228 protein-coding genes, 12 tRNA genes, 6 rRNA genes, 1 other RNA gene, 3 pseudogenes, 2 riboswitches and 3 other annotated features (2 of these 255 only partly in view) are annotated in these 230,686 nt (G+C 38.3%); of the genes and pseudogenes, 191 read left to right on the plus strand and 59 right to left on the minus strand.

Annotated features, from left to right (window positions below; genetic code table 11):
• From D9782_RS04585 to D9782_RS04630, 11 genes are all read right to left on the minus strand, one after another.
• Window positions 1–400, minus strand: partial view of a glycosyltransferase family 4 protein gene (locus D9782_RS04585; protein WP_121604226.1) — the start only. Its footprint begins 755 nt before the window's first position; only the first 400 of its 1,155 coding nucleotides appear in the window; it begins with the start codon at window positions 398–400; the stop codon falls past the left edge of the window.
• A 24-nt stretch (window positions 401–424) separates the two neighbouring features.
• Window positions 425–1,303: a UTP--glucose-1-phosphate uridylyltransferase GalU gene (galU, locus tag D9782_RS04590; RefSeq protein ID WP_121604227.1), complete on the minus strand. Its 879-nt coding sequence runs from the start codon at window positions 1,301–1,303 to the stop codon at window positions 425–427.
• Between the two features lie 23 nt (window positions 1,304–1,326).
• Window positions 1,327–3,153, minus strand: coding sequence for a polysaccharide biosynthesis protein (locus tag D9782_RS04595; RefSeq protein ID WP_121604228.1), 1,827 nt, complete (start codon window positions 3,151–3,153; stop codon window positions 1,327–1,329).
• A gap of 198 nt (window positions 3,154–3,351) precedes the next feature.
• Window positions 3,352–4,023 (minus strand): CpsD/CapB family tyrosine-protein kinase, encoded by a 672-nt coding sequence (locus tag D9782_RS04600; RefSeq protein WP_240455809.1) that lies wholly within the window; start codon window positions 4,021–4,023, stop codon window positions 3,352–3,354.
• Complete coding sequence (locus D9782_RS04605) at window positions 4,001–4,723, minus strand: YveK family protein (RefSeq protein WP_121604229.1); 723 nt, start codon at window positions 4,721–4,723, stop codon at window positions 4,001–4,003. Before D9782_RS04605 ends, D9782_RS04600 begins: the two co-directional genes overlap by 23 nt.
• 755 nt (window positions 4,724–5,478) lie before the next feature.
• Entirely contained in the window at window positions 5,479–6,765 is a 1,287-nt protein-coding gene (locus D9782_RS04610) for an adenylosuccinate synthase (RefSeq protein ID WP_121604230.1), read from the minus strand.
• Between the two features lie 453 nt (window positions 6,766–7,218).
• Window positions 7,219–7,377 (minus strand): helix-turn-helix domain-containing protein, encoded by a 159-nt coding sequence (locus D9782_RS22715; RefSeq protein WP_162986331.1) that lies wholly within the window; start codon window positions 7,375–7,377, stop codon window positions 7,219–7,221.
• A gap of 129 nt (window positions 7,378–7,506) precedes the next feature.
• A complete protein-coding gene (gene dnaB / locus D9782_RS04615; RefSeq protein WP_026680458.1) occupies window positions 7,507–8,874 on the minus strand; it encodes a replicative DNA helicase in 1,368 nt (455 codons plus the stop codon).
• 74 nt (window positions 8,875–8,948) lie between these two features.
• On the minus strand, window positions 8,949–9,395 hold the full coding sequence (gene rplI / locus D9782_RS04620) for a 50S ribosomal protein L9 (RefSeq protein WP_026680457.1): 447 nt from the start codon (window positions 9,393–9,395) through the stop codon (window positions 8,949–8,951).
• Complete coding sequence (locus D9782_RS04625) at window positions 9,392–11,362, minus strand: DHH family phosphoesterase (RefSeq protein ID WP_121604231.1); 1,971 nt, start codon at window positions 11,360–11,362, stop codon at window positions 9,392–9,394. The genes rplI and D9782_RS04625 overlap by 4 nt, the downstream gene beginning before the upstream one ends.
• 45 nt (window positions 11,363–11,407) lie before the next feature.
• On the minus strand, window positions 11,408–12,349 hold the full coding sequence (locus tag D9782_RS04630; RefSeq protein WP_026680455.1) for a YybS family protein: 942 nt from the start codon (window positions 12,347–12,349) through the stop codon (window positions 11,408–11,410).
• Between the two features lie 291 nt (window positions 12,350–12,640).
• Here D9782_RS04630 and D9782_RS04635 point away from each other — a divergent pair, with 291 nt between their 5' ends.
• From D9782_RS04635 to D9782_RS04650, 4 genes are all read left to right on the plus strand, one after another.
• Window positions 12,641–13,126, plus strand: coding sequence for a DUF1189 family protein (locus tag D9782_RS04635; protein WP_121604232.1), 486 nt, complete (start codon window positions 12,641–12,643; stop codon window positions 13,124–13,126).
• A 31-nt stretch (window positions 13,127–13,157) separates the two neighbouring features.
• The gene (modA, locus tag D9782_RS04640) at window positions 13,158–13,946 is read left to right on the plus strand and encodes a molybdate ABC transporter substrate-binding protein (RefSeq protein ID WP_026680453.1); all 789 of its coding nucleotides are present in this window, start codon (window positions 13,158–13,160) and stop codon (window positions 13,944–13,946) included.
• A gap of 21 nt (window positions 13,947–13,967) precedes the next feature.
• Window positions 13,968–14,642 (plus strand): molybdate ABC transporter permease subunit, encoded by a 675-nt coding sequence (modB, locus tag D9782_RS04645; protein ID WP_121604233.1) that lies wholly within the window; start codon window positions 13,968–13,970, stop codon window positions 14,640–14,642.
• Window positions 14,643–14,747: 105 nt separating this feature from the next.
• Complete coding sequence (locus tag D9782_RS04650; protein WP_026680451.1) at window positions 14,748–15,371, plus strand: ATP-binding cassette domain-containing protein; 624 nt, start codon at window positions 14,748–14,750, stop codon at window positions 15,369–15,371.
• Between the two features lie 264 nt (window positions 15,372–15,635).
• Here D9782_RS04650 and D9782_RS04655 read toward each other — a convergent pair whose 3' ends face one another.
• The 9 genes from D9782_RS04655 to D9782_RS04695 form a co-directional block, all read right to left on the minus strand.
• Window positions 15,636–15,833, minus strand: coding sequence for a hypothetical protein (locus D9782_RS04655; RefSeq protein WP_121603754.1), 198 nt, complete (start codon window positions 15,831–15,833; stop codon window positions 15,636–15,638).
• 471 nt (window positions 15,834–16,304) lie between these two features.
• The gene (locus D9782_RS04660; protein ID WP_121604234.1) at window positions 16,305–17,138 is read right to left on the minus strand and encodes a mechanosensitive ion channel family protein; all 834 of its coding nucleotides are present in this window, start codon (window positions 17,136–17,138) and stop codon (window positions 16,305–16,307) included.
• A gap of 638 nt (window positions 17,139–17,776) precedes the next feature.
• Window positions 17,777–18,007, minus strand: coding sequence for a 30S ribosomal protein S18 (rpsR, locus tag D9782_RS04665; RefSeq protein WP_026681841.1), 231 nt, complete (start codon window positions 18,005–18,007; stop codon window positions 17,777–17,779).
• 20 nt (window positions 18,008–18,027) lie between these two features.
• Window positions 18,028–18,492, minus strand: a complete 465-nt coding sequence (gene ssb, locus D9782_RS04670) for a single-stranded DNA-binding protein (protein ID WP_026681842.1) — start codon at window positions 18,490–18,492, stop codon at window positions 18,028–18,030.
• A 15-nt stretch (window positions 18,493–18,507) separates the two neighbouring features.
• Window positions 18,508–18,798: a 30S ribosomal protein S6 gene (gene rpsF, locus D9782_RS04675; protein ID WP_026681843.1), complete on the minus strand. Its 291-nt coding sequence runs from the start codon at window positions 18,796–18,798 to the stop codon at window positions 18,508–18,510.
• Window positions 18,799–19,001: 203 nt separating this feature from the next.
• On the minus strand, window positions 19,002–20,102 hold the full coding sequence (ychF, locus tag D9782_RS04680; RefSeq protein ID WP_026681844.1) for a redox-regulated ATPase YchF: 1,101 nt from the start codon (window positions 20,100–20,102) through the stop codon (window positions 19,002–19,004).
• Between the two features lie 212 nt (window positions 20,103–20,314).
• Window positions 20,315–20,512 (minus strand): DUF951 domain-containing protein, encoded by a 198-nt coding sequence (locus tag D9782_RS04685; protein WP_121604235.1) that lies wholly within the window; start codon window positions 20,510–20,512, stop codon window positions 20,315–20,317.
• Window positions 20,513–20,552: 40 nt separating this feature from the next.
• Complete coding sequence (locus tag D9782_RS04690) at window positions 20,553–21,560, minus strand: mechanosensitive ion channel family protein (protein WP_121604236.1); 1,008 nt, start codon at window positions 21,558–21,560, stop codon at window positions 20,553–20,555.
• A gap of 25 nt (window positions 21,561–21,585) precedes the next feature.
• Window positions 21,586–22,611, minus strand: a complete 1,026-nt coding sequence (locus tag D9782_RS04695; RefSeq protein ID WP_026681847.1) for a YkvI family membrane protein — start codon at window positions 22,609–22,611, stop codon at window positions 21,586–21,588.
• 87 nt (window positions 22,612–22,698) lie between these two features.
• Between D9782_RS04695 and yyaC the strand changes: the two genes are divergently transcribed.
• Entirely contained in the window at window positions 22,699–23,319 is a 621-nt protein-coding gene (gene yyaC / locus D9782_RS04700; RefSeq protein ID WP_121604237.1) for a spore protease YyaC, read from the plus strand.
• 326 nt (window positions 23,320–23,645) lie between these two features.
• Here yyaC and D9782_RS04705 read toward each other — a convergent pair whose 3' ends face one another.
• From D9782_RS04705 to rpmH, 15 genes and pseudogenes are all read right to left on the minus strand, one after another.
• A complete protein-coding gene (locus tag D9782_RS04705) occupies window positions 23,646–23,843 on the minus strand; it encodes a hypothetical protein (RefSeq protein WP_121603754.1) in 198 nt (65 codons plus the stop codon).
• A 499-nt stretch (window positions 23,844–24,342) separates the two neighbouring features.
• The gene (locus D9782_RS22720; RefSeq protein WP_162986332.1) at window positions 24,343–24,498 is read right to left on the minus strand and encodes a hypothetical protein; all 156 of its coding nucleotides are present in this window, start codon (window positions 24,496–24,498) and stop codon (window positions 24,343–24,345) included.
• A gap of 21 nt (window positions 24,499–24,519) precedes the next feature.
• On the minus strand, window positions 24,520–25,224 hold the full coding sequence (locus tag D9782_RS04710; RefSeq protein WP_121604238.1) for a DUF554 domain-containing protein: 705 nt from the start codon (window positions 25,222–25,224) through the stop codon (window positions 24,520–24,522).
• A gap of 84 nt (window positions 25,225–25,308) precedes the next feature.
• Window positions 25,309–25,713: pseudogene (locus D9782_RS23510) on the minus strand (aminotransferase class V-fold PLP-dependent enzyme).
• A 25-nt stretch (window positions 25,714–25,738) separates the two neighbouring features.
• Window positions 25,739–25,867 (minus strand): hypothetical protein, encoded by a 129-nt coding sequence (locus D9782_RS23755; RefSeq protein WP_255637857.1) that lies wholly within the window; start codon window positions 25,865–25,867, stop codon window positions 25,739–25,741.
• A 329-nt stretch (window positions 25,868–26,196) separates the two neighbouring features.
• A complete protein-coding gene (locus D9782_RS04725; protein WP_026680113.1) occupies window positions 26,197–27,033 on the minus strand; it encodes a ParB/RepB/Spo0J family partition protein in 837 nt (278 codons plus the stop codon).
• Window positions 27,014–27,787, minus strand: a complete 774-nt coding sequence (locus D9782_RS04730; protein ID WP_026680114.1) for a ParA family protein — start codon at window positions 27,785–27,787, stop codon at window positions 27,014–27,016. The genes D9782_RS04725 and D9782_RS04730 overlap by 20 nt, the downstream gene beginning before the upstream one ends.
• A 196-nt stretch (window positions 27,788–27,983) precedes the next feature.
• Complete coding sequence (gene noc / locus D9782_RS04735) at window positions 27,984–28,859, minus strand: nucleoid occlusion protein (RefSeq protein ID WP_121604241.1); 876 nt, start codon at window positions 28,857–28,859, stop codon at window positions 27,984–27,986.
• Between the two features lie 438 nt (window positions 28,860–29,297).
• Complete coding sequence (gene rsmG / locus D9782_RS04740; RefSeq protein WP_026680115.1) at window positions 29,298–30,011, minus strand: 16S rRNA (guanine(527)-N(7))-methyltransferase RsmG; 714 nt, start codon at window positions 30,009–30,011, stop codon at window positions 29,298–29,300.
• Window positions 30,012–30,122: 111 nt separating this feature from the next.
• Window positions 30,123–32,009, minus strand: a complete 1,887-nt coding sequence (gene mnmG / locus D9782_RS04745) for a tRNA uridine-5-carboxymethylaminomethyl(34) synthesis enzyme MnmG (protein ID WP_121604242.1) — start codon at window positions 32,007–32,009, stop codon at window positions 30,123–30,125.
• 58 nt (window positions 32,010–32,067) lie between these two features.
• On the minus strand, window positions 32,068–33,444 hold the full coding sequence (mnmE, locus tag D9782_RS04750) for a tRNA uridine-5-carboxymethylaminomethyl(34) synthesis GTPase MnmE (RefSeq protein ID WP_121604243.1): 1,377 nt from the start codon (window positions 33,442–33,444) through the stop codon (window positions 32,068–32,070).
• Between the two features lie 286 nt (window positions 33,445–33,730).
• Window positions 33,731–34,345: an RNA-binding cell elongation regulator Jag/EloR gene (jag, locus tag D9782_RS04755; protein WP_026680118.1), complete on the minus strand. Its 615-nt coding sequence runs from the start codon at window positions 34,343–34,345 to the stop codon at window positions 33,731–33,733.
• Window positions 34,342–35,112 carry a YidC family membrane integrase SpoIIIJ gene (spoIIIJ, locus tag D9782_RS04760; RefSeq protein WP_026680119.1) on the minus strand — a complete coding sequence of 257 codons (771 nt, stop codon included), beginning with the start codon at window positions 35,110–35,112 and terminating at the stop codon, window positions 34,342–34,344. The genes jag and spoIIIJ overlap by 4 nt, the downstream gene beginning before the upstream one ends.
• A gap of 114 nt (window positions 35,113–35,226) precedes the next feature.
• Window positions 35,227–35,571, minus strand: a complete 345-nt coding sequence (gene rnpA / locus D9782_RS04765) for a ribonuclease P protein component (RefSeq protein WP_121604244.1) — start codon at window positions 35,569–35,571, stop codon at window positions 35,227–35,229.
• A gap of 195 nt (window positions 35,572–35,766) precedes the next feature.
• A complete protein-coding gene (rpmH, locus tag D9782_RS04770; RefSeq protein WP_021290274.1) occupies window positions 35,767–35,901 on the minus strand; it encodes a 50S ribosomal protein L34 in 135 nt (44 codons plus the stop codon).
• A gap of 711 nt (window positions 35,902–36,612) precedes the next feature.
• Here rpmH and dnaA point away from each other — a divergent pair.
• The 8 genes from dnaA (at window position 36,613) to D9782_RS04810 (ending at window position 47,252) form a co-directional block, all read left to right on the plus strand.
• Window positions 36,613–37,956, plus strand: coding sequence for a chromosomal replication initiator protein DnaA (gene dnaA, locus D9782_RS04775; protein WP_026680121.1), 1,344 nt, complete (start codon window positions 36,613–36,615; stop codon window positions 37,954–37,956).
• A 218-nt stretch (window positions 37,957–38,174) separates the two neighbouring features.
• On the plus strand, window positions 38,175–39,311 hold the full coding sequence (dnaN, locus tag D9782_RS04780) for a DNA polymerase III subunit beta (protein WP_026680122.1): 1,137 nt from the start codon (window positions 38,175–38,177) through the stop codon (window positions 39,309–39,311).
• Between the two features lie 257 nt (window positions 39,312–39,568).
• On the plus strand, window positions 39,569–39,784 hold the full coding sequence (yaaA, locus tag D9782_RS04785) for a S4 domain-containing protein YaaA (protein ID WP_026680123.1): 216 nt from the start codon (window positions 39,569–39,571) through the stop codon (window positions 39,782–39,784).
• 275 nt (window positions 39,785–40,059) lie between these two features.
• Window positions 40,060–41,172, plus strand: coding sequence for a DNA replication/repair protein RecF (gene recF / locus D9782_RS04790; protein WP_026680124.1), 1,113 nt, complete (start codon window positions 40,060–40,062; stop codon window positions 41,170–41,172).
• Window positions 41,173–41,187: 15 nt separating this feature from the next.
• Window positions 41,188–41,487 (plus strand): extracellular matrix regulator RemB, encoded by a 300-nt coding sequence (remB, locus tag D9782_RS04795; protein WP_026680125.1) that lies wholly within the window; start codon window positions 41,188–41,190, stop codon window positions 41,485–41,487.
• A 16-nt stretch (window positions 41,488–41,503) separates the two neighbouring features.
• Entirely contained in the window at window positions 41,504–43,429 is a 1,926-nt protein-coding gene (gyrB, locus tag D9782_RS04800; RefSeq protein ID WP_026680126.1) for a DNA topoisomerase (ATP-hydrolyzing) subunit B, read from the plus strand.
• 95 nt (window positions 43,430–43,524) lie between these two features.
• On the plus strand, window positions 43,525–46,023 hold the full coding sequence (gene gyrA / locus D9782_RS04805; protein WP_026680127.1) for a DNA gyrase subunit A: 2,499 nt from the start codon (window positions 43,525–43,527) through the stop codon (window positions 46,021–46,023).
• A 107-nt stretch (window positions 46,024–46,130) separates the two neighbouring features.
• Window positions 46,131–47,252, plus strand: a complete 1,122-nt coding sequence (locus tag D9782_RS04810; RefSeq protein WP_121604245.1) for an HD-GYP domain-containing protein — start codon at window positions 46,131–46,133, stop codon at window positions 47,250–47,252.
• A gap of 5 nt (window positions 47,253–47,257) precedes the next feature.
• On the opposite strand, the gene D9782_RS04815 is transcribed toward D9782_RS04810, so the two are convergent.
• Entirely contained in the window at window positions 47,258–48,208 is a 951-nt protein-coding gene (locus D9782_RS04815; RefSeq protein WP_026680129.1) for a YaaC family protein, read from the minus strand.
• 201 nt (window positions 48,209–48,409) lie between these two features.
• Here D9782_RS04815 and guaB point away from each other — a divergent pair, with 201 nt between their 5' ends.
• The 4 genes from guaB to pdxT all read left to right on the plus strand — a co-directional run bounded on the left by guaB (window position 48,410) and on the right by pdxT (window position 52,931).
• Window positions 48,410–49,879, plus strand: coding sequence for an IMP dehydrogenase (guaB, locus tag D9782_RS04820; protein ID WP_026680130.1), 1,470 nt, complete (start codon window positions 48,410–48,412; stop codon window positions 49,877–49,879).
• 165 nt (window positions 49,880–50,044) lie between these two features.
• Window positions 50,045–51,379, plus strand: coding sequence for a serine hydrolase (locus tag D9782_RS04825; RefSeq protein WP_026680131.1), 1,335 nt, complete (start codon window positions 50,045–50,047; stop codon window positions 51,377–51,379).
• 67 nt (window positions 51,380–51,446) lie between these two features.
• The gene (gene pdxS, locus D9782_RS04830) at window positions 51,447–52,331 is read left to right on the plus strand and encodes a pyridoxal 5'-phosphate synthase lyase subunit PdxS (RefSeq protein WP_026680132.1); all 885 of its coding nucleotides are present in this window, start codon (window positions 51,447–51,449) and stop codon (window positions 52,329–52,331) included.
• Window positions 52,332–52,346: 15 nt separating this feature from the next.
• A complete protein-coding gene (gene pdxT / locus D9782_RS04835; RefSeq protein WP_121604246.1) occupies window positions 52,347–52,931 on the plus strand; it encodes a pyridoxal 5'-phosphate synthase glutaminase subunit PdxT in 585 nt (194 codons plus the stop codon).
• Between the two features lie 90 nt (window positions 52,932–53,021).
• Here the strand turns inward: pdxT and D9782_RS04840 are convergent, their stop codons facing one another.
• Window positions 53,022–53,252 (minus strand): hypothetical protein, encoded by a 231-nt coding sequence (locus D9782_RS04840; RefSeq protein WP_162986333.1) that lies wholly within the window; start codon window positions 53,250–53,252, stop codon window positions 53,022–53,024.
• Window positions 53,253–53,352: 100 nt separating this feature from the next.
• Window positions 53,353–53,571, plus strand: a binding site (T-box leader).
• Between the two features lie 62 nt (window positions 53,572–53,633).
• Between D9782_RS04840 and serS the strand changes: the two genes are divergently transcribed.
• The 9 genes from serS (at window position 53,634) to D9782_RS04885 (ending at window position 62,863) form a co-directional block, all read left to right on the plus strand.
• Complete coding sequence (gene serS, locus D9782_RS04845) at window positions 53,634–54,908, plus strand: serine--tRNA ligase (protein WP_121604248.1); 1,275 nt, start codon at window positions 53,634–53,636, stop codon at window positions 54,906–54,908.
• 267 nt (window positions 54,909–55,175) lie between these two features.
• The gene (locus D9782_RS04850) at window positions 55,176–56,225 is read left to right on the plus strand and encodes a FecCD family ABC transporter permease (protein ID WP_026680136.1); all 1,050 of its coding nucleotides are present in this window, start codon (window positions 55,176–55,178) and stop codon (window positions 56,223–56,225) included.
• Window positions 56,225–57,250 (plus strand): FecCD family ABC transporter permease, encoded by a 1,026-nt coding sequence (locus D9782_RS04855; protein WP_121604249.1) that lies wholly within the window; start codon window positions 56,225–56,227, stop codon window positions 57,248–57,250. Before D9782_RS04850 ends, D9782_RS04855 begins: the two co-directional genes overlap by 1 nt.
• Before the next feature lie 36 nt (window positions 57,251–57,286).
• The gene (locus D9782_RS04860) at window positions 57,287–58,276 is read left to right on the plus strand and encodes an ABC transporter substrate-binding protein (RefSeq protein WP_034678560.1); all 990 of its coding nucleotides are present in this window, start codon (window positions 57,287–57,289) and stop codon (window positions 58,274–58,276) included.
• Window positions 58,277–58,446: 170 nt separating this feature from the next.
• Complete coding sequence (locus tag D9782_RS04865; RefSeq protein ID WP_121604250.1) at window positions 58,447–59,898, plus strand: IS1182 family transposase; 1,452 nt, start codon at window positions 58,447–58,449, stop codon at window positions 59,896–59,898.
• A gap of 470 nt (window positions 59,899–60,368) precedes the next feature.
• Entirely contained in the window at window positions 60,369–60,563 is a 195-nt protein-coding gene (locus tag D9782_RS04870) for a hypothetical protein (protein ID WP_121604251.1), read from the plus strand.
• A gap of 396 nt (window positions 60,564–60,959) precedes the next feature.
• Window positions 60,960–61,445 (plus strand): sigma-70 family RNA polymerase sigma factor, encoded by a 486-nt coding sequence (locus D9782_RS04875; RefSeq protein ID WP_026679926.1) that lies wholly within the window; start codon window positions 60,960–60,962, stop codon window positions 61,443–61,445.
• A 3-nt stretch (window positions 61,446–61,448) separates the two neighbouring features.
• Window positions 61,449–62,546, plus strand: a complete 1,098-nt coding sequence (locus D9782_RS04880; RefSeq protein WP_121604252.1) for an anti-sigma factor — start codon at window positions 61,449–61,451, stop codon at window positions 62,544–62,546.
• Entirely contained in the window at window positions 62,534–62,863 is a 330-nt protein-coding gene (locus tag D9782_RS04885; protein ID WP_026679924.1) for a hypothetical protein, read from the plus strand. Before D9782_RS04880 ends, D9782_RS04885 begins: the two co-directional genes overlap by 13 nt.
• Before the next feature lie 122 nt (window positions 62,864–62,985).
• Here the strand turns inward: D9782_RS04885 and D9782_RS04890 are convergent, their stop codons facing one another.
• Complete coding sequence (locus D9782_RS04890) at window positions 62,986–63,951, minus strand: ABC transporter substrate-binding protein (protein ID WP_121604253.1); 966 nt, start codon at window positions 63,949–63,951, stop codon at window positions 62,986–62,988.
• Window positions 63,952–63,967: 16 nt separating this feature from the next.
• On the minus strand, window positions 63,968–65,023 hold the full coding sequence (locus tag D9782_RS04895; RefSeq protein WP_026679922.1) for an NAD(P)/FAD-dependent oxidoreductase: 1,056 nt from the start codon (window positions 65,021–65,023) through the stop codon (window positions 63,968–63,970).
• A gap of 189 nt (window positions 65,024–65,212) precedes the next feature.
• Window positions 65,213–65,319, plus strand: a riboswitch (SAM riboswitch).
• Window positions 65,320–65,400: 81 nt separating this feature from the next.
• A riboswitch (SAM riboswitch) is annotated at window positions 65,401–65,504 on the plus strand.
• Window positions 65,505–65,576: 72 nt separating this feature from the next.
• On the opposite strand from D9782_RS04895, the gene D9782_RS04900 reads away from it, so the two are divergent.
• The 5 genes from D9782_RS04900 (at window position 65,577) to D9782_RS04920 (ending at window position 69,760) form a co-directional block, all read left to right on the plus strand.
• A complete protein-coding gene (locus tag D9782_RS04900) occupies window positions 65,577–66,608 on the plus strand; it encodes a methionine ABC transporter ATP-binding protein (protein WP_121604254.1) in 1,032 nt (343 codons plus the stop codon).
• Window positions 66,598–67,248, plus strand: coding sequence for a methionine ABC transporter permease (locus tag D9782_RS04905; protein ID WP_121604255.1), 651 nt, complete (start codon window positions 66,598–66,600; stop codon window positions 67,246–67,248). Before D9782_RS04900 ends, D9782_RS04905 begins: the two co-directional genes overlap by 11 nt.
• 86 nt (window positions 67,249–67,334) lie before the next feature.
• Window positions 67,335–68,153 carry a MetQ/NlpA family ABC transporter substrate-binding protein gene (locus tag D9782_RS04910; RefSeq protein ID WP_026679918.1) on the plus strand — a complete coding sequence of 273 codons (819 nt, stop codon included), beginning with the start codon at window positions 67,335–67,337 and terminating at the stop codon, window positions 68,151–68,153.
• A gap of 29 nt (window positions 68,154–68,182) precedes the next feature.
• On the plus strand, window positions 68,183–69,388 hold the full coding sequence (locus tag D9782_RS04915; protein ID WP_026679917.1) for a M20 family metallopeptidase: 1,206 nt from the start codon (window positions 68,183–68,185) through the stop codon (window positions 69,386–69,388).
• Window positions 69,389–69,667: 279 nt separating this feature from the next.
• A tRNA-Ser gene (locus D9782_RS04920) sits at window positions 69,668–69,760 on the plus strand.
• Window positions 69,761–69,856: 96 nt separating this feature from the next.
• Here the strand turns inward: D9782_RS04920 and D9782_RS04925 are convergent.
• On the minus strand, window positions 69,857–70,600 hold the full coding sequence (locus tag D9782_RS04925; RefSeq protein WP_026679916.1) for a GTP pyrophosphokinase: 744 nt from the start codon (window positions 70,598–70,600) through the stop codon (window positions 69,857–69,859).
• A gap of 432 nt (window positions 70,601–71,032) precedes the next feature.
• Between D9782_RS04925 and proC the strand changes: the two genes are divergently transcribed.
• The 4 genes and pseudogenes from proC to D9782_RS04945 all read left to right on the plus strand — a co-directional run bounded on the left by proC (window position 71,033) and on the right by D9782_RS04945 (window position 73,411).
• Window positions 71,033–71,845 (plus strand): pyrroline-5-carboxylate reductase, encoded by an 813-nt coding sequence (gene proC / locus D9782_RS04930; protein ID WP_034678423.1) that lies wholly within the window; start codon window positions 71,033–71,035, stop codon window positions 71,843–71,845.
• Window positions 71,846–71,899: 54 nt separating this feature from the next.
• Entirely contained in the window at window positions 71,900–72,157 is a 258-nt protein-coding gene (locus D9782_RS04935; protein WP_240455845.1) for a TIGR04104 family putative zinc finger protein, read from the plus strand.
• Window positions 72,154–72,263: pseudogene (locus D9782_RS04940) on the plus strand (transposase); the annotation flags it as partial. The gene D9782_RS04935 and the pseudogene D9782_RS04940, both read left to right, overlap by 4 nt.
• Before the next feature lie 35 nt (window positions 72,264–72,298).
• Window positions 72,299–73,411, plus strand: coding sequence for an RNA-guided endonuclease TnpB family protein (locus tag D9782_RS04945; RefSeq protein WP_121603756.1), 1,113 nt, complete (start codon window positions 72,299–72,301; stop codon window positions 73,409–73,411).
• Window positions 73,412–73,543: 132 nt separating this feature from the next.
• Here D9782_RS04945 and D9782_RS04950 read toward each other — a convergent pair whose 3' ends face one another.
• Both D9782_RS04950 and D9782_RS04955 read right to left on the minus strand, forming a co-directional pair.
• Window positions 73,544–74,227, minus strand: coding sequence for a deoxynucleoside kinase (locus D9782_RS04950; protein WP_026679913.1), 684 nt, complete (start codon window positions 74,225–74,227; stop codon window positions 73,544–73,546).
• 14 nt (window positions 74,228–74,241) lie between these two features.
• Window positions 74,242–74,892 carry a deoxynucleoside kinase gene (locus tag D9782_RS04955; RefSeq protein WP_121604256.1) on the minus strand — a complete coding sequence of 217 codons (651 nt, stop codon included), beginning with the start codon at window positions 74,890–74,892 and terminating at the stop codon, window positions 74,242–74,244.
• Between the two features lie 224 nt (window positions 74,893–75,116).
• On the opposite strand from D9782_RS04955, the gene D9782_RS04960 reads away from it, so the two are divergent.
• Window positions 75,117–75,189: transfer RNA gene (locus D9782_RS04960), tRNA-Arg, on the plus strand.
• A gap of 223 nt (window positions 75,190–75,412) precedes the next feature.
• Here the strand turns inward: D9782_RS04960 and D9782_RS04965 are convergent.
• Window positions 75,413–75,637, minus strand: coding sequence for a DUF3221 domain-containing protein (locus D9782_RS04965; protein ID WP_026679912.1), 225 nt, complete (start codon window positions 75,635–75,637; stop codon window positions 75,413–75,415).
• A 202-nt stretch (window positions 75,638–75,839) separates the two neighbouring features.
• Window positions 75,840–76,052, minus strand: coding sequence for a hypothetical protein (locus D9782_RS22725; protein ID WP_152525393.1), 213 nt, complete (start codon window positions 76,050–76,052; stop codon window positions 75,840–75,842).
• A 239-nt stretch (window positions 76,053–76,291) separates the two neighbouring features.
• Between D9782_RS22725 and D9782_RS04970 the strand changes: the two genes are divergently transcribed.
• Complete coding sequence (locus tag D9782_RS04970; protein ID WP_026679911.1) at window positions 76,292–76,609, plus strand: magnetosome magnetite crystal formation protein family; 318 nt, start codon at window positions 76,292–76,294, stop codon at window positions 76,607–76,609.
• A gap of 434 nt (window positions 76,610–77,043) precedes the next feature.
• On the opposite strand, the gene D9782_RS04975 is transcribed toward D9782_RS04970, so the two are convergent.
• Window positions 77,044–77,910, minus strand: coding sequence for a TetR/AcrR family transcriptional regulator (locus tag D9782_RS04975; RefSeq protein WP_121604257.1), 867 nt, complete (start codon window positions 77,908–77,910; stop codon window positions 77,044–77,046).
• Between the two features lie 115 nt (window positions 77,911–78,025).
• Here D9782_RS04975 and D9782_RS04980 point away from each other — a divergent pair, with 115 nt between their 5' ends.
• The gene (locus tag D9782_RS04980; RefSeq protein ID WP_121604258.1) at window positions 78,026–79,468 is read left to right on the plus strand and encodes an MDR family MFS transporter; all 1,443 of its coding nucleotides are present in this window, start codon (window positions 78,026–78,028) and stop codon (window positions 79,466–79,468) included.
• Between the two features lie 107 nt (window positions 79,469–79,575).
• Window positions 79,576–79,968: a hypothetical protein gene (locus tag D9782_RS04985; protein WP_121604259.1), complete on the plus strand. Its 393-nt coding sequence runs from the start codon at window positions 79,576–79,578 to the stop codon at window positions 79,966–79,968.
• A 207-nt stretch (window positions 79,969–80,175) separates the two neighbouring features.
• Here the strand turns inward: D9782_RS04985 and D9782_RS04990 are convergent, their stop codons facing one another.
• From D9782_RS04990 to bioA, 5 genes are all read right to left on the minus strand, one after another.
• Window positions 80,176–81,456 (minus strand): DUF5068 domain-containing protein, encoded by a 1,281-nt coding sequence (locus D9782_RS04990; protein WP_026679907.1) that lies wholly within the window; start codon window positions 81,454–81,456, stop codon window positions 80,176–80,178.
• Between the two features lie 391 nt (window positions 81,457–81,847).
• Complete coding sequence (gene bioB, locus D9782_RS04995) at window positions 81,848–82,840, minus strand: biotin synthase BioB (protein WP_121604260.1); 993 nt, start codon at window positions 82,838–82,840, stop codon at window positions 81,848–81,850.
• Between the two features lie 60 nt (window positions 82,841–82,900).
• Window positions 82,901–83,512, minus strand: coding sequence for an ECF transporter S component (locus D9782_RS05000; RefSeq protein ID WP_034678419.1), 612 nt, complete (start codon window positions 83,510–83,512; stop codon window positions 82,901–82,903).
• Between the two features lie 100 nt (window positions 83,513–83,612).
• Window positions 83,613–84,302 (minus strand): dethiobiotin synthase, encoded by a 690-nt coding sequence (gene bioD / locus D9782_RS05005; protein ID WP_026679905.1) that lies wholly within the window; start codon window positions 84,300–84,302, stop codon window positions 83,613–83,615.
• A 65-nt stretch (window positions 84,303–84,367) separates the two neighbouring features.
• Window positions 84,368–85,741 carry an adenosylmethionine--8-amino-7-oxononanoate transaminase gene (bioA, locus tag D9782_RS05010; protein ID WP_121604261.1) on the minus strand — a complete coding sequence of 458 codons (1,374 nt, stop codon included), beginning with the start codon at window positions 85,739–85,741 and terminating at the stop codon, window positions 84,368–84,370.
• 418 nt (window positions 85,742–86,159) lie between these two features.
• Here bioA and D9782_RS05015 point away from each other — a divergent pair, with 418 nt between their 5' ends.
• The 4 genes from D9782_RS05015 (at window position 86,160) to D9782_RS05030 (ending at window position 91,364) form a co-directional block, all read left to right on the plus strand.
• Window positions 86,160–87,398: a dicarboxylate/amino acid:cation symporter gene (locus D9782_RS05015; RefSeq protein ID WP_026679904.1), complete on the plus strand. Its 1,239-nt coding sequence runs from the start codon at window positions 86,160–86,162 to the stop codon at window positions 87,396–87,398.
• 644 nt (window positions 87,399–88,042) lie between these two features.
• On the plus strand, window positions 88,043–88,240 hold the full coding sequence (locus D9782_RS05020; protein ID WP_121603754.1) for a hypothetical protein: 198 nt from the start codon (window positions 88,043–88,045) through the stop codon (window positions 88,238–88,240).
• Between the two features lie 320 nt (window positions 88,241–88,560).
• Complete coding sequence (acsA, locus tag D9782_RS05025) at window positions 88,561–90,276, plus strand: acetate--CoA ligase (protein WP_026680139.1); 1,716 nt, start codon at window positions 88,561–88,563, stop codon at window positions 90,274–90,276.
• A 482-nt stretch (window positions 90,277–90,758) separates the two neighbouring features.
• Entirely contained in the window at window positions 90,759–91,364 is a 606-nt protein-coding gene (locus D9782_RS05030; protein WP_026681837.1) for a class I SAM-dependent methyltransferase, read from the plus strand.
• A gap of 59 nt (window positions 91,365–91,423) precedes the next feature.
• On the opposite strand, the gene hmpA is transcribed toward D9782_RS05030, so the two are convergent.
• A complete protein-coding gene (gene hmpA, locus D9782_RS05035) occupies window positions 91,424–92,650 on the minus strand; it encodes an NO-inducible flavohemoprotein (RefSeq protein WP_026681838.1) in 1,227 nt (408 codons plus the stop codon).
• 135 nt (window positions 92,651–92,785) lie between these two features.
• Between hmpA and nsrR the strand changes: the two genes are divergently transcribed.
• The 4 genes and pseudogenes from nsrR to D9782_RS23300 all read left to right on the plus strand — a co-directional run bounded on the left by nsrR (window position 92,786) and on the right by D9782_RS23300 (window position 95,145).
• Entirely contained in the window at window positions 92,786–93,220 is a 435-nt protein-coding gene (gene nsrR, locus D9782_RS05040; RefSeq protein WP_026681839.1) for a nitric oxide-sensing transcriptional repressor NsrR, read from the plus strand.
• A 70-nt stretch (window positions 93,221–93,290) separates the two neighbouring features.
• Window positions 93,291–93,398, plus strand: a pseudogene (locus D9782_RS05045) (DJ-1/PfpI family protein); the annotation flags it as partial.
• A 279-nt stretch (window positions 93,399–93,677) separates the two neighbouring features.
• Entirely contained in the window at window positions 93,678–94,979 is a 1,302-nt protein-coding gene (locus D9782_RS05050; protein WP_121605827.1) for an IS91 family transposase, read from the plus strand.
• The gene (locus D9782_RS23300) at window positions 94,969–95,145 is read left to right on the plus strand and encodes a hypothetical protein (protein ID WP_205388397.1); all 177 of its coding nucleotides are present in this window, start codon (window positions 94,969–94,971) and stop codon (window positions 95,143–95,145) included. Before D9782_RS05050 ends, D9782_RS23300 begins: the two co-directional genes overlap by 11 nt.
• 121 nt (window positions 95,146–95,266) lie before the next feature.
• Here D9782_RS23300 and D9782_RS05055 read toward each other — a convergent pair whose 3' ends face one another.
• Both D9782_RS05055 and D9782_RS05060 read right to left on the minus strand, forming a co-directional pair.
• On the minus strand, window positions 95,267–96,559 hold the full coding sequence (locus D9782_RS05055) for a glycoside hydrolase family 18 protein (RefSeq protein WP_121604262.1): 1,293 nt from the start codon (window positions 96,557–96,559) through the stop codon (window positions 95,267–95,269).
• A 113-nt stretch (window positions 96,560–96,672) separates the two neighbouring features.
• On the minus strand, window positions 96,673–97,206 hold the full coding sequence (locus D9782_RS05060; protein WP_121604263.1) for a cysteine hydrolase family protein: 534 nt from the start codon (window positions 97,204–97,206) through the stop codon (window positions 96,673–96,675).
• A gap of 126 nt (window positions 97,207–97,332) precedes the next feature.
• Between D9782_RS05060 and tadA the strand changes: the two genes are divergently transcribed.
• The 3 genes from tadA (at window position 97,333) to D9782_RS05075 (ending at window position 99,058) form a co-directional block, all read left to right on the plus strand.
• Window positions 97,333–97,779, plus strand: a complete 447-nt coding sequence (tadA, locus tag D9782_RS05065) for a tRNA adenosine(34) deaminase TadA (RefSeq protein WP_034678596.1) — start codon at window positions 97,333–97,335, stop codon at window positions 97,777–97,779.
• 96 nt (window positions 97,780–97,875) lie between these two features.
• Window positions 97,876–98,141, plus strand: an RNA gene (gene ffs, locus D9782_RS05070) — signal recognition particle sRNA large type.
• Between the two features lie 359 nt (window positions 98,142–98,500).
• Window positions 98,501–99,058 (plus strand): putative glycolipid-binding domain-containing protein, encoded by a 558-nt coding sequence (locus D9782_RS05075; protein WP_051388259.1) that lies wholly within the window; start codon window positions 98,501–98,503, stop codon window positions 99,056–99,058.
• 202 nt (window positions 99,059–99,260) lie between these two features.
• Here D9782_RS05075 and D9782_RS05080 read toward each other — a convergent pair whose 3' ends face one another.
• A complete protein-coding gene (locus tag D9782_RS05080) occupies window positions 99,261–99,827 on the minus strand; it encodes a beta-class carbonic anhydrase (RefSeq protein WP_026680144.1) in 567 nt (188 codons plus the stop codon).
• 653 nt (window positions 99,828–100,480) lie between these two features.
• Here D9782_RS05080 and dnaX point away from each other — a divergent pair.
• The 4 genes from dnaX to D9782_RS05100 are packed head-to-tail and all read left to right on the plus strand — an operon-like array spanning window position 100,481 to window position 103,364.
• Window positions 100,481–102,169, plus strand: a complete 1,689-nt coding sequence (gene dnaX / locus D9782_RS05085) for a DNA polymerase III subunit gamma/tau (protein WP_121604264.1) — start codon at window positions 100,481–100,483, stop codon at window positions 102,167–102,169.
• A gap of 35 nt (window positions 102,170–102,204) precedes the next feature.
• The gene (locus D9782_RS05090) at window positions 102,205–102,519 is read left to right on the plus strand and encodes a YbaB/EbfC family nucleoid-associated protein (RefSeq protein ID WP_026680146.1); all 315 of its coding nucleotides are present in this window, start codon (window positions 102,205–102,207) and stop codon (window positions 102,517–102,519) included.
• Window positions 102,520–102,536: 17 nt separating this feature from the next.
• Window positions 102,537–103,133 (plus strand): recombination mediator RecR, encoded by a 597-nt coding sequence (recR, locus tag D9782_RS05095; RefSeq protein WP_026680147.1) that lies wholly within the window; start codon window positions 102,537–102,539, stop codon window positions 103,131–103,133.
• Between the two features lie 15 nt (window positions 103,134–103,148).
• Window positions 103,149–103,364: a YaaL family protein gene (locus D9782_RS05100; protein WP_026680148.1), complete on the plus strand. Its 216-nt coding sequence runs from the start codon at window positions 103,149–103,151 to the stop codon at window positions 103,362–103,364.
• Window positions 103,365–103,636: 272 nt separating this feature from the next.
• Here D9782_RS05100 and D9782_RS05105 read toward each other — a convergent pair whose 3' ends face one another.
• On the minus strand, window positions 103,637–104,884 hold the full coding sequence (locus D9782_RS05105) for a helix-turn-helix domain-containing protein (protein ID WP_026680149.1): 1,248 nt from the start codon (window positions 104,882–104,884) through the stop codon (window positions 103,637–103,639).
• Window positions 104,885–105,308: 424 nt separating this feature from the next.
• On the opposite strand from D9782_RS05105, the gene D9782_RS05110 reads away from it, so the two are divergent.
• The 16 genes from D9782_RS05110 (at window position 105,309) to rsmI (ending at window position 120,250) form a co-directional block, all read left to right on the plus strand.
• Window positions 105,309–109,460, plus strand: a complete 4,152-nt coding sequence (locus D9782_RS05110; protein ID WP_240455810.1) for a S8 family serine peptidase — start codon at window positions 105,309–105,311, stop codon at window positions 109,458–109,460.
• A 175-nt stretch (window positions 109,461–109,635) separates the two neighbouring features.
• Window positions 109,636–110,199 (plus strand): signal peptidase I, encoded by a 564-nt coding sequence (locus D9782_RS05115; protein ID WP_162986334.1) that lies wholly within the window; start codon window positions 109,636–109,638, stop codon window positions 110,197–110,199.
• A gap of 15 nt (window positions 110,200–110,214) precedes the next feature.
• Window positions 110,215–110,883, plus strand: coding sequence for a hypothetical protein (locus tag D9782_RS05120; protein WP_121604266.1), 669 nt, complete (start codon window positions 110,215–110,217; stop codon window positions 110,881–110,883).
• Window positions 110,884–110,902: 19 nt separating this feature from the next.
• Window positions 110,903–111,418 carry a hypothetical protein gene (locus D9782_RS05125; protein ID WP_026680152.1) on the plus strand — a complete coding sequence of 172 codons (516 nt, stop codon included), beginning with the start codon at window positions 110,903–110,905 and terminating at the stop codon, window positions 111,416–111,418.
• Window positions 111,419–111,986: 568 nt separating this feature from the next.
• The gene (locus tag D9782_RS05130) at window positions 111,987–112,253 is read left to right on the plus strand and encodes a pro-sigmaK processing inhibitor BofA family protein (RefSeq protein WP_026680153.1); all 267 of its coding nucleotides are present in this window, start codon (window positions 111,987–111,989) and stop codon (window positions 112,251–112,253) included.
• Window positions 112,254–112,363: 110 nt separating this feature from the next.
• The gene (locus D9782_RS05135) at window positions 112,364–112,555 is read left to right on the plus strand and encodes a sigma factor G inhibitor Gin (protein WP_026680154.1); all 192 of its coding nucleotides are present in this window, start codon (window positions 112,364–112,366) and stop codon (window positions 112,553–112,555) included.
• Window positions 112,556–112,973: 418 nt separating this feature from the next.
• The gene (locus D9782_RS05140) at window positions 112,974–114,410 is read left to right on the plus strand and encodes an aminotransferase class I/II-fold pyridoxal phosphate-dependent enzyme (RefSeq protein ID WP_121604267.1); all 1,437 of its coding nucleotides are present in this window, start codon (window positions 112,974–112,976) and stop codon (window positions 114,408–114,410) included.
• On the plus strand, window positions 114,407–115,033 hold the full coding sequence (gene tmk / locus D9782_RS05145; protein WP_121604268.1) for a dTMP kinase: 627 nt from the start codon (window positions 114,407–114,409) through the stop codon (window positions 115,031–115,033). The genes D9782_RS05140 and tmk overlap by 4 nt, the downstream gene beginning before the upstream one ends.
• A 28-nt stretch (window positions 115,034–115,061) precedes the next feature.
• The gene (locus tag D9782_RS05150) at window positions 115,062–115,391 is read left to right on the plus strand and encodes a cyclic-di-AMP receptor (protein WP_026680157.1); all 330 of its coding nucleotides are present in this window, start codon (window positions 115,062–115,064) and stop codon (window positions 115,389–115,391) included.
• A gap of 251 nt (window positions 115,392–115,642) precedes the next feature.
• A complete protein-coding gene (locus D9782_RS05155) occupies window positions 115,643–116,077 on the plus strand; it encodes a YaaR family protein (protein WP_026680158.1) in 435 nt (144 codons plus the stop codon).
• A 32-nt stretch (window positions 116,078–116,109) separates the two neighbouring features.
• On the plus strand, window positions 116,110–117,099 hold the full coding sequence (gene holB / locus D9782_RS05160; RefSeq protein ID WP_026680159.1) for a DNA polymerase III subunit delta': 990 nt from the start codon (window positions 116,110–116,112) through the stop codon (window positions 117,097–117,099).
• Window positions 117,100–117,105: 6 nt separating this feature from the next.
• The gene (locus D9782_RS05165; RefSeq protein WP_026680160.1) at window positions 117,106–117,930 is read left to right on the plus strand and encodes a PSP1 domain-containing protein; all 825 of its coding nucleotides are present in this window, start codon (window positions 117,106–117,108) and stop codon (window positions 117,928–117,930) included.
• A gap of 13 nt (window positions 117,931–117,943) precedes the next feature.
• Window positions 117,944–118,294 carry a DNA replication initiation control protein YabA gene (yabA, locus tag D9782_RS05170; RefSeq protein WP_026680161.1) on the plus strand — a complete coding sequence of 117 codons (351 nt, stop codon included), beginning with the start codon at window positions 117,944–117,946 and terminating at the stop codon, window positions 118,292–118,294.
• 79 nt (window positions 118,295–118,373) lie between these two features.
• The gene (locus D9782_RS05175) at window positions 118,374–119,114 is read left to right on the plus strand and encodes a tRNA1(Val) (adenine(37)-N6)-methyltransferase (protein ID WP_121604269.1); all 741 of its coding nucleotides are present in this window, start codon (window positions 118,374–118,376) and stop codon (window positions 119,112–119,114) included.
• Window positions 119,107–119,400: a GIY-YIG nuclease family protein gene (locus D9782_RS05180; RefSeq protein WP_026680163.1), complete on the plus strand. Its 294-nt coding sequence runs from the start codon at window positions 119,107–119,109 to the stop codon at window positions 119,398–119,400. Before D9782_RS05175 ends, D9782_RS05180 begins: the two co-directional genes overlap by 8 nt.
• Window positions 119,378–120,250 carry a 16S rRNA (cytidine(1402)-2'-O)-methyltransferase gene (rsmI, locus tag D9782_RS05185; protein WP_121604270.1) on the plus strand — a complete coding sequence of 291 codons (873 nt, stop codon included), beginning with the start codon at window positions 119,378–119,380 and terminating at the stop codon, window positions 120,248–120,250. The genes D9782_RS05180 and rsmI overlap by 23 nt, the downstream gene beginning before the upstream one ends.
• Window positions 120,251–120,317: 67 nt before the next feature.
• Here the strand turns inward: rsmI and D9782_RS05190 are convergent, their stop codons facing one another.
• Window positions 120,318–120,596, minus strand: a complete 279-nt coding sequence (locus D9782_RS05190; protein WP_026680165.1) for a transition state genes transcriptional regulator AbrB — start codon at window positions 120,594–120,596, stop codon at window positions 120,318–120,320.
• 412 nt (window positions 120,597–121,008) lie between these two features.
• Here D9782_RS05190 and metG point away from each other — a divergent pair, with 412 nt between their 5' ends.
• From metG to D9782_RS05320, 26 genes are all read left to right on the plus strand, one after another.
• Complete coding sequence (metG, locus tag D9782_RS05195; RefSeq protein ID WP_121604271.1) at window positions 121,009–122,967, plus strand: methionine--tRNA ligase; 1,959 nt, start codon at window positions 121,009–121,011, stop codon at window positions 122,965–122,967.
• Window positions 122,968–123,297: 330 nt separating this feature from the next.
• Window positions 123,298–124,068, plus strand: coding sequence for a TatD family hydrolase (locus tag D9782_RS05200; RefSeq protein ID WP_121604272.1), 771 nt, complete (start codon window positions 123,298–123,300; stop codon window positions 124,066–124,068).
• 267 nt (window positions 124,069–124,335) lie between these two features.
• Window positions 124,336–125,571, plus strand: a complete 1,236-nt coding sequence (locus tag D9782_RS05205; RefSeq protein ID WP_026680167.1) for a resuscitation-promoting factor — start codon at window positions 124,336–124,338, stop codon at window positions 125,569–125,571.
• A 69-nt stretch (window positions 125,572–125,640) separates the two neighbouring features.
• Window positions 125,641–126,213 (plus strand): ribonuclease M5, encoded by a 573-nt coding sequence (rnmV, locus tag D9782_RS05210; RefSeq protein WP_121605829.1) that lies wholly within the window; start codon window positions 125,641–125,643, stop codon window positions 126,211–126,213.
• Window positions 126,206–127,090, plus strand: coding sequence for a 16S rRNA (adenine(1518)-N(6)/adenine(1519)-N(6))-dimethyltransferase RsmA (gene rsmA, locus D9782_RS05215; RefSeq protein WP_305847193.1), 885 nt, complete (start codon window positions 126,206–126,208; stop codon window positions 127,088–127,090). The genes rnmV and rsmA overlap by 8 nt, the downstream gene beginning before the upstream one ends.
• 438 nt (window positions 127,091–127,528) lie before the next feature.
• Window positions 127,529–128,398 (plus strand): sporulation peptidase YabG, encoded by an 870-nt coding sequence (yabG, locus tag D9782_RS05220; RefSeq protein WP_026680170.1) that lies wholly within the window; start codon window positions 127,529–127,531, stop codon window positions 128,396–128,398.
• A 267-nt stretch (window positions 128,399–128,665) separates the two neighbouring features.
• Window positions 128,666–128,932, plus strand: a complete 267-nt coding sequence (gene veg, locus D9782_RS05225) for a biofilm formation stimulator Veg (RefSeq protein WP_026680171.1) — start codon at window positions 128,666–128,668, stop codon at window positions 128,930–128,932.
• A gap of 203 nt (window positions 128,933–129,135) precedes the next feature.
• Window positions 129,136–129,318, plus strand: a complete 183-nt coding sequence (locus D9782_RS05230; RefSeq protein ID WP_026680172.1) for a small, acid-soluble spore protein, alpha/beta type — start codon at window positions 129,136–129,138, stop codon at window positions 129,316–129,318.
• Window positions 129,319–129,426: 108 nt separating this feature from the next.
• Window positions 129,427–130,278 (plus strand): 4-(cytidine 5'-diphospho)-2-C-methyl-D-erythritol kinase, encoded by an 852-nt coding sequence (ispE, locus tag D9782_RS05235; protein WP_026680173.1) that lies wholly within the window; start codon window positions 129,427–129,429, stop codon window positions 130,276–130,278.
• 64 nt (window positions 130,279–130,342) lie between these two features.
• The gene (gene purR / locus D9782_RS05240) at window positions 130,343–131,170 is read left to right on the plus strand and encodes a pur operon repressor (protein WP_026680174.1); all 828 of its coding nucleotides are present in this window, start codon (window positions 130,343–130,345) and stop codon (window positions 131,168–131,170) included.
• 127 nt (window positions 131,171–131,297) lie between these two features.
• Entirely contained in the window at window positions 131,298–131,588 is a 291-nt protein-coding gene (spoVG, locus tag D9782_RS05245) for a septation regulator SpoVG (RefSeq protein ID WP_026680175.1), read from the plus strand.
• Between the two features lie 542 nt (window positions 131,589–132,130).
• The gene (gene glmU / locus D9782_RS05250) at window positions 132,131–133,510 is read left to right on the plus strand and encodes a bifunctional UDP-N-acetylglucosamine diphosphorylase/glucosamine-1-phosphate N-acetyltransferase GlmU (RefSeq protein ID WP_121604274.1); all 1,380 of its coding nucleotides are present in this window, start codon (window positions 132,131–132,133) and stop codon (window positions 133,508–133,510) included.
• Window positions 133,511–133,526: 16 nt separating this feature from the next.
• Window positions 133,527–134,480 carry a ribose-phosphate diphosphokinase gene (locus D9782_RS05255; protein ID WP_026680177.1) on the plus strand — a complete coding sequence of 318 codons (954 nt, stop codon included), beginning with the start codon at window positions 133,527–133,529 and terminating at the stop codon, window positions 134,478–134,480.
• A gap of 147 nt (window positions 134,481–134,627) precedes the next feature.
• Complete coding sequence (locus tag D9782_RS05260) at window positions 134,628–135,266, plus strand: 50S ribosomal protein L25/general stress protein Ctc (protein ID WP_121604275.1); 639 nt, start codon at window positions 134,628–134,630, stop codon at window positions 135,264–135,266.
• 153 nt (window positions 135,267–135,419) lie between these two features.
• Complete coding sequence (gene pth, locus D9782_RS05265) at window positions 135,420–135,980, plus strand: aminoacyl-tRNA hydrolase (protein ID WP_026680179.1); 561 nt, start codon at window positions 135,420–135,422, stop codon at window positions 135,978–135,980.
• A 133-nt stretch (window positions 135,981–136,113) separates the two neighbouring features.
• A complete protein-coding gene (locus tag D9782_RS05270) occupies window positions 136,114–136,335 on the plus strand; it encodes an anti-sigma-F factor Fin (protein WP_308036030.1) in 222 nt (73 codons plus the stop codon).
• 280 nt (window positions 136,336–136,615) lie between these two features.
• On the plus strand, window positions 136,616–140,137 hold the full coding sequence (gene mfd / locus D9782_RS05275) for a transcription-repair coupling factor (protein WP_121604276.1): 3,522 nt from the start codon (window positions 136,616–136,618) through the stop codon (window positions 140,135–140,137).
• Window positions 140,138–140,273: 136 nt separating this feature from the next.
• Window positions 140,274–140,810: a stage V sporulation protein T gene (gene spoVT / locus D9782_RS05280; protein ID WP_026680182.1), complete on the plus strand. Its 537-nt coding sequence runs from the start codon at window positions 140,274–140,276 to the stop codon at window positions 140,808–140,810.
• A gap of 432 nt (window positions 140,811–141,242) precedes the next feature.
• Window positions 141,243–141,440: a hypothetical protein gene (locus tag D9782_RS05285; protein WP_121604277.1), complete on the plus strand. Its 198-nt coding sequence runs from the start codon at window positions 141,243–141,245 to the stop codon at window positions 141,438–141,440.
• Between the two features lie 176 nt (window positions 141,441–141,616).
• Complete coding sequence (locus D9782_RS05290; RefSeq protein ID WP_121604278.1) at window positions 141,617–143,200, plus strand: putative polysaccharide biosynthesis protein; 1,584 nt, start codon at window positions 141,617–141,619, stop codon at window positions 143,198–143,200.
• Between the two features lies 1 nt (window position 143,201).
• Window positions 143,202–144,647, plus strand: a complete 1,446-nt coding sequence (gene mazG, locus D9782_RS05295; RefSeq protein WP_121604279.1) for a bifunctional methyltransferase/pyrophosphohydrolase YabN — start codon at window positions 143,202–143,204, stop codon at window positions 144,645–144,647.
• A 6-nt stretch (window positions 144,648–144,653) separates the two neighbouring features.
• A complete protein-coding gene (locus D9782_RS05300) occupies window positions 144,654–144,914 on the plus strand; it encodes an RNA-binding S4 domain-containing protein (RefSeq protein ID WP_026680185.1) in 261 nt (86 codons plus the stop codon).
• A 63-nt stretch (window positions 144,915–144,977) separates the two neighbouring features.
• A complete protein-coding gene (gene yabP / locus D9782_RS05305; RefSeq protein WP_026680186.1) occupies window positions 144,978–145,277 on the plus strand; it encodes a sporulation protein YabP in 300 nt (99 codons plus the stop codon).
• Window positions 145,274–145,873 carry a spore cortex biosynthesis protein YabQ gene (gene yabQ, locus D9782_RS05310; RefSeq protein WP_026680187.1) on the plus strand — a complete coding sequence of 200 codons (600 nt, stop codon included), beginning with the start codon at window positions 145,274–145,276 and terminating at the stop codon, window positions 145,871–145,873. Before yabP ends, yabQ begins: the two co-directional genes overlap by 4 nt.
• Before the next feature lie 51 nt (window positions 145,874–145,924).
• Window positions 145,925–146,260 (plus strand): FtsB family cell division protein, encoded by a 336-nt coding sequence (locus D9782_RS05315; RefSeq protein ID WP_371414008.1) that lies wholly within the window; start codon window positions 145,925–145,927, stop codon window positions 146,258–146,260.
• 102 nt (window positions 146,261–146,362) lie between these two features.
• Window positions 146,363–146,746, plus strand: coding sequence for a S1 domain-containing RNA-binding protein (locus D9782_RS05320; RefSeq protein WP_026680189.1), 384 nt, complete (start codon window positions 146,363–146,365; stop codon window positions 146,744–146,746).
• A 377-nt stretch (window positions 146,747–147,123) separates the two neighbouring features.
• Here D9782_RS05320 and D9782_RS05325 read toward each other — a convergent pair.
• A tRNA-Met gene (locus D9782_RS05325) sits at window positions 147,124–147,197 on the minus strand.
• A gap of 584 nt (window positions 147,198–147,781) precedes the next feature.
• Between D9782_RS05325 and D9782_RS05330 the strand changes: the two genes are divergently transcribed.
• The 83 genes from D9782_RS05330 to D9782_RS05740 all read left to right on the plus strand — a co-directional run bounded on the left by D9782_RS05330 (window position 147,782) and on the right by D9782_RS05740 (window position 222,683).
• Window positions 147,782–148,279: a hypothetical protein gene (locus D9782_RS05330; protein WP_026680190.1), complete on the plus strand. Its 498-nt coding sequence runs from the start codon at window positions 147,782–147,784 to the stop codon at window positions 148,277–148,279.
• 493 nt (window positions 148,280–148,772) lie between these two features.
• Window positions 148,773–151,226, plus strand: a complete 2,454-nt coding sequence (gene spoIIE, locus D9782_RS05335) for a stage II sporulation protein E (RefSeq protein WP_121604280.1) — start codon at window positions 148,773–148,775, stop codon at window positions 151,224–151,226.
• A 98-nt stretch (window positions 151,227–151,324) separates the two neighbouring features.
• On the plus strand, window positions 151,325–152,059 hold the full coding sequence (locus D9782_RS05340) for a VWA domain-containing protein (protein ID WP_026680192.1): 735 nt from the start codon (window positions 151,325–151,327) through the stop codon (window positions 152,057–152,059).
• Window positions 152,028–152,966 (plus strand): protein kinase domain-containing protein, encoded by a 939-nt coding sequence (locus tag D9782_RS05345; RefSeq protein WP_026680193.1) that lies wholly within the window; start codon window positions 152,028–152,030, stop codon window positions 152,964–152,966. The genes D9782_RS05340 and D9782_RS05345 overlap by 32 nt, the downstream gene beginning before the upstream one ends.
• Before the next feature lie 51 nt (window positions 152,967–153,017).
• On the plus strand, window positions 153,018–154,409 hold the full coding sequence (gene tilS / locus D9782_RS05350) for a tRNA lysidine(34) synthetase TilS (RefSeq protein WP_121604281.1): 1,392 nt from the start codon (window positions 153,018–153,020) through the stop codon (window positions 154,407–154,409).
• Between the two features lie 12 nt (window positions 154,410–154,421).
• Window positions 154,422–154,964 carry a hypoxanthine phosphoribosyltransferase gene (gene hpt, locus D9782_RS05355; RefSeq protein WP_026680195.1) on the plus strand — a complete coding sequence of 181 codons (543 nt, stop codon included), beginning with the start codon at window positions 154,422–154,424 and terminating at the stop codon, window positions 154,962–154,964.
• A gap of 136 nt (window positions 154,965–155,100) precedes the next feature.
• Window positions 155,101–157,152, plus strand: coding sequence for an ATP-dependent zinc metalloprotease FtsH (ftsH, locus tag D9782_RS05360; RefSeq protein ID WP_026680196.1), 2,052 nt, complete (start codon window positions 155,101–155,103; stop codon window positions 157,150–157,152).
• A gap of 489 nt (window positions 157,153–157,641) precedes the next feature.
• Window positions 157,642–158,415 (plus strand): type III pantothenate kinase, encoded by a 774-nt coding sequence (locus tag D9782_RS05365; RefSeq protein WP_121604282.1) that lies wholly within the window; start codon window positions 157,642–157,644, stop codon window positions 158,413–158,415.
• A 32-nt stretch (window positions 158,416–158,447) separates the two neighbouring features.
• Window positions 158,448–159,317 carry an Hsp33 family molecular chaperone HslO gene (hslO, locus tag D9782_RS05370; protein ID WP_026680198.1) on the plus strand — a complete coding sequence of 290 codons (870 nt, stop codon included), beginning with the start codon at window positions 158,448–158,450 and terminating at the stop codon, window positions 159,315–159,317.
• Between the two features lie 165 nt (window positions 159,318–159,482).
• The gene (locus D9782_RS05375; protein ID WP_026680199.1) at window positions 159,483–160,379 is read left to right on the plus strand and encodes a peptidylprolyl isomerase; all 897 of its coding nucleotides are present in this window, start codon (window positions 159,483–159,485) and stop codon (window positions 160,377–160,379) included.
• A 131-nt stretch (window positions 160,380–160,510) separates the two neighbouring features.
• A complete protein-coding gene (cysK, locus tag D9782_RS05380; RefSeq protein ID WP_121604283.1) occupies window positions 160,511–161,437 on the plus strand; it encodes a cysteine synthase A in 927 nt (308 codons plus the stop codon).
• Between the two features lie 307 nt (window positions 161,438–161,744).
• Window positions 161,745–162,566 (plus strand): dihydropteroate synthase, encoded by an 822-nt coding sequence (gene folP, locus D9782_RS05385; protein WP_026680201.1) that lies wholly within the window; start codon window positions 161,745–161,747, stop codon window positions 162,564–162,566.
• Window positions 162,567–162,569: 3 nt separating this feature from the next.
• On the plus strand, window positions 162,570–162,938 hold the full coding sequence (gene folB / locus D9782_RS05390; protein WP_026680202.1) for a dihydroneopterin aldolase: 369 nt from the start codon (window positions 162,570–162,572) through the stop codon (window positions 162,936–162,938).
• The gene (folK, locus tag D9782_RS05395; RefSeq protein WP_026680203.1) at window positions 162,935–163,447 is read left to right on the plus strand and encodes a 2-amino-4-hydroxy-6-hydroxymethyldihydropteridine diphosphokinase; all 513 of its coding nucleotides are present in this window, start codon (window positions 162,935–162,937) and stop codon (window positions 163,445–163,447) included. The genes folB and folK overlap by 4 nt, the downstream gene beginning before the upstream one ends.
• Entirely contained in the window at window positions 163,417–163,686 is a 270-nt protein-coding gene (locus tag D9782_RS05400) for a helix-turn-helix domain-containing protein (RefSeq protein ID WP_051388261.1), read from the plus strand. Before folK ends, D9782_RS05400 begins: the two co-directional genes overlap by 31 nt.
• Before the next feature lie 336 nt (window positions 163,687–164,022).
• Window positions 164,023–165,504, plus strand: coding sequence for a lysine--tRNA ligase (lysS, locus tag D9782_RS05405; RefSeq protein ID WP_121604284.1), 1,482 nt, complete (start codon window positions 164,023–164,025; stop codon window positions 165,502–165,504).
• 1,178 nt (window positions 165,505–166,682) lie between these two features.
• Window positions 166,683–168,248: ribosomal RNA gene (locus D9782_RS05410) — 16S ribosomal RNA — on the plus strand.
• 410 nt (window positions 168,249–168,658) lie between these two features.
• A 23S ribosomal RNA gene (locus tag D9782_RS05415) occupies window positions 168,659–171,577 on the plus strand.
• Window positions 171,578–171,726: 149 nt separating this feature from the next.
• Window positions 171,727–171,842: ribosomal RNA gene (gene rrf, locus D9782_RS05420) — 5S ribosomal RNA — on the plus strand.
• A 58-nt stretch (window positions 171,843–171,900) separates the two neighbouring features.
• Window positions 171,901–171,976: transfer RNA gene (locus tag D9782_RS05425), tRNA-Val, on the plus strand.
• A gap of 4 nt (window positions 171,977–171,980) precedes the next feature.
• A tRNA-Thr gene (locus D9782_RS05430) sits at window positions 171,981–172,056 on the plus strand.
• Between the two features lie 68 nt (window positions 172,057–172,124).
• Window positions 172,125–172,200, plus strand: a tRNA-Lys gene (locus D9782_RS05435).
• Window positions 172,201–172,215: 15 nt separating this feature from the next.
• A tRNA-Leu gene (locus D9782_RS05440) sits at window positions 172,216–172,300 on the plus strand.
• A gap of 21 nt (window positions 172,301–172,321) precedes the next feature.
• Window positions 172,322–172,396, plus strand: a tRNA-Gly gene (locus D9782_RS05445).
• A 6-nt stretch (window positions 172,397–172,402) separates the two neighbouring features.
• Window positions 172,403–172,491, plus strand: a tRNA-Leu gene (locus tag D9782_RS05450).
• A gap of 3 nt (window positions 172,492–172,494) precedes the next feature.
• Window positions 172,495–172,571: transfer RNA gene (locus tag D9782_RS05455), tRNA-Arg, on the plus strand.
• Window positions 172,572–172,577: 6 nt separating this feature from the next.
• Window positions 172,578–172,654 (plus strand) — tRNA-Pro (locus tag D9782_RS05460).
• 6 nt (window positions 172,655–172,660) lie between these two features.
• Window positions 172,661–172,736, plus strand: a tRNA-Ala gene (locus D9782_RS05465).
• 142 nt (window positions 172,737–172,878) lie between these two features.
• A 16S ribosomal RNA gene (locus D9782_RS05470) occupies window positions 172,879–174,444 on the plus strand.
• Between the two features lie 410 nt (window positions 174,445–174,854).
• A 23S ribosomal RNA gene (locus D9782_RS05475) occupies window positions 174,855–177,773 on the plus strand.
• Window positions 177,774–177,922: 149 nt separating this feature from the next.
• Window positions 177,923–178,038, plus strand: a 5S ribosomal RNA gene (gene rrf / locus D9782_RS05480).
• Together the 16S, 23S and 5S rRNA genes with 9 tRNA genes alongside form the textbook arrangement of a ribosomal RNA operon.
• A gap of 416 nt (window positions 178,039–178,454) precedes the next feature.
• Window positions 178,455–179,102 carry an MgtC/SapB family protein gene (locus D9782_RS05485; RefSeq protein WP_371414009.1) on the plus strand — a complete coding sequence of 216 codons (648 nt, stop codon included), beginning with the start codon at window positions 178,455–178,457 and terminating at the stop codon, window positions 179,100–179,102.
• A gap of 224 nt (window positions 179,103–179,326) precedes the next feature.
• Entirely contained in the window at window positions 179,327–179,794 is a 468-nt protein-coding gene (locus D9782_RS05490; RefSeq protein ID WP_026680206.1) for a CtsR family transcriptional regulator, read from the plus strand.
• Window positions 179,795–179,806: 12 nt separating this feature from the next.
• Entirely contained in the window at window positions 179,807–180,355 is a 549-nt protein-coding gene (locus D9782_RS05495) for a protein-arginine kinase activator protein McsA (RefSeq protein ID WP_026680207.1), read from the plus strand.
• Complete coding sequence (locus D9782_RS05500; protein WP_121604285.1) at window positions 180,352–181,416, plus strand: protein-arginine kinase McsB; 1,065 nt, start codon at window positions 180,352–180,354, stop codon at window positions 181,414–181,416. Before D9782_RS05495 ends, D9782_RS05500 begins: the two co-directional genes overlap by 4 nt.
• Window positions 181,417–181,434: 18 nt before the next feature.
• A complete protein-coding gene (gene clpC, locus D9782_RS05505) occupies window positions 181,435–183,861 on the plus strand; it encodes an ATP-dependent protease ATP-binding subunit ClpC (protein ID WP_026680209.1) in 2,427 nt (808 codons plus the stop codon).
• 468 nt (window positions 183,862–184,329) lie between these two features.
• Window positions 184,330–185,706 (plus strand): DNA repair protein RadA, encoded by a 1,377-nt coding sequence (radA, locus tag D9782_RS05510; RefSeq protein WP_026680210.1) that lies wholly within the window; start codon window positions 184,330–184,332, stop codon window positions 185,704–185,706.
• A 386-nt stretch (window positions 185,707–186,092) separates the two neighbouring features.
• Window positions 186,093–187,190, plus strand: a complete 1,098-nt coding sequence (locus D9782_RS05515; protein ID WP_026680211.1) for a PIN/TRAM domain-containing protein — start codon at window positions 186,093–186,095, stop codon at window positions 187,188–187,190.
• A 144-nt stretch (window positions 187,191–187,334) separates the two neighbouring features.
• Window positions 187,335–188,804, plus strand: coding sequence for a glutamate--tRNA ligase (gene gltX, locus D9782_RS05520; RefSeq protein WP_121604286.1), 1,470 nt, complete (start codon window positions 187,335–187,337; stop codon window positions 188,802–188,804).
• 42 nt (window positions 188,805–188,846) lie between these two features.
• Window positions 188,847–189,061: a binding site (T-box leader), on the plus strand.
• Window positions 189,062–189,366: 305 nt separating this feature from the next.
• On the plus strand, window positions 189,367–190,008 hold the full coding sequence (cysE, locus tag D9782_RS05525) for a serine O-acetyltransferase (protein WP_034678611.1): 642 nt from the start codon (window positions 189,367–189,369) through the stop codon (window positions 190,006–190,008).
• Between the two features lies 1 nt (window position 190,009).
• Window positions 190,010–191,410 (plus strand): cysteine--tRNA ligase, encoded by a 1,401-nt coding sequence (cysS, locus tag D9782_RS05530; RefSeq protein WP_026680214.1) that lies wholly within the window; start codon window positions 190,010–190,012, stop codon window positions 191,408–191,410.
• 2 nt (window positions 191,411–191,412) lie between these two features.
• Window positions 191,413–191,826 carry a Mini-ribonuclease 3 gene (locus tag D9782_RS05535; protein ID WP_026680215.1) on the plus strand — a complete coding sequence of 138 codons (414 nt, stop codon included), beginning with the start codon at window positions 191,413–191,415 and terminating at the stop codon, window positions 191,824–191,826.
• Window positions 191,811–192,554: a 23S rRNA (guanosine(2251)-2'-O)-methyltransferase RlmB gene (rlmB, locus tag D9782_RS05540; RefSeq protein ID WP_121604287.1), complete on the plus strand. Its 744-nt coding sequence runs from the start codon at window positions 191,811–191,813 to the stop codon at window positions 192,552–192,554. Before D9782_RS05535 ends, rlmB begins: the two co-directional genes overlap by 16 nt.
• A 2-nt stretch (window positions 192,555–192,556) precedes the next feature.
• Complete coding sequence (locus D9782_RS05545; RefSeq protein ID WP_026680217.1) at window positions 192,557–193,066, plus strand: NYN domain-containing protein; 510 nt, start codon at window positions 192,557–192,559, stop codon at window positions 193,064–193,066.
• A 153-nt stretch (window positions 193,067–193,219) separates the two neighbouring features.
• Window positions 193,220–193,828, plus strand: a complete 609-nt coding sequence (gene sigH / locus D9782_RS05550) for an RNA polymerase sporulation sigma factor SigH (RefSeq protein WP_051388265.1) — start codon at window positions 193,220–193,222, stop codon at window positions 193,826–193,828.
• A gap of 69 nt (window positions 193,829–193,897) precedes the next feature.
• Window positions 193,898–194,047 (plus strand): 50S ribosomal protein L33, encoded by a 150-nt coding sequence (gene rpmG, locus D9782_RS05555; protein WP_080668626.1) that lies wholly within the window; start codon window positions 193,898–193,900, stop codon window positions 194,045–194,047.
• 104 nt (window positions 194,048–194,151) lie between these two features.
• Window positions 194,152–194,319: a preprotein translocase subunit SecE gene (gene secE, locus D9782_RS05560; protein WP_026680219.1), complete on the plus strand. Its 168-nt coding sequence runs from the start codon at window positions 194,152–194,154 to the stop codon at window positions 194,317–194,319.
• Between the two features lie 227 nt (window positions 194,320–194,546).
• Entirely contained in the window at window positions 194,547–195,083 is a 537-nt protein-coding gene (nusG, locus tag D9782_RS05565; RefSeq protein WP_026680220.1) for a transcription termination/antitermination protein NusG, read from the plus strand.
• A gap of 163 nt (window positions 195,084–195,246) precedes the next feature.
• A complete protein-coding gene (rplK, locus tag D9782_RS05570; protein ID WP_026680221.1) occupies window positions 195,247–195,672 on the plus strand; it encodes a 50S ribosomal protein L11 in 426 nt (141 codons plus the stop codon).
• A gap of 268 nt (window positions 195,673–195,940) precedes the next feature.
• Complete coding sequence (rplA, locus tag D9782_RS05575; RefSeq protein WP_121604288.1) at window positions 195,941–196,639, plus strand: 50S ribosomal protein L1; 699 nt, start codon at window positions 195,941–195,943, stop codon at window positions 196,637–196,639.
• Window positions 196,640–196,686: 47 nt separating this feature from the next.
• Window positions 196,687–196,835: a sequence feature (ribosomal protein L10 leader region), on the plus strand.
• Window positions 196,836–196,885: 50 nt separating this feature from the next.
• Window positions 196,886–197,386, plus strand: a complete 501-nt coding sequence (gene rplJ / locus D9782_RS05580) for a 50S ribosomal protein L10 (RefSeq protein WP_026680223.1) — start codon at window positions 196,886–196,888, stop codon at window positions 197,384–197,386.
• 56 nt (window positions 197,387–197,442) lie between these two features.
• Complete coding sequence (rplL, locus tag D9782_RS05585) at window positions 197,443–197,808, plus strand: 50S ribosomal protein L7/L12 (RefSeq protein WP_026680224.1); 366 nt, start codon at window positions 197,443–197,445, stop codon at window positions 197,806–197,808.
• 144 nt (window positions 197,809–197,952) lie between these two features.
• On the plus strand, window positions 197,953–198,555 hold the full coding sequence (locus D9782_RS05590; RefSeq protein ID WP_026680225.1) for a class I SAM-dependent methyltransferase: 603 nt from the start codon (window positions 197,953–197,955) through the stop codon (window positions 198,553–198,555).
• A gap of 402 nt (window positions 198,556–198,957) precedes the next feature.
• Window positions 198,958–202,494: a DNA-directed RNA polymerase subunit beta gene (gene rpoB / locus D9782_RS05595; RefSeq protein WP_026680226.1), complete on the plus strand. Its 3,537-nt coding sequence runs from the start codon at window positions 198,958–198,960 to the stop codon at window positions 202,492–202,494.
• 105 nt (window positions 202,495–202,599) lie between these two features.
• Window positions 202,600–206,208: a DNA-directed RNA polymerase subunit beta' gene (gene rpoC, locus D9782_RS05600; protein ID WP_026680227.1), complete on the plus strand. Its 3,609-nt coding sequence runs from the start codon at window positions 202,600–202,602 to the stop codon at window positions 206,206–206,208.
• Between the two features lie 190 nt (window positions 206,209–206,398).
• A complete protein-coding gene (locus D9782_RS05605; RefSeq protein ID WP_026680228.1) occupies window positions 206,399–206,653 on the plus strand; it encodes a 50S ribosomal protein L7ae-like protein in 255 nt (84 codons plus the stop codon).
• Between the two features lie 129 nt (window positions 206,654–206,782).
• Window positions 206,783–207,196: a 30S ribosomal protein S12 gene (gene rpsL / locus D9782_RS05610; RefSeq protein WP_026680229.1), complete on the plus strand. Its 414-nt coding sequence runs from the start codon at window positions 206,783–206,785 to the stop codon at window positions 207,194–207,196.
• A gap of 44 nt (window positions 207,197–207,240) precedes the next feature.
• Window positions 207,241–207,711 (plus strand): 30S ribosomal protein S7, encoded by a 471-nt coding sequence (gene rpsG, locus D9782_RS05615; protein ID WP_026680230.1) that lies wholly within the window; start codon window positions 207,241–207,243, stop codon window positions 207,709–207,711.
• 36 nt (window positions 207,712–207,747) lie between these two features.
• Window positions 207,748–209,826: an elongation factor G gene (gene fusA / locus D9782_RS05620; RefSeq protein ID WP_026680231.1), complete on the plus strand. Its 2,079-nt coding sequence runs from the start codon at window positions 207,748–207,750 to the stop codon at window positions 209,824–209,826.
• Window positions 209,827–209,951: 125 nt separating this feature from the next.
• Window positions 209,952–211,142, plus strand: a complete 1,191-nt coding sequence (gene tuf / locus D9782_RS05625; RefSeq protein ID WP_026680232.1) for an elongation factor Tu — start codon at window positions 209,952–209,954, stop codon at window positions 211,140–211,142.
• A gap of 406 nt (window positions 211,143–211,548) precedes the next feature.
• A complete protein-coding gene (rpsJ, locus tag D9782_RS05630) occupies window positions 211,549–211,857 on the plus strand; it encodes a 30S ribosomal protein S10 (RefSeq protein ID WP_021292712.1) in 309 nt (102 codons plus the stop codon).
• Between the two features lie 28 nt (window positions 211,858–211,885).
• The gene (gene rplC / locus D9782_RS05635) at window positions 211,886–212,515 is read left to right on the plus strand and encodes a 50S ribosomal protein L3 (RefSeq protein WP_026680233.1); all 630 of its coding nucleotides are present in this window, start codon (window positions 211,886–211,888) and stop codon (window positions 212,513–212,515) included.
• Window positions 212,516–212,541: 26 nt separating this feature from the next.
• Window positions 212,542–213,165, plus strand: a complete 624-nt coding sequence (rplD, locus tag D9782_RS05640) for a 50S ribosomal protein L4 (protein ID WP_026680234.1) — start codon at window positions 212,542–212,544, stop codon at window positions 213,163–213,165.
• Window positions 213,165–213,452, plus strand: coding sequence for a 50S ribosomal protein L23 (gene rplW, locus D9782_RS05645; protein WP_026680235.1), 288 nt, complete (start codon window positions 213,165–213,167; stop codon window positions 213,450–213,452). Before rplD ends, rplW begins: the two co-directional genes overlap by 1 nt.
• Window positions 213,453–213,483: 31 nt before the next feature.
• Window positions 213,484–214,314, plus strand: a complete 831-nt coding sequence (rplB, locus tag D9782_RS05650) for a 50S ribosomal protein L2 (RefSeq protein ID WP_026680236.1) — start codon at window positions 213,484–213,486, stop codon at window positions 214,312–214,314.
• A 57-nt stretch (window positions 214,315–214,371) separates the two neighbouring features.
• Window positions 214,372–214,650, plus strand: coding sequence for a 30S ribosomal protein S19 (gene rpsS, locus D9782_RS05655; protein ID WP_026680237.1), 279 nt, complete (start codon window positions 214,372–214,374; stop codon window positions 214,648–214,650).
• Window positions 214,651–214,668: 18 nt separating this feature from the next.
• A complete protein-coding gene (gene rplV, locus D9782_RS05660; RefSeq protein WP_026680238.1) occupies window positions 214,669–215,010 on the plus strand; it encodes a 50S ribosomal protein L22 in 342 nt (113 codons plus the stop codon).
• Between the two features lie 3 nt (window positions 215,011–215,013).
• Window positions 215,014–215,655 (plus strand): 30S ribosomal protein S3, encoded by a 642-nt coding sequence (gene rpsC, locus D9782_RS05665; RefSeq protein WP_026680239.1) that lies wholly within the window; start codon window positions 215,014–215,016, stop codon window positions 215,653–215,655.
• Between the two features lie 18 nt (window positions 215,656–215,673).
• Window positions 215,674–216,108: a 50S ribosomal protein L16 gene (rplP, locus tag D9782_RS05670; RefSeq protein ID WP_026680240.1), complete on the plus strand. Its 435-nt coding sequence runs from the start codon at window positions 215,674–215,676 to the stop codon at window positions 216,106–216,108.
• Complete coding sequence (gene rpmC, locus D9782_RS05675; RefSeq protein ID WP_026680241.1) at window positions 216,098–216,298, plus strand: 50S ribosomal protein L29; 201 nt, start codon at window positions 216,098–216,100, stop codon at window positions 216,296–216,298. Before rplP ends, rpmC begins: the two co-directional genes overlap by 11 nt.
• A gap of 27 nt (window positions 216,299–216,325) precedes the next feature.
• Window positions 216,326–216,589, plus strand: coding sequence for a 30S ribosomal protein S17 (rpsQ, locus tag D9782_RS05680; RefSeq protein WP_121604289.1), 264 nt, complete (start codon window positions 216,326–216,328; stop codon window positions 216,587–216,589).
• A gap of 41 nt (window positions 216,590–216,630) precedes the next feature.
• Window positions 216,631–216,999: a 50S ribosomal protein L14 gene (gene rplN / locus D9782_RS05685; RefSeq protein ID WP_026680243.1), complete on the plus strand. Its 369-nt coding sequence runs from the start codon at window positions 216,631–216,633 to the stop codon at window positions 216,997–216,999.
• Window positions 217,000–217,034: 35 nt separating this feature from the next.
• A complete protein-coding gene (gene rplX / locus D9782_RS05690; RefSeq protein WP_026680244.1) occupies window positions 217,035–217,346 on the plus strand; it encodes a 50S ribosomal protein L24 in 312 nt (103 codons plus the stop codon).
• 24 nt (window positions 217,347–217,370) lie between these two features.
• Window positions 217,371–217,910: a 50S ribosomal protein L5 gene (gene rplE, locus D9782_RS05695; protein WP_026680245.1), complete on the plus strand. Its 540-nt coding sequence runs from the start codon at window positions 217,371–217,373 to the stop codon at window positions 217,908–217,910.
• A 30-nt stretch (window positions 217,911–217,940) separates the two neighbouring features.
• Window positions 217,941–218,126, plus strand: a complete 186-nt coding sequence (locus tag D9782_RS05700; RefSeq protein ID WP_019375521.1) for a type Z 30S ribosomal protein S14 — start codon at window positions 217,941–217,943, stop codon at window positions 218,124–218,126.
• Between the two features lie 29 nt (window positions 218,127–218,155).
• Entirely contained in the window at window positions 218,156–218,554 is a 399-nt protein-coding gene (gene rpsH / locus D9782_RS05705) for a 30S ribosomal protein S8 (protein WP_026680246.1), read from the plus strand.
• A 31-nt stretch (window positions 218,555–218,585) separates the two neighbouring features.
• Window positions 218,586–219,122, plus strand: a complete 537-nt coding sequence (rplF, locus tag D9782_RS05710) for a 50S ribosomal protein L6 (protein ID WP_026680247.1) — start codon at window positions 218,586–218,588, stop codon at window positions 219,120–219,122.
• Window positions 219,123–219,154: 32 nt separating this feature from the next.
• Window positions 219,155–219,517 (plus strand): 50S ribosomal protein L18, encoded by a 363-nt coding sequence (gene rplR / locus D9782_RS05715; RefSeq protein WP_026680248.1) that lies wholly within the window; start codon window positions 219,155–219,157, stop codon window positions 219,515–219,517.
• Between the two features lie 20 nt (window positions 219,518–219,537).
• Window positions 219,538–220,041 carry a 30S ribosomal protein S5 gene (gene rpsE, locus D9782_RS05720; RefSeq protein WP_026680249.1) on the plus strand — a complete coding sequence of 168 codons (504 nt, stop codon included), beginning with the start codon at window positions 219,538–219,540 and terminating at the stop codon, window positions 220,039–220,041.
• A gap of 13 nt (window positions 220,042–220,054) precedes the next feature.
• Window positions 220,055–220,237, plus strand: a complete 183-nt coding sequence (rpmD, locus tag D9782_RS05725) for a 50S ribosomal protein L30 (RefSeq protein WP_026680250.1) — start codon at window positions 220,055–220,057, stop codon at window positions 220,235–220,237.
• 32 nt (window positions 220,238–220,269) lie between these two features.
• Window positions 220,270–220,710: a 50S ribosomal protein L15 gene (rplO, locus tag D9782_RS05730; protein WP_026680251.1), complete on the plus strand. Its 441-nt coding sequence runs from the start codon at window positions 220,270–220,272 to the stop codon at window positions 220,708–220,710.
• Entirely contained in the window at window positions 220,710–222,005 is a 1,296-nt protein-coding gene (secY, locus tag D9782_RS05735; RefSeq protein ID WP_026680252.1) for a preprotein translocase subunit SecY, read from the plus strand. Before rplO ends, secY begins: the two co-directional genes overlap by 1 nt.
• A 33-nt stretch (window positions 222,006–222,038) precedes the next feature.
• Window positions 222,039–222,683, plus strand: a complete 645-nt coding sequence (locus D9782_RS05740; protein ID WP_026680253.1) for an adenylate kinase — start codon at window positions 222,039–222,041, stop codon at window positions 222,681–222,683.
• A gap of 345 nt (window positions 222,684–223,028) precedes the next feature.
• Here D9782_RS05740 and D9782_RS23935 read toward each other — a convergent pair whose 3' ends face one another.
• Window positions 223,029–223,121, minus strand: a complete 93-nt coding sequence (locus D9782_RS23935) for a hypothetical protein (protein ID WP_226983640.1) — start codon at window positions 223,119–223,121, stop codon at window positions 223,029–223,031.
• A gap of 142 nt (window positions 223,122–223,263) precedes the next feature.
• Here D9782_RS23935 and infA point away from each other — a divergent pair, with 142 nt between their 5' ends.
• The 12 genes from infA (at window position 223,264) to rpsI (ending at window position 230,574) form a co-directional block, all read left to right on the plus strand.
• On the plus strand, window positions 223,264–223,482 hold the full coding sequence (gene infA, locus D9782_RS05750; RefSeq protein WP_010095735.1) for a translation initiation factor IF-1: 219 nt from the start codon (window positions 223,264–223,266) through the stop codon (window positions 223,480–223,482).
• Between the two features lie 29 nt (window positions 223,483–223,511).
• Window positions 223,512–223,625 (plus strand): 50S ribosomal protein L36, encoded by a 114-nt coding sequence (rpmJ, locus tag D9782_RS05755; protein ID WP_005999442.1) that lies wholly within the window; start codon window positions 223,512–223,514, stop codon window positions 223,623–223,625.
• A gap of 23 nt (window positions 223,626–223,648) precedes the next feature.
• The gene (gene rpsM, locus D9782_RS05760) at window positions 223,649–224,014 is read left to right on the plus strand and encodes a 30S ribosomal protein S13 (protein ID WP_026680255.1); all 366 of its coding nucleotides are present in this window, start codon (window positions 223,649–223,651) and stop codon (window positions 224,012–224,014) included.
• A gap of 19 nt (window positions 224,015–224,033) precedes the next feature.
• A complete protein-coding gene (gene rpsK, locus D9782_RS05765; protein WP_026680256.1) occupies window positions 224,034–224,423 on the plus strand; it encodes a 30S ribosomal protein S11 in 390 nt (129 codons plus the stop codon).
• Between the two features lie 213 nt (window positions 224,424–224,636).
• Complete coding sequence (locus D9782_RS05770; protein WP_026680257.1) at window positions 224,637–225,581, plus strand: DNA-directed RNA polymerase subunit alpha; 945 nt, start codon at window positions 224,637–224,639, stop codon at window positions 225,579–225,581.
• A 95-nt stretch (window positions 225,582–225,676) separates the two neighbouring features.
• Entirely contained in the window at window positions 225,677–226,030 is a 354-nt protein-coding gene (rplQ, locus tag D9782_RS05775) for a 50S ribosomal protein L17 (RefSeq protein ID WP_026680258.1), read from the plus strand.
• Window positions 226,031–226,241: 211 nt separating this feature from the next.
• Entirely contained in the window at window positions 226,242–227,081 is an 840-nt protein-coding gene (locus D9782_RS05780; protein WP_026680259.1) for an energy-coupling factor ABC transporter ATP-binding protein, read from the plus strand.
• Window positions 227,057–227,929: an energy-coupling factor ABC transporter ATP-binding protein gene (locus D9782_RS05785; RefSeq protein ID WP_121604290.1), complete on the plus strand. Its 873-nt coding sequence runs from the start codon at window positions 227,057–227,059 to the stop codon at window positions 227,927–227,929. Before D9782_RS05780 ends, D9782_RS05785 begins: the two co-directional genes overlap by 25 nt.
• Window positions 227,922–228,719, plus strand: a complete 798-nt coding sequence (locus D9782_RS05790) for an energy-coupling factor transporter transmembrane component T family protein (protein WP_026680261.1) — start codon at window positions 227,922–227,924, stop codon at window positions 228,717–228,719. Before D9782_RS05785 ends, D9782_RS05790 begins: the two co-directional genes overlap by 8 nt.
• Window positions 228,720–228,791: 72 nt before the next feature.
• Window positions 228,792–229,544, plus strand: a complete 753-nt coding sequence (truA, locus tag D9782_RS05795) for a tRNA pseudouridine(38-40) synthase TruA (RefSeq protein ID WP_121604291.1) — start codon at window positions 228,792–228,794, stop codon at window positions 229,542–229,544.
• Between the two features lie 180 nt (window positions 229,545–229,724).
• Window positions 229,725–230,162, plus strand: a complete 438-nt coding sequence (gene rplM, locus D9782_RS05800) for a 50S ribosomal protein L13 (RefSeq protein ID WP_121604292.1) — start codon at window positions 229,725–229,727, stop codon at window positions 230,160–230,162.
• A 19-nt stretch (window positions 230,163–230,181) separates the two neighbouring features.
• Window positions 230,182–230,574, plus strand: coding sequence for a 30S ribosomal protein S9 (gene rpsI, locus D9782_RS05805; RefSeq protein ID WP_026680264.1), 393 nt, complete (start codon window positions 230,182–230,184; stop codon window positions 230,572–230,574).
• Window positions 230,575–230,642: 68 nt separating this feature from the next.
• Here the strand turns inward: rpsI and D9782_RS05810 are convergent, their stop codons facing one another.
• On the minus strand, window positions 230,643–230,686 hold the final stretch of the coding sequence (locus D9782_RS05810; protein ID WP_121604293.1) for a tyrosine-type recombinase/integrase. Its footprint extends 997 nt past the window's final position; 44 of the gene's 1,041 nt are visible here — the last part of the coding sequence; its start codon lies off the right edge, out of view; it ends in the stop codon at window positions 230,643–230,645.

The following is a 230,686-nucleotide window of genomic DNA, read 5'->3' on the forward strand; positions in this document are numbered from 1 at the left end:
ACTTCTCAATAGGATAATAGATGAGCCAACTTTTCCATGATCCTCCTTTACAAAAATGAAATCCATGTGCTGTATACAAAACCTTCGTCCCTTTCTTTCTTCCCCTCCTTGCCGCCATTCTAGTTAACATACCACCCATAGGTGTATGACAATGGACGATAGCATACTGTTGTTTCTCGATTAATGATTTTAATTGCTTATAGCCTTTCCAATTTGCTAGACGAAATGGCGATCTGTCAATCTCGATATTATATTTATGATCAACATAAGGTAATTCCATTGAACCTTTAGCAGCAACCTCGACTTGCCAGCCCTGCTCCTTAAACCACTTTAAATATGGCAGATGAAATGCTTTAAAATGATAATCTACGGTTGCACAGAATAAGATTTTCTTTGGCATACTCTATTCACCTTTTCTTAAAGACTACCTAGTTAACTCTGTTTCTACTACGGTTGCAAGATAATCTAATAATGGCTTCCTTAAGTTCTCTCGCTGCAATCCAAAAGCAATAATTGTTTGCATAAACCCTAATTGGTCACCAACATCATAACGTTCACCAGCAAATGCATACGCATAAACAGATTCATATGCATTTAGCTTTGCTATGGCATCCGTTAATTGAATTTCCCCTCCTGTACCAGGTTCCTGTGACTTGAGAATTTCGAATATGGCTGGAGTTAAAATATACCTACCTAAAATAGCTAAGGTAGATGGAGCCTCTTGTTGCTTCGGTTTCTCAATTAGATCCTTGACTTGGTACAGATGATTCTCCATTAACTGTCCAGCTACAATCCCATACTTGGATACATCTTCTCGTTTTACATTCTGCACACCAATAACCGGTGACTGGCAATGATAAAATTGATTCAATAGTTGCTTTAAACACGGTGTTTCTGCTTTCACAATATCGTCTCCTAATAAAACAGCAAACGGTTCATTACCGATAAACTTACGTGCACACCAGATAGCATGCCCTAAACCTTTGGGTTCTTTTTGCCGTATATAATGAATATCCACGAGTGTTGAAGAACGTTGTACGGCATGTAGCAAGTTGTATTTCTGTTTATTCATAAGACTTTGCTCCAGCTCAAAGGAATGATCAAAATGATCCTCGATAGCCCGCTTTCCTTTCCCTGTTACAATAATGATATCCTCAATCCCTGAAGCAACTGCTTCTTCTACAATATATTGAATAGTAGGTTTATCAACAATTGGCAACATTTCCTTTGGCATCGCCTTTGTAGCAGGTAAAAATCTAGTACCTAGCCCAGCCGCAGGGATAATAGCTTTCCTAACCTTCATATTCTGTTTCCCCCACTTCATTTCTATATGGTGACTACCGATTCAGATTTATGGATTGTCTTACTATTTGCTATCTCTATTAATCGATTCTTTAAAGCGTGTGAATCTAAACTCGTATACGTTGTTAGAATATCTTGAATGCTCTCTATTTGGATCTCTGTCGTTTTCCCAATATAAATTTTTGGATAAATCTGTTGATCTACTATTTCCTGTTCAGTAAGTAGTTCCTCAAACAGCTTTTCCCCCGGCCTAGCTCCGGTATAGGTTATCTCTATATCATCAAGTGTAAAGCCCGAAAGCGTGATTAAATTTTTGGCAAGGTCAACGATTTTAATAGGCTCTCCCATATCTAGTACAAAAATTTCACCCCCATTAGCTAATGCACCAGCTTGGATAACTAGCCTTGAGGCTTCAGGAATTGTCATGAAATAACGAACCATATCTGGATGTGTTACGGTAACTGGTCCTCCTCTTTCGATTTGCTTTTTAAATAATGGTATAACGCTTCCGCGGCTACCTAATACATTTCCAAACCTAACAGCGACAAACTTTGTATCACTTTTTCTATCCATATCCTGAATAATCATTTCTGCCAGTTTTTTTGATGCACCCATGACACTAGTTGGATGAACAGCCTTATCTGTTGAAACCATTACAAAAGTCGTCACCTGATGTACGCTGGCAGCTATTGCTACATTCATGGTTCCTATCATATTATTTTTTACAGCTTCTTCTGGATTTTTTTCCATTAATGGTACATGTTTATGGGCTGCAGCATGATAAATAATATCTGGCTTGTGAGTTTTTATCACATCCATCATCTTATCCTTATCTTGAATATCTGCAATAATTGCTGTGATTTCAACTGCATCATTCTGCTTTTTTTCCTTTAACTCCATCTCAATGGTATAAATACTGTTCTCACCATGACCTAGCAGTATTAAATGACTTGGCTGAAATTCTATTAGTTGTCGTGATAATTCCGATCCTATCGATCCACCGGCCCCTGTTACAAGAACCCTCTTTCCTTGAATATTTTTGGAAATACTTTCGATATCTATATCTATCGGTTCTCTTCCCAAGAGATCCTCCACTTCGACATCACGAAATTGATTTACAGAAACTTTCCCCGTAATCAGATCCTCCAGTAAAGGTAAGATCTTTGTTTCTGCTTTAGTTTTAGCACATTCCTGAATAATGGGCTTTAGCTCCTTTTCAGGTAAAGAAGGAATAGCAATAATAATATTATCTACTTTACGTTCTTCAACAACATCGACAATCTCCCTTACGCCACCTATAACAGGAAGTCCTAAAATATCAAGATTTTTCTTTTTGCTATTATCATCAATAAAGCCAATTGGTAGCAATCTACATTCACTATTTTTTAATAATTGTCTTGCAACCATTGTTCCTGCTGATCCGGCACCAACTATCAAAGTTCTCACTTTTGTTGTTCGTCTATTTATAATAGAATCACGGTACAATCGCCAAACTAATCGTGAACCACCAATAAAAAACAAATGTAGCAGCCATGTTATCATTAAAAATTTAAGTCGTATTTCTTGTAATGCAATGAATTGAACAACACCTGTAACGAATGCAGCGTAAGTTACAATTTTTAAAAGTAGCAATAATTCATTTGTACTTGCATATTCCCATACTTTTTTATAAAGTTTATAAGATAATGAAAAGAAATAATGACTACATAAAATAGCAATCGTACTTATCCATAACAATGTGTTCTCGACATGAATAGGCTCCCCAACTAAAAAACTACTTATAAAAATGGCAGAAAGTACAATACAGGAATCAATGCAGATAAAAAATGATAACCTTTGTCGATATGTCACAAACTTCCCTCCCCTCATACAAACTTTCTTATGTAAATAGATTGGGCATCTAACCCATCCTCACACCACACTATCGACGACTAGCGTCTAAGGTTTGACAACCCACAGCATGACCGAGTGCCTACCTTGATAACGGCGAGTAGACATCACCATAAACCAGTTTTAATTCTTAATAACGAACAATTGGTTTAAAAAAATTTATTTGTATTTTTCATTGATAATAACTCCCATTACATTCGCTTTCGCCAATTCAAGCACTCTTTTAGCCTCGATAACGTCCTCTAAATCCGTCTTCCCTCTGCCTACAAGTAAAACCACACCATCACTATAATTTGCCAGTAACCTTGTTTCTGTATATTTTAAGATAGTTGGAGAATCAATTAGAATAACATCATATATCGTTTTGAACTCTTTCAATAATTCCTGCATCTTCGCACTTTCTACTATTTCAGCAGGGTTAAAAATACTCGAACCACTTGTAAGAATATCAAGCTCACCAATTCCCGTCTGATTAATAACAGAGCTCCATGTTAAATCTTTTGTAAGCAAATTCGTTAGCCCTAAGCTTTTTTCTTTTTTAAAAACACTCTGTACGGCTGGACTTCGTAAATTAGCATCAATCAACAGTACCTTTTCATTTTGTTTAGCCATCGTAACAGCTAGATTTGAAATAGCTGTTGATGTGCCTTCCCCGCTTCCTACCGATGTAAAGAGAAATATTCGATGATTTGGATTATTGGTTAAAAACTTCATATTGGATCGAATTGTTCTAAATTGATCCGCTATGATCGAATCAGGATAAGCATGTGTTATAAGATTTCCCTTCTTCATGTATTTACGCTTACTCTTACTTAATATCAGCTGTCTCACCCCTTACGTTTATTTCTCTTTGTCTTCTTCTTTTTACAAACTTTTTCTTATTCACGTTCGATATCGATCCAATTACCGGTACACCAAGAACCAATTCTAACTCACTTTCTTTTCGAATTGTTCCATCCAAGGAATCAAGTAAAAAAATTAATCCTAAACCAGTAATGGCACCAAATATAAATGAAATAATTACTATTTTATGCTGTCCACCATTTATAGCTTGATGATTTTCATCCGCAGAAGATAGTAATTGCACCTCTTTAAAATCTAAAATATCGGCAATTTCGCTTTTAAACGCTGTAGCTGTCGTATTGGCGATTTCAACAGCTTGAGCAGAGTCGCTGTCCCTAACAGAAATCTGTACCACTTGTGAATCTTCTATTCTCGCTACCTCAATTTGTTCGGCAAGCTCTTCAGATGTTTGTGATAGCTGTAATTCTTCTTTCACTTTATCCATAATTAATGGGTCGGTAATCATTACCATGAGTGTCTTCATATATTCACTATCCGCGCCAATAATCACCCTTGTCGACGTTTGATAAATAGGGGTATTATTAAAACTGTTATATAGATAGCCAGCTGATGTAAAAAGAATGGTAATGGCAATAACTAGCCATGCTCTTTTTTTTAACAAATCAAATACTTCTTTTAAGTTAATATCCTTCTTCTTTTTTTGTATATTTATCGTTTCATTGTCCATGAAGGTACCTCCCCTATTATTTATGAATGCTTTACTTTCTTAATAACATCCCTATCATTCTTTATATAGAACAATTAAAGCAAAAAAATTACTATTTTAGCAGGAAGCAAGATATATTAGTAAACCGTCTAATAGTTATTTATAGTTTAGTTCTTTATAAAGAACAAGTCAACAATTAATTTTTTATCATCCTGTTTTTATATACATGAATTTACTACAAAAGCTCAATAGTCCAACCACAGTATATGTGCAAATAATGCACTTTAGAACAGATTATTTAAAAACAGCGAAGGACGCTATAACATATATGGATATTTCGATATGTTATGTTCCTATGTGAGATGATATTCAATACATTGATTCCATGATTGGAATGAAAAGGTACGACTCCTACGGAATAGCGTGGCCAAGTGAGACCCCGCAGAAGACAAGCGATGAGAAGGCTCACGGACCGCCCGTGGAAAGCGTCCGACTGTAGTGGAAATGAACAGTATTCTACTATTCAGCTTTTTCATATTTCAATATGACTAGCTAATTGCTGAAGTTGACTCAGTTTAGAATGGGAAAGGAATAATTTGTTTTTATGGACCTATAACTTCAACTCATCAAAACCTAGTTGAAAAGCTCATATAAACAAAAAAACGGGGTTGCCCCATTAAATTCATTTAGAATCGACTGTTGGGACAGTCCCGTTTTCTATAACGACGTAGATTAATTTTTACTACCAGACTAATTACCTTTTGGTACCTGTTAAATTAGCTATATACACTTCGTACAACATTGGTTTGCGAGCGATCCGGTCCAACAGAAAAGATGGATAATGGAATCTCCGTTAACTGAGAAACACGTTCTAAATAATGACGTGCATTCTCAGGGAGCTCGTGCAAGCTTTTCACATTTGTGATATCTTCTGTCCATCCAGGCATTTCCTCATAGACTGGTTCACATTCAGCAAGTGCCGCTAAACTTGCTGGAAATTCCTTAATAATTTCCCCTTTATAACGATAAGCTACACAAATCTTCAATGTTTCAATACCTGTTAGTACATCGATAGAATTTAAAGATAAATCTGTAATACCACTTACACGACGTGCATGACGAACAACAACACTATCAAACCAGCCAACACGACGCGGTCTCCCTGTTGTTGTCCCATATTCACGACCAACCTCACGAATCTGGTCACCAATCTCATCATGTAACTCCGTTGGAAACGGTCCATCACCTACACGCGTTGTGTATGCTTTGGAAACACCTACTACATGATCAATCTTTGTAGGCCCAACACCAGAACCAATGGTTACTCCTCCAGCAATTGGATTAGAAGATGTTACAAAAGGATAGGTTCCTTGATCAATATCAAGCATGACACCCTGCGCACCTTCGAATAATACTCTGCGTCCATCGTCTAAGGCATCATTTAATACAACAGATGTATCACATACATATTTAGCCATTTGTTGCCCATAATCATAATATTCTTCGAGAATATCCTCTACTTGAATAGGTTCTACCTCATAAACCTTCTCAAACAAACGATTCTTCTCTTTTAAATTTTGCTCTAATTTTGCACGAAACGTTTCTTTATCCATTAAGTCCGCAATGCGGATACCGCATCTCGCTGCTTTATCCATATATGCTGGACCAATTCCTTTTTTAGTCGTTCCAATTTTATTTTCGCCTTTTTCTTCTTCCTGCAAGATATCTAATTTTAAATGATATGGCAAGATGACGTGAGCACGATTACTTATCCGTAAATTATCTGTAGATACATTACGTTCGTGTAGATAAGCAATCTCCTCCACAAATGCCTTTGGATCGATTACCATACCATTACCCAATACACATGTTTTTTCATTAAAAAATATTCCAGATGGAATTAAATGTAATTTATACGTGATGTCATCAAATTTAATCGTATGCCCTGCATTGTTACCTCCTTGATATCGTGCAACAACCTCTGCATTTTGCGATAGGAAGTCCGTAATCTTTCCTTTCCCTTCATCGCCCCATTGTGTTCCAACTACTACTACTGATGACATGGTGCACCTCCACTGAATTAATATATATTATACGTTTTTCTTTAATCACAAAAGTAATTTTATCAGTATAAAATCAGATAGTCAATTCAAAACACGAACATTTATATAGAAATTAATGTAATTGTTCGGTAAAGTTGATTAAAAAGAATCAAAGCGCAAACACCCGTTTAAAAACGTAGCGGCTGGAGCACGTCAACGGAGATAAAAAATCACGGTGAGCTTGCGATCCGCTGATGACTTAGATTAGGACAATTTGTGAAGTCGCCTAGTTTCTAGACGAGGGCTCAACACGCCACTATTTATCCACACATGCTAATTTTATAATTTCTAAACATAAAAGAGGCTGGCACAAAACACAACTTCTTTACTCAAAATACGAATAATCATATTATCAATCTGAGTATCATCGCCACATCGTGAAAATATACGCGCTTTCCACGGGCACGGACTCCGCTAACTTGGTAAAGAAAAACACGTTACCTCGTGGATCTTCGGACAAACTGTAGACATAGTAACTTGATATTTTGCGAATAACTGGCTATGTGTTAAACCATTCTTAAAAGCCAACAATACTTCATATTTCCATTCTACTGAATATGATTTGTGAGTCATAAAAACTCCCCTTCATGTAGAAACAGATTTTTACTTTTTAATCTGTCTGCCTTAAGGGGAGCATATCATTTCAACTAATTATCGTTCGTTTTAATTGTCTCTTCATTCTTTTTTCTCACTCTCTCTAAATTAAACAGGGACTGGTGGTACATCACTTTCTTGATAACGATGATCTAAATCAACGAATTTATTGTATTCCTTAACAAAAGCTAATTCTACATTTCCTACTGGACCATTACGTTGTTTAGAAATAATGATTTCGATTATATTTTGTTTTTCCGATTCTGAATCATAATAATCATCACGGTATAAGAAACCGACGATATCCGCATCTTGCTCAATACTACCAGATTCACGTAAGTCCGACATCATTGGACGCTTATCCTGTCGTGATTCAACACCACGTGATAACTGTGAAAGGGCAATTAGTGGTACATTCAATTCCCGAGCTAAACCTTTTAAAGAACGAGATATTTCTGATACTTCCTGTTGTCTATTTTCCTTGGAATTTGCACTACCCTGAATAAGCTGCAAATAATCGATCAATATCATTCCAAGCCCATGCTCCTGCTTGAGACGACGACATTTAGAACGTATATCAGCAACACGTACTCCAGGTGTATCATCTATATAGATCCCAGCATTCGATAAGCTCCCCATTGCCATAGTTAGCTTACTCCAGTCATCAGCTTGCAACTGACCATTACGTAGTCGTTGTGCGTCAATATTTCCTTCTGCACAAAGCATACGTTGAACTAATTGATCTGCTCCCATCTCTAAACTAAAGATAGCTACATTTTCATCCGTATTAACGGCTACATTTTGAGCTACATTCAACGCAAATGCAGTTTTACCTACAGATGGGCGGGCAGCGACAATAATAAGATCATTACGCTGAAATCCAGAAGTAATCCGATCCAAATCTCGGAATCCAGTCGGTATCCCTGTCACATCAGCACTTTGATGATGAAGTTGTTCAATATTGTCATAAACATCAATTAGTACATCCTTGATGGCCTTAAATGCTCCAGAATTTTTCCTTCCAGAGACATCTAAAATACTCTTTTCTGCCTCATTAACAACATCTTCTACTTCATCTTGTCGTTCGAAACTAGAAGTAACAATGTCTGTTGCTGAACGTATTAGCCTTCTAAGTAATGCCTTTTCCTCTACAATTCGACAATAATAACCGATATTAGCTGCTGTAGGTACACTTTCCGCAACCTCTGATAAATACTGAACGCCACCAGCTTCTTCTAACTGCTGTGCATTATGCAAATAGGAAGTTACTGTGACAACATCAATCGGCTCCCCACGATCAGCAAGGGCAATCATGCTTGCAAATATCCGCTGATGACTAGCACGATAGAAATCTTCTGGTACCAGTATCTCTGAAGCAGCAGAAAACGCATCTGGATCAATGAAAACCGCACCAATAATGGATTGCTCAGCTTCTATATTATGTGGTGGAGTACGATCATTCCATGACTCATTCATTGATTGTTTTCCCCTCTCTGAAGATGTAAATCTAAGCGCAGGGCGCCTGTTTTACTAGATGTTTCTACAACGTATTATTTTTCTGCAACATGTACTTTGATTGAACCTGATACCTCTGGATGTAGCTTAACCGGAACAGTTGTATAACCTAATGCTCGGATAGGTTGGTCCAATTCTATTTTACGTTTATCAATTTTATACCCGTAGTCTTTCTTCAATGCTTCAGAAATTTGCTTGCTCGTTATAGAGCCAAATAACCTACCATTTTCCCCAGACTTAGCACTTAGTTCTACAGTTAAGTCCGCAAGCTTATCTTTTAGATCCATTGCTTCTTCCTTTTCTTCCTGTTCTAGCTGCTCATCTTTACGCTTCTTCGCTTCTAATGCTTTCATATTACCGTGCGTTGCTTCTTCAGCTAGGTTGTTCTTTAATAAGTAATTACGCGCATATCCATCAGATACATTTTTAACGTCGCCTTTTTTTCCTTTTCCCTTTACATCTTTAAGAAATATTACTTTCATTCTGATTCGCTCCCCTCATAATATTCATCTAAAATTTCTTTTAATAATCGCTCTGCTTCTACAATTGTCATATTATCTATTTGTGTGGCTGCATTCGTCAAATGGCCACCACCATTCATTTTTTCCATAATCACTTGAACATTGACGTCTCCTAAGGATCTAGCACTGATCCCTACCCTTCCATCCTTCCGCTCTGATATAACAAAGGAAGCTGTAATCCCACTCATTGTTAAAAGTATATCAGCTGCTTGAGCAATTAGTACAGGGCCATGAACTTGCCCTTCTTCTGCACTAGAAATAGCAATTTTATCTCGATATACTTTCGATCGCTCGATTAGTTTACTTCGTTCCACATATACATCAATATCTTCCTTCAAAAATTCCTGAACGAGTACTGTATCAGCCCCTTTTGCTCGAAGATATGATGCTGCATCAAAGGTTCGTGAACCTGTTCTTAGTGTAAAGCTTTTTGTGTCTACGATGATTCCTGCTAACAGCGCTGTTGCTTCAAGCATTCGTAGCTTTAATTTTTTGGGTTGATATTCTAATAACTCTGTCACTAACTCAGCTGTAGAGGATGCATAAGGCTCCATATATACTAACGTTGGATTTTCGATAAACTCTTCTCCACGTCTGTGGTGATCGATGACCACCTTATAATCCGTCTTCTGTAAAAGTGTTTCACTAGCTACCATTGATGGACGGTGTGTATCAACTACTACAACTAGACTTCTCGCACCGATAAGTGATTCTGCTTCCTCTGGATCTACAAAATGCTGCCATATCCTCTCTTCCTCACGAATCGCATTGACAAGGCGATATACACCTGTATCGATATCTTCTGGGTCAAATACGATATGTCCCTCTACATCGTTGGCAATTGCAATATTAAGGATTCCGATAGCAGCCCCTAATGCGTCCATATCAGGCGCTTTATGTCCCATAATAATGACATTGTCACTTGCCTTTATCAGTTCCTTTAAGGCGTGGGAGATCACACGAGCCCTAACTCGTGTACGTTTTTCCATTGGATTGGTTTTCCCACCATAGAAACGAACCTTTCCAGATTCATCTTTTATTGCAACTTGATCTCCACCTCGACCAAGTGCAAGATCAAGGCTGGATTGTGCTAACTCACCGAGCGTAGGTAAATCCACATACCCAACACCTACACCAATACTTAATGTTAACGGCGTATTTCTTTCACCAATTAACTCTCTCACTTCATCAAGTATCTCAAATTTCACTTTTTCAAGCTGAGCCAAAATCTCTTTTGTCCCAACAGCGATAAAGCGCTCTTGAGATGTTCGCTTCAAATATAGTCCATGATGTTTTGACCATTTGTTTAAAACAGAGGTAACTTGTGAATTCAAATGGCTTTTATTTGTATCATCCATGTTCTGGGTAATTTCCTCATAATTATCAAGGAAAATAAATAATATAACGGTTTGTTCATTACGGTAGAGGTTTTGTAATTCTGATTGCTCCGTTCGATCAAATAAATAAAGAAGTCTCTCTTCCTTCTTTACTGTTGTCTGAAATACATAACCCTGTAATTCAAACCAAATTTCATCCTTATTTTCTTTAATTTTTGGTATTAAATCCTCTGATAACGAATGCAGAGAATTCCCAACTAAACTGTCATCATCAAATTGATTCATATATGGATTTGCCCATTCAATTTTATAATCCTCACTAAACAAAATAATACCAAACGGCATTTCCAATAATGCTTCTTCTCCCACTTTTTTAATTCGGTGAGATAATGTTGTTATATATTGCTCCGCTTCATCTTGAAGCGTTTGCTCAGAACGGATACTATAATAAAGCGAAACAGCTAAAAGCACAGTCATGATTAGTCCTACTACCCACTGGAAATACCAGATAACACTAAGCAGAATTATAGACAGCACATAAATGACCCATACATGATTTCTCAGTGTTGGCTTCTTTTGTTTATCTGACATCACATTCAGCTCCTACTGTGCATTACCTTTATTTTCATAGATCTGCTAATCCTTCTCTGCTAACTTATCTCTTAACCCAAACCCTAAATCAAATATTCCTATAAAGCGAATAATAAATAACATCATAGGGAAAAGCACTCCGATCACCACACAAATTATTGGAAATGCTTTTGTTATCTTCTTATAGTTAGCATAGAAAAACAGAAATGAAAAACCTTGAATCGTAACGAGCATTTGTGTTAAAAGTAATAAGTTTTGGGTCGCCATATATTGCAAGCTTTCCGGGTCCGTAAAAATAAATGCAAATAACAAAGCAATTACATATACAAAGATGATTGAATTCGGAAATCGCAATTCACGAAATGGTGGAAACCGCAAGTCTTTCCGTTCTATTCGATTTAGAAATTTATAACTGAACCATTGACTGAGAAATGCCATTAAAATAGCAATTGTAGCTAAGAAAAATGGAAACAGAGTTACAAACGCATGGATCGTTTGTTGCATGATCTCATCAATTTCTTCCAACTGCGCTTCAGCAGTGAATTGTTCGATCACACCTGTTGACATCTCCATAGATTCGTTAAATATTTGCTCCATTGCATCTATTACATTTATCTGAAATACAAATTGTGTAAAAACAAATGCAAATAATAATCCGATGATAAACCCAAAAGTCCCCCTTGCCCATGTCTCATAAGCAGAGAGGTTTCGATAAATAGAGCTACCAATCATAATCCCGCCTAGCCCCATTAGAACTGTCATTGGTAACGTATAGATCGTTGTAAATAAGATCGTCATTACAATAGAAAAGGCAAACATGATTAGGGCTGGCTTCCAATCATACCTTGAACTATAAATAATAAATGGAATTGGCAATAAAAATATGGATACTATCGGTATAATTGGGACAAACAGGCTCACTAGCAATAATCCCATGAATACCAGTGTTAATAGCGCCCCGTCAGTTAGTTGTTTTGAATGATTCATTTTGCACCCCATCTTACTTTGGTTGTAACTACGTCATTATAATATGATAACATGTTTTCGTTGCAAATGGTTGTCGAAAAGCGTAGAAAAAATTATTTCCCGGGTAATAAATTACGGAATGAAGCCATAAAGGAGTACATATTTCTACAAGAATTGTAAGTAATTGTTATATTATCTCGCTTTCTTTCTTTTTTATGATAAATGTCATCCTTTTTTCAACTACTTAATAAGAAATTGTCCTTCGTTTCCTTTATAATAGTAAATGAAACTAATATGTAAGGATGACTTATATTGATTTTTCTAAATGCGTTTTTACATAGTATCAAATTACCTAGAAAGAAAGCAATCTTTCAGCTTAATCGTATAGGCATGGACATTACGATTATTTACATGTTTATTCTATTACTGCTTGTATCTATTCCGTCTCTGATTGATCGAATCACAAATTCTAGTAGCCATAGCGCTGATCTTAGCTTTATCTTTTTGATTATTTACTTTTTCATTTTTTATTATTTACCAATGGCTATTATCGTTTTTATATTGCTTTCTGCTATAGCGTATATTGGTACTAACTTAGCGAAAATAATGGGTAGAAAACTAAAATTCTCGATCATTTGGAAAATGACTGCCTTTACTACGACGGTACCGTTTTTTCTTTACGCGTTAATAGCATTAACTACCCCAATTAGTGATCATTATTTATGGTTTTTTTGTGTTTATTCCCTTGTATTGCTAATTATGATTATATCTGTATATCCAAAACGCCGAACAAAATAGTCGAGCACAACTTATGACAAGGAGTTTTTAAATGAAATACCTCGTTCTGTTATTCTTTAGTTGTATTACGCTAACAGGTTGTTCCCTCTTTAATCAAGAGGAACCATTTCAAAAATCTACAGAAGCTAATAAACTCTTAGTTTCTGCCGCTGCAAGCTTAGCTGATGCTTTACCAGAGGTTATTACAGCTTTTGAAGAGGAATATCCTAACATTAATATAACCGTCAATTACGGAGGCTCTGGACAACTATCGAGACAAATTCAGCAAGGGGCTCCTGTCGACATATTTTTATCTGCAAATCAACAATGGATGGATACGCTTACAGAAGAGAAATTAATTGCTGAAGATACACGTACAGACGTTATCGGTAATCATTTAGTGTTAATTGGTAATAAGCAATCTTCACAGTCAATAGCTTCTCTTCAGCAGCTTTCCGACATGCAAATTGATCAAATTGCAATCGGAAATCCTGAGAGTGTGCCTGCTGGTATTTATGCCAAAACAGCATTGCAAAATAGTGGTGTTTGGCAGTCGTTAGAGGAGCAATTTGTGTATGCAAAAGATGTACGTCAAGCACTTACTTATGTAGAATCAGGTAATACAGAGCTTGGTTTTGTCTATGCATCTGATGCTGCTATTTCAAATGATATACGAATAATAACAGAAGTCGATGAGACGCTATATCCAGCTATTGTGTACCCTGCTGGCGTTACTTCATATAGTACAAACCGTCATGATGCAGAGACCTTTATCCATTTCTTGAAACAAGATAAGGCTGCGGCTATTTTCAAGTCCTATGGCTTCCGTAACATCCATTAATGTGCAAAGGTTGAAGTAGATATGGATTATACACCATTAATTTTATCAATTAAAATTGCTGGCATCGCAACTTGTATAGTATTTTTGCTTGGTGTAAGTTGTGCGCGATTAATTTCGCGAAATCAATTTCCAGGAAAACGGCTATTAGAAGCATTGTTTCTACTCCCACTTGTTCTTCCGCCGACTGTAGTTGGTTTTGGGCTTCTATTCATCTTCGGTAAAAACGGCCCAATTGGTCGTCTTTTACTCCAGTGGTTTGATTATCAGATTGTCTTTACTTGGGTTGGTGCAGTAATAGCTGCTGTGGTTGTATCATTTCCCTTGATGTACCAAAGTGCTGCTGCTGCATTTCTAAAATATGAGAAAAATCTTGAACACTCAGCACTTACAATGGGAGCATCTAAATGGAAAGTATTTTGGACAATTTCCTTCCCCTTAGCATGGCCAGGTTTGGTGGCAGGTTTTGTGCTTTCCTTTGCAAGGGCTCTTGGGGAATTTGGGGCTACTTTAATGGTCGCTGGTTATATACCTAATCAAACAAACACCATTCCTTTAACCATTTACTTTGCTGTAGAATCCGGAAATATGCAAACTGCTCTATTTTGGGTTATAGGTATTGTTATTGTCGGCTTTACTGCAATCCTTTGGCTTAATTGGTGGAGTGGTAGAAATATATTGAAGCTTACCAAAGAATAAGATACATCCAGACCTAGTCTATAAACGAATGTGACAATAAGAACGTTAGAATAATAGATTTGTCGCGTTTATAGCTTGATTTTTGATAAAGGAGCGAATTGTTCGATGCTTTCCGTTACGATCGAAAAAAGACGAAATCATTTTATATTAAATACGGCATTCGATATTCATAATGAAATCGTTGTCCTATTCGGACCCTCAGGGGCAGGTAAAACAACGATCTTAAATTGCATAGCTGGGCTAACTCATCCCGATAAAGGCAAAATCAGCCTTGGAGAGCGAACTTTATATCAGAATAAGCAGCAAAAGCCCGTTCCTATTCATAAACGTAGAATCGGCTATTTATTTCAGGACTATGCATTGTTTCCCCATATGTCAGTTGAAAAGAACATTCGTTATGGGATGAAAGATCCATTACTTGTTGAACAATTAATAGATATAACTCGGATACGCCCATTACTCCACCAATATCCACAACAAATATCAGGAGGGGAAAAACAACGTGTAGCATTAGTTAGAGCACTTGCTACCAAGCCGGAAGCTCTGTTATTAGATGAGCCATTTTCCGCTTTAGACGAGAAAACGCGTGCGGATTGCCAAAATGAATTAAAACGTCTTCATGATTATTGGAAAATACCTGTTATTTTAGTTACACATGATAAACAGGAAGCCGACATCCTGGGAGATCGAATCCTACATATAAAAGATGGGTCCTTGCATTCCCCTTAGATTACTTTATAAAAGCAACTAATACATGTATGAAACAAATGTGCTTTAATTAAACAAAACTAGAAAAAATGATTCGTGCAACGAAGTGACTCCGGAAATATACTTCGCTTTCCACGATTGACTAGAGCTATGTATTTAAGATCTCATTTAGATTGGCTTGTAGCTAATTTCTTCTTTATAAGAAAAACTGAGCAAAATTCGCTCAGTCCTTATCACTAAATGCTCAGATTTACGCTTCCTCTAGTAGCTATTATGGAATAATAGCTACTGCTTGACCACCACTCCAGCTGCCCACTTCCCTTTCCGTGGGGTTTGTCCTTCAGCTAACTTTTTTAGCAAAACCCGCTCAAAAAAGTGGATCTTTAGGTCAAACATTTCCCACAGGAGTTGAAGTGGCCGGCCTTCGCTATTATCAGGCTCTACAACGCTAGCATGAAGTAACACAGCTGCTTTTATACTCACGGATAGCGATTTTCACTTTACCCATTGTAAAAAAAGTCAACCTATTACTTATGACAAGAATTGTTGCACCTTCTCATAGCGGAGACTAATTACGTAGACTCCTGCGGGAATTGCGCGAGCCGAAAATCCACTTTGCAACGTGTTTCTTTGCAAAGTTAGTTGAGGCCGTGCCCACGGAAAGCGAAGTAATTAGTCGGAGCATTGCCAATATACATCAAACATTTCAAAATAACTACTTGGCTTAACGCAGTCATTGCACTGATTTTATACTTTCTTAACTTATAAAAAAAGTTATCACCCCATGCCTAGCAATAAGCATAAGGTGATTACGTTTTTCACATGAACGTGAGTAACCTCTTGAAGAGCTTTGCTCTAAACGCTTGAGGTTACAGCACGTATTAATATATTATTTTTCTCATAGTAAAACCGTTATCAAACTAAATGAATATACAAGATAACGTATAACTCCTATTATGCTTGTTTTTCAATATACACTTGATGTGGGAAAGGTATATCAATGTTATTTTGATCAAATGCTTCTTTAATTGCTTTACGAAGCTGTCTTTCAACTGCCCACTGTTCCATATTTTCTGTTTTTGCAATAACCCGAAGTGTAATATCAGAATCACCGATTGTTTGAACACCTAACACATCTGGTCCTTCTACAATTGTCTCATTCTCTTGCTTTATCTTGTCACAGACCTCTTGAAGGATTGTCATGGCATGGTCAATATTATCATCATAAGAGATACCAATGTCAACGAGAGCTCTCATATTACCACGAGAATGATTACTTAGTGAACTAATCTCTCTATTAGGGATAAAATTCAAAGTCCCGTCAAAGCTTCGAATTTGGGTTGTTCGTAAACCTACTTCTTCGACAATACCACCGTATCCTGCTGTCGTTACATAATCGCCAACATCTAGTTGTTTTTCCAGTAATAAGAAAAAACCAGTTACGACATCACTTACCAGACCTTGAGCACCAAAGCCAATTGCTAATCCGATAATACCTGCTCCGGCAATTAACCCTGCAGCATTAATTCCAAATATACCAAGCACTATTACCAAGGTGATAAAAATGAGAACATATGAAAAAAAACTAATTGCTAATGCTTGTAATGTTTGTGTTCTACCAACAGACATCTTCTTTTTAGTCTGTACCTTTGAGAAAGAAGATTGAATTAGTTTTTTTCCAATGGCACGAGTAATCAGGAAAGCAATCAGAATTGCGACTAATTGAATGAGTATAATACCAACATCTAAAATAACTTCTTCCCATTCGATGTTTTCCAACCATTTCATTTTAAAATCGACTCCTTTGCGAGTTATGATTATAACAAAAATTTCATCTGTAAAAAAGCACAAAATAGTTTTTGATGGAGTTGTTTTCGAAATTTAACCTATTTCATTTTCCATTGTTCACCAATCCATTACTATCGCAAATCCAATATGTAAAATATTAAACGATCGTATCTTTCTTATATGGTATCAGTTCCTCATAGCTATATGCTCTGAGGAACTGTCTGAAAATGGTAATGCAATCAATAATCCCTTAATAACGCTCTATAAAAAATCTGCTTACCAAATACCACCCTTTTAAAGGGGTATAGCCAACCAAATTTGGTTGGCTATATCCCTTTAGTTGAATAAGATAGTTAATCTAGAGACCTGAATCTTGCTTCTAGAAAAAGAAGGAGTTACTATTCTCTTCCCCAATTTTATTAATCATAAACCTCCTAGATAGATTATTAAATATACGAAAGCGTTAATATAGAGTTAGCTATATGATAAGTCTATCAAATCATTATAAGAAATTCGCTAACGTAAGTGGATGACAATGATTCAATAGGAAGCATATATACCACCATTCCTTCATATGTACATATAATAATAAAAAGGCATCATAGGTCTTAGCCTATAATGCCTTTAATAACTATTTATTACTCAGCTACATATGGCAATAAAGCCATTGTGCGAGCACGTTTGATTGCTTTTGTAAGCTTACGTTGGTATTTTGCTGAAGTTCCTGTTACACGACGAGGAAGAATTTTCCCGCGCTCAGAGATGAAACGTTTTAGCAAATCCACGTCTTTGTAATCAATGTGTGTAATTCCATTTGCAGTGAAGAAACACACTTTACGACGCTTTGCACGTCCGCGACGAGCTGCCATAAATAACCCTCCTTTTCATTTTAAAATGGTAAATCATCATCTGATATATCGATAGGCTCTCCATTATTTTTAAATGGGTCCTCTTGGTTTCTATTTGGTTCAAATTGGTTCTGGTTTCTATTTGGTTGGAATCCTGATGTATCCTGTCCTCCACCTTGAGAGGTGCCTTTAGATTCTAAGAATTGTACGCTGTCTGCAACAATTTCTGTAACAAAAACAGTTTTCCCATCCTGACCTTCAAATCTACGCGTTTGCACACGACCATCAACCCCAACCATACTTCCCTTTTTCATGAAGTTCGCTAGGTTCTCTGCTGGTCTACGCCAAACAACACAATTAATGAAGTCGGCTTCACGGTTCCCCTGTTGATTAGAGAATGGACGGTTTACTGCAAGTGTAAAGTTAGCTACAGCTACTCCACTTGGTGTATAACGTAAATCAGGATCCTTCGTTAACCTGCCGACAAGAACGACACGATTTAACATCAGAACCACTCCTTATTATTGATCATCTTCTCGAACTGCAATATGACGAATAATATCATCAGAGAACTTCGCTAGGCGATCAAATTCGTTAATCGCTTGTTCATCAGCACTGAAGTTAATGATTACATAATATCCATCACGGTAGTCATTGATTTCATAAGCAAGACGCTTCTTACCTTTTTCATCAACCTTTTCAATCTCCGCGCCATTATCAGTTAGAATTCCATTGAAACGCTCAATTAAAGCTGTCTGCGCTTCCTCTTCCATATCTGGGCGGATGATGTACATGATTTCATATTTTCTCATCCGTAACACCTCCTTTTGGTCTTAGCGGCTCCTAAATATTGATCAGCATTATTGCCTCCCGCAATAGGAGCAAGGAGTAATCGTAAATTATAATTACTCACAATAGTGTATTATACCAAATCATATTGTAAATAACAAGCCTTCGAGAGATCCTTCAATACATTATACATATATAATATTCGTCCTTAGCGGTTATTTCCTGACTATACATTAAAGCGAAAATGAATGACATCTCCATCTTTTACAACATAGTCTTTACCTTCTAACCGCACTTTTCCATTCTCTTTTGCCTGTGACATTGTTCCTGCTTCTACAAGATCATCATATGATACCGTTTCAGCGCGAATAAATCCTCGTTCAAAATCTGTATGAATAATTCCAGCTGCTTGAGGGGCTTTAATTCCTTTTTGGAATGTCCATGCACGGACCTCCTGTTCTCCTGCTGTAAAGTAAGTAGCTAAGCCTAATAAATGATAGGAAGCTTTGATTAATTTATCTAACCCTGATTCAGCTATTCCTAGATCTTCAAGAAACATTTCCTTTTCTTCGACATCAAGCTCAGCAATTTCTTCTTCAATCTTGGCACATACAACGATAACCTCGGCGTTTTCCTTTGCGGCATAGTCTTTAACCTTTTGTACGTTCTCGTTTGTATCAGGATCGGCAACCTCTTCTTCACTCACATTTGCTACATAGAGTGTCGGTTTACTAGTTAATAGATGTAGACCTTTTACCACTTTATATTGTTCTTCTGTAAAATCTAGTGCACGTACAGGCTTTTCTTCTTCTAAACCAGCTTTAATTTTGACTAGTATATCATACTCTGCAACAGCTGCCTTATCTTTCTGTCTAGCCAATTTTTCTACACGTTGAAAACGTTTGTTAACTGTTTCCAAATCAGCAAGAATTAGTTCCAAGTTAATGATTTCAATATCATCAATAGGATCAATTCTTCCAGATACATGCGTGATGTTATCATCTTGAAAACAACGTACCACTTGGCAAATCGCATCAACTTGACGAATGTGGGATAAAAATTGGTTTCCTAATCCTTCGCCTTTACTAGCTCCCTTCACAATACCAGCAATATCCGTAAATTCAAATGCTGTAGGTACTGTTTTTTTTGGTTTTACTAATTCTGTTAATTTATTTAAGCGATTGTCTGGTACTTCCACTATTCCGACATTAGGATCAATTGTAGCGAATGGATAATTCGCTGCTTCTGCCCCTGCTTGTGTAATAGCATTAAATAATGTTGATTTACCCACATTTGGAAGACCGACAATTCCTGCTGTTAGAGACATTCAACTTTCACTCCTTAAGGATTCCATTCATATAAACGCGTTTGTCATTCTAATTATAGATATTTGCTAGACAAATGACAAGCTGACAAAAAACAAAAATAGGCATAGAAACATGCCTACTTTTGCGTTTTACCCTATCACGTTGTAAATATTTCTTTCTGTCTGCTACCATTGTAACATTTTCTAGGTGTCATAGTCTATTTTAACTACTTTTATTCTTCTGCTTTTTCTAGCACTTTTTTCATTTTTTTAGTGAATTGTCTACGCGGTATCATCACACTATGATCACAGCCTAGACATTTAATTCGAATATCCATACCCATGCGAATAATTTTCCAGCGATTTTCCCCACATGGATGCGGCTTTTTCATCATGACGACATCATTTAACGCAAACTCTTTTCCTGCCATCTTGTTTTTCTCCTTTTTATCTCATTATAACTACTATTTATTATTCTCGCTCAGGTGTTTGTTCCGTTTGACTATTCCCTGATTCTTCATAATTTAATTGGTTTCTATTTGTCTGCGTTTGTTGCAGTTGTGATTTATCACGGTTGAGAATATTATCTTTTTGTTCACGAGAATACATAACAATTCGTGGTGCAGGGATTTCAATACCTGCTTTATACAGCTTATCCTGCATTTCTTTACGAATATTTCTTTCGCCTGCCCATTGAAAGCCTGGCAGCGTATCTGCAATTACTCGTATAACAAAGTATGAAGCTTCTAAATTTTGCACACCGATAATCTCTGGAACACCGACTAGAAAGTCATACTTATCAGGTAACGTTACTGCCACATCATTAATAATCTTCTCCGCATCATCTACACTGCTTTCATATGGAACGTTAATATCAACAATAGCTAGACCATTATGAATAGAGTAATTTATAACCTGAGTAACATTTCCGTTTGGTAAGATATGCATTTCACCTGTCCAACTCAATACTTTTGTAGTTCGTAGACCAATTTCTTCAACTGTTCCTTCGATACCAGCTACTCCAACATAATCCCCTACTGAGAATTGGTCTTCAAAAATAATGAAAAATCCTGAAATGATATCTCTAACAAGATTCTGTGCACCAAAACCAATAGCTAGTCCTGCAACACCAGCACCAGCTAGTAACGCTCCGACCTGAAAACCTAATACATTATCAAGTATCATGATGAACGCAATAAAGTATACAACATAGGTTATCGTACTTTTAATTAATTTTTTCAAAGTATTTTCTCGTCGTTCTGTAATTCGAATTGGGCCATTCTCTCTTCGTTTAAATAAACGATCGACTACCTTACGGGTGACTCGGACAATTATATAAGCTAGTAGTAAAATTACTAGAATTCGAAGTACACCTAACCCTATCGCTAGCCAAAAATCTGCCCCAGTTATATAATCCCAAAACTTAGATAACTCATCACTAAAATTATTTATTTCCTTGCTAACTTCTTCCTTATCCATATGTACCTCCTCCTGCTGTAAATACCTATGTTTTTTTATTTTCTAATTTATCCCATACCGGAAATAATAATAGTCGCGTTAAAACGTATAAATTTAGTATGCCATATATGGGGTACAAATAGTTTATTAATGTCGAGAAACCTAGTGCTGTTAATGGAATCATTGTAACCAAGGTAACAGAAACAATCAACCATAATGGTTTTTTTATATACTCCTTTATACGCGTTACGATACCCAAAATTCCAGAAGCTGCGGTTGTAAAAATAGCAAACCATAATAGAATACTCATCAGTATTAGCATTTCGAACGGGTAGTGCTTTAAAATTGCAAATAAGGGAATCTCATATAACAGTAATTCATCCGCTATTTGAATTAAGCTATTATTATAAATAAACGAGATAACACCAAGTATTAATCCACTACCAACACTTGCTATCCATATCTCCTGCTTGGACTTTACTTTGTTCCCAATTGCCCCCAAGACCGCAATTAGCGGAAGAATATTTAACGCAGTAAATGGAAATGCGGCTGTCCAATTACGCTGCTCATCCCAATGTGAAAATAAATCAAGTTGTTGATCAATGGTAAACCATAATAATACAAATAGCAGTCCTGTCAATAATAATGGTAATATAAATTGATTCATAGAAAGTAGCCCATTTATTCCCTTCATAAATAAAATAATAAGCGCAATAATTATAATACTTATACCCCACCAATAGGGGAAATTAAACGCTTGAGAAGTTGCCCCACTTCCAGCAATCATAATTACGGTTGTTGTAAAAAGATAAATAAATATCATGACATCATATATTACAGTAAGTTTCTCACCGACAATTTCACGTAGCACTGGTAAATAATGCGTCGATTGTCGTTCAAAGCTTATGGTCATTATCACTATACAACAAATCGAAAAAAATAGGCCAAATAAACAAATAGCTAGTCCACTTTCATGACCAAAAAATTGCCACAATTCCCTCCCAGAAGCATATCCAGCTCCTATTGTTGTTCCAATAATTAAAAACATCCATTTCATACCCGCACGCAGCATGTAAGTTCCTCCAATAATTTAAGAATCGATGTATAGATTTCAAAAAATTTCCGTATACTATACCAATATGTATTTGGAGGATAAGCTATGAATTTAAAAAGCAGATTAGGCCGGAGAAATGAAAATTTCCGTATGCTACATACAGAACCTAATTTTTTACACGTTATGCGTGAGAAAATTATTTCCTGGATGCCGCACTCGCCACGTGATTATGTAGTGGTATGTATTGGTACGGATCGTTCTACGGGAGACTCTTTAGGTCCATTAACTGGTACACTACTAGCTGAGAAAAAAATTAAACATTTATCGATCTATGGTACACTAGATGAACCCGTTCATGCCACCAATATACATGACTATTTACAGGATATTTATAGCAATCATCACAATCCTTTTGTAATCGCAATAGATGCCTGTTTAGGGAAACACACGTCCATTGGACACCTTATTACTGGTACAGGGCCAATAAAACCTGGAGCAGCCTTTAATAAGCCCCTGCCTGAAGTTGGTGATATTCACCTTACAGGTGTTGTTAATGTTAGTGGGTTTATGGAGTATTCTGTTCTGCAAAACACTAGATTAAGCTTAGTGATGCGAATGGCTAGTAAAACAGCGGACTTATTAGAACAGCTTGATCAGCGATTAATTTATCAGCACCATTCTCCTGCAGTTGTCATTCAAGTCGCCAATCCTACAATACCTAATTAGATTATTGAAGTGATTCGATGGTGTGTACATGCATAGAACAAAAGCACAAGCGCTCGATTAGAAACGTAGCGACTGGAGCGAGTCAAATGCTATAAAGGAATCACGGTGCGGTTGCGAGCCAATGACAACTTATCGTCCATGAAGTCGCCTAGTTTCTAGGCGTTGGAGCTGGACACAGCTCAACACGCTCCTATTTATTGACATGGGCAAATTTTATAATTACCTTGATTTCCTAAACTATTAGAAAAACTGAGCAAAATTCGCTCAGTCCTTATCACTAAATGCTCAGATTTACGCTTCCTCTAGTAGCTATTATGGAATAATAGCTACTGCTTGACCACCACTCCGGCTGCCCACTTCCCTTTCCGTGGGGTTTGTCCTTCAGCTAACTTTTTTAGCAAAACCCGCTCAAAAAAGTGGATCTTCAGGTCAAACATTTCCCACAGGAGTTGAAGTGGCCGGCCTTCGCTATTATCAGGCTCTACAACGCTAGCATGAAGTAACACAGCTGCTTTTATACTCACGAATAGCGATTTTCACTTTACCCATTGTAAAAAAAGTCAACCTATTACTTATGACAAGAATTGTTGCACCTTCTCATAGCGAAGACTAATTACGTAGACTCCTGCGGGATTAGCGCGAGCCGAAAATCCACTTTGCAACGTGTTCTTCTTTGCAAAGTTAGTTGAGGCCGTGCCCGCGGAAAGCGAAGTAATTAGTCGGAGCATTGCCAATATACATCAAACATTTCAAAATAACTACTTGGCTTAACGCAGTCATTGCACTGATTTTATACTTTCTTAACTTTGAACAAAGAAGCAGGTGCCCCCATTAGCAACGTAGGACCGAACCACTTCGCATGAGGTAAAGGAAACACAAATAGCCACAGCGATTCACTGTTGACTTATCATAATCATAATCGTAGGTCTCGTCGGCATCTATGAAACGACTTACTCTGTTATACACAATCTTAATCAACAAAAAACAGCGATACTCATGCTGTGATCGCTGTTTCCCTATCTACTAGTTATTATCTTTTTCCAGCTTTTTAATGCGTTCTTCTAATTCTGATAGTTTTTTATACTTATCATGTATCCTTGAGCGGATGCCTTGAATTATAACAACTATAGTTAAAATAGTAACAATTACTGCTAATAACCAGCCTATGTATATTTCCATATACGAAAGTTACCCCCTCATTTAGAATAATTGATATATATAATATATAAAACCTACTGTAATAATAGCTGGCAATAGATTTCCGATTCGAATAGATGTGATTTTTAGTAGATTGAAGCCAATCGCCAGAATTAGTACTCCACCTACTGCAGTTAGCTCTGTTATCATGCCATTCAGAAAGCTTTCTGGAAGGATTTGTTCTATTTGTGTAGCTAATAAGGCAATAGTACCTTGATATAAAACAACCGGGATAACCGATAGGATAACCCCAAATCCTAAAGTTGTCGTTAATACGAGCGCTACAAATCCATCAAGAATTCCTTTTGTAATTAATACTTCATGATCACCACGAATTCCACTATCTAAAGCACCAATTACCGACATGGCACCTATTACAAAAATTAGTGATGCAGTGACAAAACCTTGGGATACGCTAAAATCACTGCTTTTCGTCGTGAATTTACTTCCTATCCATGTTCCCAGACTATTTAATCTTACTTCTAGATTCAATAGCTCTCCTAGAATTGCCCCTGTAAGTAAGCTGAGTAATACAATGATAATTAGCTCTGTGGAAAGTGCCATTTGAACCCCAATAATCATAACTGCCAATCCAATTCCTTGCATAACTGTTTCTTTATACCGTTCAGGAATTTTTGTAAAGAGTAAACCAAACAAACTACCAATGATGATTAATACGCCATTGATGATAGTTCCATATAATGCCATGCCCTCATCATCCCCAATAATTGAATTAATTTAATAGATGCTTGCAATGTCTCTCATTGCTTTTATAAATGGAGTTATTTCTTCTTATGTATTGCTTCTCGAAAGACTTACTCTTACAGCACCTTGTTCGCTGGTTTGCAACATTTCATGCATTAGTGAACTACATTGTAGACAAGCTCGTAATGCGATCTGATAATGTGCATCCAGTATCGTAGCAATTTCATGTGATGATATATCTTTACTATTAAATGCTATCATTGGCAGAGATCATTCATCTATCCTATAGCACGTAACACCAGAAATTGCTTGGAGCTCATTCACAAGCATTTGCGTTAATAATGTTTCACGTGAAACAATTTCCTCTACTTGTTTTTCAAATAAACTTAAAGCAGCAAGTAAACCAGCTATCGCTAGCGTATTCAACGTACCACTTTCAAATCTTTCCGACCATCCGTTTGGTTGCAATACTTCCTCTGAATGGCTTCCCATCCCTCCATGAATAAGTGGTTTTAATTCACCCTTGTACCATAGTATGCCCCCCTCTTTTGGGGATCGCACCTATTTCATTCATTACCCTCATCATCGCCTCGATAACTACTGGTGGTTTCGGATAAGATGAGGCAGCTTGATCAAAATATATCATGATCTATCCGCCAATTCTATTTAGACTATAAGCTGAAGCTCATTAATTTATACGTGTATAGAACAAAAGTACAAGCACCGATTAGAAACATAGCGACTGGATCGAGTCAACGGATATAAAGGAATCACGGTGTGCTTGCGAGCCAATAATGACTTAGATTAGGGCGATTCGTGAACCCGCCTAGTTTCTGGGCGCTGGATCTGGGCGCGGCTCACCACGCCTCTATTTATCCACATAGGCTAATTTTATAATTTCCTAGACTATAACAAAAGACTGACATTTTTCATTGTCAGTCTTTTATTAAAATCATATCATATGTTGTGGCTCGCTCACTGATCTAATACATCCATAATTCGTTGTAAGTCTTCATCATTATAAAACTCAATTTCAATTTTACCTTTTCGTTTACCGCGCTGAATGGAAACTGCTGTACCCAGCCTATTTCTTAAGTATGATTCTCTCTCCTGAAGGAAAATATCCTTCTTAGGCTTTTCTTTCTTCTTCACCGGTTTTTCATTTAACTGAATAATTAACTTCTCTACTTGTCTAACATTCAGCTTCTCTCTCCGTATCTTTTGAATCAGTGCTTGCAGTTTAGTTTTATCTTTCAGACCTAATAAGGCTCGTCCATGACCCATTGAAAGCTCCCCGTTGTTAATACAAGCTATCACCTGATCTGGTAAGGAAAGTAACCGAACGATATTGGCAATATGTGAGCGACTCTTTCCTAACCTCCTTGATAGCTCTTCTTGGGTAATCCTTAATTCATTCATTAAGTTGGCGTATGCATGCGCCTCTTCAATCGGTGTTAAATCTTCTCTTTGAAGATTTTCTAATAGGGCAAGCTCCATCATTTTTTCATCCGATAATTCTTTAATGACGACAGGAAGTTTTTCTAAACCAGCCTCTTTAGCAGCACGGTATCTTCGTTCACCAACAACTATTTCATATCCTTTAATACTTTTACGTACTATGAGTGGTTGAATGATTCCATATTCTAGTATCGATTCTTTTAACTCCTCAATAGCATCTGCATGAAATGTCTTACGTGGTTGATATGGATTTGGTCTACATTCAGTAATGGCTATTTCCTGAATAACATCATCTTCATGCTCTTCAATGTCTGGAAAAAAAGCATTAATACCTTTACCTAACCCTTTCGCCATTGGCCATCACTTCCTTCGCTAATTCAAGGTATACTTCTGCCCCTCTTGATTTTGGATCATAACTTATAATCGGAAGTCCATGGCTAGGAGCTTCACCCAACCTCACATTTCTAGGAACAATCGTTTGATACACCTTATCCTGAAAATATTTTTTAACTTCCTCAATTACCTGAAGACCCAAATTCGTTCTTGCATCTAACATCGTCAACAGTACCCCTTCTATCATAAGTGACTTATTTAAGTGCTTTTGGACTAGTCGAATGGTATTCAATAACTGACTTAGCCCCTCCAAAGCATAATATTCACATTGTACTGGAATAATTACCGTATCTGAAGCAGTTAATGCATTTAATGTTAATAAGCCTAAAGAAGGCGGGCAATCTATAATGATATAATCATACTTTTCTTTCAAGTTTTCTAATGATTTCTTTAATCTTATTTCCCTAGAAATTGTTGGTACAAGTTCAATTTCTGCACCAGCAAGCTGAATGGTAGCAGGTATGATATCTAAGTTGTCTACATTTGTTGGAATACAAACTTCCTCAGCTGGTAGATCTTCTACTAGTACATTATAGATACAGTTTTTCACATCTGCTTTATTAACCCCTGTACCACTTGTTGCATTTCCCTGGGGATCTACATCAACAAGAAGTACATTGTTGCCCAAATGTGCAAGACAAGCACTTAAATTCACCGATGAAGTTGTTTTTCCTACGCCACCTTTTTGATTTGCGATGGACATTATTTTTCCCATGTTGACACCTACCCTAAAACTATATACTTTCTATTTTATCACTTTTTTTATGCAATGGGCGACTTATTTATGTTTTGTTTCTATTTCATAATCCAAAATTGCACCATTTTCCGTGTTTTAACTATTCATGTGCAAAATACCCATCTTTTTTGTAAAAGATGGGCTGTACATGTAATTATTTCGATGTATAATAGCTTTACTTCTTTTTAGGTATTTTTATTGTGATTTGGTAGTAATCGTCTAAATCCTGTTCATCTGATTCAACTTCTACTCCCGTATCTGACACCATATTTAAAGACTGTCTAATGGTGTTCATTGCAATTCGAATATCCTTATTGAACCCTTTTCTCTTTGGCGCTTTCTTTTTCGTTGTAGATTGTTGCTCATTTAATTTTTTAATTCGATCTTCTGTTTGTTTAACATTTAGGTCATTATCCAAAATATCTTGTAATAATTTAATCTGCTTTTCTTCATCTTTCAATTTAATGAGTGCGCGTGCATGTCTTTCTGTGATGTATTTACCCAATAATGCCTCTTGTACGGGCTGTGGCAATTTTAATAAACGAAGCTTATTAGCAATTGTAGATTGATTCTTGCCTAAACGTTGTGCTAATGCTTCCTGCGTTAATGAATGTATTTCCAATAGTCTAGCGTAAGCAGTTGCCTCTTCTATAACTGTTAATTCCTCTCGTTGCAAGTTCTCAATTAATGCTACGGAGGCAGTTTCAGCATCTGTCATTTCACGAATAATAGCCGAGATGTATTCCCATCCCAATGATTGCACTGCTCTCCATCTGCGTTCCCCAGCTATTAACTCATATTTTTCTTCCTCGCCATCCACCTCTAACTTACGTACGACGATTGGTTGAATCATTCCATGCGTATGAATTGTCTGTGCGAGTTCTTTTATTTTTTCTTCACTAAAAATCGATCTTGGTTGAAATCGATTGGCCTCTATATGATTGATAGGAATCTGAATAACTTCATCAGGATGAAACGATTCCATTTCAGCATCTGAATCCGCTTCAGATTTATCACCTATTCCAAAAAATCGGTTAAAGGGCTTCACCATAATCCCACACCACCTCTATTGTACTTGATATGCTTATCTATGTATAAAATATAAAATGTTTCACGTGAAACATTTTATATGAATCTATCATTATTATAGCACAGGAAAAGGTATTCATAAGAAAAGCGCGGGGCAACTTGACTACTCCCAACATGCCTTTACAAATCTTTTATTTCCTTAAGGAAAGTGCTAAAGACCTATAAAAAAGGCAGTAAATCTAGACATTTCATCACTTATACGTTCATATCGCTTAAGAAAAAACGCTGCAGCAAAAATGCTACTGCGCTTGTATAAAAACTACACACCCATGTACATGTTGCTGGATGATAGTGCATCAGCTTATATTTTATCACATTTTTTAGCCAAAGAATATCCAATCAGCCTATTTTAAAATTAATGCTTTGATCGCTAAAATTCATACATGTAAGTAATGATAGCTTATTCAATTGGCTCTTTGTTTGGTAAGCCAGCTTTTCTTGGATACTTCTTAGGTGTTTTTCTTACTTTTTTAATCTCTATAATAGATCGTTCGCTAGCTTCTTCAGGCAAAGCAAATGTGTATGTATGCATTAATTTTCCACCTAATAACTCAACTGCCGATTTTGCTTGTCCTACTTCATCCTTTGCCTTTAATCCCTTCATAGCAAGAAAAACTCCATGCTTTTTAGTTAATGGTAAACACAATTCACATAGCACGGACATACGGGCGACAGCTCTTGCTGTTACTATATCAAACGATTCTCGAAATTGGTTCTTCCCGAAATTCTCGGCACGATCATGATAAAAAGCAACGTTATCTAACGCTAACTCCGTTGCTAAGTGATTTAAAAAGCCGATACGTTTTTTTAATGAATCCACAATCGTTACTTTAAGCTGCGGAAAACATATCTTTAAAGGAATACTGGGAAATCCTGCCCCTGCTCCGACATCACAGATAGTTAAGTCTGTAGTGAAATCATAATAAAAGGCCGCACTTATGGAATCATAAAAATGCTTTAAGTAGACATCCTTTTCTTCTGTTAAACCAGTAAGATTTATTTTTTCATTCCATTCAACTAACGTACGATAATAGATAGCAAATTGTTCCTGCTGCTGTTGATTTAGATCGATTCCTTTTATCCTTAAAGCTTGTACAAATTGTTCTGGGTTCATACCGTTAACTCCTTATGTAGAGGGTGTTACAGAAAGGAATAACAGCTGTATACCTTTCTGTAACCTGAAATATCCTAAACACTCCTGCATCAGTCCACTGTCAATCAAATACTAATTCGCCAAACGAGCGATATTTCCTTGTTCAATATATACGATTAAAATGGATATATCTGCAGGATTGACCCCTGAAATTCGTGACGCTTGACCTACGGATAGTGGTCTTACCTTTTTAAGCTTTTCTTTTGCTTCTGTAGCTATTCCACTAATATCATCATAATCAATATCTACTGGAATTTTCTTATCTTCCATCTTAAGCATACGCTCTACTTGTTCATTTGCTTTTTTGATATAGCCTTCATATTTTATTTGAATACCGACCTGTTCCGTTACTTCAGCGGATAATTTGGGATCTGCTTGGATAATAGATGATAATAAATCATAGGATAATTCTGGACGCTTCAATAAATCATAAGCTTTTATAGCTTCTTTTAGAGGTGTTGCACCTGCTTGCTCAAGCAGGTAGTTTACCTCTTCAGAAGGTTTTATAATTAGCTTGAACAATCGATTTTTCTCTTCTTCTACCAGTCGATTTTTCTCGACAAATTTAGCATAGCGTTCTTCTGAGATAAGACCAAGCTGGTAGCCTAATTCAGTCATTCGTAAATCAGCATTATCATGTCTTAATAATAGACGATATTCCGCACGAGAAGTAAGAAGACGATAGGGCTCATTGGTTCCTTTTGTTACTAAATCATCTATTAGTACACCAATATAAGCTTGGGATCGATCTAGAATAACTGGTTCTTTATCCAATACTTTTGCTGCGGCATTAATTCCTGCCATAATTCCTTGAGCAGCAGCTTCTTCATAACCCGAAGTACCGTTAATTTGACCAGCAGTAAACAATCCAGGAATTTTTTTTGTTTCCAAGGTTGGCCACAGCTGTGTTGGTACAATTGCATCATATTCAATTGCATAGCCTGCGCGCATAATTTCTGCATTCTCTAGTCCTTCTACACTTCTTACCATTTCATGTTGAATGGATTCAGGAAGTGATGTGGAAAGTCCTTGTACATAAACCTCTTCCGTATCTCTTCCTTCTGGTTCTAGGAAAATTTGATGACGAGGTTTATCATTAAATCGAACAATTTTGTCTTCAATAGACGGGCAATAACGAGGACCCGTTCCCCTTTTCATACCAGAATACATGGATGAAAGTGATAGGTTCTCATTAATTATTTCATGTGTAAATTCATTTGTATACGTTAACCAACATGGGATTTGCTCCGTAATATATTCCGTTGTTTCATAAGAAAAACTTTGTGGTTTTTCATCACCTGGTTGGATCTCTGTTTTTGAATAATCAATGGTATGACTATTTACTCTTGGTGGAGTACCTGTTTTAAAGCGAGTAATCTCAAACCCAAGCTCTTCTAAGTTTTCGGATAGCTTAATTGTTGGGCGTTGGTTATTAGGACCACTCTCATACTCCAGATCCCCCATTAAAACTTTCCCACGCATAAACGTACCAGTAGTAATTATAACTGTTTCTGCACTATAAGCAGCATTCGTTTCAGTAATAACACCTTTACATATGCCATTTTCGACAATTAATTGATCTACCATACCTTGACGTAGTGTAAGATTTCTTTCATTTTCAATTATTTGTTTCATTTCTTTTATATATAAAGGCTTATCAGCTTGTGCACGCAAAGCCTGCACAGCTGGTCCTTTCCCAGTATTTAACATACGCATTTGAATATACGTTTTATCAATTACTTTTGCCATAACACCGCCAAGTGCATCTATTTCACGAACCACTATACCTTTAGCAGGTCCGCCTATTGACGGGTTACATGGCATAAAGGCAATCATATCTAGGTTGAGTGTGAGCATTAATGTCTTTGCACCCATTTTTGCTGCAGCGAGACCTGCTTCTACTCCAGCATGCCCTGCACCAACTACAATCACGTCATAATGACCTGCATCATATGTCATTGGTCTTCATCCTTTCTATATTTTCATTACCAATATCAAAAAAAACGATAGTTTTTATTTACTTTCCTAAACAAAATTGTGAAAACAGCTGATCAATTAAACTGTCACTTGCTGTATCACCAATAATTTCTCCTAATAATTCCCATGTTCTTGTAACATCAATTTGAACAATATCCAGAGGCATTTCTAATTTTAGAGCATCGATAGCATCTTCTAATGCACGGCTGGCTTGTTTTAATAACTGAATATGTCGTACATTTGAAACATACGTTAGATCTCCGGTATCAATTTCCCCTTCGAAGAACGTTTTAGAAATCGCATTTTCTAATTCATCTACACCTTCTTCTTCAATTAATGAGGTAGTGACAACTGGTTTATTCTCTGCTAGCACTTTTACCCGCTCTAAATCCAATTTTTGCTCAAGGTCTGTCTTATTAATTATTACAATATAATTAAGTCCCTGTATTGCTGTAAATAATTTTTCGTCTTCCTCTGTTAAATCATCGTTATAGTTCAAAACGAATAAAATCAAATCAGACTCTTTTAATACCTGTCTAGAGCGTTCCACACCAATCTTCTCAACAATATCTTCTGTTTCTCTAATACCTGCTGTATCTACCAAACGTAGTGGAACACCTCTTACGTTTACATACTCTTCAATAATATCCCGTGTTGTCCCTGGTATTTCTGTTACAATGGCCTTATTTTCTTGAACCAGTGTATTCATTAACGAAGACTTACCGACATTTGGTCTACCAATAATAGCCGTTGCTAAGCCTTCTCTTAATATTTTGCCTTGTTTAGCAACCTGTAACAGCTTCTCTATTTCTGCATGAACTTCTTTTGTCTTCTTACGCATCATTTCATGTGACATTTCTTCCACATCATCATATTCAGGATAATCAATATTCACCTCAACATGAGCAACTGTTTCCAATAGATCCTGTCGTAGACGCTCAATTAAAGTAGACAAACGACCATCCATTTGTTTTAGAGCTACCGACATTGCTTTGTCTGTTTTAGCCCGGATTAAATCCATTACCGCCTCAGCTTGAGACAAATCTATTCTGCCATGTAGAAAGGCTCGTTTGGTAAACTCACCAGGCTCTGCTAAACGTGCTCCTTTACTCAATATAATTTCCAGCACACGATTTACAGCAACCATTCCACCATGACAGTTAATTTCAACTACATCTTCACGTGTAAATGTTTTCGGCGCTCGCATCACAGAAACCATTACTTCCTCAGCAATCTCATTTGATTGTGGATCGATAATTTTCCCATAGTTAATAGTATGCGACGCTACCTGCTTTAAATCATTGCCTTTGAATATTTCCGTAGTTATTGAAATTGCTTCAGGACCACTTAATCGGACAATTGCTATCGCCCCTTCACCAATCGGTGTGGATATTGCAGTAATTGTATCTGTTTCCATTGCTCTTCACCTCCAACATAAAGTTATATATATAGAACGTATAATTATTTTTATCGTCACTAACTTAATAGAATATCATACTTTTTAATAAAAATAAAGTTATCCACAACACATCCCTGCTAAACGTGATAAGGTTTATGCACATGTGGATAACTTTATTCGATATACGCTTCCTGCTTCGTGAATTGTACACAATCTGTCAAAATAATGCTACCCTTTTTCAAAAAAAATTCCGCCTAGTTTGGCACTAAGCGGATAATTTTTGATTTATTTCTTACTAGCCATATTAAGGCTGTATTACAATATGACGATGTGGCTCTTTACCATCAGAATATGTCGAAACTTCTTCATTTGCTTGTAGCACACTATGAATAATTTTACGTTCGAAGGCAGGCATTGGCTCCAAAGCTACCTTTTTATTCATGCGGATAGCCTTATCTGCCATTTTTAACGCAAGCGACTCAAGTGTCTCTTTTCTACGTCCCCGATAACCTTCAGCATCTAGTGTCACCGTATAATATTGCTTTCCTTCTTTATTGATAACAAGATGTAGTAAATATTGTAAGGCATTTAAAGTTTGTCCTCTTTTTCCAATAAGTAAAGCTATATTATCACCCTGTACATCATAGGTTACATGATTTTCCTCTACCTTTGTAAAAATCGTAGCATCTATATGCATCTGTTTTATGATTTGCTGTAAATATTTTTCCGTTTCTTCTATCTGATTTTTGACAGTCGATACCTTTACAAAAGCGCGTTTGGACCCGAAAACACCTAGTAACCCTTTTTTTCCTTCATCAATCACGTCGATTTCGACTTGGTCCCTTGTTGTATTTAACTGCTCTAATGCTGATTGGACCGCTTCTTCAACCGTTTGTCCACTAGCAGTTATTTCTCTCACTTTTTGTCTCCTCCATTACTTTTATCAGCCATCATTGGTTTACGGATAAATAGTGTTTGGGCAACCATAAAGATATTCCCTACTACCCAATATAACGCCAATGCTGCTGGGAAGAATATTGCAAAAACACCAATCATAATAGGCATCACATAAAGCATAACCATCATTTGTGGATTTTGAGCGGCTGGACTTCCTGACATCATCAATTTTTGCTGGAACCACGTAGCTGCTGCAGCAATAATCGGTAAAATGAAAAATGGATCCGGCGCACCTAGCTCAAACCACAGAAAACTATGTGTTTTGATGGATTCCGTACGCATAATTGCATGATACATGGCAATTAAAATAGGCATTTGAATAAATATTGGTAAGCACCCTGCAAGCGGATTTACCCCATTCTTTTGAAATAATGCCATTGTTTCCTGCTGTAGTTTTTGCTGTGTATTTGCATCTTTCGAGCTATATTTCTGTTGCAGTTCCTTCAACTTAGGCTGAATATCCTGCATAGCTTTTGAACTCTTTAATTGTTTCACATTTAGTGGTAGCAGTACTAGCCTTACTAAAATAGTAACGATTACAATCGCTAGACCGTAGTTTTCATTAAATAATTCTGCAAAATATGTGATTAGCATGGATACTGGAAAGACGAAATATTTATTCCAGATACCTTCACTTTCTTCCGTGATAGGTTCATTTACATCGGTACAACCAGAAAGTATTGCTAGCAGACCAATTAAAGTTACCAGCAACCAAAACTTTTTACGCAACACTTTTCCTCCTAACTAAAATAAAAGAGCTAACTCTTTTCTATCAACGAATATTCAAATAGCTTATCCTAAGAGTTATTTTAACCTAAACAAACCTAAGATTCTATATTAAATTTATTGATTTTTTAACAATCGTTCTTTATATAAAAGATGTGTCAAGCTTTTTTTGATTTCATGATATTCCATCTGTTTTGCAGGGTGTCTGGCAATGATTACAATATCATGTGGATACGCAATTTTTTCCTCTAATTCTTGAAAAGACTGACGTAAATAACGCTTAATTCGATTTCTTGTTACCGCATTTCCTATCTTTTTTCCAACAGATAACCCAATTCTGAAATGATTCTGCCCCTTTTTCTCTACATAATAGATGACGAGTTGTCTGTTTGCAAAAGATTTACCACACTTAAACGTATATTGAAATTCTTCATTCTTTTTAATTCGAAATTCTTTCTTCATCTATATCACCTTATTACGTATACCACTTATCAGCTTGTCCCTGATTCTGGTCTTTTCTATGTATAATTATAGAAGAAATATCATTCTTCTATTCTTAAGCTGCCCAACTTATAAGTGGTAATAACACATTAACCCCACTTCTATCTATAAACAATATGTCTAAAGTGGAAAAAAGACCACTGATTATTCAGTGGCCTATGCAGACAAGACTTTTCTTCCTTTACGACGACGACGAGCCAATACTTTACGTCCGTTTTTAGTACTCATACGTGAGCGAAAGCCGTGTACTTTTTTACGTTTGCGATTATTTGGTTGATACGTTCTTTTCATTTATCCTGCACCTCCCTAAGGGATGAAATAATCTTTTATTAAACAGTCAATAGACAGTCTTTGTAATTATACGTAAAAATACTTCCATCTGTCAACTCACTTCTAATTTAAACTATCCACACCCTACTGTTTGGAAATAATCGAGTCTTATTTGCTATCCACAACATATATCGACAGGAAAATCACAAAATATAGTGGTGTGGACAATAATTGTCTACAACCGATGGACTTTGTGGATAACTGTCGAAACCCCATTGCATTCAAAGGGTTTTTCTGATATTATATTTGTGTTTAACTTGTGAAAAAAGAAAACTGAAATTCTAGTTATACACAGACTGTGGATAACTTGTGGATACTTGTTAACATGATTGTTTATGTTGTTATCAACAAAGCTGTGGACAACGTTTATAATTAATTCAAAGCTTATTCCACCTATATTTATTTATCCACACCAATATTATTTTTGTTATACCATTTTAACCCTTCAATTTTAAATACAATTGGAAGTAGACCCAAACGTAAATTCTATTTATCTTGCCTTTCCATCTTTAAAAGATTGAGAGAGGCTTTTTATGTCATTATTACTCATTAATTGGAGCAGTATGCAGTCTTTACGTAAATACTCATTAATTAACATAAATGGTTCCTAATAGAAACATCGATAATTGGAAGTGGATGACATTTATTACAGTGAAAGGAGTGAAATTCTGCTTGGAGAATATACAGGAAATATGGATAGCTACCTTAGAGAGAATTGAAGAAAAAATTAGTAAGCCGAGCTTTGATACATGGTTAAAGAACACAAAAGCAGAAACCATCGAAAACAATACACTTATTGTTTCCGCACCAAATGAATTTGCTAGAGATTGGCTTGAAAATCAATACACAAAGCTTATTTCCGAGATTCTATCAGAAATAACTGGTTCAGATATTGTTGCTAAATTTATACTTCCGAATACAAGTACGTCGATTGATAACTTCGAACCTACACAGAAGCAAAAGCCAAAAGACGATCCTAATGAAGCACCTAAATCCATGTTAAATGCAAAATATACCTTTGATACGTTTGTTATTGGTGCTGGAAACAGATTCGCTCATGCTGCATCCTTGGCTGTAGCTGAGGCACCAGCACAAGCATATAACCCGTTGTTTATATATGGAGGAGTAGGTCTAGGGAAAACACATTTAATGCATGCCATTGGACATTATGTACGTGATCATAATCCAAACGCAAAGGTCGTTTATCTATCTTCTGAGAAATTTACAAACGAATTTATTAACGCAATTATGGATAATAAAACAGTTAACTTTCGTAATAAATATCGAAATGTTGATGTTCTGCTAATTGATGATATTCAATTTATAGCAGGTAAGGAATCGACACAGGAAGAATTTTTCCATACATTTAATGCATTACATGACGATAATAAACAAATAATTATTTCAAGTGATCGGCCACCAAAAGAGATTCCAACTTTAGAGGACAGGCTTCGCTCTCGCTTTGAATGGGGATTAATTACAGATATTACACCACCGGATTTAGAGACCAGAATTGCTATCTTAACAAAAAAAGCAAAAGCAGAAGGACTCGACATTCCAAATGAGGTTATGCTTTATATCGCTAATCAAATTGATACGAATATTCGCGAGCTAGAAGGTGCGCTTATTCGAATTGTTGCTTATTCATCCTTAGTTAATCAAGATATTGATGCATCACTAGCTGCTGATGCTTTAAAAGATATTATTCCTAGTAATCAACCAAAGATAATAACTATCCAGAGCATTCAAGAAACGGTTGGAGCAAAATATAATGTACGATTAGAAGATTTTATTGCCAAAAAACGGACAAAATCGATTGCTTTTCCACGCCAGATTGCTATGTATCTATCTCGAGAAATGACAGACGCATCCTTACCAAAAATCGGTGAAGAGTTCGGTGGGCGAGATCATACTACAGTAATTCATGCTCATGAAAAAGTATCAAAGTTGATGGAAAAGGATACGCAATTAGTAAAAGAACTTGAAGAATTGAAAGAGCAATTAAAATCACTTTAAATTATAACTCTCACTTTCTCATTTTCAGCTAATTAAAGATCCTGTGAAAACTGTGGAAAACAGAGACAACCTTATAAACAAGTTGTCCACATGTGAATAACCTTAGCGCATTGACAAAAACAGATTTATCCACATAATCACAGCCCTTATTATTATTATTACTATATTTTTATAAAATAATATAATTAAAAAGAACTTCCACTAGGAGGATTTATTTCATGAAATTTATCATTCAGCGAGATCAATTAATAGCAAGTGTTCAAAATGTAATGAAGGCTATTTCATCTAGAACGGTTATTCCTATATTAACTGGAATAAAAATTGAAGCTAGACAAGACGGTATAACCTTAACAGGAAGTGATTCTGATATATCTATTGAGTCCTATATTCCTGCTGAAGAAAACGGTACGGTTAATGTTGAGTACATTGAAGAAGGAAGTATTGTACTACAAGCGAAGTATTTCCCAGACATTGTTCGCAAACTTCCTGAAAAGACGATAGAAATACATGCAGATGAAAACTTAAAAGTAACCATTCGCTCAGGAAAAGCAGAATTTAATTTAAATGGACAAGATGCTACAGAATATCCACAATTACCTAAATTACAGACAGATGATAGTTTTGAACTACCAATTGATTTACTAAAGAGCTTAATTAAACAAACGGTATTTGCTGTATCCACAATGGAAACTCGACCAATCTTAACGGGTGTAAATGTAAAATTAGAAAATCAAACACTTACATTTACAGCGACAGATAGTCATCGACTAGCTTCTAGAACGATACCAGTAGCAGATACTACCAATGAATTTTCTAATGTTGTTGTTCCGGGAAAAAGTCTAAATGAATTAAACAAAATCTTAGATGATACAGAGGATAAGGTTGAAATTAGTGTAACTAGTAATCAAATTTTATTCCGAACAAAACATTTGAATTTCTTATCCCGTTTATTAGACGGTAATTATCCAGAAACCTCTCGGTTAATTCCTGATCAAAGCAAAACGGTATTGCATGTTAAAACGAAAGAATTATTAAGTACAATTGATCGTGCTTCCCTATTAGCTAAAGAAGAACGCAATAATGTAGTTCGTTTAACTACACAAGGTGATCAGCTAGTAGAAATTGCAAGTAATCATCCAGAAGTTGGAAATGTTACAGAAGAAGTTGCGGTATCTTCAATAGAGGGAGAAGAGTTAAAGATTTCATTTAGTTCTAAATACATGATGGATGCATTGAAAGCCATTGAATTTGAGGATGTGAATATCGAATTCACTGGAGCGCTACGACCATTTATTATTCATCCAGCAAATGAAGACTCTATCCTGCAGTTAATTGTACCTGTGAGAACATACTAAAAATAGCTCATGCTTTCCGTTAATTTAATCAAAAAATTAACAATCACTTTGATATTTCAGCGTAAAATTTAATAAAAAGCTCTTATCGGACGAAGATAAGGGCTTTTTACATCTGTATAAGTGATTTTTAGCTTAAATAAGCGATTATTTTAGGATATAAAGGGTCATACCTTTCCTTAATGGAAAATCTTTAGTAAAATAAGAATAGAGGATAAATAGATACGTGTTTTACAAATATGACCTAAAAGAGTGATAATATGCCTGAAAAAATAACTATACGAACGGAATATATCTCCTTAGGCCAATTCATCAAGCTTGCCAATGTTTTAGAATCTGGTGGTATGGTAAAAGCCTATTTACAAGATGTTGGCGTCTTAGTTAATGGTGAACGAGAACATAGGCGAGGGAGAAAGCTATATCCTGGTGATGTGGTGAAGATTGAGGAAATCGGGTCTTTTCTCGTTACAGATTGATAAAAAATGAATTAACATATAGAGTCTTAGAAAATGATTTTGACGGTTAAAATAAAACTTGCTTGTTTCTGACGCAGCTTTTTTCATTCTGCGTCTGCAATTCGTTCAGGTTCAAGCTATTTTTGCTGCTTTGCAATCTCATTACTAGGAAGAATTTAACAGGCATCAGCAAGCCGTCATTCATAAAAATCTGTTTTCGAAAAACGTTATTTCAATAGATTACCTACGTTAAAAGGATGGAATCATAATTTTTTATGATTAGAAGAGGATTAACTATGCATATTGAAAAGCTACAATTAAAAAATTACCGTAATTACCATAAATTGGATATATCATTTGATGATAAGATAAATGTAATTATCGGTGAAAATGCGCAGGGGAAAACGAATTTAATGGAGGCTATCTACCTGCTTGCCTTTACAAAGTCCCATCGAACTCCTAGAGAAAAGGAATTGATCAAATGGGATGAAGAATATGCTAAAATAGAAGGTAGAATTACTAAAAGAAAACAATCTTTTCCGCTAGAAATCGTAATCTCCTCAAAAGGGAAAAAGGCGAAGTTAAATCGATTGGAACAAAAGCGGTTAAGTGATTATATAGGAGCGCTAAATGTTGTTATGTTTGCTCCAGAGGATTTAACACTTGTAAAAGGAGCACCACAAATTCGCAGACGTTTCATTGATATGGAACTTGGCCAAATACAGCCTCGTTACATCTATCATTTAGGACAGTACCAAAAAATCCTTAAACAACGTAATTCTGTTCTAAAACAATTGCAACGCAGATCGGATCAAGATACTACGATGTTGCAGGTTTTAACAGAGCAGCTCGCAGAACATGCCGCAACTCTATTGGAAAGGCGGTTTGTTTTTTTGGATTTATTAAGAAAATGGGCTAGTCCGATACATTATGGTATTAGTCGTCAACTTGAAAGTCTGGAAATAAAGTATTCTCCGACAATAGAAGTATCAGAAGAAGCAAATAAGGAGAAAATAGAAGATATATACTGTGAAAAATTCAAAAGCATTCAAGAAAAAGAGATCGAGAGAGGGACAACATTAATTGGCCCGCATCGTGACGATCTGCTGTTTTATGTTAATCATAGAGACGTACAAACCTATGGATCACAAGGACAGCAGCGAACAGCAGCTTTATCTGTAAAACTAGCAGAGATTGAATTAATTTATAGTGAGGTAGGAGAATACCCCATTTTATTGTTGGATGATGTGTTAAGCGAACTAGATGATTTCCGACAATCTCATCTTTTAAACACAATTCATGGTAAAGTTCAGACCTTCGTATCCACCACAAGTGTTGATGGCATTAATCATGAAACATTAGAAAAAGCGGAAATCTTTCGTGTGCAGGAAGGAAAAGTAGAAGCATAATGTGGGGGGATACAGATGTTTATTCATATTGGAAATGATACCGTCATTCACTCGAGTGATGTTGTTGCTATTATTGATTATCATTTAATTTCATCATCAACCATTATGGAAGAGTTAATGACAGAATCATTAAAAGAGAAGCGAGTAGCTGGACCGATTGAACATGCAAAATCAGTCATGATTACGAAAGAGATGATGTATTATAGCACTTTATCTGTCTCTACTCTGAAAAAAAGAGCAAGTATGATATCTACAATCAGCAAGCTCGATGATTTTTCAGACGAAATTAAGGAACTAGATTCCGAAGAAGTTTAGAAATGGATGTGAAAACATGTCAATGGAAGATAAGATCATGAATGAACAGGCCTATGATGCAGATCAAATACAGGTACTTGAAGGGCTAGAAGCGGTCCGTAAACGTCCCGGAATGTATATTGGTTCAACAAGTGAAAAAGGCTTGCATCATCTCGTCTGGGAAATTGTAGATAACAGTATTGATGAAGCCCTAGCTGGCTATTGTGATAAGATCGAGGTTATTATCGAAAAGGATAATAGTATAACGGTAAAGGATAATGGACGCGGTATCCCTGTTGATATCCAGAAAAAAACAGGACGCCCAGCTTTAGAAGTTATTATGACTGTCCTTCATGCCGGAGGAAAGTTCGGTGGTGGTGGTTATAAGGTTTCTGGTGGGCTTCATGGCGTAGGTGCTTCTGTTGTTAATGCGCTGTCTACTAATTTAGAGGTACATGTCCATCGAGATAATAAAATTCATTATTTACAGTTTAAAAAAGGTGTTCCACAAGGGGAAATTGAAGTAGTTGGCGAAACAGATATTACGGGAACAATTACACATTTCAATCCTGATCCAGAAATCTTTAACGAAACCACGACGTATAATTTTGATACGTTATCTCAACGTCTTAGAGAGTTAGCATTTCTAAATAAGGGAATCAATATTTCCATTGAAGATAAGCGAACAGACTCAGAGCCAATTAATTATCATTATGAGGGTGGAATTAGCTCTTATGTAGAATATATAAATCGCACAAAGGAAATCTTGCATGAGCCTTTTTATGCTGAAGGAGAAGAGCAAGGGATATCTGTAGAAGTTGCCATTCAATACAATGATGGCTTTACGAGCAATCTCTATTCATTTGCCAATAATATTCATACCTATGAGGGCGGTATGCATGAATCTGGGTTTAAAACAGGATTGACACGTGTGATTAACGATTATGCTAGAAAGAATAACTTATTTAAGGAAAATGATCCGAATTTATCTGGAGACGATGTTCGCGAAGGATTGACAGCAATTGTTTCCGTTAAACATCCTGATCCTCAGTTTGAAGGTCAAACAAAGACTAAATTAGGTAATAGTGAAGTACGGACAGTTACCGATTCTGTTTTTAGTGAAACCTTTTCTAAATTTTTATTCGAAAATCCAAACGTTGCTAAAATCGTTGTAGAAAAAGGATTAATGGCTTCACGTGCCCGGGCAGCGGCGAAAAAAGCTCGTGAACTGACACGTAGAAAAAGTGCGTTGGAAGTATCCAATTTACCTGGTAAACTTGCAGATTGTTCTTCAAAGGATGCTAAAATCAGTGAATTGTACATTGTGGAGGGAGATTCTGCGGGAGGATCTGCTAAACAAGGACGTGACCGACATTTTCAAGCAATCTTACCTTTACGTGGAAAGATTTTAAACGTAGAAAAAGCGCGGCTTGATAAAATTTTATCAAATAATGAAGTGCGAACGATTATTACTGCTTTAGGTACAGGGATTGGCGAGGATTTTGATATCACTAAAGCGCGTTATCATAAAATTGTGCTTATGACAGATGCCGATGTTGATGGTGCCCATATTCGAACGTTATTGTTAACCTTCTTTTATCGTTATATGCGCCCACTTATTGAGCATGGCTATGTTTATATTGCGCAGCCACCTCTTTACAAGATACAACAAGGTAAGGCTGTTCATTATGCCTACAATGACAAAGAGATGGAACGGATATTAGAGGAAATACCGAAAGCTCCAAAACCAGGCTTGCAGCGATATAAAGGTTTAGGGGAAATGAATGCAACGCAACTTTGGGAAACAACAATGAGTCCAGAATCACGTACCCTTCTTCAAGTTGAATTATCTGATGCAATTGACGCTGATCAGATTTTTGATGTGCTGATGGGAGATAAAGTGGAACCACGAAGAAACTTTATCCAAGAGAATGCCCAATATGTAAAGAATTTGGATATTTAGATAAAGCCACGTTCCACGTTGTTATATAAAATATAAAGCCAGCTTCTCAGGCTTTATAGGTTTTGGTTGTACTAGTGAATGGAGGTAGTATTACAATGGCGGATCAGCAACGTCCAAATGTACAGGAGATAAATCTTAGTCAGGAAATGCGTACATCATTCCTTGATTATGCAATGAGTGTTATTGTCTCACGTGCTCTTCCAGATGTTCGTGACGGATTAAAGCCTGTTCATCGTAGAATATTATATGCAATGAATGATTTAGGTATGCATGCAGATAAAGCTTATAAAAAATCTGCTCGTATCGTTGGTGAAGTAATTGGTAAATATCATCCACATGGTGATTCAGCTGTTTATGAAGCTATGGTAAGGATGGCGCAGGATTTTAGTTATCGAAATATGCTGGTAGATGGGCATGGTAATTTTGGTTCTGTAGATGGAGATTCAGCGGCAGCAATGCGTTATACGGAAGCAAGAATGTCAAAAATATCCATGGAATTATTGCGTGATATCAATAAAGATACAATCGATTATACGGATAACTATGATGGCTCAGAAAGGGAACCAGTTGTTTTCCCTTCTAGATTTCCTAACTTACTTGTTAATGGAGCATCAGGGATAGCTGTAGGGATGGCAACAAATATTCCACCACATAATCTTGGTGAAACAATAGATGCCGTACTTGCGCTAAGTAAAGATCCAGAAATTACAATTGATGAACTGATGGAGGATTATATTCATGGTCCTGATTTCCCTACAGCTGGGCAAATTCTTGGTAGGAGTGGAATTCGCAAAGCATATGAAACAGGGAAAGGCTCTGTTACTATTCGAGCAAAAGTCAATATTGAAGAGAAGCCAAACGGAAAGTCTACGATTATTGCAACTGAATTACCATATCAGGTAAATAAAGCAAAGCTGATAGAGAAGATTGCTGAGCTTGTACGAGATAAACGAATTGACGGAATTACTGATTTACGAGATGAATCAGATCGTGATGGGCTACGTGTCGTTATTGAACTCCGTCGGGATGTAAATGCGAATGTTGTTCTTAATAATTTATATAAACATACTGCGTTGCAAACTACCTTTGGGATAAATACGTTGGCATTAGTAGACGGACAACCTAAAGTACTTTCAATCAAACAATGTCTTATTCATTATTTAGAGCATCAAAAAGTAATTATTAAACGGCGTACAGCATTTGAATTGCGAAAAGCTGAGGCACGTGCACATATTTTAGAGGGGTTGCGAATTGCGCTTGATAATTTGGATGAGGTTATTGCGCTTATTCGTAGTTCAAAGACAACAGATATTGCACGTACTGGACTAATTGAACGTTTTGATCTATCTGAGAAACAAGCACAAGCAATTTTAGATATGCGTTTACAACGTTTAACAGGTCTTGAACGTGAAAAAATTGAAAATGAGTATAAAGAACTTCAAAAACTAATTGAAGAGTTAAAAGCGATTTTAGCGGATGAAGAAAAGGTATTAGAGATTATTCGTGAAGAGCTAACAGAAATTAAGGAACGCTTTAATGATGATCGTCGAACTGAAATTGTTGTTGGTGGTAGTGATTTCTTTGAGGACGAAGATCTAATCCCAGAAGAAAACATTGTTATTACATTAACACATCAGGGATATATCAAACGATTACCTTCTTCTACCTATCGTACTCAGAAGCGTGGCGGTCGTGGTATCCAAGGAATGGGAACGAATGAGGATGATTTTGTTGAACATCTTGTCTCTACTTCTACCCATGACACTATATTATTCTTCACAAATAAAGGTAAAGTGTACAAGGCAAAAGGATATGAAGTGCCAGAGTTCAGTAGAACTGCAAAAGGAATTCCCATTATTAATCTGTTGCAAATTGAGAAAGGCGAATGGGTGAATGCGGTTATCTCTGTAAAAGACTATCGTGAAGATCAATTTTTATTTTTTACAACGAAGCACGGTATTTCTAAACGTACGTCACTTGCCCAATTTGCAAATATTCGTAAAGGTGGACTTATTGCAGTAGGACTTCGAGAAGAAGATGAGCTGATCTCAGTGCGGCTAACTGATGGTACAAAGGATATGATGATTGCAACGAAAAATGGCTATTTAATTCGTTTTCCAGAGGACCAAATACGATCTATGGGAAGGACTGCAGCTGGCGTAAAGGGTATATCATTACGTGAAGATGATGAGGTTGTTTCCATGGAAATCTTACAGGAAGATGCTAAGATTCTCCACGTAACAAGTAAGGGTTATGGTAAACAAACACCAGAGTCAGAGTATCGAATAACAAATCGTGGTGGTAAAGGAATATACACTTGTAATTTAACAGAAAAAACAGGACATGTAGCAGCGGTGAAAGCTGTTTCAGGTAAAGAAGATCTTATGCTAATTACTGTTGCAGGTGTACTCATTCGTATTCCAGTCGAAGATATATCAGAGACTGGACGTAATACGATGGGAGTTCGTTTGATCCGTTTACAGGATGATGAGGAAGTAGCTACTGTAACAAGGATTGATCAGGATGAGGAAGAAGAACAAGTGGATCAGAAAGATCAAGCAGCACAAGATACAACAGAAGATGTGGAAGAATAATTGAAAAGATGGCTGACGTTCGGCCATCTTTTTTTCAACTAGATGAAACACAATGAGATACTATCCTATTTTATATATCTTATTTATCTAGTGGGGAGGAAAGTAATATGCAAGTAAGTCCATTACATCTAATACCAGGCTGTGTTTTAATGAAGGACGTAGAAGGAAAAACGAGTCGTCCGATAATCCCTAAGCAGACTGTGCTTACAGAGCAGCATATTGTTGTATTACAAAAATTCCTAGTGAAAACCGTTCATGTCTCTCCAAAGTTGGCAGATGGTAGTGAATATCAGCCGAAAGAGGAAGAAATGCAGCAAAGAAAGAGTGATTTGTTAGAAACTAACCTTCGTGAGGAAACATCATCTTTACCATTTGCAGCACATTATCAGCTAGCTGTTAAGCAATACAAAGCGCTCTTTGTATCTTGGCAAAACGGCTCAGCTATTGATATTACTCAAGTACGTAAGTTGATTATTCCTTTGTTAGGGCGAATGAAAGACATCAGCCAGGCAATCTATACTATACATCACTATGCAACTAGGGAGGACTATTTCTTTCATCATAATGTGGCGGTGGCTATTTTATCGGCTTATCTCGGATACAAAACCGGATACGCAAAAGGAGAATGGTTACAAGTTGGTCTAGCAGGATTTTTAAGTGATTGTGGAATGGCAAGAATTGATCCTGCCATCGTGAAGAAACATCATTTTTTAACAACTGAAGATTTATTAGAAGTAAAAAAGCATCCTACTTATTCCTATCGAATAACCGAGAAATTACCAACGATTAAACAAGCTGTTAAACAAGCAGTCTTACAACATCACGAGCGAATGGATGGCAGTGGTTATCCACTTGGATTATCCAAAGGGAAAATTCATCGTTATGCTCGGATTGTCGCTGTTTGTGATATGTACCATGCTATGATTTGTGATCGGTTATATAAGGAAAAGCAATCCCCTTTTAAGGTAATGGAGAAACTGCGGCAGGAGCAATTTTCTAAGTTAGATCCAGATGTAGTTCATACTTTTGTGCAGGGTATTACCAATTTCCCCGTAGGGACAAAGGTAAAGCTATCCAATGCAATGATAGGGGAGATTGTCTTCACTGATGCCAATAAGCCAACTCGACCAATGATAAGGCTACAAGATAATGACGACATCATGGCATTACAAAATCATCCTACTGTTTATATTGAAGAGATTTTAGAGAGTTCGTCTAGCATCGACTGACTCTCTTACAATTTTTTTCGTTGATCGTATAAATTTTCCCCTAATAGAAGTGGCATTTTAGTTGACGTTAATTCTAAGAAGTACAAAATGAATGGATAATCGATGTCGGGTTTTGCGACGAATAAATCTCCCCACCACTCTGTTTCATAACGACAAAGCATGCTTAGATTATATAAAATCAAATAATGTACCATCACTTCGTGAATGGACAGATAATCTTCACGTTTTAAAGGGAAAAATAATTGTTCTGTAGAACTGTGGACGAAAAATGGGCCAGTTACTTTTTTAACTGGATCAGTAACCTCCATTCGAATCATACGATCATCGTAATCATAATATTTTATATTTGGTAGGTATGGTTGAATTCGGCGAATAAAGGCTGTATCTGTTAAATGATAGGAATCCAGTAAATGAGCTGGAAACTCTAATAGTTTGGAATATTGTTTTCCGACAGGTACCATCTTATGTTCCCCTTGAAATTGAAAGAGTTGATTCATTTCTGGTATTACTGCTAATAAATGTTTCATACTTCTTTTTTCAAATGGAATCGTTTGCTCGTATAAATGCTCAGAAAAGTAAGGGAATAAGCCATTATGTTGTACTTTTACCTCATCATTCATAAATGTATAATCCTTTTTCTTTCTTTTCCTAGCTGTTACACCATGAGCTAATAAGTTGGTCGACTCAGGATAATTTGGGCGTTTGGTTAATAAGCAGGCTTTAATGAAGTGCACCATCCCATAAAAATAAAGAATCGGCTGCATAAAAGGATCAGACTTCCTTCCTTGCTGATAAAATCGGTTCCCATGGTTTAAATAATAGATAAAGGCATTACAATTCTCATAGCTCTTCGCTTCCGGATCTGGAAGTTTTAACTGTGTATAACAATGGCATAAATAGCTTTGTGCAGTTTGTTGGGATTGTAAGTAATTAACAAAGGAGATAATCGGATTCATAGATGATACCTCTTAACTATTAAAAAATTTTGAATCTATTTATTTTTTTATTTCCAACAATCTCTTGTTGAAAAAGCTAATATGTTGGCGTATTGTAAATAAAAATAGAAGTACTACTAGTGTATGCAAGTTCGGTTCTTGCATACATAAGGGTGTAGTGAAAAGCCTAGATAGTTATCTAAACTTATAAGGAGGATAAGCATGCGAGAAGATAAATTTTCTAAAGAAGGTTTAACGTTTGATGATGTTTTGTTAATGCCTGCAAAATCAGAGGTATTGCCAAAGGATGTGGATGTAAGTACACAACTAACGGACAATATAAAGCTCAACACCCCATTAATAAGTGCTGGAATGGATACTGTAACAGAAGCATCGATGGCAATAGCAATGGCTCGACAAGGTGGAATTGGTATTATTCATAAGAATATGTCGATTGAGGAGCAAGCAGAGCAAGTAGATCGTGTTAAACGTTCCGAAAGTGGCGTAATTACAAACCCATTCTTTTTAACTCCAGAACATCAGGTATATGATGCAGAACATTTGATGGGTAAATTTCGCATATCGGGTGTACCGATTGTTAATAACACGGATGAACAGAAGCTTGTAGGAATACTTACGAATCGTGATCTTCGATTTATTCAAGATTATTCTATATTGATTTCAGAAGTGATGACAAGTGAAAATCTGGTAACAGCACCAGTTGGTACAACTTTAGAAGAAGCTGAACAAATCCTCCAACAATATAAAATTGAAAAGCTGCCATTAGTGGATGATCAAACGGTTCTAAAAGGATTAATTACTATAAAAGATATTGAAAAAGTAATTGAGTTTCCACATGCAGCAAAAGATGCGCAAGGTAGACTATTAGCAGGTGCAGCAGTTGGTGTGACAGGAGATGCTATGAAACGAATTGAAAAGCTTGTGGAAGCTGGCGTTGACGCTATCGTTATTGACACAGCTCATGGCCACTCACAAGGGGTTATCGAACAAGTAAAAGCAGTACGTAAGGCTTATCCGTCATTAGATATTATTGCAGGTAACGTAGCAACACCTCAAGCAACGAAAGAGCTGATTGAGGCTGGAGCATCGATTGTTAAAGTAGGAATTGGCCCTGGCTCTATTTGCACTACACGTGTCGTAGCCGGTGTAGGTGTTCCACAAATTACAGCAGTATATGATTGTGCGCAAGCAGCTGCTGAATATAATGTACCTGTTATTGCAGATGGTGGTATCAAGTATTCAGGTGACATTGTAAAAGCATTGGCTGCAGGAGCTCATGCGGTTATGCTAGGTAGCATGTTTGCAGGTGTTTCCGAAAGCCCTGGTGAAACGGAGATTTTCCAAGGAAGACAATATAAAGTTTACCGAGGAATGGGATCTGTTGGTGCAATGAAGGCAGGCTCAAAAGATCGTTATTTCCAAGAGGACTCTGATGTGAAGAAGCTTGTCCCTGAAGGAATTGAAGGTAGAGTTGCTTATAAAGGTCCACTTGCTGATACGATTCATCAATTAATGGGCGGACTTCGTTCTGGAATGGGTTATTGTGGTACAGAAACTATTGATGCACTAAGAGAAGATGCTCAATTCGTAAAAATTACAAATGCGGGGCTAAGGGAAAGTCATCCACATGATGTACAAATTACCAAAGAGGCACCTAATTATTCTATATAGTCTTTACGACAAACTTTGTACTAGTCGATGAAAAAATTGTAGATGGGGATATTTCCCTGTCTATTTTTTTGTCTATTTCTATGGTAAAATAACTAAGTGCATCCTTAAATTGAAAAAGTGTGCAACAAACATAGAGGTTAAACTACAGGTTGGAGGTACAGAAAGTTGAAACATAGTCTACAAAAGAGTTTCGTCATTTTACTAGCAGCGATGGTAATGATGGTTTCTATCATTGCAAAGCCATTTACTGCAAATGCTGCAGAAACATTGGATATTGAGGCAGAATCTGCGATATTAGTAGATGCAAATACTGGTAAAATTTTATTTGCCAAGAATGCGGATGTGGCTCTTCCTCCAGCTAGTATGACCAAAATGATGACAGAATATCTCGTATGGGAAGCCATCGAAAAGGGTCAAATCAGCTGGGATACAACAACACAGATTAGTGACTATCCATACAGCATTTCTGCTAATGCTTCTTTTTCAGGAATAGGATTAGAACAATCGAAGGATTATAAAGTAAAAGATTTGTATAACGCAATGGCAATCAACTCTGATAATGCTACTTCGATTGCATTAGCTGAATTGATTGCAGGTTCAGAAGCGGAATTTGTGAAAATGATGAATAAAAAGGGAGAGGAAATGGGGCTTCCTGACTTTAAATTCGTTAATTCCACTGGTTTAGACAATGAATCATTGGGAAAAAACCATCCAGAAGGAACAGATCCTAATGGTACAAACTTGCTTTCTGCGGAATCTGCTGCGCTACTTGCCTATCATCTAGTAAATGACTATCCAGAATCGTTAGAGGTTTCTAGCATGCCATCCACCGAATTTGATGGAAAAGAGATCCGAAATTGGAACCACATGCTTCCGCATAAAACAACCTTTTTAGAGCAATTTTATTATGAAGGTGTAGATGGGTTAAAGACAGGATATACTGATTTAGCTGGTTACTGCTTTACAGGAACAGCTAAAAAAAATAATCAGCGCTTGATTTCAGTTGTGATGCAAACGGATAGTGAAGAAAAGCGATTTGAGGAGACTGCCAAATTATTTAATTATGGTTTCCAACAGTTTGAAAGCACAGAGGTATTTCCGGCAGGACATCAAGTAAAAGGTAAATCCTCCCTTCCAGTAGCGAAAGGAAAGGAAGATCAGGTTGATATTTCTATTAAAGAAGGAATAACGATACCTATTAAGCCTAATGAAAAAGATAAATATAGTATGGAATATACAATAAATAAAGATTTGTTAAATAAAGAGGGCAAATTGACTGCACCAATTAAAAAGGGAGAAAAGATTGGGACAGCACAGCTTAAATATAAGGGCGAGAATGACTATGGCTATATTATTAAAGATAGTAATAGTACGGTAGATGTTGTAGCGAATGAAACAGTTGAAAAATCCAACTGGTTTATGTTAACACTTGGAGCAATTGGTGATTTCTTTGCTGATTTATTTACGACAGTAGTTGATTGGGTGAAAGGCTTATTCTAATCAATTTTTCTTAAAGAGGAAAAATTGATCATCTGATATAGTTATTTTATAACAAGGGGGAGTTTATATGTCTCATACAGGTACAGAACGTGTAAAACGTGGTATGGCAGAAATGCAAAAGGGCGGCGTTATTATGGACGTTGTCAATGCTGAACAGGCGAAGATTGCTGAGGAAGCAGGAGCAGTTGCGGTAATGGCTCTTGAACGTGTTCCATCTGATATACGAGCAGCTGGTGGTGTCGCTCGTATGGCGGACCCTACTATAACAGAAGAAGTGCTAAATGCTGTCTCGATTCCTGTAATGGCAAAGGCACGCATTGGACATATCACAGAAGCACGAGTGTTAGAAGCAATGGGTGTTGACTATATTGATGAAAGTGAAGTCTTAACACCAGCTGATGATGTGTATCATATTAATAAATCAGATTATACCGTACCATTTGTTTGTGGCTGTCGTAATCTAGGAGAAGCGGCACGTCGGATTGGCGAGGGTGCTTCCATGTTACGTACCAAAGGTGAACCTGGAACAGGGAATATTGTAGAAGCAGTTCGTCACATGCGTCAGGTACAATCAGAAATTAGGAAGCTTACTGCGATGTCAAGAGATGAAGTGATGACTTATGCCAAGGAGATAGGTGCACCGTTCGAATTACTAATCGAAATTCGTGAGGATGGCCGTCTACCTGTGGTTAATTTTGCAGCTGGTGGGATAGCGACACCAAGTGATGCTGCACTCATGATGGAGTTAGGGGCTGATGGTGTATTTGTTGGTTCAGGTATCTTCAAATCTGCAAATCCTGCCAAGTTTGCTAAGGCCATTGTAGAGGCGACAACACATTACCGAGATTATAAATTGATTGCAGAACTTTCTAAGGACCTTGGGGTTGCCATGAAAGGTATTGAAATGAGCACCATTGAAGCACATGATCGTATGCAGGATCGTAGTGAATAGAAGGAAGGATTCCATATGACAACAATTGGAGTGCTTGCATTACAAGGTGCAGTCCGCGAGCATCTTCGGGCTGTAAAGGCTTGTGGTGCTAATGCAATAGAGATAAAACGAAAAGAACAGCTAGCTGAGATTGATGGATTAATTCTTCCTGGCGGTGAAAGCACAACGATTAGAAGATTAATTGACAGCTATGACTTTTTTGATGCTATTCAAGATTTTGGTAAGCAAGGTAAGCCTATCTTTGGCACGTGTGCTGGAATGATTTTAATGGCGACTGCCATAAAGGATCAAGATACTGCACATTTAAAACTAATTGATATGGAAGTTGCTCGTAATGCATTTGGACGTCAGGTTGCGAGTTTTGAGGCCGATGTAGAGGTGCATGGTATTGCAGCAGATTTTAATGCTGTGTTTATTCGCGCGCCCTATGTTGTTAAAGCAGGACACGATGTAGAGATACTTGCTACATATAACGAACACATTGTTACAGTTAGACAAGGTAACTATCTAGCAACAGCTTTTCATCCTGAATTAACAGATGATAATCGGATGATTGCTTATTTTGTTCAGATGGTTAAGAAAGCTGTAGCAAGTACTTAACACTAGTAAACCTGATGAGACATAACTCAAATGCTTTTTCTTTGCATGTAGGAGTTTTATAGTAAGAATAAGACCGAACGAATTCGAATGCTAGTTAAAGGTGGTTATCCCGGAAGTTAGATTTTTCACTTTAACTTCCAGGGGACGGTACCATTGCTTCGAATTATCGTTCGGTTTTTTGATTAGCGTATTATGTCTGAGCTTTTTTTTATTCTCTTTTTGGTTGTCAACACCTTGCTCCATTACATTCGCTTCAACATGTTGGGCGATAGGATACGGTAGCTGTAGCAAAAAATGTTCTTCCAGATACATCTTTGGCATTATGGACGACAACAAACGAGGGATGGGGGTGCGCAGTTGCAAAAAAATGATAGTTGCATATACATAAAAAATCAGCTATGATGTAATATAATACCTATATAAAACGATGTTGACAGGAAATAGTAGTAGTTTATCTTCTTAAAGAGAATCGATGGTTGGTGTGAATCGATATTAGATAGCTATGAATCCATCCTTGAATTGGTTTATGGAATTCTTTGGATAGTAAGTAAACCCGGTGACGTACCGTTAAAACGATAAGCCGGAAGAGATTTCTCTTCAATCAGGGTGGCAACGCGGGAATTTTACTCTCGTCCCTATTTCATTAGGGACGGGAGTTTTTTGATTTTTATTTATTAGACATAACTAAGGAGGACAATTGTAATGCTAGACATGAAATTTTTACGAAACAATTTTCAAGAAGTGAAAGCAAAATTAACCCATCGTGGCGAAGATTTATCAGAGCTGGATCGTTTTGAGGACCTTGACGAAAACCGGCGTAAGCTTATAGCTGAAACAGAACAGCTGAAGGCAAAGCGAAATGAAGCATCTAAACAAATATCTGTATTAAAAAGAGAAAAGAAAGATGCAGAGCCAGCTATCAAGGAAATGCGCGAGGTTGGTGAAAAGATTGCTATACTGGATAAAAATTTAAAAGAAATCGAGGAACAATTGGGGCAAATTATGCTATCCATTCCAAACATTCCACATGAAAGTGTACCTGTTGGTGAAGATGAAGATGATAACATTGAAGTGCGTCAATGGGGCGAACGTCCAAACTTTGCTTATGAAGCTCAACCACATTGGGATATCGCAACAAATTTGGGTATATTGGATTTTGAACGTGCAGGGAAAGTGACTGGCAGCCGTTTTGTATTCTACAAAGGCTTAGGGGCACGCTTAGAGCGTGCTTTATGGAATTTTATGATGGATCTACATGCGGATGAACATGGTTATGAGGAAATGATTCCACCATATATGGTAAATCGTACAAGTATGACCGGAACAGGACAGCTGCCGAAGTTCGAGGAGGATGCATTTAAATTAGTTGATTGGGATTACTTTATGGCACCAACCGCGGAAGTACCAGTAACGAATTATCATCGGGATGAAATCTTATCTAGTGATGACTTGCCAAAAAAATATGCCGCATTTAGTGGGTGCTTCCGTTCTGAAGCAGGATCAGCAGGTAGAGACACTAGAGGATTGATTCGCCAGCATCAATTTAATAAAGTAGAGCTTGTTTATTTTGTTAAACCAGAAGAATCTTATGAAACATTGGAAATGTTGACTGGACATGCAGAAAAAGTATTACAGTTATTAGAGCTACCATATCGTGTTATGAGCATGTGTACTGGTGATCTAGGTTTTACAGCAGCAAAAAAATATGATATTGAGGTTTGGATCCCTAGTCAAAACACGTATCGTGAAATTTCTTCTTGTTCTAATTTTGAGGATTTCCAAGCTAGACGAGCGGGGATACGATTCCGTAGAGATGTAAAAGCTAAACCGGAATTCGTGCATACGCTCAATGGTTCTGGTCTAGCGATTGGTCGTACTGTTGCAGCAATCCTCGAAAATTATCAGCAAGCAGATGGTACTGTTGAGATCCCTAAAGTATTAAAACCTTATATGGGCGGAAAAGAAGTAATTAAATAGTTTATTCTAAAAGCGTGCCGGAATTATATAAATCGGCACGCTTCTATTTTAGTTGTCGCTGGATGAGGATTAATCTGTGAGCATCAGTGAACTTCAAAGGAACATTAACGAAAAACTGGTGACTTCAAACAATCATCTAGAAAAAATTCTTTTAAACCTCTAAAATGATGTAGACAAAGTGATCAAGGATTGCTACTATATAAATGATAATGATTATCAATTTCATTAGGTTAGATAGTTCTTTTTGATAAGGAAGTGGGAAGAAATATGGCTGCAGAGTCTCGGACATCCGATCTACATACAACAACGAAATCTATTAAATCTAGACCACTGCCAGCAATGATTATTTTAATTGGTGGTATTATCGCAACTATATTTGCTCTGACACTTTCTATTTCTATAGGTGCAGCTGATATTACATTTTCCACTGTATGGGAAGCGATATTTCATTATGATCCAACCAGTACTTCACACTCCATTATTCAGGAACTAAGACTTCCTAGAACCTTAGCTGGAGTTTTAGTTGGTGCATCTTTTGCTGTAGCTGGAGCGATGATGCAAGGGATGACAAGGAATCCATTAGCTGATCCAGGAATATTAGGGATCAATGCAGGAGCGGTCTTTATGGTCGCCATTTGCTTTGCGCTCTTTCCTGGGATGTCTTACAATGGATTAATTCTCTTTTCATTTATAGGTGCAGGTGTAAGCGTCGTTCTTGTATTTGGTATTAGTTCGATGGGAAAAGGAGTAGTAACACCTGTAAAAATAGTGTTAGCTGGAGCTGCTGTAACAGCATTTTTTACAGCTTTAAGTGAAGGTATAGGCATTTATTTCAGTTTAAGTCAGGATTTGGCTTTTTGGTTTGCTGGCGGTATAGCAGGTGTGAAATGGACACAGTTAAAATTAATGTTTCCATGGGTTCTCGGCGCGCTGATTGCAGCTATGCTGTTATCGAAATCAATTACGATCCTAAGTCTTGGTGATGATGTAGCCAAAGGATTAGGACAGCGGACGAAGCTTGTACGTGCAGCAGGCTTTATTATCGTGTTGTTAATAGCTGGAGTTGCTGTCGCAGTTGCTGGTCCAATAGGTTTTGTTGGCTTAATTGTTCCGCATATTGCCCGCTTTTTTGTTGGAGTTGATTATCGGCTTATTATTCCATGCTCAGCTGTGATAGGCGGCTTTCTTACTTGTATAGCAGATATAGGTGCGCGTATGATTAATGCACCACAAGAAACGCCAATTGGTGCGTTATTTGCTTTAATTGGTGTTCCATTCTTCCTTTATGTTGCTAGAAAAGAAAGGAGGAATCTGTGATGCGCTCTATAGGAATACGGTCCGAAGATGAACGAACAAGAAAACGGATTCTTATATTACTTATATTTATTGTTTTAATTGTGCTTACTTTTGTTATTAGTATTAATATTGGCGCGATCCGTTTAGCCCCTTCTGAATTGCTACAAACAATCATTGGAAATGGGACCGCCCAGCAAGAATTGATTTTATTTGAATTTAGACTTCCACGAATTATCATCTCTATGTTAGTTGGTGCGGGGCTAGCAGTTTCCGGCTGTATTTTGCAAGGAGTAGCACGTAATCCTTTAGCAGAGCCGGGAATATTAGGGATAACTACAGGTGCAGGACTAATGGTAGTTTTAGCATTAGCATACTACCCAGTTGGCGAAAGTATACCCGTTGGTCTACTGCCGTTTCTATCCTTAATTGGTGGCATTAGTACGGCGATTATTATTTACATGCTAGCTTACGATAGGCATAATGGCTTGTTACCTAATCGTCTGGTGTTAAATGGAATTGCGGTAGCAGCTGGATTAAATGCAATTCTATTAGTTGTCTCCTTACAACTTCCAGAACAAAAGTATGATGTGTTAGCAGTTTGGATGGCAGGAAGGATTTGGGGGGCTGAATGGCGCTTCGTATTTACGCTATTACCATGGATGATTATTCTATTACCATATATCTTTTTGAAAGCACGAACGCTTGATGTCTTAACTTTTGGTGATGAAGTGGCTACAGGGCTAGGGGTTTCCGTGGAGAAAGAGCGATTAAAGGTAGTCGCTGCTTCGGTTGGATTAGCTTCTGCTTGTATATCTGTTAGTGGAGGCATCGCCTTTGTCGGCTTAATAGGCCCACATCTAGCAAGAAAATTAATTGGACCAAATCACCGTTTTCTATTACCGTTATCTGCTGTTGCAGGGGCTCTACTATTACTTGCTGCAGATACTATTGGAAAAGCAATTTTACAGCCATCTGAAATACCCGCCGGAATTGTAGTTGCAATTATTGGAGCACCATATTTTCTATATTTGTTGAGTAAATCGTAAGGTTAATAAAAAATGAAAAAGAAAAGAGGATTATAGATGAAATTTTCACGGATACTTCCATTCAGTTTCTGTTTATTAATAATTTTTCTGCTAGCAGCTTGTGGAGATAGTGATAAAGAAGAAAAAGCAGAGAACAGTAAAGCGGATGATACAAAACAATCAGAGGAACAAGCTGAGCAAACACGTGTATATGAAAGTCCAAATGGAGAGGTAGAAATTCCGGCAAATCCAGAACGAGTTTTAGTCGCTGATCAGGATTATGTTGGTTATGCATTAGCTCTAGGAGTAACACCAATTGCAACTACTGGCTGGATATTTGATTCCCCATATTTTAAAGATCAATTATCTGATACGAAAAATGTAGGAGATAAAACGTCAATTAGCATAGAAGAGGTAATTGCACTTAAACCGGACTTAATTATTACGTATTCAGAAGATAAATATGAACAGCTTGCAAAAGTCGCTCCTACTGTGTTAATTCCTTTTGGTACTTATAATTATCGAGAAATGCTTACTGAATTCGGAAAAATATTAAATAAAGAGGAAGCAGTAAAGGCCTATTTTGCTACCTTCGATGAGAAAGTAGAAGAAAAGAAAAAAGAAATAGCAGATGTCATTGAGAACGATGAAAAAGTCGTTATTATTGAACTTGCTGAAAAAGAAATATACTTGTTTGGTGAGTCTTACGGAAGAGGCGGAGAAATTATTTACAATCAACTTGGTTTGAGTGCTCCGGAAAAGGCTGCTGAAGAAGCAAAAGATGAAGGTTGGGCAAGTATTTCATTAGAAGCTGTGCCCGAATTTCTAGAAGAAGCCGATCATATATTCATTGGTGTAAGAGAATCAGAAAATGGAGATACAGAAGAACGGAAGTCAGATGTTACCTCGTTAACAATGTGGGAAAACTTACCTGCAGTTAAAAACGGGAATGTTTATGATTATAAAGTCCAAAATATGTATTTTTCCGATCCAATTGCATTAAGTCATCAATTAGATTTCATTGTTGATAAATTAAAATCAGAATAAATAGGATTGTGATATGCTCCCCTTAAGGTAGACAGATTAAAAAATAAAAACCTGTATCTACATGAGAGGCCACTGAAAAAGTCCAAAAAAGATATGATTTCCATTTTATTATGGGATTCATATCTTTTTTTAGTTACAATAAAAGTACTAAGATAGAGCGGGTGGATACAATGATACAAAAACAACAATCAATGATATTAAGTGCATATTCGGAAATTTATGATCTGGTTGTACCTAAGGATAATGTTTTACGAAAGCTTAATGAGTTAGTAGATTTTTCTTTTATATATGATGAATTAAACGATAAATACTGTCATACAAATGGTAGGAATGCCATTGATCCAATCCGTATGTTTAAATATTTACTTCTAAAAACAATCTATGATTTATCTGATGTGGACATTGTAGAGCGTTCCAAATATGACATGTCCTTTAAATATTTTCTTGGTATGGCTCCAGAAGAATCCGTGATGGAGCCAAGTTCTCTAACCAAGTTCCGTAAATTACGTTTAAAAGACAAAAATTTATTGAATATGTTAATTAATAAATCCGTGGAAATTGCCATCGAAAAGAAAATTATAAAAAGCAATTCTATTATTGTTGACGCCACCCATTCAAAGGCCCGTTATAATCAAAAATCACCAAAGGAAATACTGATGGATCGCTCCAAGAAACTTCGAAAATCTGTTTATGAGATCGATGAATCCATGAAGAAAAAATTCCCATCTAAATCGACAACGAATAAGCTGGAAGATGAAATTGAATATTGTCAAAAACTAATGGATGTGATTAAAAATGAGGAAACGATTTCCGAATATCCGAAAGTTAAAGAGAAATTAAACCTATTAAAAGAAAACGTAAATGATGACATCGAACATTTACGAATCTCTGAGGATGAAGATGCGAAAATCGGCCACAAAACGAAAGATACATCTTTCTTTGGCTATAAAACACATATAGCGATGAGTGAAGAAAGAATCATCACGGCAGCGACGATTACAACTGGTGAAAAAAATGATGGAAAACAATTAGAAGTACTTATTGAAAAAAGTAAAGAAGCTGGCATGGAAGTAAAAACAGTAATTGGAGATGCAGCTTATTCTGAAAAGGGAAATATTGAATATGCCAATGAAAATGAAATGAAGTTAGTAGCTAAATTAAACCCTGCTGTTTCACAGGGTAATCGAAAAAAAGAAGATGAATTTGAGTTCAACAAAGATGCGGGAATGTACGTTTGTAAGGCAGGTCATATGGCAATACGAAAAGCTCGCCAAGGAACAAAAGATGTCGCTAAAAACCAAGTAGATACATACTATTTTGACATTGAAAAATGTAAAGTTTGTCCATGTAAAGAAGGATGTTACAAACCTGGAGCTAAAAGTAAGAGCTATTCCGTAAGTATTAAATCAGATGAACATAGCGAACAGGCAAAGTTCCAGGAAACAGATTATTTTAAAGAAAAATCAAAAGAACGCTATAAAATTGAAGCTAAAAATAGTGAATTAAAACATAGACACGGGTATGATGTTTCAAAATCCTCGGGTCTAGTTGGCATGGAAATGCAAGGAGCCATGGCTATATTTACCGTAAATCTAAAACGGATATTGAAGCTAATGGGTTAAAAATAAGCAAAATATAATAGATAAATTAGTAAAAAGACGACTCTAAATTTTTAAAAAAGAATTTGAGTCGTCTTTTTTATAACAAATTTCAAGTTTCACTGAAAAATCATAAGATTTTCAGTGGCCTCCTACATGAAGGGGAGTTTTTTATTGTTTCTTCATTCTTTTGTCTCAGCATCTTTTTTAAAAGTTAAGAAAGTATAAAATCAGTACAATGACTGCGTTAAGCGAAGTAGTTATTTTGAAATGTTTGATGTATATTGGCAATGCTCCGACTAATTACTTCGCTTTCCGTGGGCGCGACCTCAACTAACTTTGCAAAGAAGAACACGTTGCAAAGTGGATTTTTGGCTCGCGCTATTCCCGCAGGAGTCTACGTAATTCGTCTCCGCTATGAGAAGGTGCAACAATTCTTGTCATAAGTAATAGGTTGACTTTTTTTACAATGGGTAAAGTGAAAATCGCTATCCGTGAGTATAAAAGCAGCTGTGTTACTTCATGCTAGCGTTGTAGAGCCTGATAATAGCGAAGGCCGGCCACTTCAACTCCTGTGGGAAATGTTTGACCTGAAGATCCACTTTTTTGAGCGGGTTTTGCTAAAAAAGTTAGCTGAAGGACAAACCCCATGGAAAGGGAAGTGGGCAGCCGGAGTGGTGGTCAAGTAAGAAGTAGCTATTATTCCATAATAGCTACTAGAGGGAGCGTAAATCTGAGCATGTAGTGATAAGGACTGAGCGAATTTTGCTCCGTTTTTTTCTAGGAAATTATAAAATTTCCCCTATGGATAAATATAGGCGTGTTGGGCTGCATCCAGCTCCAGCGTCCAGTAACTAGGCTACTTCACGAATCGCCCTACGATTAAGTCATCATTGGCTCACAAGCTCACCGTGATTCCTTTATCTCCGTTGAATCGCTCCAGTCGCTACGTTTCTAATCAGGCGTTTCCGCTTTTGTTATTGTATCTGCTACTTTCGAATTATTAAAAAAAGTGCATCAAATTCTAAAGAGCTGCAACTTTTTATGAGGCGAATTCGTTATTTAGGGAGGAAGAGGGAGGAATATTGGATATACAAGACTTATATAAGCTTTATATTTTAGATGTTTATCGATATTTATTCTCCCTATGTAAGGATAAGGAATTAGCAGAGGATTTGACTCACGATACATTTATGAAAGCATACATAGCATTAGATAGATCACCGCCAAAGTCCTTTAAAGCATGGCTGTTTAAAATAGCCTACCATCTTTTCATTGATTATATGAGGCACAGTAAAAGAATTGTTTATCAGGAACCAGAATTTTTTTCGAAAATAGCTCACGATCAATCAACAGAATTAGATTTTTTAAAACACTTACATATTAGAGAATTGTACCGAAAGCTTGATCAATTGAAGCCCTTACAGCGGGATGCTATTCTTCTATGTGATATTCAAGGATATTCCTATAAAGAAGCAGCTACTATTCTATCAGTAAAGGAGAACACCTTGAAATCCCATATTTTCCGTGGAAGAGGACGACTTAGACAGCTTTATAAAAAAGGGGAGTGAAGCATGAGCACAGAATGGAAAGAAAAGCTAAAAAAATATTATAATGGTGAGCTGTCAGAGGAGGAAGCTCTGGAAGTAGAGGAGGAATTAGATAGGCTTGATGATTATCAGGAAATACTAGGGAAAGAGATACCATCTGTTGATCAGGAGAATGATCGTGAAGATATACCTCCGGAAAAAGTCCAGCAAATTCTAAACAGTAGTATTCGGCATGCTAAATTTTCCTTAGTAGCCTATGTTGTTATGATCCTATTACTCATATACCCTATTATGGTGATAGCTAGTTATCTGTACTATGGCGTGAATAATAAGGCTGAAGAACTTATAGATGTTGCAATTAATACAGTTTACGTCACGGAGCCAAATGTTAGTCTTGAAGAAATGGAGATAGAGGAGCAGATTAATTTATTTCATTTTCAAGTTCAGATGGATCTTTTCAAACGAATTGGCAAAAAGGATATAAAGCAAGGGGAGTGGCAGGTCAAATATCTATTCGATGATGCAAAAATGCCAGTACGAAACTATATTACAGAATCTCCGAAAGAGCGAATCCCATATTTTGATACAAAAAAACTATATCACCCTAAAGCAACGATTACGAATCGAGATAATACAGCTTGGGATACACTTGAAAAACTGCCAGAAGGAACTGTTTCTGAAATATATGTCTCACTAAATAAACTTACAAACCCAGATGAAATGCCAGACATCGTAGATGGAATGGATGTGGAATGGCGATGGTATGCTATAGATACTGGTTTAGAATCCACAGGTAAAGATCTAGAAGGAAGATATCTGGCGCCAATCGGTTATCCTGCCCAAACAGATCCTGATGCTTGGTCACCGTACAATAATTCAAAATCAAATGAAGCACAATTCTTAGATAGTCTTCATTTACTAGAAAAATATGAAGATCAAGCGGTAGCCATTTCCCATGCAAAATCATTAGAGCTGAATGATCGGATTAGTTATTTAATGAACCATGGGATTCATGTTTATGCCGGGGTACTTACAGGACCTACAAAAGAGATATTAAAACTACAAGAAAATGAAGCAATTCGAGCGATTCATATAGGGGAGGTGCGATTATGGAATTGGTAAGTTTATTTCATAGAAAAGAAAAAAAGAAACGACTAAAATTAAGAGAAACGAAATTTGGTATCGCGTCTTTTATATGTGCATTGCTTACATTAGCCTATTTAAATATTTTTTTACTAACCTTCGGTGAAGTTGCGGGACTTACGAATATCTTCTTTGGTGTACTACCCTTTCTTGGTACACTTTTTGGTTTAATTAGTTTAACAAGAATAAATTTTAAAAAAACCTTTACCTTGTTAGCATTCAGTATTTATGTATTTACCGCATTTTGTATTGTTATCGTCGGTTTCTTTGAGCTAAGCATTTATCCAAAGCCATGAGGAAAGTAAAAACGTTTTTCACATGGAAAACAGAGAAATACTAGAAATCTTGGAGTAGTCCATCTTTATATTAAACAAACTACTTGCTGGTAAGTGACCAACAAGTAGTTTGTTTTACTTGATTACTGATTTTCTTTACGTTCGATAATCATCTCAACGAATAAATCAATTTGTTTCTTTACTGCAATTGGGTCGTAACGATAAAAAATATCAAAGTCATTATAGAAGATTTGATCTTGTTTATGAGCTTGTAAATTTTTCCAAACAGCAGAATCTTTCAAGTCTTGTAAAGCTGTCCCTTCATTTTCAGGGTCATACGTGGTTAAGAACATATAATCAGCTGCATAGTCAGGGAGTACCTCTAGAGAAAGCTGTTTCGTACTTTCTCCTTCACTGTTCTTCTCTGGCATCTTTAATTTGAGCGCATTATACAAGGCTTGTCCACCTCTACCCGAATTATCACCAAAGGTCCACAATTCCCCTTTGTTTGTAAGCTCATAAATGCCAAATGTTTCATCCGGCTCGATAACACCCTCTAATTTTTTACGACCTTCCTCTCCTTTTTTATGAAAGTCAGTGAGGAATGCTTCTGCTTGATCCGGCTTACCTGTGATGTCACCGAATAGCTTAACGGTTTCTTCTACATCGGATGTAGTACCGTATGGGATATGAATGGTTGGAGCGATCTTAGATAATGCCTCGTAATTATCATCATACATAACGACGATTAGATCCGGTTTTAGCGATAATACTTTTTCTTCATTGAGTGGATAGCCAACATCTGTTGCATCCTTTAATAAATCTGATATAAATGGATTATCAAATGCTGTTGGTTCAGCACCTACTACGTTTGCACCTACGGACAGTAGTTCGCCCCCGTAGTAGTCGGTGACAATTCGTTTTGGTTTAACTGGTATATCGACATTCCCTTTAGCGGTTTCAAAACTACGCATTTCTTCTTGTTTATTATTATCTTCATTGCTATCTTGATTTTCTGATTCTTCTTCTGAGCTATTATTACCACCACATGCTGATAAGAAGATAGCAAGAATAACTAGAAAAACTGGTAAGCGCAATTTTTTAATCATTTTCAATCTCCTTAGCTTATGATTTTTGATATAGATGCCTTAATAGCGCTTTATTTCTTGAATTAAATTTATCGTTATGTGAAGATACCCTTGCTTTTGCTGTTGCATCAGGTTCTAATAATAGTTTTGCTTGATTAACGGCATTCGCTGCATCTACAAATGCTCCAGCAATTAAGTGTACCTTCCCATCAAACGATAGGATATCACCAGCTGCATAAAGACCTTCAATGGAAGTAGCTGATTTCGAGGTTCCTTTTACAAAGAAATCCCTTTCTATTTCAATATTTAAAGGGCTTTCTTTAATAAACGTTAATTCTCGTTCATAGCCATAGCTAATGATAAGCGCATCTGTTTTCACTTCTTCTTCTTGATTTGTCTCGTGGTTTCGTATTTCCACGGCTTCGATTTGATCGCCTTGTGCATTAGCATGCAACTTCTCAATGGTTGAATTAAAATGGATGTTAGCTGTAGAATTCATGATTTGCGAAATATGTGCTTCATGTCCTGTAAATTCATTTTTACGATGCACCATATGTAGCTGCTTAGCTATTGGTTCTAATTCGTTAGCCCAATCAATGGCTGAGTTTCCCCCACCAGATATGATAATGTTTTTATTTTTGAAATGCTCAAGACTTTGTACGGTATAATGCAGATTTGTTACCTCAAATCGATCTGCACCTTCAATATCAATTTTAATTGGATTTAATATACCGCCACCAACTGCAAGAATTACTGTTTTACTTAAATATTGATTACCAGAATGGGAAGTTAATACAAATAGGTTATCTTCATTTTTCTCTATTTTTGTAACTTTTTCGTTGAGAATGACTTCAGGATCGAATGTCAATGCTTGCTCTGCCATTTGATCAATTAAGGTAGCTCCAGTTACAGGAGTTAATCCACCTACATCCCAAATCATTTTCTCTGGATATACGTGTACCTTACCACCAAGCTTTGGTTGATATTCTATAATACGAGTTGATAAATCCCTCATGCCACTATAAAAAGATGCATATAAACCTGCTGGTCCACCACCAACAATAGTTACATCTGTAATATCTAAATGTTGCATATTATAATTACCTCCTTCGCCATTGATGATAATGAGAATCATTATCACTATGACTAATTATACAGAATTTTTTTAGGAAAGCAATAAACGGTTAGAAAAATAAATGACAGGTTTATAAAAAATTTTCAAATAGTAATTGACAGGATGTCGCATGCGTAGTATTGTATATATCAATTACAAAATATAAACTTCTTATTCAGAGAGGTGGAGGGAATTGGCCCTTTGAAGCCTCGGCAGCGGACTTTACAAAGTACTGTGCCAAATCCAACAAGTCATTTGTGCTTGGAAAATAAGAAGAGAGCGCCAATAGATATGGAAATCTCTTCTTACAAACAAGGAGGGATTTTTTTATTCGGAACAAAATTTTATAGCGTAACTTCTTATCCAGAGAGGTGGAGGGACTGGCCCTTTGAAACCTCGGCAACAGACTCTATGAAGTACTGTGCCAAATCCAGCAAGCTAAGAGCTTGAAAGATAAGAAGAGGATAGTATATGGATGCCTCTTCTTAACTGAAGAGGCATTTTTAGTACAGACATAAAGGAGTGATACATCATGATTACGTTTGAACGTGTAAGTAAAATTTATAATGGAAAGCAACAACAAATAAAGGCATTAGACGATGTGAATTTGCACATTGAAAAAGGTGAAATCTTTGGTGTTATCGGTTTTAGTGGTGCTGGGAAAAGTTCCCTTATTCGTTGTGTGAACCTATTAGAACGTCCCTCTTCGGGAAAAGTAACGGTTAATAATCAAGATTTGCTAAGCCTTTCTCCAAAGGATCTACGTGAAGCTAAACGAAGCATCGGGATGATTTTTCAGCATTTTAATTTATTAAATGCTAAAACAGTATTCGCAAATGTAGCGATGCCGTTATTACTTGCTAATGTACCAAAAGATGAAGTGAAGCGTCGGGTTATAGAACTACTAGAGTTTGTTGGATTAAAAGATAAAGCAGATAATTATCCAGATCAACTATCTGGTGGACAAAAGCAGCGTGTAGGAATTGCTCGTGCCCTTGCTACGAAGCCAAAGGTATTATTATGTGACGAAGCAACTTCAGCACTAGATCCAGAAACTACGAAATCAATTTTACAGCTGCTAAAGAAGATAAATGAAGAATATAACCTAACCATTTTGATTATTACGCATGAAATGGGGGTTATTCGCGAGATTTGCGATAAGGTAGCGGTATTGGATGAGGGGAAAGTAGTAGAAGCAGGTTCCGTATTCGAAGTGTTTGCACAGCCAAAGACAGAGATTGCACATAAATTTGTACGGTCTGTGATGCATGATGATATTCCTAGATCCGTATATGAGCTGTTAAAAGTGCTGGATCAACGTCAGAAAATTTATCGAATTGTATTCCTTGGGGAATCGACGGGACGACCGCTATTATCAGAAATTGCTAAGCAATATGCGGTTGATGTAAATGTGTTATTTGGCAGTATTACGGAGCTACAGGGAACACCATTTGGCAATTTAATCGTCAAACTAGATGGTGATGAAAATGAAATAAATCGTGCTATCATGCATATTCACCAACAGAAGGTAACGGTAAAGGAGGTGCTAGCAGATGTTAGTTAATGGTCAACAAATTGTGGAAGCATTATGGGAGACTATTGTAATGGTTGGCGTTTCCTTGCTTTTTTCGTTTGTAATTGGTCTAATCTTAGGGATTTTACTTGTTGTCACAAGAAAAGGTCATTTATGGGAAAATAAAGCAGTTTTTACCGTATTAAATGCCATTATAAATGTGTTCCGATCTATTCCGTTTATTATCTTAATGGTTGCTGTCATACCATTTACTCGTTTGGTAGTTGGAACTTCAATTGGAACTGCGGCAGCTATTGTTCCAATGATTTTATATGCTGGCCCATATATTGCTCGATTAATAGAAAATTCACTACTAGAGGTTGATCCAGGTGTGATGGAGGCAGCACAGGCTATGGGTGCAACACCTAAACAGATAATTATGCGCTTCCTTATTCCAGAAGCGCTTAGCTCCTTGTTATTGGGTATTACGATTGCCACCATTGGACTCGTAGGTGCATCTGCCATGGCAGGTGCAGTAGGGGGTGGAGGCCATGGCGACTTAGCTATTACTTACGGATATCAACGCTTTGATACATTGGTTATGATTATCACCGTAGGGATTCTCGTTATTATGGTTCAAGGCTTACAATCTACAGGCAATTTCATTTCTAAAAAAATTAGACGTCGGTAATGACTATTAATTTGAACGCTTTTTTCTAGCTATTTTTTAAAGCATTTATCGTTAAGTAACGTATTTAAAAATAAGGAGAGAACAGCATGAAAAGAATAACCATCCGTTTTTTATTGATTATATTGACAAGCATTATCACAGCATGTTCGAGTAGTGATGCAGCTACAACAGTGAAAGTCGGGATTAGTGGATCAGATACAGCCATTTGGGATTACGTGGCAGAAAAAGCAAAAAAAGAAGGGATAGATGTCGAAATCGTTCGTTTTTCTGACTATGTTCAGCCCAACTTAGCATTAGCTGAGGGGGAAATCGATGCAAATGCTTTTCAGACGGTATCTTATTTTGATGCTTTTATTGAAGAACATCATTTAGATTTAACCCCAATTGCAACAACAGTTATTGCTCCAATGGGCTTATATTCCGAAAAGCATGATCGTCCAGAAGATATTCCAGAAGGTGGAACCATTGCCTTAGCAAAAGAGGCAACAAATATGGGGAGAGGTCTATTGTTGTTACAGGACGCAGGGTTGATAACGTTAGAAGAAGGATTTGATGGCAATGGTTCATTAGATAAGATTGTTGAGAATCCAAAAAATCTTCAATTTGAATTGCTAGTGGCTGGTCAAACACCGCGTGTTTTACCTGATGTCGATGCTTCTATTATTAATAATGGGATTGCAGTTGATGCAGGTTTTAGCCCGTTAGATGATTCCATTTACCATGAAGATGAAACAGCAACGCCATATATAAATATCATCGCTGTCCAAAAAGAGGATCAAGATGATGAAGTGTTGAAGAAATTAGCAGATATTTATCAAACCGAGGATGTTGCGAATTTTATAGAAAAAGAAAGAGACGGAAATTCAATTCCAACGTTCGTACCATTAAATGAAATAGGACATTAGACAAATAATAATATAGAGAGGTGAAGAAGATGACTATCGTTACAGGTAATATTGTAGAACTTAAAAAGCGAATTGCAACTTATATTGATGCGAATAAAGAAAGATATATAGGGATTAGTCATACCATACATGAGAACCCAGAAATCGGAAATCAGGAATTCTTTGCAGCTAAAACATTAACAGATATTTTAGTTGAGGAAGGCTTTGACGTTGAAAAAGATATAGCCGGGCACCAAACAGCGTTTATCGCAAAGAAACATGGTAGAGTTAAAGGACGGACCATTGGATTTTTAGCGGAATATGATGCATTGCCTGGAATTGGGCATGCATGTGGCCATAATGTGATAGGCGCCACCAGTATTGCTGCTGCAATTGGTCTAAGTAAAGTAATTGATGAAATTGGTGGGAATTTAGTTGTATTAGGAACACCAGCTGAGGAAGGTGGACCTAATGGCAGTGCGAAAGGAAGTTTTGTAAAGGCAGGGCTTGTTGACCAGCTTGATGCTGCAATTATCGTACATCCAGGTGCCGAAACTAGTCTAACGTCACCAAGCTTAGCTGTAGATCCATTAGATTTCGAATTTCTTGGGAAGCCAGCTCATGCATCAGCGCATCCAGAAGAAGGAATAAATGCATTGGATGGTGTGATCCAATTGTTTAACGGGATAAATGCTTTACGTCAGCATGTACCAAGTGATGTACGTATTCATGGAATTATTACAGATGGTGGTCATGCTCCTAATGTGGTTCCTGAATATGCAAAGGCACGATTTTTCATCCGAGCAGCATCGAGAAATACATTAAATGAAGTAACTGATCGGGTTAAGTCGATTGCTGAAGGAGCGGCTTTAGCAACTGGTTCACAGCTGAAGGTTACCCCATTTCAAAATGAGGTCGATAATTTTATTATAAATCGTAGTTTTGATGACGTTTTTAAAGAAGTCGTCGAAGAATTAGGGGAGACAGTTAACACAGAAGAAAGAAAAACGTTGGGGTCAACAGATACAGGAAATATTAGTCAGGTTGTTCCAACAATCCATCCGCATATTAAAATTGGTTCTAGTGACTTAGTTGGTCATACCGTAGCCTTTCGTGAAGCTGCTAAATCAAAGCAGGCTGATGAGGCTCTCATTGTTGCAGCCAAGGCATCCGCATTTACTGCTTTAAAGCTTATTACCGATAAAGCAGTCTATGCACGTATTTATGAAGAATATGTTGAAAGAACTCAAGCATAATAGGGATAATGGGAATATGGGGGAATGAAGATAACATTCTCATTTCCTCCATAATTTTTAACGATTCAACTAGCCTTTTTGGATCCAGAGTGTTCGGTTATCCGCATACAGTAATTTCTCTATTGAATTGAGCTTTCACTTTGTTTATAGAGGTTTTTAGTGATAAGCATGTATGAAGTGAATTCAAATATACACATCTATAAATGACGGAAATTTCCGAAATGGATTATTGTCATTGACAAGCTTATTTATGCATGGTATATTATATTTTGTTGTCACGGAGGTATACCCAAGTCTGGCTGAAGGGATCGGTCTTGAAAACCGACAGGGGTGTAACAGCCCGCGGGGGTTCGAATCCCTCTACCTCCTCCATTTATAAAATAGCGCATAAAATTTTGGAGATAAAAAAACCGTTACCATGTAGCGGTTTTTTTCGCTGTATATGGAAACGGAATTGTTGAAGTTTGCTTATTTCGTTTCTTTTATAAATGATTCGAGAAGTTTACGAGGAAGTGCAAAGCTTTCATTAGCTATTTTTAATAATTGTAAATCGTTGTCTTCACCTTCCTGTGCTTTTATATGGTTCACTTCATTATGTAATTGTTCCATTCGTAAATCGAGGTCCGATGCTACTTTCGCAGCATCCGTTAATTCTTTTGATAAATGATCAGGAATTACTTTATTATACTTATAGTAAATCTTATGCTCAAGACTTGCCCAAAAATCCATAGCAACGGTACGAATTTGAATTTCTACATATACATGTTCTTCACGATCTGACATAAACACAGGTATCGAAAGAATAAGGTGGAGACTTTGATAACCGGTGGATTTAGGATGTTTTATATAATCTTTACAGGAAATCACGGTTATGTCCTTTTGCTGCTGAATCATTTCGCTAACGCGATAAATATCAGAAATAAACGAACAAACAATACGAATACCTACAATGTCATGGATATTTTCTCTAATGGATTCAAGTGAAATATCTAGATTTTTTCGGTACATTTTTTTTAGAATACTTTCTGGAGATTTTATCCTTGATTTAATATGCTCAATCGGATTATAGTCATGGAAATGCTGAAATTCCTCCTGAAGGATCTGAAGCTTTGTGTTAATTTCATCAAGACCAAATTTATAGGTCATCATAAAACGTGTCATTTGATCGCGAATTTGTTTAAGCTGCTGAATTTGATTTATTGAATTAGCCATGTTAGCCCTTCTTTCCTTGATGATTATTTTTAGTTTAGCTTAATTTAACCTAAATTACACGTTTTCTTGACATTTGAAGCATTTCAGCATATAGTACATATCTAACCAAATAATATTTTAAAAAGGCAGTGATTGGACCAGTAATGCAGCGGGCGTACGAAAGAGAAAGGGATCCATCGGCTGAAAGATCCCAGACGTAAACGACTTGTATGAACCTATCCAGGAGCCGTTAGAATAAAAACTGACCGCAGATGAAGACTGTGTTAACAATAAAAGCTGGGCATAGGTTAGCTATGTCAATTTAGGTGGTACCGCGGAAATGCTCTTTTCGTCCTTATTTGAAGGATGAAAGGAGCTTTTCTTTTTGGAAAAACAAATAAGTAGTAAGTATCTAACGGAACGTATTGAATTTAATCTAGGAGGTAATTGGAAATGGATAAAAAAATCGCATTCATCGGAGCAGGATCAATGGCTGAAGCAATTATATCAGGAATGGTTCGGGCAGAGATCGTAGATAATAATCATATTTCAGTAACCAATCGAAGTAATCAGGAGCGAATTTCTCGACTAGAGAAAAGGTATCAAATTAATAGCGTAATGGATAAAGAAAAGATAACAACAGATACAGACATAATTATTTTGGCTACCAAACCATACGATATAGAGCAAGCCATCGATTCTATTAAGGACTATATTACAGCGAATCAATTAATTATATCTGTAACAGCAGGTATTTCTACTACAGCTATAAAACAATTTATCGGTATAAACGTACCAGTTATTCGAGCAATGCCAAACACTTCAGCATCTATTGGTGAATCTGCAACTGCTATCTCTGCTGGAAAAGGTGTAAGTAAGGATCATGTTCAGGAAGCAGTTACGCTATTTAATACGATTGGAACAACGGTAGTAGTTGATGAGGAAGATATGCATATGGTAACAGCAATTTCTGGAAGCGGCCCGGCGTATATTTATTATTTGGTAGAAGCAATGGAAAAAGCAGCCGTTGATTCTGGGTTGCATAAGGATACGGCAAAGGCTTTAATTGCCCAAACAATTCTTGGGGCTGGTGAAATGCTTAGCCAATCTGAAGATACAGCTGATGTATTACGAAAAAAAATTACGAGCCCAGCAGGAACAACGCAAGCGGGTCTAGAATCTTTAAAGAAGAATGGATTTCAACAAATAATCATCGAGTGTGTGCAAGCAGCACGGGATCGATCCATAGCGTTAGGGAAGGAATAATAAGGAGGTACAGCAATGCCGAGTTGTGCTCATTGCGATAAGAACTGGAACTATATGGATACATTAAAGCGTTCCTTTCGAATGAAAATGAAGTGCCCGTATTGTGAAGAAGCGAATTACCTATCAGCGAACAGCAGAAAGAAAAGTAGTATGACATCTCTAATCTTATTACCCTTGATTTTAATAGGTAATATCTATTTAAATCTTTCTATACCTTATGTGATTTTAATTGGACTGCTTTTATTGATTAGTATCGTGACGACAACACCGTTTATGATTGGCTTAAGCAAAGAAGAGGAACCATTGTGGTAAGGGATTTTCCTCATGTTTGTAAAAAGTTATGGAAAGAAATGTTTTGGTCAAGAAGTTTTGTTTGTTGACGACTGGCGGTTCGCCTATTGAAGTAGTTAAAAAATAGATTGAAAATCAAAGGATAAAGTGAGGTGATTTGATATGGCTAAACAAAATAAAGCGTACAAGTTTAGATTGTATCCAACAGATGAACAGGCTTTGGTTATACGTAAAACCTTCGGTTGCGTTCGCTTTGTCTATAACAAAATGTTAGCAGAACGAAAAGAAACGTATGAAACCCTAAAAGATGATAAAGAAGCATGGAAAAAGGTAAAACATCCTACTCCTGCCAATTACAAAAAAGAATACGAATGGCTAAAAGAAGTCGATTCATTAGCGTTGGCAAACGCTCAACTAAATTTAGATAAGGCATATAAAGCCTTCTTCAAAGGGCATGCCAGGTTCCCAAAATTCAAAAGCAAACGCCATAAACAAAGCTACACAACGAATGTCGTCAATGGAAATATTCAGTTGTTGGATGGTCATATCAAATTACCTAAATTAAAAATGGTCAAAATCAAGCAACATCGAGCAATTCCTTCGGAGTACACCATCAAATCTTGTACCTTGTCTATGACTTCATCAGGAAAATACTATATTTCGATTCTTACAGAGTACGAGAAGGAGATAAAAAGGAAGGAAATTGAAAAAGTTGTTGGCTTAGACTTTTCAATGGATGGGTTGTTTGTTGATAGTGAGGGTGAGAAAGCCAATTATCCTAAGTTTTATCGACAAATACTTAATAAATTAGCAAAAGAACAACGTAAACTTTCTCGTAAAAAGAAAGGCTCTGCAAATTGGAATAAACAACGTATTCGAGTAGCTAACATTCAAGAGAAAGTTGCCAATCAACGCAAGAACTTTCTTCACCATAAGTCAAAGGAGTTAGTGTCTAACTTCGATGCTGTTGTGATTGAAGATTTAGACATGAAAGGAATGTCACAAGCACTTAAATTCGGTAAAAGCGTAGCTGATAATGGATGGGGAATGTTCACTTCTTTCTTACAGTACAAACTAAAAGAACAAGGGAAACAACTTATCAAAATTGATAAATGGTTCCCATCTACCAAAACTTGTTCGAGTTGCGGAAATACCCAACCAATGCCTATAGAAATTAGAACATACGCTTGTTCGTGTGGGCTAAATCTCGATAGAGATTATAATTCAGCTCTCAATATCAAAAAAGAAGGCATTCGCTTATTAGCAAGTGCCTAATGAAAATATAAACTCTTGGAACAAGAGGGTTAGCTTGGTCCATTTCGTCAGCTACCAAAAGTGGTGATTACCCAAGAAACCTCCACTTCAAGCAACCCGTAAGGGTGTTAAGTGGTGGGAGTAGTTCACTTCCTATTTCATTAACTCTCTCGATTTCCATCTTCTAGATTGCTGAATAAAATGTCCAATCTTCTCTAGAATAGGTTCAATAGAATTTTCCTGCTTCATCAAATCATAATCAGATATATTAATCCTTAGGATTGGACATGCATTGAAGTTATTAATCCATTCTTCATAACGCTTGTACATTTCCTCCCAATAGGAAATTGGTGTACTTTTCTCCATTTCACGCCCACGTTCTTGAATACGTGCTAGCACTTCATCAAAGGATCCCTCCAAATAAATGAGTAAGTCAGGATGCGGGAAGTATGGTGTCATGACCATTGCTTCAAATAGGTTTGTATATGTTTCATAATCCGTTTTTGACATCGTTCCATTATCATAATGCATTTTTGCGAAAATTCCTGTATCCTCATATATGGAACGATCCTGGATGAATCCACCACCGTATTCAAAGATCTTTTTTTGTTCTTTAAAGCGTTCTGCTAAGAAGTAAATTTGTAAATGAAAGCTCCAGCGTTCAAAATCAGCATAGAACTTCTCAAGATAAGGGTTTGTATCTACTTTCTCCAGCGATGTTTTAAATTTAAGTGCTTTTGCTAATGCGTTTGTCATTGTTGACTTCCCTACCCCGACAGTACCAGCAATGGTAATAATACTGTCATTTGGAATAAGATATTTTTCTCTTAAATGCATGATTGTGTTCCCCTTTAACCTTTTCTCGCCTCTTCAGCGACTTTTTTAAGCTGTAGATTGACCTGATTAATGATACTGTCTAGATCATTTTGATAGCGGACAAAATCCATCTCGTCTCCATTAATGCGGATAACGGGAATAGTTGGATGCATGAGCTCGAATTCATTCATGTAATCCTCATAATCCTGAGACAGCTGTGCAAGATAAGATGGCTTAATGTTTTGTTCTATCTCTCTTCCGCGTTGATGAATTCTTTGCAAAATGGTATCCAAGCTTGCATGCAAATAAATCATCATATTTGGAACGGGCATATCTTTTGTTAAAATATGATAAATCTGTTCGTACTTCTCGAATTTATTAACTGGGAGTGTCCGTCTTGCAAATATCATGTTTTTCGATATATGATAATCAGCTACTACTGATTTATTTTTGCTTAAAAATTTTGTATCAATGTCCTCTAATTGTTTAAATCGATTGCATAAAAAGAACATTTCTGTTTGAAAACTCCATTCCTCAATATCATCATAAAATTTTCCGAGAAATGGATTTTCCTCCACAATTTCCTTTAATAAGTGAAAATCAAAATGTGAGGAAATTTTTTTGGCAAGCGATGTCTTTCCAATACCAATTGGTCCTTCAATTGCAATAAAAGGAACTCCTGCCATAGCTTCATCCTCCAATCCATAACTACCTAAAACAGATGTATTATATTTTATCATACAAGTTAAAGCAGTACCATGTATAATTTCGTATAGTACTTTTCAAGGTCGTTGTAATTTTGTATAATGGATAGTGCTGGATTAGAAAATCCAATTCTATATCAAGCATGAATTGGAAGAATTTTATTGATAATTTCATTGTTATCTAGTTTTCTTACTCATGCAATCATGCCCCCGTAGCTCAGGGGATAGAGCATCGGTTTCCTAAACCGTGTGTCGCAGGTTCGAATCCTGCCGGGGGCGTAGCTTTATGGGCTTTCATTTTTGAAATTGCTCATACCACTTATTAAATTAGAACTACTGTTCTCGCCACTTTATGAGGGGTATTTTTTACCTTGAAACAGAACAATAATAATTGTAGCAAAAAATAAGCCCCGTCCTTAGTTGGATGGGGTACTTATTTTTCCATAATTTCAACCTTAACAGCATGTCTACTAGGGGGGAAACTTTCCAATATTCTATCAAATCATACTCGTATTGGTTGGCCTACTTCTATCTCATCTAAATTAATATCTACATCTGATAAATTAACAGATATTGCATTTGGATAGCTTATTCCCAATTTACTCTCTTCATATTTTTCCAACAATTCCTCTTCCCAAGTAGGTGCAAATAAAAAAGTAGTTTCGTATTTTTGTATTACATAACCTTCTTTTCCTCCATTCCTAGGTGGATCTTTTTGGCGAGACATCTTGATTTAGGTCTTTTTGTTGATTTCCATTGTTAGTACAACCTACAATAAAAATGAATAATATGATCAAATAACTAAGAGACATGCTTTTTCTTAACAAACTTCATAACCTCCAAAATATTGTTTTATACATAAAGATTTATGATATGTAATTAAGAACCTATTTGATATGAGGTTCTTTTCTTTATCTATAGAGTTGATACTAAGGTGCTATTGTGAGTACAAAAGTTATCAACTCATCGTCAGCTTTAGGTCCACCATTTGTATCAATTTTATAATAAACCATATTTTGATCCCAATTGTAAACTGAACCACACATTACCCATTGAGAAATCTGATTATCCTCACTCATTAAATCTCCTGAATATCCATAGATACTTAGAGTTTCAGAATCTAGATTACGTTGGTCTGTCATGCTAAGTGTCCCAGTGACCTCGCCTACATGAAAATCACCTATAGGTTGTACTTTTATTACTGCATAATCATATTCTATATCGTAATTTTCTGACCAACCTCTTGCGTTGTATATTCAATTAATCCAGATTCGCCACGACTGAGCCACTTAAAGATGCTACTACCTTACAAAACCGTAAGACTATATATGGCTTCTTTGTGGTAAAGTGGTTTAGGAACTTTAAAAAAAGGGTGATTTATATGAAGCCAAATAATATTTTGTCCTCGCTCAGCTATTTTAGTATCTTTTTTGCCCCATTTCTTTTTCCTATTATTGTTTATTTTGTTGCCGATAAAAGTGTAAAGCACCATGCAATAAAAGCATTGTGGGCACATCTTGTTCCATTTATAACGATTGTTTGCATTATTGTAATTGCTGTAACACTAGGAATCAGTCAATTAAGTCAAACCGTTAATGGCGGTATTTTAATAGGTGTAGCTATTCTCGCTGTTATTGTAAATGTGTATTTTTTCATTTGGAATCTTGTGAGAGGGATCAAAGTGCTAAATGAAAATTAATATAAATGAAAAGCTCTTATCATTTAATAGCTATTTTGGTTTTCTAGATTACAAACTGGAATTTTAAAGAAATGAGGAAGAGACAAAATAAATTGAGATAAAAAAACTCCGAGCCATAATCCGAGTATACAAAGTGATACCCGGACAGTGGTTTAGAGTTTTATTTTTATCTTTCAATTTTTTGAAATAGTGATGATAACTATTAAAAGAGGGGGAGTTAATCCCCTATGGAAACAGATCGAGTCCGAAGATCCACGCAGTTAAGCAAATTTTGGTTAGCCGCATTAACTGAGACCGTGCTAGTGTAAAGCGTCTATCTCAGAATGAGAAGAAAGAATAAAATGTTATTCGGCTTTAGCTATACCTAGTTTAGTTATGCCTCAACCAATTGCGCTTATAATTATGTTGATGAGTAAAATAATTTCCACTGCATATCAAGGATTATTTTTTCTTGCTTGACTGACGATGAGGTCAACTACTTCCTGATATTGTTGCTCTTTTTTAGGTAGAGAAGATGCAATCGTGTGTAATTGACGAACTGCTCCCTCACAAACACTCCACCTGATTGGTGTGTGTTGTTCGCATTCTTCTAAAATAAAATCAATTAATTCCTTTTCTTCCCTCGTGTTTATGTCATGATTAATCTGATCGAGGAGATTCCTGATCTTCCAGACAATCGATTCTTCCGTCTCATTCCAATTCCCAAAGTTAAAAGGAAAAAGAATTTGTTTAGCGTGTTTTGTAATCTCTATATTCTTCTCTAATCGAAGAATATTATAGTCAAGAATAGACGAACTATTGGTGTTTAGGTTCATTTGGTTAGAATATCGCATCTGATAACCTAATCCACCAGTAAAATGAGTAGCTATGTCCATAGCATTTGCCTCAATTTCCATCCCATAGACATCAATTAAACGTTTGGCTAACCAGTTTAATTCATTATAATGATTCTCATGCATATATTGGCTCAACTTTTCATCATTTTCAGCTAACGCAATATTATAGAGATCTAGAATATTTTCAGAGCTGTAAAGGGCGTGTTTTACACGAAGCTGTGAATAAAGCGTTTGTTTACTATGTATATTGCCTTCTATTAATAATTGCTTTTGTTGCTCTTCCACCTTTGCATCGACTTCTTGAATAATTGAAAGAATTAATTGGGATTTAGAGGAAAAATGATTATAGAAGGTCCCTTTGGAAACTCCTGAATGCTTGAGAATATCTTGAACAGAGGTATAGTGAAAACCTTTGGTTTGAAATAACAACTTTGCAGCATCAACAATCTGTTTTTCTTTTGCCATGTATTTTCTTCTCCTAAAAAATATATTGACATTTTTATTATAGCACCTATACTATATAAATGGAATTATACTTAAGTATAAAAAAATAAACTAAAGTAAAAAGGTGTGAATAATAATGAAAGAATCTAATTCTCAGCCAGTAGACATTAATGGGAAACCGTTTAATAGAGCTGGCTTTGTTGTTGTTTTATTAATGGGAGCATTTCTAACTATTTTAAATCAAACGTTATTAGTTACAGCAATTCCTAAAATAATAGAGGATTTACATGTTTCTGCTTATGATGCACAATGGTTAATCACTTCATTTATGCTCATAAATGGAATTTTAATCCCTGCTTCTGCTTATTTATTACATCAAATAGAAAGTAGAAAACTATATTTGATTGCAATGGGAAGCTTCATATTGGGGACAATAATTTGTGCGCTAAGCACCACGTTTTCCCATTTATTGCTTGGACGGATCATCCAAGCGATTGGATCAGGTGTAATGATTCCATTAGTGCAAACATTGATGTTTTTAGTTTTCCCAGCCAATCGTCGAGGAGAGGCAATGGGGCTCGTTGGTATTGTTATCGCCTTCTCACCGGCAATTGGTCCAACTTTAGCTGGGTGGATTGTTGACGTTTATCATTGGCGGTATCTATTTTATTTTGTTTTACCATTGGCTGTTATCAATCTATTTTTAGCATTTTATTTACTTAAAAATGTAATTCCCCTAACAAAACCGAAGTTGGATATTCTATCATTCGTATTAAGCTGTATTGGTTTAGGATCATTGTTATATGGTATTAGCCTTGCTGGAGATACAGGGTGGAGTAATTCAATTGTATGGATTACTTGCGTGATAGGGATAGTAATCTTATTAATGTTCTCTTTAAGACAACTTAGATTAAAAGAGCCCTTGTTGGAACTACGTGTATTTAAAAGCAGAACCTTTGCTGTAACAACGGTTATTGTCTCTATTATTTTTATGACAATGATCGGATCTGAAATTCTACTTCCAATTTTTACACAAAAAATACTTGGCTATTCTGCACTTCAATCAGGTTTAATCCTGCTTCCTGGTGCTATTGTTTTAGGGATCATTTCTCCCATATCGGGAAAGATATTTGATAGGTATGGTATTCGTACGTTAACTATTGTTGGAATGACTATTCTCCTCATTGGTACATGCCCATTCATGTTTCTAACGAATGAGACAACCATATGGTGGCTAATCTTTTTTTATATGTTAAGAATGGTGGGAATGGGACTAACGATGATGCCACTTGCAACTGCTGGAATTAATGCGCTACCTCAGAAATTAGTTAGCCATGGTACAGCAGCAAATAATACTGTACGCCAAGTATTTGCTTCACTTGGTGCAGCTATTATGGTAGGCGTGATGACGATATCGGTTCGTAATTTCTCTACGAGTCAACATGTCTTGACGGAAGCCGGTTCATATTCTAAAGCTATGGTAAAAGGGATAAATAATGGATTTATGGCTGCTTTTGTACTTGTTATTTTTGCATTCATAATCTGCTTTCTAATTAAGGATAACCGAAAAGGTAGATAGGAAAATATTTAGAGGATTTTTTTTGGAAAGTATTTTAAGCAGTTGTTTTGATAAAGTAAATGAATCGGAGCATACTATAATTGAATTTAATAGTGGGGGGTTAGATTATGAACGCAAAAGAGCTAAGAGAAAAAATAAATGATTACTGCGAAGCATATGATAGTTTGTATGGCAATCTAGTTAAGCCTATAAACGAAATGCTTATGAATATTGATGCCGATATATCAGAAAAAACAGCTAATCAAATTTTGGAAAACCTTAAATTATTTCACGAGGGAGATAAATATATAGCAGATTGCCATTTAGATGAGAGCAATAATTTTATCGAAGATGGTATCGAAGCATTAAAAAAAGGGAACTTGGCTGAAGGAGCTTTACAAATTTTTGGGGCAGGATTAAATTTTGCGAGCTTTTCATCGAAAGCCGTTACACATAAAAATATAAACCCTCATGGCATGATCAATGAACGATTTAAATTAATAAAAAACTCACTAGATTAATATACTTCATTTATGTAATTTTTTTAGCTACAGCACTGATAAAGGCGTAAACGTTTTAAACAGTGAAAAAGAATTACACGAAGGCTACATCGTGTTTCTATAATAAAAACAGCACTGAAGGGTATTCGTAAGTTTTTGTTAATTCAAAGGAAAGTGAGCTTTCCTAACAGACTGCTCACTTTCCTACATCACTCGCATATTCCAGTGTTATTTTGGTAATGTAAATGTAGCTTTCTTTCCTTTTGATATATCATTTGCCTCTTGGTCTTTCATTGGTCCGATTTCAACCTCGAATGATTTATCTTTCCAGATTTTCTCGTATTGTTCTTGGTCTAACGTATAGATTTGGAGTAATTCACCAGCGCTACCTGATTCAATCATATCATCGTATTTATAGTTAAGTAACATGCCTTCATTTAGCATATATTGAGAGCCGTCATTTACCGTTAACTTCGACATAATGGAGCTATGTGCAACCTCAGAATCGCTTTTATTGTCAATGTTAAATTTCACGGTTAATAAGACGATTCCATTAGAAAATGCCTCAAAGCGTGGTGCTTCTTCTTTATTTGGTTTAAATTCTGTAAACTGATAACCATCTAGTGTAACCGTAATATCACCTAATTTTTCACTTTCCCCAATTCCGTCTTTTTGACTTAGCATTTTTTTATCGCCCATATTCCCTGCAGTTGCTTTGTCTTGGTAAAATGCTTTATTATCTTCTACTTTTTCTGCTCCTTCTTTATTTAGACTAAAGGTAAACGTACCTTTTTTGCCAAAGGTAGAAGAGAAATCATCTTTTTTAGCTTGTGGTGCAGGGACTTCTGCTGTAGCAGTAGATTCTGCAAGCACTTGCTTCCATTGGTCTTCACCAAAAGGATAAGTATAATAACCAGTTATCGTTTCCCCTGATTTAATGACATAGTCATTAGATGGAGCCAACTTTGTAGGAAGCTGTTCTTCTTCAGGTAATAAATCTCGGTAATTATTGAAAGATTTCTGTGCTCCTGTATAAGATAAATAGAAGGATGGCATATAATATGCATCGTTGTCGGTATCATTTTTCACTGTGTATTTTGCAACAATGACTCCGCCATTTGTTTGATCATTGAATGGAATGGCGTAATCTGTATGGAAATCTTTAAGCTCCACAAGTGAGTAACCATCTAATGAAACAGTTACACCTTCCATTTCATGTGTTTGTGGTTCATTATTTTCATAAACCACTTCCGTAGTTCCTTCTGTTTGTTCTTCCATGTAGCTAATTAACTTGGAGAAATCATTTGAACCATCACTTTCTTGTTGTACTGTTTCTTTTGTTTCCTCCTCTGCTTTTGCTTCATTTTTTGAGTCTTCTTTTGTAGTGGCTGATTCTTTAGCATCATTTGCTTCACTATCTTTTGCTTCATTTTTATCACTGCCACATCCACTTACAATGAGGGCAGTAATAACGATTGTGATGAGTAGCATAATTATCTTTTTCGACATGAATCTGGTACCTCCATAAAATTGTAAAGTTAGTGAAATAATACTACAACTATTGTAAGTTTTATATCGGTAAAAAGTTCTATTGTTGTTTAAAATGAAATAATTAAATAATCTTAGCCCTTTATAAATTCATATATGAAATAATCGGTTGTTATTATTGATTTATCATAAGTTAAACCAATGATTTGATCAATTTAGAACAACAAAAATTGTTTGAGAAATAATAAATCATATCAGACTTATACACTATATTTTCATACAATTGAATTTACTTCGCTGTCAAATTTCCGGATATTTTAATGTCTCTTTGTGGTATAAAGTGACATTAGATGAAGTAACAGGCTAGTAGGGGTAGCCGTTATATCTTAAAGCAAACTGTTAACGTTGAAGATTAAATAGGTATCTCACTACCTTCGTAGTCAATTTCAAACCCAAGATCCTTTAGCATTTGGTGGTCCTTTGTTCCTTCCTGCCCGGCTGTGGTAAGATAATCACCAATAAAGATGGAGTTAGCTGGATATAATCCAAGTGGTTGAAGGCTTCTTAAATTAACTTCACGACCTCCGGAAACTCGAATTTCTTTTGTAGGATTAATAAAACGAAATAGACATAATACTTTTAGACAATAAAGAGGAGTTAACTCATCTGTCCCCTCTAATAATGTCCCCTCCATGGCGTGCAGAAAATTAACAGGAATAGAGTCAGCATTTAATTCTTTTAAAGCAATGGCCATTTGGATAACATCCTCTTTTGTCTCCTTCATTCCTACAATGACCCCAGAGCAAGGCGAAATCCCAATATCTTTTACTTTATTGACAGTTGCAACGCGATCCTGATAGCTGTGACTAGTTGTTATATTGTCATGATGATTTTTTGATGTATTGATATTATGGTTGTATCGATCAACACCAGCTTCCTTTAATTGTTCGGCTTGTCCTGGTTTTAGAATACCTAAACATGCGCATATTTTTAAATTATATTTTTCTTTTATTTCTTTGACTGCACTGGTTACTTGGTTTAGTTCACGGGTGGTTGGTCCTCGACCACTAGCGACAATACAATAAGTGCCAGAATGAAGTTGGTGTGCTTTTTCCGCACCTTGAACGATGGTATCCTTATGCATCATACGATATTTTTGGATTGGATTTGTCGAGTCTCTTGATTGAGCACAATAACCACAATTTTCTGGGCAAGCACCAGACTTGGTATTAATAATCGTATTTAATTTTACTTTATTGCCATAATACGTTTTTCTAATGAGATAGGCACTATGTAGCAAGTCTAGAATTTTATCATTCGGACATTCTAAAATCTGCATGGCCTCTCCCTCTGTAATTTCATATCCTTCCAATACGGCATTTGCTAGTGAATTGAAATTTAACATAGTACGCCTCCTTTAATATTTCTTATCTGTTTCTAACTAGTTTTATTCCTAATTGCTAGATTAGTTAGTTACTCGTGTTTTGATTCCTATGGGATTTGTTCGCTGAAACGTATCATATATTCTTGGTGCTACCATGGCTGCAGCGCCAATTGTCAGTAAATCTACTGGTAAGTATGCGAGCATGATTAGCCATGCCTTACTATAAGTTATACTCTCAGTAGCATCCATAAAGAATGCTAGAGAAAAATACATATAATTCGTTCCAATTAGGTAATTGAATACAAGTCCCACCAGAGAAGCAATAACAAAGGTAAGGGAAGTGGGTTTTCTTGTAAATTCAATCACTTTCCCTACCATATAGGCTGTAACAATAAACGATATAATAAAGCCAAAGGTTGGACTAAAAATAGTACCTAGTCCACCTTTCAAGCCAGCGAATACGGGAATACCGATAACCCCTACAAGGACGTATACGATCATGGAAATCGCCCCCCGACGGCTACCAAGTAGAGCACCAGATAAGAAACAAAAAAATGTTTGTAAGGTTATCGGTACACCGCCAATTTGCAAAAATGGCACCCATGTGGTTATATTTGCTCCAATCCCCATTAATGCTACAAACAAAGCTATTAAGGTCAAATCTAAGGTATGAACACGTATGTGCGTCTTCAATTAAAAGCCTCCTGTCTAAAAACCTGTAACGTAACAACACACCTGTCATTAAGGGTTTATTCCATCTAAGGCTAATAAATTAGCCACAAATTATAATTCTCTATAAGAATGTTTGAAGTGGTATGGACACTTTGGTTTGCTCAATCACGTGTTTCGGGCTATTCGAATCGAGCCAAGGTAGAATGCCAAGGACAGGAATCCCAGTTAGCTCCTCAATAATGCCAGGATTGGTTTGTTCAGCTGCCCCATGTTTGGCTTCATCTAATCCATTTAAAACAATTCCAGCTATTTCAAGCCCCATATGCTTGGCGAATTGAACAGTTAACGATGTATGATTGACGGTGCCAAGATGTATACTTGCTACAATTAACAATGGAAAGCCAATTGCTTTAGCTACATCGGCAGCAAGATAATTTTCACCGAATGGAACGGCAATTCCACCGGCACCTTCTACAATGAAGAATTCATGGGTATCTCTAATACTGTTCCAAGCGTTGACAATGGATGCTAGGGAAATCAACCGATCTTCTCTTTTGGCAGCAACATATGGTGCTAATGGCTCTTTAAATTGATAAGGTGTAATTTGCTCCAATGTATTCCTATCTCCTGAGAATCTCTTCAGAATAGCGGGATCGCTGAGGGGGTGTTCCCGTTTCTCTCCACTTAACATGGGCTTAAAAACGCCAACATCTATTCCTTGTTTGTGTAATGCACCGGCAATGCCAGCACCGATACATGTTTTACCAATACCCGTATCTGTTCCTGTAATAAATAATCCCTTTGATTTCATACTTTTGTCTCCGTTTCTTGGTTGATCTATATAGGTAGAGTAGTAGAAGTCGTTTATGTGAGATTTTATTTTTTTATGGTCTCCAATTGTGCATATTTTTCTTCTGTAATCTGTTGAATAGAGGCTTCCATAATTTTTATCATTTCCCGCAATTCCTGTCGTTTGCTAGATAGTGGCGGCATAAAAACAATCGTATCTCCCACTGGACGGGTTAGCATACCGAGCTGACGCATCTTTAAGGAAACGTCATAACCTACTCTTTTTTCGAAAGGAAAGGGTTCTTTTGTTTGCTTATTTTTCACTAGTTCTATTCCTACCATAAAACCAAGCTGTCTAATATCTCCAACATGTTCTAATTTATTGAAGCATTCTAATTCCCTGTACAGGTATTTCGAGTTTTCTTGCACACGAGTAATTACTTGTTCTTTCTTAAATAAGTCCAGATTGGCAAGAGCAACTGCGCAACCTAACTGATTTCCAGTGTACGAATGTCCATGAAACAATGTTTTCATATTTGTATAATCATCATAGAAAGCCTCATATATTTGCTCTGTTGAGAGAGTAGCAGCAATTGGTAAATAGCCTCCTGTGATACCTTTTCCGATAATCATAATGTCTGGAGTTACATCTTCATGCTCACAGGCAAACATTTTCCCTGTTCGACCAAATCCGGTAGCTACTTCATCGAGAATAAGTAGAACGTTGTATTTCTTACACAATGCTTCAACACCAGCCAAGTAGCCATGAGGCATTAATCGCATTCCTCCTGCTCCTTGCATCATCGATTCGACTGTTACGGCAGCTAGCTCATCCTGATGCTGATCTAATGTACGTTCTAGTTCTAGTAAGCACTCATTTTTACATGTTTCAGGGTCTCCACTTGGATGTCTATATACATATGGAAAAGGAACAGGGATGCTATCAAATGTAAGTGGCTGGTAGACGTGATGGAAAATATCTACCGCACCAACACTTACTGCGCCAATTGTATCGCCATGATAACCGTCCTTCATCGTTACAAATTTATTTTTACCTGTAACCCCTTGGTTTCTCCAATACTGAAAGGCCATTTTAAGTGCGATTTCAACAGCTTCTGCACCACTATCGGAGTAAAAAATACGATTTAGACCATCAGGGGTAATATGTACTAATTGTTCTGCTAATTCAGTAGCTGGCTGGTTTGTCATTCCAAGTAGTGTAGAATGTGCAATTTTATCTAATTGACTACAAATAGCTTCATTTAATTCTTTTTTTTGATGACCATGTACGTTTAACCATACAGATGAAAAACCATCATAATAGGATTTTCCTTCCGTATCTTTTAGGATAACGCCTTGCCCACTTTCAATAATTAACGGATTACGATCATAATCCTTCATTTGCGTAAATGGGAGCCATAGATGTCGTTTACTTTTTTCTATTAATTCACTGTTGCTCATTGATAGACCTCCATATTACATTTTATTGTTAACCATATTTTTTAAAGGTTAACAATAATGAAATCATAAAAAAACGTCGAGGTCAATCCTTATTGATAGAATTTGTTCGATGAATAGCTTGTCTATTATTGGCGATAAAAGGGCTGTTTGCATACCTTTTTTAAAATTAAGTTGTCGTACGAATCCTATTCTTAATTTCCAATGTAATATAACCATATATATAGAAAATTTGTATATTTTAGACAAATATAGACAGGGTCTATTCATTTTGCATAAAAAATGGTAGAATGGTAAAGCAACTCAAAAAATTACAAGCTTCAATCCTTGTAAACACTGCATTTACACTACCATTCCAAATAGCCTCTATTCACCAAATCGTCTCAGACAATCGAATATACAACTAGAAAGGACGAATGCTATGAATCTAACGAAAAAAATTCTGATTGCCCTCGTACTAGGAATCATCGTAGGTATAGGTTTAACTTTTTCATCTAGCGATGTATTTTCTGCTGTTGATACGTATGTATTAAATCCTGTTGGACAAATATTTTTAAATTTAATCATGATGATTGTTGTGCCGATCGTATTTGTTTCCATTGTCCTGGGAACAGCTGGGTTAGGTGATCCTTCGAAACTAGGTAAAATCGGCATTCAAACGGTTAGCTTTTATTTAGTTACCACTGCTGTAGCTCTTGTAATTGGACTTGGTGTCGGATTTTTACTAGAGCCTGGTAAAGCTGGAACATTTAATGTAGAAAATGTTACCTATGAGGAACAAGCAGCACCACCTATTATGGATACATTAGTTCAGATAATTCCCGAAAATCCAATCGAAGCAATGTCTACTGGAAATATGCTGCAAATCATTGCTTTTGCCATATTTATAGGGGTTTCACTAGCAGTATTGGGGGAAAAAACAAGTGGGATTCGTAGTTTATTTGAACAAGCAAATGAAATCCTTATCTTCCTTGTTAACGCAGTAATGAAAACGGCTCCGTATGGTGCGTTCGCATTGATTGCCTCAGCTATTGGAGATGCTGGATTAGATGCATTAGGGTCTATGTTCATGTATATGCTAGCAGTAATTGTAGCACTTATTTTGCATGGCGCAATTACGTATAGTTTGGCAATCAAAGGCTTAGGAAAAGCGAGTCCGTTAAAATTCTATAAATCATTCTTCCCTGCAATGTCTGTAGCGTTTAGTACATCTAGTTCAAGTGCAACGTTGCCTGTCTCTATGAAGTTGGCTCAGGAGCAGTTAGGAGTAAAGAAGTCGATTAGTAGTTTTGTTCAGCCTTTGGGAGCTACGATAAACATGGATGGTACTGCAATTATGCAGGCTGTAGCTACCGTGTTTATTGCTCAAGTATATGCAGAACCACTTGGATTAAGTCAATTATTGATGGTTGTCTTAACGGCAACGTTAGCAAGTATTGGAACAGCTGGGGTACCTGGCGTAGGCTTAATTATGCTATCAATGGTTCTTAAACAAGTTGGTTTACCTGTGGATGGCATCGCGCTAATCATTGGTGTTGATCGGTTATTAGATATGCTACGTACATCACTTAATATTACTGGAGATGCAGCTTGTGCCTATATTATCTCGGAAAGTGATAAGAAAAATAGTAAACAAAAAGCACAGCAATCTGCATTATAGTAGAACTGTTTTAAGATCCATCTAGCACGAAAAATATGCTAAACTTCTGTATAGTCAAATAGTGTACAGTAATCAGGAGAAACGGCTACCTGTGGAAAGGTAGTATATACCAGTAGCATGGATGGGGAGTTGACTGATGAAGTCAGCTCCTTTTTAGCAGCCTAGGAAATGATAAAATTTGCCCATGTAGATAAAAAGGCGCGTGTTGAGCCGTCCAGCTCCAGCGCCCAGAAACGAGGCGACTTCATGAATCGCCCTATGATACGTCATCATCGGCGCGCTAGCTTACCGTAATTCCTTTTTCTCCGTTGATTCGCTCCAGTCGCTACGTTTTTAATCGTGCGCTTGCCGCTTTTGTTCTAAGTTAAGAAAGTATAAAATCAGTGCAATGACTGCGTTAAGCCAAGTAGTTATTTTGAAATGTTAGATGTCTATTGGCAATGCTTCGACTAATTACTTCGCTTTCCGCGGGCGCGACCTCAACTAACTTTGCAAAGAAGAACACGTTGCAAAGTGGATTTTCGGCTCGCGCTAATCCCGCAGGAGTCTACGTAATTAGTCTCCGCTATGAGAAGGTGCAACAATTCTTGTCATAAGTAATAGGTTGACTTTTTTTACAATGGGTAAAGTGAAAATCGCTATCCGTGAGTATAAAAGCAGCTGTGTTACTTCATGCTAGCGTTGTAGAGCCTGATAATAGCGAAGGCCGGCCACTTCAACTCCTGTGGGAAATGTTTGACCTGAAGATCCACTTTTTTGAGCGGGTTTTGCTAAAAAAGTTAGCTGAAGGACAAACCCCACGGAAAGGGAAGTGGGCAGCCGGAGTGGTGGTCAAGCAGTAGCTATTATTCCATAATAGCTACTAGAGGAAGCGTAAATCTGAGCATGTAGTGATAGGGACTGAGCGAATTTTGCTCAGTTTTTTTATAGTGGTAGTTATAAAATCAGTGTTATACGCCAACTTTTCTAATAAATAAATAGTTTATTACTTTAAAAATGTCACAGAATGTTCTAAAATAAATAATAGTTACCAAAAAGTTTGCATAATTTTTAATACATTGTTTTTTAATCGGTTCATAAATAGAATTAGTACTTGTAAACGTATCAAGGAGATATTTCTATTATTTGTAACCGATTTCAATTTATAAAACGAGGTGATTGGATGGATATGCAGAAGATACCAGTTAAAGAAGGTAATCATAATCTGAAAGATTATGAAAAAGTTAGGGAAACTTTTTCATGGGATGATATGAAGAAACATTTTTCCTGGAATGAAACGGGAAAGGTTAATATTGCCTATGAGGCGTTAGACCGCCATGCGGAAAATCCAGAGAAAAAGGACCAGGTTGCATTACTGTATTCTGATCCAGATAGAGAAGAGAAGGTAACCTTTGGTGACCTACGTGATGAGAGTAATAAGTTTGCTAATGTTTTACGTAAGTATAATGTGAAAAAAGGAGATCGCGTATTTCTGTTCATGCCAAGAAGCCCAGAATTTTATGCAGCTTTCTTCGGTATCCTTAAAGTTGGTGCCATCGCTGGACCTTTATTCGAAGCTTTCATGGAGCAAGCGGTTCGCGATCGATTGCAGGATAGTGAAGCAAAAGTGTTAATTACAACACCTGATTTATTGTATCGAGTTCCACAGGAGGATTTACCAAACTTAGAAAAAATAGTGCTTGTAGGGAAACATAACGAATCTGCGGATCATTATATTGATTATCAAAGAGAAATGAAGGATGCTTCTAATAAAACAGAAATGGAATGGGTAGATTTAGAAGATGGTATGTTACTCCATTACACATCTGGATCTACTGGAAAACCAAAAGGTGTGTACCATGTCCATAATGCTATGATTCAACATTATGCTACGGGCGAGTGGGTATTAGACCTAAGGGAAGAGGATGTATATTGGTGTACCGCTGATCCAGGCTGGGTTACTGGAACAAGTTACGGAATTTTCGCACCATGGTTGCATGGTGTGACTAATGTTATTCGAGGTGGAAGATTTACACCGGATGATTGGTATGGAACACTAGATACGTATAAGGTTAGTGTCTGGTATACGGCACCTACAGCACTTCGTAAATTAGTAAGTGCAGGAGAAGACGTAGTGAAGAAATATGACCTTTCTTCCTTACGACATATTATGAGTGTTGGAGAGCCATTGAATCCAGAAGTAGTGACTTGGGGATTAAAAGCATTTAATTTGCGGATTCATGATACATGGTGGATGACGGAAACAGGTGCACAGCTTATTGTTAACATTCCATCAATGGAGATAAGACCAGGATCAATGGGGAAACCATTACCAGGTATTGAAGCGGCTATTATTGATAATGAAGGAAATGAACTACCACCAAACCAAATGGGGAATTTAGCTATTAAGAAAGGTTGGCCATCTATGATGCGGGCTGTATGGAAGAATCCAAGCAAGTATGACAGCTACTTTATCCATGGTTGGTATGTATCAGGAGATAGTGCTTATAAAGATGAAGATGGCTATTTCTGGTTCCAGGGGCGTTTAGATGATGTTATCAATACTTCTGGTGAACGAGTTGGCCCATTTGAGGTAGAAAGTAAATTAATAGAACATCCGGCTGTTGCTGAAGCCGGCGTTATTGGGAAACCACATCCAGAGCGAGGAGAGATCATTAAAGCGTTTATTACGCTGAATGATGGGTATCAGAATACGGATGAATTACTAGAGGATATACGCTTATTTGTTAAGACAGGGCTAAGTGCTCATGCTGCACCACGTGAACTAGAAGTAAAAGACTCCATTCCTAAGACAAGAAGTGGTAAGATCATGCGTCGACTATTGAAGTCTTGGGAGCTAGGATTGCCTACTGGTGATACGTCAACATTAGAAGAATAGATGGTAGAGCCACAGAGGGTAAAATAATTTAGATAACGAAGACGCTTAATTATAGACTGATTAAAATATGCTCCCTTCCAAAGTAGATAGATCAAAAAATATAATCTGTTGCTTTGGGGGGATTTTTGTCTAGGAAATTACGGAAATTATAAAATTTGAGCCTGTGGATATATATGGGCGTGTTGAGCCGCGTGAAGCTCCAGCGCCCAGAAACGAGGCGACTTCATGAATCGCCCTAATCTAAGTCATCATCGGCGCGCAAGCTCATCGTAATACCTTTATCTCCGTTGACTCGCTCTAGTCGCTACGTTTCTACTCGGACGCTTACGCCTTTTGCTCTTGAAATGCTATCGAACGGAATGGATACAACACTCCTTTTACACCGCTCACTTTATAAGCTAGTTATTTCTTATTTACTTTGAAATCTGTTACATTTCCAATATGGGACATATTCATAAATTGAGGAAATGAGGAATCTTAAAATGTCTAAAGAATTTTGGGATCAAAACTTTTCAGATAAAGAATTTGTATATGGGAAACAGGCAAATCAATTCATCCAGCAAAAGAGTCACCTCTTATCTAAAAATTCAACTATAGGATGCTTTGCAGAGGGAGAGGGCAGAAACGCCATCTATTTAGCTGGTTTAGGGCATGAGGTTATTGCTTATGATCAATCTACTGTCGGATTAGAAAAGGCAAAACAATTAGCTGTAGAGCAAGGAGTAAACGTACAAGCTATTCCCATGGACTTGACTAAGGAAAAGGTGATATCTCGCCAATTTGATGCGGCGATTATGGTCTTTGGGCATGTTCCAGCGGAAGATCAACATTTTTTTATTCATAATATAATTGCTGCTGTAAAGCCAGGTGGCTATGTAATGTTTGAGGTATACTCAGAGGATCAATTAGACTACCAAACAGGTGGACCAAGGGAGAAGGAAATGCTGTATCATCCATCGGATGTATTACAATGGATAATGCCTCATCATTGTTTGCATTTCTATTATGGAGAAGTAGATCGAAAAGAAGGAAAAAAGCATACTGGCTTGTCTCATGTTATTCAAACGGTTATAAAAAAGAAAGACTAGATATGTAAATAGAACCAAAGGATAAGCGGATTACTCCCTTAACCTTTGGTTTTTGTCGTTTATGCAGTAATGGATTCAGCTGGGCCAAAAATTTCGAAATGAATATCTTTGTCAGCTACATGTGATTTTTTTAAGCTTACATAGGTTGTACGCATGAATCCTTTTGGTCCACAAATGTAACATGTAGCATCTGATGTTGGTAAAATTGAAGATACCCACTCAGCGTCTATATAGCCTTTTTTATCACATCGATCCGTATCTTTGGGATGATTATAGATCGTATAGCTTGTCACATGATTATTAGAATTAGTAATGGTAGCAACTCTCTCTTTCAACGCATGATAATTTTCTGACTTTGCAGCATGAATGAAGATAACCTGTCGTTCAGGCTGTTCTTTTATCACCGTTTCTAACATACTCATCATTGGTGTCATTCCCACACCTCCACTAATTAGTATCAGTGGTCGATGATCTTGTTGATCAAGTATGAAGTCTCCAGCCGGTGCACTTATAGGTAAAATGCTTCCTTCATTAATTTTCTCATGTAAATAAGTAGAGACAATTCCTGCTGGGCCTTGTTCATTCTCATCCTCACGTTTAACACTAATGCGGTAATACCCTTCATCCGGAGCACAAGATAAACTGTATTGGCGAAGATGGGTATATGGTTCACCATCTATGTCTGCTTTTACAGTAATGTATTGTCCAGGCTGATAACTAGGAAATGGTAAACCATCCTCGGGAACTAAATAAAAAGATGTAATAACTTCACTCTCAATTACCTTTTTTGTCACTTTGAAATTTCGAAAACCTTCCCAGCCACCGGATGATTGCAATGTCTTATTATATAATTCTTTTTCCACGTTAATAAAAAGATCTGCTATGACATAATATGCTTTTTCCCATGCATCGATCACATCATCATTAGCTACTTCTCCTAAAACATCTTTCATTGCTAGTAATAGGTACTTGCCAACGATTGGATAATGTTCTGGTTGAACATTTAGACTTTTATGCTTATGTGCAATTTGCATGACATGGGGTACTATTTCTTCTAAATGATCGATATTTGCCGCAGCAGCATAAACGGTATTCGCTAAGGCCTTGGGCTGAGCACCTCTCCGTTGATTGGTTTGATTAAATAAATTCTTTAATTCTGGATGATTTGTTAGCATTAGCTGATAGAATCGCTTCGTTATCTCTGAACCTTGTTGTTGTAATACTGGCACAGTAGCTTTAATAATGTCCTTTGTTTGCTCATCTAGCTCGACTGTTTGTGTTGACATAACTAAGCACTCCCTTTAAAATAAACATGTATTTTGTATACATGTTTATTTTATAATGATTTAACTGGTAAAAAAACAGGAAAATAAGCAAAATATGTTACAATAATGTGAAAACATGAACAAGTAGGTGTATCCATGAATCTTAAAAAATATACAGATTACGCATTACGTGTATTAATATTTACGGGAATGAAATCAGATCAAGAGCTGGCTACAATTAAAGAGATATCCGAGGTATATACGATTTCACAAGAACATGTAAGGAAAGTAGTACATGAGCTTGTAAAGATGGAATTGATAGAGTCGGTAAGAGGCAGGCATGGAGGAATTAGAATGGCTAAGCCACCAGAAGAAATCAATGTTGGTAGACTTGTTCGACAGCTTGAAGCTGATTTTGTCATTTTAGAATGCTTTGATAAAGGAACAAACCACTGTGTTATTTCTCCAGGCTGTACATTAAAACATGTATTAAATAGGGCGTTAGTCGCTTTTTTTAAGGTTCTTGAAGCATATACATTAAAGGATTTAATTAAAAATGAAGAAGAGCTTCGTGAACTAATGGGACTGTAAAAAATATGTTTTATATAAGAATTATTGGGAACATATAATTATGTAGTCATCGTAAAGGAGTGGATATATCATGAGTAAAAAAATAGCAACTGTTATTACAGATATGTTTGAAGATGTGGAATATACAGAGCCAGCTAAAGCTTTCCGGGAAGCTGGTCATGAAGTCGTTATTTTGAAATGTTTGATGTATATTGGCAATGCTCCGACTAATTACTTCGCTTTCCGCGGGCACGGCCTCAACTAACTTTGCAAAGAAGAACACGTTGCAAAGTGGATTTTCGGCTCGCGCTAATCCCGCAGGAGTCTACGTAATTAGTCTCCGCTATGAGAAGGTGCAACAATTCTTGTCATAAGTAATAGGTTGACTTTTTTTACAATGGGTAAAGTGAAAATCGCTATCCGTGAGTATAAAAATTTGGCTATACCAGAGTGTTTCTTACTGTGGTATTTTAAGTATATGGAAAAAAACATCTTGAAACGAATCTTTTTTGATAAACATCAACATTGGGAAGCATTTAAGAAGAAACATGGAGAGCGAATTCGTCCAATTGTCATTAAAGAGGTGGAAAAATTTCGTGACTGTGGAGATCCCAAAAATGGATTCAAACTCTATGTTTGTGAAGGATGCCATGACGTTCGACATGTCCCTTTTCGATGTAAAGGGCGTTTTTGTACAACGTGTTCTGTAGGAGAAAGTGAAGAATGGAGTCGCGTCCTTACAGAAGATATAGTACAAGTGAACCATCGGCATGTAATCTTTACGATAGATGAAAAATTACGGGCTATATTTCTATGGCATCGAGAGCTTTTGAAACCCCTTATGGATGAAGCTGCGAAGCTAATCACGGGTTATTTTCGAAAGAAGGCAAAAGTGAAACCGGGGATAATTGCCGGATTACATACATTTGGGTCAAGAGTGAATTTCAATCCCCATGTTCATATGTTAGTGACAATGGGAGGAGTTACGAAAAAAGGAGAATGGAAAGCGTACGACTATATACCGTTTACGATGCTTCGAAAGCAATGGCAGACGGTGGTGTTAAAATTCATTCGTAACCACTTGTCAAATAAGGAAAAGAAAAGAATTCAACCAAGATTACAACAGGCTTTTTCTAATAATGGGGAAGGTTTCTATGTGTATGCCCCAAAACAAAGAGGAAAGGTGAAGGACCAACTGCGTTATATTGGCCGCTATATTCGTCGACCAGCGATTGGGAACAATCGTATCGAGGAATATGATGGTCAACATGTGACATTCAAATATATGGATAAAGTAGACGGTAAAGAAAAACATGAGACCGTAACGGTAGAAGAATTTATTATTCGATTAATACGTCATATTCCTAATGAACAGTTCAAGACAATTCGTCACTATGGGGTGTATTCTAGAAGGAGTAAGAGCTTAAGCAAAAAGCTATTAGCTACATGGCAACAAGGTACAAGGAAATGGATAGTAAAAGTGAAGAAGACATTACGCCGCCAAACCTGGAGAGAGCGTATTATTTCTAGTGGTCAAAAAGATCCCCTTGTGTGCTCGCATTGCGACAATTACTATGAATACAAGGGAGAAGTGTGTCTAGAGAATGGGAAATTAGAAATAAAGATTGCATTAACAAAAGAAGCAAGGAATGATTTAGAAAGGTTGATTCACTATCGCACAGACCAACAAACGACGCAAAAAAGGGAAGAAGAAAAAAGGAACCGACCACTTACGTCCAAAGAAGACCTACGTCAACTATCATTGTTTCATGTGTCATGAAGAAGAAAAGATACCGTATAACGTAGTAGAAGAGTTTGATTTGATGGATGGCGGAGACCCAACTACGCCACCAAGATTCAGCTGTGAACAATGTGGAGGAGAAATGTATCCGGAGTATTATAAAGGAGTACAAGGACACGAATACAAACTATCGGATGTGCTCTAGCTATGGCAAACAGGAAAGGACCGGGCTGGTTTTTGCCCGGTTTTTCTTAAGCTAAGATATGTGTAACCCAAGCTTCAGCATTCTATAGCAAATGGAAGGATCTGTTAGATTGTAACTGTCACTAGTCCAATTTTTGAATTGTGAATTGATCCTGTAGTAACAGCCAATTTTGTGGGAAAGCTAACCCTAATTTCCAATAGGATATGCCTAATAAACCTAATTCCTTTATGAGATTGAATTTGGCTTGAATGGACCGCGCATCTTCAAACCATACCTCATGTTGACTTCCTGTATTATCGGTATACGTGAAGTAAGGTGCCTGAGCCTTTTCATCGTATCTAATTTCTGCATTGTTTTCTCTTGCAATCGCGATAGCTCGCTGTGGACTTACAGCCTGAGCCGGCTCCCCACCATTTGCCTGATATGGCAGTGTCCAGTTGTATCCATATAAATTTTGACCTAATAAGATTTTCGTAGCGGGCATTTCCGTTAATGCATACATAACGACTTCCCTTACTTGATCAATTGGTGAAACAGCCATTGGTGGTCCGTAGGTATAGCCCCATTCATAGGTCATTAGCACAACAAAATCAGCAATTTCACCATGTACTGCATAATCATGTGCCTCATACCACTGTCCAGTCTGTGTGGCACTGGTTTTTGGTGCTAATGCTGTGGACATTAATAAATCTTCTTGGGATAAGCGTTCCTTTGCTTTTCTTAAAAACGCATTGTATGCTTCTCTGTCCTCTGGGGGAAGAAATTCAAAATCAAAATGCACATCGCTATATCCACCAGAAGTAGCTGTATTAACGATGTTATCTAGGAGTGTGTTTTGAACGCTTTGAACGGTTACAATAATATGTCCAAGTTCTTGGCTGAATTGACCCTCTTCCAGATTAGTCACAACCAGCATCTTTGCCGTGTTATTCTGTTCAGCGATTTCCGATAATCCATTTAATGGTGGTGGTGTTAAGCTACCATCTCTGCCAACACGATAGCTAAATATCGCTAAGTAGGTTAAATATGGAGTGGTTTTCATGGCTGCATTTTCTAGCGTATCAGAAACAGAATCTCCCATTGGTTCGATATAGGCATTGCTTGTGATAGGTGATTTAGGCCCTGGTGGTATATAAAGCCTAAATCCAACCGGAAGTACATTACCTGGCGAGATACCATTTATTTGTGCTAGCTCCTGATAAGACATTCCGAATTGTTGAGCGATGGAAAATAAACTATCACCAGGTTGGACAAAATAAAACTGTCCGACGATAGGAATAACTAATGCCTGACCGACCACTAAATTGTTTGGAGCGTCTAGTTCATTGGCATCGATAAGCGCCTGTGTTGTTGTATTATATGTATTTGCAATACCATATAACGATTCACCTGGGCTAACTACGTGAATTTGCATATAGAATCCCTCCTTCATGAGGTTGTTCAAAAATGAATTAACCTCTCTTTGAACACACCTATTTATCGATCTGCTATTAACAATCTATGAGAAGGGATTTCTTGTTATTCCAACTATATAGCTGTGATATTTGCTTTCATGACAGAATGTAATAAATATAGAGCATATTCATTATTGTCCTTACCTTCAGAAGCCATGCAGTTCTTTGGGATGTGCATATCATACCCATACATATAGGCATCCTTTGCAGTAAATAGAATACAAATATCACCCGCAATTCCTGCCATTAATAAGTTGTTTTTTCCTAATTCATTTAGCAGAGATTGTAATGGCGTTTGAAAAAAGGCGGAATGCTGTGGTTTAATTAGAAAATAGTCATTATCGTCTGGTTTTAACGGTTCAATGATTTGTTTACTCCTATCATTATGGCAGTAATTGATAATTTTATGAAAGTCAGCCTGCCAAAGACCATAATGGTCATTAACATAAATAATAGGAAGTTGCTTTACTTTTGCAAAGTTGCGTAATCGTAATAAATGAGGAAGTATATCTTTCGTATTTGCTAATAAGTTATTACCACCATCAAAATTAAAATCATTTACAATATCTACAAATAAAACAGCGGTGTTTTCAAGCGATGAATGCAATCCAATTACTCCTCTCTAATTTAAAGGAATTGATGTTTAATGATGCTTTTCTTTTAGTTATTTCCGTATTCTTGTTTTTCAAACTATTATTGAAAGGTAGGGGCAAAATTGTTGGATGAAAAAATGATGGAGTTAGCCATAGACGAGGCTACTAAAGCTGCAAGACAAAATGAAGTTCCTATTGGAGCTGTTATTGTATATCAAGGTGAAGTAATTGCTAGAGGCTATAATCAGCGTGAAACATCACAAAGTACGTTATCACATGCTGAATTGATTGCTATCGAACAAGCCAATGATGTAATTGGCAGTTGGCGCTTAGAGGATTGTACACTGTATGTGACGTTAGAGCCTTGTCCGATGTGTGCTGGGGCAATTGTCCAATCTCGAATTAAGCGTGTTGTATATGGAGCAAAAGATCCAAAGGCAGGTTGTGCTGGTACACTAATGAATCTATTAGCAGATAAGCGGTTTAATCATCAGGTAGACATTACGAAGGGTGTGCTAGAAACAGACTGTGGAGATCTTTTAAGAAATTTTTTCAAAGACCTACGTAAGCAAAAAAAGAAGAGCTAAGGTAAGCTTAAGAGCGAAAATCTATTTTAACAGATTAGTTATTTTTCCATGCTCTACCATTGCATTTTTTTAATATTATCGTTATAATGATTAATGCCGTGCTAAGTGGGGAGGTAGCGGTGCCCTGTACTTGCAATCCGCTATAGCGAGGCTGAATTCCCATCTGAGGTACGATGACTTTATAGTCTGCCTTAAGGGAGTGGTGTTGACGCTTAGGTCCTGCGCAACAGAAACCCATGAATCCTGTCAGGTCCGGAAGGAAGCAGCAGTAAGTGGTCATTTCTGTGTGCCGCGGGGAAGCCTAGGTTGAGCCATGAACTTGAGTAACGTATAGGGTTGTCGTATCGAAGATGGGTGCACGGTTTACATAAGATTAGTAAGTCCCCTAGCTGTTTGCAGCTAGGGGACTTTTTAAATGGGATATAATTTTTTAGGCACCATTAATTAGACGTATATTCATTGTGATGGAGTCGGTACGGTACCTGTATTAATCAACGATGGATAATGGAGGAAAATTACGACACTCCTGTGGAAAGAAAGTGACAGAGACACCGTAAAAGTTTGTGTTAGGGTAACGTGCATTTCTCGGTGGAAAACGAGTATCCTTTCCTCAGTAGTAAGAGTAAGAGAACCAAAAGATATATAGAAGTGAAGATAATAGGTAACCCAAGCAATATTAATAATAGAAGTGCTAAATAGATATGAAAGGGAGAGGTACAAAATGGATCGAAAAGTAATATGGGAACATCATGAGAACGTAGGAACAGAATTTTTGCAAATGAAATATATGCAAGATGGTATACAGATTACAAGTACGGTTATAAACGGTCAGAAAGAGGCTCCTTATCTTGTTCATTATCAAATCGAACTGAATAGGCATTGGAAATTTCGAGAATTGAGAGCTGAAGCAGATAGTGGAAAGCAAATCGTACTACGCTCTAACGATCAACGAGAGTGGTTTAATGAAGCGGGAGAGGAGATTACTCATTTACGAGGTGCAATGGATATTGATTTATCGTGTACGCCTTTTACCAACTCCTTGCCAATCAATCGTTTTATGTGGGAGACTGGTCAATCCAGTGATTTTGACATGGTATTTATAGCTGTTCCAGACTTTACATTGACTAAAGTTAAACAACGGTATCATCTTGTAGAACAGTCAGATAAGCGGAAGGTATTTAATTACAAAAGTAATACGTTTGAATCGACGATTGAAGTAGACGAGATGGGGATTGTGACAAAGTATCCGGGGTTATTTACCAGATTATATGCTAAATAAAAAAGGGCTGTCCCAAAAGGCAGCCCCTGTTCCTAGTCAACGGGAATAAACTCCTTTTCCGTGGGCAGTGATTCAGCCTCTTCTTGCGTATAAACCCAACATTTCGGGCTTCACACCATTGTATCTTGCACAGGAGTCTCGTATATTCCGGTTGCTGTGTCTTCATGTACCTTATGAGACAGTCCCTTATGGATGGGTCATGTCATGATTTTAGATAACCGTCTACAACTAGATCGAGTTTACCTGTATTCGGATCGATGACTAAGCCATGGACTGGTACGCTTTCTGGCATAAGCGGATGGTTCTTAATCGTAGAAACACTATGCTTCACACTATCCTCGACACTATCAAACCCTCGTAAAAAATGTTTGAAATCAACACCTGAATGGTGAAGTGTATCTAGTTTTTCTTGACTAATTCCACGAGTTTTCATTTTTTCAACTGTTCGATCAGCCTCTACACCGGCCATCCCACAATCATAATGGCCAATCACACAAACCTCATCTACTTCAAGTTCATACACTCCAACGAGAATACTTCGCATGATGCTACCAAAAGGATGGGATACAAGTGCTCCGGCAGTTTTAATAATTTTCGCATCGCCATTCGCTATATTCATGGACTTTGGCAATAGCTCGACGAGTCGAGTATCCATACAAGAAAGAATTAAGGCTCGTTTGTTTGGGAGTTTATTGCGCTGATATTTTTCATATTCCTTATTGTCAACAAATTCTTTATTATAGGTTAAAATCTCTTCTAATAAACTCATGATCAAGCTCCTCTTTTTAATAATCTCTATCCATTATAAAGGAAAAATTACAAGAAGACATAATTTAGGTGGAATTACTAGATATATATCATTATTAAAAACAAACTGAAAATTATCAACATATGTAATTTCTTAATTATGTTAAAATAATAATCTTACAAAGAGGCATCCGTTTTATAGATGTTTCATTGAATGGAGAAAGTGAAAATGTCATTACAAGTCAATAGAGGATGCTAATTCAATTGTCATTATGGATGTTTTTACTTATTGCTCTTTTACTTTATTTTGGGGTATACTTCATGCTAAAAAGAAAGCTTCATATAAATAGTCAAACAATTAGATACAAACATGTAAATAAATTTAACTTTTACCTTGATCCTATCGTTTTTCAATATTTTCCAAAAAATGTATTTAAATCTTCAGGCGTATTTGATTTGAGTCCGTAACTTTTTTGTTTTGTGTATGAATTCTATTGCACTTTTAGTAAATCTTTTGTTCTTTCCTCGTATTTTTTACTCTAAATGGCCTATATTTTTAAAACCAGAAATATTATTTTTATTCATCTCTTTTTTCCATTTGTTTTATCGCTATGGTTCACATTCCCCCCTTAAATAGAGTATAATTAGAAGGAGATTTTAAAGGAGAATTGTATCATGAGCTATCAAGCTTTATATCGGGTTTGGCGACCAACGAATTTTGCAGATGTGGTTGGGCAAACCCATATTACACGAACTTTGCAGAATGCGATTGTACAAGAAAAATTCTCTCATGCCTATTTGTTTTCCGGACCACGTGGGACAGGGAAAACAAGTGCTGCGAAAATTTTTGCCAAAACGATTAACTGCGAGCGTTCGCCGGTAAAAGAACCTTGTAATGAATGTGCGGCATGCCGTGGCATTCAGGATGGGTCCATTTCCGATGTTATCGAAATTGATGCTGCATCTAATACAAGCGTTGATGATGTCCGAGAAATTAGAGATAAAGTAAAATATGCATCTAGTGTGGTACCTTATAAGGTATATATCATTGATGAGGTACACATGATATCGGTAAATGCATTTAACGCATTGTTAAAGACACTGGAAGAACCCCCAAAGCATGTTGTCTTTATCTTAGCTACAACAGAACCACATAAGATTCCATTAACGATACTATCAAGGTGCCAACGGTTTGATTTTAAGCCAATTTCTAATCAGGCTATCGTCGAGCGAATGCAAACCATTATAGAAGCAGAAGGAATATCCGTTTCAAAAGAAGCACTAGATACGGTTGCTTTAGCTGCTGAAGGTGGAATGCGTGATGCACTAAGTATTCTTGACCAGGCTATTTCCTATAGTGAGGATACGGTTGAACTGGAGGATGTTTTAGCGGTTACCGGTGGTGTATCGCAACAAACTTTAATGAAAATTGTCCAGTCCATGTATGAAAAAGATGTACAACAAGCGTTAATGCAGTTGGATGAACTGCTCCAGGGAGGAAAAGATCCAGCTCGATTTGTTTATGATATGATCTACTTTCTACGCGATTTGTTACTATACAAGGGTGCGCCAACACTTGAAGGAATGCTAGAGCGTGCACGCGCTGACGAAAGTTTTAAGCATTTAGCTAATCACGTATCCAATGCTTGGGTTCAGGAAGCAATGACACAATTAAATCAATGCCAGCAGGAAATCAAGTGGACGAATAGCCCGAAAGTGTATATTGAGATTGCCATCCTGTCCATCACAAACGCTAATGTGGAACAAGGACGTTCAGAACAAGTGGTAGAATCTGATGCAATTGCAGGGTTAACTGCAAAAATTGGTCAGCTTGAAAAGGAATTGAGCTTATTAAAGGAAAACCCTGTTGTTAGTGCACAACCTGCACCACAACGTGAATCTAGAAGAGCACCATCCAGATCATCGAAGAACAGTTATAAGATCCCATATGAGCGAATTCGCGAGGTACTTAAACAAGCGGAGAAGCCAGCATTGAAGGAAGTTCATTCTCAATGGGCTACCTTTTTAGCAAATTTAAAGAAAGCTAATGCTCCCGCTCATGCTACTATCCAAGATAGTAAGCCAGCAGCAGCATCGGATCAAGCGCTTGTCGTTGCATTTAAATATGAAATACACTGTTCTCTGTTCTTAGATAATCGGGAGACAGTAGAATCGATACTCTCCAATGTACTAGGAAAATCATTAACGATTATCCCAATTCCAGAAAAGGATTGGACAGATTTACGAACAGAGTATTTATCAAGTCAAGAGAAATCGGAACCAAAAGCGGAACAAACTGCAGATCCACTAGTTGAGGAAGCAAGAAAGCTTTTTGGTGATGACGTATTGGAAATACATGATTAATCGAAGCATTATACGAATTAAAGGAGGAATTTTCCATGAAGGGAAATATGGGTAATATGATGAAGCAAATGCAAAAAATGCAAAAGAAAATGATGAAGGCACAGGATGAATTACATGAAATGACATTCGAAGCATCAGCTGGCGGTGGAATGGTTACAGTATACGCCAACGGCAAAAAAGAAATAACAGATATTCAAATCAAAGAGGAGGTTATTGATCCTGATGATGCTGAAATGCTACAGGACTTAATCTTGACTGCTACGAATGATGTATTAAAACAAATTGATGATAAAACGAATGATACAATGGGACAATTCACGAAAGGGTTAAACATGCCTGGAATGTTCTAATTCTAGGAGGCGCGTAGATGTATTATCCAGAACCAATTTCTAAATTGATTGATAGCTTTACAAAATTGCCTGGAATCGGGCCAAAAACGGCTGTCCGCCTGGCATTCTTTGTGTTAAATATGAAAGAAGACGATGTCTTGGAATTTGCCAATTCATTGGTCAATGCAAAGCGAGAGCTAACACATTGCTCCACCTGTGGCCACATTACGGATCAAGATCCATGTTCTATTTGTCAGGATACTTCCCGTGACCAATCGATTATCTGTGTTGTACAGGATCCGAAGGACGTTATTGCCATGGAAAAAATGAAGGAATTCCATGGGAAATACCATGTATTACATGGAGCGATTTCCCCTATGGATGGGATTGGACCAGAGGATATTAACGTTCCCGATTTAATTAATCGACTAAAGGATGAAGAAGTTGAGGAGTTAATATTGGCTACAAATCCTAATATCGAAGGTGAAGCAACTGCAATGTATATATCCCGACTTGTAAAACCATCTGGAATTCGAACAACAAGAATTGCTCATGGTTTACCAGTAGGGGGAGATTTGGAATATGCAGATGAAGTAACCCTATCGAAGGCATTAGAAGGTAGAAGAGATCTGTAGGAATTAGGTGAATACATGGCAAAGAAAAAGATAACGAGAAAAGATGTTGACGGTGAGTTGTTAGATACGATGATTCGTTTGGAGAAAGAGAGGAAGCAAATCGAGTCAATGGTTTCTAGAAGCATTGAATCGACAAGTGATGGATATCATTGGGAGGCTTTTGCACAAGCGAAATATTTATTCTTACTACGAGAGGCAAGGCATCGTAATTTACGAGCAAACTACCATTAATTGAAGGTTTTTTCATAAACTACTATATTAATTGATACGTATACTTCAAAGACAAGGCATGGATGCACTTGTCTTTTTGGCTCGATTATATATGTTGAGCTTTGAAAAAATTAAGCATAATAAAACACGCAGGCTCCTATATTCTTTACACTTGAACTGACGAGAAACAAAGCAAAGGGATAGGATTGCTGTCGTTAGGGAATAACTGAAGCTAACCATCGCATAACTTACTCATTCAGTTATCCCTAACCTATGAATAGAATTGGCTAAATCTAAACTAACAAAGTGCTCTCGTCTTTATTAATAATATAATCTGCAGTTTCAACTGCTTTTTGTAGCTGATTATTTTTCAGATAATAATTAAATAATTCCCTTTCATAGCGTTGCATGGTTACAAAAAAACCATGCTCTTTAAAATAAGGTAATGCTTTTTTTGTAAGATAGAAATAATATTTTTCTTCTAGGTCAAGAATCGTATAATAATGTAGCCAGAATACATGCTGATATAAGGGATCTCCTATTTCTGTAGCTACTGCTAAGCCTTCTTCTACTAAAGCTAGTAATGCTTCTTTTGCAATAAATCCTCCTTCATTACCACAACGTACATACCCTTCTAATGATAATAAATAAATATTTGATTTCTGTTGCTTTAAATCCATGGACGCTTTATATAGTTTACCAGCTTCACGGTATTTCTTTCTCTTTAAGTGTTCGTAGGCATAATTATGTAGAATTTTAGCTTTCTTTTCTGGAGAGTTACATAGATCACAAAGCCGAATTAATTCATCGTATTGCTCCTTCGTTTCCTTAAAATTTCGATGCTGGCCGGACTCTACTTCAATTAACATAAGGTTTTCCGTATCAATAACCCCAAGAAAATAATTTCTTTGCTTATAGGCATTCAACGCTTTTTCCCCATAGTAATATGCTAATACGGGAGAATGGATATGATGATAAGCTGCTGCCAAATCATAATAGACCATAGCATTGGAATACATATCAAAATTAATACTTTTTAGTAGATCGATAGATTTAAGATGCTCATCAATCGTCATATAGTAGATACCTTTTACATGTTGCAAGAGGTTCTCTTCATAGTTATTGAGCTTATTCCGTTTTTTATCCAGAAAGTCGATTAACTCTACAGCATTATCCACACTATTTTGCTTTAAATAATAGATGGCCTTTAAGAGTAAATAGTAGAGGTGATATCCTGAAATAGCAATCATTTCGTTTGTTTGAAATTCATGATAAACGGTAGTCGCACTGCTATAATCTTGGGAAATTATCATTTCTTTCCATTGGTCAAGCTTCTTTTTTACATTTTTTAAACTAGCTGCTTCTTCTTCTAAATTAATACTTAGTTTTTGAGCTAATAACATCGTGATTTCTGGTGAATATTCCGTTAATCCTCTTTCTATTTTACTAATATGTGTTACAGAGCAAATGCCTTGCCCAAGCTGTTCCTGGGTGATTTTAGCTTTTTCTCTGTAAAATTTAATAATCTTTCCTTCATACATCGATGCGGCCCCCTTTTAAAGAGATCTTCATTACATAATTTTTATCATTATTTTGTACGAGGATTAATAGAACTTCCGATATAAATAGCTAACTTTATACCAATTATAGCTAACTTGGGGTAATTATTAATAGTGCTTTTGATGCGAATTTTTTTCATTCGTAAAGGTGTTACACCAAGCTAATGCCTAGCAAGATAGGTTTTTATTAATATCCTTGCAACCTTGTTAATACCCCAAGGGAGTAATAGTAATGCAAAAGTTCTATTTTAAATATTCAGAAATGAAAGAATTACCCCAATTTACAGTATTGTGATGTGAATATAACATATGGAATAAGAACGGATTTGTACTTGCAGTTACAAATGCAAAAAGGAGGGAAGTATTACAAATCTAATTCAAAAGGAAAGAGAGGAGAAAATAGGTCATGCTAAAACGTAGATTGCAATGGCTCACTGTTTATTTATCTATTATATTACTGCTCATGTCCCTAGTTCCTGTATACCCATTTGCCGCCTCAGCTAAGGGGAAGGAAATAAAAGAGGTATTAAGTGACTTATCAGCAGAAGAGCGCAAAGCCATCCATGAATTAGAGGCAAATCAAGGTTTTACTATTCATCCAGATATTAATGTAGAAACGTCAGAGCCTGTACAGGTTATTGTTGAATTTAAGCAGGATCCAGCAAAAGTAGAGGTAGCAAAGGCGAAAGCGATGAAGTCACGTAGCAAGGTGACGTTAACTCAAGCATCAGACAAGGTAGAAGCATCACATAAACAATTTAAAGAATCCTTACAAAAGATGAAGAAAACAAAAGCTGCTAATGAACCAGCTATTACTTATGAGTATCGACATGCGATAAACGGTGTGGCGATGACATTACCTGGAAACAAGGTAAAAGATTTAATTCAAACAGGTGTTGTTAAACGGGTATGGAAGGATGAAACCGTTAACCTAGATCTTCCAATCATAGATCAAAACAAAATAGAACCCAAAATGGCTGATAGTGTTCCGCAAATTGGGGTAGATCAATTACATGAAGAAGGAATAAAAGGGGAAGGAATACAAGTTGGGGTAATTGATACAGGAATAGATTATAATCATCCTGATTTAACAAATGCCTATGATGGTTACCGTTTTACAGTAGGGGAAGACCCTGCTGATATTGATCCAGATCAGGTTAAGGGTTGGGATTATGTAGATAATGATGCGGATCCGATGGAGACTACGTATGAGGACTGGCAGAAGTCAGGAGAAGCGGAATTTATTAATGGGATAAGCTATTACACCTCACATGGCACACACGTTTCTGGCACAATTGCCGGTACGAAAAGTAATGATGTTGATTATGCAGTTAAAGGTGTAGCTCCCCAAGTAGATTTATATAATTATCGTGTGTTAGGACCTTATGGTTCGGGATCTACTAATGGAGTCATCGCGGGGATTGATAAAGCTGTCAAGGATGAAATGGATGTTATTAATCTCTCATTAGGATCTGGTACAAATGATCCGTTGTCTCCGACATCTGTAGCTGTTAATAATGCCGTATTATCAGATGTAGTAACGGTAGTGGCTGCAGGTAATGCTGGACCGGGAGAAAAAACGGTAGGATCACCAGGAGCGGCAGCGCTTCCAATTTCTGTTGGAGCTAGCGATGTGTCACAGGCAATACCAACATTCGATGCTACAGCAGGAGATATTGTATTAACAGATTTGCAACTGCTTGCCAAGAATTTTACAGACGACCTTGAAGCGCTCCGAGGTCAATCTTTATCTGTAGTAGATGCAGGCCTAGGGTATGCAGAGGATTTTTCAAAGATTAATGTAGAAGGGAAAATTGCTCTAATTGAGCGTGGTGAGATTACGTTTGACGAAAAAGTTAAGAATGCAAAGGATGCAGGCGCTGAAGCTGTCATTGTATTTAATCATGAAGAAGGACAAATTCCTTATTATATTGGAGAAAGTACAGCATATCTCCCAGCATTCCGTTTATCTAATCGAGATGGACAAGCTCTCAAAGAAGCGCTTTCAGAGGATCTTTTGCTGGTGTTTGGTGAACTAACAAATACGAATTCAGAAGGCGATCATTTAGCAGATTTTAGTTCAAGAGGACCTGCAGCACAAAATTATGATATTAAGCCAGATGTCGTGGCGCCTGGAGTAGCCATTTTCTCTACGTACCCTTCCTATGTTAATGATCCGGAAAGTAATAACTATGATTTAGCATATGCTCGGATTCAAGGTACTTCGATGGCTTCGCCACATGTTGCAGCATCAGCAGCACTTATCTTACAAACCCATCCAGATTACAGTCCGTTTGAAGTGAAAGCAGCTTTAATGAATACATCTGTTGATTTAAAAGAGGATTATTCTGTTTATGAAGTAGGGGCAGGACGTATTAATGCTTATGATGCCGTTCATGCTAAGACAGCAATTAAAGTCCTTGATCAAACAGAGATGATAGATGGTGAAGAGTCTATCATGATCGATGAAGTTACAGGATCCATTGGTTATGGTAGTTACTATCTTGAAAAAGGTCAGGGGCTAGAAAAAACGAAAGCCCTTCGAATTGAGAATCGCTCAACGGAGGAGGAAACGTATGCCATTAACGTTGAATTCCTAAAAGGAGACAACGAAGGTATTGCAGTAAATATACCGGAATCGCTAACTATAGGAGCTGAACAGTCAGAAAATATAGATGCAACTATTGAAGTTCCAGATAATGCATCGTACGGCAGATTTGAAGGTTATATTCATATTGAAAATGAACATAGTGAAGAGGCTTTCCAAGTACCGTTTGCTATTCGCGTTACCGATAAAGGGATTGATTATGTTGATTTAGATCGAGAAGCCGTTCCCAATGAATGGACATTCCATCCATTTTTACGTCCATTTATTACTATGGCTTTTAAGATTAAGAGTCCGATGGAAACAATGGATGTGATTGTAAAAGATGGAGATACAAATGAACCAATCGGGTTAGTTGGTACGTTAGATAGCAGCAATATGGATGTTGATCGAGAGTATTATGTATTAAATGCGTTTATGGGGAATGTATTTCCATTTACCGATGATCCGGAAAACCCAATAGCTGAAGAAATAATGAAACTGCCAGAAGATGATTATATTCTAGAAGTGATTGGTCATGATGAAAACGGAGAAACGTACACGGTGCAAAATGTTGTTGTTGTCGATAATACACCGCCAGAAATAACATTTAACGATCTTGAGCCTGGTGTACATGAAGTGGATGAATCGATGTATACCGATGAAGATGGTTATCATGCGCTATGGGTCCATACAAATGTCTATGATTCTACGATCGACGTACTTAATTCCAAAGGACTAGAGTATGATCAGTCGGAAAATATCGTTGCTTATTATCAGAATTCGCCATTTCCTGGTTTAATTTCAGTAGAGGCGAATGGAGATATGAAATTTGGTTTATTACCAGAAGAAATTGAAAATGAACCAGTGAATTTAGATTTAATGCCAGTTGATTTAGCTACGAATGCTAATTTTATGAATAAAACGAGGTATACATTCGTTAAAAAAGGTACGGCTTATGGAATCGCTAATTATAATAAAGAGTCAATAAGTAAAGGTGACACATTTACAGTGACATTAAGCTTAAAAAATGTTCAAGCACTAATGTCTGGCGAATTTGAAGTAGAATATTTTAGGGATCTCTATACGTTTGAAAATGTTCAAGTTAATGAGGCATTTGCGGAATATGCAAAAGAAAATGGGTTGGATGTTGAATTAGATGAACCAACCTTTAGGGAAGACTATTGGACAGACTTTGTGAAGGTAGGTGCTTCGGTGGAAGGAAATGATTTTTCCGGCATTAATGGAGATATGAAGTTTCTTGATGTCACGTTTAAATTGATAGATGATCATTATTATAGTGGTTTGGCAAGCTTATCTTTTGCTGATTTTAGCTATAAACAAGCTGGGGAAACAGAACCGACAACCATTCCTGTTTTTTCTCATGATAAGTATACCATTATTCCAAAACATTCGACGATAACAGGATTTATTAAGCCAGAAGCTTTTCTTCATGAAGATGGTTTCACATTAAATAAAGACTATGAAGGAATGGGTGTTAAAGTATATGCAAAAGCGCAAAACGGCAAGAAATATACGGGTACTATTACGGAGCAAGGAAGCTTTACCATCAAGGGCTTACCTGTGACGGAAGAAAAATATAAGGTTTATGTAGATGTTCCAGGTCATTTAAATAACGTGTTGGAGGCAGAGGTAGGAATAGAAAAAAATGGTGAACTAATTGGGCAATCGAAGCGTGTTTATCCTGAGATGAATCTTGCTGGAGATAGCAATGGAGATAAAGTGGTTGACATCCACGACGTGATGCGAGTTGTTGCCCATTATGGAAAAGAAAATGATAAAGCAGATGTTAATAAGGACGGGGTAGTGGATGAAGCAGACATCCGATTTATAGAGAAGAACTTTTTAGAAATTGGATTTGATGCACCAGGTAATAAAAGACCACTAGAAAAACTAGGCAATAAAGGATTAAATGATTTTCTAAAATCCTTAGGTCTAGAGCCAAACAAGTAAAATAAGCAGTCTTAAACGATGCGTATCGTACAGCAATTTGAATATTCATTAAAGAGCAACCTTGATAAGACCTTTGGTGAGACCGTTACCTCGGGGCAAAGCGTATACCAGTTGTTTAGTAAGAGAGCTGTCTCGAGAGACAGCTTCTCTTAAAAACATTATGGGAGTGAGGGGGATGGAAATTAACAACGGATTCAGGAAAACATGGAAAATAATGATACGTACTTTACTTACCTTACTAATTATTATCGTTTTATATATGGTGGTTCAATTGTTGCTATATCCTAAACAGCCTCCTTCATTGTTTGGATATCAGCCTTTCTCTGTATTATCTAATAGTATGAATCCGACTTTCGAGACTGGCGATATGGTCATTGTAAAAAGATTAGCTCCAGCAGAGATTCAGGAAAATGACGTGATTACGTTTAAGAAAGGGACAAATCAGTATGTTACACACAGAGTAAATGAAGTAGTTTCCCATCAAGGCAATATCCAGTTTGTTACTAAGGGAGACAATAATAATGTGATTGATGAGTCAATGGTAACTGCAAATAAGGTCATGGGTAAACAGGTAGCCACCATTCCATATGCAGGATATATTGCTAAATTTATAAGTGGCCCAGTTGGGTTTATTCTACTTATTGTTCTCCCATTTACTGGATACATTTGTTTAGAGGTATATGAGCGAATATCGCGAACGACAAACGAAGATGCAACGAATCAAAAAAATGAATTGTAGCTAAGGAGGATATTTATGAAAAAATGGAAGAAAGCACTATTAGGTACAACCTTTGCCGGAGTATTGGTAGCATCAACTGGTTTAGGAACATACGCGTGGTTCACTTCAGAAACAGAGGCTCACGGGGACATGGAAAACGGAGTGTTGCAAATAAATGATAATAGCAATATAGAAACGCCAATTTTTTCTGGGGTTAAATTTGCCCCTTCCCAGCTTGAATATGGGAATTGGGTGACGATCGAGAATACGGGTGATTTAGACACGTTTCTGAGGGCGACTTATTCCCATTCCATTGACAAGGCATCCTTAGATGCATATGAGGTAGGATATATGGCTATGAAATACACGGTTACGCCGGACCAAGATACCTATGAAGAATCAAAAATTCAATTAGAAAACCTTTTTAATGGGGAAACAAATGAGCGGACTTTTACTGCTGCGAACACAGCTGAAGGTGTGGAGTTTTCTGGGGAACTATTAAACGGGGGAAATTCTGGAGAGCTTGTATTTGGAGAGGGTGAAGAGGATTCGTTTTGGCAGCTAGATGAAGGCCAATATATTGATATTATGATAGCTATCAAACTTGATGAGAGTGCAGGTAATGAATATCAGGGAGCGCAATACGATGCTACCTTTCGTGTGATTGGTAAACAAACAGATGACGGTGCAGCATACGAGCAATAATTCGTAGGGGTGACAACTTGTGATATACAAGAAGAAAGCTTTTCAATTGCTTTTATGCTGCTTGTTTGTATATTTGGTAGGATCTAGTATAGCTACATCTACGACAAAGGCATGGTTTATAACTGAATCCCAATCACAGGGGAAGGTCGTCCATGCTACTACAGAGGATCTTTTGGATGTTGACGCTACTGTATTATCCTATGACACAGACTGTGTAATATGGATAGAAATGAAGATAAAGAATATCTCTGATGTGGCAATTCCAATAGAGATAGATGAAAGGTCTATTTATCTAGCTCCTGGAGAAGTATTCTCTGAAGTGTTTGAACGAAAGGTATCTTGTGAAGCAAACGAATTGCGTTTTCAATTAATAGGATTTAATCGGTTTATTGATGAATTTATTGTTGTTCCACTCCAACCATCTCTATTGAAAAAAACTGCTGTAAATAGATCTGTAGATATAGAGATAGAGAAACAGGTGAAGAACCAAGTGCAAACACCAGATAAACAAGCATCTGATTTGCATGAACAGTAAAAAAGACTTTTAGGGAGAGACAAGTATTTTAGATAAAGGAGCCTCGAAACATAATTTAAGGGTGAACGATGCATGGTCACGTTAGGCGGCTGCTTTAGGATTGGGACATAACTAAAACGGTTCCTTCTAATGAAGGAAAATACACTACTCTAATCTCTCCGGAAATATACGTAAACTCCTTGAAAAAGGAGCGCTTTTTCTATATGTGATGTATCGCTATCGAAGCGTTCCTTATCCTGCGGTAGGAAAGCAAAGTATATTTCCGGAGAAGCTTCGTTCACGGACATCATTTCTAGTTGTTCGTTTTTTGGAATGAAATATTTTATTCTCCGCTTCGTAGATATTATAAAATTGGATGTAAGCTATAATCGCCTCCATTAATGCTTCACACGTGTAATAGTTTTGCCACCCATACTAACCGCATCATGCTTCCGCTTTCTTTAGTAAACCTTCGATATTTCTACCAGAGAAAACAGATGGTGTTGGGCTTTTTCGATGTTAGGTTGTTCTTATTCTCCTTTGTCCTGCATATGTAATATAAAAGGACAAGGGAGAGGGGTTGATCGGTATGAGTTCTACACTAGTTATTTCAATAATGGTAGCATTAATTATTATTTTATTACTTGTTGGCGCGCCAATCAAACCAATGCGCTTTATTGGACATACTACGGTGAAATTAGGGATAGGCATCTTATTTCTCTTTTTTATTAATGTATTCGGTGGAGCTATTGGGTTGCATATTCCGATTAATGTATTTACTGCAATTATCGCAGGCTTTCTCGGTATATTTGGACTAGCTTCTTTATCAGCTATTCATTTGTTTATTATTACGTAAAAGGATATGGAGGTACATTTTTCTTATCTATTTCTTACAAAAAGTTTCAAAGATTGCCTGTATAGAATCCGTTAGATTAGGAGATACTAATTTGTAACGGAGGTGGGGAAATGAAACAGAATATGACATATGAGCGCTGTGGCATTTGTGAGGAAGAAAAGGAGACAGGTATTCATTTGTACACGTTATTTATTTGTTCTGAATGTGAGCATAATATGATACACACAGAGCCCAGAGAAGCGAAGTACAACTATTATCTGCAAAAATTAAAAAATATTAATAAACCAAAACTATATTCCTAGATCAAGAGGCTCGGACAAAACACAACTTCATTACTTAAAATACGAATGATCAGGTTTATTAATAGGACTATCATCGCCGCACCATGAAAATATACGCTCTTTCCGTGGGCACGCCGTGGGCACGGACTCAGCTAACTTGGTAAAGAAAGACACGTTACCAAGTGGATTTTCGAACTCGTGCTGTTCCCGCCGGAGTCTCGCATATTTCAGGTGCTAAATGAATGATTTTAATCAAAAAACGAATGATAATTAATTTAAAATAATTATCGTTTGTTTTTTGTTGTTTCTTCATTACTTTTTTCTCATCCTATTTTTATAAGAAGCCATGAAGGGTTGGCAATGACTAAATGAAAAGACGGTATTGCTATGATAAGATAAGAGATATGTAAAGAAGTAACATGCTTGGAGAGATAAAAGAATGAATCAAAAGCTAACCCCATTATTTTCTACATTACAACAATTTCAACTGAATCAACCCGTTTCTTTTCATGTACCTGGTCATAAAAATGGTGAGATATTTCCTTCCTTCGCAAAGGATTATTATTCATCCTTATTAAGGCTTGACGTAACGGAGCTACCTGGCCTAGATGATTTGCACGCCCCCGAGGGTGCAATTGCAAATGCTGAACAACTGGCAGGCGATTATTTTCAAGCTGATCATACATTTTTCCTTGTTGGTGGAAGTACGACTGGTAATCTAGCGATGGTCCTAGCAACTTGTACAGCAAATGATACAATTATTGTGCAACGCAATTGTCATAAATCGATTATGAATGCTTTGGAATTAAGTGGTGCAAAACCAGTGTTTATTGCTCCAGAATATAATGAGATAGTAGATCGATATACGAGCCCGAGTATATCGACGTTACAGGAAGCGTTAGCACTTTATCCACAGGCGAAAGCAGTAGTGCTTACTTATCCGGATTATTTTGGCAAAACATTCAATCTAAAAAAAATGATCGATCTTATTCATTCATATCATATTCCCGTCCTTATTGATGAAGCCCACGGTGTTCACTTTTCATTGGGTACTCCATTTCCAGAGTCTGCAATAGCTCTTGGTGCGGATATCGTTGTACAGTCTGCCCACAAGATGGCTCCGGCTTTAACAATGAGTGCATATCTTCACTTGAATTCAGCTATTGTTTCGAAGCATCGTGTCGCACATTTTTTACAAATTATTCAATCCAGTAGCCCATCATATCCAATTATGGCATCGTTGGATATTGCTCGCGCCTTTTTGGCAGACTTTAAACAAGTAGCTATTAAAAGGGTTCTAGCTAGTGTTGATAAGGTCAAAACTATTTTTGATGATTCGAGCTATTGGAGAATTGTGCCAAGTGATGACCCTTTGAAAATAACACTTCAGATGAATGAAGGTATTGCAGCAAATGAAGTAGCAAAACACTTTGAATTCGAACAAATATACCCAGAGTTAGTGACACATAATCAACTACTATTTATTCACGGGTTGGCACCATTTCCTTGGGAAAAGCGCTTGAAAAAAGCTGTAAAAAGCGTGAAGGATCAATTAAAAAATAGTGCCAAGCATGATACAATAAAAGTACAAAGCTTTTTTCCGAAGCGAATTCAGGAATTAGCTTTGTCCTATCCATTGATGCAAAATCTGCATACCGTTTACATGCCTTTTAATGAGGCAGTAGGACATGTCGCAGCAGAAGCGGTAATTCCATATCCGCCAGGTATTGCATTAATTCTTAAAGGAGAAAAAATTACAACATTACATATAGAAGCCATTAACCAATTACGCAAACAGGGTATTCGTATGCAGCAACGTCATACAGATGGCATCCATGTTTTTACAGGTATAAAAGAAGGAGAAGAAGATACGTGAGTGGACAATTTATTACATTTGAAGGTGGCGAGGGTGCTGGTAAAACCTCGATTCTCCATTCTTTAAGAAAGAAGCTAAGTGATCATGGGTTCGAAGTGCTAGCAACACGTGAACCTGGAGGTATTGAAATTGCTGAGAAGATTCGAACCATTATTCTTGATCCGATGCATACAGAAATGGAAGAGCATACAGAAGCTTTGTTATATGCAGCCGCAAGAAGTCAGCATCTAGTTGAAAAGGTGTTACCTGCATTAAAGCAGGGTAAAATAGTGCTATGCGATCGCTTTATTGATAGCAGCCTGGTTTATCAAGGGTATGCAAGAGGATTAGGGATGGATGAGGTATTTGCAATCAATCAGTTTGCTATTGGAGATTGTATGCCGGACATGACATTGTTCTTTGACATTAAACCGAAAAAAGGACTACAACGAATAGCGGCGAATAAAGATAGAGAACAGAATCGATTAGATTTAGAAAATCTAGAGTTCCATGAACAAGTCTATAAAGGGTATCATATACTTGCAGAAAGATTCCCTGCACGAATTCAAACAATTAATGCAGACCAAACGATAGAAATGGTTGAAAAAGATGCTTACGATCGTATTATTTCTTTATTGACTTAACTAATGAAAAATAAAGGAGCTGGCAAGAATGAAGTTATTGATCGCAGTGGTACAGGATAAAGATTCTAATCGCTTAGTTGATGCTTTAGGTGAAGAGAATTTTAAAACAACCAAACTCGCTACTACTGGTGGATTTTTAAAAGAAGGAAACACAACTTTAATGATTGGTTGTGAGGATGAGTATGTTGATGAGGCGTTAGATATTATTAAAGATAATTGCTCTCATCGAGAACAAATGGTTGCCCCTATTTCGCCAATGGGTGGGAATGCAGATTCCTATATACCAAAGCCAGTCAAAGTTGAAGTAGGCGGAGCCACTGTATTTATATTGCCAATCGAATCGTTTTTTCAATTTTAATATGGTGTAAAGAAAAATTACTCCAACTAGTTGAAATCCGAACAATCTGTCTGTGAATATTGGTATACTGATTTCCAAGGGGGCTATGTGACCTCCTTGCTATGTCTAGCTTGAACACGCTTCGTGTAGAGTAGCCGCTGTTTGTTCCAATTAAGCAATCATCGAAACCGCCTTATAGCATTATTCGGTGATTTCATGGAAATAACACGTTTACTTATGAAGTTCATTTACTTGAAAAAGGGACTGAGCAGATGAAAATTAGCCAGGATTTAAGAACACAACCGGAAACTAAATATACCAGAACGACGAATGAGGACAACAGGTCTTTTCAGAAAACGCTACAGTCCCAGGCTTTGAATTTGAAGCAGCAGGAATTACAAGTACTCATGAAAAGCATTACCATGCAGGGAGACAAGCTGGCACGTTTTCGAACATTTCGTGACCTTGCTAAATTCAAACGCTTGGTGAAAGGATTTTTGCAGGAAGCTGTGTATAGTGGATTAGATTTGCAAAAATCACATAGTTTTGGCATGGATCGTCAAAATCGTAAGTTAATGCTAGTAAAGCAAATAGATGAAAAACTAGTAGAATTAACAGAGGAAATTATGAATCAAGAGAAAAAGACGGTAGACATACTTGGTTTAATTGGAGAGATAAAAGGTTTATTAGTTAACATATATACGTAGAATCTTAAGATAGATTATTGAAGGGGATACATATGGAAACATGGTCTGAGGTTGCAGAAGTACAACCGTTGGCAAGTAAAATAATAACAAACAGTATGAAAAAAGACCGCATTTCTCATGCGTATTTACTTCAAGGAGAAAGAGGGACCGGCAAAGAAGCAATCGCTTTATTAATTGCCAAAGGCATATTTTGTGAAACTAATGCTGTAAATGAACCTTGTCAAACGTGTAATGCTTGTAAACGTATTACCTCAGGGAATCACCCAGATGTTCATTGGATTGAACCAGATGGACAATCAATTAAGATCGATCAAATAAGGAATTTACAAAAGGAATTTACCTATTCGGGTCTAGAATCTAATAAAAAGGTATATATCATTAAAGGTGCAGATACGCTAACAGTAAATGCTGCTAATCGTATTCTTAAATTTTTGGAAGAGCCTAGTAAGCGAACAACTGCTATTATGCTAACAGATAACAGTCAAGCTATCTTGCCGACTATTCGTTCAAGATGTCAGGTTATTGACTTAAGGCCTCTTCATCCAACGATGTTGCAAAAACAACTCATTGAAGAAGGAATGCATGAGAGAAATGCTGTTTTGATGAGTACTCTAACGAATCGTATAGATGATGCTTTTACTAGAATTAACGATGAGTGGTTTGCCTCTGCAAGAAAGATAGTGGTACAATTAATAGAAGTACTTTCGACCAATCCAGAAGATATATTCTTATTTATTCATCAGCATTGGGTGACTCATTTCAAAGATAGAAATGAGCAAGAAGAAGGATTGGATCTCTTGCTTATCGCAATGAAAGATATTCTTTATTACCATATAGAAAATGAAGCTGGGATAGTGTTTTTCGCCCCTTCTGATGAATTGCTTGAATTGGCAGCAAGGCGCTTTTCTCAGAATCAATTAGTAGCAGTCTTACAAGCTATTTTACAAGCAAAGCGAAAATTGAAGCAAAATGTCCATCCGACCTTAGTGATGGAACAGCTAACACTTCAAATACAGAGGTGATAAGGAATGATAGAGGTAATTGGTGTCCGTTTTAAAAAGGCGGGTAAAATATATTATTTTGATCCAGGGGAAGCTACCATTTCACTAGATAGTTATGTTATTGTAGAGACAATTCGTGGAATCGAATTTGGCAAGGTTGTTCTTACCAATAAAAAGGTTGACGAGGAAGATGTTGTTCTACCACTTAAGAAAGTGATTCGTATTGCAACGGATAAGGATAAGTTAACCGTTTTAGAAAATCAAGAACGCGCAGAAAAGGCCTTTCAAGCCTGCATGGATAAGATTAAAGAGCATGACTTGGATATGAATCTAGTAGAAGTGGAATATACATTTGACAGAAATAAAATAATATTTTATTTTACAGCAGACGGAAGAGTTGATTTTAGAAATTTAGTAAAAGATCTGGCTGCTATGTTTAAAACACGTATAGAACTACGTCAAATTGGGGTACGGGATGAAGCGAAGATGCTTGGCGGTATCGGACCGTGTGGTAGAATGCTTTGCTGTTCTACTTTTTTAGGAGATTTTGAACCCGTTTCAATTAAAATGGCAAAGGATCAGAATTTATCCCTAAATCCGGCAAAAATTTCAGGTCTATGTGGCAGACTGATGTGCTGTTTAAAATACGAAAATGATGATTATGAGACAGCGAAACGGGAATTGCCGGATATTGGGAAAACGATAGAAACACCTTATGGTAAAGGCAAGGTTGTAGGGTTAAACATCTTGGAACGACTCATCCAAATCGAAATCCCTGAAAAAGAACGAGTAATCGAATATACTTTAGATGAACTAATAGATGAAGGAATTTTAGCGCAAGCCACAGAATAACGGGGTGAGTAGCGTGAAAAACAGGCAAATTTTTGATCAGGTATCAGATATGGAAAAGCAAATTGGTGAATTATATGAGCAGTTAGGTGATCTTAAAGGCAAATTAAGTGATTTATTGGAAGAAAATCATCGACTTGCCATGGAGAACCACAATTTGCGTAATCACTTAGATCATTCAAAAGAAGATGAAGAGGAAACATCTGACAACAAAGCAGAAGTGAATAAGAGCTTTCCTGGTGAAGGTTATGATAACCTAGCTAGATTGTATGAAGAAGGCTTTCATATTTGTAACTTGGAATTCGGTAGTCCGAGACGAAATGAAGACTGTATTTTTTGTCTGGACTTTCTGAATAAAACGAAATAATGCAATGTATGGCTGTCTCGATTTCGGGACAGCCTTTATTACAGTTGACTACTTTTTGCTTACGAGAAAGGACATACATATGGTTGAATTATACGATGATGAGCGTTTAGATTATTTACTGGCTGATAACAGCATGAAAATTATTCAAAGTCCTTCTGCATTCTCTTTCTCTTTGGATGCAGTACTACTTGCAAACTTTGCTTATATTCCGAAAAAAAGAGGAGCCATACTTGATCTCTGCACAGGCAATGGTGTTATTCCATTATTACTGTCGAGAAGGAGTAAAAGTAACATAACAGGTGTGGAGATTCAAGAACGTATTTACCAGATGGCGAAAAGGAATATCGACTTGAATAACTTACGTGAGCAAATAAAGATACTGCATGGAGATTTAAAATGCATGCAACCGATAATAGGTCAAAGTAGTTTTGATGTAGTCACCTGTAACCCACCTTATTTTCCGACCCCGTCAGCTACTGAACATAACCAAAATGAATATTTAACAATTGCCAGACACGAAGTTTTCTGTAGTCTAGAGGACGTTGTGAAGGCATGTAAGCTGCATGTTCGTCCAGGAGGGAAGGTATCTATGGTACATCGACCAGGCAGGCTTATTGATATTATTAGCCTATTTCGTAAGTACAAGCTCGAGCCAAAGCGTATTCAATTTGTTTACCCCAAAAAAGGGAAAGATGCAAATATGCTATTAATTGAAGCAATTAGAGATGGGAAGCCAGATTTAAAAATCTTGCCACCTTTATATGTATACAATGAGGATGGTACGTATACAGAAGAGGCAGAGGAGATTATATATGCCTGAACATGAACATACGGTCTATATTCTGAAATGTAAAGATAACTCATTATATACAGGTTACACAAACAATTTGGAAAACCGGCTGAAAATGCATAATGAAGGAAAGGGTGCAAAATATACCCGTGGAAGAGGTCCGTTTCAAGTTGTTTATATCGAGCGCTTTTCCAGTAAAGAAAAAGCAATGAAGAAAGAGTATACCATTAAACAATTAACTCGCAAGGAAAAATTACAACTTATTCGAGCAGCCTTGAAAGAAGTGATAAAATATGAACATTCAACAAAGCTTTGATAACGAAAAAAAAGGGAAATTATACATTGTTCCGACCCCTATTGGTAACTTAGAGGATATTACGTTCCGTGCATTAAATATACTGCGCTCAGTGTCAATTATCGCAGCAGAGGATACACGAAATTCTAAAAAACTATTGAACCATTTTGACATCTCAACACCGTTAATTAGTTATCATGAGCACAATAAGCTGGCAAGAGAGGAACAACTGTTACGGCGATTGGAAAACGATGAATCAATTGCTATTGTAAGTGATGCAGGAATGCCTGCGATATCCGATCCTGGTCATGAGTTAATTCAAGCGGCGATTGAGCAAGAATTTTCTGTAGTAGTACTGCCTGGAGCAAATGCAGCATTATGTGCGCTGATCGGTTCTGGTTTACCAGCAAATGAATTTTATTTTTATGGTTTCTTACCCCGTAAAAAGAAAGACAAGGAGGCAGAACTAGAGAGATTACAACGGATACAGGCCTCTTTATTATTTTATGAGTCACCTTATCGTATAAAGGAGACATTAAAGGCTGCCAAGTCTGTACTTGGTAATCGCCGTGTGGTCCTAGCACGGGAGCTATCTAAACGGTTTGAAGAATATATTCGAGGTACACTGAATGAGGTCATCACCTATACAAAAGACATAGAGCTTAAAGGCGAATTTTGTATGGTTATTGATGGAACAGACCAGTTAATTCAAGAAACTTCATTATGGTGGGATGGCTATACTATTGTTGAACATGTAGATTACTATATAGATGAGAAAGACATGCCTAGCAAAGAAGCAATAAAGCTAGTTGCAAAAGAGCGAAAGCTTCCGAAACGTGAAGTGTATCAAGCCTATCATATCGAGGATTAATTTGTTGCTATAAAAAAAGGTCTAACGTGTAGAACAGGCGTCAGACCTTTTTGAGACAATAATCTTACTATTTATTAAATCTTGCTTCTATCTCTTTAACCAGCTCTTGTGCACCTTCTGGGCTGAGGACAAGTTTGCCGTTTGCTAAAGAGAGATTATCATCGGAAACCTCTCCAGTAAGATGACAAGTCATGTTTGGTTTGTACTTCTTAAGGATAATTTTGTCATTTTCCACGTAGATTTCCATCGCATCTTTTTCCTGAATTTCAAGCGTACGACGAAGTTCCATTGGGATGACAACACGGCCAAGCTCATCCACTTTACGTACAATTCCGGTAGATTTCAATTTCTTTCCCCCTAAGGTTAGAAAAACGAGCCAATTGTCAGCAAGGGCTTTCGTTCTTCCTTAAAATTTGTAAAGCAAAAAAATCGTCATATTTCGACATCACTCTATGCAATAGAATACCAGTGTTTCTTTTTTCTGTCAATAAATATTTACCTGAAAATTTAATAATTTGAAATACCTGTATAAATACTATTATATCAGGTTTTGTCTTTTACTTAATTGGTTAAAATAAGGTATAAATCTGAAAAAAGCAAATAAACAATCTAATATTTTTCGACAAAATTCGATGTTTTTCTATGTTTCTCTTACAAGACATGATGACATTGCACTCTATTTGGCAAAATAACGGATAAAAGCTACAATAGTATATAGTTTTAATAAAGGATGCTGGTGGATTTAGGAGGTAATGGGAATGCCAAATAACAAAAAAACGTTTTATATAACAACACCGATTTATTACCCTAGTGGGAATTTGCATATTGGTCATGCGTATTCTACGGTTGCTGGCGATGCAATTGCTAGGTATAAGCGGATGCGTGGCTATGATGTAATGTATTTAACAGGTACGGATGAGCACGGTCAAAAAATCCAAAAAAAGGCTACAGAAAAGGGTGTAACTCCACAAGCGTACGTTGATGACATTGTAAGTGGTATTAAAGATTTATGGAAGAAACTTAAAATATCAAATGATGATTTTATTCGGACGACGGAAGAGCGTCATAAAAAAGTAGTGTCCAAAATATTTGATCAGCTTGTTAAACAGGGGGATATTTATTTAGATCAATACGAAGGCTGGTATTGTACATCTTGTGAGTCCTTCTTTACAGAGAGACAGTTGGAAGATGGGCATTGTCCAGATTGTGGCGGTCCAGTTGAAAAAGTAAAAGAAGAATCCTATTTCTTCAAGATGAGCAAATATGTCGATCGACTTGTGCAGTTCTATGAGGATAATCCAACGTTTATTCAGCCAGAAAGTCGTAAAAATGAAATGCTGAATAACTTTATAAAACCAGGGCTTGAAGATTTAGCAGTATCTCGTACCACTTTTGACTGGGGTATTAAAGTTCCCGGTGATCCAAAGCATGTGATATATGTATGGATTGATGCTTTAACTAACTATATTACAGCTTTAGGTTATGGTACAGACGATGATAGTAAATATCAAAAGTTCTGGCCAGCAGATGTTCATTTAATGAGTAAGGAAATTGTTCGTTTTCACACGATATATTGGCCAATTATGTTAATGGCATTAGATCTTCCCTTGCCGAAGAAGGTTTTTGCGCATGGTTGGATACTGATGAAAGATGGAAAAATGTCAAAATCTAAAGGGAACGTTGTTGATCCTGTACAACTAACAGATAAGTACGGCCTTGATGCACTTCGCTATTATTTGCTTCGCGAAGTTCCATTTGGATCAGATGGTGTATTTACACCTGAAGGATTTGTAGAACGTACTAACTACGATTTGGCTAATGATCTAGGCAATCTATTAAACCGTACTGTTGCTATGATTAATAAATACTTTGATGGTCAGATTCCGTTATATCAAGCAAGTGAAACAGAGATTGAGGCTTCACTTGAAGCATTTGGAAAAGAAACGATTCAGAAAGTAGAAGAAGCGATGGAGAATATGCAGTTCTCTGTAGCACTATCCTCCCTTTGGCAGTTAATTAGTAGAACAAATAAATATATTGATGAAACAGAACCGTGGGTATTAGCTAAACATGAGGATCAGAAGGAACGATTGGGTAATGTAATGGCCCATCTAGCTGAATATCTTAGAAAAATTGCAGTTATGCTACAGCCGTTCTTAACAGAAGCACCTACAGAAATCTTCCGACAGCTCCATGTCACAGAAGCGGCATTAAAGGAATGGGATAGCATTTATCGTGAAGGGCAAATTAGTGTAGGTACTAAAGTTCAAAAAGGAAAGCCAATCTTTCCTCGCTTGGATGTAGATAAAGAAGTACAAACTATTAAAGCAATGATGCAAAATCCTGCACAGGTTAAGGAAAAAGCTACGAAGGAAGAAACCAAAAGTACACAAGAAATTACCTTTGATGACTTTATGAAGATAGACATGCGAGTGGCAGAGGTAATAAAAGCAGAGCCTGTCAAGAAGGCTGATAAGTTATTGAAGCTTCAATTAGATCTTGGAGCGGAGAAACGGCAAGTTGTTTCGGGTATTGCACAGTACTATCAACCACATGAATTACCAGGTAAAAAAGTAATCTGTGTAACGAATTTAAAACCTGTAAAACTAAGAGGCGAAAAATCAGAAGGTATGATTCTTTGTGGGGAAGATGAACATGGTAAGCTCGTTTTAGCATCTGTAGAAGAATCACTGCCGAATGGATCTGTCGTGAAATAAAAATAGGAAAACGGGCTGCTTGTAAGGTTCGTCAATTTTTAAATTTTTAAAGTACATGACTCTAGTTGAAATGGGGTTCGTATGAAAGGCATTAGCTATGAGTAAATTTGTTCATGACATGTTGAACCTTGTAGGGAAAGTGAAGTATATTCGGTTTGAATAAGTAGGGAGCTGGCTTTTGGGACAGCTCCTTTCTAAGCATAAGGAAGTTTTATTTTGTCATATAGTAAAGTAATTTTATTTGCTTCGGTCTGTCCAAGCTTATTTGAAGATAAACAGGTGAAATATATGACATAGCGTTTGAGCTTTGTGTTTAAGGAGTGAAGTGGTTTGTTATTTGATACACATGTTCATTTAAATGCGAGGGATTTCTTTGAAGATCGCGATGAAACAATTCAGCGTGCTTTTGATACCGGCGTAAACTATATGGTGGTAGTCGGTTTTGATCGGGAAACGATCCCGTTAGCTATCGAAATTGCAGAACAATATGAAACCATTTATGCGGCTGTAGGCTGGCACCCGGTGGATGCTATAGATATGACGGATGAAGAATTAAACTGGATTGAGGAATTTTCTGCTCATCCAAAGGTTGTAGCTATCGGAGAGATGGGATTAGACTATCATTGGGACAAGTCACCGAAGGATGTACAAAAAGACGTTTTTCGTAAACAAATACGGTTGGCGAAGAAATTAAATATGCCAATCATTATTCATAATCGTGAGGCGACCGAAGATGTTATTGAAATTCTTCAAGAAGAAGGTGCAGCATCTATTGGCGGTATTATGCATTGCTATAATGATTCAGCAAAATATGTACAAGCCTGTCTGGATATGAACTTTTACATCTCTCTTGGAGGTCCAGTAACATTCAAAAATGCAATAGAGCCAAAGGAAGTAGCGGTACAGGTGCCATTAGACCGACTGTTGGTTGAAACGGATGCACCTTTTTTAGCTCCACATCCAAATAGAGGTAAAAGAAATGAGCCTTCCTATGTTAAATTAGTAGCAGAAAAAATAGCTGAGCTGCGAGGTTTAACCTTGGAAGAAATTAGTGAAAACACGACAAAAAACGCTATTTCTCTCTTCGGGATAAAATTATGACGGTTGTAAAATAAGAAAAATATTTTGTTAAAAAATAGGAAAAAAACGGTATAAAAAAAGGTTAGCATTTAAGCTAACCTTTTTTTTATTGATAATTAAAAGATGGCGAAAAACCAGTTGTACCAATGCTTTCATTGTACTTATTAAAGAGTAATCCGCTCCTCAAATTAATGTGTAATCTAATTGTAACTTAATCGTAATCGGATATACTTTGACTTTGCATATAACTGTTAATATAATCAAAATGCATTAAGAGGAGGCAGAAGCATGCGAATGATTTCAAAGCTAATGCCGGCGTCGACAATGAAGCTGGTTATTTCAGGTATTGGTGTTTTGGCACTTGTTGTATTTTCCGGATTAGTACTATTTGATGCTACGAAGGCAGAAGTAGTCATAACTGAAGACGGTAAAGAACAAACAGTGAAAACGCATAAAAATACCGTTGAAGAACTGCTTGCAGAAGTAGGAATTACCGTCGGGGAGCATGATCATTTGTCACACAGTAAAGATGCTTCTATTGAAAACGGTATGGAAATTGAGTACAACAAAGCCAAGCAGGTTTTTGTAACTATCGATGGAGAAAAGCAGGAATTCTATACAACTGCAGACACAATAGATGAATTTTTACAAGAAAAGAATCTCTCATTTCAACAGCATGATGATATCTCACATAATCAAGGGGATACCATTGAAGATGGACTACATATTCAAGTAAAACAGGCATACCAGATTACCATTAACGATGGAAACAACCAAACAAAATCAAAACCGACCACAGGTGGAACAGTAAAAGATATCTTAGCTCAATCAGACATTTCATTTGATCCGGAAGGCTTGGATAGAATTAAGCCAGCATTGGATGAAAAGGTGAAAAAAGATACGAATATTACGATTGTTCGCGTTAAAAAGGTTAAGGATGAAGTTACAGAAGCGGTTGCCTTCGAGACAGAGAAAAGAAAAGATAGCAGTCTTCCAAAGGGAGAAGAAAGGGTTCTTTCGGAAGGGAAAGACGGTAAGCTGAAAAAAGTCTATGAGATTGTCAAAGAAAACGGAAAAGAAGTTAGCCGCGAGCTTCTAAGCAAGGATGTTGTTGAAAAAAGTGAGAATCGAGTTATAGCTGTAGGTACGAAACAGGAAAATAAGCTTGTGACCTTATCGAGCAAGAAGTCACATTCGAGCTCAAAGAAAAAATCAAGTTCTAAGCCTTCTGGCGGAAAAGTGTTTACAATGAGTGCAAGTGCGTATACAGCTAGTTGTAACGGCTGTTCTGGTTATACATCTACGGGTATCAATTTAAATGCAAATCCGAATAAAAAAGTAATAGCTGTCGATCCAAGTGTTATCCCATTAGGTTCAAAAGTTTGGGTAGAAGGTTATGGAGAAGCAATAGCTGCTGATACTGGCGGTCATATTGTTGGAAATCGCATCGATGTTCATGTTCCTTCGAAGCAGGCAGCGTATAATTGGGGAAGGAAAACAGTAACAGTAAAGGTTATTAATTAATATTTATGCTCTTACCATGATATAGTGGTAAGAGCATTATTTATTATGGGTATAGAAAGAGGAACAAATGTGAAAATAAAAGAAGTGATTGTTGTTGAAGGTAGAGATGATACAACAAAGATTCTTCAGGCGGTTAATGCTGATACAATTGAAACAAATGGATCAGCGATTAATGATACGATTATAAAGCAAATAAAGCATGCGAAGGATAAACGGGGGATTATTATTTTTACAGACCCAGATTATCCTGGTGATCGCATTCGTCATATTATTGACCAGGCTGTACCAGGCTGCAAGCATGCGTTTTTAACTCAACATGAGGCACGAGCTAAGCATCCTAATAACAAAAGTTTAGGGATAGAACACGCTTCACCTGAAACGATTCGCAAGGCTCTCGCTGATGTATATGAGCTAAAGGAAGCGCACGCGAGTGAAATTGCAAAGGAAAATGTAATCAACAGCGGACTAATCGGAGGGGCGCAAGCAAAGAAACGACGGGAACGATTGGGTGAGCTGCTACAAATTGGTCATACAAACGGAAAGCAGCTTTTAAAAAGGTTGTCGATGTTCGAAATAACCAAAGAGGAATTTGATAATGCGTTAGCACAAATACAGCGGGAGGAAAAGCATGACAGTGAATAAATATATTGCAACACCATCACGTACAAAGGAAATACTAACAAAGTATAACTTCTCGTTTAAAAAGAGCCTGGGACAAAATTTTTTAATTGATACTAACATATTGGAAAATATCATATCCCATGCAGGAATTGATAAAAACGCAGGTGCAATTGAAATAGGACCTGGTATCGGTGCGTTGACAGAGCAATTAGCTATTCATGCAGATAAAGTAGTTGCTTTTGAAATAGATCAGCGTTTATTACCCGTCTTGCAGGATACCCTACAACCCTACTCAAATATTCAAATTATCCATCAGGATATTTTGAAGGCAAATGTATCAGAAGTCATTTCCTCCTGCTTTTCGCAGGAACAACCGGTACATTTAGTTGCAAATTTACCTTACTATATCACTACACCTATTTTGCTGAAGCTTTTGCATGACAATCTTTCTGTAGAGAGCTTCACTGTAATGATTCAAAAAGAAGTGGCTGAAAGAATGGCAGCTAAGCCCAATAGCAAAAGCTATGGGTCCTTGACCATTGCCGTTCAGTATTATACGGAGGCAGAAGTGGTCATGCATGTTCCTAAACGAGCATTTATGCCACAGCCTAATGTGGATTCCAGCATATTAAAGTTAGTGAGACGGGAAAAGCCGCCTGTCCAAGTGCACAATGAAACGTTCTTTTTTATGCTTGTTAAAGCTTCTTTTGCACAACGAAGAAAAACACTTCGCAATAATTTAGTCAATCATTTTAAACCTGATTGGGATAAAGAAACGATTGTACAACTATTAGAAGAAGCTGGAATTGATGGCAATAGACGTGGAGAATCATTGTCTATTGAGGAATTTGCTGTATTAGCAAATGCATTTTATTCAGTTGTTAATAATAATACATGATGTGCTTATGAAGAGTGAATTAGGTATAGAACATAAACGCTAACCCTTAAGAGACGGAAAAAATGGTAAATGAATGGTTCTATATAAAAAATGCTGGGATGAGAGGTGTCTCTGCGAGAGACTACTTCATTTTCTGCGACGGTTATTACGAAGCATTATCTCTAGGCAGCATTCATGTCATTCTGCCTATATGAGGTTAAATTGAAACGCAACAAACGTTTTGACCCACAAAAGCTGAACGGATTCGAATGCGAGCTGAAACGCTTCGAATAATCGTTCAGCTTTTTTCTATAAGTAACTTACTTTATGTTTTATTCTCATTTTGCTGTCCAAGGTAGTTAAAAGTAATTATATAGGTGATCTGTAATAAACGCACAGATTTTATGATGGACTCATACGCTATATCAGAATGTTTTGGAAGGCTGTGAGGTGTCAGTTATGAACTATTCGAAGGGTGATCTGGTTACAAGAAAATCTTACAATCATGATTTGTTGTTTCGGGTTGCTAGTGTGAAAAAAAATAGTGCTGATTTATATGGTGAAGATATCCGCCTGAAAGCAGATGCGCCTATATCTGATTTAAAGAAGATACAAGAAAGAGAATTAGAGAAGCGTAGACAAAAAGGAAAGGAAAAAGAGGAATTTTCCTTCCGTTTATTTCGGCAGGACTATCAATTGATGAAAGAGAAACGTGAATATCACGCAACCGAAGGCTATCAGCATGAACCGATTTTTTTTCAATTACCAGCCAAAGTTCTGCATCTAGACGGCGATCAAATGTATTTAAAGAAATGCATTGAATTATATCAACGAATCGGATTACAAGTACATGGAGTGCATTTACATGAAAGGGAAATGCCGATACAAATAGGTGAATTGGTGGAGAAGATACAGCCTGACATTATCGTCATTACAGGACATGATGCGTTTTCCAAGAACAAGGGCAGAAAAAATGACATACGTGCATATAGACATTCTAAGTTTTTTGTGGAAACAGTACGAGAAGCACGAAAGATTAATCCTAATGTGGATCAGCTAGTTATCTTTGCAGGTGCATGCCAATCACATTTTGAATCACTAATTCGAGCAGGTGCTAATTTCGCAAGTTCTCCGCTACGAATTAATATACATGCGTTAGATCCTGTTTATATTGCAGCAAAGATTGCTTATACACCATTCATGGAAAAGGTTAGTGTATGGGAAGCACTAAGAAATACACTTACAGGTGATAAAGGAATGGGTGGGATAGAAACGAGAGGATTATTAAGAACAGGGTTACCCTATTTAGAAGATGAATCAAACGAATGAGCAACTTGCCTTCAGGTAAGATTGCTGGATAAAAATGGTACAAGTTGGTAAATGAACGAGTAATTTTTTCATGGAATATACACATGTAAATAGCAAAGTTCCAATTAATTTAAAAAAATATACATAAAAACTTAACATATGCCAAATAATAAGCGAAATAGACAAAATAAATTGTTGACATTAAAATTGATATCTTGTTATAATAAATAGTTTTATTTGACTATTGTACAAGTTTATGGTATGCTAAATCCAGTGAGGTGGAGTATAGTGGCGAAAACATTAATCGAAATAAAGCAAGGTCTTGAAGGTCATGTTGGTAAACGGTTAAAGCTTAGAGCGAACGGCGGCAGAAGGAAAACAATTGAGCGGTCGGGAATATTAGCAGAAACGTATCCTTCTGTGTTTATTGTTGAGCTTGACCAAGAAGAAAATGCATTCGAACGTGTTTCATACAGCTATGCAGACGTTTTAACAGAAACAGTGGAACTTAGTTTTACAGACGAACGTACCATTGCTTCCGTGCTTGAGCAGTAGCCCTTAGGTTTACTGCTTTTATTTTATAGATTTATAACTGAATTATCTGTAATTTTGATGAACTACTTAATACGAAGGTAGTTTGACTTTCCATTTAAATTTTTCCTTTTTTGTATACATATAACGCGAATTAAACAACGAATCTGCTACAAACTATAAATGTCGTAAGGTAAGACTCATCATACGAAGGGAGTTGTTCTTTCATGGCTAATCGACGTGGAATAATGTCAGACCATTTGAAAGAAGAAATCGCCAAAGAGTTAGGATTTTACGACACGGTGCAGCAGGAAGGTTGGGGCGGTATCAAGGCTAGAGATGCTGGTAATATGGTTAAGCGAGCCATTGAAATTGCTGAAGCAAACATGCAACAAAAAGGCAGATCCTAAAGGGTTTGCCTTTTTGTGTTTTGGCGGGACTTGTACCTGCTTGTAGTCGCCTCCAATTATGTAATATGTTACAATTTTAATATCTATCTACAAGAAGGGTGACGGGTGATGGTGCTTTATGAGAAAGCCCCTGCGAAGATTAACTTATCGCTTGATGTGTTAAGTAAGAGAGATGATGGTTATCACAACGTTGAAATGATTATGACGTCAATAGACTTGTCTGACCGTATCGAATTATTTGAATTGAATCAGGACAGAATAGAGATCTCGTTGGAAAGTAGATTTGTGCCAAGCGATGAACGGAACTTAGCGTATAAAGCTGCAGATGCAATTAAGCGGAAATACGGAATTCGTAGAGGGGTTCATATCAAAATTGAGAAAAGCATACCCGTTTCAGCAGGATTAGGAGGAGGGAGCACAGATGCTGCAGCTGTTCTAAGAGGTTTAAACAGGCTTTGGTCACTACATATACCGATGGATGAACTAGCAAATTTAGGCGCGACACTTGGAACAGATGTACCATTCTGTGTCTATGGTAAGACCGCGCTAGCTAGTGGGCGAGGAGAAGTGATTAATGCCCTACCAGCGCCTCCGCCATGCTGGGTCATTTTAGCCAAGCCAGACATAGGTGTGTCATCTAGAACCATTTTTCAGCGAATTATCGTGGATGAACTTGCTCATCAGCAAACACAAGGAGTGATCCAAGCGTTAAGAGCAAATGATTTTGAGCTGCTTTGCAGAAGTACAGGAAATAATTTAGAAGCAATTACTGTACAATTATACCCTGAAGTGCAACGGATCAAAGATGCAATGAGACAAGCAGGAGCCTCAGGTGTATTAATGAGCGGAAGTGGGCCTACTGTATATGGTCTAGTTGAGCAAGAAAGCAAGGCAAAAAGAATTTATAACGGTATGCGCGGATTTTGTGATGAAGTATATTTTGTACGTCTTTTAGGTTAAATATTGATAAAACACATATGATAATGGTATATTAAAGGGAAATATTCGGTTTTGAGGTGTAGTTATGAAAAGAAGTAATCGTTTAGTCGCGTTGACTAATTATTTTCTTGAGAATCCAAGATTGCATAAACAGTTACCTTATTTCGTAAATAGGTTAGAAACAACGAAGGCTTCCGTAAGCGAAGATATGGATATTATTGATGCTGTATTTCGTAATGAAGGATTGGGTTATTTGCAACGGACCACCGGAGCTGGTGGTGGTGTGAAGTATATCCCAGAGTATTTACATGAAAAGAGTGAAGCATTCATTCATGAAATGTGTCACCAGTTAGCGGATCCGGTACGAATTCTGCCTGGTGGTTACCTTTACATGAGTGACCTCTTAGGTAATCCGAAAACAGTAAGAGAAATAGGCCGGGTTTTTGCTTCTGCATTTTCGCAGATGGAAATTGATGTTGTTGTCACGGTTGCTACAAAAGGTATTCCTTTAGCCTACTCGGTGGCTTCTTTTCTTGACGTCCCTGTAGTAATTGTGCGAAGAGACCCCAAAGTAACCGAAGGGTCATCCGTTAGTATAAATTATGTATCTGGCTCCTCAAGAAAGATTCAAACAATGGTTCTTCCAAAACGGAGCTTGGAAGAAGGTGCAAATGTCTGCATTATTGATGATTTCATGAAGGCTGGTGGAACAATTACTGGAATGATTAACTTATTAGAAGAATTCAATGCTCAAGTGAAGGCAATAGGTGTATTGGCTGAGGCGGACGATGAAGAAGAAGAAAGGGTTGTAGAAAATTATACTTCCTTAATTAAAATATCAAATGTCGATCTTAAAGCTAAAAGCATTGAGGTTCATCCTGGTAATTTTGTAGAAATAGGCGGTCGTAAGTAAGGCAAAAACACCTGTTTTTTCCATCCATTTGAAAATATTTTATTTTTTTTAATAATTTAGCAGGATTTTAAATAGTTTTGTTGAACTAGATAATATAGATTCAAATGGGAAAAGGTGGTGATACATCATGGAAGTAACTGACGTTAGATTGCGCCGCGTTAATACGGAAGGAAGAATGCGAGCGATTGCATCGATTACTTTGGATCAAGAATTTGTAGTTCATGATATCCGTGTTATTGATGGGAATAATGGACTATTCGTTGCTATGCCATCCAAACGAACACCGGATGGGGAGTTTAGAGACATTGCACATCCTATAAATTCTGGGACACGTGCTAAGATTCAAGATGCTGTATTAGAAGAATACCATCGTGCAGGAGAAGCTGAAGTGGAGTATGAAGAAGCTGGAGCTTCCTAATATGCACACAATATTTGGGATGCAACTAGAGGTCTAATCTACATCAGGTTAGCCTTCTTTTTTTGTAGTCTAGAAAATTTTAAAAGTAGCCCATGTGGATAAATATGGACGTGTTGAGCCGCGTCCAGCTCCAGCGCCCAGAAACTAGGCAACTTCACGAATCGCCCTACGATAAGAAAACTCACCGTGATTCCTTTATCTCCGTTGACTCGCTCCAGTCGCTGCGTTTCTAATCGGAGGCTTGCGACTTTTGTTCTTTTGCAAGCGATTTAGTAATGTTTTTGTGTCTAAAAAAATATAATTTTATTTGCTAACTAGCGCAAAGCCTCCTTTTTCGGTCGAATCGTTTTTGTGCTTTTGTCTACTTGCTTATTAGAATGAATCGAATCGCTCTGTATTTTTCTTGAGACGTGCATAAAGGCGGTAAGTATGGAAAGTTTTACATTACCGAGGACCTTGTTTTATACGCTTTATCTATTGAAATGAAAAGGGTTTTAAGATAATATTCATTATGGATAAATCGAATTGATGGAGGTTTCCTTATGACGAAGCGATATGCTGTTGTTTTAGCAGCGGGTCAGGGTACGAGAATGAAATCTAAGCTATACAAAGTACTCCATCCCGTAGCAGGTCGTCCAATGGTAAAGCATGTCATTGATCAGATAAACACAGTGAAGCTAGATGAAATTGTTACAGTAGTAGGCTTTGGTGCAGATATGGTTAAAGAGCAAATTGGCGACGAAAGTAAATTTGTTATTCAAGAAGAGCAATTAGGAACGGGGCATGCAGTGCTCCAAGCAGAGGATTTATTAAAAGAAAATGAAGGAACAACACTAGTAGTTTGCGGAGATACCCCTTTAATAACGAGCGAAACGTATCAAGCACTATTTGACCATCATGAGCAGACAGGTGCTAAAGCAACTGTATTAACTGCAAAAGCTCCAAATCCATATGGCTATGGTAGAGTTATTCGCAATGCGGTTGATGAAGTAGAAAGAATCGTAGAACAAAAAGATGCCACCGAAAAAGAACTACTCGTTGATGAAATTAATACAGGTACATATTGTTTTGATAATCAAGCACTATTTCAGGCGCTGCAAAATGTGTCCAATGATAACGCACAAGGTGAATACTATTTACCGGATGTTATCGAAATCCTTCAAAAACAGGGTGATAAGGTCAGTGCATTTATGACAGCTAGTTTTGAGGAAACACTAGGAGTAAATGACCGTATAGCCTTAGCAGAAGCAGAAAAAACCATGAAACAACGCATTAATGAAAAGCACTTACGAAATGGCGTAGCGATAATCGATCCGGATAATACGTATATTGAACCAGATGTAGAGATAGAGCCGGATACCATCATCCATCCTGGAACGATATTAAGAGGTGATACGGTTATAAAAGGCAATGCAGAAATTGGACCACATTCAGAAGTTACGAATTGTTACGTGGGGAATGGGACTGTTATTAAACAAAGTGTTGCTAGTGATAGTAAGATTGGTAATCATGTCAAAATTGGGCCATTTGCACATATTCGTCCAGAAAGCTCCATAGGTGATCAAGCAAAAGTTGGAAATTTTGTAGAGATTAAGAAGACCGATTTAGCTGAGAAGAGTAAAGTATCACATTTAAGCTATATTGGTGACGCAAAAGTTGGCAGCAATGTCAATATTGGTTGTGGTACAATAACAGTAAACTATGATGGAAAGCATAAATATTTGACGACGATAGAAGATGATGCATTTATTGGATGTAATTCTAATCTAATTGCTCCAGTTACTGTCGGAAAAGGATCCTATGTGGCGGCTGGTTCAACAATTACTAAAGATGTACCGGAAGATTCTTTGTCTGTAGCTAGAGCTAGACAAACGAATAAAGAAGGATATGCGTCAAAAATTAAAAACAGACAAAAAGACTAACGGAGGGTTCTAACTCATGGCATCTACTTACAAAGATACATCTTTGAAAGTGTTCACATTAAATTCTAATCCTAAACTTGCTGAAGATATTGCGGAGCATATTGGTACAATGCTTGGTAAATGTACTGTATCTCGCTTTAGTGATGGTGAAATTCAGATCAACATCGAAGAAAGTGTACGTGGTTGTGATGTATACGTTGTACAATCTACATGTTCCCCGGTAAATCAGCATATTATGGAGTTATTAATTATGATTGACGCTTTGAAGCGAGCGTCTGCTAAATCCATAAATATAGTAATGCCATATTATGGATATGCTAGACAAGATCGTAAGGCTCGTTCTCGTGAACCGATTGCTGCTAAGCTTGTTGCAAATCTATTAGAAACGTCTGGTGCCGATCGTGTCATTACATTGGATTTACATGCTCCACAAATCCAAGGATTTTTTGATATCCCTATAGATCACCTACAAGGTGTTCCTATTCTGTCTGATTATTTTGAAGCGAAGAGCTTAGAAGATATTATTATTATGTCTCCAGATCACGGTGGAGTTACACGTGCTCGTAAAATGGCTGATCGACTAAAAGCGCCAATAGGTATTATTGATAAACGTAGACCTCGCCCTAACGTTGCCGAGGTTATGAATATCGTTGGTAATATTGAAGGCAAGACAGCTATTCTAATAGACGATATTATTGATACAGCAGGAACTATTACACTTGCTGCAAATGCATTGGTAGAAAATGGTGCTAAAGCGGTATATGCGTGTTGTACACATCCAGTATTATCTGGTCCAGCGATTGAACGTATTAATGACTCTAAAATCAAGGAACTTGTTATTACGAATTCGATTCCTTTACCAGAGGACAAGCAGCTTAATAAAATTACTCAGTTATCGGTTGCGCCGTTAATTGGCGAGGCAATTATTCGTGTCCACGAATTGCAATCAGTAAGTATCTTATTCGATTAAATGTTTAGATATTGCATTTAATGGGTATTCTCTATATGAATGTTTTTTTATAGACAACTGCATGAATTACACAGACAAAGTAGAAAAGAAGAAAGGGCTTATAACTAAAAGCCTAGGATTTTTCTAATAACTTGGAGGGTGATGTACGTGGCAGTTAAATTAGAAGCAACATTACGAGAGGATCTTACTAAATCGGCAACAAAGGAAATACGAAATAGTGGTAGAGTACCAGCTGTTATCTACGGAAAAGAAAAGGATTCGGAATCCATATCTGTAGATAGCATTGAATTAATAAAGACGGTTCGAGATGAAGGGAAAAATGCTATTATTACGCTAAATGTGGAAAACAATAAATCGGTAGATGTTATGTTACACGATTACCAAATTGATCCATTGAAGGACGAGCTAATTCATGCAGACTTTTATATTGTTAATATGGCTGAAGAGATGGATGTTGAGGTTGCGCTTCGTTTAGAAGGTGAAGCTCAAGGGACAAAAGATGGTGGCGTACTTCAACAGCCAATGTATGAGTTACAAGTTCGAGCAAAACCTGGAAATATTCCAGAGGAAATTATCGTGGATATTACAGACCTTAAGATTGGAGATAGCATATCTGTCTCGGATATAACGATTAAAGGAAATTACGAAGTACTTGAAGATAGTGACACTACGATTGCAACGGTATTGGCTCCTGACACATTGGAAGATGTGGAAGAGGCTCCAGATGAGAATGCTGAGCCTAAATTAGTAGGTGCTGAAGATGATGCAGATGCAAAAAAGGAATAAAGCAACCATTCCATCATTGATGGTTTTACTTCCCGTTCATATGGGATAAACATGTAAATTATATAACAATGAGTGACTCCCTCCTGTACAGGAGGGTTTGTTGTATTGTATGATACTTTCTAGGAAAGATTTTCTGATAAAGGAAGTAAGCAAATGAAATGTATAATTGGATTAGGTAACCCTGGTAAGAAATATAATGGTACTAGGCATAATGTTGGGTTCATGGTCATTGATGAATTACTTCATCGTCATTCATGGAAGTTGAATAAGTCCAAGTATAAGGGTGATTATACGATTGTTCACTTGGACGGAGAAAAGGTATTGCTCCTAGAACCACAGACCTTTATGAACCTATCCGGCGATGCTGTTAGACCATTAATGGATTATTATGATATAAAACTAGAAGATATATTAATTATCTATGATGATTTAGATTTACCTGTTGGGAAAATCCGGTTACGTCAAAAAGGCGGACATGGCGGACATAATGGTATTCGTTCCATTATCGATCATTTAGGTACAAAAGATTTTAAACGGATCAGAATAGGTGTAGGAAGGCCAACGTCTTCTGTTTCAGTTGTAGATTATGTTCTTAGTAATTTTTCAAAGGGAGAATCAGAAGCTGTATCTGACAGTATTGGAAGAGCCGCGGATGCATGTGAAGCATGGCTAAGCGCCTCGTTTTCGCAGGTAATGAATGAATATAATCAATGATGCTTTCATAGGATAGGATACATACATTCATATAGCAACGGGAGCTTTTATTTATTGTATAAGATAAGCGTTTTTCGGATAAACTTTTAATATGAGTTGAAAGTTATTCGAGGAGGTTCCCAGTTTGTCTATTGTGTATACTTGCAAACACTGCGGTCAGGAAATAGGAAGACTGAAACAGCAGGTAGTTGATACATCTATGCTGGGTTTGGATCAATTGACAGCAAAGGAAAAAGAAGAGATGATCACATATAAGTCAAATGGTGATGTGCAGATTGAAGCTATTTGTGAAAATTGTGAAGATGCCTTAGGACATCATCCACATTACCATGAGCTAGATTTTTTTATTCAGTAATATAACCAGCAAAGGCTTTGGTGTAATAACCAAGGCATTTTTGCGCTTCTTTCACAGATATAGTTATTGAGGCTTTGATCGTTTCTTTTAGTTTGAAAGAGAATGATAGAAAAGGATTTGGTCCATAGGGTGTATTTGTCCATATTATCGTGGATAACTCACTTTGACTTTATCAGCTATGAAAGATGTAGAATGTCATGTAAGAATGAATATTAGGATAGGTTAAAGGTAAGTAAGCCAATGCGCTTTTAGCACACCCTATGTACGTGGAGGTTTAGTAATGAAAGGTATTCAAAATTATTTACAATCAAAAGATGATATAAAATCGATTATACATGGAATTTCTAGTGGAATGGAAGAGCAACTTGTTGCCGGTCTGTCTGGCTCGGCGAGAAGTCTATTGGTTTCTATCATTCATACTTCAATTCATAAACCGGTATTATTAGTTACACATCAATTAGTTCAAGCGCAACAGTTATATGATGACCTCACAGCTTTTATGGGAGATGATGATGTGCATCTCTATCCGGTGAATGAATTAATTGCTTCAGAGATTGCAATAGCAAGTCCTGAATTACGTAGTCAGAGAATTGAATCCTTAACCGCTTGGACGAAGAAGAAATCTGGTATATTAATTGCTCCTGTTGCTGCTTTGAAGCGTATACTACCTCCGCCAGAATATTGGAGTAATTATCAGCTGCCATTTACAGTTGGGGAGGATATTGATGTAGAACAATATCTTAATTCGATGGTAGATATGGATTATGAACGAGTATCGATGGTAACAACTCCTGGAGAATTTAGCAGGCGTGGTGGAATTATTGATATTTACCCAATAACCGAACAACATCCAATTCGAATTGAGTTGTTTGATGAAGAAATCGATTCTATTCGATATTTTGATGCAGATACCCAACGTTCACTGGATAAATTACAGGAAATAATAATTGGACCGGCAACAGAGCTACTTTTATCACAATCTGATATCCATGCTGGAGGGGAGCGTCTTGAGGAAGCGCTTTCCAAAACGTTGAAATCGTTGAAATCTAAAGAGTCAAAAGAAAAACTATTAGAGGTCATGGAGAGGGATATTGAGCGCTTAAAGAACTTAGAGCACTTTCCGGAAATGTATAAATACATCGGCTATCTTTACAAAAACCCTGCTAGTTTACTAGATTATATGCCGAGTGATGGACAAATCATACTTGATGAGATGAGCCGTATACAGGAGACAGCGGTGCACCTGGATTCGGAGGAGGCTGATTGGTACAGTAGTTTGTTGGAGTCCAATCAGATGGTGAAGGACAGTATATTTTCATTCGATTGGCATACGATTTGGTCAAATATGAAGCAGCCACGTTTATATATGTCCGTATTTTTACGCCATATTCCAAACACACAACCGCAAAATATTATTAATTTGTCTTCAAGACCTATGCAAGAATTTCATGGGCAAATGCATTTATTTAAAAATGAGTTAAAGCGCTGGGAAAAAGGTGAGTATTCGGTTGTCGTATTAGCTCCCGATTCTAAGCGTGCAGAAAAAATTCATTCCATTTTCATGGATTATGATATCGATGTGGGGTTAGCCAGTGATTTACAGCTTCCTGTAGACAAACCTACAATAGCTACAGGGAATATTACGAGTGGTATTGAGTTACCGATGCATAAATTGGTGCTTATTACAGAACAGGAATTATTTAAAAAGCGTACCAAGCGAGCTCGAAAACAGCAAAAAATTTCGAATGCCGAACGAATCAAGAATTATCAGGAGTTAAAGGTTGGCGATTATGTTGTTCATGCGAACCATGGAATTGGGAAATATTTAGGCATTGAAACGTTGCAAGTAAATGATCTTCATAAGGATTATATGCTTATCAAGTATTCTGGTGATGATAAGCTTTTTGTGCCAATAGATCAAATTGATCAAGTTCAAAAGTTTGTTGGTTCAGAAGGAAAAGAGCCGAAGCTGTATAAACTAGGCGGCAGTGAATGGACAAAGGTAAAGCGAAAAGTACAGTCCTCTGTTGAAGACATTGCAGATGATCTTATTAAGCTTTATGCAGAAAGAGAAGCGAAGAAGGGTTACGCATTTTCTGAGGATACTGAAATGCAGCGTGAATTTGAAGCGTCTTTTCCGTATCAAGAAACAGAAGATCAACTTCGTTGTATTGAAGAGATTAAACAAGATATGGAAAGAGAACGTCCAATGGACCGACTGCTTTGTGGTGATGTAGGGTATGGAAAAACAGAAGTAGCAATTCGTGCAGCTTTTAAAGCGATCGCGGATGGTAAACAAGTTGCTATTCTAGTTCCAACAACGATTTTGGCCCAGCAGCACTTTGAAACAATTCGCGAGCGTTTTCAGGATCATGCTATAACGATAGGGTTATTAAGTAGGTTTCGAACACGAAAGCAACAAAAAGAAACGATTGATGGATTAAGGAAAGGAACCGTGGACATCGTTATTGGTACACACCGTGTTTTATCTAAGGATGTACAATATAGTGATTTAGGCCTGTTGATTGTTGATGAAGAACAACGATTTGGTGTTAAACATAAGGAAAAAATTAAACAATTAAAAACAAATGTGGATGTGCTTACACTAACGGCTACACCTATTCCTAGGACATTGCATATGTCGATGCTAGGGGTACGGGATTTATCGGTAATCGAAACCCCACCAGAAAATCGTTTCCCAATTCAGACGTATGTAATGGAGTATAATCCAATTTTTATGCGTGAGGCAATTGAACGAGAGATGGCCCGTGGTGGTCAGGTCTTCTTCTTGTATAACCGGGTAGAGAACATAGATAAAGTAGCAAGAGACCTTGGTATGCTTGTTGACGCAAGAATTGCTGTAGCTCATGGTCAGATGAACGAATCGGAACTGGAAAATATTATTTTCGCTTTCTTAGAAGGTGAATACGATGTGCTTGTAAGTACAACCATTATCGAAACGGGAGTAGATATTCCGAATGTAAATACATTAATCGTAAATGATGCCGATCGCATGGGATTAAGTCAACTGTATCAACTAAGAGGTCGTGTAGGACGATCAAATCGAATTGCTTATGCGTACTTTACGTATAAGAAGGATAAGGTATTAACAGAGGTTGCTGAGAAACGATTACAGGCGATTAAGGAGTTTACTGAACTTGGGTCAGGTTTTAAAATTGCTATGCGGGACTTATCTATCCGTGGAGCGGGTAATCTCCTTGGTGCACAACAGCATGGATTTATTGATTCTGTAGGCTTTGATATGTATTCGCAAATGTTAAAAGACGCCATTGATGCGCGTAAAGAAGGAAAAGAAATTGAAGAAATCACACCATTTGACACGGAGTTGGCATTGAGCATTGATGCATATATTCCTGATACGTATATTAAGGACGAGAAGCAAAAAATCGAAATATATAAACAATTTCAGTCTATTGCTTCTACAAATGACGTAGAAGATTTACGAGATGAATTGATAGATCGATTTGGCGATTATCCAGAAGAAGTAGAGCATTTATTCACAGTAACTGTACTGAAGATGGTTGCAAAGAAAGAACGTGTGGCTTCACTTAGTGAGAAAGGGAATAAAATTGAAATGCTCGTTGATGAAAATCGAAGTCAACAAATTGATGGTGCTAAATTATTTGAAATTGCTAATACATTTGGCCGTGGTGTTCAATTGGGAACAGAAAACAATAAATTGAAGATCGTGTTTAAATATACAAGGGATAACAAGCACCAACGATATGAGATTGTTGAAGATTTTATAGGTAAATTAACTAAAGCGAATCGAGATGCGTAAAATTTTGGTACTTCATGTATAGATATCCTGCTTTGCATCATACTAAAAACACACCTGGTGATTTTTACACGAAGAGATAAGATTTACTAGTGTAAAAACGAGCAGTAATCATCATTAGAAAGTGAGGCTACTTAGTATGAAAGCAACAGGAATTGTCCGTCGTATTGATGATTTAGGAAGAGTAGTAATTCCAAAAGAAATCAGAAGGACGCTACGAATTAGAGAAGGAGATCCACTAGAAATTTTTGTGGATAGAGAAGGAGAAGTAATTCTTAAAAAATATTCTCCAATTAATGAGTTAGGGCATTTTGCGAAAGAATATGCAGAAGCTTTGTTTGATTCGCTTCAGTCACCCGTAATTATTTCAGATCGTGATGAAGTCATTGCAGTTGCGGGGGAGTCAAAGAAAGATTATTTAAACAAAAACATTGGTGCTCAGTTAGCGAAGATCATTGAAAATCGTACGCAAGTATTTGAAAAAGAAGCGAAGCAGCTAGAAGTAACAGATGGTAATGAGCAAGAGTTGAATTCTTATTGTGTTAGTCCAATTATTGCCAACGGTGACGCAATTGGCTGTGTAATGGTGTTTTCCAAAGAAGGGGATGCATTTAGTAAGGTTGAGCAAAAAGCTGTAGAAACAGCTGCAAGCTTCTTAGCTAAGCAAATGGAATAATACTTCATAAAGGATTTGGAGCGTATTCTATATTTTGTAATAGCTTGTTAAAATAGCTGGATCCTATATCTAGTAGGGAAACGTATTTCTTGATTGAAAAAGCAAGCCATCTAGCCAACGTATATTCTTTGGTAGATGGCTTTTTTTATAAGTTAAGAAAGTATAAAATCAGCGCAATGACTGCTTTAAGCCAAGTAGTTATTTTGAAATGTTTGATGTATATTGGCAATGCTCCGACTAATTACTTCGCTTTCGGCGGGCACGGCCTCAACTAACTTTGCAAAGAAGAACACGTTGCAAAGTGGATTTTCGGCTCGCGCTAATCCCGCAGGAGTCTACGTAATTAGTCTCCGCTATGAGAAGGTGCAACAATTCTTGTCATAAGAAATAGGTTGACTTTTTTTACAATGGGTAAAGTGAAAATCGCTATTCGTGAGTATAATAACAGCTGTGTTACTTCATGCTAGCGTTGTAGAGCCTGATAATAGCGAAGGCCGGCCACTTCAACTCCTGTGGGAAATGTTTGACCTGAAGATCCACTTTTTTGAGCGGGTTTTGCTAAAAAAGTTAGCTGAAGGACAAACCCCACGGAAAGGGAAGTGGGCAGCCGGAGTGGTGGTCAAGCAGTAGCTATTATTCCATAATAGCTACTAGAGGAAGCGTAAATCTGAGCATTTAGTGATAAGGCTGAGCGAATTTTGCTCAGTTTTTCTTATAGTTATATAGTAGCATATTTAGAATGCAAATGTTTGGTATTGAACTATGCTATAATGATGTATAAAGTGTAGGATTAAAGGAAGTAAATCATGAATGGAAATGAAACAAACCAGCTAGTAAAGGGAGCTTTCCTGCTTACATTGGCTGGATTAATTAGTAAATTATTGAGCGCTGGTTATCGAATTCCTTTGCAAAATCTTACAGGGGATATCGGTTTTTATGTATACCAGCAAGTATATCCGATATTAGGTATTATTTTTGTATTATCATTTTATGGGTTCCCATCAGCTATTTCTAAAATGGCAGTAGAATTAAAAGCACAAGGTAAAGGTCTTTCGCTTAAAAGCTTCTATCTTCCAATTGGTTTCATTTTATTACTTATAAGTGGTTCATTGTTTTTATTTTTGTTTTTTAATGCATCCTATATTTCGGAGTGGATAGGTGATGAAAAACTTACCTCGATCTATCAATTAGCTGCGTTTACTTGCTTATTCGTTCCCTTTTCGGCATTGCTTCGAGGTGTGTTTCAGGGTACATATGTAATGAAACCAACAGCTTATTCACAGGTTGCTGAACAACTGATACGTGTAGCAATTATTATTGCTACGGCGATATTAATTAGTATGAATGATTATCCGCTTTATCACATTGGGAAAGCCGCTGTATTTGCATCCATATTAGGTGCAGGGACTGCGATTATTGTCCTTAGTGTATTCTTTTGGAGGAAAAAGCCCTATACAAATCAGGAATTTAACATCCCTTGGAATTATTACGTGCGGACCATTCTTATATTAGGTGTTGCAGCAGCGTTAAATCATATGGTCTTATTAGTTATTCAATTTGCCGATACATTCACAGTTATTCCAAGTCTACTAAAGGCTGGTTTATCGAAAGAAGCAGCAATGGAGGCGAAGGGTATCTTTGACCGTGGACAACCATTAATCCAGCTTGGAACTATACTTGGTTCATCCTTTGCGTTAGCTTTAATTCCTACTATATCAAAGAAAAAGCTAAAACATGATCCAATTACCTTTTATAGTTATATACGTGGTGCTTTATTATTTAGTATCTATCTAGCTGTTGGAGCAACGATTGGGTTGATCACTATTTTTCCTGAAGTAAATCGGCTACTTTTTCAGGATAACCAGAGTACAGGAAATTTGCAGCTATTAATGATTTCCATATTACTAAGCTCAATTTCTATAACAGCGGCAGCGGTTTTGCAAGGTCTTGGCTTTATAAAGCGCATTGCTGGGTTTATTCTTATAGCTTTTTTTGTCAAATGGATAGCTAATCAAGTGCTGATCCCTTGGCTGGGAATAACAGGTAGTGCGGTGGCAACGATTATCTCCTTACTTGTGTTATGTATGATTGTATTACGAGAGCTAAGAAGGAAGCTTCCCCATTTAAACCTTTTGAAATCTCTTCAGTGGCGTCCGCTATTTGTAGCTATTAGTGCGATGGCATTGTTTGTCTTATGTGGTCATTTTATTATCCTGCCTTGGCTAAATATATCTCGTATCGGCTTGTTGGTATATGTCGTTTTTATCTCAATTATGGGGGCAGCTCTATATGGCTATTGTTTAATAAAGTTACGAGCATTTTCTGAGCAGGAACTACGAATGCTACCGTTTCGTACGTTCTTGATGAAACTACAAAGCAGGAGGAAATAATATGAATAAAATTGAAATTATAGGATTGGGAGCGGGCGATCTGGAGCAGCTTTCATTTGGTATATATAAAAAGCTATCACATGCGAAAGAAGCGGTCTATACACGGACTTTAGACCATCCAGCTGTCAAAGCTTTGCAAGAAGAAGGCGTACGTTTTCTTTCTTTTGATAGTATTTATGAAGCGGAAAGTCAATTTGATAATGTTTATTCAAGTATTGTAAGCCTTCTTTTACAGAAAGCAGCGAAGCAGAATGTTATCTATACAGTTCCTGGACATCCAATGCTTGCAGAAAAGACGGTTCAATTATTACTCCAACAACAGGAAGTAGAGGTTGAAATTGTAGGCGGACATAGCTATTTGGATGATCTATTTACTGCACTGCAAATCGATCCAATTGAAGGTTTTCAGTTCATAGATGGTACATCATTTGAACGAGATCAATTGAATTATCGAAATCACCTTATTTTCTGTCAGGTGTATGATCGTTTTATTGCTTCCGATGTTAAACTAACATTACTAGAAGACTTACCAGCTGATTATCCTATTACAATTGTTGAAGCTGCCGGCAGTAAAGATGAAGCCAAAAAAACTATTTCTTTAGAGGAACTGGATCATGCAATGGATATAAGTAATTTAACAAGTATTTATATTCCGCCAGCACCGGATAATGTTCTTCATCATAGCTTTGAACAACTACGTAAGGTTATTCGAATATTGCGTAGCCCGGAAGGTTGTCCGTGGGATAAAGAACAGACACATGAAACATTACGTGAGTATGCCATTGAAGAGGTCTATGAGCTACTGGATGCTATTGATCAAGCGGATGATGAAGGAATTGTTGAGGAGCTTGGAGATGTGTTACTCCAAGTCATGCTCCATAGTCAAATTGGTGAAGATGATGGCTATTTTACAGTAGATGACGTTATTCGATCGATTACGAATAAAATGATACATCGACATCCTCATGTGTTTAAGGATGCTACGGTAGATACAGTAGATGAAGTGTACAAAAATTGGGACGAGCTGAAGCAGGAAGAGAAAGGGAATGTGCGTAAATCTATATTGGATGGTGTAGCAAAACAACTTCCGTCACTGGCGAAGGCTTATCAACTCCAAAAGAAAGCCGCGAAGGTAGGGTTTGATTGGGAAAACTCGGTAGATATTTGGGCTAAACTTGATGAGGAGTTAAACGAATTTAAAGAAGCGGTGCAAAAGAATGAAAATGTAGAAATGGAAAAAGAGTTTGGAGATATTCTATTTGTACTTGCGAACCTATCTAGGTACTATAAAATTAATCCAGAGGTAGCGCTAAATCGTACAAATGCAAAATTTCAATCTCGCTTTTCCTATATTGAGCAACAATTAGAGAAAAGACAAATCGATATTCAGCATGCAACTTTAGAAGAAATGGATGCATTATGGGACAAGGCGAAAGAAGGGGAGTAAAATTCAATGAGATTAGATAAATTCTTAAAGGTTTCTCGATTAATCAAACGGCGAACATTAGCTAAAGAAGTAGCGGACCAAGGAAGAATTACGATTAACGGTAACCAAGCAAAGGCATCATCAACAGTTACAGCTGGAGATGAGCTTACCATTAAATTTGGTCAGAAACTTGTAACGATTAAGATCAATAATTTGAAAGAAACTGTTAGAAAAGAAGAAGCAGAAACATTGTATACCGTTTTAAAAGAAGAGAAATTAAATAATTAGGTTACACAGTTCTATACTTGTCCCTCCTTTCATAAAGTAATAATGATAAGGAGGGCTATTACGATGAATTATTATGAGAATAAGGAAAATATAACACGTGTGCAAACGGATCATTCTGTAAAAGTTAATAATCGAAAAAATTTAGAAATAACAGGTGTCAAAGAAGTAGATAGCTTTGATAACGAGGAGTTTCTATTGGAGACAGTTATGGGTTATCTGATTGTCCGCGGGCAAAATTTACATCTAAAAAACCTTGATGTAAATGAAGGGTTAGTAACCATAAAAGGAAAAATATATGAGCTTTCCTATGTAGATGAGCAGCAGGAGAAAGCTAAAGGGTTCTTTAGCAAGTTATTTAAATGAGCTTAAGTACGCAATTCCTCACAATGATTACTATGATTACAGGCGGATTTTATCTTGGTTTAATTCAGGATACATTTCGTCGATTTACACCATATTGGAAAAATAGAAGAATCCTGACTTATGTTATGGAAATTTGCTTTTGGTTAATGCAGACAATGCTATTATTTTATGTTTTATTCCGGGTAAATGGTGGTGAACTAAGGTTCTATATATTTGCTGCTTGTTTATTGGGGTTTGCCTTTTATCAGGTTGCTGCTGCAAACGTATATAGAAAAGTACTGGAGCAGATCATTCGTATTATTGCGGCAGTTTATCGATTTTTTGAAAATATAGTACAAGCTCTTATCATATCTCCAATTACGTGGATCGTGAAACTTATATATACCTTTATTGTTTGGCTATGTAAAGTTGTTGGTACGATTCTTCTTTTTATTTTAACTGTAATCATTACGCCAATTAAGTGGATAATTCAAGCTATATACGGACTATTGCCTAAAAAAGTTCAATTATTTCTTTTTAAAATAGCAGGATTTTATAGTAAAATGAAGAATATATGTATAAAAGTAGTGAAGTATGTTAGGTTTAAGAGGAGGTAACGAGCTTTGGCTTCAGACAAACAAACAGTAACGAGATTAGATTCTAATTATATGCAGCAATATGATGCTTACATAGAAAGGCAGAGACGGAAGAAGAAGCGTCTAATTCGCCGGCTTGTGTTATTTTCTCTGATTGCAGTAATAGCAATAGGGACCATGGCGACGTACCATTTTAAACAACGTGTACTTCATGCAGAAAAGACGGAAGAATATCAAGCCTTACAAAAGGAATTGACAAGCTTAGAAAAGCAAGAAGCCAATTTGCAAGAGGAAGTAGAGCTTTTAAATGATGAGGATTATGTATTGCAAATTGCTAGAACAAATTATTTCTTCTCTAAAGAGGGCGAATTAATTTTCAAACTTCCCGATGAGAAGCCATCATATTGACACACTTTTGTCTGCTTGGCTATAATATAGTAGTAAGCTAATGGTGCATCATTGTGATCATATATTAGTTTCTTAAAAATTCTAAGGAGGAGCATTTTTTTTATGTCAATTGAAGTAGGCAGCAAGCTGCAAGGAAAGGTAACTGGTATCACTAATTTCGGGGCCTTTGTAGAGCTTGAACAAGGTACTACTGGGCTTGTTCACATTAGTGAGGTTGCTGACAACTATGTGAAAGACATTAACGATCACCTTTCTGTTGGAGATGAAGTGAAGGTGAAAGTTATTAATGTCGAGAAGGACGGGAAGATTGGCTTGTCTATAAAAAAAGCAATAGATAAACCAAAACGTCAGCGAGATAACCGTGAACGGACGGAGTCTTTTGAGTCAAAAATGAATCGCTTCCTTAAGGATTCTGAGGACCGTCTTGCCTCTTTGAAGAAGCACACGGAATCCAAACGCGGGGGTCGAGGTGCTAAGAGAGGATAGCAGTTGCTGTCTATACAATAATGCTCTATATATAAATACGACAAAAAGAGAGGTTGGAACTTTTATGTTCCAACCTCTCTTTTTAATTGTTTAGGAAAATACCGGAAAATATAAAATTTGCCCATGTGGATCCATATGGGCGTGTTGAGTTGCAGCAGCTCCAGCGCCCAGAAACGAGGGCGACTTCACGAATTGCCCTAATCTAAGTCGTCATCGGCTCGCAAGCTCACCGTGATTCCTTTATCTTTGTTGACTCGCTCCAGTCGCTACGTTTCTAATCGGACGCTTACGCTTTTGTTCTGATTTTATAGTGTAAGGTAGACCGATATAACAAAAAAACCTGCTGCTTTGCTTATGCAACAGGTTTTACTAAATAATGGCGGCGGAGGGGATCGAACCCCCGACCTCACGGGTATGAACCGTACGCTCTCGCCAGCTGAGCTACACCGCCAAATAAGCCAACAGAAAATATAATACAGCAGGTTTAAGACTCTGTCAATAGCTTTCTTATAAGAAAATCGAAAGAATCACAGGCAATATAAGTAATTTAATTAAGAGCCCTGCCCAAATCGACTTACACAATAGAGAATACAAATAGTAAAGAATACGGTACTTTAATATTTAATAAGCTTGGTTTTTTACAAATAACTATCTCCGTTATGATAAAATGAAAAAGCATTGTACGATATAGGAAAGGATGAGGCTGAGACAAAACTAATGAAGAAACAATAAAAAACGAACAATGTTTAGTCGAAGTCAATTATCTTTTCGTTTTTTGGTTAGAATCATTCATTTAGCACCTGAAATAAGCGAGACTCCGGCGGGAACAACACGAGTCCGAAGATCCACTTGGTAACGTGTTTTTCTTTACCAAGTTAGCTTAGGCCGTGCCCACGGAAAGAGCGTATATCTTCACGGTGCGGCGATGATACTCCTATTGATAACATGATTATTCGTGTTTTGAGTAAAGAAGTTGTGTTTTGCCCCAGCCTCTTTCCATTATTAAACTGAACGGAGAAATGAGGTAACACTACGTTGAAGAAAGAAATAAGGAATAGACTAATAATTTTAATTGTACTTGCTTTTCTTCCTATCTTATTTCTAACTATTGATTATAAGCTAGATGTAGAAAATAACTATATAAATAGTTTGTTTTTTGTTATAGCAACTTTGATTGTAACAATGACAATATATGTCATTTTAAGCTTAATTATTAAAAAGTATCCTTCCCTATTTGAAAAAGGAATATGGAACAACCCCTTCCATACTTTAATGATAGGAACCCTTATTTTATTTGTTTTTATCCTAGTAGCTGTGTTGAGTGTAAATAATTTAGATTTCAGTCCAACGATGAATAAGGGATTAACATTTATAATGGCTTATCCTGTTGTCTTTGTTTTAATTTTAATGATAGATTCTTTTTATAAAGGTGTATTCAATATCGTAAGGGAAAGACGTTTATTTATCAGCTCTATATCGGTAGTTTTTATTCTAGCTATAATGATTTTATTTGGTTCATTAAGTAATATGTAACTAAAGCAATATCGTTTTTTCTATAATTATTAAGTGCGTTAATCTATCAAGTAAATTCAGTTAGACTTTATTTCAAGCCAGAAATAATAGGCCATTCATTTCTCAATGCTTTAATTAAATTCCAGTCTGACCACGATTTTCCTACGTAATCTATATCGTAACGATATCACCAACTACGTAATAAAACTCGAAAACTGCTTTATTTTTCGATAAATAGAGGATGTTTAGTTAGAAAGGTTCAGAATTCGCCAAAACTTTTTACATAAGGCAATAGGTGAAAATGCCTTCACTTGCTGGATAAAGTAATGGACGATTCAATACCTACTGGCATTCGTTTTTGTGCTGTTTTAATCCTTCCACACGCGTGTTCGTGTTGAAACCTGTTTGAAGAATAGAAAGTCGTCGAACGATTCTTATGAAACGCTCTCTTGTTTTGACAAAAATAGAAGGCATATTGTGATTTAATGATATGCACAAAGAGGGAGTGGTAGTTATGATGGATTCAATTTCAAGAATGGAACCGAAAGTATTGGGAGCAGAAAGATCAAAACAAATGGACAAGCTCCGAAACCGGCTATATGCAAAGATGAAAGGGGTATTGCTGGAAAGAGGATGGCTTTTTTATATGATCGGTTTTTTATTGGGACGAGCTGTGATTCTATCCGTTGTCTCTCCTTTTGCAGTTGCTTTTTTAGCTACAATTTGGCTTGTCCATAAGGAAAAAACATTAAAAACCATACTTGCTGTGCTATTGGGTGCTTTAAGCTATTCTGTAAATCATAGTATCTTTATCGCTCTGGCCATACTGGTTTTTGTCTTTATGGGTGGTTTATTTAAGCAGGCGAAGAATCAACAGATGCTTATCCCGTTATTTGTATTTTTATCTACGATAGCAACAAGGTTATTTCAGTATTCCATTAGTCAACAGCTATCTGCTTATGACTGGATGCTGGTTTTCGTAGAAGGAGTATTAGGAACCGTATTAGTATTAATTTTTATGCAGAGCATTCCATTATTATCACCAAAAAGATATAACCCCGCATTAAAGAATGAAGAGATCGTATGTATGATCATACTCATTGCCTCTATACTTACTGGTACGATTGGCTGGGAGTTTTATGGGGCTTCCTTCGAGCAGATATTCTCTCGCTATTTTGTGCTCATTTTAGCATATGTCGGTGGGGCCGCGATTGGCTCAACAGTCGGCGTGGTTGCTGGACTCATCTTGTCTCTAGCAAATGTAGCAAACCTTTATCAAATGAGCTTACTCGCTTTTTCAGGTCTCTTAGGAGGACTATTAAAAGAAGGTAGGAAACCAGGCGTTGCTGTTGGCCTATTTGTTGGAACGTTTTTAATTGGAATCTACGGCGATGCGAACCAGTTAGTCCCATCGATCATCGAGTCATCCATTGCTATTTTAATCTTCTTGCTTACACCTGCTAGCTGGTTTAGAAAACTTTCAAGGTTCATACCTGGAACAGAAGAATATACGAATGAACAGGAACAATATTTACAAAAGGTGCGAAATGTAACCGCTAAACGTGTTGAACAATTTTCAGATGTTTTTCAAGCTTTGTCTAAGAGCTTTACCATCACAGATGGTCCAAGCGAAGATGATCAAGAGTCAAGAAGAGAAACCGATTACTTTTTAAGTCAAGTAACGGAGAAAACCTGTCAAAATTGCTTTATGAAGGAAAGGTGTTGGCAAAAACAATTTGATAAAACATATACATTAATGGAACAAATGAAAGAAGATATGGGGGAAAACGGAAAACCAAGCAGGAAAACAGCATGTGAGTTTGAAAATTATTGTGTGAAGCCTCAAAAAGTTGTTGATGTAATGAAGGAGGAGATGTCTTACTTTGAAGCCAATCAAAAATTAAAACAACAAGTATTAGAAAGTAAAAAACTTGTAGCTGATCAATTGCAAGGAGTTTCGGAGGTGATGGAGGATTTCGCAAAGGAAATATTAAAGGAACGGCAGCATCATGAACAACAAGAAATGCAGATTGTACATGCGTTGAAGCAAATGGGGATTGAACTGGAAAAGCTAGAAATTTATCGCTTAGATAAAGGAAACGTAGATATTGAAATGACATTAACCTTTTATGAATATCATGGTGAAGGTTCTAAACTGATTGCACCTGTATTGTCTGATATTTTGAAAGAGATTGTTGTTGTGAAACAGGAAGAAATTGCCCCATTTCCAAATGGGTATAGTTATTTAGCGTTTGGTTCAGCAAGAGAATTTGTCGTTGAGACAGGTGCTGCTAATGCTGCGAAAGGTGGAGGGCTTGTATCTGGAGATAGTTATACAACCATAGAGCTTGGTGCAGGGAAATACGCTATGGCTATCAGTGATGGTATGGGCAATGGTTTAAGGGCTCAGGAGGAGAGCGTTGAGACATTAAGGTTGCTTCAACAAATTTTACAGACTGGAATACCAGAAAAAGTAGCGATTAAATCGATCAACTCAATTTTATCGCTACGATCTACAGATGAGATGTTTGCTACACTCGATTTGGCGGTAATTGACTTACACAATGCTTTCGTTCGCTTTTTAAAAATAGGCTCAACACCTAGCTTTATTAAACGGGGAGATCAATTAATTAAAGTGGAAGCTAGTAATCTCCCTATGGGGATTATTCAGGAGTTTGATGTAGATATTGTTAGTGAACAGTTAATGTCGGAAGATTTATTGATTATGATGAGTGATGGTATTTTTGATGGGCCAAAGCACGTGGAAAATACGGATGTATGGTTAAAACGAAAAATAAGAGAAATGAAGACCGACGATCCTCAGGAAATTGCTGATTTAGTTTTAGAAGAAGTTATTCGCACTAGGTCGGGAGAAATTGAGGATGATATGACCGTGGTAGTTGCTAAAGTAATGAAGAATATACCTAAATGGACTTCTGTACCAATTTATCATGATCAAGCTCAGTGAAGGATATAGTACGTATTTACCTTCCATCCTAACTAGACTATGTATAGATCACATAAAAAGTGGTGAAGATGGTATTAATAGTTGGGAGGTAGATGACGTTGAGAAAAGGTACACTGAAGCAAATCTTGTTAATTACAGATGGATGCTCAAACAAAGGAGAAGATCCTTCGGCTACAGCTTCTTTGGCTTATCAACAAGGAATCACTGTAAATGTAATTGGAATATTAGAGGATGAACAGAGCGAACAACCCGAAGGTTTAAAAGAAGTTGAAGACATTGCATTATCAGGTGGTGGTGTTAGCCAGCTTGTCTATAAACAAGCATTATCTCAGACAGTACAAACGGTGACTAAACAAGCGATGACCCAAACACTGCAAGGTTTTGTAAATAAAGAATTACAGCAGATTTTAGGACAGGATCAGTCACTAGAGGATCTTGAGCCGGAAAAGCGCGGAGAAATAATGGAAGTAGTAGAAGATATGGGGGAGACGTGTGATCTGGAAGTATTAGTATTAGTTGATACGAGTGCAAGTATGCATGATAAGCTTCCAACCGTTAAAGAAGCATTAATTGATCTATCTATTAGTTTAAACGCACGTATTGGTCGTAATCGCTTTGCAATTTTTAGTTTTCCTGGAAAACGAAAAGATATACAAAAGGTATTTGATTGGTCACCTGCTTTAGATTCTATCTCTACCATTTTTCCAAAACTAACAAGTGGTGGCATTACTCCTACAGGTCCTGCTATTCGAGAAGCAATGTATCAGTTTGGTAAGAAAAGCTTACTAAGGAGCTTTAGAGATGAAGATGAACCAGGAATGGAAGAAGCTTAATAGTGATATCCGCTCTGGAATGCATATCCAGGGGAAGTGGCATAAACAAACGTATGTTATCAAAAGAAAGCTTGGCGCTGGAGCCATTGGTTCTGTATACCTGTGTGAAGCAAACGGCAAATTAGCTGCATTGAAAATTAGTGATAAACGTTCTTCCATGACGGTTGAGGTTAATGTGCTCCGGTCACTCGGTAAGGTCCAAGGAAATCGTCTTGGACCTTCTTTATTGGATGTAGACGATTGGACGTCTCCAATAGGTACTAAATATTCATTTTATGTAATGGAATATTTGCAAGGTGAATCGATGGCCTCCTATATCCATCGCCATGGTAAGGAATGGGCCGGGGTTTTCATGGTACAGCTGTTGGAGGATCTCGAACAGCTTCATCAACAAGGATGGGTTTTCGGCGATTTAAAATTAGATAACCTATTAATCGTCTCCTCTCCGCCACGTGTGCGTTGGGTAGATGTTGGAGGAACAACACAAACAGGAAGAGCGATCAAAGAGTATACCGAGTTTTATGATCGTGGTTATTGGGAAATGGGATCAAGAAGAGCAGAACCAAGTTATGATTTATTTGCTTTTACGATGGCATTCATTCATGTCTATTATCCAAAACGTTTTGTCAAAGGTTCTCAACCGGAGAAGCTTCTATTTCGCAAGCTGGATGAAGCAAGAGGACTACGCCCATATCGGAATGTCTTAAAGAAGGCACTAGCAGGTAAATATGCTTCTAGTTCACAAATGAAAAGAGAGATGTTACAGGTAATTCATGATACGCAGAAAAAAAAGCAAAAAACTAGGAAGCAAATCCAACAAGAAAAAGAAGCTCCCTTTTTGCTAGAGGCCGGAGGTATTTCTATTCTAGCGGGAGCCTACTATTTAATTTCTTTGCTTTTTCAGTGATCCTAGTTGTGATAGGATAAAAGTAGAAATGTTGTGTTGGAGATGGACATAATGAAAACGATGATTACTCATTTTATAAAAAAACATCACTTGTTAACAAAGCAGGCAACAGTCCTAGTAGGTGTATCAGGGGGACCAGATTCGTTAGCACTTCTCCATTACCTCCATTCGATAAGGCAGGAATGGGAAATACGTATAATCGCCGTAACTGTCGATCACCAACTGAGAGGGGAAGCATCCCTTGAGGATCTTCGATATGTTAAGCGATTTTGTAAAACGTGGGATATCGAATTTGTAGGAACCTCTGTTGATGTACCGTCCTATAAAAAGAAGCACAAACTAGGAACACAACTAGCGGCAAGAAAATTACGATATAAGTTCTTTGAAGAGCAAATGGAATTATATAATGCCGATTTGCTAATGCTCGGCCATCATGGTGACGATCAGGCAGAAACGATGCTCATGCGTATGGTACGTTCAGCAGATTCACAAGCATTAGCAGGTATTCCTGTTAAGCGGGATTTTGCTACGGGTGCTATTGTTCGACCTTTTCTCTGCGTAACGAAAGAACAAATATGGAATTATTGTGAAGTGCATCATATTAAACCGAGGCTTGACCCTTCGAATCATGAGACAACCTATACAAGGAATTATTTCCGAAAACACGTACTTCCATTAATAAAAGAGAAAAATAGTAATATACATACTACCATACAGCATCTTAGTGAAACGTTAGAGGCCGATCAAGCGTATTTAAATAGACAAGCACAAGAAATGGTCGATACAATTGTGATGTTTGATAAGGAAAGATGCCAGGTTTCATTTGAAATTAAGCTGTTTAAAACGTACGCATTTGCTTTACAAAGACGGGCCTTTCATCTAATATTAAACTATCTGTATACTGATTTACCTAAGGACTTATCCTATGTCCACGAGGAGCAATTTTTTGCATTATTGCATCGAAAAACAGGTAATGCGCAACTAGATTTTCCCTCTGGCTTAAAAGTAGAGAAGGCATATAACCAGCTAAAGTGTCACTTCCAGGATGACCTCCATACAGATTCATATCATATGTTATTAAAGATCCCAGGCAAAACTGTTTTACCTGATGGATCAGTATTCACTACTGAATACGTGGATGAATATCAAGAGCAGTCAGAACAGACCTTTATTTTACAAAGCGGGCAGGCGGCTCTTCCGTTACATATACGTACCAGAAAGCACGGAGATAAAATGCGCTGGAAAGGGCTACAGGGAAGTAAAAAGGTGAAGGATATTTTTATTGATGCAAAAATACCTCGATCTGAACGGGGCACTTGGCCAATTATCACAGATAATAATGGAGAAATCCTATGGTTGGTTGGTTTAAAAAAGGGACTACTTGAGAAACAGGCAGATAATGCCGCATTTATACAATTAAATTATGAAAAAGGCAACATGTAGGAGGAGCAGAATATGCATAATGATATTCAAGAGGTACTAATATCGGAGGAGGAAATCGCAAGCAAGTGTAAAGAGCTAGGACAACAATTAACCGAGGAATATGATGGGAGATTTCCGCTTGCAATTGGAGTTCTAAAGGGTGCAATGCCATTCATGTCTGATATTCTACGACATATGCATACCCATTTGGAAATGGACTTCATGGATGTTTCTAGCTATGGAGGAGAGATGCGCTCTTCTGGAGAAGTGAAAATCGTAAAAGATCTAGATACTAAAGTTGAAGGTCGCGATTTGCTCATAATAGAAGATATCATTGATAGTGGATTAACTCTAAGCTACTTGGTAGACCTGTTTAAGTATAGGAAGGCAAAATCAATTAAAATTGTCACATTACTAGATAAGCCATCTGGAAGAACAGCTGCAATTAAAGCGGATATAGTTGGGTTCGAAGTACCTAATGAATTTGTTGTTGGCTATGGATTAGATTATCAAGAAAAATATAGAAATTTGCCATATATAGGTGTTTTGAAACCAGAGATTTATGGTGGCGAATAATAAAAATAATCAAGTGGAAGAATGAAATAAACCTTGGAAATAAAATGCTGATTTTTCAAGTGAAATTAGTTGTATTTCAACTTTTTTATATGATACGATGTTATATAGTTTTTCCCCGCTTGGGAGGAGGTAAGTAATGAACCGGATATTTCGGAATGTGTTCTTTTGGATACTTATATTCTTCGTTATTATAGGAGTCATTGGGGTATTCAATGGACAAAATGAAGAAGCAAAACAATATAATGTAAAGCAGTTTATGGATGCTTTAAATAATGGCGAAATACAAGAAATGACGATGCAACCAGCAAATGGTATTATTCGTTTTGAAGGGACTTTAAATGATGAGGATAAAAAATTTATTGCTCAAGTTCCTGATAATACGGACATTATAGCGTCAATTACAGAGCAAGCAAACGATCAAAGTGTGCTTAACGTAGAAGAAGAAGAACAACCAAGCGCGTGGGTAACATTCTTAACAACAATGATTCCGTTCTTGATCATCGGACTGTTCTTCCTGTTTATACTTAGTCAAGCCCAAGGTGGCGGCGGCGGTGGCCGAGTCATGAACTTTGGTAAAAGTAAGGCGAAAATGTACAGTGAAGACAAGAAAAAAGTCCGTTTTAAAGATGTAGCAGGAGCAGATGAGGAAAAGCAAGAGCTTGTTGAGGTAGTGGAATTTTTGAAAGATCCACGTAAGTTCTCAGCCGTTGGTGCAAGAATCCCTAAAGGGGTACTTTTAGTAGGACCTCCGGGAACTGGTAAAACGCTACTTGCTCGTGCTGTAGCGGGTGAAGCAGGTACACCATTCTTCTCTATTAGTGGTTCTGACTTTGTGGAGATGTTTGTTGGTGTTGGTGCGTCCCGTGTACGTGATTTATTTGAAAATGCGAAAAAGAATGCGCCTTGTATTATATTTATAGATGAAATTGATGCAGTAGGTAGACAACGTGGAGCTGGACTTGGCGGTGGACATGATGAACGTGAACAAACGTTGAACCAGCTTTTAGTTGAAATGGATGGTTTTGGTGTCAATGAAGGAATTATTATCATTGCAGCAACAAACCGTGCAGATATTCTAGACCCTGCTCTGCTTCGTCCGGGACGTTTTGACCGTCAAATTACAGTTGATCGTCCAGACGTTAAAGGACGTGAAGAGGTATTACAGGTTCATGCAAGAAATAAACCATTGGCTGATAATGTAGATCTGCAAACGATAGCTATGCGTACACCAGGCTTCTCTGGTGCAGACTTAGAGAATTTACTAAATGAAGCAGCACTAGTAGCTGCTAGACAGGATCGAAAAACGATAAATATGCTGGATGTTGATGAAGCTATTGATCGTGTCATTGCTGGTCCGGCTAAGAAAAGTAGAGTTATTTCTAAGAAAGAACGCAATATTGTAGCTCACCATGAAAGTGGACACACGGTGATTGGTATGGTTCTAGATGATGCAGATATGGTTCATAAGGTTACCATTGTACCACGTGGTCAAGCTGGTGGATATGCTGTAATGCTACCGAGAGAAGACCGATACTTTATGACCAAACCGGAATTATTTGATAAAATTACTGGGTTATTAGGTGGTCGAGTTGCGGAAGAAATTATGTTCGGAGAGGTAAGTACTGGAGCACACAATGACTTTCAACGTGCTACAGGAATTGCACGTAAAATGATTACGGAGTATGGAATGAGTGATAAAATTGGGCCATTGCAGTTTACAAATGGTGGTGGTGAAGTATTCCTTGGTCGTGATCTGAACAATGAACAAAACTACAGTGATGCGATTGCTCATGAAATTGATCAAGAGATGCAGAACTTTATAAATTATTGTTATGATCGTGCGAAGAAGATTCTTACTGAGCATAAGGATAAGCTAGAGCTTATTGCCCAAACATTGCTTGAAGTAGAAACGCTAGATGCTAAACAAATAAAATCACTGTTTGAAGATGGAAAACTACCTGAACCTGATCCGATTGAAGACACAGAAAAAGATGATGAATCGGTTAAGGTAAATATCCAATCTAATGATAAAGAAGATACTCCAGAAACGTTTGAAGAGGCAAAAGCAAAAGTAGACAAGAACTTAGACAAAGATGGAATTACAACAGATAACAAGCCTACTTCAACAGATGAAATTACTACCGATAATAAGCCATCATCAAATGATGAAACGGATAACAAAAAATAACGTCATTACAAATAACTATAAATAGAAATGAATATCTAGAGTTTGAGATAAAAGTAAATAATAAACAATAGAAACGAACTATAATTAGTTGAAATTAATTATAGTTCGTTTTTTGATTAAACTAGTAGCTGAAATATGCGAGACTCCTTGAAAAAGAAGAGCGCTTTTCCTGCGAGCGATTTATAACAGACGAATCCTCTCTTATTTTGCGGAACAGCATGATTCCAAAGCTTCACTTGGCCACGTGTATTTCTTTGCCAAGGTAGCTGAGACCGTTCCACGGAATGCGAACATATTTCATGCGTGTTGCGGTAATTATACTCCTATAAGTATTCGTATATTTCCAAGCTCATTCCTTCCTAAGAGCTTATTGCCATAAAGTTTATAGTCTGTTTGTTATATATTCATAACTATGTATGGTATATTAAAAAATGAAATTATGTTGCAGACTAATTGTAAATTTTGTCGTAGAGAAAGGTATGGGAAAGCATGTTGTTTGTACTTGATGTGGGTAACACTAACACAGTATTAGGTGTATTTGAAGGAGATCAATTAAAGCACCAATGGCGGATAAAAACGGATCGTTATAAAACAGAGGATGAGTTCGGCATGCTTGTCAAATCGTTGTTTGACCATAAAGGAATTACACTTTCGGATATGAAGGGTATTATCATTTCATCTGTTGTTCCACCCATTATGTTTGCTTTGGAGAAAATGTGTAAAGACTATTTTCATCTGGAGCCTATGATAATTGGGAAGGAGTCGGTTCATTCCTTTCTAAAGATGCGTTATCCTAACCCTAGAGAAATTGGAGCAGATCGTATAGTAAATGCAGTAGGCGCAATCGAAACATATGGTGCACCATTAATAATAATTGATTTTGGGACGGCAACTACGTTTTGCTATATCAATGATCAACAAGAATATCATGGTGGTGTCATATCTCCTGGTATAAATATATCGATGGAAGCACTGTATAGTAAGGCTTCTAAGTTACCGAAAATTGAAATTCAAGCCCCTGATCATGTTGTTGGTTCGTCCACGGTTGAGGCAATGCAATCGGGTGTATTCTACGGCTATGTTGGACAAGTTGATGGCATTGTCAGACGAATTGAAGCGGAAATGGGTGTGAATGCAAAAGTAGTTGCTACTGGCGGCTTGGCTTCGTTAATTGCTCATGAATCCCAGACTATACAGCATGTAGATCCATATCTAACGTTAAAGGGGCTTTATCTCATTTATCATAAAAATAAGCAATTATAAGAATAAGGTTAATTAGAAAGGAGTTTTACAACATGAAGGACTTTATAATTAAAGCTACAGCATATAATGGAATGGTTCGTGCTTACGCGACAACTTCTACAGATACGGTAGAAGAGGCAAGAAGAAGACACGATTCATGGGCAACAGCATCTGCTGCTCTTGGTAGAACGATAACGATTGCAGGTATGATGGGAGCTATGCTGAAAGGAGAGGACTCCATTACGACAAAGGTAATGGGAGATGGCCCCTTAGGAGGTATTATTGCAGATGCGAATGCAAAGGGTGAGGTTCGAGGATATGTGGTAAATCCACATGTTGATTTTGAATTAAATGCAAATGGAAAATTAGATGTGGCAAGAGCTGTTGGTACTGAAGGTAATATAAGCGTGATTAAAGATTTAGGATTAAAAGATTTTTTCACGGGAGAGGTTCCGATTATTTCCGGGGAAATTAGCGAAGATTTTACGTATTATTTTGCTAATTCTGAGCAAGTTCCTTCAGCTGTTGGTGCTGGTGTATTGGTGAATCCAGATCATAGTATTCTAGCTGCAGGGGGGTTCATAGTACAGGTTATGCCTGGTGCTAGTGAAGAAGTGATTAGTCAGTTAGAGGAGAAAATTCAAGAATTGCCACCGATTTCTACATTGATTCGTGAAGGAAATACACCTGAACAAATTCTGCATCGGTTATTTGGAGAGAATCAAGTAAAAATTCATGAAACCGTCCCTATGGAATTTCGCTGCAAATGTTCAAAAGAACGACTTGAGCGAGCAATAAAAGGGTTGGGTGATAAAGAAATTCAAAATATGATTGATGAAGATCATGGGGCAGAGGCAAGTTGCCATTTCTGTAATCAAACATATCAGTTTACGGAGGAAGAGTTAGAAGCTTTAAAAGGGTAGTATTTTGAAGAGGCTGTCTCATTGTGTCGAATTGAATGTGCTAAAATCCTTTTGATTGATGTTGGAGACAGCTCATTTGTAGATTTGTAAAACTGAGAAAGTAGTTCGTTAAGTTAACAAGTGTTGAATAATACCTTGTTCAGCGTACAGGGGGAGCTAGTATCCATGTCGAAAAAACTATTGCTAGGTGTCATTATAATACTTTTAATAACGAATATTGCTACTTTATTAATTTGGCGTAATGAAGGGGTTAATGTTGGCGATGGAAGGAAGTTGAGTAGTAATGATGAGGTGGCAATCATTGGAAATGATGACATCAGCTTCGCTCAATGGAGTGACTCGCTTCGAAACAACTATGGAAAAAAGCATTTACGATCAATGATAGATCAAGCAGTTGTACAACAATTAGCAGCGGACAAAGGACTAAAAATTAGTGATAAGGTTATAGCTAGAGAAATAGCTATGTTAACTACGATGCAGGGTGTGACTTCAGCGTCAACTTATGAAAAGTTAGAGAAGCAATGGGAAGAAGATATTACATACAGGTATCAATTGGAAATGCTTTTAACAGAGGGGACACCTATTCCAGAGCAAGAAATAAAGAATCATTATAATACATATGGTGATCAATATAACTTTACATCTTCTATGCAAATTTCACATATCGTAGTAGATAATATGGAAACAGCAAATAAAGTTTATCAAGAATTGGAATCAGGTGCCTCATTCAAGCTATTAGCTCGAGAATATTCAATTGATGAATCCTCTAAAGCAGAAGGTGGATATCTTGGCTTTATTTATACAACTAGTCAATTCTTTCCTAATGGCTATGCAGAAGTTGCTGAGAATATAGAAGAGCATTCTTATAGTAAACCATTTGTAGCTGATGATGGTGTGGTAATTCTTTATCTTCATCGCAAGCTACCATCTATTACATTTACGTATGAAGAGATGAAACCGTATATAAAGAGTGAATTAGCATTACATAAACAAAACCAGTCGTTAGATGCCACTCCACTATGGGAAGAGATGGAGATTGATTGGTTATATGGAGAAGAATAGCACGTAACAATAGTCGATGGACAAAATAAGTAGACGAATGCCTAAATATTCCGTATTAGTTGACATTTAGCTGGGTAAAACGTACATTATAATTAATCATACAAAATAACTAGGAATTAGGAGGGAATGTAGTGAAGGTAGCTAATAATATAGCTGAACTTATTGGTGGAACACCAATAGTAAAATTAAATAATGTGACAGACGCTGACAGTGCTGACATCTATGTGAAGCTTGAATTTATGAACCCAGGTAGCTCTGTTAAGGATCGTATTGCCTTAGCAATGATCGAGGCGGCTGAAAAGTCTGGAGAATTGGAAGCAGGAGATACCATTATTGAACCGACTAGCGGTAATACAGGTATCGGTTTAGCGATGGTAGCTGCAGCAAAGGGGTATAAGGCTGTGCTTGTAATGCCTGACACGATGAGTCAAGAGCGCCGCAATCTTTTACGCGCCTATGGTGCAAAACTTGTGTTAACTCCTGGAGCTGAGGGGATGAAAGGCGCTATTAATAAAGCGGAAGCATTACAAAAAGAGAATGGTTATTTTATGCCACAGCAATTCAATAATGAAGCAAATCCGGAAGTCCATGCAAGGACGACAGGTAGAGAAATTGTAGAGCAAATGGGTGATGGCCTAGATGCATTCGTCTCAGGGATTGGTACAGGAGGAACCATAACAGGAGCTGGAAAAGTTTTGAAAGAAAACTTTGAGGGAATAAAGATTTATGCGGTAGAACCTTCTGCTTCTGCTGTGCTATCGGGGGCTACTCCTGGACCTCATAAAATTCAAGGAATTGGTGCTGGTTTCGTACCAAAAATATTAGATACAGACATCTACGATGAAATTTTACGCATCGAGAATGAAGAAGCCTTTGCAACTTCTAGAGAAGTAGCTACTACCAACGGAATTCTTGGTGGCATTTCTGCAGGAGCTGCTGTTGCAGCTGCGAAGCAGGTGGCGAAGAAACTAGGGAAAGGGAAAAAGGTTCTTGCTATTTTCCCAGATAATGGAGAAAGGTATTTATCGACTCCGCTTTATCAATTTGAAGAAGAATAATTAATGCGATTGTCCTTCGCCAGTATCTAATATTTGATACTGGCTTTTTCATTGTTTAGGAAATTATAAAAGAGTGTTGAGCTGCGTCCAGCTCCAACGCCTAGAAACGAGGCGAGTTCATGAATGAACCTACGATAATTCAACATCAGCTCGCAAGCACACCGTGATTCCTTTATCTTCGTTGACTCGCTCCAGTCGCTACATTTCTAATCGGGTGCTTTTGTTCTTGTTTATAGTGGGTCGCCTGCTTGCTTGTTCTGTGATACGATTAAGGGAGAAAATGTCAGGAAAGAAGGTACGGGGCAGTATGAAACTAATTACAAAAGTGAAAACCTACGATCTAAATGAACGTACACATATAATGGGGATATTAAATGTTACTCCAGATTCCTTTTCTGATGGAGGAAGCTTCAACACAATTAACAAAGCAGTAGAACACGCTGTGAAAATGGAGGAGCAAGGAGCGGATATTATTGATATTGGTGGAGAATCTACTCGGCCAAATCATGAACCAGTTTCTCAAGAGGAGGAAATTAAACGCGTAGTTCCCATTATTAAGGCTGTGAAAGAGAAAATAAAAATACCGATATCCATTGATACATATAAAGCTGAGACAGCAAAAGCTGCAATTGAAGCTGGTGCAGATATTATTAATGATGTATGGGGTGCAAAAAAAGAACCGGCGATTGCTCAAGTTGCAAGTGAGTATCAAGTACCTATCATTCTCATGCATAATCGAACGGATTTAGATTATAACAATATCATTGAGGACATGTTGAATGATATACAAGAAAGTATAGATATAGCATTACAAGCTGGCGTGTTGGACCATAATATTATCATTGATCCAGGTATTGGATTTGCTAAAACAGCTGAAGACAATTTGCTCGTGCTGAATCAGTTGGAGGTATTCCAAGAATTAGGCTATCCGCTACTATTGGCAACTTCAAGAAAAAGGTTTATTGGGAATATCCTAAACGTACCACCTGAAGAAAGAGACGTAGGAACAGGTGCAACTACTTGCTTAGGAATTATGAAGGGTGCCAATATGGTGCGTGTTCATGATGTGAAAACAAATATAGAGCTTGCGCAGATGATGGATGCAATGCTGCGCGTGAAAAGAGGTTGACACATGGATAAAATATATTTAAATAACTTACAATTTTACGGTTTCCATGGTTTACTTCCTGAGGAAAACAAACTTGGCCAGCGTTTTCACGTAGATGCTACTTTGTTTTTAGACTTATCTAAAGCCGGAAGTAGTGATAATATGTATCAGTCCATACATTATGGACAAGCCTATGCGTATATAAAGGAAGTAGTCGAAGGCGAAGCCAAGAATCTAATCGAAGCAGTTGCCGAAAGCATAGCCAATAAGCTCTTAACCTCCTTCGATTTACTGGAAGCTTGTACGATTAAAGTTATTAAACCAGATCCACCAATAGCGGGTCACTATCACTCTGTTGCGGTGGAAATACATAGGGAGAAAACGACGAAATGAATAAGGCATATCTTGCATTAGGAACCAATATTGAACCAAGAATTCAATATTTAGAAAGCTGTTTATATGAACTAAGTAAGCATCCAGACATATCAATAATAAATCAATCATCCATTTATCAAACAGTTCCAGTAGGGTATACGGATCAAGCCGATTTTCTTAACATGGTAATTGAGATAAAAACGACACTTGCATCATTAGAGTTACTGGATTATTGTCAGCAACTAGAGCGTGAATTGGGAAGGGAACGGACGATTCGTTTTGGTCCGCGAACAATAGACCTTGACATTTTGCTGTATAATCAAGAAAATAATAAAACGGAGCGATTAATTATTCCGCACCCGCGAATGCATGAGCGTGCATTCGTGCTTATTCCATTAAATGAAATAGCACCAGATATAGTAATACCAGTAAAGGAAAAGCGTGTTGCTGATTTAATAGAAGAGCTTCCGGGAAATGACATAAAGGGTGTAGCTATATGGACAAAAAACGAATCGGCAGACGAATAAAAGCATTTCGTAAATTAAAAGGATATACTCAAATAGATTTTGCAAAAGCATTAGGCGTTCCTCTTTCCGCAATTGGTGGTGTAGAACGTGGCTCGAAGGAATTATCAGAGGAATTACTAGATAAAGTTGCTGAGACATTATCCGTTTCGAAGGAGGAGCTGACATTACAAGAAGTACCACAAGAGGATAATAAATTCTTGGATGGCTTACCAAACGAAAAAAATGAAGAAATTAGGTAGGGGGATGAGCGATCCAAAATGGACGCCTCATTGGCACTAATTGTTAAAAGTAGCTATGGAGGTAATTCGTAAGCATTCTGCCTAGTATCGGGTCTACGTGAAAATGGTAAGGAAAGGCGACGTTAATAAAGCTGAAACGCATGCAGATCTACTAGTATTTTATATGCTAATCGAATGAATAAGAGGAAGCAAATAGAGTTTCCTAAATTCAAAGGATTTCAAAATCTGTCAGTAACCTCTGGTAGGTTTTTACCATTAATTGCGAAAGCTTGAGGCATGAAAGATTTATGTAAATCAGCTATACTTACATAATAGATAAGGACTGGAGTGATAAAGGTGACAGAGGAATTAAATGAACATATGCGAGTTCGGCGTGAAAAGCTCGAGCAGTTTATAGACCAAGGAATAGATCCTTTCGGTGGGAAATTCACACGAACTCATGTAGCAAACGAATTAAAAGAATTATATGATCGTTATTCAAAGGAAGAGTTGGAAGAAAAGGAAGAAAAGGTGACCATTGCCGGAAGAATGATGACCAAACGCGGAAAAGGAAAAGCAGGCTTTGCTCACATTCAAGACATTAGTGGTCAAATTCAGTTATATGTTCGTAAAGATAAGATAGGCGAAGAAGCTTATGAGATTTTTAAGTCAAGTGATATGGGAGATATAATCGGGGTTACTGGGATAATGTTCAAAACTAAGGTTGGTGAGCTGTCTGTTAAAGTAACTGAGTTTCACCTATTAACAAAATCATTACGACCATTACCTGAGAAGTACCATGGCTTAAAAGATATTGAACAGCGTTATCGACAACGTTATTTAGACTTGATTACGAATATGGAAAGTAAAGAAACGTTTGTGTTAAGAAGTAAAATAATTCAAGCGATGCGCAGATATTTAGATGGACAAGGTTTCTTAGAGGTAGAGACCCCGATGTTACATGGTATTCCTGGTGGTGCTTCTGCTCGTCCATTTGAAACGCATCATAATGCATTAGACATCCCTTTGTATATGCGAATTGCTATTGAGCTTCATTTGAAAAGGCTAATTGTGGGTGGATTGGAAAAAGTCTATGAAATTGGACGTGTTTTCCGAAATGAGGGTGTTTCAACTAGACATAACCCTGAATTTACAATGATTGAGCTCTATGAAGCATATGCCGATTATCATGATATCATGTCCCTTACTGAAAATTTAGTTGCTCATATTGCGAAAGAAGTACTTGGTTCTACAACGGTAGCGTATGGAGATTATGAAATTAATCTAGAACCAGAATGGACAAGGCTACACATGGTTGACGCGGTTAAGAAGAAGACGGGTGTAGATTTCTGGAAGCATATGACTGATGAAGAGGCTCGGGCATTAGCGAAGGAGCATGGAGTTGAAATAACGGATACTATGACTTTTGGGCATGTAGTTAATGAATTCTTTGAACAAAAAGTTGAAGAAGGACTAATACAGCCTACGTTTATTTACGGTCACCCTGTAGCCATTTCTCCTTTAGCTAAGAAAAATAAAGAGGATGGTCGTTTTACCGATCGATTTGAGTTGTTTATTGTTGGCCGTGAACATGCTAATGCATTTAGTGAGCTAAATGACCCAATTGATCAACGTGAACGTTTTGAAGCACAGGTGAAAGAACGTGCAGAAGGAAATGACGAAGCCCATCTTATGGATAGTGATTTCTTAGAAGCGTTAGAATACGGAATGCCACCAACGGGTGGTCTGGGTATAGGTATTGATCGTTTAGTAATGTTATTAACGAATTCCCCGTCTATTCGGGATGTGTTATTGTTCCCGCAAATGCGGAATAAATAGATGGTTAGCAGAGAAAGTGGATTATTCCCTTTCTCTGCTTTTTTATAAGTGCGCCAGGCATGGCGACTATCTAGGTGGTGAAAGTCCACTGTGGAGGTACACATCAACCAACCACTAGAGAAGCGCAAGGTGTTTATCGTGAGAAGTCAGTCGACGCCATAGTAGTGATGAAAAAAATCATGAAGGGCTGAACCATTTATAGTGACGCCATGAAATGCACGAAGGATAGACTTCTGAATGTGTTAATGATGAAAGTATGAGCGTATCTCAGGAGGATAGTCAAAATAGAAGTGTTCTTCGTCACGTGAAAGGAAAGGAGAAACGAGTGTGGGGCAAAGAGGTATTCCTTTTGTCTTAGACCGTTATCTAAAAGTACACACGGAGATATAAATTGAACCGCCGTATACGGAACCGTATGTACTGGTGGTGCAAGAGGGGCGAGAAGTTCTTAGCTTCTCCCTCTACTCGATTTAGGAAGGTATATAATTTGTCGCACCCAGAAACGAAGTGACTTTACGAATCGCCTTACGATAAATCATCATCGGCTCGCAAGCTCACCGTGCTTCCTTTATCTCCGTTGACTCGCTCCGTTTCTATTCGGTCGCTTGCGTTTTTTCTCCCTATATATAGAAGATTAACGTTTAATGGTTACGTTGTACAAAGCATAATTCAAACGATATTCACGTTTTATTTAGTTGGAATTGGGTACATTATTTATAATAGATAACGAATTAAAATAGGCTTATTTAAATATTAGAATTTAATAAAGAGTACAAATTAATATTTTGTCTTATTTTCTTTACAAAACCCCTTGATTTCATATTACAAACGTGGTAAATTTAATAACGTTGCTTCACAAGGCAACTGCCAATGCAATTCATAAAATGAATAAAAAAAGTGTTGACACTCAATGCTTTGCATGGTATATTAATAAAGTCGCCAATTTGAACAGCGAAAAAGTTAAGTAAAAAAAGTTCTTGACTTGAGTTGATCAAACTGGTATAATGAAAGAGTTGCTGTCGAAAAAGCAGCAAACTAATTTGCTCTTTGAAAACTGAACAAAACAACCAGTATGTCAAGAGAAAAACATGCAACTGTTTTTTCTTAAAAATAACCAGAAGGAAACTTCTGGAGCAAGCTAAGACATCATAATTAACGGTGTTAATTATGAACAAACTTTTTTGGAGAGTTTGATCTTGGCTCAGGACGAACGCTGGCGGCGTGCCTAATACATGCAAGTCGAGCGCGGGAAGCAGGCAGATCCTCTCCGGAGGTGACGCCTGTGGAACGAGCGGCGGACGGGTGAGTAACACGTGGGCAACCTGCCTGTAAGATTGGGATAACCCCGGGAAACCGGGGCTAATACCGGATAATACTTTTCGTTGCATAACGAGAAGTTGAAAGGCGGCTTTTAGCTGTCACTTACAGATGGGCCCGCGGCGCATTAGCTAGTTGGTAAGGTAACGGCTTACCAAGGCGACGATGCGTAGCCGACCTGAGAGGGTGATCGGCCACACTGGGACTGAGACACGGCCCAGACTCCTACGGGAGGCAGCAGTAGGGAATCTTCCGCAATGGACGAAAGTCTGACGGAGCAACGCCGCGTGAGTGATGAAGGTTTTCGGATCGTAAAACTCTGTTGTCAGGGAAGAACAAGTGCCGTTCAAATAGGGCGGCACCTTGACGGTACCTGACCAGAAAGCCCCGGCTAACTACGTGCCAGCAGCCGCGGTAATACGTAGGGGGCAAGCGTTGTCCGGAATTATTGGGCGTAAAGCGCGCGCAGGCGGTCCTTTAAGTCTGATGTGAAAGCCCACGGCTTAACCGTGGAGGGCCATTGGAAACTGGAGGACTTGAGTACAGAAGAGGAGAGTGGAATTCCACGTGTAGCGGTGAAATGCGTAGAGATGTGGAGGAACACCAGTGGCGAAGGCGACTCTCTGGTCTGTAACTGACGCTGAGGTGCGAAAGCGTGGGGAGCGAACAGGATTAGATACCCTGGTAGTCCACGCCGTAAACGATGAGTGCTAGGTGTTAGGGGGTTTCCGCCCCTTAGTGCTGAAGTTAACGCATTAAGCACTCCGCCTGGGGAGTACGGCCGCAAGGCTGAAACTCAAAAGAATTGACGGGGGCCCGCACAAGCGGTGGAGCATGTGGTTTAATTCGAAGCAACGCGAAGAACCTTACCAGGTCTTGACATCCTCTGCCAATCCTAGAGATAGGATGTTCCCTTCGGGGACAGAGTGACAGGTGGTGCATGGTTGTCGTCAGCTCGTGTCGTGAGATGTTGGGTTAAGTCCCGCAACGAGCGCAACCCTTGATCTTAGTTGCCAGCATTTAGTTGGGCACTCTAAGGTGACTGCCGGTGACAAACCGGAGGAAGGTGGGGATGACGTCAAATCATCATGCCCCTTATGACCTGGGCTACACACGTGCTACAATGGATGGAACAAAGGGCAGCGAAGCCGCGAGGTCAAGCAAATCCCATAAAACCATTCTCAGTTCGGATTGCAGGCTGCAACTCGCCTGCATGAAGCCGGAATCGCTAGTAATCGCGGATCAGCATGCCGCGGTGAATACGTTCCCGGGCCTTGTACACACCGCCCGTCACACCACGAGAGTTGGTAACACCCGAAGTCGGTGAGGTAACCTTTTGGAGCCAGCCGCCGAAGGTGGGACCAATGATTGGGGTGAAGTCGTAACAAGGTAGCCGTATCGGAAGGTGCGGCTGGATCACCTCCTTTCTAAGGATAATTACGGAACGCGAACCATTCTTTACGAATGGTTTGTAAGGACATACTTGGTTGTTTGGTTCAGTTTTGAGAGAGTAAATGATGTCTCTCAAGGGTGAAAGGATCTTCTGTTAAGATCCGTCACGTCCTGTGACGAACGCAGAAGTCACCACATCCTGTGGAAGTTTGTACCTTGAAAACTAAATAAGAGTAACAACGACATCAAACTAAAAGCGGAAGCGAATGTTTAGCGATGTACAGACTGGACTGACTCGCAGGAGATAAAGGAAACACGATAAACGTAAGTGAATCGATGTTGACTTATCGTACGAAGAGGAAGGAAGTCATGCTAATCGCTATGAGCGGAAGCTAGAAAACCAAAAGTTAAGGCGATAAATAAGTACGCTTATTCATAGAAAGCTAGTTAAGTGAATAAGGGCGCACGGTGGATGCCTTGGCACTAGGAGCCGATGAAGGACGGGACTAACACCGATATGTCCCGGGGAGTCGTAAGTAGACGTTGATCCGGGAATTTCCGAATGGGGGAACCCACTGTTCGTAATGGAGCAGTACTTCTATCTGAATACATAGGGTAGAGGAGGCATACCCGGGGAACTGAAACATCTCAGTACCCGGAGGAAGAGAAAGCAAACGCGATTTCCTGAGTAGCGGCGAGCGAAACGGAATTAGCCCAAACCAGAAGGCTTGCCTTCTGGGGTTGTAGGACACTCCATTGGAGTTACCAAGAAATTCTTTAGATGAAGCGATCTGGAAAGATCCGCCATAGGAGGTAAGAGCCCTGTAATCGAAAGAGAATTTCCTCCGGAGTGGATCCTGAGTACGGCGGAACACGTGGAATTCCGTCGGAATCCGGGAGGACCATCTCCCAAGGCTAAATACTCCCTAGTGACCGATAGTGAACCAGTACCGTGAGGGAAAGGTGAAAAGCACCCCGGGAGGGGAGTGAAAGAGAACCTGAAACCGTGTGCCTACAAGTAGTCGAAGCCCGTTAATGGGTGACGGCGTACCTTTTGTAGAATGGACCGGCGAGTTACGATCGTATGCAAGGTTAAGTGGAAGACACGGAGCCGCAGCGAAAGCGAGTCTGAATAGGGCGACATAGTATGCGGTCGTAGACCCGAAACCGTGTGATCTACCCATGTCCAGGGTGAAGGTCAGGTAACACTGACTGGAGGCCCGAACCCACGTATGTTGAAAAATGCGGGGATGAGGTGTGGGTAGGGGTGAAATGCCAATCGAACACGGAGATAGCTGGTTCTCTCCGAAATAGCTTTAGGGCTAGCCTCAAGGAACGAGTACTGGAGGTAGAGCACTGATTGGACTAGGGGCCCTCACCGGGTTACCGAATTCAGTCAAACTCCGAATGCCAGCTACTTTGCCTTGGGAGTCAGACTATGGGTGATAAGGTTCATAGTCGAAAGGGAAACAGCCCAGACCGCCAGCTAAGGTCCCAAAGTATACGTTAAGTGGAAAAGGATGTGGAGTTGCTTAGACAACCAGGATGTTGGCTTAGAAGCAGCCACCATTTAAAGAGTGCGTAATAGCTCACTGGTCGAGTGACTCTGCGCCGAAAATGTACCGGGGCTAAACGTATCACCGAAGCTGCGGATTGTTCTTACGAACAATGGTAGGAGAGCGTTCTAAGTGCTGTGAAGTCAGACCGTGAGGACTGGTGGAGCGCTTAGAAGTGAGAATGCCGGTATGAGTAGCGAAAAAAGAGTGAGAATCTCTTTCACCGAATGCCTAAGGTTTCCTGAGGAAGGCTCGTCCTCTCAGGGTTAGTCGGGACCTAAGCCGAGGCCGAAAGGCGTAGGCGATGGACAACAGGTAGATATTCCTGTACCACCTCATGAGCGTTTGAACGATGGGGGGACGCAGAAGGATAAGGAAAGCGCACCGATGGATGTGTGCGCCCAAGCAGTGAGGAAGTCGAATAGGCAAATCCGTTCGACGATTTCAAGCTGTAACGGGGAGGGAAATAGAGTACCGAAGTTCCTGATTTCACACTGCCAAGAAAAGCCTCTAGTGAGTTCATAGGTGCCCGTACCGCAAACCGACACAGGTAGGCGAGGAGAGAATCCTAAGGTGAGCGGGAGAACTCTCGTTAAGGAACTCGGCAAAATGACCCCGTAACTTCGGGAGAAGGGGTGCTCCTCTGCCGAGGAGCCGCAGTGAATAGGCCCAAGCGACTGTTTAGCAAAAACACAGGTCTCTGCGAAGCCGAAAGGCGAAGTATAGGGGCTGACACCTGCCCGGTGCTGGAAGGTTAAGGGGAAGCGTTAGCACTTTTGTGCGAAGCGTAGAACCGAAGCCCCAGTAAACGGCGGCCGTAACTATAACGGTCCTAAGGTAGCGAAATTCCTTGTCGGGTAAGTTCCGACCCGCACGAAAGGTGCAACGACTTGGGCACTGTCTCAACGAGAGACCCGGTGAAATTATACTATGTGTGAAGATGCACATTACCCGCGACAGGACGGAAAGACCCCGTGGAGCTTTACTGTAGCCTGATATTGAATGTTGGTACAGCTTGTACAGGATAGGTGGGAGCCATCGAATCGTGAGCGCTAGCTTACGTGGAGGCATCCGTGGGATACCACCCTGGCTGTACGAACCTTCTAACCCAGGACCGTGATCCGGTTCGGAGACAGTGTCAGGCGGGCAGTTTGACTGGGGCGGTCGCCTCCCAAAAGGTAACGGAGGCGCCCAAAGGTTCCCTCAGAATGGTTGGAAATCATTCGCAGAGTGTAAAGGCAGAAGGGAGCTTGACTGCGAGACCTACAAGTCGAGCAGGGACGAAAGTCGGGCTTAGTGATCCGGTGGTTCCGCATGGAAGGGCCATCGCTCAACGGATAAAAGCTACCCCGGGGATAACAGGCTTATCTCCCCCAAGAGTTCACATCGACGGGGAGGTTTGGCACCTCGATGTCGGCTCATCGCATCCTGGGGCTGTAGTCGGTCCCAAGGGTTGGGCTGTTCGCCCATTAAAGCGGTACGCGAGCTGGGTTCAGAACGTCGTGAGACAGTTCGGTCCCTATCCGTCGTGGGCGTTGGAAGTTTGAGAGGAGCTGTCCTTAGTACGAGAGGACCGGGATGGACACACCGCTGGTGTACCAGTTGTTCCGCCAGGAGCATAGCTGGGTAGCTACGTGTGGCAGGGATAAGTGCTGAAAGCATCTAAGCATGAAGCCCCCCTCAAGATGAGACTTCCCATCACTTCAAGTGAGTAAGATCCCTCAGAGATGATGAGGTTGATAGGTTCGAGGTGGAAGCGTGGTGACACGTGGAGCTGACGGATACTAATCGATCGAGGACTTAACTAACTTCTTTTGGTTGTCGTTGAATGATCTCTTATTTAGTTTTTAGGGTACAAAAAAATCCTTGCATTTTCTCAGGAAACTGCATATAATATAACTTGTCCTTAAGAAGAAGGACGTTCTGAAACAACACAGAACGATCTACATCCTTTAGGTCTGGTAGCAATAGCGGAGAGGTCACACCTGTTCCCATGCCGAACACAGAAGTTAAGCTCTCCAGCGCCGATGGTAGTTGGGGCTTTGCCCCTGCAAGAGTAGGACGCCGCCAGGCATTATACTTAATTTTTAATTCAAAACGCAATTTATTTATGCGTTGCACATAGTGCATCGGAGGATTAGCTCAGCTGGGAGAGCACTTGCCTTACAAGCAAGGGGTCGCAGGTTCGAGCCCTGCATCCTCCACCATAAAGCCGGCCTAGCTCAACTGGTAGAGCAACTGACTTGTAATCAGTAGGTTGGGGGTTCAAGTCCTCTGGCCGGCACCATTTTCATTATACTTGTTAATTATGTACGAGTTATTAGTTCGCTAGAACTTCTAGAATTAAAAATTTATGAGCCATTAGCTCAGTCGGTAGAGCATCTGACTTTTAATCAGAGGGTCGGAGGTTCGAATCCTCCATGGCTCACCATAATAATATAATTTTGCGGGTGTGGCGGAACTGGCAGACGCGCTAGACTTAGGATCTAGTGTCTTCGGACGTGGGGGTTCGACTCCCTCCACCCGCACCATTCATAAAAATATATTGTATTGCGGAAGTAGTTCAGTGGTAGAACATCACCTTGCCAAGGTGGGGGTCGCGGGTTCGAATCCCGTCTTCCGCTCCAAGCCAAGCCGGGGTGGCGGAATTGGCAGACGCACAGGACTTAAAATCCTGCGGTGGGTTTCCACCGTGCCGGTTCGAGTCCGGCCCTCGGCACCATAAGCGCCCGTAGCTCAATTGGATAGAGCGTTTGACTACGGATCAAGAGGTTAGGGGTTCGACTCCTCTCGGGCGCGCCATTTTTTCGGGAAGTAGCTCAGCTTGGTAGAGCACATGGTTTGGGACCATGGGGTCGCAGGTTCAAATCCTGTCTTCCCGACCATTATATGGGGCCTTAGCTCAGCTGGGAGAGCGCCTGCCTTGCACGCAGGAGGTCAGCGGTTCGATCCCGCTAGGCTCCACCAATATTTGCTCTTTGAAAACTGAACAAAACAACCAGTATGTCAAGAGAAAAACATGCAACTGTTTTTTCTTGAAAATAACCAGAAGGAAACTTCTGGAGCAAGCTAAGACATCATAATTAACGGTGTTAATTATGAACAAACTTTTTTGGAGAGTTTGATCTTGGCTCAGGACGAACGCTGGCGGCGTGCCTAATACATGCAAGTCGAGCGCGGGAAGCAGGCAGATCCTCTCCGGAGGTGACGCCTGTGGAACGAGCGGCGGACGGGTGAGTAACACGTGGGCAACCTGCCTGTAAGATTGGGATAACCCCGGGAAACCGGGGCTAATACCGGATAATACTTTTCGTTGCATAACGAGAAGTTGAAAGGCGGCTTTTAGCTGTCACTTACAGATGGGCCCGCGGCGCATTAGCTAGTTGGTAAGGTAACGGCTTACCAAGGCGACGATGCGTAGCCGACCTGAGAGGGTGATCGGCCACACTGGGACTGAGACACGGCCCAGACTCCTACGGGAGGCAGCAGTAGGGAATCTTCCGCAATGGACGAAAGTCTGACGGAGCAACGCCGCGTGAGTGATGAAGGTTTTCGGATCGTAAAACTCTGTTGTCAGGGAAGAACAAGTGCCGTTCAAATAGGGCGGCACCTTGACGGTACCTGACCAGAAAGCCCCGGCTAACTACGTGCCAGCAGCCGCGGTAATACGTAGGGGGCAAGCGTTGTCCGGAATTATTGGGCGTAAAGCGCGCGCAGGCGGTCCTTTAAGTCTGATGTGAAAGCCCACGGCTTAACCGTGGAGGGCCATTGGAAACTGGAGGACTTGAGTACAGAAGAGGAGAGTGGAATTCCACGTGTAGCGGTGAAATGCGTAGAGATGTGGAGGAACACCAGTGGCGAAGGCGACTCTCTGGTCTGTAACTGACGCTGAGGTGCGAAAGCGTGGGGAGCGAACAGGATTAGATACCCTGGTAGTCCACGCCGTAAACGATGAGTGCTAGGTGTTAGGGGGTTTCCGCCCCTTAGTGCTGAAGTTAACGCATTAAGCACTCCGCCTGGGGAGTACGGCCGCAAGGCTGAAACTCAAAAGAATTGACGGGGGCCCGCACAAGCGGTGGAGCATGTGGTTTAATTCGAAGCAACGCGAAGAACCTTACCAGGTCTTGACATCCTCTGCCAATCCTAGAGATAGGATGTTCCCTTCGGGGACAGAGTGACAGGTGGTGCATGGTTGTCGTCAGCTCGTGTCGTGAGATGTTGGGTTAAGTCCCGCAACGAGCGCAACCCTTGATCTTAGTTGCCAGCATTTAGTTGGGCACTCTAAGGTGACTGCCGGTGACAAACCGGAGGAAGGTGGGGATGACGTCAAATCATCATGCCCCTTATGACCTGGGCTACACACGTGCTACAATGGATGGAACAAAGGGCAGCGAAGCCGCGAGGTCAAGCAAATCCCATAAAACCATTCTCAGTTCGGATTGCAGGCTGCAACTCGCCTGCATGAAGCCGGAATCGCTAGTAATCGCGGATCAGCATGCCGCGGTGAATACGTTCCCGGGCCTTGTACACACCGCCCGTCACACCACGAGAGTTGGTAACACCCGAAGTCGGTGAGGTAACCTTTTGGAGCCAGCCGCCGAAGGTGGGACCAATGATTGGGGTGAAGTCGTAACAAGGTAGCCGTATCGGAAGGTGCGGCTGGATCACCTCCTTTCTAAGGATAATTACGGAACGCGAACCATTCTTTACGAATGGTTTGTAAGGACATACTTGGTTGTTTGGTTCAGTTTTGAGAGAGTAAATGATGTCTCTCAAGGGTGAAAGGATCTTCTGTTAAGATCCGTCACGTCCTGTGACGAACGCAGAAGTCACCACATCCTGTGGAAGTTTGTACCTTGAAAACTAAATAAGAGTAACAACGACATCAAACTAAAAGCGGAAGCGAATGTTTAGCGATGTACAGACTGGACTGACTCGCAGGAGATAAAGGAAACACGATAAACGTAAGTGAATCGATGTTGACTTATCGTACGAAGAGGAAGGAAGTCATGCTAATCGCTATGAGCGGAAGCTAGAAAACCAAAAGTTAAGGCGATAAATAAGTACGCTTATTCATAGAAAGCTAGTTAAGTGAATAAGGGCGCACGGTGGATGCCTTGGCACTAGGAGCCGATGAAGGACGGGACTAACACCGATATGTCCCGGGGAGTCGTAAGTAGACGTTGATCCGGGAATTTCCGAATGGGGGAACCCACTGTTCGTAATGGAGCAGTACTTCTATCTGAATACATAGGGTAGAGGAGGCATACCCGGGGAACTGAAACATCTCAGTACCCGGAGGAAGAGAAAGCAAACGCGATTTCCTGAGTAGCGGCGAGCGAAACGGAATTAGCCCAAACCAGAAGGCTTGCCTTCTGGGGTTGTAGGACACTCCATTGGAGTTACCAAGAAATTCTTTAGATGAAGCGATCTGGAAAGATCCGCCATAGGAGGTAAGAGCCCTGTAATCGAAAGAGAATTTCCTCCGGAGTGGATCCTGAGTACGGCGGAACACGTGGAATTCCGTCGGAATCCGGGAGGACCATCTCCCAAGGCTAAATACTCCCTAGTGACCGATAGTGAACCAGTACCGTGAGGGAAAGGTGAAAAGCACCCCGGGAGGGGAGTGAAAGAGAACCTGAAACCGTGTGCCTACAAGTAGTCGAAGCCCGTTAATGGGTGACGGCGTACCTTTTGTAGAATGGACCGGCGAGTTACGATCGTATGCAAGGTTAAGTGGAAGACACGGAGCCGCAGCGAAAGCGAGTCTGAATAGGGCGACATAGTATGCGGTCGTAGACCCGAAACCGTGTGATCTACCCATGTCCAGGGTGAAGGTCAGGTAACACTGACTGGAGGCCCGAACCCACGTATGTTGAAAAATGCGGGGATGAGGTGTGGGTAGGGGTGAAATGCCAATCGAACACGGAGATAGCTGGTTCTCTCCGAAATAGCTTTAGGGCTAGCCTCAAGGAACGAGTACTGGAGGTAGAGCACTGATTGGACTAGGGGCCCTCACCGGGTTACCGAATTCAGTCAAACTCCGAATGCCAGCTACTTTGCCTTGGGAGTCAGACTATGGGTGATAAGGTTCATAGTCGAAAGGGAAACAGCCCAGACCGCCAGCTAAGGTCCCAAAGTATACGTTAAGTGGAAAAGGATGTGGAGTTGCTTAGACAACCAGGATGTTGGCTTAGAAGCAGCCACCATTTAAAGAGTGCGTAATAGCTCACTGGTCGAGTGACTCTGCGCCGAAAATGTACCGGGGCTAAACGTATCACCGAAGCTGCGGATTGTTCTTACGAACAATGGTAGGAGAGCGTTCTAAGTGCTGTGAAGTCAGACCGTGAGGACTGGTGGAGCGCTTAGAAGTGAGAATGCCGGTATGAGTAGCGAAAAAAGAGTGAGAATCTCTTTCACCGAATGCCTAAGGTTTCCTGAGGAAGGCTCGTCCTCTCAGGGTTAGTCGGGACCTAAGCCGAGGCCGAAAGGCGTAGGCGATGGACAACAGGTAGATATTCCTGTACCACCTCATGAGCGTTTGAACGATGGGGGGACGCAGAAGGATAAGGAAAGCGCACCGATGGATGTGTGCGCCCAAGCAGTGAGGAAGTCGAATAGGCAAATCCGTTCGACGATTTCAAGCTGTAACGGGGAGGGAAATAGAGTACCGAAGTTCCTGATTTCACACTGCCAAGAAAAGCCTCTAGTGAGTTCATAGGTGCCCGTACCGCAAACCGACACAGGTAGGCGAGGAGAGAATCCTAAGGTGAGCGGGAGAACTCTCGTTAAGGAACTCGGCAAAATGACCCCGTAACTTCGGGAGAAGGGGTGCTCCTTTGCCGAGGAGCCGCAGTGAATAGGCCCAAGCGACTGTTTAGCAAAAACACAGGTCTCTGCGAAGCCGAAAGGCGAAGTATAGGGGCTGACACCTGCCCGGTGCTGGAAGGTTAAGGGGAAGCGTTAGCACTTTTGTGCGAAGCGTAGAACCGAAGCCCCAGTAAACGGCGGCCGTAACTATAACGGTCCTAAGGTAGCGAAATTCCTTGTCGGGTAAGTTCCGACCCGCACGAAAGGTGCAACGACTTGGGCACTGTCTCAACGAGAGACCCGGTGAAATTATACTATGTGTGAAGATGCACATTACCCGCGACAGGACGGAAAGACCCCGTGGAGCTTTACTGTAGCCTGATATTGAATGTTGGTACAGCTTGTACAGGATAGGTGGGAGCCATCGAATCGTGAGCGCTAGCTTACGTGGAGGCATCCGTGGGATACCACCCTGGCTGTACGAACCTTCTAACCCAGGACCGTGATCCGGTTCGGAGACAGTGTCAGGCGGGCAGTTTGACTGGGGCGGTCGCCTCCCAAAAGGTAACGGAGGCGCCCAAAGGTTCCCTCAGAATGGTTGGAAATCATTCGCAGAGTGTAAAGGCAGAAGGGAGCTTGACTGCGAGACCTACAAGTCGAGCAGGGACGAAAGTCGGGCTTAGTGATCCGGTGGTTCCGCATGGAAGGGCCATCGCTCAACGGATAAAAGCTACCCCGGGGATAACAGGCTTATCTCCCCCAAGAGTTCACATCGACGGGGAGGTTTGGCACCTCGATGTCGGCTCATCGCATCCTGGGGCTGTAGTCGGTCCCAAGGGTTGGGCTGTTCGCCCATTAAAGCGGTACGCGAGCTGGGTTCAGAACGTCGTGAGACAGTTCGGTCCCTATCCGTCGTGGGCGTTGGAAGTTTGAGAGGAGCTGTCCTTAGTACGAGAGGACCGGGATGGACACACCGCTGGTGTACCAGTTGTTCCGCCAGGAGCATAGCTGGGTAGCTACGTGTGGCAGGGATAAGTGCTGAAAGCATCTAAGCATGAAGCCCCCCTCAAGATGAGACTTCCCATCACTTCAAGTGAGTAAGATCCCTCAGAGATGATGAGGTTGATAGGTTCGAGGTGGAAGCGTGGTGACACGTGGAGCTGACGGATACTAATCGATCGAGGACTTAACTAACTTCTTTTGGTTGTCGTTGAATGATCTCTTATTTAGTTTTTAGGGTACAAAAAAATCCTTGCATTTTCTCAGGAAACTGCATATAATATAACTTGTCCTTAAGAAGAAGGACGTTCTGAAACAACACAGAACGATCTACATCCTTTAGGTCTGGTAGCAATAGCGGAGAGGTCACACCTGTTCCCATGCCGAACACAGAAGTTAAGCTCTCCAGCGCCGATGGTAGTTGGGGCTTTGCCCCTGCAAGAGTAGGACGCCGCCAGGCGAACAAGAAGGAAGACTGAGTGAATTTTTTTACTCAGTCTTTTTTGTAGTCTAGGAGTTAATTAAATTTGATCCTGTGTATAAATATGGGCGTGTTGAGCCGCGTCCACCCGGCTCTAGCACCCAGAAACAAGGTAACTTCACGAATAACCCTAATCTAAGTCATCATCGGCTCGCAAGCTCACCGTGATTCCTTTACCTCCGTTGACTCGCTCCATTTGTTCTTATGTAAAATATTTGGCCAGTAGTATTATGATAAATAGCAAGGTTTAATCATATATATAAGAGAAAAATATAAAAAGATGCCACTATACCTTTTATTTAGATTCATGTAAAATGAAGGGAAAAATGGACAGGGGGGTGCGAAAATTGCAAGCTTTTTTAGACGAATTATTGGGTGATCATTTTTATCTTATTATGTTACGTGTATTAATTGCGTTAGTTCTTTCTGGGTTAATTGGATTTGAAAGAGAAGTAAAGAATCATTCAGCCGGTTTTCGCACACATATCTTAGTTGGGGTCGGAGCCTGTTTAATGATGCTACTTTCCTTATTTGGATTTGAGTCATTTATGGAGTATGATAACGTTCGATTCGATCCTGCGAGAATACCATCCTATGTAATAAGCGGGATAGGTTTTCTGGGAGCAGGAACAATTATTGTTTATGGTGGCGCAATTCGCGGTTTAACAACTGCTGCTTCCATATGGACAGTTGCTGGTATAGGGCTTGTGGTTGGTGCCGGCATGTACGCAGCTGCTGTTTTTACGACATTTATCATTTTACTAAGTTTAATTTTTCTTAATAATTTTGAGCGACTATTTACAAAGGGGGGGACTTCCCACTTAATTGAGATTGTCACCTTACCCGATCTAAAGGTGAATGAGCTTGTTTCAGCGTTGGAAAAATTCGATTTAACCATAAAAAAAGTAGAGATTATTAAAATAGAAAACGACTTGCGAAATATTTTTATTAAAATAGAAAGAAAGCCAGATCTAGATCGAATTTCTTTATTTGAGGAAATTTCTAAAGTAGATCATGTGAAAAATATATCTGAGCTTAAGTAAATGGGGCTGCTAGAAGAACTTTACAACATATAATATGGTGTAAGGTTCTTTTTTTAATAGAAGAAATGATAGAGATCTCGTTCATTCATAGGTTTCGTAATGGTGATTTTTGTCTAGAATAAACATAGAACAAGGTATTTGCATCTTCTCGATTTTGACGTATAATAAAGGTAAAGTCAAAGATAGTCAAAGTCAAAGGATGCAGCTAAAAAGGGGGTGGGCATATGAGTAATATTTCAGATGTGATAGAAAATTATTTAAAACAGATACTTCAGGCTAAAGGAAAAAATGTGATTGAAATTAAACGAAGCGAGATCGCTGATCAATTTCAATGTGTCCCCTCACAGATAAATTATGTGATTAATACGCGCTTTACTGTGGAAAAAGGATATATAGTGGAGAGTAAACGTGGTGGTGGTGGATATATTCGTATTATGCGAGTAATTCATCAAGATAAATCAGAATTAATCAATGAAATAATTGAAATGATTAATCCAACAGTTTCTCAACAAAAATCTGTCGATGTGTTAGAAAGGCTATTGGAAGAAAATCTTATTACAGAACGCGAAGCAAAAATTATGCTGAGTGCTATTGATAGAAATACACTCGCATTTCAATTGCCGTTACGAGATGAAATTCGTGCGCGCATACTTACAACGATGCTGAATACGCTAAAGTATTTGAATAAGTAGGGGGGAATGCAAATGGAATGCCAGGAATGTCATGAACGACCTGCTACACTGCACTTTACACAATTGATTCAGGGACAAAAGATGGAAGTGCATGTATGTAAAGTTTGTGCAAAAGAAAAAGGATATTTGACATATCCAGAAGATGGATATTCATTGCATAATTTACTTTCTGGGCTCTTTAACTTTGATACATCAAATATGGCGGGACCTCAAGGGTCAGCCTATCAGCAAGTAAAAGAGCTACAGTGTCCTAAATGTGAAATGACCTTCTCGGAATTCAAACAAATAGGGAAATTTGGATGTGCGCTTTGCTACGAAACGTTTAATCATCGTCTGGACCCTATTTTCCGACGAGTACATGCTGGTAATACAAAGCATAGCGGAAAAATCCCTAAACGCCAAGGTGGGGATTTGCATAAGAAGAAGCAAGCAGAAGAATTAAAAGTAAAACTAAAAACGCTGGTGGAGAATGAGGAATTTGAAGAGGCTGCTAAAATAAGAGATAAAATTAAAGCGTTAAATCATGCGCAAGATGATTCGGGAGCAGGTGATCATACATGACACTACAGCAATTTATGAATAAGGCTATTAGCCCTTGGATGAGGGAGGAAGGACCAGATAGCGATATTGTACTAAGTAGTCGTATTCGCCTTGCAAGGAACTTTGCAAATATTGCTTATCCAATTCTTGCTGAGCCAAATCAATTAGAAGAAATAAGGAATTTCTTTAAAGAGAAATATGAAAATCAGTCATTTAGCGAGTATAAGAATATTTCCTTTATTTCTATCCGGGACTTATCAGCAGTTGAGAAACGCGTATTAGTAGAAAAACATTTAATCAGCCCATTATTGGCAAAGCACTCAGAGTCAGCTGCAACACTTATTTCTGAGAATGAACAGGTGTCCTTGATGATCAACGAGGAAGATCATATTCGTTTGCAACTGTACTTTCCAGGATTTCAATTATCTAAGGCGTTGCAAAAGGCATTTGAATTTGATGATTGGTTAGAAGAAAAAATTAATTATGCCTTTGATGAAACAAGAGGATACCTTACGAGCTGCCCTACTAATGTAGGTACTGGGATGCGTGCATCTGTCATGATGCATCTACCAGCTCTTGTTTTAACAAAACAAATAAATCGTATGATACCTGCCATTAATCAGTTAGGGCTTGTAGTCCGCGGTATTTATGGAGAAGGTAGTGAAGCGCAAGGTAATATTTTTCAAATATCTAATCAAATTACACTTGGAAAATCAGAAGAAGATATTGTGGAGGATTTACAAAGTGTCGTAAAACAGCTCATAGAGCATGAAAGATATGCTAGAAAACAATTAATGGAGCAATCAAGTGACAAAATGGAGGATAGAATTTATCGTTCCTTTGGTGTTTTGGAATATGCTAGGATCATGGAGTCGAAAGAAGCTGCTAAATGCTTATCTAATGTACGCCTAGGAATTGATTTAGGCCTTGTGAAAAATGTTTCACGAAATATCCTCAATGAATTAATGATACTTACTCAGCCAGGATTCCTACAACAATATGCCAAAAAGACATTGACAGCGAATGAACGTGATATATTACGAGCATCACTTATTCGCCAACGTTTACAATTAGAGAAATAGATAGGAGGAATTTTTTATATGATGTTTGGACGTTTTACAGAAAGAGCACAAAAGGTGTTAGCTTTATCTCAAGAAGAAGCCGTACGATTAGGCCATAATAATATTGGTACAGAACATATCCTCCTTGGACTTGTACGTGAAGGAGAGGGGATTGCGGCAAAAGCATTGCAATCTTTAGGGCTGGAAATTTCAAAAATACAAGAAGAGGTTGAAAAGCTAATTGGTGTTGGCAAACAACCGATGCAGTCAATACATTATACACCCCGTGCCAAAAAGGTTGTGGAGCTATCTCAGGATGAAGCAAGAAAGCTTGGCCACTCCTATGTAGGTACAGAGCATATATTGCTTGGTCTTATTCGTGAAGGAGAAGGTGTTGCTGCTCGTGTATTAAATAATTTAGGTGTTAGCCTAAATAAAGCTAGACAACAAGTGCTACAATTGCTTGGAAGTAATGAATCCCAGGCTAACAGACAGGGGCGCGGTCAACAATCTAATGCAAACACGCCGACGCTTGATTCACTTGCTCGTGATTTAACGGTAAGTGCGAAAGAAGGTAATATTGACCCCGTTATTGGCCGTAGCAAAGAAATTGAGCGCGTTATTCAAGTGTTAAGTCGTAGAACTAAGAATAATCCAGTTTTAATTGGTGAACCAGGTGTAGGTAAGACTGCCGTAGCCGAAGGGCTTGCACAGCAAATTATTAATAACGAAGTGCCAGAGACATTACGAGACAAACGAGTGATGACACTGGATATGGGTACAGTTGTAGCGGGAACAAAATATCGTGGAGAATTTGAAGATCGATTAAAGAAGGTTATGGAAGAGATTCGCCAGGCTGGAAATATTATACTGTTTATTGATGAGTTGCATACATTAATTGGCGCAGGAGGGGCTGAAGGTGCGATTGATGCATCAAATATTCTAAAACCCTCATTAGCCCGTGGGGAGCTTCAGTGTATTGGAGCTACAACGCTTGACGAGTACCGTAAATATATTGAAAAAGATGCAGCGCTAGAACGTAGATTTCAACCTATACAGGTAGATGAACCGACGTTAGAGGAAACCGTCCAAATTTTAAATGGTTTACGTGATCGTTATGAAGCACATCATCGCGTGACGATAACCGATGAAGCGATTGAAGCAGCTGCAAGTCTATCTGATCGTTATATTACAGACCGCTTTTTACCAGATAAAGCTATCGACTTGATTGACGAGGCTGGATCGAAGGTACGCTTACGCTCCTACACGGTACCACCTAATTTAAAGGAACTAGAACAAAAGCTGGAAGAAGTAAGAAAAGAAAAGGATGCGGCTGTACAAAGTCAGGAATTTGAAAAAGCAGCATCGCTTCGTGATTCTGAACAACGACTTCGTGAAGAATTAGAAGAAACAAAGAATGAGTGGAAAGAAAAGCAAGGACAAACCGATTCGGAAGTAACTATAGAAGATATTGCTAGTGTCGTTTCTACATGGACTGGTGTACCGGTTTCTAAATTGACAAAGGATGAAAGCGAACGATTGCTGAATATGGAAGATACGCTTCATAATCGTGTGATTGGTCAAGAAGAAGCTGTGAATGCAATTTCGAAAGCTATCAGAAGAGCTCGTGCAGGCTTAAAAGATCCAAAACGTCCGATAGGTTCTTTTATCTTCTTAGGACCAACAGGTGTAGGGAAAACGGAACTTGCTCGAGCACTAGCCGAAGCAATGTTTGCTGATGAGGATGCTATGATTCGTATTGACATGTCAGAGTATATGGAAAAACATGCTACGTCTCGTTTGGTAGGTTCACCTCCTGGTTATGTTGGCTATGATGAAGGTGGTCAGCTTACAGAAAAGGTTCGTAGAAAGCCATATTCTGTTGTATTACTTGATGAAGTGGAGAAGGCACACCCAGAAGTATTTAATATTCTATTACAAGTACTAGAGGATGGCCGTTTAACTGACTCGAAAGGTCGCGTAGTTGATTTCCGCAACACGGTATTAATTATGACATCTAATGTTGGTGCAAATGAGTTAAAACGTAATAAATATGTCGGCTTTAATTTGGAGGAAAATGGTCAAGATTATAAAGATATGAAATCTAAGGTTACAGAAGAATTGAAAAAGGCATTTCGTCCAGAATTCTTGAACCGTATTGATGAGACCATCGTATTCCATTCATTAGAGAAAAAACATATGAAGAATATTGTAACGTTAATGATTGAACAGTTACAGCAACGGCTTAAAGAACAGGATATTGATTTTTCGTTAACAGATAAAGCGTTAGATAAAATTGCTAATGAAGGTTTTGATCCCGAATACGGAGCACGACCGTTACGCCGTTCGATTCAAAAAAATATCGAAGATCTCTTATCAGAAGAATTACTTAAGGAGACAATCCAAAAAGGTCAAAAAGTGAAAATTGGCCTGAATAATAAAGGTGAATTTATTATTCTTCCATAGACGATGATAAGCAAAAAAGTAGGGAAAGGGGCTATCCAAAAAGTAGCCTGTACCTACATAACTGGAATATACTCGCTTCTTGCATGAAATGGTTCAGCCTCCTATTGTGGGTACAACACTCATGTTAGGTCTGCAAACTGTTTCTCTTTCTGCAGGAGTCTTGTATATTCCAGTTTTCTTTATATAAATAAGTGTGAGACTAATCCTTTTCTTAAACGATTAGATAACATAAATACTGTATAGGTACTCGAGGCCATGCATATTCTTTTGTTTGTGGGGAAAAAGTCACTTAGGAGTATAGCGTAAATGAATAAGGTATTCATGTTTTTTAGTAATAAGGAACGATTCTTATAAGGGAAGCAGGAATTTGTGGCAAGACTATGGAAATTATTGATTAAATTGATAGGAACCTGTAACTTTATCATTGCAATAATCGTATATAATAGATAAGTGAAGGGGTAGAGAAAATTGGCAAAGCGAAAAACGAAATATGTTTGTCAGGAATGTGGCTATGAATCCCCTAAATGGATGGGAAAATGTCCTGGATGTCACAATTGGAATACCTTTGTAGAGGAAGTAGAGATAACTGGAGGTCGACATAAGCAGGCTTTTCAAACAGGTGCTAGATCTACCGTCGGCAAGCCAGAGAAAATCACTTCTATCGAATCAGAAGAGGAACCACGTGTAACAACCTCTATGAAGGAATTTAACCGCGTATTAGGAGGCGGAATCGTACCAGGGTCATTGGTGTTGATTGGTGGCGATCCGGGTATTGGAAAGTCTACATTACTTTTACAGATCTCAGCGCAATTAGCGGATAAGCAATTACCTGTCCTTTATATATCTGGAGAGGAATCTACAAGACAAACGAAGCTACGAGCAGACCGTTTAGGTGTTAAAGCGGATTTACTTTATGTATTAGCGGAAACAAATTTATTAGATATATCCAATCAAGTAGAAGCCATTAAGCCTTCTTTTGTTGTTATTGATTCTATCCAGACGATTTTTCGGGAAGAGGTTTCAAGTGCACCGGGAAGTGTTTCACAGGTTCGCGAATGCACGGCAGAGCTGATGAAGCTGGCAAAATCAAATGGCATTCCTATTTTTATTGTGGGACATGTAACAAAGGAAGGGGCTATAGCTGGTCCCAGGCTGTTAGAGCACATGGTTGATGCGGTTCTTTATTTTGAAGGAGAGCGGCATCATACGTATCGTATTTTACGTGGGGTGAAAAATCGTTTCGGTAGTACGAATGAGATGGGGATATTTGAAATGAAAGAAGAAGGACTAAGGGAAGTAATGAATCCTTCTGAAATCTTCCTAGAAGAGCGCTCACAAGGAGCTGCTGGGTCAACTGTTGTTGCTTCTATGGAAGGAACAAGGCCTGTGCTTGTTGAAATTCAAGCGTTGATTTCACCTTCAGCCTTTGGGAACCCACGGAGGATGGCAACAGGGATTGATCATAATCGTGTTCCGCTGCTTATGGCAGTGCTGGAGAAGCGTGTTGGACTTATGTTACAGAATCAGGACGCCTATATAAAAGTAGCAGGTGGCGTAAAATTGGATGAACCCGCGATTGATTTAGCAATAGCAGTAAGTATTGCATCGAGTTTTCGTGATCAACCAACAAAGCCTGATGATATTTTTGTTGGAGAAGTTGGATTAACGGGAGAGATTAGACGTGTATCTCGTATCGAACAACGAGTTCAAGAAGCGGCAAAGCTAGGTTTTAAGCGCGTTATTTGTCCAAAAAATAATTTGGACGGTTGGACAGTTCCAGATAGTATTGAGGTTATCGGTGTAGAATCCGTTCAACAAGCATTAAATATTGGAGTCAGCAGGTAGTAGATTGTTTTTAAAGTCTTGGAAATAATAAAATTTTCCCTTATGGATAAATAGGCGCATGTTGAGCCGCGTCCAGCTCCAGCGCCCAGAAACGAAGCGACATCACGAATGACCCTAGGATAAGTCATTATTGGCTCGCAAGCTCACCGTGCTTCCTTTATCTCCGTTGACTCGCTCCAGTCGGTACGTTTCAAATCGGGTGCTTGCACTTTTGCTCCTAAATTCATTGCTATTGGATTACTTATATGATATAATTTTATTTTTATATATTTGAATGTTAATTTTAGCTGTGCTATGATTTAGTTGATATAATAGCTTATTTTATTACTTTTGAAGGATTATTTTTTTCTATCGTAGGCAATAATATAAGGTAGGAGGTGGCAGTGGTGCTGAAAAAAATAGTTCATTTATTTTTTGTTATCATGGGTGGTACCGTTGGGTATTTATATATCCCGGATATTGTAAACTTATTGGATATTACTAATGCAAACTGGGTATCATCACCATATGCAGGAACAATAATCGGTGCAATTATTTTCTTTCTCATTTCATATTGGCTTGGGGATTATATTGTAGGGTTTTTAAAGTGGGTAGAAGAAGCACTTATAAAATTGCCTGTTGGTGATTTGTTTTTTGGAAGTTTAGGGTTAATGGTAGGATTAGTTATTGCTTTTCTAATAAATATACCGTTAACAGATATCAATATTGAACTAGTATCTCAAGTTTTACCGCTATTTATCACAATATTATTGGGGTATTTTGGTTTTCAAGTCGGGTTTAGACGTAGAGATGAATTTGTAAATTTATTAAACATTAATAAAAAAGAACGAGAGAAACGCAAACCGTCTGATACGGAGTATACACAAACGATTCAACCTAAAGCTAAAATACTGGATACAAGTGTCATTATTGATGGTCGTGTAGCGGATATTTGTCAAACGAGTTTTCTTGAAGGGACAATTGTTATTCCGCAATTTGTACTTGGTGAGTTGCAACATATTGCAGACTCTTCTGATGTGTTAAAAAGGAACAGAGGTCGAAGAGGGCTCGATGTATTAAATCGAATTCAAAAAGAATTACCTGTAAAAGTGGAAATTTATGAAGGTGATTTTGAGGATATCCATGAAGTGGATAGCAAGCTTATTAAATTAGCAAAGGTAATTGATGGAATTGTTGTTACCAATGATTTTAATTTAAATAAGGTCTGTGATCTACAAGGTGTTCCTGTCTTAAATATTAATGATCTGGCAAATGCTGTGAAGCCAGTTGTACTACCTGGCGAAGAGCTTGTTGTTCAAGTTATTAAAGATGGTAAAGAACATAACCAAGGAATTGCCTACCTTGACGACGGAACGATGATTGTTGTGGAAGAAGGTAGAGATTATATTGGAAAAACAATTGAAGTTTTAATTACCAGTGTGTTGCAAACATCTGCCGGTAGAATGATATTTGCCAAGCCAAAATTACTTGAAAAAGCACTATAAAAAGGGTATAACTTATAGAGGATAGAAAAAAGTGATAACATGTCATTGTTATCACTTTTGTTATACTATATATATACTATTTTGGTTCAAAAAGATTAGTGATTCAATTTACATTATGTTTGAAGAATAGAAAGGGGCAGAACCATGACAAACCAGGTTCGTGTACGTTATGCACCAAGCCCAACAGGTCATTTGCATATCGGAAACGCACGTACAGCATTATTTAACTATTTATATGCGAAACATTTTAACGGGAAAATGGTTATTCGTATTGAAGACACAGATGATAAACGAAATGTGGCTGGTGGTGAAGAGAGTCAGCTGAAGTTTCTTCAATGGCTAGGTGTCGAATGGGATGAAGGAGCAGATATAGGCGGCGAATACGGTCCCTACCGTCAAATGGAGCGTCTTGATTTATATCAAAAATATGTGGACGAGCTATTAGAAAGAGGCTTGGCTTATAAATGCTATATGACGGAAGAAGAGCTTGAGGCAGAAAGAGAACAGCAACGTGCGAGTGGGCAAGTACCTAAGTATTCGGGTGCGCATCGTGATTTAAGCGAAGAACAAATCACAGCATTTGAAAAAGAAGGACGTCAACCAAGTATTCGTATGAGAGTTCCGGAAAATGAAACATATACATTTAATGACATCGTTAGAGGCGAAATTACGTTTGAATCCAGTGATTTTGGTGATTGGGTTATTGTGAAGAAAAATGGTATACCTACGTATAATTTTGCTGTTGCTATTGATGATCACTTAATGGAAATAACGCATGTACTTCGAGGAGAGGAACATATTTCCAATACGCCGAAGCAAATGATGGTTTACAATGCGTTTGATTGGGACGCACCGCAATTTGGACATATGACGCTTATTTTAAATGAAGAACGGAAAAAGCTGAGCAAGCGAGACCAGCACATTTTGCAATTTATTGAGCAGTACTATAACCTTGGTTATTTACCAGAGGCGCTTTTTAACTTCATTGCTTTATTAGGATGGTCGCCTGTTGGAGAGGAAGAAATTTTTGATAAAGATACATTAATTGATATCTTTGATCCTGAACGATTGTCTACTTCAGCTGCGATTTTTGATCGTCATAAATTAAAATGGATGAATAATGAATATATTAAAGCGGCAGATTTAAAGGATGTCATTGAGCTTGCAATGCCGCATTTGGTGGAAGCTGGGAAATTACCACAGCAAATAAGTGATGAAAAGAAACAGTGGGCTGAACAGGTGATTGCTCTATACAAAGAACAATTAAGATATGGAGCAGAGATTGTAGAGTTAACAGATCTTTTCTTTAATGAGGAATTGTCGCTTGATGAAGGTGCAATGGATGTGCTTCAAGAGGAGCAGGTTCCAGAAGTACTACAAGTATTTACAGATAAGTTAATTCATTTGGATGACTTTACGAAAGATTCTATTAAGGCTCAAATCAAAGCCACGCAAAAGGAAACTGGACATCGTGGCAAAAAGTTGTTTATGCCAATTAGAGTAGCTACAACCGGTCAGACACATGGCCCTGAGCTTCCTATGGCGATTGAATTACTAGGGAAAGCGGCTGTTCTGTCGCGCTTAGATAAGGTGTTAAACAAATTAGAAGCTTAATAATTCACATTCTGCATAAAATGTAATATAGTATTACTACAATATTGAACGATGACAAGGAAAAGTAGGAAACGTGAGGCTTATTCAGAGAGATCCACCTTGGCTGTGAGTGGTTCTAAGATCCGTTTTTGAAGTGCCCCTTTGAGTCCGTTATGGAAATGAGTACATAACGGCGGAACTCTACCGTTATAAGGGTGAAGTTGGAAGGATAATTTTAGCCTTCAAACAGAGTGGAACCGCGCAAAAGCGTCTCTGAGTAATCATACACAGAGGCGTTTTTTTATAGTCTAAGGAAATGATAAAATTTGCCCATGTAGATAAATATGGGCGTGTTTGAGCCACGTCCAGTTCCAGCGCCCAGAAGCTAGGCGACTACAAGAATCACCCTAATCTAAGTCAACATCGGCTCGCAAGCTTACCGTGATTCCTTTATCTCTGTTGACTCGCTGTAGTCGCTACGTTTCTAATTGAGCGTTTGCGCTTTTGTTCTATTATAAAAGCGGTGGATTTGAATATAATCATGGCATATTTTTCTTGGGGTGAGGAGGTTAATGAAGTGGGGATATGGAGACGATTGAAGGAAGATATGGATGTTGTGTTTGAACAAGATCCAGCAGCTCGAACATATATTGAGGTATTTTTAACGTATTCAGGGCTGCATGCTGTTTGGTCTCACCGCATTGCACATGCATTTTATAAGCGAAGAATGTTTTTCATTGCACGTTGCATATCACAAGTGAGCCGATTCTTTACAGGGATTGAAATTCATCCAGGTGCTCGAATTGGCCGTCGTTTATTCATTGATCACGGTATGGGAGTCGTTATTGGGGAAACTTGTGAAATAGGTGATAATGTAACCATTTTTCAAGGTGTAACATTAGGGGGGACTGGTAAAGAAAAAGGAAAACGTCACCCGACTGTAAAAAATAATGCATTAATTGCGACAGGAGCCAAGGTACTTGGCTCAATTACAATAGGAGAGAATGCAAAAGTTGGTGGTGGATCTGTCGTACTTCGTGATGTACCCGATCATTCCACGGTCGTTGGAGTTCCTGGGAAAGTAGTAAAGCAAAATGGTGAAAAAATGAGAAGGGATCTCGATCATCACAAGATGCCTGATCCAGTTGCTAGTCGTTGTGAGCATTTACAAAATGAAATAGATGCATTAAAGGACGAAATTGCTAAATTGAAGGAAGGGAAGTAGAATGACGATTCAGATTTTTAATACACTTACTCGACAGAAAGAAACCTTTATCCCGTTAAAAGAGGGTGCCGTAAGTATCTATGTTTGCGGGCCTACTGTATATAACTACATTCATATCGGAAATGCTAGACCAGCGATTGTTTTTGATACGGTTCGTCGATACTTTGAATACAAAGGGTATAAAGTAGATTATGTTTTAAACTTTACAGACGTTGATGACAAGTTAATTAAGGCTGCGAATGAGTTAGGCCAGGAAGTGCCAGATGTGGCCAGTAAGTTTATTACCGCATATTTAGAAGATGTTGATGCTCTAGGTGTGAAAGAAGCAACCCATAATCCGCGTGTAACAGAAACAATGGATGATATTATCGCGTTTATACAAGTGCTTATAGATAAAGGATTCGCTTATGAGGCGGCGGGAGACGTCTATTTTAAACCGCGTACGTTTGATGGATACGGCAAACTATCTCATCAATCCATTGATGAGTTACGCTCAGGTGCGCGTATTCAAGTGGGAGAGAAGAAACAGGATCCTTTAGATTTTGCGCTATGGAAACATGTGAAGGATGGGGAAATATCTTGGGATTCACCATGGGGTAGAGGTCGGCCGGGGTGGCATATAGAATGCTCTGCAATGGTCAAAAAATATTTAGGTGATACCATTGATATTCATGCTGGCGGGCAGGATCTAGCTTTCCCTCACCATGAGAACGAAATCGCTCAATCAGAGGCTAGGAATGGAAAAACCTTTGCGAACTATTGGATGCACAATGGGTATATTAATATAGACAATGAGAAGATGTCTAAATCATTAGGGAATTTTGTGTTAACAAGAGATTTAATTAATAAGCATGATCCGCAGGTACTTCGTTTCTTTATGTTAAGTGTACATTATCGTCATCCGATTAATTTCACTGAGGAGTTATTGGAAAGTGCCAAGAATAGCCTAGACCGAATTAAAACGGCTTATTTTAATCTGGAACACCGGAAATCATCGAGTGTGAATTTAGTGGACCACCAGGACGAATGGATGCAGAAAATTACGGTGTGGAAACAACAATTTGAGGCTGACATGGATGATGATTTTAATACAGCAAATGCTATTTCTGTATTGTTTGATGTGGCCAAGGATGCTAATGTTTACTTGCAAGCTAAACAAACGTCTAGTGATGTTATTGAAGAATTTCAGGAAACAATCCGATCATTCCTTTATGTATTGGGAATAGAGCTGAAAGTAGAAGAGGATTTACTCGATGAGGACATTGAATCATTGATTGAAGAAAGAAACGAAGCAAGGAAGCATCGTGATTTTGCTCGAGCGGATGAAATTAGAGATATGCTAAAGGATAAAAATATTATTTTAGAAGATACGCCTCAAGGGGTTCGTTGGAAAAGAGGCTAGTTATGAATTTGGATGTTAAACAAATGAAGAGTCTTGCCCTTGCCTATATGGGGGATGCTGTCTACGAAGTGTATATAAGGGAGCATCTCCTGCAGCTTGGGCAGGTGAAACCACAGCAATTACATCAAAAAGCAGTTAATTTTGTGTCAGGAAAGGCTCAAGCAAATGTTGTATTATATTGGCTGGAACAAGATTATTTAACGGAAGAGGAAGTAAAAATTGTCTCCAGAGGTCGTAATGCTAAGTCAGGGTCTATTCCTAAAAATATTAGTGTCCAAACCTATCGATATAGCACAGCTTTTGAGGCATTGATAGGATACCATTATTTACAAAAAAACGACGAGCGGTTGAAGCACCTCATGAGGGAAGCGGTTGAATTTACAGAAAGGAGTGAAAAGCCTTGGAACAAGAAATAATTATTGGGAAAAATCCAGTGATAGAGGCATTGAAGTCCGGACGTTCTGTTAATAAAGTACTTATTTCAGAGCATTTAAACGCTTCTGCACAAGGTAAATTATTTCAACTTGGCAAGTCCGCTGGGACAATCGTACAAAAGGTCCCAAAGGCTAAACTAGATCAATTATCGAATGGAAATCATCAAGGAATAATAGCTTACGTTGCCTCTTATCCTTATGCTACGGTGGACGATTTATTTCTACGTGCAGACCAAAAAGCGGAGGCTGCCTTTTTTATTATCTTAGATGAATTAGAAGATCCGCATAACCTAGGCTCGATATTACGTACTGCTGATGCGGTGGGAGCTCATGGAGTAATTATACCGAAACGGCGTTCTGTAGGTTTAACTGCTACGGTGGCGAAAACGGCTGCGGGAGCAATAGAGCATGTGCCAGTAGCTAGAGTTACCAATATCGCCAGTACCATCGATGAACTAAAGGAGCGTAATGTTTGGGTGGTTGGCACAGAAGCGAATTCTACAGAAGATTATCGTAAGCTTGAGGGTGCATTACCTATCGCCCTTGTAATTGGTAATGAAGGGAAAGGGATGAGCCGTCTTGTGCGAAAAAAATGTGATTGGACGGTAGGTCTTCCCATGATAGGGCAGGTTTCTTCGTTGAATGCTTCTGTGGCTTGTAGTTTATTGCTATATGAGGTTTATCGCAAAAGGTACCCTGTTGGTGAATAGCGATGATTGTTGTGGTAGTTGATGGTTATAATATAATTGGCGCTTGGGAAGAATTGCAAAAATTGAAAGAACATGATATTGGACAAGCACGTGATCGACTTATTGAATTATTGGCTGAATACCAGGCTTATTCGGGATATAGAGTCATTATTGTGTTTGATGCTTATTATGTTCGAGGTATTGCTAATAAAACAAATTTATATAATATAGAGATTATATTTACAAAGGAAAAAGAAACGGCCGACGAATGTATTGAAAAGCTAGTTAAAGAATTAATGAATATCCAGACACAGGTTTATGTTGCAACATCTGATTATGCAGAACAAAGGACGATATTTGGCAGCGGAGCTTTACGTAAATCGGCACGGGAATTATTAATTGAGTCTCAAAATATAGAAAGAGAAATTGAAGAAACAATAGAAACGCACCATAAAAAACAAGCATCGTCTAAAATAAAACTTAATCGAGATGTTCTGGAAAAATTTGAAAGATGGCGCAGGGGAGAAATGTAAAACTCAGATTAAACCGCGCCTGTCTGGGTCTATGCTCTGTTGACTATTGTAAAGCGCTTCCTGTATAATAAGCTTTAAAGTGACTGCGGTGTAGTCAGGGGGTCATACTTGGTGAGTGCCAACCAATTAGATTTTGACAATAAGAGCTTAAGTATGCTGGATGATGAGGGGATTGTAGAGCTTATTCATCGAGGAAATAGCCAAGCGCTTGATTACTTAATACATAAGTACAGAAATTTCGTCCGAGCTAAGGCTCGCACGTATTTCTTAATTGGTGCGGATAAAGAAGATATTATCCAAGAGGGGATGATTGGCCTTTATAAAGCTGTTCGCGATTATGATGGGGACAAGCTATCATCGTTTAAAGCCTTTGCAGAATTGTGTGTGACAAGGCAAATTATAACCGCAATCAAAACTGCTACTCGACAAAAGCATATTCCACTCAACTCCTATGTATCTTTGGACAAGCCAATTTATGATGAAGAAACTGACCGTACATTATTAGATGTCATTGCAGGTTCAAAAGCCATAGATCCACAAGAACTTTTGGTTAATAGAGAGAAATATGGTGATATGGAAATAAAATTATCTGAATTATTGAGCGAATTAGAAAAGAAGGTTCTACATCTGTATTTAGATGGGAGGACATATCAGGAGATATCTGTCGAGCTTAAGCGGCATGTCAAATCTATTGATAATGCACTCCAACGTGTCAAGCGGAAGTTGGAGCAGCTCATGGAAGGTAGCGAGGTATCACAATAGGATGCATTGACACATTTTTGTAACCATGCTAGAGTTAATATAGAAAAATCCCTCAATAGAGGTGATATAATGAATAAAAAAATAACTTTAGCATGTGCAGAATGTTCAAGCAGAAACTATACAACGCATAAAAATGTATCCACTCAGCCTGCGCGGCTAGAAGTGAAAAAATATTGTAAAACTTGTGGCAGACACACGTTGCACCGTGAGACGAAATAGACTCCGATGGAACGATATAGTAAATGGGGTTTTATATAAATTTATGGCTTTACTAATAAATAAACACGAAAAAGCCAAGATTTTCAGGTCTAGGGGGTACGAACATGTTTCGTTTTTTTAAAAACGTTTCAAGAGAAATGAAAAAAGTTAGCTGGCCAAAAGGCAAAGAGTTAACTAGTTATACCATTACTGTAATTACTACAGTAGCGTTTGTAGCGTTGTTTTTCTTTTTAATTGATCTTGGAATCACACAAATTTTGAATTTGCTATAATATACTTGAATATTTATTTTACAAATATGCTATAATGATAAATAATATGAGTCATTTGAAAACCCGGTCAACGTCGGGTTTTTTAAATTGGAAAAGAATTGGTACCTGTTTGTTAGAAAAATTCAACTCAGAGTTGTATTAATAGGGGTGCCCATGCTCTTGTGTCCATATATAAACCTAATTACAAATAAAGGGAGGGAAGGACAAATAAAGTTGTCCTGATAAACATGGAGAAAAATTGGTATGTGGTACATACGTATTCTGGCTATGAGAATAAAGTCAAAATGAACTTAGAGAAGCGAGTTCAATCAATGGGAATGGAAGATAAAATTTTCCGCGTAATTGTACCAGAAGATGAAGAGACGGAAATAAAGAATGGGAAGAAAAAAGTATCCAAAAAGAAGTTTTTCCCTGGTTATGTATTAACTGAAATGATCATGACGGATGATTCGTGGTACGTTGTTAGAAACACACCGGGTGTTACTGGTTTCATAGGATCTAGTGGTGGGGGGACAAAGCCTACCCCGCTTTTACCTGAAGAAGTGGAAAGTGTATTAAAGCGTATGGGTGTTACAGAGGCAGTTGTACAGTTTGAATTCGAATTAAAAGAAAATGTTCGTGTAACGGATGGACCGTTTACAGATTTCACAGGATCTATTGAGCATATCGATATGGATAAGCAGAAGGTGAAGGTTCATGTAAATATGTTTGGTAGGGAGACTCCGGTAGAATTAGATTTCTCTCAAATTGAAAAACTATCGTAGTTCATAAAGAATATTAGACAATACCTTGCATTTTTTTGTTATTCATGCTAAAATTCTTTTGTTATTCATGCATCTATCCTACTGATGGATAGAGCAAATTGGAGTGGGAGGGGACCGACTGGAACCCTATTACCACATCACGGACTTTAAGGAGGTGTGTCTCGTGGCTAAAAAAGTAATTAAGCTTGTAAAATTACAAATCCCAGCTGGTAAAGCAAATCCAGCACCGCCGGTTGGACCAGCATTAGGTCAAGCAGGTGTTAATATCATGGGGTTCTGTAAAGAATTCAACGCACGTACGCAAGATCAAGCGGGTATGATTATCCCTGTTGAAATTACGGTGTTTGAAGACCGTTCATTTACATTTATTACAAAAACTCCACCGGCAGCTGTGCTGTTGAAAAAAGCAGCTGGTATTGAAACTGCGTCAGGTGAGCCTAATCGTAATAAAGTCGCAACATTAAAACGCGACAAAGTAAAAGAAATCGCAGAAACAAAAATGCCTGATTTAAATGCTGCTAATGTAGAAGCAGCGATGCGCATGGTTGAAGGAACTGCGCGCAGCATGGGTATCACAATCGAGGACTAGTAATCGATTCCTTAGACATAGCGTTGCTATGTGCGGGGTATATCGTTTGCGGTGAAGTGTCTTTTGGTTGTGAAGCCAATCGATGCAGATTGGGTTGTTTTACTTGATACGGTATAGGTTGCGGTTGGATTACCTCTCGCAACCTTTTTCGTGAAGATGATAATTCGGTATTTCGAACCAAATTATCCTCTTGAGCTTTATAAAAGCCGACCGTGCTTTTATAAGTGGGAGGTATTACCGTTATAACCACATTTGAGGAGGAAATAAAATGGCTAAAAAAGGAAAAAAACATCAAGAAGCTTTGAAGCTTGTTGATCGTACGAAATCATATGAAGTAGCCGAAGCGATTGCATTAGTTAAAGAAACAGCTAAAGCAAACTTCGACGAAACAGTAGAGGCTGCTTTTCGTTTAGGTGTAGATCCTAAAAAAGCAGATCAACAAATTCGTGGAGCGATGGTGCTTCCACATGGAACTGGTAAAACACAGCGTGTTTTAGTTTTTGCTAAAGGTGACAAAGCTAAAGAAGCAGAAGCTGCTGGCGCTGATTATGTTGGAGAAAGTGATTACATTAACAAAATCAACCAAGGTTGGTTTGAGTTTGATGTCATTGTTGCAACTCCAGATATGATGGCTGAAGTTGGTAAACTTGGACGTGTGTTAGGACCAAAAGGCTTAATGCCGAATCCTAAAACGGGAACAGTTACGTTTGAAGTTGAGAAAGCAGTTCAAGATATTAAAGCTGGTAAAGTAGAATACCGCGTTGATAAATCTGCTAACATTCATGTTCCGATTGGTAAGATTTCTTTCGATAATGAAAAGTTAATTGAAAACTTCAAAGCAATTACAGACACTTTAGTTAAAGCTAAGCCTCAGGCTTCAAAAGGAACGTATATGAAGAATGCTTCTGTGGCCTCTACAATGGGACCTGGAATCCGCGTTGACTTTTCTGGCTTTGTCCGTCGATAATTAATAGTTGACGTTTTTGTCGACATTAGTTATAATGATTCACGTTGATAAAAGAATACGTTGTACCGTAGACAGCAGGGGCATGCATTTGCTTAATCATCCTGCCGAGGTGTTTATAAAAATTGGTAATTAGCGATTGAATTCCAATGTAATAATAAGCTCCCATGTCTACGTGGGAGCTTTTTTTAATGGCTCCGAACAGAGTGGGGTATACGGTATAATGATCATTTTTTAGGAGGTGGAAGAATGTCTAATATTATCGAGCAAAAGAAACAACTTGTTGAAGAAATTAAAGATAAATTTCTAGCGAGCGAAACAGCTGTTGTAGTTGACTATCGTGGGCTTGATGTAGCAGAGGTTACTGAATTACGTAAACAATTACGTGAAGCAGGAATTGAATTCAAGGTTTACAAAAACACGATGACTCGTCGTGCGGTAGAAGCTGCTGAGTTGAATGATCTTAGTGAGACGCTTGTTGGTCCGTCTGCGATCGCATTCAGTAATGATGATGTAGTAGCGCCAGCAAGAATTATCAATGATTTTGCTAAACAACATGAAGCGCTTGAAATCAAAGGTGGAGTAATTCAAGGAAGCGTTGCTTCTCTTGAGCAAATTAAGGAACTTGCAGATCTTCCAAACTACGAAGGTATGGTTTCTATGCTTCTTAGCGTACTTCAAGCACCAATTCGCAACCTTGCATATGCTACAAAAGCAATTGCGGATCAAAAAGAAGAACAAGGCGCATAATCTGTGCTTTAACGGTATAAAAACAAAATTTAATTTTAATTAGGAGGAAATTAATCATGACTAAAGAACAAATCATTGAAGCGGTTAAAGAAATGTCAGTATTAGAACTTAATGATTTAGTTAAAGCAATTGAAGAAGAATTTGGAGTAACAGCTGCAGCACCTGTGGCAGTAGCAGGTGGAGCTGGCGGCGGAGATGCTGCTGAAGAGAAAACTGAATTTGATGTAGTGCTTACAGATGCTGGTGCTTCTAAGATCAAAGTTGTTAAAGCTGTACGCGAAATCACAGGTCTTGGACTAAAAGATGCAAAAGACTTAGTTGATAACGCTCCGAAAGCAGTTAAAGAAGCAGTATCTAAAGAAGATGCTGAAGAAGTTAAAGGTAAGCTAGAAGAAGCAGGCGCAAGTGTAGAGGTTAAGTAATTAATTTCATCAACGGAGCTCGTCGTAACCATTACGGCGGGCTCTCTATATATCATATCATTTAAGCTAAGACTTGAGCAGATGCTTCTACTTCAAGCACCTTGCTATAACTACCTTCAATATTTTAATAAAAGTAGGTGCCATATGACAGAGCATTACTTTTCACCAAAACCCCAAACTAAAAGTTCACCAAAGACATGGAATTATCAATTGAATGGAAAATCCTATACATTTACAAGTGACGTAGGTGTATTTTCTAAAAATGAAGTTGATTTTGGAAGTCGGCTATTAATTGAACAATTTAATGAACCGGTAATTGCGGGGGATTTTTTGGATCTGGGTTGTGGCTATGGACCAATTGGGATCGCAATAGCAGATCGATATAAGGATCGAAAAATTGTAATGGCTGATATAAATGAAAGAGCTGTTGCATTAGCGAAGGAAAATGCTTTAAAAAATGAGGTTACTAATATCGAGTGTGTACAGAGTGATCGGATGTCTGCATTCACAAGTCGTCAATTTGCCGGGATTCTTACTAATCCGCCGATTCGTGCGGGAAAAAAGATTGTACACCAAATGTTTGAAGAAGCACAGCGAGCGCTGTTAAAGCAAGGAGAACTATGGGTGGTTATTCAAAAGAAACAAGGGGCTCCTTCCGCTAAAGAAAAATTAGAAGCTTTATTCCGTGAAGTGGAAGTGGTAGCTAAAAATAAAGGGTACTATATTATGCGGGCAATTAATGTTTGACCCGTATCTTCACTTATGATAAGATAGGAAAATGCTAACATGGCGATTCTTATGTCAAGAGGATATTTCATAACATAATAAGGTATATTTCATAAAAGTTCGGAAACACTGGTAAAATCGGAAAGATTTGGTATATACAATGTGCTTTTCGTTTATTTTTGAAATATGCTTCATGTGGTTTGTTTTGGAATTCTATTGCTGAGAGGATCCAAATAATATACTTGTAATTATCTGTTACAAGTTTGTTAGGCATGTTTTGTACGCTATTCGCACAATCACAGTTAGCCAATATTCGAAAAGCCGAAAAGAAGTAATTGCTTCTGTATTGGTTTTTCTAATTATATTAAATTTGGAGTAGAATTACAATCTACGAAAAAATGTATGATTTAAGGGGTGAAGCAGTTGACAGGACAACTAGTTCAGTATGGACGGCACCGCCAGCGCAGAAGCTATGCACGTATCAGCGAAGTATTAGAGTTGCCGAATTTAATCGAGATCCAAACCGCTTCTTATGATTGGTTTTTAGAAGAGGGTCTCCGAGAAATGTTTCAAGACATTTCGCCGATCGAGGACTTTACAGGCAATCTATCACTGGAATTTGTTGACTACAGTTTAGGCGAGCCTAAATATCCTGTAGGAGAATCAAAGGAAAGAGATGTTACGTATAATGCTCCACTTCGTGTGAAGGTTCGATTAATTAATAATGAAACCGGAGAAGTGAAAGAGCAGGAAGTATTTATGGGTGATTTTCCATTAATGACTGACACTGGAACATTTGTTATTAATGGCGCAGAACGTGTAATCGTTTCTCAGCTTGTGCGATCACCTAGTGTTTACTACAATGAAAAGATTGATAAAAACGGAAAGCGTGGCGTAGCTGCAACTGTCATTCCGAACCGTGGTGCATGGTTGGAGTTTGAAACAGATGCAAAAGATGTTGTCCATGTTCGTATTGATCGTACGCGTAAATTACCGATAACTGTATTGCTACGAGCACTTGGTTTTGGTACAGATCAGGAGATTATCGACTTATTGGGAGACAATGAGTACCTGAAAAATACGCTTGAAAAGGATAACACAGAAACAACGGAAAAGGCGTTGCTAGAAATCTATGAGCGGTTACGTCCTGGAGAACCACCTACTGTTGAAAATGCAAAAAGTTTATTAATCTCTCGCTTTTTTGATCCAAAACGTTACGATCTTGCTCATGTAGGTCGTTACAAGATGAACAAAAAGCTGCATATAAAAAATCGTTTATTTAATCAAGTACTAGCCGAAACAATTGTTGATCAGGAGACTGGCGAAGTACTAGCAGAGAAAGGCGATAAGCTAGAGAGAAAACTACTAAATAAATTAATTCCATACTTGGAACGTGAAGAAGAGAAGCTTGGTGAAAAAACACTTGAGCCTAAAGACGGTGTGCTTGACGACCAAATTTTGCTTCAATCGATTAAAATAGTTGATCCTACTGACCCAAGTGGTGAGAAAGAGCTTAACGTAATTGGAAATGCTGGAATTGAAACAAGTGTTAAAAATATTACGCCTGCGGATATTTTATCAGCAATTAGCTATTTCTTTAACTTGCTTCATCAAGTAGGCGATACAGATGATATTGACCATTTAGGTAACCGTCGTCTTCGTTCTGTTGGAGAGTTATTACAGAATCAGTTCCGAATCGGGTTATCTCGGATGGAGCGTGTTGTGCGTGAACGAATGTCTATTCAAGACACATCAAGTATTACGCCGCAACAGCTGATTAATATTCGTCCTGTGATCGCTTCGATTAAAGAATTTTTTGGAAGCTCACAGTTGTCTCAATTTATGGATCAAACAAACCCATTAGCAGAACTAACACATAAACGTCGTTTATCTGCGTTAGGACCTGGTGGTTTAACTCGTGAACGAGCTGGTTTCGAAGTACGAGACGTTCACTATTCACACTACGGCCGAATGTGCCCGATTGAGACGCCTGAGGGTCCGAATATCGGCTTAATTAACTCATTATCGAGTTTCGCTAAAGTAAATAAATTTGGATTTATTGAAACGCCGTACCGTCGTGTGGATCCAGATACGGGTAGAGTCACAGCTCATATTGATTATCTAACAGCAGATGAAGAGGATAACTATGTTGTTGCCCAAGCAAATGCAAAGTTAACAGATGAGGGGCATTTTGTGGATGAGGAAGTTATTGCTCGTTTCCGTGGTGAAAACACAATCGTACCTCGTGATCAAATTGATTACATGGACGTTTCTCCGAAACAGGTGGTTTCAGCTGCAACAGCTTGTATTCCATTCTTAGAAAATGATGACTCGAACCGAGCGTTAATGGGTGCGAACATGCAACGTCAAGCTGTACCATTAATGCAGCCTGAAGCGCCAATTGTTGGTACTGGTATGGAATATGTAAACGGAAAAGATTCTGGAGCCGCTATTATCTGCCGCCATGAAGGAATTGTAGAACGTGTTGAAGCGAAGGAAGTTCATGTTCGTCGAATTTCTATTGTGGACGGAAAAGAAGTAGAAGGCGATTTAGATCGTTACAAACTACAAAAATATATTCGCTCTAACCAAGGTACATGTTATAACCAACGCCCAATCGTAAGTGAAGGAAATCGCGTAACTAAAGGTGAAATTCTTGCTGACGGTCCTTCCATGGAAGACGGAGAGCTTGCGCTTGGCCGTAATGTTCTAGTTGGATTTATGACTTGGGAAGGTTATAACTATGAAGATGCGATTATCATGAGCGAAAGACTCGTAAAAGATGACGTGTATACATCTATTCATATTGAAGAGTATGAATCGGAAGCACGTGATACGAAGCTCGGACCGGAAGAAATTACACGTGATATTCCTAATGTAGGGGAAGAAGCGTTAAAGAACCTTAACGAATATGGAATTATTCGTATCGGTGCAGAAGTTTCTGACGGTGATATACTTGTGGGTAAAGTGACGCCTAAAGGGGTTACTGAATTATCCGCTGAAGAGCGTTTACTTCACGCTATTTTTGGTGAAAAAGCTCGTGAAGTTCGTGATACATCCTTACGAGTTCCACATGGAGCTGGCGGAATTGTGTTGGATGTTAAAATCTTTAATCGGGAAGATGGCGATGAGTTACCTCCTGGGGTGAACGAATTAGTTCGTGTATATATCGTTCAAAAACGTAAAATACACGAAGGAGATAAAATGGCCGGGCGTCACGGTAACAAAGGTGTTATATCCAAAATTTTACCTGAAGAAGATATGCCATTCTTGCCAGACGGTACACCAATTGATATCATGCTTAACCCACTAGGGGTACCATCACGAATGAATATCGGACAGGTTTTTGAATTACATTTAGGTATGGCTGCAAGACAGCTAGGAATTCATGTTGCTTCTCCGGTATTTGATGGTGCGACAGAAGAAGATGTGTGGGAAACGCTTGAAGAAGCAGGTATGCCAAGAGATGCTAAGACTATCCTTTATGATGGAAGATCAGGAGAACCATTTGACAACCGTGTATCTGTAGGTGTTATGTACATGATTAAGCTTGCGCACATGGTTGATGATAAGCTGCATGCTCGTTCTACAGGCCCTTATTCACTTGTTACACAGCAACCACTTGGTGGTAAAGCACAATTTGGTGGTCAGCGCTTTGGTGAGATGGAGGTTTGGGCATTGGAAGCTTATGGTGCGGCATACACCTTGCAGGAGATTTTAACAGTGAAATCAGATGATATTGTCGGTCGTGTTAAAACATATGAAGCGATTGTAAAAGGTGATAATGTACCAGAACCTGGTGTACCAGAATCCTTCAAGGTATTGATTAAAGAATTGCAAAGTCTTGGTATGGATGTCAAAATGCTTTCAAGTGACGAAGAAGAAATCGACATGCGTGAATTGGAAGAAGAAGAAACACAGCAAGCAAGTAAGCTCAATATAGAAGTAGAAGAGAACTAAAGCAAAAGGTAAGGTTGGCTCTCAATAGAGCCAGCCCCTAGCTTTAGATTAAATATATTCATAGGTAGCTTGGTAAAATCGGACACTAAAAGGGAGGTTGGCCCCTTGCTAGATGTAAATAATTTTGAGTATATGAAAATTGGTTTAGCTTCACCAGAAAAAATTCGTTCATGGTCATATGGTGAAGTGAAGAAGCCGGAAACGATTAATTACCGTACACTAAAGCCTGAAAAAGATGGATTGTTTTGTGAACGTATTTTCGGGCCACAAAAAGATTGGGAATGTCATTGCGGAAAGTATAAACGTGTTCGCTATAAGGGCGTAGTTTGTGACCGCTGTGGCGTAGAAGTTACAAAAGCTAAGGTTCGTCGTGAGCGCATGGGTCACATCGAACTCGCAGCACCTGTATCCCATATTTGGTATTTTAAAGGAATTCCAAGTAGAATGGGTCTTGTTTTAGATATGTCACCACGTGCGTTAGAAGAAGTTATTTACTTTGCTGCATATATTGTGACAGAAACAGGTAATACACCTTTAGAAAAGAAACAATTACTGTCTGAGAAAGAATACCGGGCTTATTACGATAAATACGGAAAGTCATTCAAAGCTCAGATGGGCGCCGAAGCAATCCGTAAATTATTGCAGGATATTGATTTAGAGAAAGAAGTAGATGCGTTAAAAGAAGAGCTTAAGACAGCACAGGGACAACGTAGAACTCGTGCTATTAAACGATTAGAGGTACTAGAGTCTTTCCGTCATTCTGGCAATGAAGCATCTTGGATGATTTTAGATGTTTTACCAGTCATTCCACCGGAAATTCGCCCGATGGTTCAGTTAGATGGTGGACGTTTTGCGACATCAGATTTAAACGATCTTTATCGACGCGTTATTAATCGAAACAATCGTCTTAAACGCTTGCTGGATCTTGGCGCTCCAAGTATCATTGTGCAAAATGAAAAGCGCATGTTGCAGGAAGCAGTTGATGCATTGATCGATAATGGTCGACGCGGTCGTCCTGTTACAGGACCAGGTAACAGACCACTAAAATCGCTTTCTCATATGTTGAAAGGGAAGCAAGGTCGTTTCCGTCAAAATCTATTAGGAAAACGTGTGGACTATTCCGGACGTTCTGTAATCGTTGTTGGACCACATTTGAAAATGTATCAATGTGGACTTCCGAAAGAAATGGCATTGGAATTGTTCAAGCCATTTATTATGAAAGAGCTTGTAGCAAAAGGAATTGCGCATAATATTAAATCTGCAAAACGCAAAATTGAGCGTGTACACCCTGAAGTTTGGGATGTCTTAGAAGAAGTAATCAAGGAACACCCTGTACTTCTAAACCGTGCACCTACGCTCCACAGATTAGGTATTCAAGCATTTGAACCAACACTGGTTGAAGGTCGTGCGATCCGATTACATCCATTAGTATGTACAGCTTATAACGCCGACTTTGATGGGGACCAAATGGCTGTTCACGTACCATTATCTGCTGAAGCGCAAGCAGAGGCTCGTATTTTGATGCTTGCAGCGCAAAATATTTTAAACCCTAAAGATGGAAAACCGGTAGTTACACCATCACAAGATATGGTATTAGGAAACTATTATCTTACGCTGGAACGTGAAAATGCAGTCGGAGAAGGTACGATATTTAATGATCTGAATGAAGCTTTATTATCTTACCAAAACGGGTATGTACATTTGCATACAAGAGTTGCGGTACACGCATCCAATTTAAATAACGTAACATTCTCTGAAGAACAGAAGTCACAGTTATTAATTACAACCGTTGGTAAATTAATCTTTAATGAAATTTTACCTGATTCGTTCCCGTATATTAATGAACCTACAAAGGTGAATCTAGAGGATCGCACCCCGGAAATGTACTTTGTAGAACGTGGAACTAATGTAAAGGAAGTAATTCAATCTCGAGATATCATTAAGCCATTTAAGAAAGGCTTCCTTGGCGATATTATCGCAGAAGTCTTTAAACGGTTTAAGATTAGTGAAACTTCAAAGATGTTAGATCGAATGAAGGATCTTGGTTTTAGTTATTCAACGAAAGCTGGTATGACAGTTGGTATTTCAGATATTGTTGTACTTCCAGAAAAAGAGGAAATCTTAGATGAGGCACAGAAAAAAGTTGATAATGTCTTGAAACAATTCCGCAGAGGTCTTATTACGGAAGATGAAAGATATGATCGCGTCATTGCCGTTTGGTCACAAGCAAAAGACACCATTCAGGATAAGCTGATGCACTCACTAAGTAACAGAAACCCTATCTTTATGATGAGTGATTCTGGTGCAAGGGGTAATGCTTCTAACTTTACGCAGCTGGCGGGTATGCGTGGACTAATGGCCAACCCAGCTGGTAAGATTATTGAATTACCGATCAAGTCAAGCTTCCGTGAAGGCTTAACCGTTCTAGAATACTTTATTTCTACACACGGTGCACGTAAAGGTCTAGCGGATACAGCGCTGAAAACAGCTGACTCTGGTTACCTAACTCGTCGTCTTGTGGATGTGGCGCAGGATGTTATTGTACGTGAGGCAGACTGTGGTACAGATCGCGGCTTAAAAGTAGCTGCTTTAACAGATGGAACCGAAATGATCGAGCCATTAATTGATCGATTAATCGGACGTACAGCTTTCTATTCAGTAAAACATCCTGAAACCAACGAAGTAATTGTTGAAGCTGATCATTTAATTTCAGAGGATCAAGCAAAACAAATAACGGAAGCTGGAATCGAAGAAGTAACGATTCGCAGTGCGTTTACATGTAACACGAAACATGGTGTCTGTCAAAAATGTTATGGACGTAACCTAGCAACAGGTGCCGATGTAGAAGTCGGAGAAGCTGTTGGAATTATTGCTGCCCAGTCTATTGGTGAGCCAGGAACCCAGTTAACGATGCGTACATTCCATACGGGTGGGGTTGCCGGAGACGATATTACACAAGGTTTACCACGTATTCAAGAATTATTTGAAGCGCGTAATCCGAAAGGGCAAGCGGTCATCAGTGAGATATTCGGAACCGTTCTAGAAGTTAAAGAAGTGAAAGATAAGCAAGAGATCGTTATTCAAGGTGATGTAGAACAACGTTCCTACGCTGTTCCTTATAATGCTCGAATGAAGGTAACGGTTGGGGACGAAATTGCCGCTGGTCAAGAGCTTACAGAGGGTTCTATTGATCCGAAAGATTTATTGCGCATTCGAGGAGTGGAAGGCGTACAAGATTACTTGCTACGTGAAGTTCAACGAGTATACCGAATGCAAGGGGTAGAAATCGGTGACAAGCACGTGGAAGTTATGGTACGTCAAATGCTTCGCAAAATCCGAGTGGTGGATTCCGGAGACACCGATGTGTTACCAGGTTCTTTATTAGAAATCCATCAGTTCAGAGACGCCAACCATACAGTGCTTAAAGAGGGCTACCAGCCAGCTATTGGTAAACCTGTATTACTTGGTATTACAAAAGCCTCTCTTGAAACAGATTCGTTCTTATCTGCAGCATCTTTCCAAGAAACCACTAGGGTACTTACAGATGCAGCAATCAAAGGTAAGCGTGATGAGTTATTGGGTCTGAAAGAGAATGTCATTATCGGTAAGCTTGTTCCTGCTGGTACAGGAATGCAACGCTACCGAAGAGTAAAGCCTGGCTTAGATGAGCCAATTGAAGTGGAAGAAGTAGAAGAAACAGAAACTGTACAATAAATAAACAGGCTTTCACATTTTAACTGAACTGTTGTTTTGATGTGAAAGCCAAGCTTATACAGTATTCAATAGGACAAGTGATCTTAAATCGGAAGTGCAAAAATATCTATTTGATATTGACATTAAAAAATGTGAGTGATAGAATATTCAAGGTGCTTCCGATTATACTTGTTACTTTGGAGGATATGAAATGTCTTATGAAAAAGTAATGCAAGTTCAATCACGAATAATTATCGGAACAAAGCAGACACTTAAAGCCATGAAAAATGGTGAAATAAGTGAAGTGTTTATTGCTGATGATGCTGATCAACATATGACACAAAAAGTCGTAAGTTTGGCTAAGGAGCTTGGCATCCCTTGTCAGTATGTAGATTCCAAGAAAAAACTTGGGGTTGCATGTGGCATAGAGGTAGGTGCATCAACCGCAGCAGTAAAGCATGAATAGTTTTAGCGAATCTTTCGTTGAAGCTTTGTTTTTTGCCAAAAGATGAACCACCTGGATGTGTGGGATTACAAACCCCGCGCAAAACATTAGCTAAACAGATGATATAGATTATGAAGGGAGGAAAATACAATGCCTACTATTAACCAGCTTGTACGCAAAGGACGCGTAAGCAAACCAAAGAAGTCTGACTCTCCAGCACTTAACAAAGGGTACAATAGTTTTAAGAAGAAACTAACGGACCAAAACTCACCACAAAAACGTGGGGTATGTACTCGTGTTGGTACACTAACACCTAAGAAGCCGAACTCAGCACTTCGTAAATATGCTCGTGTACGTCTATCTAACAATATGGAAGTAACTGCATATATCCCTGGAATTGGTCACAACCTTCAGGAGCACAGTGTTGTACTTCTACGTGGAGGTCGTGTTAAAGACTTACCTGGTGTTCGCTATCACATTGTTCGTGGTGCGCTAGACACTGCGGGTGTTGAAGGACGTCAACAAGGTCGTTCTAAATACGGTACCAAAAAACCGAAGCAATAAGTAACTGATTAACTCATTCAAATAGAAGAAAGGAGGAAGGACATATGCCACGTAAAGGACCAGTACCTAAACGCGATGTCTTGCCAGATCCACTTTATAAATCCAAACTAGTGACTCGTTTAATCAACCAGATCATGATTGACGGAAAAAGAGGTAAAGCGCAAAAAATTCTTTACAATGCATTTGAATTAGTTTCTGAAAGAAGCGGACAAAATGCAATGGAAGTTTTTGAACAGGCAATGAAGAATGTAATGCCGGTGCTAGAAGTACGTGCTCGTCGTGTTGGTGGTTCAAACTACCAAGTACCGATGGAAGTACGCCCAGAACGTCGTCAAGCATTAGGACTTCGTTATATTGTAAACTACTCTCGTCTACGCGGAGAGAAAACAATGGAAGAACGACTAGCAAATGAAATCTTAGATGCTTCTAATAATACAGGTGCTTCCGTTAAAAAACGCGAAGAAATGCACAAAATGGCAGAAGCGAACAAAGCATTCGCTCACTATCGCTGGTAAGATAAAACAAACCCAAGCTAGGAAGGAGAAGAATACATGGCTAGAGAGTTCTCCTTGGAAAAGACGCGTAATATTGGTATTATGGCACACATTGATGCAGGTAAGACCACTACTACTGAGCGTATTCTTTTCTATACAGGACGTATTCATAAAATTGGTGAAACACACGAAGGTGCTTCGCAAATGGACTGGATGGAGCAGGAGCAAGAGCGTGGAATTACAATTACTTCCGCTGCAACAACTGCTGCATGGAAAGAACATCGTATCAATATTATTGATACGCCGGGTCACGTAGACTTCACTGTAGAGGTTGAACGTTCCCTACGCGTGCTTGACGGAGCAGTAACAGTACTTGATGCTCAATCTGGTGTTGAGCCACAAACTGAAACAGTATGGCGTCAAGCAACAACCTATGGTGTACCAAGAATCGTATTCATTAATAAAATGGATAAAATTGGTGCAGATTTCCTTTACTCAACAGGTACGCTAAAAGAGCGTTTAGGTGCAAATGCACATCCTGTTCAGTTACCAATCGGTGCTGAAGATAACTTTGAAGGAATCATTGACCTAATCACGATGGAAGCATTCTTTTATGAGGATGATTTGGGAACTCGTGCTGAGGCTCGTGATATTCCTGATGAGTATAAAGAAAAAGCAGAAGAGCTACGCGGCAGCTTGATCGAAGCTGTATCTGAGCTTGATGAAGAATTGATGATGAAGTATCTAGAAGGAGAAGAAATCTCTAACGATGAACTGAAAGCAGCAATTCGTCAAGCTACATTAAATGTAGAATTTTACCCAGTATATGCTGGTTCAGCTTTCAAAAACAAAGGTGTTCAGTTAATGCTTGATGGTGTACTTGATTATCTACCTGCTCCAACAGACGTTGCTGCAATTGAGGGTATCGTTCCTCGAACAGAAGAGAAGGTAACTCGTCCTTCTGATGATAATGCACCGTTCTCTGCTTTAGCATTTAAAGTAATGACAGACCCTTATGTTGGTAAGCTTACTTTCTTCCGCGTATATTCTGGAACATTAGATTCAGGTTCCTATGTGAAAAACTCTGTAAAGGATAAGCGTGAACGTGTAGGACGTATCCTGCAAATGCACGCAAATTCCCGTGAAGAGATTTCTCGCGTATACTCTGGTGAGATCGCAGCAGCTGTTGGTTTGAAAGACACAACTACTGGTGACACTCTATGTGATGAAAAGGATTTAGTTATTCTTGAGTCAATGGACTTCCCAACACCAGTAATTGGCGTAGCTATTGAACCGAAGACAAAAGCAGACCAAGATAAAATGGGTATTGCTTTAGCTAAGCTTGCTGAAGAGGATCCAACGTTTAAAACGGAAACAAACGAAGAAACCGGCCAAACAATTATTTCAGGTATGGGTGAGCTTCACCTAGATATCATTGTTGACCGATTAAAGCGTGAGTTTAAAGTAGAAGCAAATGTTGGTGCCCCTCAGGTTGCTTACCGTGAAACGTTCCGTGCATCTGCTGAAGTCGAAGGTAAATTCGTACGTCAGTCTGGTGGACGCGGTCAATATGGTCACGTATGGGTTAAATTCGAACCAAACGAAGAAGGCGCTGGATTCGAATTTGAAAACAAAATTGTTGGTGGTGTTGTACCACGTGAATACATCCCTTCTGTTGAAGCTGGAATTGAAGAATCAATGGAAAATGGTGTATTAGCCGGTTACCCACTAATTGATATAAAAGCTACATTATATGATGGAAGCTACCATGACGTTGACTCTAACGAAATGGCATTTAAGATTGCGGCATCCATGGCTTTGAAAGCAGCTAAGAACAAATGTAACCCTGTTTTACTAGAGCCAATTGCTAAGGTTGAAATTGTTATCCCAGAAGAATACATGGGAGATATTATGGGAGATGTTACCTCTCGTCGTGGTCGTGTGGAAGGAATGGAAGCACGTGGACCTCTTCAAGTTGTGAGAGGATTTGTGCCTCTATCTGAAATGTTCGGTTACGCAACTGCGTTACGTTCGAACACACAAGGACGCGGAACATTCACTATGCATTTTGACCATTATGAAGAAGTACCGAAGAGTATTTCTGAAGAAATTATTAAGAAAAATGCTGGTGAATAATTGATTTTTTGATAAATCTAAAGTATAACTTGTATTGAAGGCAAAGAAATGATGTCTATCATTGTTTCTTTGCACATCATAAAATTACAAAAAACACTTTTACTTATTTAAAGGAGGAACTATAAATGGCTAAAGAAAAGTTCGATCGCTCTAAAAGTCACGTAAACGTTGGTACAATTGGACACGTTGACCATGGTAAAACTACATTAACTGCTGCAATTACAATTGTAATGCATAAAAAATCTGGTAAAGGTACGGAAATGGCTTATGACCAAATCGATAACGCACCAGAAGAAAAAGAACGTGGAATCACAATTGCAACTTCCCACGTAGAATATGAAACAGATACTCGTCACTACGCACACGTTGACTGCCCAGGTCACGCTGACTATGTTAAAAACATGATCACTGGTGCTGCTCAAATGGACGGAGCTATCCTAGTAGTATCTGCTGCAGATGGTCCAATGCCACAAACTCGTGAGCATATCTTACTTTCTAAAAACGTTGGAGTACCTTCAATCGTTGTATTCCTTAACAAAACAGATATGGTAGACGATGAAGAATTACTAGAACTTGTAGAAATGGAAGTTCGTGATCTATTAACAGAATACGATTTTCCTGGTGATGATGTACCAGTAATCAAAGGTTCTGCTCTTAAAGCAATTGAAGGAGATGCAGAATACGAAGAAAAAATCGTTGAACTAATGAATGCTGTTGACGAGTATATCCCAACTCCAGATCGTGACAAAGACAAACCATTCATGATGCCTGTTGAGGACGTATTCTCTATCACTGGACGCGGTACAGTTGCCACTGGTCGTGTTGAACGTGGTGAAGTACGTGTTGGTGATGAGGTTGAAATCATCGGTCTAAACGAAAAAGCTGAGAAAACTACTGTAACTGGTGTGGAAATGTTCCGTAAGCTTCTTGACTATGCTGAAGCTGGAGACAACATTGGTGCACTTCTACGTGGTGTTGCTCGTGAAGAAATCAATCGTGGACAGGTGCTTGCTAAACCAGGCTCTATTACTCCACACACTAAATTTAAATCAGAAGTTTATGTTCTATCTAAAGAAGAAGGTGGACGTCATACGCCATTCTTCGCAAACTATCGTCCACAATTCTATTTCCGTACTACTGACGTAACAGGTGTTATTACACTTCCAGAGGGTACTGAAATGGTTATGCCTGGAGATAACATCGAAATGAGTGTTGAGCTTATTTCACCAATCGCTATTGAAGATGGTACTCGCTTCTCTATCCGTGAAGGCGGACGTACTGTTGGATCTGGTGTTGTAACTTCAATTGAAAAATAATTAATGCTATAATATAAAGCACAGCTGGCGTGACGACGCTATCTGTGCTTTGTTTTTTTATATGATGAAACCGTTAAATAGTAAATCTAATAATAATGAAATAGATGAATCTTATAATATTTTAAACTGTAATAGCTAGAATTTCTGCGATTTTCCAGTTTTATTTTAGTATAATCCCTTGAAATCACTAGCTAGAACACGTATAATACATAGATGTGCAATTCCCTAGAATTTATGTATAAAGGGTTGCATTGACCAGTTTTTTTCTATATAATAATAATGTTGGTCATCAGAGGCGATGAAACGGAAGGTTGTTGGCACACCCGGCCCCTTTGCCATGGCTGGTTGTTAAGAAATTTCCGTGGAGTATGTCTATACAAATATGGGCGAAAAAGGAGGGAAAATAATGGCAAAAGAAAAAATCAGAATCCGTTTAAAAGCTTATGATCACCGTATTCTAGATCAATCAGCTGAGAAAATTGTAGATACTGCGAAGCGTTCAGGTGCAAATGTGTCTGGTCCAATTCCGCTACCTACAGAAAAATCAGTTTACACTGTACTACGTGCGGTTCATAAATATAAGGATTCACGTGAACAATTCGAAATGCGTACACATAAGCGTCTAATCGACATTGTTAATCCTACACCACAAACAGTTGATTCACTAATGCGTCTTGACTTACCATCTGGTGTAGATATCGAAATCAAACTATAATTTTTGTTTTAAATAGGAGGTGTAACGGATGACGAAAGGAATCTTAGGTCGTAAAATCGGCATGACTCAGCTATTTTCTGAAACTGGAGAGTTAATCCCTGTTACAGTTATTCAAGCTGAGCCAAATGTGGTATTGCAAAAAAGAACGTTAGAGAATGATGGTTACGAAGCGCTACAACTCGGTTTTGCTGATGCGAAGGAATCACGTACTAACAAAGCGGAAAAAGGTCATGCTGAAAAAGCAAACACAACCCCTAAGCGCTACGTTCGTGAAATCCGTAACGCAAATCTTGATGAATATGAAGTAGGTCAAGAAATCAGCGTTAATGTTTTTGAAGCTGGAGATAAAATCGATGTAACTGGTACAACAAAAGGGAAAGGATTCCAAGGTTCCATTAAGCGTCACAACCAACAACGTGGCCCAATGTCCCATGGATCTCATTACCACAGAAGCCCGGGTTCTCTAGGTGCTGTTGACCCAATGCGTGTATTTAAAGGAAGACCACTTCCAGGGCGTATGGGTGGCGATCAAGTAACGATTCAAAACCTAGAAATTGTCAATGTAGATGAAGAACGCAATCTACTTTTAGTCAAAGGTAATGTTCCAGGTGCAAAAAAATCATTCGTAAAAATCACGAGTGCAATTAAGGCTAACTAATCATACACACGAAGGGAGGATATGTCATGCCTAAAGTAGCACTATTAAAACAAGACGGTACAAAAGCTGGTGATATGGAATTAAATGATTCTGTATTCGGCATTGAACCAAACACACATGTTTTACATGAAGCAGTAGTAATGCAACGTGCGTCTTTACGTCAAGGTACGCATGCGGTAAAAAACCGTTCTGAAGTACGTGGTGGTGGTCGTAAACCATGGCGTCAAAAAGGAACTGGTCGTGCACGTCAAGGTTCTATTCGTTCTCCACAATGGGTTGGCGGTGGAACTGTATTCGGACCAACACCGCGCAGCTATAGCTACAAATTACCAAAGAAAGTCCGTCGTCTAGCGCTAAAATCTGCACTATCTTCAAAGGTAAACGAAGATAACCTTGTAGTTTTGGAAAGTATCGTAATGGATACTCCAAAAACGAAAGAAATAGTTAAGATGCTAGATGCATTGAATGTTGATACAAAAGCATTGATTGTAGTTTCTGAAAAAGATGAGTCAGTTATCCGCTCAGCAAACAACTTGCAATCTGTTAATGTTCTAACTGTAGAAGAGCTAAATATTCTAGACTTGCTTGGACATGACAAGCTGATCCTAACGAAGGATGCAGCTGAAAAAGCAGGGGAGGTGCTTGCATAATGAAAGATCCACGTGATATTATTAAGCGCCCTGTCATCACTGAGAACTCAGCTGATTTAATGGCAGAAAAGAAATACACGTTTGAAGTAAGCCCTAAAGCTAACAAAACAGAAATTAAAAACGCTGTTGAACTAGTTTTTGGAGTGAAAGTAGAAAAAGTAAACACAATGAACTTAAAAGGTAAATTCAAGCGAATGGGACGTTACGGTGGGTATCGTTCAGACCGCAAAAAAGCTATCGTACAGCTTTCAGAAGATAGTAAAGAACTAGACTTCTTTGAAGCATAACAAAAGAATTTTGTGAAGGAGGGAAAACAAGATGGCGATTAAAAAGTTCAAACCGACGTCAAATGGTAGACGTAATATGTCCGTATCTGATTTTGCAGAAATCACCACAGATACGCCAGAAAAATCCCTTTTAAGCCCGCTTTACAAACGTGGTGGTCGTAATAATCAAGGGAAATTAACTGTTCGTCATCAAGGTGGCGGCCATAAGCGTCAATACCGTATCATCGATTTCAAACGTGATAAAGATGGTATACCAGGACGCGTTGCTACTGTTGAATATGATCCGAACCGTTCAGCTAATATTGCATTAATTCATTATGCTGATGGTGAAAAACGTTATATTCTAGCACCAAAAGGAATCAAAGTAGGTCAGGAAATTGAATCTGGCGAAGGTGCTGATATTAAATTAGGAAATGCTCTACCACTAGCAAATATTCCAGTTGGTACGATCATTCACAATGTTGAATTAAAGCCAGGACGCGGCGGACAGCTTGCTCGTTCAGCTGGTGCTGAAGCTCAAATCCTTGGACGTGAAGAGAAGTACACATTGGTTCGTTTAGCATCAGGAGAAGTTCGTTTAGTATTATCTACTTGTCGTGCTACTGTAGGTCAAGTTGGTAACATCGAACATGAGCTTGTTCGTGTTGGTAAAGCAGGACGTTCTCGTTGGTTAGGCAAGCGCCCAACTGTACGTGGATCTGTTATGAACCCGAATGATCACCCACACGGTGGTGGTGAAGGACGTGCGCCAATCGGACGTAAATCACCAATGTCACCTTGGGGTAAACCAACCCTTGGATATAAAACACGTAAACGCAACAAGCCGTCTGATAAATATATCGTTCGTAAGCGTAAAAAATAAACGAAAACTGTGGCGGGAAAAATTACCCGTCTCTCAAGTGCGAAAGGAGGTTTATCCATGGGTCGCAGTTTGAAAAAAGGACCTTTTGCAGATGACCATCTGATGAAAAAGATTGAAGTTTTAAATGAAGGCGATAAAAAACAAGTAGTAAAGACTTGGTCTCGTCGCTCTACTATATTCCCTACTTTTGTCGGACATACGATTGCTGTTTATGACGGACGTAAACATGTTCCAGTATATATTACAGAAGACATGGTCGGACACAAATTAGGAGAATTCGCGCCAACACGCACTTACAAAGGGCATGCCGGCGATGATAAGAAAACAAAACGCTAATGAGAGGAGGCACACAACATGCAAGCTAAAGCCGTTGCGAAATCGGTTCGTATTGCTCCTCGTAAAGTACGTTTAGTCGTTGATCTTATTCGAGGAAAAAATGTTGGTGAAGCAATTGCGATTTTACGCCATACACAACGCGGTGCTTCTCCAGTCGTAGAAAAAGTTTTAAACTCTGCGATCGCTAATGCAGAGCATAACTACGAAATGGATACAGACAATCTAGTAGTTTCGGAAGCATTCGTAAACGAAGGTGCTACATTGAAACGTTTCCGTCCACGTGCACAAGGACGTGCAAGCAGAATTAACAAGCGCACAAGCCACATCACAGTTGTGGTAACAGAAAAGAAGGAGGGATAGTCAGTGGGTCAAAAAGTAAATCCAACAGGTCTTCGCGTCGGTATTATTAAAGACTGGGAGTCTAAATGGTACGCAGGCAAGGACTATGCAGACTTACTACACGAAGATATTAAAATTAGAGAATATCTTGAAAACCGCTTAAAAATTGCTGCTGTTTCTTCGATCGAAATAGAACGTGCAGCAAACCGCGTGAACATTACGATTCATACTGGTAAACCAGGTATGGTAATTGGTAAAGGCGGGTCAGAAGTAGAAGCACTACGTAAATCATTGAACAGCCTTACAGGCAAACGAGTTCATATCAATATCGTAGAAATCAAAAAAGTCGATATCGATGCAACATTAGTTGCTGAAAATATTGCTCGTCAATTAGAAAACCGTATTTCATTCCGTCGTGCTCAAAAACAAACCATTCAACGTGCAATGCGCGCTGGAGCAAAAGGGATTAAAACACAAGTATCTGGACGTCTTGGCGGAGCAGATATCGCTCGTGCGGAACATTATAGTGAAGGAACAGTACCACTACACACTTTACGTGCTGATATAGACTATGGTACAGCAGAAGCTGATACAACCTATGGTAAATTAGGTGTAAAAGTGTGGATTTACCGTGGAGAAGTCCTTCCAACTAAATCAGAAAAATAAGGAAGGGGGCAATGCATTATGTTAATGCCTAAACGTGTGAAATATCGTAGACAACATCGTGGTAAAATGAGAGGCCAAGCTAAAGGCGGCACAACAGTAGCTTTCGGTGAATTTGGTCTGCAAGCAACAGAAGCTTCATGGATTACTAGCCGTCAAATCGAGGCTGCTCGTATTGCAATGACTCGTTACATGAAACGTGGCGGTAAGGTTTGGATTAAAATCTTCCCAGACAAACCATACACTGCAAAACCCCTAGAGGTTCGAATGGGTTCCGGTAAAGGTGCTCCTGAAGGATGGGTAGCAGTAGTTAAGCCAGGGAAAATTATGTTTGAAATCGCAGGTGTATCAGAAGAGGTTGCTCGCGAAGCGTTGCGTCTTGCTTCTCATAAACTTCCGATCAAAACTAAGTTTGTAAAACGTGAAGAAATTGGTGGTGAAAGCAATGAAGGCTAATGAAATTAGAGAACTAACCACTGCCGAAATTGAACAAAAAGTTAAATCGTTAAAAGAAGAACTATTTAATTTACGCTTCCAACTTGCAACAGGCCAATTGGAAAACACTGCACGCATTCGTGAAGTTAGAAAGTCAATTGCACGTATGAAAACTGTAGTACGTCAACGTGAATTAAGCGTAAATAACTAGAAAATTGAAGAGGAGGTTAGCCTCGATATGACTGAACGTAATAATCGTAAAGTATACACAGGCCGTGTTGTTTCCGATAAAATGGATAAAACAATTACTGTTTTAGTTGAAACGTATAAGTTCCACAAGCTATACGGCAAACGTGTAAAATACTCTAAAAAGTTAAAAGCACATGATGAAAATAACCAGGCTAAAACTGGTGACATTGTAAGTATCATGGAAACTCGTCCGCTATCAGCTACTAAGCGTTTTCGTCTAGTTGAAGTTGTTGAAGAAGCGGTAATTATATAATATAGTTCGCTAAGGAAGATCCGAAGGGAGGTCACAGCGATATGATTCAACAAGAAACTCGTTTGAAAGTCGCAGATAACTCTGGTGCTCGTGAATTGCTAACCATTAAAGTATTGGGTGGATCAGGACGTAAAACAGCTAATATCGGTGATGTTATTGTATGTACTGTAAAAGAAGCAACACCAGGAGGCGTTGTCAAAAAAGGTGACGTTGTTAAAGCTGTTATTGTTCGTTCGAAGTCTGGTGCACGCCGTAAAGATGGGTCATATATTCGTTTTGATGAAAATGCAGCGGTAATCATCCGTGATGATAAAAGTCCAAGAGGAACTCGTATCTTCGGACCAGTCGCACGTGAATTACGTGATGCAAAATTCATGAAAATCGTATCTCTTGCTCCAGAAGTATTATAAGCTAAAAATTAGCCTTGTTAGGAGGTGCGTTAAGCATGCATGTAAAAAAAGGTGATAAAGTTAAAGTAATTTCCGGCAAAGACCGTGGAAAAGAAGGTACTATCTTAGAAGCATACCCGAAAAAGGATCGTGTGCTAGTTGAAGGAATTAATATGATTAAAAAACATGCCAAACCTTCTCAAGAAAACCCGCAGGGCGGTATTCTTAATCAAGAAGCACCAATCCATGTTTCTAACGTAATGCCGATAGATCCTAAATCCGGTGAACCAACTCGTGTTGGGCATGAAGTACGTGATGGAAAGAAAGTCCGCATCGCTAAAAAATCCGGTGAAGCATTAGATAAATAGGTTCAGCGAAAGGAGGGCGACATGATGAATCAACTTAAAAATAAATACCAAGATGAAATAGTACCATCTTTGATGAATAAATTTAACTATGAATCTGTGATGCAAGTACCAGCAATCGAGAAGATTGTCATCAACATGGGTGTTGGTGATGCAGTACAGAACTCAAAAGCTTTGGATAACGCTGTCGAAGAGCTTTCATTAATTTCTGGTCAAAAGCCAATGATAACTCGTGCAAAGAAATCTATCGCTGGTTTCCGTCTCCGTGAAGGAATGCCAATCGGTGCTAAAGTAACCCTTCGCGGTGAGCGTATGTACGAATTTCTTCAAAAGCTAATTGCAGTATCACTTCCACGTGTACGTGACTTCCGTGGTATTTCTAAAAAAGCTTTTGATGGTCGTGGAAACTACACATTAGGTGTTAAAGAACAACTAATTTTCCCAGAAATTAACTATGATAAAGTTAACAAAGTACGTGGTATGGATATTGTTATCGTAACAAGCTCCAATACTGACGAAGAAGCTCGTGAACTTCTGGCTCAGCTAGGCATGCCTTTCCAAAAGTAAACGAAAGAGCTAATACAAGGAGGGAAAATAGTGGCTAAAAAATCAATGATTGCAAAACAAAAACGTCCACAAAAGTACCAAGTACGTGAATATACACGTTGTGAACGTTGTGGCCGTCCACATTCTGTAATCCGTAAATTTAAACTTTGCCGTATTTGTTTCCGTGAACTTGCCTATAAAGGTCAAATTCCTGGTGTCAAAAAAGCAAGCTGGTAAACCCCGATTCGGGAAGGAGGTAATGATTAATGGTTATGACAGATCCAATCGCAGATATGCTAACTCGTATTCGTAATGCTAACATGGTAAAACATGAAAAGTTAGAGCTTCCGGCTTCTACAATCAAAAAAGAGATCGCTGATATCTTGAAACGTGAAGGTTTTGTTTCTGACTATGAGCTTGTTGAAGATAACAAGCAAGGCGTTCTGCGTATTTTCCTTAAATACGGTACAAACGAAGAGCGAGTTATTACAGGTATAAAACGAATTAGTAAACCAGGTCTACGTGTTTACGCAAAAGCTAATGAGGTACCACGTGTACTTAACGGATTAGGTATTGCTATCGTTTCAACTTCTAAAGGAGTGCTTTCAGACAAAGAAGCGCGTTCTCAAGCAGTTGGTGGCGAAGTACTTGCATATGTCTGGTAATTGATTATTTAATGATGAGGAGGTGCATGGAATGTCTCGTATAGGACTTAAGCCGATTGAAATTCCCCAAGGTGTAGAAGTTAAACTGGAAGGTAATGTTGTTTCAGTTAAAGGACCTAAAGGTGAGTTAACACGAAATCTACATCCAGATATTAAAGTTAATATGGAGGATAATGTGATTACGCTAGAGCGTCCAAGTGATCACAAAGACCACCGCGCATTACACGGTACTACTCGAAGCCTTATCAACAACATGGTTGAAGGAGTAAGTAAAGGATTTGAGAAGTCTCTTGAAATTATCGGGGTTGGTTACCGTGCGCAAAAACAAGGTAACAAAGTAGTGATTAACGCTGGTTACTCACATCCTGTTGAATTAGACCCTGTTGACGGTATCGAAATTGATGTACCAAAAAACACACAAGTTATTGTTAAAGGTATTGATAAAGAGTTGGTTGGAGCGGTTGCTTCTAATATTAGAGCAATTCGTCCGCCAGAACCGTATAAAGGTAAAGGTATTCGTTACGAAGGTGAATACGTACGTCGTAAAGAAGGTAAAACTGCTAAGTAAGAATAGTTAGGGAGCAGAAAGGAGTGACCTAAATGATTACAAAACCTGACAAAAATGTTATACGTAAAAGAAGACATGCACGTGTACGTAAGAGTCTTTTTGGTACACAGGAGCGTCCTCGTTTAAACGTATATCGTTCAAATAAACACATCTATGTACAATTAATTGATGATCTCAATGGATCTACTGTTGCAAGTGCTTCAACGAAAGATAACGAAATTAATGTTGAATCTACAAGTAATGTAGAAGCAGCAAAGCAGGTCGGAGAAATGATCGCTAAACGTGCTCAGGATAAAGGTTACAAATCGGTTGTATTTGATCGCGGAGGCTACCTTTATCATGGTCGTGTGAAGGCTTTAGCAGACGCTGCAAGAGAAGCAGGTCTTGAATTTTAATCGATAAAGGAGGGACATACATGAGTAAAAACATTGATCCGAACAAATTAGATCTAGAAGAACGCGTTGTTACGGTCAACCGTGTTGCAAAAGTTGTAAAGGGTGGACGTCGTTTCCGTTTCGCAGCTCTAGTTGTAGTCGGAGATAAGAATGGTCATGTAGGTTTTGGTACAGGAAAAGCGCAAGAGGTACCAGAAGCAATTAAAAAAGCAGTTGACGATGCTAAGAAAAATTTAATTACAGTACCGATCGTTGGAACCACAATTCCGCATGAAATTCATGGTCAATTTGGTTCTGGTAATGTATTATTAAAACCAGCTGCAGAAGGTACAGGAGTTATCTCTGGTGGCCCAGTTCGTGCCATCTTGGAACTTGCTGGTGTAGGTGATATACTAACTAAATCACTAGGTTCAAATACACCAATTAATATGATTCGTGCAACATTGAATGGACTAACAAACTTGAAGCGTGCAGAAGACGTAGCAAAACTACGCGGGAAGTCTGTAGAAGAACTGTTAGGATAAGGAGGGAACTGTTATGTCTAAAAAACTAGAAATCACCCTCACGCGCAGTGTTATTGGTGGAACAGAAGGTCAAAAGAAAACTGTTCAAGCACTAGGACTTAAAAAAATTCGTCAATCTGTTGTTCATGAAGATACGCCAGCTCTTCGTGGTATGGTTAATAAAGTATCTCATTTAATAGCGGTTAAAGAAGTTTAAATACGAAATTAGCGTAAAGAGGAGGTGCTCGCATGAAACTTCATGAATTGAAGGCTGCAGAAGGTACACGTAAAAATCGTAATCGTGTAGGTCGTGGTATGTCATCAGGTAACGGTAAAACATCCGGTCGTGGACATAAAGGTCAAAAAGCACGTTCTGGCGGTGGAACTCGTCCGGGCTTTGAAGGTGGTCAAATGCCACTATTTCAACGTCTGCCAAAACGAGGATTTACAAACATTCACCGTAAAGAATTTGCAATTGTAAACCTGGATACTTTAAATCGTTTTGAAGACGGCACAGAAATTACACCTGAGCTATTACTGGAAGAAGGTGTCGTAAGCAAACTTAAAGCCGGTATTAAAGTACTTGGCAATGGTGCTATCGAAAAGAAACTAACAGTAAAAGCTCACAAGTTCTCTGCTTCAGCGAAAGAAGCAATAGAGGCAGCGGGCGGTAAAACAGAGGTGATTTAATGTTCCGTACAATCTCCAATTTTATGCGCGTAGGTGACATTAGGCGGAAAATAATTTTCACATTATTGATGTTGGTTGTCTTCCGTCTAGGCACATTTATTCCTGTGCCATTTACAGATAAGCTAGCAATCGATCAATTGATGAACCAGCAAAACGTATTTGGATTTCTGAATACATTTGGTGGGGGAGCCTTACAAAACTTCTCCATTTTTGCCATGGGAATTATGCCTTATATTACGGCATCAATTATTATGCAATTATTACAGATGGATGTTGTACCCAAATTTGCTGAATGGAAAAAGCAAGGGGATGCAGGCCGAAAGAAATTAGCGCAGGTTACGCGTTACGGTACGATTGTCCTTGCGTTTATCCAAGCAATTGCAATGTCTATTGGCTTTAATGCGATGGCAGGTGGTTTGCTAATTGCTGACCCTGGAATAATGAAGTTTCTTGTTATTGCTATTGTGTTAACAAGTGGAACTGCATTCCTGATGTGGTTAGGTGAACAAATCACTGCGAATGGAGTAGGTAACGGAATTTCCATCATTATTTTTGCAGGTATCGTAGCAGCAGTACCGAATGGAATTAAACAATTATACAGCCAGTATTTTATAAATCCTGGTGATGATTTGTTTATTAACATTGTTATTGTTGCCTTAATTGCTTTGGTAGTTGTAGCAGTGACAGTTGGAGTAATTTTCATTCAACAGGCATTGCGAAAAATACCTATACAATATGCCAAAAAACTTGTAAATCGCTCTCCAGTTGGCGGGCACTCTACACATTTACCGTTAAAAGTAAATGCTGCTGGGGTAATTCCAGTCATTTTCGCGATTGCATTTATCATGGCACCTAGTACGGTTGCCAGTTTCTTTGAAGGTAATCAGATTGCAGCAACAATTCAACGTATATTCGATTATACGCAGCCAACAGGTATGGTTATTTATGTAGCATTAATTATTGCTTTCACTTATTTCTATACATTTGTTCAAGTGAATCCTGAACAAATGGCTGAGAATTTACAAAAACAAGGTGGCTACATTCCGGGCATTCGTCCTGGTAAGAATACGGAAACGTATTTGACAAGAGTCTTATATCGTTTAACATTCGTAGGCGCGCTGTTTTTAGCAGCTGTATCTGTACTACCAATCGCCCTAGGTGGAATAGCCGATCTACCTGCGTCTATACAAATTGGCGGCACAAGCTTACTTATCGTTGTAGGTGTTGCCCTGCAAACGATGAAACAATTGGAAAGTCAGTTGGTAAAGCGTCACTACAAAGGGTTTATAAAGTAATTTTTGCTGACAATGAGAGCGAGGGGAAAATTGTTGAACTTGATTTTAATGGGTCTGCCAGGTGCTGGTAAAGGTACGCAGGCTGAGAAAATAAATGAAAAATATAACATCCCTCATATTTCAACAGGAGATATGTTCCGTTTAGCTATTAAAGAGGGAACAGACCTAGGAAAGAAAGCAAAAGAATATATGGATCAAGGCGAACTTGTTCCAGATGAAGTTACGATTGGGATTGTCAGAGAACGCTTGGGTAAGGATGATTGTAAGAATGGCTTCCTATTAGATGGTTTTCCAAGGACAATCGCTCAAGCAGAAGCCTTACAGGACTTATTGCAAGATATGGATCAATCCATTGATTACGTACTTCATGTAGATGTACCGGAAGAAAAATTAGTGGAGCGTCTAACTGGTCGTAGAATTTGTCCGACATGCGGAGCAACTTATCATGTAGTTTATAACCCGCCTAAGGAAGATGGGGTCTGTGATAAGGATGGTTCACAATTAATCCAACGTGATGATGATAAAGCCGATACGGTGAAAACTCGTTTATCTGTAAATATGGAGCAAACCAAACCGTTATTGGATTTTTACGAGGATAGAGGATATCTTGTAACTGTCAATGGAGATAAGGATATTGATGAAGTATTTCAAGATATTCAGTCAAAAATTGAAAAATAAGCATCTTAACTGTAATTAAGCGCACGAGGGATGCAATTCTAATTGTTAAAAGTTATAATTAGTCGAGAGTAACATACGCATAAACGTGTATTACTTCATAATAAAGTGACACAGGATGAAAAGTGAGTAAACCTTTTTCCTATTTTTAGTTGTTCTAAGGGTGGATAAAGAGTACGAAGAAGTTCGATAATACGTCTTTACCGGACCTTTGGGACATCATCTAAAAGGTAGCCATATAAACTATAGCCTAAGTGAAGGTGATCGTTGTTGAACGAAGATGATTCGATTCCGCTAATAGGTCAAGTTGTTCGTATTATGCAAGGACGTGAAGCGGGTCAATACGCATTAGTAATTAAAATTATCGATGAAAAGTATGTCTTGCTTGCAGATGGGGAAAAACGTAAATATGATCGACCAAAGAAAAAGAATCTGCATCATATTGAAAGAATGGATTATATTTCTCCAGAAGTCCAAAACAGCCTTCTAGAAACTGGTCGTGTCACAAATGGTAAATTACGATTTGCCATAGCTAAATTTGTCAATGAAGTTGTGACTGATTTGAAGAAGGGAGATCAACACGATGGCGAAAGACGATGTAATTGAAGTGGAAGGAACCGTAACAGAAACGTTGCCAAATGCGATGTTTAATGTAGAATTGGAAAATGGTCATACAGTATTAGCCCATGTTTCTGGTAAAATTCGTATGCATTTTATTCGCATTCTTCCTGGCGATAAAGTAACGGTTGAACTTTCTCCGTATGATTTAACTAGAGGACGAATTACGTACCGTTATAAATAAGCTCTGCTCCATTAAAGGAGGTAAAGATGATGAAAGTAAGAGCATCAGTAAAACCCATTTGTGAAAAATGTAAAGTTATTAAACGAAATGGTAAAGTAATGGTAATTTGTGAAAATCCGAAGCATAAGCAAAAACAAGGTTAAGAAATTGGAGGTGTTTGAAAGCTATGGCACGTATTGCAGGTATTGATATTCCACGTGATAAACGTGTAGTTATTTCACTAACCTATATTTATGGTATTGGAAAAAACACTGCACAAAATATCCTTAAAGAAGCAGGCGTTTCCGAAGACACACGCGTACGCGACCTTACAGAGGATGAATTAGGAAGAATCCGTAAAGCAACGGACGAATATACAATTGAAGGTGACCTTCGTCGTGAAGTATCCCTTAATATTAAACGCCTAATCGAAATCGGCTCTTATCGCGGTATCCGTCATCGTCGTGGGCTTCCTGTTCGTGGACAGAAAACAAAAAATAATTCACGTACACGTAAAGGACCACGTCGTACGATCGCTAATAAGAAGAAATAACGAAAAGGAGGTATAATCTATGGCACGTAAAACTAATACACGTAAACGTCGTGTGAAAAAGAATATTGAGTCAGGTATTGCACATATCCGTTCAACGTTCAACAACACAATTGTAACGATTACGGACACACAAGGTAACTCTCTTGGATGGAGTTCAGCTGGTGCACTTGGCTTTAAAGGCTCACGTAAATCTACACCTTTTGCTGCACAAATGGCAGCTGAAACTGCTGCTAAGTCTGCAATTGACAATGGCATGAAAACACTTGAAGTAACGGTTAAAGGACCTGGAGCTGGCCGTGAAGCAGCTATCCGTTCACTTCAAGCAGCAGGATTGGAAGTTACTGCAATTAAGGACGTAACTCCAGTTCCTCACAACGGTTGTCGCCCACCAAAACGTCGTCGTGTATAATTATACCGTATATAATTTGTCACCCTGTCTATAATGGGTTATGATAGCTAAAAGTGTAAAGGAGTATATCTCCTTTAGCGAACAGCATCCGAGAGACAAGAACGTACGAAAGAACTACAGGTAGTGCAGAAACGCCAACTGCCTATTTGAGGAATTTCGGTTAGACAGCTGGTCTAACCGGGGTTTCGACGTTTTAAAGGAGGGTTTTATTGAATGATCGAAATTGAAAAACCAAAAATTGAAACGGTAGAAATCAGCGATGATGCTACATTTGGAAAATTCGTAGTCGAACCGCTCGAACGTGGATATGGTACCACTCTAGGAAACTCCTTGCGTCGTATCCTACTATCCTCACTTCCAGGTGCTGCTGTTACATCAGTTCAAATTGATGGAGCGCTACATGAATTTTCAACAATCGAAGGTGTTGTTGAAGATGTGACAACGATTATTTTGAATCTGAAGAAACTAGCTCTAAAGATTTACTCTGATGAAGAGAAAACATTAGAGATTGATGTGCAGGGAGAAGGAAAAGTTACGGCTGCAGACCTAACATTCGATAGTGATGTAGAAGTATTAAATCCGGATTTGCCAATTGCAACGTTAAATAGCAAAGGCAGCTTGCATATGAAGATTACAGCAGAACGTGGACGTGGCTATCGTCCCGCTGATGCTAACAAAAGAGATGACCAACCAATTGGTATCATACCAATTGATTCAATTTTTACTCCAGTGTCACGTGTTACGTATCAAGTAGAGAATACACGTGTAGGGCAAGTAGCTAATTTTGATAAATTAACAATGGATGTATGGACTGACGGAAGTATTCGACCTGAAGAAGCTGTTTCTTTAGGCGCGAAAGTCTTTACGGAGCATCTAAACATTTTTGTAGGCTTAACAGATGAAGCGCAGAACGCAGAGATTATGGTCGAAAAAGAAGAAGATCAAAAAGAAAAAGTGATGGAAATGACCATCGAAGAACTTGATCTATCTGTTCGATCTTATAACTGCTTAAAACGTGCTGGTATCAATACAGTTCAAGAGCTTTCAAATAAATCTGAAGAAGATATGATGAAAGTACGTAATCTTGGTCGCAAGTCATTAGAAGAGGTAAAAGTAAAACTTAATGACCTTGGCCTAGGCTTACGAGATGATGACTGATAAAATCAAAAGTGCAGTATGATCTGGACGTAGCTTTTTTCAGTTGATCGTATTTTAAATAAGTCATTAGTCATCATGAAAGGGAGGGATAGTCCATGGCTAGAAAATTAGGTCGTACAACCGATCATCGTATGGCGTTGCTTCGTAACCTTGCTTCTGACTTAATTATTCATGAACGGATTGAAACAACAGAAGCAAAAGCGAAGGAGCTAAGATCCATCGTAGAAAAAATGATTACTTTAGGTAAGCGTGGGGATCTTCATGCTCGCCGTCAAGCAGCATCATTTCTATATAACAAGGAAGCTAACGAAAACGAAAATGTGATTCAAAAACTTTTCGATGATGTGGCTCCACGTTACGAAGACCGTCAAGGTGGATACACTCGTGTTCTTAAATTGGGTGCTCGTCAAGGTGACGGAGCAGAAATGGCAATTATTGAACTAGTTTAATGTAACCACATCCGACAAGGGCAGGACTGAATCTCTTCTACGAGGTGCATCCAAGCCCTTTTTTTGTAGAAGGAAAAAGGAAAGGAAAGATCATTCGTCTAACATACGAATTGCATCGTAAAGCCTTAATCAATCAGCTAAAGAACGAAGCTGAGACATGTTCATTAGAGGAAAGAATACACCCCGGGTGAGTTTAGATGGAGGAACAATGATGAGTAAGAAGTTAATCGAGTTTAGAAATGTATCTTTTCGATATGGAGATGAGCAGCCTTGGGTACTAAAGAATTGTTCGTTTACAATCTATGAAAATGAGTGGGTTGCCATAATTGGTCATAATGGTTCAGGTAAATCCACGATCGCTAAATTAATGAATGGTTTATTGTTTCCGCAAGAGGGTGAAATTTTCATAGATGACAAGCAGGTAAATTCGGAATCTGTATGGGATGTACGGAAAGATGTTGGAATGGTTTTTCAAAATCCAGATAACCAGTTTGTGGGAACGACGGTTCAGGACGATGTAGCCTTTGGCATGGAAAATAGAGGATTACCTCGAGAAGAAATGCTTAAGCGCTTGGATGATGTCTTAAGCGCTGTAGGTATGGAGGATTATCGAATTACAGAACCACATCGATTATCTGGTGGACAAAAACAGCGTGTAGCGATTGCAAGTGTTCTAGCCATTTCCCCAAAGGTTATAATTTTAGATGAAGCGACAGCAATGCTTGATCCAAAAGGGCGAAACGAAATTATGAAGACAATAGCTGGCGTACAGAAGGTAAAAGAGGTCACATTACTTACGATCACCCATGACTTACAAGAAGTCATTCAAGCTGATCGTGCCATTGTAATGAATGATGGACAGATTTGGGCGGAGGGTGTGCCGAGAGAAATTTTTTCAAAGAAGGAAGCATTGCGTAAGATTGGATTGGATGTTCCGTTTGTATCTAGGTTAGCTGATGTATTAAAAGCAGAGGCCATTCCCGTTACACAGGAGCCACTAAATCATGAAGAACTGCTGGAGGACTTATGGATATTACATTCAAGAACGTAAGCTACGTATATCAACAGCATACACCGTTCGCACATAAAGCAATTGACCATTTAGATTTTCATATCCCTTCTGGTTCTTTTGTAGCAATTATCGGACATACTGGTTCTGGAAAATCAACATTAATCCAACATTTAAATGGACTAATCAGACCAACTGAAGGTGACGTATGGATAGGAGATTATCATTTAAGCGCAGAAGAAAAACCTAAATTAATGAAAGAGCTTAGAAGTCGTGTAGGTGTTGTATTTCAATATCCGGAGCATCAACTATTTGAGGAAACGGTAGCGAAGGATATTGGCTTTGGTCCGCGAAATTTTGGTGTTGGGGATAGAGAAATACACGACAGAATTCCAGAAGTTCTATCAGCTGTTGGCTTAACGGAAGATTTCTTGAACCGTTCTCCGTTTGACTTAAGCGGTGGCCAAATGAGGCGGGTGGCAATAGCTGGTGTATTAGCAACAAAGCCTGAAGTACTTGTATTGGACGAGCCTACTGCTGGATTAGATCCACGTGGACAGAAGGAAATCATGGAAATGTTCTATACCAGGCATCAGGAGCAAGCACTTACGACAATTTTAGTAACACATAGTATGGAGGATGCAGTAAAATACGCTGATCATGTCATTATTCTTAATAAGGGAACCAAATATATGGAAGGGAAGCCTGAGGAAGTATTTGTCCAAAAAGAGGCATTACAGAATGTACAGTTAGACGTTCCAGAAATGGTACAATTTCTTGATAACTATGAAAAGAAATTTGGTATCCATATCCCCTATACTAGGCAAACTGTGCAACAACTTGGTTTGCAAATGAAGCGTTCGTTAAAAGGGGGAACCCTACATGAATAATGCTTTGGTTATTGGTCAGTATGTCCCGGGAAATTCTATCATTCATAAGTTAGATCCACGGACAAAGATTTCGATAATATTTATTTATGTTTTCATTGTGTTTTTTGCCAATAATGTTTGGAGTTATGGGATATTAACAGCTTTTGCCTTAGCTAGTTTAATTTCATCCAAAGTCCCGATTAAGTTTATATTAAAAGGGTTAACGCCCGTATGGTTTCTTATTATCTTTACGTTTATTCTCCATATGATTGTCACGAAAGAGGGCAAGCCTGTATTGGAAATATTTACGCTTACCATTTATACTGGTGGGTTAATTCAAGGATTTGCGATATCGATGAGGTTCTTTTTACTTATTTTAGTAACCTCTCTATTAACCCTAACCACGACACCAATTGAGATCACGGACGCGATTGAGGATATGCTACGTCCTTTAAAGAAAGTGAAGTTTCCTGTGCATGAATTAGCATTAATGATGTCTATTTCACTACGATTCATCCCCACTCTACTACAGGAGACAGAAAAGATATCGAAGGCGCAGGCTTCAAGAGGTGTTGATTTTAAAACAGGACCTGTAAAAGAAAGGATAAAAGCTGTCGTACCTTTGCTTGTTCCATTATTTGTCAGTGCTTTCAAGCGCGCAGAAGAACTGGCAATGGCTATGGAAGCAAGAGGATATCAAGGTGGAGAGGGGCGCACAAAGCTTCGTGAATTAAAAATTGCGAAACGTGATGTATTCATCTATATCTTATTTCTTTGTATTATAATCGGATTATTTATTACACGAAATTAATTATTATAATTGGAAGGATAGAATTTCCGTTACTACGATAATATCTATCTTTCAAAGGAAGGCTGCTACAGTATGGTAAGACTTAAGTGCATTATTAATTATGACGGATCACAGTTTTCAGGCTTTCAGATACAGCCTAAGAAACGAACCGTACAAGGGGCGTTAGAGACAGCTTTAACTAAAATGCATAAAGGGGAGTACATTCGTATTCAAGCTTCTGGAAGAACAGATACAGGTGTTCATGCGAAGGGTCAAACCATTCATTTTGACTCAGCTTATGATATTCCTCTATATAACTGGAAGCAGGCCTTAAATACCTTACTTCCGAATGATCTATATGTTAAAGAAGTCGAATATGCAGATGATTCATTTCATGCACGCTATGATGTAATTGAAAAAGAATATCGATATTATGTTTGGCATGAAAGTGAACCGGATGTATTTAAACGGAATTATGCATATTATTTTCCTTATGAATTAGATATTAGGTCCATTCAAGCGGCTTGTGATTATCTAGAGGGGACCCATGATTTTACAACTTTTTCCTCTGCTAAAGCTACTACCAAAGGAACAAAAGAGCGGACGCTTTATCAGGTGAGTTGTGAAAAGAGAGGCTCGGAAATTGAGTTTATCTTTCGCGGGAGTGGTTTTTTATATAATATGGTCCGAATTATCGTAGGTGTCCTTTTAGATATAGGTCAAGGAAGGCGTCAGCCGGCTGATATCATGGATTTATTGGCGAAGAGGGATAGAAGGCTTGTTGGAGAAACCGTGCCCTCAGAAGGCCTCTATTTATGGAATGTTAGGTATGATGAAAAAAGGTAAGCGGATTGTCGGAGAAAATGCAAATCATATGCATCAGCTCTTGACAAAATCCTATCATTTGGTGTATTATGATCTATGGCATTTTATTTCTAAACCATGATTAGCCCCGGAAACTAATTATGTTGAAATAGACGAATGAATATTGAAATTGATTTTTTTTAAATATGGAGGGAAACACTCATGCGCACAACTTTCATGGCAAATGAAAATAATATTGAACGCAAATGGCTAGTTGTTGATGCAGAAGGCAAGCGTTTAGGACGCTTAGCGAGTGAAGTTGCTGCGATCCTTCGTGGAAAGCATAAGCCAACTTACACACCACATGCAGACACTGGTGACCATGTGATTATCATTAACGCAGAAAAAGTAGAATTAAGTGGTAAGAAAATTACAGATAAAATTTACTATCGCCATACAAACCACCCTGGTGGACTTAAAGAGCGTACTGCATACGAAATGCGTACGAAATATCCTGAGCAAATGCTAGAGCTTGCTGTTAAAGGAATGCTTCCTAAAGGCTCTCTAGGACGTAAAATGGGTAAAAAATTACACGTATTCAGAAGATCTGAACACACTCATCAAGCACAAAAACCGGAAGTTTACGAGCTTCGTGGGTAACTAAAAGGAGGTAAACATTTTGGCACAAGTACAATACTATGGCACAGGTCGTCGTAAAAAATCAACTGCACGCGTACGTTTAGTACCTGGTACAGGTAATGTTACAATTAACGGACGTAACGCATCAGATTATTTCCCATACGAAACACAAATTTTAATTTTAAATCAGCCGCTAGTGGCTACTGAAACTCAAGGTACTTATGACGTTATTGTTAACGTTCATGGTGGAGGTTTTACTGGTCAAGCTGGTGCTATCCGTCACGGAATCGCACGTGCGCTTCTTGAAGCTGATCCAGAATATCGTGGATCTCTTAAAACAGAAGGCTACCTAACTCGTGATGCTCGTATGAAAGAGCGTAAGAAATACGGTCTTAAAAAAGCACGTCGTGCACCTCAGTTCTCAAAACGTTAATAGGTTTGTTGATATACCAACGTTTGCAAAGGTTTTTTGGTGCAAGTTGGTGCAAATTAACGTTAATATTATAAAGCACTTAACAGATTTAAAGCATCGGCATCTTGCTGGT

Origin of the sequence: Virgibacillus sp. Bac332, assembly GCF_003667785.1 — a bacterium.
In the GTDB taxonomy this organism is placed as follows: Bacteria; Bacillota; Bacilli; order Bacillales; family Amphibacillaceae; genus Virgibacillus; species Virgibacillus salarius.

Bases quoted from the DNA above. Each gene is read 5' to 3' on its own strand.
- folB (WP_026680202.1), top strand. From the start codon at position 162,570: ATGGATAAAATATATTTAAATAACTTACAATTTTACGGTTTCCATGGT.
- D9782_RS05130 (WP_026680153.1), top strand. From the start codon at position 111,987: ATGAGTTCTACACTAGTTATTTCAATAATGGTAGCATTAATTATTATT.
- D9782_RS04900 (WP_121604254.1), top strand. From the start codon at position 65,577: ATGATTACGTTTGAACGTGTAAGTAAAATTTATAATGGAAAGCAACAA.
- D9782_RS05290 (WP_121604278.1), top strand. From the start codon at position 141,617: ATGAATGGAAATGAAACAAACCAGCTAGTAAAGGGAGCTTTCCTGCTT.
- D9782_RS04890 (WP_121604253.1), bottom strand. From the start codon at position 63,951: ATGATTAAAAAATTGCGCTTACCAGTTTTTCTAGTTATTCTTGCTATC.
- rplM (WP_121604292.1), top strand. From the start codon at position 229,725: ATGCGCACAACTTTCATGGCAAATGAAAATAATATTGAACGCAAATGG.
- D9782_RS05140 (WP_121604267.1), top strand. From the start codon at position 112,974: ATGAATCAAAAGCTAACCCCATTATTTTCTACATTACAACAATTTCAA.
- D9782_RS05175 (WP_121604269.1), top strand. From the start codon at position 118,374: ATGGTTGAATTATACGATGATGAGCGTTTAGATTATTTACTGGCTGAT.
- D9782_RS05080 (WP_026680144.1), bottom strand. From the start codon at position 99,827: ATGAGTTTATTAGAAGAGATTTTAACCTATAATAAAGAATTTGTTGAC.
- secY (WP_026680252.1), top strand. From the start codon at position 220,710: ATGTTCCGTACAATCTCCAATTTTATGCGCGTAGGTGACATTAGGCGG.
- D9782_RS04935 (WP_240455845.1), top strand. From the start codon at position 71,900: ATGGATACATTAAAGCGTTCCTTTCGAATGAAAATGAAGTGCCCGTAT.
- D9782_RS04650 (WP_026680451.1), top strand. From the start codon at position 14,748: ATGCTTTCCGTTACGATCGAAAAAAGACGAAATCATTTTATATTAAAT.
- D9782_RS05075 (WP_051388259.1), top strand. From the start codon at position 98,501: ATGGATCGAAAAGTAATATGGGAACATCATGAGAACGTAGGAACAGAA.
- D9782_RS04880 (WP_121604252.1), top strand. From the start codon at position 61,449: ATGAGCACAGAATGGAAAGAAAAGCTAAAAAAATATTATAATGGTGAG.
- D9782_RS04910 (WP_026679918.1), top strand. From the start codon at position 67,335: ATGAAAAGAATAACCATCCGTTTTTTATTGATTATATTGACAAGCATT.
- yabG (WP_026680170.1), top strand. From the start codon at position 127,529: ATGAACTATTCGAAGGGTGATCTGGTTACAAGAAAATCTTACAATCAT.
- rplB (WP_026680236.1), top strand. From the start codon at position 213,484: ATGGCGATTAAAAAGTTCAAACCGACGTCAAATGGTAGACGTAATATG.
- D9782_RS04730 (WP_026680114.1), bottom strand. From the start codon at position 27,787: ATGGGAAAAATAATGTCCATCGCAAATCAAAAAGGTGGCGTAGGAAAA.
- D9782_RS05030 (WP_026681837.1), top strand. From the start codon at position 90,759: ATGTCTAAAGAATTTTGGGATCAAAACTTTTCAGATAAAGAATTTGTA.
- D9782_RS04725 (WP_026680113.1), bottom strand. From the start codon at position 27,033: ATGGCGAAAGGGTTAGGTAAAGGTATTAATGCTTTTTTTCCAGACATT.
- D9782_RS05165 (WP_026680160.1), top strand. From the start codon at position 117,106: ATGATAGAGGTAATTGGTGTCCGTTTTAAAAAGGCGGGTAAAATATAT.
- D9782_RS05545 (WP_026680217.1), top strand. From the start codon at position 192,557: ATGATTGTTGTGGTAGTTGATGGTTATAATATAATTGGCGCTTGGGAA.
- yabQ (WP_026680187.1), top strand. From the start codon at position 145,274: ATGAGCTTAAGTACGCAATTCCTCACAATGATTACTATGATTACAGGC.
- guaB (WP_026680130.1), top strand. From the start codon at position 48,410: ATGCGAGAAGATAAATTTTCTAAAGAAGGTTTAACGTTTGATGATGTT.
- tilS (WP_121604281.1), top strand. From the start codon at position 153,018: ATGAAAACGATGATTACTCATTTTATAAAAAAACATCACTTGTTAACA.
- recR (WP_026680147.1), top strand. From the start codon at position 102,537: ATGTATTATCCAGAACCAATTTCTAAATTGATTGATAGCTTTACAAAA.
- D9782_RS05015 (WP_026679904.1), top strand. From the start codon at position 86,160: ATGAATCTAACGAAAAAAATTCTGATTGCCCTCGTACTAGGAATCATC.
- nusG (WP_026680220.1), top strand. From the start codon at position 194,547: ATGGAGAAAAATTGGTATGTGGTACATACGTATTCTGGCTATGAGAAT.
- pdxT (WP_121604246.1), top strand. From the start codon at position 52,347: ATGACAACAATTGGAGTGCTTGCATTACAAGGTGCAGTCCGCGAGCAT.
- D9782_RS04855 (WP_121604249.1), top strand. From the start codon at position 56,225: ATGCGCTCTATAGGAATACGGTCCGAAGATGAACGAACAAGAAAACGG.
- rpsF (WP_026681843.1), bottom strand. From the start codon at position 18,798: ATGAGAAAATATGAAATCATGTACATCATCCGCCCAGATATGGAAGAG.
- rpsR (WP_026681841.1), bottom strand. From the start codon at position 18,007: ATGGCAGCTCGTCGCGGACGTGCAAAGCGTCGTAAAGTGTGTTTCTTC.
- modB (WP_121604233.1), top strand. From the start codon at position 13,968: ATGGATTATACACCATTAATTTTATCAATTAAAATTGCTGGCATCGCA.
- D9782_RS05055 (WP_121604262.1), bottom strand. From the start codon at position 96,559: ATGCAAATTCACGTAGTTAGCCCAGGTGAATCGTTATATGGTATTGCA.
- serS (WP_121604248.1), top strand. From the start codon at position 53,634: ATGCTAGACATGAAATTTTTACGAAACAATTTTCAAGAAGTGAAAGCA.
- D9782_RS05490 (WP_026680206.1), top strand. From the start codon at position 179,327: ATGAGTAATATTTCAGATGTGATAGAAAATTATTTAAAACAGATACTT.
- D9782_RS04975 (WP_121604257.1), bottom strand. From the start codon at position 77,910: ATGGCAAAAGAAAAACAGATTGTTGATGCTGCAAAGTTGTTATTTCAA.
- tadA (WP_034678596.1), top strand. From the start codon at position 97,333: ATGGAGTTAGCCATAGACGAGGCTACTAAAGCTGCAAGACAAAATGAA.
- mnmE (WP_121604243.1), bottom strand. From the start codon at position 33,444: ATGGAAACAGATACAATTACTGCAATATCCACACCGATTGGTGAAGGG.
- D9782_RS05105 (WP_026680149.1), bottom strand. From the start codon at position 104,884: ATGTATGAAGGAAAGATTATTAAATTTTACAGAGAAAAAGCTAAAATC.
- D9782_RS04915 (WP_026679917.1), top strand. From the start codon at position 68,183: ATGACTATCGTTACAGGTAATATTGTAGAACTTAAAAAGCGAATTGCA.
- rpmH (WP_021290274.1), bottom strand. From the start codon at position 35,901: ATGAAAAGAACGTATCAACCAAATAATCGCAAACGTAAAAAAGTACAC.
- rplP (WP_026680240.1), top strand. From the start codon at position 215,674: ATGTTAATGCCTAAACGTGTGAAATATCGTAGACAACATCGTGGTAAA.
- nsrR (WP_026681839.1), top strand. From the start codon at position 92,786: ATGAATCTTAAAAAATATACAGATTACGCATTACGTGTATTAATATTT.
- proC (WP_034678423.1), top strand. From the start codon at position 71,033: ATGGATAAAAAAATCGCATTCATCGGAGCAGGATCAATGGCTGAAGCA.
- rplE (WP_026680245.1), top strand. From the start codon at position 217,371: ATGAATCAACTTAAAAATAAATACCAAGATGAAATAGTACCATCTTTG.
- hmpA (WP_026681838.1), bottom strand. From the start codon at position 92,650: ATGTCAACACAAACAGTCGAGCTAGATGAGCAAACAAAGGACATTATT.
- dnaX (WP_121604264.1), top strand. From the start codon at position 100,481: ATGAGCTATCAAGCTTTATATCGGGTTTGGCGACCAACGAATTTTGCA.
- folK (WP_026680203.1), top strand. From the start codon at position 162,935: ATGAATAAGGCATATCTTGCATTAGGAACCAATATTGAACCAAGAATT.
- rplW (WP_026680235.1), top strand. From the start codon at position 213,165: ATGAAAGATCCACGTGATATTATTAAGCGCCCTGTCATCACTGAGAAC.
- dnaN (WP_026680122.1), top strand. From the start codon at position 38,175: ATGAAATTTATCATTCAGCGAGATCAATTAATAGCAAGTGTTCAAAAT.
- D9782_RS04965 (WP_026679912.1), bottom strand. From the start codon at position 75,637: ATGTCTCGCCAAAAAGATCCACCTAGGAATGGAGGAAAAGAAGGTTAT.
- folP (WP_026680201.1), top strand. From the start codon at position 161,745: ATGAAACTAATTACAAAAGTGAAAACCTACGATCTAAATGAACGTACA.
- mfd (WP_121604276.1), top strand. From the start codon at position 136,616: ATGAAAGGTATTCAAAATTATTTACAATCAAAAGATGATATAAAATCG.
- D9782_RS05345 (WP_026680193.1), top strand. From the start codon at position 152,028: ATGAAGATGAACCAGGAATGGAAGAAGCTTAATAGTGATATCCGCTCT.
- D9782_RS05100 (WP_026680148.1), top strand. From the start codon at position 103,149: ATGGCAAAGAAAAAGATAACGAGAAAAGATGTTGACGGTGAGTTGTTA.
- D9782_RS23755 (WP_255637857.1), bottom strand. From the start codon at position 25,867: ATGATATATTTTGATCAAGCTGCCTCATCTTATCCGAAACCACCAGTA.
- rpsG (WP_026680230.1), top strand. From the start codon at position 207,241: ATGCCACGTAAAGGACCAGTACCTAAACGCGATGTCTTGCCAGATCCA.
- spoVG (WP_026680175.1), top strand. From the start codon at position 131,298: ATGGAAGTAACTGACGTTAGATTGCGCCGCGTTAATACGGAAGGAAGA.
- D9782_RS05400 (WP_051388261.1), top strand. From the start codon at position 163,417: ATGGACAAAAAACGAATCGGCAGACGAATAAAAGCATTTCGTAAATTA.
- D9782_RS23300 (WP_205388397.1), top strand. From the start codon at position 94,969: ATGTGTCATGAAGAAGAAAAGATACCGTATAACGTAGTAGAAGAGTTT.
- rpsJ (WP_021292712.1), top strand. From the start codon at position 211,549: ATGGCAAAAGAAAAAATCAGAATCCGTTTAAAAGCTTATGATCACCGT.
- D9782_RS04895 (WP_026679922.1), bottom strand. From the start codon at position 65,023: ATGCAACATTTAGATATTACAGATGTAACTATTGTTGGTGGTGGACCA.
- D9782_RS04685 (WP_121604235.1), bottom strand. From the start codon at position 20,512: ATGGCAGGAAAAGAGTTTGCGTTAAATGATGTCGTCATGATGAAAAAG.
- D9782_RS04660 (WP_121604234.1), bottom strand. From the start codon at position 17,138: ATGAAATGGTTGGAAAACATCGAATGGGAAGAAGTTATTTTAGATGTT.
- D9782_RS05205 (WP_026680167.1), top strand. From the start codon at position 124,336: ATGCGAATGATTTCAAAGCTAATGCCGGCGTCGACAATGAAGCTGGTT.
- clpC (WP_026680209.1), top strand. From the start codon at position 181,435: ATGATGTTTGGACGTTTTACAGAAAGAGCACAAAAGGTGTTAGCTTTA.
- gltX (WP_121604286.1), top strand. From the start codon at position 187,335: ATGACAAACCAGGTTCGTGTACGTTATGCACCAAGCCCAACAGGTCAT.
- yaaA (WP_026680123.1), top strand. From the start codon at position 39,569: ATGCCTGAAAAAATAACTATACGAACGGAATATATCTCCTTAGGCCAA.
- rplQ (WP_026680258.1), top strand. From the start codon at position 225,677: ATGGCTAGAAAATTAGGTCGTACAACCGATCATCGTATGGCGTTGCTT.
- D9782_RS05115 (WP_162986334.1), top strand. From the start codon at position 109,636: ATGGAAATTAACAACGGATTCAGGAAAACATGGAAAATAATGATACGT.
- rplI (WP_026680457.1), bottom strand. From the start codon at position 9,395: ATGAAAGTAATATTTCTTAAAGATGTAAAGGGAAAAGGAAAAAAAGGC.
- ychF (WP_026681844.1), bottom strand. From the start codon at position 20,102: ATGTCTCTAACAGCAGGAATTGTCGGTCTTCCAAATGTGGGTAAATCA.
- D9782_RS22725 (WP_152525393.1), bottom strand. From the start codon at position 76,052: ATGACAGACCAACGTAATCTAGATTCTGAAACTCTAAGTATCTATGGA.
- D9782_RS04980 (WP_121604258.1), top strand. From the start codon at position 78,026: ATGAAAGAATCTAATTCTCAGCCAGTAGACATTAATGGGAAACCGTTT.
- D9782_RS04630 (WP_026680455.1), bottom strand. From the start codon at position 12,349: ATGAATCATTCAAAACAACTAACTGACGGGGCGCTATTAACACTGGTA.
- metG (WP_121604271.1), top strand. From the start codon at position 121,009: ATGCCAAATAACAAAAAAACGTTTTATATAACAACACCGATTTATTAC.
- rpmG (WP_080668626.1), top strand. From the start codon at position 193,898: ATGAATAAAAAAATAACTTTAGCATGTGCAGAATGTTCAAGCAGAAAC.
- D9782_RS04990 (WP_026679907.1), bottom strand. From the start codon at position 81,456: ATGTCGAAAAAGATAATTATGCTACTCATCACAATCGTTATTACTGCC.
- fusA (WP_026680231.1), top strand. From the start codon at position 207,748: ATGGCTAGAGAGTTCTCCTTGGAAAAGACGCGTAATATTGGTATTATG.
- D9782_RS05785 (WP_121604290.1), top strand. From the start codon at position 227,057: ATGGATATTACATTCAAGAACGTAAGCTACGTATATCAACAGCATACA.
- ispE (WP_026680173.1), top strand. From the start codon at position 129,427: ATGGTGCTTTATGAGAAAGCCCCTGCGAAGATTAACTTATCGCTTGAT.
- rplX (WP_026680244.1), top strand. From the start codon at position 217,035: ATGCATGTAAAAAAAGGTGATAAAGTTAAAGTAATTTCCGGCAAAGAC.
- D9782_RS05135 (WP_026680154.1), top strand. From the start codon at position 112,364: ATGAAACAGAATATGACATATGAGCGCTGTGGCATTTGTGAGGAAGAA.
- D9782_RS05780 (WP_026680259.1), top strand. From the start codon at position 226,242: ATGAGTAAGAAGTTAATCGAGTTTAGAAATGTATCTTTTCGATATGGA.
- secE (WP_026680219.1), top strand. From the start codon at position 194,152: ATGTTTCGTTTTTTTAAAAACGTTTCAAGAGAAATGAAAAAAGTTAGC.
- D9782_RS05495 (WP_026680207.1), top strand. From the start codon at position 179,807: ATGGAATGCCAGGAATGTCATGAACGACCTGCTACACTGCACTTTACA.
- rplN (WP_026680243.1), top strand. From the start codon at position 216,631: ATGATTCAACAAGAAACTCGTTTGAAAGTCGCAGATAACTCTGGTGCT.
- spoIIE (WP_121604280.1), top strand. From the start codon at position 148,773: ATGATGGATTCAATTTCAAGAATGGAACCGAAAGTATTGGGAGCAGAA.
- D9782_RS04610 (WP_121604230.1), bottom strand. From the start codon at position 6,765: ATGTCATCAGTAGTAGTAGTTGGAACACAATGGGGCGATGAAGGGAAA.
- rplA (WP_121604288.1), top strand. From the start codon at position 195,941: ATGGCTAAAAAAGGAAAAAAACATCAAGAAGCTTTGAAGCTTGTTGAT.
- ftsH (WP_026680196.1), top strand. From the start codon at position 155,101: ATGAACCGGATATTTCGGAATGTGTTCTTTTGGATACTTATATTCTTC.
- D9782_RS04605 (WP_121604229.1), bottom strand. From the start codon at position 4,723: ATGGACAATGAAACGATAAATATACAAAAAAAGAAGAAGGATATTAAC.
- D9782_RS05320 (WP_026680189.1), top strand. From the start codon at position 146,363: ATGTCAATTGAAGTAGGCAGCAAGCTGCAAGGAAAGGTAACTGGTATC.
- rnpA (WP_121604244.1), bottom strand. From the start codon at position 35,571: ATGAAGAAAGAATTTCGAATTAAAAAGAATGAAGAATTTCAATATACG.
- D9782_RS05120 (WP_121604266.1), top strand. From the start codon at position 110,215: ATGAAAAAATGGAAGAAAGCACTATTAGGTACAACCTTTGCCGGAGTA.
- glmU (WP_121604274.1), top strand. From the start codon at position 132,131: ATGACGAAGCGATATGCTGTTGTTTTAGCAGCGGGTCAGGGTACGAGA.
- rsmG (WP_026680115.1), bottom strand. From the start codon at position 30,011: ATGAACCCAGAACAATTTGTACAAGCTTTAAGGATAAAAGGAATCGAT.
- D9782_RS05315 (WP_371414008.1), top strand. From the start codon at position 145,925: ATGCAGCAATATGATGCTTACATAGAAAGGCAGAGACGGAAGAAGAAG.
- D9782_RS23935 (WP_226983640.1), bottom strand. From the start codon at position 223,121: ATGATGCAGATTCTTTTTCTTTGGTCGATCATATTTACGTTTTTCCCC.
- D9782_RS04690 (WP_121604236.1), bottom strand. From the start codon at position 21,560: ATGGATAAGGAAGAAGTTAGCAAGGAAATAAATAATTTTAGTGATGAG.
- rpsE (WP_026680249.1), top strand. From the start codon at position 219,538: ATGAGTAAAAACATTGATCCGAACAAATTAGATCTAGAAGAACGCGTT.
- rpmD (WP_026680250.1), top strand. From the start codon at position 220,055: ATGTCTAAAAAACTAGAAATCACCCTCACGCGCAGTGTTATTGGTGGA.
- ssb (WP_026681842.1), bottom strand. From the start codon at position 18,492: ATGTTAAATCGTGTCGTTCTTGTCGGCAGGTTAACGAAGGATCCTGAT.
- D9782_RS04815 (WP_026680129.1), bottom strand. From the start codon at position 48,208: ATGAATCCGATTATCTCCTTTGTTAATTACTTACAATCCCAACAAACT.
- rplF (WP_026680247.1), top strand. From the start codon at position 218,586: ATGTCTCGTATAGGACTTAAGCCGATTGAAATTCCCCAAGGTGTAGAA.
- D9782_RS04945 (WP_121603756.1), top strand. From the start codon at position 72,299: ATGGCTAAACAAAATAAAGCGTACAAGTTTAGATTGTATCCAACAGAT.
- D9782_RS04970 (WP_026679911.1), top strand. From the start codon at position 76,292: ATGAAGCCAAATAATATTTTGTCCTCGCTCAGCTATTTTAGTATCTTT.
- rpsH (WP_026680246.1), top strand. From the start codon at position 218,156: ATGGTTATGACAGATCCAATCGCAGATATGCTAACTCGTATTCGTAAT.
- rpsS (WP_026680237.1), top strand. From the start codon at position 214,372: ATGGGTCGCAGTTTGAAAAAAGGACCTTTTGCAGATGACCATCTGATG.
- D9782_RS04810 (WP_121604245.1), top strand. From the start codon at position 46,131: ATGCAAGTAAGTCCATTACATCTAATACCAGGCTGTGTTTTAATGAAG.
- rpsL (WP_026680229.1), top strand. From the start codon at position 206,783: ATGCCTACTATTAACCAGCTTGTACGCAAAGGACGCGTAAGCAAACCA.
- acsA (WP_026680139.1), top strand. From the start codon at position 88,561: ATGGATATGCAGAAGATACCAGTTAAAGAAGGTAATCATAATCTGAAA.
- D9782_RS05300 (WP_026680185.1), top strand. From the start codon at position 144,654: ATGAGATTAGATAAATTCTTAAAGGTTTCTCGATTAATCAAACGGCGA.
- spoVT (WP_026680182.1), top strand. From the start codon at position 140,274: ATGAAAGCAACAGGAATTGTCCGTCGTATTGATGATTTAGGAAGAGTA.
- sigH (WP_051388265.1), top strand. From the start codon at position 193,220: ATGCTGGATGATGAGGGGATTGTAGAGCTTATTCATCGAGGAAATAGC.
- gyrA (WP_026680127.1), top strand. From the start codon at position 43,525: ATGGCGGATCAGCAACGTCCAAATGTACAGGAGATAAATCTTAGTCAG.
- rpmJ (WP_005999442.1), top strand. From the start codon at position 223,512: ATGAAAGTAAGAGCATCAGTAAAACCCATTTGTGAAAAATGTAAAGTT.
- recF (WP_026680124.1), top strand. From the start codon at position 40,060: ATGCATATTGAAAAGCTACAATTAAAAAATTACCGTAATTACCATAAA.
- D9782_RS05790 (WP_026680261.1), top strand. From the start codon at position 227,922: ATGAATAATGCTTTGGTTATTGGTCAGTATGTCCCGGGAAATTCTATC.
- remB (WP_026680125.1), top strand. From the start codon at position 41,188: ATGTTTATTCATATTGGAAATGATACCGTCATTCACTCGAGTGATGTT.
- infA (WP_010095735.1), top strand. From the start codon at position 223,264: ATGGCGAAAGACGATGTAATTGAAGTGGAAGGAACCGTAACAGAAACG.
- modA (WP_026680453.1), top strand. From the start codon at position 13,158: ATGAAATACCTCGTTCTGTTATTCTTTAGTTGTATTACGCTAACAGGT.
- D9782_RS22715 (WP_162986331.1), bottom strand. From the start codon at position 7,377: ATGACTCACAAATCATATTCAGTAGAATGGAAATATGAAGTATTGTTG.
- bioD (WP_026679905.1), bottom strand. From the start codon at position 84,302: ATGAAATCAAAGGGATTATTTATTACAGGAACAGATACGGGTATTGGT.
- truA (WP_121604291.1), top strand. From the start codon at position 228,792: ATGGTAAGACTTAAGTGCATTATTAATTATGACGGATCACAGTTTTCA.
- D9782_RS05050 (WP_121605827.1), top strand. From the start codon at position 93,678: ATGGAAAAAAACATCTTGAAACGAATCTTTTTTGATAAACATCAACAT.
- bioA (WP_121604261.1), bottom strand. From the start codon at position 85,741: ATGAGCAACAGTGAATTAATAGAAAAAAGTAAACGACATCTATGGCTC.
- galU (WP_121604227.1), bottom strand. From the start codon at position 1,303: ATGAAGGTTAGGAAAGCTATTATCCCTGCGGCTGGGCTAGGTACTAGA.
- cysS (WP_026680214.1), top strand. From the start codon at position 190,010: ATGACGATTCAGATTTTTAATACACTTACTCGACAGAAAGAAACCTTT.
- rplD (WP_026680234.1), top strand. From the start codon at position 212,542: ATGCCTAAAGTAGCACTATTAAAACAAGACGGTACAAAAGCTGGTGAT.
- bioB (WP_121604260.1), bottom strand. From the start codon at position 82,840: ATGTTAAATTTCAATTCACTAGCAAATGCCGTATTGGAAGGATATGAA.
- tuf (WP_026680232.1), top strand. From the start codon at position 209,952: ATGGCTAAAGAAAAGTTCGATCGCTCTAAAAGTCACGTAAACGTTGGT.
- rplO (WP_026680251.1), top strand. From the start codon at position 220,270: ATGAAACTTCATGAATTGAAGGCTGCAGAAGGTACACGTAAAAATCGT.
- D9782_RS05230 (WP_026680172.1), top strand. From the start codon at position 129,136: ATGGCTAATCGACGTGGAATAATGTCAGACCATTTGAAAGAAGAAATC.
- D9782_RS04955 (WP_121604256.1), bottom strand. From the start codon at position 74,892: ATGGCAGGAGTTCCTTTTATTGCAATTGAAGGACCAATTGGTATTGGA.
- D9782_RS05090 (WP_026680146.1), top strand. From the start codon at position 102,205: ATGAAGGGAAATATGGGTAATATGATGAAGCAAATGCAAAAAATGCAA.
- D9782_RS04865 (WP_121604250.1), top strand. From the start codon at position 58,447: ATGATACAAAAACAACAATCAATGATATTAAGTGCATATTCGGAAATT.
- rplR (WP_026680248.1), top strand. From the start codon at position 219,155: ATGATTACAAAACCTGACAAAAATGTTATACGTAAAAGAAGACATGCA.
- D9782_RS05605 (WP_026680228.1), top strand. From the start codon at position 206,399: ATGTCTTATGAAAAAGTAATGCAAGTTCAATCACGAATAATTATCGGA.
- D9782_RS05180 (WP_026680163.1), top strand. From the start codon at position 119,107: ATGCCTGAACATGAACATACGGTCTATATTCTGAAATGTAAAGATAAC.
- D9782_RS04950 (WP_026679913.1), bottom strand. From the start codon at position 74,227: ATGCATTTAAGAGAAAAATATCTTATTCCAAATGACAGTATTATTACC.
- D9782_RS04985 (WP_121604259.1), top strand. From the start codon at position 79,576: ATGAACGCAAAAGAGCTAAGAGAAAAAATAAATGATTACTGCGAAGCA.
- D9782_RS05590 (WP_026680225.1), top strand. From the start codon at position 197,953: ATGACAGAGCATTACTTTTCACCAAAACCCCAAACTAAAAGTTCACCA.
- rsmI (WP_121604270.1), top strand. From the start codon at position 119,378: ATGAACATTCAACAAAGCTTTGATAACGAAAAAAAAGGGAAATTATAC.
- noc (WP_121604241.1), bottom strand. From the start codon at position 28,859: ATGGTGAAGCCCTTTAACCGATTTTTTGGAATAGGTGATAAATCTGAA.
- D9782_RS04905 (WP_121604255.1), top strand. From the start codon at position 66,598: ATGTTAGTTAATGGTCAACAAATTGTGGAAGCATTATGGGAGACTATT.
- rpsQ (WP_121604289.1), top strand. From the start codon at position 216,326: ATGACTGAACGTAATAATCGTAAAGTATACACAGGCCGTGTTGTTTCC.
- mnmG (WP_121604242.1), bottom strand. From the start codon at position 32,009: ATGACATATGATGCAGGTCATTATGACGTGATTGTAGTTGGTGCAGGG.
- D9782_RS04860 (WP_034678560.1), top strand. From the start codon at position 57,287: ATGAAATTTTCACGGATACTTCCATTCAGTTTCTGTTTATTAATAATT.
- yabP (WP_026680186.1), top strand. From the start codon at position 144,978: ATGAATTATTATGAGAATAAGGAAAATATAACACGTGTGCAAACGGAT.
- yyaC (WP_121604237.1), top strand. From the start codon at position 22,699: ATGAATTTAAAAAGCAGATTAGGCCGGAGAAATGAAAATTTCCGTATG.
- D9782_RS04625 (WP_121604231.1), bottom strand. From the start codon at position 11,362: ATGTCAGATAAACAAAAGAAGCCAACACTGAGAAATCATGTATGGGTC.
- D9782_RS04840 (WP_162986333.1), bottom strand. From the start codon at position 53,252: ATGCCAAAGATGTATCTGGAAGAACATTTTTTGCTACAGCTACCGTAT.
- D9782_RS05150 (WP_026680157.1), top strand. From the start codon at position 115,062: ATGAAGTTATTGATCGCAGTGGTACAGGATAAAGATTCTAATCGCTTA.
- gyrB (WP_026680126.1), top strand. From the start codon at position 41,504: ATGTCAATGGAAGATAAGATCATGAATGAACAGGCCTATGATGCAGAT.
- rpmC (WP_026680241.1), top strand. From the start codon at position 216,098: ATGAAGGCTAATGAAATTAGAGAACTAACCACTGCCGAAATTGAACAA.
- hslO (WP_026680198.1), top strand. From the start codon at position 158,448: ATGAAGGACTTTATAATTAAAGCTACAGCATATAATGGAATGGTTCGT.
- D9782_RS05535 (WP_026680215.1), top strand. From the start codon at position 191,413: ATGAATTTGGATGTTAAACAAATGAAGAGTCTTGCCCTTGCCTATATG.
- rplL (WP_026680224.1), top strand. From the start codon at position 197,443: ATGACTAAAGAACAAATCATTGAAGCGGTTAAAGAAATGTCAGTATTA.
- D9782_RS05375 (WP_026680199.1), top strand. From the start codon at position 159,483: ATGTCGAAAAAACTATTGCTAGGTGTCATTATAATACTTTTAATAACG.
- D9782_RS05500 (WP_121604285.1), top strand. From the start codon at position 180,352: ATGACACTACAGCAATTTATGAATAAGGCTATTAGCCCTTGGATGAGG.
- pdxS (WP_026680132.1), top strand. From the start codon at position 51,447: ATGTCTCATACAGGTACAGAACGTGTAAAACGTGGTATGGCAGAAATG.
- D9782_RS05155 (WP_026680158.1), top strand. From the start codon at position 115,643: ATGAAAATTAGCCAGGATTTAAGAACACAACCGGAAACTAAATATACC.
- holB (WP_026680159.1), top strand. From the start codon at position 116,110: ATGGAAACATGGTCTGAGGTTGCAGAAGTACAACCGTTGGCAAGTAAA.
- D9782_RS05365 (WP_121604282.1), top strand. From the start codon at position 157,642: ATGTTGTTTGTACTTGATGTGGGTAACACTAACACAGTATTAGGTGTA.
- D9782_RS22720 (WP_162986332.1), bottom strand. From the start codon at position 24,498: ATGGAAATATACATAGGCTGGTTATTAGCAGTAATTGTTACTATTTTA.
- D9782_RS04710 (WP_121604238.1), bottom strand. From the start codon at position 25,224: ATGGCATTATATGGAACTATCATCAATGGCGTATTAATCATCATTGGT.
- rpsM (WP_026680255.1), top strand. From the start codon at position 223,649: ATGGCACGTATTGCAGGTATTGATATTCCACGTGATAAACGTGTAGTT.
- mazG (WP_121604279.1), top strand. From the start codon at position 143,202: ATGAATAAAATTGAAATTATAGGATTGGGAGCGGGCGATCTGGAGCAG.
- rplJ (WP_026680223.1), top strand. From the start codon at position 196,886: ATGTCTAATATTATCGAGCAAAAGAAACAACTTGTTGAAGAAATTAAA.
- D9782_RS05485 (WP_371414009.1), top strand. From the start codon at position 178,455: ATGTTACGTGTATTAATTGCGTTAGTTCTTTCTGGGTTAATTGGATTT.
- dnaB (WP_026680458.1), bottom strand. From the start codon at position 8,874: ATGAATGAGTCATGGAATGATCGTACTCCACCACATAATATAGAAGCT.
- rplV (WP_026680238.1), top strand. From the start codon at position 214,669: ATGCAAGCTAAAGCCGTTGCGAAATCGGTTCGTATTGCTCCTCGTAAA.
- D9782_RS05770 (WP_026680257.1), top strand. From the start codon at position 224,637: ATGATCGAAATTGAAAAACCAAAAATTGAAACGGTAGAAATCAGCGAT.
- D9782_RS04925 (WP_026679916.1), bottom strand. From the start codon at position 70,600: ATGGCTAATTCAATAAATCAAATTCAGCAGCTTAAACAAATTCGCGAT.
- D9782_RS05110 (WP_240455810.1), top strand. From the start codon at position 105,309: ATGCTAAAACGTAGATTGCAATGGCTCACTGTTTATTTATCTATTATA.
- hpt (WP_026680195.1), top strand. From the start codon at position 154,422: ATGCATAATGATATTCAAGAGGTACTAATATCGGAGGAGGAAATCGCA.
- rplC (WP_026680233.1), top strand. From the start codon at position 211,886: ATGACGAAAGGAATCTTAGGTCGTAAAATCGGCATGACTCAGCTATTT.
- D9782_RS04695 (WP_026681847.1), bottom strand. From the start codon at position 22,611: ATGCTGCGTGCGGGTATGAAATGGATGTTTTTAATTATTGGAACAACA.
- pth (WP_026680179.1), top strand. From the start codon at position 135,420: ATGAAATGTATAATTGGATTAGGTAACCCTGGTAAGAAATATAATGGT.
- purR (WP_026680174.1), top strand. From the start codon at position 130,343: ATGAAAAGAAGTAATCGTTTAGTCGCGTTGACTAATTATTTTCTTGAG.
- D9782_RS04885 (WP_026679924.1), top strand. From the start codon at position 62,534: ATGGAATTGGTAAGTTTATTTCATAGAAAAGAAAAAAAGAAACGACTA.
- rpsK (WP_026680256.1), top strand. From the start codon at position 224,034: ATGGCACGTAAAACTAATACACGTAAACGTCGTGTGAAAAAGAATATT.
- D9782_RS04850 (WP_026680136.1), top strand. From the start codon at position 55,176: ATGGCTGCAGAGTCTCGGACATCCGATCTACATACAACAACGAAATCT.
- D9782_RS05255 (WP_026680177.1), top strand. From the start codon at position 133,527: ATGGCATCTACTTACAAAGATACATCTTTGAAAGTGTTCACATTAAAT.